This is a genomic window from Nitrospira japonica, from assembly GCF_900169565.1.
GTDB lineage: Bacteria > Nitrospirota > Nitrospiria > Nitrospirales > Nitrospiraceae > Nitrospira_C > Nitrospira_C japonica_A.
On record NZ_LT828648.1, the window covers coordinates 1711002 to 1941687 of the forward strand.

The 230686-nt window shown below is 56.5% G+C and carries 214 protein-coding genes, 2 tRNA genes, 1 other RNA gene, 2 pseudogenes, 1 riboswitch and 1 other annotated feature (1 of these 221 running past the window's edge); of the genes and pseudogenes, 151 read left to right on the forward strand and 68 right to left on the reverse strand.

All coding sequences use genetic code 11. The features are described from left to right. From NSJP_RS08225 to NSJP_RS08265, 9 genes are all read left to right on the forward strand, one after another. Positions 1-1770, forward strand: partial view of a citrate/2-methylcitrate synthase gene (locus NSJP_RS08225; protein ID WP_080886431.1) — the 3' portion only. It extends 51 nt beyond the left edge of the window; 1770 of the gene's 1821 nt are visible here — the last part of the coding sequence; its start codon lies off the left edge, out of view; it ends in the stop codon at positions 1768-1770. Positions 1771-1909: 139 nt separating this feature from the next. Further along, entirely contained in the window at positions 1910-4156 is a 2247-nt protein-coding gene (locus tag NSJP_RS08230) for an aconitate hydratase (protein WP_080886432.1), read from the forward strand. A 24-nt stretch (positions 4157-4180) separates the two neighbouring features. Continuing rightward, a complete protein-coding gene (locus NSJP_RS08235; protein ID WP_080886433.1) occupies positions 4181-6412 on the forward strand; it encodes an NADP-dependent isocitrate dehydrogenase in 2232 nt (743 codons plus the stop codon). A 96-nt stretch (positions 6413-6508) separates the two neighbouring features. Further along, positions 6509-7219 carry a 2Fe-2S iron-sulfur cluster-binding protein gene (locus tag NSJP_RS08240; RefSeq protein ID WP_080886434.1) on the forward strand — a complete coding sequence of 237 codons (711 nt, stop codon included), beginning with the start codon at positions 6509-6511 and terminating at the stop codon, positions 7217-7219. Between the two features lie 83 nt (positions 7220-7302). Continuing rightward, positions 7303-8886, forward strand: coding sequence for an FAD-binding protein (locus NSJP_RS08245; protein ID WP_080886435.1), 1584 nt, complete (start codon positions 7303-7305; stop codon positions 8884-8886). A gap of 59 nt (positions 8887-8945) precedes the next feature. Next, the gene (gene sucC / locus NSJP_RS08250; protein ID WP_080886436.1) at positions 8946-10124 is read left to right on the forward strand and encodes an ADP-forming succinate--CoA ligase subunit beta; all 1179 of its coding nucleotides are present in this window, start codon (positions 8946-8948) and stop codon (positions 10122-10124) included. A gap of 122 nt (positions 10125-10246) precedes the next feature. Then, the gene (locus tag NSJP_RS08255; RefSeq protein WP_080886437.1) at positions 10247-10840 is read left to right on the forward strand and encodes a hypothetical protein; all 594 of its coding nucleotides are present in this window, start codon (positions 10247-10249) and stop codon (positions 10838-10840) included. A gap of 30 nt (positions 10841-10870) precedes the next feature. After that, entirely contained in the window at positions 10871-11743 is an 873-nt protein-coding gene (sucD, locus tag NSJP_RS08260; RefSeq protein ID WP_080886438.1) for a succinate--CoA ligase subunit alpha, read from the forward strand. Between the two features lie 52 nt (positions 11744-11795). After that, positions 11796-12665, forward strand: a complete 870-nt coding sequence (locus NSJP_RS08265; protein ID WP_197685499.1) for a metal-dependent hydrolase — start codon at positions 11796-11798, stop codon at positions 12663-12665. A 72-nt stretch (positions 12666-12737) separates the two neighbouring features. Here NSJP_RS08265 and NSJP_RS08270 read toward each other — a convergent pair whose 3' ends face one another. Together NSJP_RS08270 and NSJP_RS08275 are read right to left on the reverse strand one after the other, a co-directional pair. Next, on the reverse strand, positions 12738-13478 hold the full coding sequence (locus NSJP_RS08270; RefSeq protein WP_172834233.1) for a DUF72 domain-containing protein: 741 nt from the start codon (positions 13476-13478) through the stop codon (positions 12738-12740). Between the two features lie 55 nt (positions 13479-13533). Next, positions 13534-14502, reverse strand: coding sequence for a VIT1/CCC1 transporter family protein (locus NSJP_RS08275; RefSeq protein ID WP_080886440.1), 969 nt, complete (start codon positions 14500-14502; stop codon positions 13534-13536). A 134-nt stretch (positions 14503-14636) separates the two neighbouring features. Here NSJP_RS08275 and NSJP_RS08280 point away from each other — a divergent pair, with 134 nt between their 5' ends. Then, positions 14637-15509: a response regulator gene (locus tag NSJP_RS08280; RefSeq protein ID WP_080886441.1), complete on the forward strand. Its 873-nt coding sequence runs from the start codon at positions 14637-14639 to the stop codon at positions 15507-15509. 515 nt (positions 15510-16024) lie between these two features. On the opposite strand, the gene NSJP_RS08285 is transcribed toward NSJP_RS08280, so the two are convergent. Next, positions 16025-16693 carry a hypothetical protein gene (locus tag NSJP_RS08285; protein ID WP_080886442.1) on the reverse strand — a complete coding sequence of 223 codons (669 nt, stop codon included), beginning with the start codon at positions 16691-16693 and terminating at the stop codon, positions 16025-16027. A 329-nt stretch (positions 16694-17022) separates the two neighbouring features. On the opposite strand from NSJP_RS08285, the gene NSJP_RS08290 reads away from it, so the two are divergent. Continuing rightward, the gene (locus NSJP_RS08290) at positions 17023-17340 is read left to right on the forward strand and encodes a response regulator (RefSeq protein ID WP_080886443.1); all 318 of its coding nucleotides are present in this window, start codon (positions 17023-17025) and stop codon (positions 17338-17340) included. A 57-nt stretch (positions 17341-17397) separates the two neighbouring features. On the opposite strand, the gene NSJP_RS08295 is transcribed toward NSJP_RS08290, so the two are convergent. Beyond that, on the reverse strand, positions 17398-17763 hold the full coding sequence (locus tag NSJP_RS08295) for a hypothetical protein (RefSeq protein ID WP_080886444.1): 366 nt from the start codon (positions 17761-17763) through the stop codon (positions 17398-17400). A 128-nt stretch (positions 17764-17891) separates the two neighbouring features. Continuing rightward, the gene (locus tag NSJP_RS08300; RefSeq protein ID WP_080886445.1) at positions 17892-18911 is read right to left on the reverse strand and encodes an alcohol dehydrogenase; all 1020 of its coding nucleotides are present in this window, start codon (positions 18909-18911) and stop codon (positions 17892-17894) included. A 108-nt stretch (positions 18912-19019) separates the two neighbouring features. Between NSJP_RS08300 and NSJP_RS08305 the strand changes: the two genes are divergently transcribed. Continuing rightward, positions 19020-19871 carry a cyclase family protein gene (locus NSJP_RS08305; RefSeq protein ID WP_080886446.1) on the forward strand — a complete coding sequence of 284 codons (852 nt, stop codon included), beginning with the start codon at positions 19020-19022 and terminating at the stop codon, positions 19869-19871. A 129-nt stretch (positions 19872-20000) separates the two neighbouring features. Here the strand turns inward: NSJP_RS08305 and ahcY are convergent, their stop codons facing one another. Then, complete coding sequence (gene ahcY / locus NSJP_RS08310; RefSeq protein ID WP_080886447.1) at positions 20001-21260, reverse strand: adenosylhomocysteinase; 1260 nt, start codon at positions 21258-21260, stop codon at positions 20001-20003. A 117-nt stretch (positions 21261-21377) separates the two neighbouring features. After that, on the reverse strand, positions 21378-22526 hold the full coding sequence (gene metK, locus NSJP_RS08315; RefSeq protein WP_080886448.1) for a methionine adenosyltransferase: 1149 nt from the start codon (positions 22524-22526) through the stop codon (positions 21378-21380). A gap of 365 nt (positions 22527-22891) precedes the next feature. Between metK and resB the strand changes: the two genes are divergently transcribed. The 5 genes from resB to NSJP_RS08340 all read left to right on the forward strand — a co-directional run bounded on the left by resB (position 22892) and on the right by NSJP_RS08340 (position 27377). Beyond that, a complete protein-coding gene (resB, locus tag NSJP_RS08320) occupies positions 22892-24319 on the forward strand; it encodes a cytochrome c biogenesis protein ResB (RefSeq protein WP_080886449.1) in 1428 nt (475 codons plus the stop codon). A gap of 108 nt (positions 24320-24427) precedes the next feature. Beyond that, positions 24428-25342: a c-type cytochrome biogenesis protein CcsB gene (gene ccsB, locus NSJP_RS08325; protein ID WP_080886450.1), complete on the forward strand. Its 915-nt coding sequence runs from the start codon at positions 24428-24430 to the stop codon at positions 25340-25342. A 138-nt stretch (positions 25343-25480) separates the two neighbouring features. Beyond that, on the forward strand, positions 25481-26083 hold the full coding sequence (locus tag NSJP_RS08330; RefSeq protein ID WP_172834234.1) for a TlpA disulfide reductase family protein: 603 nt from the start codon (positions 25481-25483) through the stop codon (positions 26081-26083). After that, positions 26080-26619: a peroxiredoxin family protein gene (locus NSJP_RS08335; protein ID WP_080886452.1), complete on the forward strand. Its 540-nt coding sequence runs from the start codon at positions 26080-26082 to the stop codon at positions 26617-26619. The genes NSJP_RS08330 and NSJP_RS08335 overlap by 4 nt, the downstream gene beginning before the upstream one ends. 11 nt (positions 26620-26630) lie before the next feature. After that, a complete protein-coding gene (locus NSJP_RS08340) occupies positions 26631-27377 on the forward strand; it encodes a cytochrome c biogenesis CcdA family protein (RefSeq protein ID WP_080886453.1) in 747 nt (248 codons plus the stop codon). A gap of 365 nt (positions 27378-27742) precedes the next feature. Here the strand turns inward: NSJP_RS08340 and NSJP_RS08345 are convergent, their stop codons facing one another. Then, on the reverse strand, positions 27743-28681 hold the full coding sequence (locus NSJP_RS08345) for an outer membrane protein assembly factor BamD (protein ID WP_080886454.1): 939 nt from the start codon (positions 28679-28681) through the stop codon (positions 27743-27745). A 133-nt stretch (positions 28682-28814) separates the two neighbouring features. On the opposite strand from NSJP_RS08345, the gene NSJP_RS08350 reads away from it, so the two are divergent. From NSJP_RS08350 to NSJP_RS08360, 3 genes are all read left to right on the forward strand, one after another. Then, complete coding sequence (locus NSJP_RS08350) at positions 28815-29834, forward strand: 3-oxoacyl-ACP synthase III family protein (protein ID WP_231989515.1); 1020 nt, start codon at positions 28815-28817, stop codon at positions 29832-29834. Between the two features lie 99 nt (positions 29835-29933). Next, positions 29934-30551 carry a DUF47 domain-containing protein gene (locus NSJP_RS08355; protein ID WP_080886456.1) on the forward strand — a complete coding sequence of 206 codons (618 nt, stop codon included), beginning with the start codon at positions 29934-29936 and terminating at the stop codon, positions 30549-30551. A 76-nt stretch (positions 30552-30627) separates the two neighbouring features. Beyond that, positions 30628-31620: an inorganic phosphate transporter gene (locus NSJP_RS08360; protein ID WP_080888542.1), complete on the forward strand. Its 993-nt coding sequence runs from the start codon at positions 30628-30630 to the stop codon at positions 31618-31620. Here the strand turns inward: NSJP_RS08360 and pnpS are convergent. After that, a complete protein-coding gene (gene pnpS, locus NSJP_RS08365; RefSeq protein WP_080886457.1) occupies positions 31593-33455 on the reverse strand; it encodes a two-component system histidine kinase PnpS in 1863 nt (620 codons plus the stop codon). The two genes, NSJP_RS08360 and pnpS, sit on opposite strands and share 28 nt — an antisense overlap. 52 nt (positions 33456-33507) lie before the next feature. Then, positions 33508-34209, reverse strand: coding sequence for a response regulator transcription factor (locus NSJP_RS08370; protein ID WP_080886458.1), 702 nt, complete (start codon positions 34207-34209; stop codon positions 33508-33510). A gap of 251 nt (positions 34210-34460) precedes the next feature. On the opposite strand from NSJP_RS08370, the gene ispH reads away from it, so the two are divergent. Both ispH and NSJP_RS08380 read left to right on the forward strand, forming a co-directional pair. After that, positions 34461-35423: a 4-hydroxy-3-methylbut-2-enyl diphosphate reductase gene (ispH, locus tag NSJP_RS08375; protein ID WP_080888543.1), complete on the forward strand. Its 963-nt coding sequence runs from the start codon at positions 34461-34463 to the stop codon at positions 35421-35423. A gap of 212 nt (positions 35424-35635) precedes the next feature. Then, on the forward strand, positions 35636-36550 hold the full coding sequence (locus tag NSJP_RS08380; protein ID WP_155969991.1) for a hypothetical protein: 915 nt from the start codon (positions 35636-35638) through the stop codon (positions 36548-36550). A 212-nt stretch (positions 36551-36762) separates the two neighbouring features. On the opposite strand, the gene NSJP_RS08385 is transcribed toward NSJP_RS08380, so the two are convergent. Then, a complete protein-coding gene (locus NSJP_RS08385; RefSeq protein WP_080886460.1) occupies positions 36763-37665 on the reverse strand; it encodes an IS1595 family transposase in 903 nt (300 codons plus the stop codon). 205 nt (positions 37666-37870) lie between these two features. Here NSJP_RS08385 and smc point away from each other — a divergent pair, with 205 nt between their 5' ends. From smc to NSJP_RS08510, 25 genes are all read left to right on the forward strand, one after another. Continuing rightward, positions 37871-41524 carry a chromosome segregation protein SMC gene (gene smc / locus NSJP_RS08390; RefSeq protein ID WP_080886461.1) on the forward strand — a complete coding sequence of 1218 codons (3654 nt, stop codon included), beginning with the start codon at positions 37871-37873 and terminating at the stop codon, positions 41522-41524. A 204-nt stretch (positions 41525-41728) separates the two neighbouring features. Further along, entirely contained in the window at positions 41729-43909 is a 2181-nt protein-coding gene (shc, locus tag NSJP_RS08395; protein WP_080888544.1) for a squalene--hopene cyclase, read from the forward strand. Positions 43910-43960: 51 nt separating this feature from the next. Continuing rightward, the gene (locus NSJP_RS08400) at positions 43961-44740 is read left to right on the forward strand and encodes a 5'-methylthioadenosine/S-adenosylhomocysteine nucleosidase family protein (protein WP_172834235.1); all 780 of its coding nucleotides are present in this window, start codon (positions 43961-43963) and stop codon (positions 44738-44740) included. Continuing rightward, positions 44737-45507 (forward strand): MlaE family ABC transporter permease, encoded by a 771-nt coding sequence (locus NSJP_RS08405; RefSeq protein WP_231989517.1) that lies wholly within the window; start codon positions 44737-44739, stop codon positions 45505-45507. Before NSJP_RS08400 ends, NSJP_RS08405 begins: the two co-directional genes overlap by 4 nt. A 40-nt stretch (positions 45508-45547) precedes the next feature. Continuing rightward, positions 45548-46303, forward strand: a complete 756-nt coding sequence (locus NSJP_RS08410) for an ABC transporter ATP-binding protein (protein ID WP_080886463.1) — start codon at positions 45548-45550, stop codon at positions 46301-46303. Positions 46304-46321: 18 nt separating this feature from the next. Continuing rightward, a complete protein-coding gene (gene mlaD / locus NSJP_RS08415) occupies positions 46322-46765 on the forward strand; it encodes an outer membrane lipid asymmetry maintenance protein MlaD (RefSeq protein ID WP_080886464.1) in 444 nt (147 codons plus the stop codon). Between the two features lie 52 nt (positions 46766-46817). Further along, positions 46818-47459, forward strand: a complete 642-nt coding sequence (locus NSJP_RS08420) for an MlaC/ttg2D family ABC transporter substrate-binding protein (RefSeq protein ID WP_231989518.1) — start codon at positions 46818-46820, stop codon at positions 47457-47459. 19 nt (positions 47460-47478) lie between these two features. Further along, a complete protein-coding gene (locus NSJP_RS08425) occupies positions 47479-48681 on the forward strand; it encodes a BamA/TamA family outer membrane protein (protein ID WP_080886465.1) in 1203 nt (400 codons plus the stop codon). Positions 48682-48868: 187 nt separating this feature from the next. Next, a complete protein-coding gene (gene dxs, locus NSJP_RS08430; protein ID WP_080886466.1) occupies positions 48869-50818 on the forward strand; it encodes a 1-deoxy-D-xylulose-5-phosphate synthase in 1950 nt (649 codons plus the stop codon). A 21-nt stretch (positions 50819-50839) separates the two neighbouring features. Then, entirely contained in the window at positions 50840-52021 is a 1182-nt protein-coding gene (gene ispG / locus NSJP_RS08435; RefSeq protein ID WP_080886467.1) for a flavodoxin-dependent (E)-4-hydroxy-3-methylbut-2-enyl-diphosphate synthase, read from the forward strand. Between the two features lie 76 nt (positions 52022-52097). Continuing rightward, positions 52098-52173, forward strand: a tRNA-Cys gene (locus tag NSJP_RS08440). Between the two features lie 222 nt (positions 52174-52395). Beyond that, complete coding sequence (gene hpnH / locus NSJP_RS08445) at positions 52396-53412, forward strand: adenosyl-hopene transferase HpnH (protein WP_080886468.1); 1017 nt, start codon at positions 52396-52398, stop codon at positions 53410-53412. A gap of 43 nt (positions 53413-53455) precedes the next feature. Beyond that, positions 53456-53908, forward strand: coding sequence for a hypothetical protein (locus tag NSJP_RS08450; protein ID WP_080886469.1), 453 nt, complete (start codon positions 53456-53458; stop codon positions 53906-53908). A gap of 306 nt (positions 53909-54214) precedes the next feature. Then, positions 54215-54733: a carboxypeptidase-like regulatory domain-containing protein gene (locus tag NSJP_RS08455; protein ID WP_155969993.1), complete on the forward strand. Its 519-nt coding sequence runs from the start codon at positions 54215-54217 to the stop codon at positions 54731-54733. 224 nt (positions 54734-54957) lie between these two features. Further along, complete coding sequence (locus tag NSJP_RS08460; RefSeq protein ID WP_172834236.1) at positions 54958-55473, forward strand: c-type cytochrome; 516 nt, start codon at positions 54958-54960, stop codon at positions 55471-55473. A 53-nt stretch (positions 55474-55526) separates the two neighbouring features. Beyond that, positions 55527-57230, forward strand: coding sequence for a cytochrome ubiquinol oxidase subunit I (locus NSJP_RS08465; protein ID WP_080886472.1), 1704 nt, complete (start codon positions 55527-55529; stop codon positions 57228-57230). Between the two features lie 38 nt (positions 57231-57268). Continuing rightward, on the forward strand, positions 57269-58075 hold the full coding sequence (locus tag NSJP_RS08470; RefSeq protein ID WP_080886473.1) for a c-type cytochrome: 807 nt from the start codon (positions 57269-57271) through the stop codon (positions 58073-58075). A gap of 1 nt (position 58076) precedes the next feature. Further along, positions 58077-59009 (forward strand): QcrA and Rieske domain-containing protein, encoded by a 933-nt coding sequence (locus NSJP_RS08475; protein ID WP_080886474.1) that lies wholly within the window; start codon positions 58077-58079, stop codon positions 59007-59009. A gap of 2 nt (positions 59010-59011) precedes the next feature. Continuing rightward, positions 59012-60124: a cytochrome b gene (locus NSJP_RS08480; protein ID WP_080886475.1), complete on the forward strand. Its 1113-nt coding sequence runs from the start codon at positions 59012-59014 to the stop codon at positions 60122-60124. Positions 60125-60147: 23 nt separating this feature from the next. Next, a complete protein-coding gene (locus tag NSJP_RS08485; protein WP_080886476.1) occupies positions 60148-61137 on the forward strand; it encodes a hypothetical protein in 990 nt (329 codons plus the stop codon). Between the two features lie 26 nt (positions 61138-61163). After that, positions 61164-63017: a cytochrome ubiquinol oxidase subunit I gene (locus tag NSJP_RS08490; RefSeq protein ID WP_172834237.1), complete on the forward strand. Its 1854-nt coding sequence runs from the start codon at positions 61164-61166 to the stop codon at positions 63015-63017. An 80-nt stretch (positions 63018-63097) separates the two neighbouring features. Then, a complete protein-coding gene (locus NSJP_RS08495; protein WP_080886478.1) occupies positions 63098-63721 on the forward strand; it encodes a c-type cytochrome in 624 nt (207 codons plus the stop codon). 9 nt (positions 63722-63730) lie between these two features. Further along, entirely contained in the window at positions 63731-64450 is a 720-nt protein-coding gene (locus NSJP_RS08500; RefSeq protein WP_080886479.1) for a c-type cytochrome, read from the forward strand. A gap of 39 nt (positions 64451-64489) precedes the next feature. Beyond that, positions 64490-65323 (forward strand): ethylbenzene dehydrogenase-related protein, encoded by an 834-nt coding sequence (locus NSJP_RS08505; protein ID WP_080886480.1) that lies wholly within the window; start codon positions 64490-64492, stop codon positions 65321-65323. Between the two features lie 20 nt (positions 65324-65343). Further along, complete coding sequence (locus NSJP_RS08510) at positions 65344-66336, forward strand: c-type cytochrome (protein ID WP_172834238.1); 993 nt, start codon at positions 65344-65346, stop codon at positions 66334-66336. 72 nt (positions 66337-66408) lie between these two features. On the opposite strand, the gene ubiA is transcribed toward NSJP_RS08510, so the two are convergent. Then, positions 66409-67320, reverse strand: coding sequence for a 4-hydroxybenzoate octaprenyltransferase (ubiA, locus tag NSJP_RS08515; protein WP_172834239.1), 912 nt, complete (start codon positions 67318-67320; stop codon positions 66409-66411). Positions 67321-67498: 178 nt separating this feature from the next. Between ubiA and NSJP_RS08520 the strand changes: the two genes are divergently transcribed. Both NSJP_RS08520 and NSJP_RS08525 read left to right on the forward strand, forming a co-directional pair. Next, entirely contained in the window at positions 67499-69487 is a 1989-nt protein-coding gene (locus NSJP_RS08520) for a caspase family protein (protein ID WP_080886483.1), read from the forward strand. A 115-nt stretch (positions 69488-69602) separates the two neighbouring features. Beyond that, positions 69603-69678, forward strand: a tRNA-Thr gene (locus NSJP_RS08525). A 190-nt stretch (positions 69679-69868) separates the two neighbouring features. Here NSJP_RS08525 and NSJP_RS19935 read toward each other — a convergent pair. Then, a pseudogene (locus NSJP_RS19935) lies at positions 69869-70903 on the reverse strand (tyrosine-type recombinase/integrase); the annotation flags it as partial. Positions 70904-70966: 63 nt separating this feature from the next. Further along, a complete protein-coding gene (locus tag NSJP_RS20070; RefSeq protein ID WP_080886484.1) occupies positions 70967-71287 on the reverse strand; it encodes a helix-turn-helix domain-containing protein in 321 nt (106 codons plus the stop codon). A gap of 389 nt (positions 71288-71676) precedes the next feature. On the opposite strand from NSJP_RS20070, the gene NSJP_RS08540 reads away from it, so the two are divergent. Continuing rightward, complete coding sequence (locus tag NSJP_RS08540) at positions 71677-72063, forward strand: JAB domain-containing protein (protein ID WP_080888547.1); 387 nt, start codon at positions 71677-71679, stop codon at positions 72061-72063. A 4-nt stretch (positions 72064-72067) separates the two neighbouring features. Here the strand turns inward: NSJP_RS08540 and NSJP_RS19855 are convergent, their stop codons facing one another. The 8 genes from NSJP_RS19855 to NSJP_RS08575 all read right to left on the reverse strand — a co-directional run bounded on the left by NSJP_RS19855 (position 72068) and on the right by NSJP_RS08575 (position 77133). Continuing rightward, on the reverse strand, positions 72068-72196 hold the full coding sequence (locus tag NSJP_RS19855; RefSeq protein WP_269457722.1) for a hypothetical protein: 129 nt from the start codon (positions 72194-72196) through the stop codon (positions 72068-72070). A gap of 77 nt (positions 72197-72273) precedes the next feature. Next, positions 72274-72474, reverse strand: a complete 201-nt coding sequence (locus tag NSJP_RS08545) for a hypothetical protein (RefSeq protein ID WP_080886485.1) — start codon at positions 72472-72474, stop codon at positions 72274-72276. Between the two features lie 133 nt (positions 72475-72607). Next, positions 72608-73762, reverse strand: a complete 1155-nt coding sequence (locus NSJP_RS08550; RefSeq protein ID WP_172834240.1) for a zonular occludens toxin domain-containing protein — start codon at positions 73760-73762, stop codon at positions 72608-72610. After that, a complete protein-coding gene (locus NSJP_RS08555) occupies positions 73762-74037 on the reverse strand; it encodes a hypothetical protein (RefSeq protein ID WP_080886487.1) in 276 nt (91 codons plus the stop codon). Before NSJP_RS08555 ends, NSJP_RS08550 begins: the two co-directional genes overlap by 1 nt. Then, a complete protein-coding gene (locus NSJP_RS08560; RefSeq protein WP_080886488.1) occupies positions 74034-75257 on the reverse strand; it encodes a hypothetical protein in 1224 nt (407 codons plus the stop codon). Before NSJP_RS08560 ends, NSJP_RS08555 begins: the two co-directional genes overlap by 4 nt. A gap of 125 nt (positions 75258-75382) precedes the next feature. Continuing rightward, a complete protein-coding gene (locus NSJP_RS08565) occupies positions 75383-75673 on the reverse strand; it encodes a hypothetical protein (protein ID WP_080886489.1) in 291 nt (96 codons plus the stop codon). Between the two features lie 120 nt (positions 75674-75793). Continuing rightward, on the reverse strand, positions 75794-76828 hold the full coding sequence (locus NSJP_RS08570) for a replication initiation factor domain-containing protein (protein ID WP_080886490.1): 1035 nt from the start codon (positions 76826-76828) through the stop codon (positions 75794-75796). Further along, positions 76825-77133, reverse strand: coding sequence for a MerR family transcriptional regulator (locus tag NSJP_RS08575; protein WP_080886491.1), 309 nt, complete (start codon positions 77131-77133; stop codon positions 76825-76827). The genes NSJP_RS08570 and NSJP_RS08575 overlap by 4 nt, the downstream gene beginning before the upstream one ends. A 382-nt stretch (positions 77134-77515) precedes the next feature. Here NSJP_RS08575 and NSJP_RS20075 point away from each other — a divergent pair, with 382 nt between their 5' ends. From NSJP_RS20075 to NSJP_RS19235, 25 genes are all read left to right on the forward strand, one after another. Beyond that, positions 77516-77935 (forward strand): Fur family transcriptional regulator, encoded by a 420-nt coding sequence (locus NSJP_RS20075; RefSeq protein WP_172834241.1) that lies wholly within the window; start codon positions 77516-77518, stop codon positions 77933-77935. A gap of 1375 nt (positions 77936-79310) precedes the next feature. After that, the gene (locus NSJP_RS08590) at positions 79311-81722 is read left to right on the forward strand and encodes a TonB-dependent receptor (RefSeq protein WP_080886494.1); all 2412 of its coding nucleotides are present in this window, start codon (positions 79311-79313) and stop codon (positions 81720-81722) included. A gap of 679 nt (positions 81723-82401) precedes the next feature. Next, entirely contained in the window at positions 82402-82611 is a 210-nt protein-coding gene (gene rpsR / locus NSJP_RS19860; protein WP_080886496.1) for a 30S ribosomal protein S18, read from the forward strand. A 46-nt stretch (positions 82612-82657) separates the two neighbouring features. Next, a complete protein-coding gene (rpsN, locus tag NSJP_RS08605; protein WP_080886497.1) occupies positions 82658-82963 on the forward strand; it encodes a 30S ribosomal protein S14 in 306 nt (101 codons plus the stop codon). 93 nt (positions 82964-83056) lie between these two features. After that, the gene (gene zigA / locus NSJP_RS08610) at positions 83057-84301 is read left to right on the forward strand and encodes a zinc metallochaperone GTPase ZigA (RefSeq protein ID WP_080886498.1); all 1245 of its coding nucleotides are present in this window, start codon (positions 83057-83059) and stop codon (positions 84299-84301) included. 103 nt (positions 84302-84404) lie between these two features. Next, positions 84405-84563, forward strand: coding sequence for a 50S ribosomal protein L33 (rpmG, locus tag NSJP_RS08615; RefSeq protein ID WP_080886499.1), 159 nt, complete (start codon positions 84405-84407; stop codon positions 84561-84563). Between the two features lie 162 nt (positions 84564-84725). Next, positions 84726-85286 carry a GNAT family N-acetyltransferase gene (locus NSJP_RS08620; RefSeq protein ID WP_080886500.1) on the forward strand — a complete coding sequence of 187 codons (561 nt, stop codon included), beginning with the start codon at positions 84726-84728 and terminating at the stop codon, positions 85284-85286. A 37-nt stretch (positions 85287-85323) separates the two neighbouring features. Further along, positions 85324-85485, forward strand: coding sequence for a hemin uptake protein HemP (hemP, locus tag NSJP_RS20080; protein ID WP_407938645.1), 162 nt, complete (start codon positions 85324-85326; stop codon positions 85483-85485). Positions 85486-85638: 153 nt separating this feature from the next. After that, the gene (locus NSJP_RS08625) at positions 85639-87897 is read left to right on the forward strand and encodes a TonB-dependent receptor (RefSeq protein WP_080886501.1); all 2259 of its coding nucleotides are present in this window, start codon (positions 85639-85641) and stop codon (positions 87895-87897) included. A 452-nt stretch (positions 87898-88349) separates the two neighbouring features. After that, entirely contained in the window at positions 88350-88679 is a 330-nt protein-coding gene (locus tag NSJP_RS08635; protein ID WP_080886503.1) for a TIR domain-containing protein, read from the forward strand. Between the two features lie 6 nt (positions 88680-88685). Next, the gene (locus NSJP_RS08640; protein ID WP_080886504.1) at positions 88686-89660 is read left to right on the forward strand and encodes a caspase family protein; all 975 of its coding nucleotides are present in this window, start codon (positions 88686-88688) and stop codon (positions 89658-89660) included. A 366-nt stretch (positions 89661-90026) separates the two neighbouring features. Further along, entirely contained in the window at positions 90027-90872 is an 846-nt protein-coding gene (locus NSJP_RS08645) for a DUF4062 domain-containing protein (RefSeq protein ID WP_080886505.1), read from the forward strand. 312 nt (positions 90873-91184) lie between these two features. Continuing rightward, positions 91185-91433: a hypothetical protein gene (locus NSJP_RS08650; RefSeq protein ID WP_080886506.1), complete on the forward strand. Its 249-nt coding sequence runs from the start codon at positions 91185-91187 to the stop codon at positions 91431-91433. 216 nt (positions 91434-91649) lie between these two features. After that, positions 91650-92771 (forward strand): endonuclease/exonuclease/phosphatase family protein, encoded by a 1122-nt coding sequence (locus NSJP_RS08655; protein ID WP_080886507.1) that lies wholly within the window; start codon positions 91650-91652, stop codon positions 92769-92771. A gap of 6 nt (positions 92772-92777) precedes the next feature. Then, positions 92778-93731, forward strand: coding sequence for a S1 family peptidase (locus NSJP_RS08660; RefSeq protein ID WP_080886508.1), 954 nt, complete (start codon positions 92778-92780; stop codon positions 93729-93731). Between the two features lie 171 nt (positions 93732-93902). Next, positions 93903-94316, forward strand: coding sequence for an AAA family ATPase (locus NSJP_RS20085; RefSeq protein WP_080886509.1), 414 nt, complete (start codon positions 93903-93905; stop codon positions 94314-94316). Then, positions 94280-94546 (forward strand): hypothetical protein, encoded by a 267-nt coding sequence (locus tag NSJP_RS19500; protein WP_080886510.1) that lies wholly within the window; start codon positions 94280-94282, stop codon positions 94544-94546. Before NSJP_RS20085 ends, NSJP_RS19500 begins: the two co-directional genes overlap by 37 nt. Positions 94547-94719: 173 nt before the next feature. After that, positions 94720-95076 carry a very short patch repair endonuclease gene (locus NSJP_RS20090; RefSeq protein WP_197685501.1) on the forward strand — a complete coding sequence of 119 codons (357 nt, stop codon included), beginning with the start codon at positions 94720-94722 and terminating at the stop codon, positions 95074-95076. Beyond that, complete coding sequence (locus NSJP_RS08680; protein WP_080886512.1) at positions 95076-95627, forward strand: plasmid mobilization relaxosome protein MobC; 552 nt, start codon at positions 95076-95078, stop codon at positions 95625-95627. The genes NSJP_RS20090 and NSJP_RS08680 overlap by 1 nt, the downstream gene beginning before the upstream one ends. A 443-nt stretch (positions 95628-96070) precedes the next feature. Further along, positions 96071-96337 carry a DUF72 domain-containing protein gene (locus NSJP_RS19940; RefSeq protein ID WP_080886513.1) on the forward strand — a complete coding sequence of 89 codons (267 nt, stop codon included), beginning with the start codon at positions 96071-96073 and terminating at the stop codon, positions 96335-96337. A gap of 1036 nt (positions 96338-97373) precedes the next feature. After that, a complete protein-coding gene (locus NSJP_RS08690; RefSeq protein WP_172834242.1) occupies positions 97374-98234 on the forward strand; it encodes a phosphate/phosphite/phosphonate ABC transporter substrate-binding protein in 861 nt (286 codons plus the stop codon). Positions 98235-98351: 117 nt separating this feature from the next. Next, entirely contained in the window at positions 98352-101198 is a 2847-nt protein-coding gene (locus NSJP_RS08695) for a phospholipase D-like domain-containing protein (RefSeq protein WP_080886515.1), read from the forward strand. Positions 101199-101285: 87 nt separating this feature from the next. Then, positions 101286-101657, forward strand: coding sequence for a TIR domain-containing protein (locus NSJP_RS08700; protein ID WP_080886516.1), 372 nt, complete (start codon positions 101286-101288; stop codon positions 101655-101657). Beyond that, a complete protein-coding gene (locus NSJP_RS08705) occupies positions 101647-102639 on the forward strand; it encodes a caspase family protein (RefSeq protein WP_080886517.1) in 993 nt (330 codons plus the stop codon). Before NSJP_RS08700 ends, NSJP_RS08705 begins: the two co-directional genes overlap by 11 nt. 612 nt (positions 102640-103251) lie before the next feature. Further along, positions 103252-103980, forward strand: a complete 729-nt coding sequence (locus NSJP_RS19235) for a type IV secretion protein DotN (protein ID WP_155969999.1) — start codon at positions 103252-103254, stop codon at positions 103978-103980. 46 nt (positions 103981-104026) lie between these two features. Here the strand turns inward: NSJP_RS19235 and NSJP_RS08710 are convergent, their stop codons facing one another. From NSJP_RS08710 to NSJP_RS08745, 8 genes are all read right to left on the reverse strand, one after another. Continuing rightward, positions 104027-109198, reverse strand: a complete 5172-nt coding sequence (locus NSJP_RS08710) for an ankyrin repeat domain-containing protein (protein ID WP_080886518.1) — start codon at positions 109196-109198, stop codon at positions 104027-104029. A 248-nt stretch (positions 109199-109446) separates the two neighbouring features. Further along, positions 109447-110613, reverse strand: a complete 1167-nt coding sequence (locus tag NSJP_RS08715; protein ID WP_080886519.1) for a hypothetical protein — start codon at positions 110611-110613, stop codon at positions 109447-109449. Between the two features lie 933 nt (positions 110614-111546). After that, positions 111547-111708, reverse strand: a complete 162-nt coding sequence (locus tag NSJP_RS08720) for a JAB domain-containing protein (RefSeq protein WP_080886520.1) — start codon at positions 111706-111708, stop codon at positions 111547-111549. Between the two features lie 148 nt (positions 111709-111856). Next, positions 111857-112189 carry a DUF5615 family PIN-like protein gene (locus NSJP_RS08725; RefSeq protein ID WP_080886521.1) on the reverse strand — a complete coding sequence of 111 codons (333 nt, stop codon included), beginning with the start codon at positions 112187-112189 and terminating at the stop codon, positions 111857-111859. Beyond that, a complete protein-coding gene (locus tag NSJP_RS08730) occupies positions 112173-112484 on the reverse strand; it encodes a DUF433 domain-containing protein (RefSeq protein ID WP_080886522.1) in 312 nt (103 codons plus the stop codon). Before NSJP_RS08730 ends, NSJP_RS08725 begins: the two co-directional genes overlap by 17 nt. Positions 112485-112830: 346 nt before the next feature. Further along, positions 112831-113913: a tyrosine-type recombinase/integrase gene (locus tag NSJP_RS08735; RefSeq protein ID WP_080886523.1), complete on the reverse strand. Its 1083-nt coding sequence runs from the start codon at positions 113911-113913 to the stop codon at positions 112831-112833. Next, positions 113900-114211: a helix-turn-helix domain-containing protein gene (locus tag NSJP_RS08740; RefSeq protein WP_080886524.1), complete on the reverse strand. Its 312-nt coding sequence runs from the start codon at positions 114209-114211 to the stop codon at positions 113900-113902. Before NSJP_RS08740 ends, NSJP_RS08735 begins: the two co-directional genes overlap by 14 nt. 47 nt (positions 114212-114258) lie before the next feature. Then, entirely contained in the window at positions 114259-115206 is a 948-nt protein-coding gene (locus tag NSJP_RS08745) for a replication initiation factor domain-containing protein (RefSeq protein ID WP_172834243.1), read from the reverse strand. Positions 115207-116203: 997 nt separating this feature from the next. Between NSJP_RS08745 and NSJP_RS08750 the strand changes: the two genes are divergently transcribed. The 3 genes from NSJP_RS08750 (at position 116204) to NSJP_RS08760 (ending at position 119802) form a co-directional block, all read left to right on the forward strand. Beyond that, positions 116204-116914 (forward strand): hypothetical protein, encoded by a 711-nt coding sequence (locus tag NSJP_RS08750; protein WP_155970001.1) that lies wholly within the window; start codon positions 116204-116206, stop codon positions 116912-116914. A 282-nt stretch (positions 116915-117196) separates the two neighbouring features. Then, positions 117197-118543 carry a hypothetical protein gene (locus tag NSJP_RS08755; protein WP_080886527.1) on the forward strand — a complete coding sequence of 449 codons (1347 nt, stop codon included), beginning with the start codon at positions 117197-117199 and terminating at the stop codon, positions 118541-118543. Positions 118544-118611: 68 nt separating this feature from the next. Beyond that, positions 118612-119802 carry a restriction endonuclease gene (locus NSJP_RS08760; RefSeq protein WP_080886528.1) on the forward strand — a complete coding sequence of 397 codons (1191 nt, stop codon included), beginning with the start codon at positions 118612-118614 and terminating at the stop codon, positions 119800-119802. Between the two features lie 324 nt (positions 119803-120126). Here NSJP_RS08760 and NSJP_RS08765 read toward each other — a convergent pair whose 3' ends face one another. Then, complete coding sequence (locus tag NSJP_RS08765; protein WP_172834244.1) at positions 120127-121104, reverse strand: ankyrin repeat domain-containing protein; 978 nt, start codon at positions 121102-121104, stop codon at positions 120127-120129. A gap of 217 nt (positions 121105-121321) precedes the next feature. Between NSJP_RS08765 and NSJP_RS20095 the strand changes: the two genes are divergently transcribed. Then, on the forward strand, positions 121322-121513 hold the full coding sequence (locus tag NSJP_RS20095) for an energy transducer TonB (protein ID WP_407938646.1): 192 nt from the start codon (positions 121322-121324) through the stop codon (positions 121511-121513). Between the two features lie 75 nt (positions 121514-121588). Next, a complete protein-coding gene (locus tag NSJP_RS08770) occupies positions 121589-121885 on the forward strand; it encodes a hypothetical protein (protein ID WP_080886530.1) in 297 nt (98 codons plus the stop codon). A gap of 314 nt (positions 121886-122199) precedes the next feature. Here the strand turns inward: NSJP_RS08770 and NSJP_RS08775 are convergent, their stop codons facing one another. Beyond that, on the reverse strand, positions 122200-123213 hold the full coding sequence (locus NSJP_RS08775) for a HEAT repeat domain-containing protein (protein WP_080886531.1): 1014 nt from the start codon (positions 123211-123213) through the stop codon (positions 122200-122202). 208 nt (positions 123214-123421) lie between these two features. Continuing rightward, positions 123422-126178 carry a DUF7948 domain-containing protein gene (locus NSJP_RS08780; RefSeq protein ID WP_172834245.1) on the reverse strand — a complete coding sequence of 919 codons (2757 nt, stop codon included), beginning with the start codon at positions 126176-126178 and terminating at the stop codon, positions 123422-123424. A 642-nt stretch (positions 126179-126820) separates the two neighbouring features. Between NSJP_RS08780 and NSJP_RS08785 the strand changes: the two genes are divergently transcribed. From NSJP_RS08785 to NSJP_RS08855, 17 genes and pseudogenes are all read left to right on the forward strand, one after another. Further along, positions 126821-127339, forward strand: coding sequence for an Lcl C-terminal domain-containing protein (locus NSJP_RS08785; RefSeq protein WP_080886533.1), 519 nt, complete (start codon positions 126821-126823; stop codon positions 127337-127339). Positions 127340-128281: 942 nt separating this feature from the next. Beyond that, a complete protein-coding gene (locus tag NSJP_RS08790; protein ID WP_155970003.1) occupies positions 128282-128779 on the forward strand; it encodes a hypothetical protein in 498 nt (165 codons plus the stop codon). A 99-nt stretch (positions 128780-128878) separates the two neighbouring features. Beyond that, entirely contained in the window at positions 128879-129529 is a 651-nt protein-coding gene (locus NSJP_RS08795) for a thermonuclease family protein (RefSeq protein WP_172834246.1), read from the forward strand. 284 nt (positions 129530-129813) lie between these two features. Continuing rightward, positions 129814-130341, forward strand: a complete 528-nt coding sequence (locus NSJP_RS08800) for a hypothetical protein (RefSeq protein ID WP_080886536.1) — start codon at positions 129814-129816, stop codon at positions 130339-130341. A gap of 132 nt (positions 130342-130473) precedes the next feature. Beyond that, positions 130474-130818 (forward strand): hypothetical protein, encoded by a 345-nt coding sequence (locus NSJP_RS08805; protein WP_080886537.1) that lies wholly within the window; start codon positions 130474-130476, stop codon positions 130816-130818. Positions 130819-130961: 143 nt separating this feature from the next. Beyond that, a complete protein-coding gene (locus NSJP_RS20100; RefSeq protein ID WP_080886538.1) occupies positions 130962-131234 on the forward strand; it encodes a response regulator in 273 nt (90 codons plus the stop codon). Positions 131235-131887: 653 nt separating this feature from the next. Further along, positions 131888-132004 carry a maltose acetyltransferase domain-containing protein gene (locus NSJP_RS08815; RefSeq protein WP_407938654.1) on the forward strand — a complete coding sequence of 39 codons (117 nt, stop codon included), beginning with the start codon at positions 131888-131890 and terminating at the stop codon, positions 132002-132004. Beyond that, positions 131988-132068: pseudogene (locus tag NSJP_RS20105) on the forward strand (sugar O-acetyltransferase); the annotation flags it as partial. The gene NSJP_RS08815 and the pseudogene NSJP_RS20105, both read left to right, overlap by 17 nt. Positions 132069-132379: 311 nt before the next feature. Continuing rightward, on the forward strand, positions 132380-132868 hold the full coding sequence (locus NSJP_RS08820) for a response regulator (protein ID WP_080886540.1): 489 nt from the start codon (positions 132380-132382) through the stop codon (positions 132866-132868). A gap of 188 nt (positions 132869-133056) precedes the next feature. After that, positions 133057-133542, forward strand: a complete 486-nt coding sequence (locus tag NSJP_RS08825; protein ID WP_155970007.1) for a hypothetical protein — start codon at positions 133057-133059, stop codon at positions 133540-133542. A 437-nt stretch (positions 133543-133979) separates the two neighbouring features. Continuing rightward, entirely contained in the window at positions 133980-134330 is a 351-nt protein-coding gene (locus NSJP_RS08830) for a hypothetical protein (RefSeq protein WP_080886542.1), read from the forward strand. Beyond that, positions 134327-134929 (forward strand): chemotaxis protein CheB, encoded by a 603-nt coding sequence (locus tag NSJP_RS08835; RefSeq protein ID WP_080886543.1) that lies wholly within the window; start codon positions 134327-134329, stop codon positions 134927-134929. The genes NSJP_RS08830 and NSJP_RS08835 overlap by 4 nt, the downstream gene beginning before the upstream one ends. Before the next feature lie 738 nt (positions 134930-135667). After that, the gene (locus NSJP_RS08840) at positions 135668-137197 is read left to right on the forward strand and encodes a hypothetical protein (protein ID WP_155970009.1); all 1530 of its coding nucleotides are present in this window, start codon (positions 135668-135670) and stop codon (positions 137195-137197) included. Positions 137198-137348: 151 nt separating this feature from the next. Continuing rightward, positions 137349-138380 carry a glycosyltransferase family 2 protein gene (locus NSJP_RS08845; RefSeq protein WP_080886545.1) on the forward strand — a complete coding sequence of 344 codons (1032 nt, stop codon included), beginning with the start codon at positions 137349-137351 and terminating at the stop codon, positions 138378-138380. Next, entirely contained in the window at positions 138358-138996 is a 639-nt protein-coding gene (locus tag NSJP_RS08850; protein ID WP_080886546.1) for a class I SAM-dependent methyltransferase, read from the forward strand. The genes NSJP_RS08845 and NSJP_RS08850 overlap by 23 nt, the downstream gene beginning before the upstream one ends. A 431-nt stretch (positions 138997-139427) precedes the next feature. Next, positions 139428-139778: a hypothetical protein gene (locus NSJP_RS19245; RefSeq protein WP_155970011.1), complete on the forward strand. Its 351-nt coding sequence runs from the start codon at positions 139428-139430 to the stop codon at positions 139776-139778. Between the two features lie 236 nt (positions 139779-140014). After that, a complete protein-coding gene (locus tag NSJP_RS08855) occupies positions 140015-140680 on the forward strand; it encodes a class I SAM-dependent methyltransferase (protein ID WP_172834247.1) in 666 nt (221 codons plus the stop codon). Here the strand turns inward: NSJP_RS08855 and NSJP_RS08860 are convergent. Both NSJP_RS08860 and NSJP_RS08865 read right to left on the reverse strand, forming a co-directional pair. Beyond that, complete coding sequence (locus tag NSJP_RS08860) at positions 140654-141754, reverse strand: class I SAM-dependent methyltransferase (RefSeq protein WP_080886548.1); 1101 nt, start codon at positions 141752-141754, stop codon at positions 140654-140656. The genes NSJP_RS08855 and NSJP_RS08860 overlap by 27 nt on opposite strands. 713 nt (positions 141755-142467) lie before the next feature. Further along, positions 142468-142761 carry a hypothetical protein gene (locus NSJP_RS08865; RefSeq protein WP_080886549.1) on the reverse strand — a complete coding sequence of 98 codons (294 nt, stop codon included), beginning with the start codon at positions 142759-142761 and terminating at the stop codon, positions 142468-142470. A gap of 233 nt (positions 142762-142994) precedes the next feature. Between NSJP_RS08865 and NSJP_RS08870 the strand changes: the two genes are divergently transcribed. Together NSJP_RS08870 and NSJP_RS08875 are read left to right on the forward strand one after the other, a co-directional pair. Beyond that, complete coding sequence (locus NSJP_RS08870) at positions 142995-143336, forward strand: DUF3147 family protein (protein WP_080886550.1); 342 nt, start codon at positions 142995-142997, stop codon at positions 143334-143336. A gap of 10 nt (positions 143337-143346) precedes the next feature. After that, a complete protein-coding gene (locus NSJP_RS08875; RefSeq protein ID WP_080886551.1) occupies positions 143347-143766 on the forward strand; it encodes a DUF3147 family protein in 420 nt (139 codons plus the stop codon). A gap of 13 nt (positions 143767-143779) precedes the next feature. Here the strand turns inward: NSJP_RS08875 and NSJP_RS08880 are convergent, their stop codons facing one another. Further along, entirely contained in the window at positions 143780-145387 is a 1608-nt protein-coding gene (locus NSJP_RS08880; protein WP_172834248.1) for a response regulator, read from the reverse strand. A gap of 245 nt (positions 145388-145632) precedes the next feature. After that, entirely contained in the window at positions 145633-146352 is a 720-nt protein-coding gene (locus NSJP_RS08885; protein ID WP_080886553.1) for a hypothetical protein, read from the reverse strand. Between the two features lie 233 nt (positions 146353-146585). On the opposite strand from NSJP_RS08885, the gene NSJP_RS08890 reads away from it, so the two are divergent. Continuing rightward, complete coding sequence (locus NSJP_RS08890) at positions 146586-147080, forward strand: hypothetical protein (protein WP_080886554.1); 495 nt, start codon at positions 146586-146588, stop codon at positions 147078-147080. A gap of 59 nt (positions 147081-147139) precedes the next feature. Here NSJP_RS08890 and NSJP_RS08895 read toward each other — a convergent pair whose 3' ends face one another. From NSJP_RS08895 to NSJP_RS08905, 3 genes are all read right to left on the reverse strand, one after another. Continuing rightward, on the reverse strand, positions 147140-147577 hold the full coding sequence (locus tag NSJP_RS08895) for a response regulator (RefSeq protein WP_080886555.1): 438 nt from the start codon (positions 147575-147577) through the stop codon (positions 147140-147142). Between the two features lie 122 nt (positions 147578-147699). Then, positions 147700-150654, reverse strand: a complete 2955-nt coding sequence (locus NSJP_RS08900; protein WP_080886556.1) for a chemotaxis protein CheB — start codon at positions 150652-150654, stop codon at positions 147700-147702. A 107-nt stretch (positions 150655-150761) separates the two neighbouring features. Beyond that, positions 150762-151409, reverse strand: a complete 648-nt coding sequence (locus NSJP_RS08905; protein ID WP_080886557.1) for a chemotaxis protein CheB — start codon at positions 151407-151409, stop codon at positions 150762-150764. A gap of 219 nt (positions 151410-151628) precedes the next feature. Here NSJP_RS08905 and NSJP_RS08910 point away from each other — a divergent pair, with 219 nt between their 5' ends. From NSJP_RS08910 to NSJP_RS08925, 3 genes are all read left to right on the forward strand, one after another. Then, positions 151629-152063, forward strand: coding sequence for a response regulator (locus tag NSJP_RS08910; protein ID WP_080886558.1), 435 nt, complete (start codon positions 151629-151631; stop codon positions 152061-152063). Positions 152064-152178: 115 nt separating this feature from the next. Then, positions 152179-152484, forward strand: a complete 306-nt coding sequence (locus NSJP_RS08915) for a hypothetical protein (protein ID WP_080886559.1) — start codon at positions 152179-152181, stop codon at positions 152482-152484. 375 nt (positions 152485-152859) lie between these two features. Next, on the forward strand, positions 152860-153351 hold the full coding sequence (locus tag NSJP_RS08925) for a thermonuclease family protein (protein WP_080886561.1): 492 nt from the start codon (positions 152860-152862) through the stop codon (positions 153349-153351). On the opposite strand, the gene NSJP_RS08930 is transcribed toward NSJP_RS08925, so the two are convergent. From NSJP_RS08930 to NSJP_RS08940, 3 genes are all read right to left on the reverse strand, one after another. Next, complete coding sequence (locus NSJP_RS08930) at positions 153341-153985, reverse strand: class GN sortase (protein ID WP_231989521.1); 645 nt, start codon at positions 153983-153985, stop codon at positions 153341-153343. The two genes, NSJP_RS08925 and NSJP_RS08930, sit on opposite strands and share 11 nt — an antisense overlap. Next, complete coding sequence (locus NSJP_RS08935; RefSeq protein ID WP_080886563.1) at positions 153934-156060, reverse strand: marine proteobacterial sortase target protein; 2127 nt, start codon at positions 156058-156060, stop codon at positions 153934-153936. Before NSJP_RS08935 ends, NSJP_RS08930 begins: the two co-directional genes overlap by 52 nt. A 93-nt stretch (positions 156061-156153) precedes the next feature. Further along, positions 156154-156981 (reverse strand): OmpA family protein, encoded by an 828-nt coding sequence (locus NSJP_RS08940; protein WP_080886564.1) that lies wholly within the window; start codon positions 156979-156981, stop codon positions 156154-156156. Positions 156982-157415: 434 nt separating this feature from the next. Between NSJP_RS08940 and NSJP_RS08945 the strand changes: the two genes are divergently transcribed. The 3 genes from NSJP_RS08945 (at position 157416) to NSJP_RS08955 (ending at position 160054) form a co-directional block, all read left to right on the forward strand. Beyond that, on the forward strand, positions 157416-157964 hold the full coding sequence (locus NSJP_RS08945) for a GAF domain-containing protein (protein WP_172834250.1): 549 nt from the start codon (positions 157416-157418) through the stop codon (positions 157962-157964). Between the two features lie 135 nt (positions 157965-158099). Continuing rightward, on the forward strand, positions 158100-158663 hold the full coding sequence (locus NSJP_RS08950; RefSeq protein ID WP_080886566.1) for a GNAT family N-acetyltransferase: 564 nt from the start codon (positions 158100-158102) through the stop codon (positions 158661-158663). Positions 158664-158703: 40 nt separating this feature from the next. Next, positions 158704-158768, forward strand: a riboswitch (Fluoride riboswitch). Between the two features lie 83 nt (positions 158769-158851). Beyond that, positions 158852-160054: a cation:proton antiporter gene (locus tag NSJP_RS08955; RefSeq protein WP_080886567.1), complete on the forward strand. Its 1203-nt coding sequence runs from the start codon at positions 158852-158854 to the stop codon at positions 160052-160054. Between the two features lie 12 nt (positions 160055-160066). Here NSJP_RS08955 and NSJP_RS08960 read toward each other — a convergent pair whose 3' ends face one another. The 4 genes from NSJP_RS08960 to NSJP_RS08975 form a co-directional block, all read right to left on the reverse strand. Then, on the reverse strand, positions 160067-162712 hold the full coding sequence (locus tag NSJP_RS08960; protein ID WP_080886568.1) for a sigma 54-interacting transcriptional regulator: 2646 nt from the start codon (positions 162710-162712) through the stop codon (positions 160067-160069). Positions 162713-162774: 62 nt separating this feature from the next. Beyond that, entirely contained in the window at positions 162775-164091 is a 1317-nt protein-coding gene (locus NSJP_RS08965) for a tetratricopeptide repeat protein (RefSeq protein WP_080886569.1), read from the reverse strand. Positions 164092-164196: 105 nt separating this feature from the next. Next, the gene (locus tag NSJP_RS08970; protein ID WP_080886570.1) at positions 164197-164646 is read right to left on the reverse strand and encodes an HIT family protein; all 450 of its coding nucleotides are present in this window, start codon (positions 164644-164646) and stop codon (positions 164197-164199) included. Further along, complete coding sequence (locus NSJP_RS08975) at positions 164622-165275, reverse strand: hypothetical protein (protein WP_080886571.1); 654 nt, start codon at positions 165273-165275, stop codon at positions 164622-164624. The genes NSJP_RS08970 and NSJP_RS08975 overlap by 25 nt, the downstream gene beginning before the upstream one ends. A 386-nt stretch (positions 165276-165661) precedes the next feature. On the opposite strand from NSJP_RS08975, the gene NSJP_RS08980 reads away from it, so the two are divergent. From NSJP_RS08980 to NSJP_RS09020, 9 genes are all read left to right on the forward strand, one after another. Next, entirely contained in the window at positions 165662-166426 is a 765-nt protein-coding gene (locus tag NSJP_RS08980) for an HD-GYP domain-containing protein (RefSeq protein ID WP_155970015.1), read from the forward strand. 2 nt (positions 166427-166428) lie between these two features. After that, positions 166429-166860: a secondary thiamine-phosphate synthase enzyme YjbQ gene (locus tag NSJP_RS08985; protein WP_231989522.1), complete on the forward strand. Its 432-nt coding sequence runs from the start codon at positions 166429-166431 to the stop codon at positions 166858-166860. Beyond that, positions 166857-167987: a S1C family serine protease gene (locus NSJP_RS08990; protein ID WP_080886573.1), complete on the forward strand. Its 1131-nt coding sequence runs from the start codon at positions 166857-166859 to the stop codon at positions 167985-167987. The genes NSJP_RS08985 and NSJP_RS08990 overlap by 4 nt, the downstream gene beginning before the upstream one ends. A gap of 130 nt (positions 167988-168117) precedes the next feature. Further along, entirely contained in the window at positions 168118-169860 is a 1743-nt protein-coding gene (locus tag NSJP_RS08995; RefSeq protein ID WP_080886574.1) for an AAA family ATPase, read from the forward strand. A gap of 15 nt (positions 169861-169875) precedes the next feature. Continuing rightward, the gene (locus NSJP_RS09000; protein ID WP_080886575.1) at positions 169876-171423 is read left to right on the forward strand and encodes a proteasome accessory factor PafA2 family protein; all 1548 of its coding nucleotides are present in this window, start codon (positions 169876-169878) and stop codon (positions 171421-171423) included. An 11-nt stretch (positions 171424-171434) separates the two neighbouring features. Then, entirely contained in the window at positions 171435-171614 is a 180-nt protein-coding gene (locus tag NSJP_RS09005; RefSeq protein WP_269457724.1) for a ubiquitin-like protein UBact, read from the forward strand. 111 nt (positions 171615-171725) lie between these two features. Beyond that, positions 171726-172511: a proteasome subunit alpha gene (locus NSJP_RS09010; RefSeq protein WP_231989524.1), complete on the forward strand. Its 786-nt coding sequence runs from the start codon at positions 171726-171728 to the stop codon at positions 172509-172511. A gap of 54 nt (positions 172512-172565) precedes the next feature. Beyond that, positions 172566-173363, forward strand: coding sequence for a hypothetical protein (locus tag NSJP_RS09015; protein WP_080886577.1), 798 nt, complete (start codon positions 172566-172568; stop codon positions 173361-173363). Positions 173364-173381: 18 nt separating this feature from the next. Further along, positions 173382-174866 (forward strand): proteasome accessory factor PafA2 family protein, encoded by a 1485-nt coding sequence (locus tag NSJP_RS09020; protein WP_080886578.1) that lies wholly within the window; start codon positions 173382-173384, stop codon positions 174864-174866. Here NSJP_RS09020 and NSJP_RS09025 read toward each other — a convergent pair. The 11 genes from NSJP_RS09025 to NSJP_RS09080 form a co-directional block, all read right to left on the reverse strand. Continuing rightward, positions 174848-175840 carry a YheT family hydrolase gene (locus NSJP_RS09025; RefSeq protein WP_080886579.1) on the reverse strand — a complete coding sequence of 331 codons (993 nt, stop codon included), beginning with the start codon at positions 175838-175840 and terminating at the stop codon, positions 174848-174850. The genes NSJP_RS09020 and NSJP_RS09025 overlap by 19 nt on opposite strands. Positions 175841-175924: 84 nt before the next feature. Then, positions 175925-176524 (reverse strand): Tll0287-like domain-containing protein, encoded by a 600-nt coding sequence (locus NSJP_RS09030; protein WP_080886580.1) that lies wholly within the window; start codon positions 176522-176524, stop codon positions 175925-175927. Between the two features lie 705 nt (positions 176525-177229). Continuing rightward, the gene (locus tag NSJP_RS09040) at positions 177230-177499 is read right to left on the reverse strand and encodes a hypothetical protein (protein WP_155970017.1); all 270 of its coding nucleotides are present in this window, start codon (positions 177497-177499) and stop codon (positions 177230-177232) included. Between the two features lie 80 nt (positions 177500-177579). After that, entirely contained in the window at positions 177580-177858 is a 279-nt protein-coding gene (locus tag NSJP_RS09045; protein WP_080886583.1) for a pyruvate ferredoxin oxidoreductase, read from the reverse strand. 18 nt (positions 177859-177876) lie between these two features. After that, positions 177877-178584, reverse strand: a complete 708-nt coding sequence (locus NSJP_RS09050) for a 2-oxoacid:acceptor oxidoreductase family protein (protein WP_080886584.1) — start codon at positions 178582-178584, stop codon at positions 177877-177879. 19 nt (positions 178585-178603) lie between these two features. Further along, positions 178604-179506, reverse strand: coding sequence for a thiamine pyrophosphate-dependent enzyme (locus tag NSJP_RS09055; protein ID WP_080886585.1), 903 nt, complete (start codon positions 179504-179506; stop codon positions 178604-178606). A gap of 58 nt (positions 179507-179564) precedes the next feature. Continuing rightward, complete coding sequence (locus NSJP_RS09060; RefSeq protein WP_080886586.1) at positions 179565-180776, reverse strand: transketolase C-terminal domain-containing protein; 1212 nt, start codon at positions 180774-180776, stop codon at positions 179565-179567. 35 nt (positions 180777-180811) lie between these two features. Further along, positions 180812-181444 (reverse strand): carbon monoxide dehydrogenase beta subunit family protein, encoded by a 633-nt coding sequence (locus tag NSJP_RS09065; protein WP_080886587.1) that lies wholly within the window; start codon positions 181442-181444, stop codon positions 180812-180814. 334 nt (positions 181445-181778) lie between these two features. Beyond that, positions 181779-182954: a tetratricopeptide repeat protein gene (locus NSJP_RS09070; RefSeq protein ID WP_080886588.1), complete on the reverse strand. Its 1176-nt coding sequence runs from the start codon at positions 182952-182954 to the stop codon at positions 181779-181781. A gap of 205 nt (positions 182955-183159) precedes the next feature. Continuing rightward, a complete protein-coding gene (locus NSJP_RS09075) occupies positions 183160-183438 on the reverse strand; it encodes a YciI family protein (protein ID WP_080886589.1) in 279 nt (92 codons plus the stop codon). A 39-nt stretch (positions 183439-183477) separates the two neighbouring features. Then, positions 183478-183891 carry a DUF2203 domain-containing protein gene (locus NSJP_RS09080; RefSeq protein ID WP_080886590.1) on the reverse strand — a complete coding sequence of 138 codons (414 nt, stop codon included), beginning with the start codon at positions 183889-183891 and terminating at the stop codon, positions 183478-183480. Positions 183892-184411: 520 nt separating this feature from the next. Here NSJP_RS09080 and rho point away from each other — a divergent pair. The 8 genes from rho to hisB all read left to right on the forward strand — a co-directional run bounded on the left by rho (position 184412) and on the right by hisB (position 191933). Next, the gene (gene rho, locus NSJP_RS09085) at positions 184412-185659 is read left to right on the forward strand and encodes a transcription termination factor Rho (protein ID WP_080888550.1); all 1248 of its coding nucleotides are present in this window, start codon (positions 184412-184414) and stop codon (positions 185657-185659) included. Between the two features lie 86 nt (positions 185660-185745). After that, a complete protein-coding gene (gene rpmE, locus NSJP_RS09090; protein ID WP_080886591.1) occupies positions 185746-185952 on the forward strand; it encodes a 50S ribosomal protein L31 in 207 nt (68 codons plus the stop codon). A gap of 105 nt (positions 185953-186057) precedes the next feature. Next, the gene (prfA, locus tag NSJP_RS09095; RefSeq protein WP_155970021.1) at positions 186058-187140 is read left to right on the forward strand and encodes a peptide chain release factor 1; all 1083 of its coding nucleotides are present in this window, start codon (positions 186058-186060) and stop codon (positions 187138-187140) included. Beyond that, positions 187137-188039, forward strand: coding sequence for a peptide chain release factor N(5)-glutamine methyltransferase (prmC, locus tag NSJP_RS09100; RefSeq protein WP_080886592.1), 903 nt, complete (start codon positions 187137-187139; stop codon positions 188037-188039). Before prfA ends, prmC begins: the two co-directional genes overlap by 4 nt. 8 nt (positions 188040-188047) lie before the next feature. Next, entirely contained in the window at positions 188048-189307 is a 1260-nt protein-coding gene (murA, locus tag NSJP_RS09105; protein WP_080886593.1) for a UDP-N-acetylglucosamine 1-carboxyvinyltransferase, read from the forward strand. Between the two features lie 39 nt (positions 189308-189346). After that, positions 189347-190048 carry an ATP phosphoribosyltransferase gene (gene hisG, locus NSJP_RS09110; protein WP_231989525.1) on the forward strand — a complete coding sequence of 234 codons (702 nt, stop codon included), beginning with the start codon at positions 189347-189349 and terminating at the stop codon, positions 190046-190048. After that, positions 190045-191328 (forward strand): histidinol dehydrogenase, encoded by a 1284-nt coding sequence (gene hisD, locus NSJP_RS09115; RefSeq protein WP_080886595.1) that lies wholly within the window; start codon positions 190045-190047, stop codon positions 191326-191328. Before hisG ends, hisD begins: the two co-directional genes overlap by 4 nt. Next, positions 191325-191933 carry an imidazoleglycerol-phosphate dehydratase HisB gene (gene hisB / locus NSJP_RS09120; protein WP_080886596.1) on the forward strand — a complete coding sequence of 203 codons (609 nt, stop codon included), beginning with the start codon at positions 191325-191327 and terminating at the stop codon, positions 191931-191933. The genes hisD and hisB overlap by 4 nt, the downstream gene beginning before the upstream one ends. A 105-nt stretch (positions 191934-192038) precedes the next feature. On the opposite strand, the gene rnhC is transcribed toward hisB, so the two are convergent. Beyond that, a complete protein-coding gene (rnhC, locus tag NSJP_RS09125) occupies positions 192039-192686 on the reverse strand; it encodes a ribonuclease HIII (RefSeq protein ID WP_080886597.1) in 648 nt (215 codons plus the stop codon). Between the two features lie 114 nt (positions 192687-192800). On the opposite strand from rnhC, the gene NSJP_RS09130 reads away from it, so the two are divergent. The 16 genes from NSJP_RS09130 to queA all read left to right on the forward strand — a co-directional run bounded on the left by NSJP_RS09130 (position 192801) and on the right by queA (position 208099). Then, positions 192801-193670: a M48 family metallopeptidase gene (locus NSJP_RS09130; RefSeq protein WP_080886598.1), complete on the forward strand. Its 870-nt coding sequence runs from the start codon at positions 192801-192803 to the stop codon at positions 193668-193670. A gap of 122 nt (positions 193671-193792) precedes the next feature. Next, positions 193793-194173, forward strand: coding sequence for a PilZ domain-containing protein (locus tag NSJP_RS09135; RefSeq protein WP_172834251.1), 381 nt, complete (start codon positions 193793-193795; stop codon positions 194171-194173). Between the two features lie 82 nt (positions 194174-194255). Next, an RNA gene (gene rnpB, locus NSJP_RS09140) (RNase P RNA component class A) lies at positions 194256-194677 on the forward strand. 211 nt (positions 194678-194888) lie between these two features. Then, positions 194889-196667 carry a biosynthetic-type acetolactate synthase large subunit gene (gene ilvB, locus NSJP_RS09145; RefSeq protein ID WP_080886600.1) on the forward strand — a complete coding sequence of 593 codons (1779 nt, stop codon included), beginning with the start codon at positions 194889-194891 and terminating at the stop codon, positions 196665-196667. Positions 196668-196716: 49 nt separating this feature from the next. Further along, complete coding sequence (ilvN, locus tag NSJP_RS09150; RefSeq protein WP_080886601.1) at positions 196717-197235, forward strand: acetolactate synthase small subunit; 519 nt, start codon at positions 196717-196719, stop codon at positions 197233-197235. 58 nt (positions 197236-197293) lie between these two features. After that, positions 197294-198307, forward strand: a complete 1014-nt coding sequence (gene ilvC / locus NSJP_RS09155) for a ketol-acid reductoisomerase (RefSeq protein ID WP_080886602.1) — start codon at positions 197294-197296, stop codon at positions 198305-198307. Positions 198308-198429: 122 nt separating this feature from the next. Further along, positions 198430-199080: a phosphatidylserine decarboxylase family protein gene (locus NSJP_RS09160; protein WP_080886603.1), complete on the forward strand. Its 651-nt coding sequence runs from the start codon at positions 198430-198432 to the stop codon at positions 199078-199080. Beyond that, entirely contained in the window at positions 199077-199880 is an 804-nt protein-coding gene (gene pssA / locus NSJP_RS09165) for a CDP-diacylglycerol--serine O-phosphatidyltransferase (protein WP_080886604.1), read from the forward strand. The genes NSJP_RS09160 and pssA overlap by 4 nt, the downstream gene beginning before the upstream one ends. Then, positions 199876-200102 (forward strand) — a binding site (T-box leader). It overlaps the preceding gene by 5 nt. A 163-nt stretch (positions 200103-200265) precedes the next feature. Then, positions 200266-201813, forward strand: a complete 1548-nt coding sequence (locus NSJP_RS09170; RefSeq protein WP_080886605.1) for a 2-isopropylmalate synthase — start codon at positions 200266-200268, stop codon at positions 201811-201813. Between the two features lie 61 nt (positions 201814-201874). Further along, positions 201875-202237, forward strand: a complete 363-nt coding sequence (locus NSJP_RS09175; protein WP_080886606.1) for a cupin domain-containing protein — start codon at positions 201875-201877, stop codon at positions 202235-202237. Positions 202238-202265: 28 nt separating this feature from the next. Next, positions 202266-203339: a 3-isopropylmalate dehydrogenase gene (leuB, locus tag NSJP_RS09180; RefSeq protein WP_080886607.1), complete on the forward strand. Its 1074-nt coding sequence runs from the start codon at positions 202266-202268 to the stop codon at positions 203337-203339. Between the two features lie 9 nt (positions 203340-203348). Then, positions 203349-204560 carry an NHL domain-containing protein gene (locus NSJP_RS09185; protein ID WP_080886608.1) on the forward strand — a complete coding sequence of 404 codons (1212 nt, stop codon included), beginning with the start codon at positions 203349-203351 and terminating at the stop codon, positions 204558-204560. A 14-nt stretch (positions 204561-204574) separates the two neighbouring features. Then, complete coding sequence (locus NSJP_RS09190) at positions 204575-205594, forward strand: aspartate-semialdehyde dehydrogenase (RefSeq protein ID WP_080886609.1); 1020 nt, start codon at positions 204575-204577, stop codon at positions 205592-205594. Further along, positions 205594-205848 carry a DUF2905 family protein gene (locus tag NSJP_RS09195; protein WP_080886610.1) on the forward strand — a complete coding sequence of 85 codons (255 nt, stop codon included), beginning with the start codon at positions 205594-205596 and terminating at the stop codon, positions 205846-205848. Before NSJP_RS09190 ends, NSJP_RS09195 begins: the two co-directional genes overlap by 1 nt. 20 nt (positions 205849-205868) lie before the next feature. Next, entirely contained in the window at positions 205869-207065 is a 1197-nt protein-coding gene (locus NSJP_RS09200; RefSeq protein ID WP_172834252.1) for a SpoIID/LytB domain-containing protein, read from the forward strand. Beyond that, entirely contained in the window at positions 207065-208099 is a 1035-nt protein-coding gene (queA, locus tag NSJP_RS09205) for a tRNA preQ1(34) S-adenosylmethionine ribosyltransferase-isomerase QueA (protein WP_080886612.1), read from the forward strand. Before NSJP_RS09200 ends, queA begins: the two co-directional genes overlap by 1 nt. Positions 208100-208216: 117 nt before the next feature. Here the strand turns inward: queA and NSJP_RS09210 are convergent, their stop codons facing one another. Next, positions 208217-208915 carry a SurA N-terminal domain-containing protein gene (locus NSJP_RS09210; protein WP_080886613.1) on the reverse strand — a complete coding sequence of 233 codons (699 nt, stop codon included), beginning with the start codon at positions 208913-208915 and terminating at the stop codon, positions 208217-208219. Positions 208916-209112: 197 nt separating this feature from the next. Here NSJP_RS09210 and NSJP_RS09215 point away from each other — a divergent pair, with 197 nt between their 5' ends. The 11 genes from NSJP_RS09215 to bfr (NSJP_RS09265) all read left to right on the forward strand — a co-directional run bounded on the left by NSJP_RS09215 (position 209113) and on the right by bfr (NSJP_RS09265) (position 221566). Next, positions 209113-209577, forward strand: a complete 465-nt coding sequence (locus NSJP_RS09215; RefSeq protein WP_080886614.1) for an RDD family protein — start codon at positions 209113-209115, stop codon at positions 209575-209577. A 47-nt stretch (positions 209578-209624) separates the two neighbouring features. Further along, positions 209625-210674 (forward strand): rod shape-determining protein, encoded by a 1050-nt coding sequence (locus NSJP_RS09220; RefSeq protein ID WP_080886615.1) that lies wholly within the window; start codon positions 209625-209627, stop codon positions 210672-210674. Between the two features lie 20 nt (positions 210675-210694). Next, positions 210695-211564: a rod shape-determining protein MreC gene (gene mreC, locus NSJP_RS09225; protein ID WP_080888552.1), complete on the forward strand. Its 870-nt coding sequence runs from the start codon at positions 210695-210697 to the stop codon at positions 211562-211564. After that, complete coding sequence (locus tag NSJP_RS09230; protein ID WP_155970023.1) at positions 211561-212061, forward strand: hypothetical protein; 501 nt, start codon at positions 211561-211563, stop codon at positions 212059-212061. The genes mreC and NSJP_RS09230 overlap by 4 nt, the downstream gene beginning before the upstream one ends. A 22-nt stretch (positions 212062-212083) precedes the next feature. Beyond that, positions 212084-213949, forward strand: coding sequence for a penicillin-binding protein 2 (gene mrdA / locus NSJP_RS09235; protein WP_172834253.1), 1866 nt, complete (start codon positions 212084-212086; stop codon positions 213947-213949). Then, complete coding sequence (gene rodA / locus NSJP_RS09240; RefSeq protein WP_080886618.1) at positions 213949-215067, forward strand: rod shape-determining protein RodA; 1119 nt, start codon at positions 213949-213951, stop codon at positions 215065-215067. The genes mrdA and rodA overlap by 1 nt, the downstream gene beginning before the upstream one ends. Positions 215068-215212: 145 nt before the next feature. Then, a complete protein-coding gene (locus NSJP_RS09245; protein WP_080886619.1) occupies positions 215213-216721 on the forward strand; it encodes an Rne/Rng family ribonuclease in 1509 nt (502 codons plus the stop codon). A 63-nt stretch (positions 216722-216784) separates the two neighbouring features. Beyond that, positions 216785-217921 carry a DNA-processing protein DprA gene (dprA, locus tag NSJP_RS09250; RefSeq protein ID WP_080886620.1) on the forward strand — a complete coding sequence of 379 codons (1137 nt, stop codon included), beginning with the start codon at positions 216785-216787 and terminating at the stop codon, positions 217919-217921. 91 nt (positions 217922-218012) lie between these two features. Then, on the forward strand, positions 218013-220352 hold the full coding sequence (topA, locus tag NSJP_RS09255) for a type I DNA topoisomerase (protein ID WP_080886621.1): 2340 nt from the start codon (positions 218013-218015) through the stop codon (positions 220350-220352). Positions 220353-220610: 258 nt separating this feature from the next. Next, positions 220611-221087 carry a bacterioferritin gene (gene bfr, locus NSJP_RS09260; protein WP_080886622.1) on the forward strand — a complete coding sequence of 159 codons (477 nt, stop codon included), beginning with the start codon at positions 220611-220613 and terminating at the stop codon, positions 221085-221087. Positions 221088-221095: 8 nt separating this feature from the next. Beyond that, positions 221096-221566, forward strand: a complete 471-nt coding sequence (gene bfr / locus NSJP_RS09265; RefSeq protein WP_080886623.1) for a bacterioferritin — start codon at positions 221096-221098, stop codon at positions 221564-221566. 98 nt (positions 221567-221664) lie between these two features. Here bfr (NSJP_RS09265) and NSJP_RS19505 read toward each other — a convergent pair whose 3' ends face one another. The 5 genes from NSJP_RS19505 to NSJP_RS09290 form a co-directional block, all read right to left on the reverse strand. Continuing rightward, a complete protein-coding gene (locus NSJP_RS19505) occupies positions 221665-222627 on the reverse strand; it encodes a hypothetical protein (RefSeq protein WP_172834254.1) in 963 nt (320 codons plus the stop codon). Between the two features lie 1158 nt (positions 222628-223785). Next, positions 223786-224346: a hypothetical protein gene (locus NSJP_RS09275; RefSeq protein WP_231989526.1), complete on the reverse strand. Its 561-nt coding sequence runs from the start codon at positions 224344-224346 to the stop codon at positions 223786-223788. Continuing rightward, entirely contained in the window at positions 224324-225001 is a 678-nt protein-coding gene (locus NSJP_RS09280; RefSeq protein WP_080886626.1) for an FMN-binding protein, read from the reverse strand. Before NSJP_RS09280 ends, NSJP_RS09275 begins: the two co-directional genes overlap by 23 nt. Next, on the reverse strand, positions 224998-225456 hold the full coding sequence (locus NSJP_RS09285; protein ID WP_231989527.1) for a hypothetical protein: 459 nt from the start codon (positions 225454-225456) through the stop codon (positions 224998-225000). The genes NSJP_RS09280 and NSJP_RS09285 overlap by 4 nt, the downstream gene beginning before the upstream one ends. 57 nt (positions 225457-225513) lie before the next feature. Next, entirely contained in the window at positions 225514-227031 is a 1518-nt protein-coding gene (locus tag NSJP_RS09290) for a hypothetical protein (RefSeq protein ID WP_155970027.1), read from the reverse strand. Positions 227032-228125: 1094 nt separating this feature from the next. Between NSJP_RS09290 and NSJP_RS09300 the strand changes: the two genes are divergently transcribed. After that, complete coding sequence (locus NSJP_RS09300) at positions 228126-229175, forward strand: FAD:protein FMN transferase (protein WP_172834255.1); 1050 nt, start codon at positions 228126-228128, stop codon at positions 229173-229175. On the opposite strand, the gene NSJP_RS09305 is transcribed toward NSJP_RS09300, so the two are convergent. From NSJP_RS09305 to NSJP_RS09315, 3 genes are all read right to left on the reverse strand, one after another. Continuing rightward, a complete protein-coding gene (locus tag NSJP_RS09305) occupies positions 229172-229546 on the reverse strand; it encodes an ExbD/TolR family protein (protein WP_080886631.1) in 375 nt (124 codons plus the stop codon). The genes NSJP_RS09300 and NSJP_RS09305 overlap by 4 nt on opposite strands. Continuing rightward, complete coding sequence (gene exbB, locus NSJP_RS09310) at positions 229536-229961, reverse strand: TonB-system energizer ExbB (protein ID WP_080886632.1); 426 nt, start codon at positions 229959-229961, stop codon at positions 229536-229538. The genes NSJP_RS09305 and exbB overlap by 11 nt, the downstream gene beginning before the upstream one ends. A gap of 185 nt (positions 229962-230146) precedes the next feature. Continuing rightward, positions 230147-230584 carry a Fur family transcriptional regulator gene (locus NSJP_RS09315; protein ID WP_172834256.1) on the reverse strand — a complete coding sequence of 146 codons (438 nt, stop codon included), beginning with the start codon at positions 230582-230584 and terminating at the stop codon, positions 230147-230149. Positions 230585-230686: the final 102 nt, after the last annotated feature.

Below are 230686 nucleotides of genomic sequence, written 5' to 3' on the forward strand. Positions count from 1 at the left end.
GCCGGGGTCAACGCCGCCCGCCGCATGGCTGAATTTTGTTACCTCATCAAGCGCCCGCTCAACGTCGAGGCGTTCGTGTATCCGCCCGACGCGGGCAAAACGAACGAGATTCCCTACGGAAGCGGACTCATTGCGATTCCCGTCTACAAGACCATCGCGGAAGCCACAAAGCACCATCCGACGATCAATACCAGCCTCGTCTACATCGGGGCCGACCGCGCGATGAAGGGCGGCATGGAAGCCCTTGACGATCCTCATATCAAGCTCGTCTCCATGATTACGGAGGGTGTTCCTGAGAAAGATTCCAAACTCCTCGGTGCGCATGCGCGGAAGCTGGGCAAGGTGTTCAACGGTCCGTCGTCGATCGGCATCATTTCGGCGGGTGCCTGTCGTCTTGGCGTGATCGGCGGCGCATTCGACAACCTGGTCCTTTCGAAGCTCTATCGAGAGGGATCGTTCGGGGTCATCACCAAATCCGGCGGGCTTTCCAACGAGATCATTTGGATTTGTTCCCAGTTTGCGGACGGAATTACCACGGCGATCGGCATCGGCGGCGACGCCTATCCTGGCACGGACTATGTGAGCTATCTCGAAATGTTCGAGAATGATCCCCAGACGAAATCAGTCGTCATCGTCGGAGAAATGGGCGGCGACCTCGAAGAGCGGGCCGCCGAGTGGTACGGCGCCAAGAAGCGGCGGATCAAGTTGATCGGAGTGGTGTCCGGCTTCTGCCAGGAAAGTCTGCCCAAAGGTATGAAGTTCGGGCATGCCGGAGCCAAGGAAGGCATGAAGGGCGAAGGATCCGCCCGATCGAAGTCAGACGCGCTCAAGAAGTCCGGCGCGCTCGTGCCGCCCACGTTCGGGGCGCTGGGTCCGGCCATCAAGGAAACCTATCAGGAGCTGTTGAAGTCCGGGCAGGTGAAGGAGCCAGTTGAGCCGGCGGTGCTGCCGCGGTTGCCCAAGTCGATCGAAGAGGCGATGAAGGCGGACGAAGTGATGGTGGCGCCGCTGATTCGCACGACGATCAGCGACGATCGGGGAGATGAGCCCTGCTACGATGGTTATCCGGCCTCCGAGTTGATCAACAAGGGCTATGAGATCCCGCACGTCGTCGGCTTGTTGTGGGACAAGCGGCTCATTTCCAAACAGGAAGCCGAAATTATCAAGCGCATCATGATGCTATCGGCCGACCATGGCCCTTGCGTCAGCGGAGCCTACGCGACGATTCTGGCGGCTTGCGCCGGCATCGGGCTCTCGCAATCGGTGGCGGCGGGTCTCATCATGATCGGGCCGCGCTTCGGCGGCGCAGTGACCGACGCCGGCCGATACTTCAAGTATGCCGTCGACAACAAGATGGCCGTGGACGAGTTCCTGGCCCACATGAAAAAGAACGTCGGGCCGGTCCCGGGAATCGGGCATCGGGTGAAGAGCCTGCGTAATCCGGACAAGCGGGTGAAGGAGCTGGTGGGATACGTCAAGAGTTTGAATATCAAGACGCCCTGCCTGGATTTCGCATTGGAGGTCGAGAAGGTGACGGCCGCCAAGAAGGACAATCTGATCCTCAACGTGGACGGAACGATGGCGGCGGTGCTCGTTGATATCGGGTTCCCGATCGACAGTTTGAACGGATTTTTCATCCTGTCGCGTACGATCGGATTGATCGGACATTGGGTGGATCAGAAGCGTCAGGACAGCCGTCTAATCCGGCTGTTCGACTACCTGGTCAACTACGCGGCGCCCAAGCGCCGCGAAGTGCCTCCGTTGAAATAACCGCGGGAGGTTCCGCCGTTTGAAGAGCGGTGGGAAGTGCCGCCTTAACAAGAGGCTATTGGTAAAGGGTGCGTGGTCGGGGGGAGCCCCTCCCTGGCTCCTGTTCTCAGAGGCCTAGCCCGTTTGCAAGGAGAGAGCGATGTCACTCGAGCTTGCCAGAAAACTCTACGCCAAGATGCCCGACGTGCTCGGCAAGGCCAGAAAGAAGTTCGGCCGGGGCCTCACGCTCGCCGAGAAAATTCTCGTGTCTCACGCCGACAATTTCGATACGCAGGTTTGGGAGCGCGGGAAAGCCATGCTCGCGTTGAGACCTGACCGCGTGGCGATGCAGGACGCAACGGCGCAGATGGCGATGTTGCAGTTCATGCAGGCCGGCAAGAAGCAGGCGGCCGTCCCGAGCACGATCCACTGCGATCACCTGATTCGCGCCGAGATGGGATCCCAGAAGGACCTGGTGCGGGCCATGGACGAAAACAAGGAAGTCTATAACTTTCTTGCGTCCGCCGCGAAGAAGTACGGGATCGGGTTCTGGAAGCCGGGGGCCGGCATCATTCACCAGGTGGTGCTCGAAAATTACGCGTTCCCGGGCGGCTTGATCATCGGCACGGATTCCCATACGCCGAACGGCGGCGGGCTCGGCATGCTCGCGATCGGGGTCGGAGGCGCGGATGCCGGAGAGGTGATGGCCGGACTACCCTGGGAAGTGCTTCATCCCAAATTGATCGGCGTGCGATTGACCGGGCGGCTCAGCGGCTGGGCCTCGCCGAAAGACGTGATCCTCTATTTATGCGGGCTTCTGACCGTGAAGGGCGGAACCAACAAGATCGTTGAGTATTTCGGGCCCGGCGCAGAGACCATCAGCGCCACGGGCAAGGGCACTATCTGCAACATGGGCGCGGAATTAGGTGCCACGACCTCCGTGTTCCCCTTCGATCAAAAAATGGTCGCCTATATGACGATCACCGATCGCGCCGATCTGGCCAGCTTCACTCAATCGCACAAGGATCTGCTGGTCGCCGATCCGGAAGTGTACCAATCGCCGGAGAAGTACTACGATCAGATCGTCGAGGTCGATCTGTCCACGTTGGAGCCGCACGTTGTCGGACCGCATACGCCGGATCTTGCGCGGCCGATCTCCAAGCTGGCGGCCGAAGCCAAGGAGAAAGGCTATCCGGTCGAACTCAAAGCGGCCCTCATCGGGAGCTGTACCAACTCGTCGTATGAGGACATCAGCCGGTCGGCTCACATCGCCCGGCAGGGTTTGAAGGCCGGCTTGAAGGCCAAGGCATCGTTCCTTGTCTCGCCGGGATCCGAGCGGATCTATCATACGATGAAGCGGGACGGATTTCTGGAGACCTTCGAGCAGCTCGGCGGCACGGTCCTGTCGAATTCCTGCGGCCCCTGCATCGGCCAGTGGAAGCGCGCCGACGGAGTGAAAGGCAAGGCCGACTCCATCGTCAGCTCCTTCAACCGTAATTTCCCCGGTCGTAACGACGGCATCAACGAGACCCTGTCCTTTCTGGCCAGTCCCGAAGTGGTCACGGCCTATGCGTTGTCCGGCGATCTGGGATTCGATCCGGTCAATCAGAAGCTGAAGGGCGCCGATGGGAAGGAGTTCACGCTCGAGCCTCCGCACGGGGAAGAGCTGCCCGCCAAGGGATTTGCGAAAGGTGAAGAGGGGTTCGTGGCACCCGCCGAGAACGGGGAGGGCCTGACGGTGGACATTCCTCCGACGAGCGAGCGGTTGCAGCTGCTTCAGCCGTTCCCCCGGTGGGACGGAAAGGATTTTGAGAAACTTCCCCTTTTGATCAAGACGAAGGGGAAAACCACGACCGATCATATTTCTCCCGCTGGTCCGTGGTTGAAGTTCCGGGGCCACCTGGACAAGATCAGCGACAACATGTTTTTGGGAGCGAACAACGCGTTCTTCTCGGAGCCGGGCAAGGGCACGGACGTGTTGACCGGGGAAGCGGGATTGACGATGGCGCAGATCGCGCGCCGCTACAAGGCAAAGAATATCGGATCGATCGTGGTGGGTGATGAGAACTACGGCGAGGGAAGCAGCCGCGAACATGCGGCGATGTCCCCGCGCTTCCTCAACGTCCGAGCGGTGATCACGAAGAGCTTTGCCCGCATCCACGAGACCAATCTGAAGAAGCAAGGGATCTTGGCGTTGACCTTCGCTGATCCGAAGGATTACGAGAAGATCGAGCAGCAGGACCGCATCAGTGTGACGGGGCTGACGAATCTGGCTCCTGGCAAGCCGGTGCAGGTGATCATTCACAAGACGGATGGGAACGCGCTCACCATCCAGGCGAACCACAGCATGACGGCACAGCAGCTTGCGTGGTTCAAGGCAGGTTCGGCGTTGAATGCGCTGAACTAAACAGGAGTTAACAGAGGGACAATCATGAGCACGAAAGCCTCCAAGATCATCTACACGAAGACCGACGAAGCGCCGATGCTGGCGACGTACTCGTTTCTTCCGATCATCAACGCCTTCTCGAAGGCCGCCGGGGTGACCGTCGAATTGCGGGATATTTCGCTCGCCGGACGCGTCTTGGCGGTATTTTCCGAATACCTGACCCCGCAGCAGAAACAGCCGGATGCTTTGGCGGAACTCGGCGAATTGGCCAAGACGCCGGAGGCCAATATCATCAAGCTGCCGAACATCAGCGCCTCGATCCCCCAATTGGTCGCCACGATCAAGGAGCTGCAAAGCCAGGGGTACAAGCTGCCCGATTATCCGGAAAATCCCAAAGACGACAAGGAAAAGGACATCAAGACGCGCTATGACAAAGTGAAAGGCAGCGCCGTCAACCCGGTGTTGCGCGAGGGCAACTCCGATCGCCGTGCGCCGCTGTCCGTGAAGGCCTACGCCCGCAAGCACCCGCACAAAATGGGCGCCTGGAGCTCCGATTCCAAGACGCACGTTTCACACATGACGGGCGGCGATTTTCGCTCGAACGAAAAGTCCGTGACGATCCCAGCCGCGACCACCGCGAAGATCGAGTTCGTGGGGGCAGACGGCAAGACCACCGTATTGAAGGACAAAATCGCGTTGCAGGCCGGCGAAGTGCTCGACGCCACGTTCATGAGCGTCAAGGCCTTGCGCAAGTTCCTCGAAGAACAGATCGAGGACGCGAAGAAGAAGGGAGTGTTGTTCTCCCTGCACATGAAGGCCACGATGATGAAGATCTCGGATCCCAAGATCTTCGGACATGCGGTGACCGTGTTCTACAAGGACGTGTTCGAGAAGCATGCGGACACGTTCAAGAAGCTGGGTGTCGATCCGGACAACGGAATCGGAGACTTGTACGCCAAGATCAAGTCGCTGCCGGAAGATCAGCGCAAGGCCATCGAGGCTGACATTCAGGCGGTCTATCAAAAGCGTCCGCCGATGGCGATGGTGAATTCGGACAAGGGCATCACCAACCTGCACGTTCCGAGCGACGTCATCATCGACGCGTCCATGCCTCCGGTCATTCGTGATTCGGGCAAGATGTGGAACCCGCAAGGCAAGTTAGAGGATGTCAAGTGCGTGATTCCCGATGCCAGCTATGCGCCGGTCTACCATGAGGTGGTCGAGTTCTGTAAGAAGCACGGCGCCTTCGATCCCAAGACGATGGGCAGCGTGCCCAACGTTGGCTTGATGGCGCAGGCGGCGGAAGAATATGGTTCTCACGACAAGACATTCAAGGCTCCGGGTAACGGCACGATTCGCATCGTCGATCCCGCCGGTAAGACGCTGTTGGAGCACAAGGTCGAGGAGGGCGATATCTGGCGCGCCTGCCAGGTGAAGGATGCGCCGATCCAGGACTGGGTCAAGCTGGCCGTCAACCGTGCGAAGGCGACCGGGGTTCCCGCCGTGTTCTGGTTGAACAAGGACCGCGCCCATGACGCCGAGTTGATCAAGAAAGTGAATGCGTATTTGCCGAAGTATGACACGGCCGGCCTTGAGATCAAGATCATGGCGCCGGCCGATGCCTGCCGTTTCTCACTGGAGCGGATGAAGGAAAGCAAGGACACGATTTCCGTGACGGGTAACGTACTGCGCGACTATCTGACAGACCTGTTCCCCATCCTGGAAATCGGAACCAGCGCGAAAATGTTGTCTATCGTGCCGTTGCTCAACGGCGGCGGCTTGTTTGAGACCGGTGCGGGCGGTTCGGCGCCGAAGCACGTTCAGCAGTTCCAGGAGGAGGGATATCTCCGATGGGACTCGCTCGGCGAATTTCTCGCCTTGGCCGCGTCGCTCGAGCATCTGGCGAAGGTGGGAGACAACCGGGTGGCGAAGATCCTTGCCGATACGCTGGATCAAGCCAATGCGAAGTTCCTCGAGAGTAATAAGTCTCCCGCGCGCAAAGTCGGGGAAATCGACAATCGCGGCAGCCATTTCTATCTCGCCCTCTACTGGGCGCAAGCCTTGGCGTCGCAGACGGCGGATAAGACCATCGCCGAAAAGTTCTCGAAGATCGCCAAGGATCTCGGCGACAACACCGCGAAGATCGATCAGGAGCTGCTGGCGGCGCAAGGCAAGCCTCAGGACGTCGGCGGGTATTATCACCCGAACGACGAGAAGGCTTCGAAAGCGATGCGTCCCAGTGGCACGTTGAACAAGATCATCGACGCGATCGCGTAAATCATGAACGAGACGGCCGGGCCGCTTTGCGGCCCGGCCGCAGTCAGTGCCTGGACAGTCGGTTTCGGCGGCGATTCAGCATGAGGATGCGGAGAAATGGCTCAGGACGATACCAACGTCATCGATCAACCTGAGGTGCTCAAACCCAGGATGGTGACGATCGAAATCTCCGGGAAAAAGTACGAAGTCCCGGAAGGAATCACCGTCATCAAAGCCTTATGGTATACCGGCCAAGAAGTCGTCAGGGGCGCGGGCTGCCTCGGCGGTTTCTGCGGTGCCTGCGCGACGTACTATCGAACCAAGGACGATCCCAAGGTCAGAACCTGTTTGGCCTGCCAGATGGCGGTGCAGGACGGCATGTCGTTCACGATCATGCCGCCGTTCCCTGCCAGGAAGGCCATTTACGACATCCAAACCCTGAAGGATCCCAAGCAGGACCTCTTCAATCTCTATCCCGAAGCCCCGCTCTGTAGAAATTGCAACGCGTGCACGGAAGCCTGCCCCCAAAAAATCGACGTGCGTGAAGGCGTGTGGAAGGCCGTGTTCGGGGATTTTAAGAGCGTGTCGGAAATGTTCATGGACTGCGTGATGTGCGGAATGTGCACGCCGGTGTGTATCGCCGACATTGCTCCCAACCTCGTCGCGCTGTACGTGAGCCGCGCGCAAGGCGCGCACTTCGCGGAGAAACCGGCGGGATTGCAAGCCCGGATCAACGAGATTCAAGCGGGTCGGTTCAACGACGAGTGGAAGAAGATTCTCGCGATGAACGACAAAGAGCTGGGAGACCATTGCGCGACGGTGAAGTAAGGTCGACCCATCCAGGGAGCGAGTTGTTGACCCGTTAGACACAGCAACGTTCCCCCCACATGCCGATGCAGCCGTAATCACCTATGGATATACACGCCCTTCAGCAAATCGTTCACAAGACTCGAGATGCGCGCCGTAAGCAAACCATCCCGAAATTTTCCCCCGACGACCGCGACCAGCTGATTCACAAGTACCATCCCGACTTTCGCGCGAGCGCGTATCGACCCATCCGCTTCGGACCCAATGCCGGTGACAAGACCGTCGTGGAACTGGCGACGTTGCTGGAAGGGGACAGCCCGATTCAAGCCGACAGCGACTTGACGCCGCACTATACGACTGACGTCCTGGTGGTTGGAGGCGGAGGCGCCGGCTGTGCCGCGGCGTTGCACGCGCACGGCGCCGGTTCCCAGGTCATTCTCGCCACCAAGCTCCGTCTGGGCGATTCAAACAGCGTGATGGCCCAGGGTGGCATGCAGATTTCGGTCGCTCCGGAGGATTCGCCGGTCACGCATTTCATCGATACCCTCAAGGGCGGTCACATGCAAAACGACCATGCCCTGCTCAAGGCGATGGTGGAAGACGGACCCTCCATCGCGCAGTGGCTGATCGATCTCGGCGTGCTGTTCGACCGGCAGGCGGACGGCAATCTTCACGTGAAGAAGGGCGGCGGCAGCTCGAAGCCCCGTCTCCTGACCTGTTCCGACTACACCGGGCTCGAAATCATGCGGGTGTTGAAGGACGAGGTGATCAATCAGAAGATTCAATTACTCGAATTCTGCGCGGCAGTCGAATTGCTCAGCGATGACGAGGGCCGCTGCACGGGGGCGGTGTTCAAGGATCTCGATAACCACCGCACGGTCGTGGTTGCGGCCAAGTCCGTAATTCTCGCCACGGGCGGGATCGGGCGTCTGCACATCCAGGGGTTCCCCACGAGCAATCATTACGGAGCCACCGGCGACGGACTCTGTCTGGCCTATCGGATGGGGGCCAGGCTTGCGCATGTCGACACATTCCAATATCACCCGTCCGGCGCCGTATATCCCGAGCAGCTGATCGGAGCCCTGGTGACGGAAGGCATCAGGTCCGAAGGCGGCCATCTCGTCAACGCCAAGGGCGAACGATTCGTAAACGAGCTCGATACGCGCGACGTCGTGTCGTCCTCCATTATCCGCGAATGCGAAGAAGGCCGCGGCATTCGCACGATGTCGGGCCGTGTGGGAGTCTGGCTCGATACTCCGCTGTTGGACGCGGAGCATGGACCCGGAACGATGGAGAAACATTTTCCGGCGATGATGCTGCAGTTCGAGCGATTCGGCATCGACATCAGCAAGGATCCTGTTCTGATCTATCCCACGCTGCATTATCAGAACGGCGGGGTAAAGATCGACACGAATTCGGAGACCGACGTGCACAACCTCTTCGTCGCGGGCGAAGCTTCCGGCGGTCTCCATGGACGCAACCGCTTGATGGGAAATTCACTGTTGGACTTGATGGTATTCGGCAAGCGGTCCGGTCTCACGGCCGCGTCCCGCGCCGGCTCGATGAAGCAAGGAAAGTTGACGCTGAAACACCTGCAACGGTTTCGGGCCGAAGCCGGCAAACACGGAAATTCCAGCGGAGTTGTTTCGCCGATGGTGCTGCCGTCCTATACGAGAAAAACAGGGTAGCGCCGGCACACCGGAGTGATCCATGACGTGCTCGGCGTCAGCGTGACGGAAGGAGCGACATGAACGTTCATGAATTTCAGGCCAAGTCGATATTCGCCCAGTTTGGTGTCCCCGTGCCTCGGGGGAAGGAGATCACCTCCCCGGCCGCGGCGACGGCCTGGGCGGATGAACTCAATACGCCCATGTTCGTCGTCAAGGCGCAGATTCATGCGGGCGGCCGTGGAAAGGCCGGCGGCGTCAAGATTACGAAGGACAAGGGGGCGGTGGCGGGGCTGGCCAAGGAGCTGATCGGCAAGACGCTCGTGACGCATCAGACCGGGCCCAAAGGGCGGACCGTCCATCGGCTCTTGGTCGAAGAAGGGGCCAACATCGGCAAGGAATTGTATCTGAGCATTCTCGTCGACCGTGAGACCGGCCGGCCCACGTTTATCGCCAGCACGGAAGGCGGAATGGAAATCGAAGAAGTGGCGGAAAAGACGCCGGATAGGATCATCAAGGAATCCATCGACCCGGCTGCCGGATTTCAGGCGCACAACGGGCGCAATGTGGCCTATGCGCTGGGTCTCCATACCCTCGAGCCGGCTGTCATTACACCCTTCATCCAACTTCTCGGCAACCTGTATCGCTTGTTCATGGAGAAGCACGCCGCGTTGGTCGAGATCAACCCGCTGATCATCACGAAGGAAAAAACGTTGGTGGCCCTCGACGGCAAGGTGTCCTTCGACGACAACGGCCTGTTCAAGCATGAAGACGTGCAGAAGATGCGTGATTTGAACGAGGAAGAGCCGTTGGAGATCGAAGCAACGGCGAATAACCTCAACTACGTCAAACTCGACGGAAACATCGGCTGTATGGTCAACGGCGCCGGACTCGCGATGGCCACGATGGACGTCATCAAACTCGCCGGCAGCGAGCCCGCAAATTTCCTGGACGTCGGTGGCGGCGCGACCAAGGACACGGTGGCGGCGGGTTTCAGGATCCTGCTCAAGGATCCGAACGTGAAAGGGATCTTCATCAATATTTTCGGGGGAATCGTCCGGTGCGAGCGGATCGCCCACGGGGTGATCGAAGCGGCGAAGGAAGTCAAGATCACGGTCCCCTTGGTCGTGCGCCTGCAGGGGACCAACGCGGAAGAAGGACGAAAGCTTCTGGCGGAATCGGGTCTGAAGCTGGACGTGGCCAATGATTTATGGGAGGCCGCCCAAAAGATCGTCCAGTTGACGGGAAAGGCCGCGTGACGAGAGAAAAAGGCAGGGGCGATTGCTTGCCGGTCGGCTGGAAACGGGAACCTATCACGGGACAGCGACACGAACGGTCTGGATACAAGCGGATCGGATTCGTCTTTTAACAGGACGCTGGAATGTATTGGACGACGGGAATACTCGCGCTGCTCATCCTGACTCTGTCCGGATGCATGATGGTACGGGAGGGCAAGGTCAAGCCGCCGGCGCAGTGGCCTCCCCAACAGGCCCAACCGCAAAAGAAATCCATCGGATTGATCGTGACCGGGGCATTGGATCCCAAGGGGCTCACCCAGATGCCGCGCATGGAAACGGTGGAATCGGTGAGACGCCAGGCCTTTAAAGCCTATTCTGAGTCGGGCTTGTTTTCGGAGGTCGTCACGTCGGGAGAGCCGACGGACGTGAGGGCCGACGTCTCCGTCATCGAGGAGGAGGGCAGCGGTCCGGGGGTATGGGCGTATCTGTCGGCGTTGACGTTTGCGATGATCCCGGGATACGTGTCCGAGCAATTGATCGTCTCGACGAGTTTTTCAGACCGTCAGAAGCGGTCGCTCGACAGTGTGGAGCAAAATGAAGAACTGGGATTTTGGATGCAGTTCTTTTTGCTCTTTGCGATGCCGTTTACCGAATCCACCGCCTCGGTCAGTCAGTCGGTGCACTACGACATGCATCGGGCTACCATCCAGGAAGCCCACAGCAAGGGCATCTTTTAGCAACCAGACACCGGACAAGAGGATTACTCCATGTCAATTCTCGTGAATAAGGCCACGCGCGTAGTGGTGCAGGGGATCACGGGCAAGGAAGGGTCGTTTCATGCGACCCAGTGCAAGGCATACGGAACGCAGATTGTCGCGGGGGTGACACCGGGCAAAGCCGGCCAGGAAGTCGAGGGCATCCCAGTGTTCAATACAGTGTCCGACGCGGTCAAGAAGACCGAGTGCGACACGTCGCTGATCTTCGTGCCTCCTCCGTTCTGCGCCGATGCCATTCTCGAGGCGGCGGATGCCGGGGTGAAATTGATCATTTGCATCACCGAGGGCATCCCCGTGAACGACATGGTCAAGGTCAAGCGCGCCCTCCATGGCAGGGATGTCCGTTTGATCGGGCCGAACTGCCCGGGAGTCATCACCGTCGACGAGGCGAAAATCGGCATCATGCCGGGCTTCATCCATAAAAAGGGCATCGTGGGCGTGGTTTCTCGGAGCGGCACCCTAACGTATGAAGCCGTGCATCAACTGTCGACCCTCGGCCTCGGTGAAACCACGTGCGTGGGTATCGGCGGAGATCCGGTCAACGGCACGGGTTTTGTCGACGTGCTGCCGCTGTTCGAGAAGGATCCAGAGACACAGGCGATCGTCATGATCGGTGAAATCGGGGGAGATGCCGAAGAAAAGGCGGCGGAATTCATCAGAAAGCACGTCAAGAAACCCGTGGTCAGTTTTATCGCCGGGATTACGGCCCCTCCAGGACGCCGGATGGGTCATGCAGGCGCGATTATCTCGGGAGGGAAGGGAACCGCCACGGAAAAGATGAAAGCTCTGGAGCAGGCCGGTGTGAAGGTGGTGAAGAATCCCGCCGAGATCGGCAACGCGGTCAAGAAGGCGTTGGGCAAGTAGCCACGCCGAATCCGCCGCGCGATTCGGTCCACTCGTCGCCACGGAGGATGTTATGATCGGTCGATTCGCGGGTGCCATTCCGACCACGCTCCTGATCGGCGCGGTGCTCATGGCCGCGCCGGTTTTCGCCGCGTCGCAGACCACGCTGATTTGGCACGGCCATGCGGCATTCGAAGTCCGGACGCCATCCGGCGCCGTCATCCTCATTGATCCCTGGCTGGCGAATCCCGTCAATCCCCTTGCCAAAGACAAACAGGATCCTCTCGAGCAGATCGCCAAGGCCGATTACATTTTGATCACGCACGGCCATTTCGACCACGTCGGTGACGCCGTGGCCATCGCCAAGAAAACCGGAGCGAGACTCGTCGCGAACTTCGAACTGGGGACCAACCTCGTCAAGTTGCAGGGCTTTCCCAAGGACCAACTGGGCTTCGATACCTTAATGAACCCCGGGGGGGAGATTCGGATTGCAAACGGGGAAGTACTGGTCGCGATGACGCCGGCCGTGCACTCCAGCGGAATGGGCAATCCGATGGCGAATGAACAGGAACCTGATCTCGTCTATGGGGGGAATCCCGGAGGCTTTGTGCTCAAGATCGACGGGGGGCCGACGCTGTACCATTCCGGAGATACGGCCTATTTCAAAGACATGGAAGTCATCGGCGAACAATATGCTCCGGACATCGCGTTGGTGAACATCGGAGGCCATTTCGGCATGGAACCGGCCATGGCTGCCAGAGCAGTGGCCAGTGTCAAGGCGAAGACGGCCATCGCGCATCATTACGGCACGTTTCCCGTATTGACCCAGGACACCAACGGCTTTGCCGTTGCGCTGAAGAAGCGGGGCATTCGGCTTCAGAAAATGGCGCCAGGCGGTTCGGTCACATTCGACGGAAAAGCCGTGGTCACGGCCGGTCGCTGACGGCCTACGCTGGTTCTTTTCCTGATCGCGCAGTCGTCTCCAGCCACGGTTAATCGCCGCGTTAGCGGCCGTCTACTTCGTTTCCAGCCCTGAAAGCAAGGCATCGGCCCATTGCCAAGGGGAACCCTCGTCCTCGTGCTTGCAATAGACGAAACAGTCTTCGCCTTGGCCCACGGCTTCCGCGATGCGGCGGGCCCATGCCTGTAGGGCCTCCGGTCCGTACGTCGTCCGGCGAAGGCGGACATACCAGAAGTCGGCCGTGTGATGCCATTGTGCCGGGCTGTCGTCCGTATCCGCGGCCACCCAGGACACGTTGAAGTGTTTGAGGAGTGACTCGATCGACGGTTGATTCCAGGATGTGTGCCGAAACTCGACCGCCCAGCGAATCGTTGTCGGCAGCCGTTCCAGGAAACGGCCAAGACGGTCCTCGTCACGGCTGAAATTAGGGGGTAACTGGATCAGCAACGGACCCAAACGGTTCTGCTGTAGCAATGGCTTGAGTCGATCGAGCATCACCCCGACGAGGGGAACGCTCTCTGGCTTGAGCCGGTATTGATGCGTAATCTGCCGGTGAACTTTCGGGGCGAACAAAAAGTCGGAAGGGGTTGACGCAATCCATCGCTGGACCATGGATTCCGCGGGAATTCGATACCAGGTCCCGTCTAACTCAACGGTGCGATAGCGAGTGGCGTAGTAGCCCAGAAATTCAGTTTGCTTGAGCCCGGGAGGATAGAATCGATCAACGCCTTGCCATGGCTTGTAGGAATAGCCCGACAATCCGATGTAGCTGTGCGCGTCTTGTGGCTTCTGCACGGTATAAGCTCCCCGACGTGATGTCTGTGTAGATCTGCCAAGAACCGGCAGCGTCTTACAGCGCGATGCCCCAGATGCGCTTGGCGAGTAGCCCGATCCCGTAACTGACACTCACGGCCACCGTGATGATCGCCAGATTCAGCAGTATCCGACGCGTGATATCCATGCCGGACAGAAACGACAGGATGGTTGAGATGATCACGACCATGAGGCCGGCGGTGATCACGGAAAACACAGCCGTATCCGCGCCGAGCAGCACCGGGAACACGGGGATGGTCGCACCAATGAGATAGGCGATGCCCACGAAGGCCGCGGACGCGAGCGGCGGTTCGGCCATCACCGTCGATTCGGAGATTTCCCCCAGAAATCTTTTCTTGGCGCTCTCCGTCGCTCTGACCTCCTGTTCGGAATTGAGCGCCAGGAAGGCCCCTGCCGCCATCGAGAGCGCACCGGCCACCGCGGTCGTCGACGAGGCGATCAGCACGAGCGAGGCGCTGCCAAAAGCTCCGAAAAATCCGCTGACGGCGCCAAGAATTTCGACCAGCCCGTCATTGAGGCCCAAGAAAATGTTGCGGATCTTCTCGGCGTTGATCTTTCGTTCGGTCAGACTGGTCACCAGCACGTCCTCATGTTTGAATTCGTCCATCAGAATGTCGTGGAGAGCCGCCCCCAGCGATTGGCCATGAAACTGCGTCCAGAGCGTCAGATACTTCCGAACTCCGTGGACTTCTATCGCTTCCAACACCAGATGCACGGCGGTCACTCCGAAGAGGCGGCAGGTAAGGGTGAGAAGCCGCAGCTTGATGGATCGGCGCACATCGAGGTGTTCGATATCCATGGCGAAGAAGCGTTTCCAGAAAGCCAGATGGTCGACTTCGACCGCAATCAGCGCATCAAGAATCCGTTGTGCGTCAGGGTCGCGCGTGATGTCACGCAACTTGCGATAGAGTGAGAGATCGAACAGTTCGTCCAGGATCAGAGTTCTGGCCAGGGAGAGATCGTGCGAAACGCGGGGGTCTGTCATGGGGAGTGAATACCGGTTGCCGGATGATTATAGCGAATAGCCCCCCACACCGTCGACAGACCGTGAGCGCTGCAAGGATGAAACGTCTATTCCTGCGGTTTTCTTGACGAAGTCGCCGTACTACGATAGAAAACTTGAAGAGAACGGTCGGAACCGCCACGAAAGGCTTCACGACGATGCACCGCGCCCCCAGACGATCCCGCACCCTGATCAGGATCCAGGCAGAGTTCCAAGGCATCTCGGAAGATGCGTCGATCAAAGGAAAGGGGTATACGCTCGATCTGAATATCAACGGATGCAGGATTGAAAGCAACACCTCCGTGCCTCGGGGAAGTTATATACGGTTGAGACTGGCCATTCCCAAAGCTCCACACCCGGTGGAAATCGGCATGGCCCGAGTTCGATGGGTGCAAACCGGATCATTCGGAGTCGAGTTCATCCAGCGGTCAGCGGAGGACCTCCCGTACATCAGTCGAGCGACGACAGAGAGCAGCCGGGAGGTGACTGTTCAGGCGCTGCAGCCAAAGTCGGGAAAGGCTCCTTGCACGGTCCTCGTCGTGGAGGATGATCCGGACGTGCTGCATTTGTGTGCCAAGACACTCGAGGGTGTGGACTGCAAGGTCCTTAAAGCCTCGGGGAGCTCGGAAGCATTACAAATCTGCAGCACCCACAGTGGAGCGATTCATCTCCTCCTGGTCGATTTGGTTCTACGCCCGCCGGTGTTGCAACTGATGTCGGGACATGAACAGTATCCACGCGTTCATGGCTCTGATCTCATCGAGCATATTCTCCGAATCAGGAAGAAGTGCCATGTGGTCTTCATGTCGGGTCATGATGAGACGGCGCTGAGGGCGCTCGGTATCGAAGTCGGTGGCGCCTTGTGTCTCCAGAAGCCATTCAGCCGCGAGGATTTACTGATGGCGATCAATCAAGCCATGGCGGGACCGCCCATGGTCTCCAAGGCTCCTCATTCGGGGGCGGTCAAGCGGGCCGTCAACGCAAGGTAACGTCGGTTCCCCTCTCAAATTCTTCCCTTCGGCGAGGGCGCAGCCTCCGCCATCTTGGACGACGGTGTCCTCATTCAGTGATCTGTTGGACCGTATCGGCGTTCGATTTTCTGAATTGCGATCCGCACGCACGTCGGCGTGATGACTGGAAAAACGGAGCGTAGAAGACGCCCTCGGAAGACTGAGGTGTGGGCTTGTCGATCGACGGCCGGATCGCACACCAAACCCTTGGATGTTCCTCATCCGCTCGGCCGGCACCCGTTGATCCGAGGCTCCGGTCAACCGATTAGGAAATACGCGCCAAGACCGGCGACCGTAAGCAGGACGATGCCCAGCATCGCCTTTTCATGGCCGCAGAGGCCTTCTTGTGCCTTACAAACTGCGAGGGAGCACATGACTGACATGAGTCGTCCCTCCTTCGGTGATGATTCAGGCTATACACCGGCCTGCTGGCGAGTCAACCCCGGCATTTGGAAGGGGTCGTTGAGGTTCGGCGGTATGACCGATCGGCATCACTATTTAAATCGGTAACCCAACATCACGCCGGCTTGCACCATTTTGGCGTCGGGATCTTCAAAGCCGACCGATCGGAAAAACACCCCGACGGTGAAGTTGAACAGCCGAAGGCCGGCGTCCGCCGTCACACCTATCCGTGACGTAGGGTTCGGCGCGACATTTGCCGTCGCGGCAAAGGGCATCAGCACTCCGATCTTCGCATAGCAATGCTCGTATTCGGCCCCTCCGCCGACTGCTGCATAAGGAAAATTAATGGAGGTCCAGGAGTTCACTGCGTTTTCCCGACTCCAATGCTCATAACCCAGACCGGCAAACGGATACAGTTCCAATTTCTCCGTCGGGCGAAAGCCATAGCGGAGGTCGGCGTAAAATCGGCGTCCTTCATTGGGAATAATCCCTGCGTCGTCGTCCAATTTTTCCCCCAACCACCAGTTCTCGAAGTTGAAACCAACCCCCAGGCGATCGAAACGCGCCAAGGCATTGATCCCCAGCGCGACAAGGGATTTGTGTCCCCCGACGCCTTCTAACTGGTCCCAGGCAATCGTGCCTCCTTTGGCATAGGGTTCAAGTTCGATCTCGGCCGGCCCCACAGTAAAGGCCTGAGCGGTTTCCCAGGGTTGCATGGCCAAAAGGCAGACAACCACGATCCCCAAAGCTCGCGCGATCATGAGCATCCTTTCCTATCACGATGAGGTGGTGAGTCACGGAATAGGCTGACGGGAAGGTTGAACAGAATAAATGGTGAATCCTTTCGAATTCCTTCAAGGATCCATATAGATACAGGACCGGCGGTGCGCCGATCCATAACAATTTTCATCGGCCGGAAGTCTTTGAATTGCTTGTCGATATCGGTGCGCTTTTGAAGTTGTAGTTCCCGGAACATTTTGTGCTCGAACGACCATCTGGATTACTTTGACGGGCGAATCCGCCTGCATGCGTGCGAGGGTTGGATGGCCGATGAGCAGGGCGCTAAAGGCTTCTCTTACGATCCGCTGATATGCTCAAGTCAGCCGGGTATGACGTTTTGGAATCGTGTGATGGGTTGGATGCGCTGGACCATTTGAGGAACATGCCGTCGCCGCCCGCACTTGTTCTCACCGATGTCATGATGCCACGGATGACCGGTCCTCAGCTCGCTGTTCAGATCGAGGCCATGATGCCGGGCGTTCGGTTGCTGTATATGTCGGGGTACTCGGATCAGATCTTGGGGCCGTTGGACGGTACGTTGCGGTCCTTCATTGCCAAACCTTTTCGGCGTCAGCACCTGATTCTCCGGATCCGAGAGGCGCTGCTAGGGAGAAGTGAGCCCGCGTAAAGCCGAACGGCCGCTGGCGGGACCATACACCGGCAAGCTGCGGACCGACGAGGGGGACTATCGGCAATTGGGCGGGGGACTGTTTCCGAAGACCTGTTTGAGGTTCGTCCACCGCTCGAATTCGCTGGGTGAGAGATCGCGGGCTCCCAGGCTGCTCGATTTCGTCGACAGCTTGACCCATTCCTCGTACATGGCACATTCCTCGGCCGAAGCGGCGGGAATCCGGGATTGCGTGTCCCTCATGGGTTTGACGTTCTCTCCGGGAGCCGACCCTTTCGAATTGAACTCCGGCGATTCGGGAATCGTGCTGAAGCCTTCCCGATTCGATTCCTGTAGCGGCTGGCAACCGGCACGAGGGGTGTCGGTATAGACGTCGCCCGGGCACACATACAAAGCCGCTGCAACCACGATGGCGTCCAGCATGGATCCCTCCCTTAGTCGGAACTCTGTGTTCCATCACCCTAGCATGGGTCGTTTAATCCCGAAAGCAAAACGAGGGTTTTGCAGAGAGGGGCACGAGTGGTTAGCAGCCCATTCCAACGCGTGTCCCGTCACCGTTCCATGGTCAGTACCACACGGAAACGGGCTTGTCCGCTTATCATACGGTCATAGGCGGCCGACGCCTGTTCAAACGGAAACGTCTCAATCATCGGACGAATGCCCGTCAGGGCGGAGAACTTCAGCGTATCTTCCGAGTCGCGAGCCGTGCCCGACGGCCATCCTTGCACGGAACGCCTGGCTCCAATCAGTTGGATCGGTGTCACGGTAATGGGATCCGCGGCAGCTCCCACGACGAGCAATTTCCCGCCGACTGCGAGTCCATCGATCAGTTCCGACATGGCCCGGCTGTTCGGTGCGGTTGCGAGAATGACGGAAGCGCCCCCCATCTTGGCTAATTCACCTGCCGCGTTGACGGTTCCTCCGTCAAGGTAGTGCGAGGCTCCGAGTTTCAAGGCCAGGGCTTCCTTGTCCTTGCCGCGGCCGACGGCCACCGTGCGAAAGCCCATCTTGCTTGCGAATTGAATGCCGAGGTGGCCAAGGCCGCCGAGTCCCTGCACGGCTACGATATCGCCGGCGATGGCTCCGCTGTGACGGAGACTATTGAACGTGGTGACTCCCGCGCAGAGGAGCGGGGCGGCTTCTGCAGGAGAAAGTCCGTCGGGGATTGCAGCCACGGCTTCGCTACGGGCGATCATGAATTGGGCATATCCGCCGTCGCTCATGAATCCGGTGACAATAAAATTCTGGCACCCCATGAAATCGCCTCGACGACAGGGCGTACAGCGACCGCAATGGCCGCCGTGCCAACCCACGCCGACCCGTTGGCCCTTCGTCCACTCCGTGACGTCGGCTCCCACGGCGTCGATCACTCCGGCAATCTCATGGCCGGTCACCCGCGGATATTGCAGCCCGGGCCAATGCCCTTCCTTGACGAAGACGTCGCTATGGCAAACGCCGCAGGCTTGGATTTTGATACGGACGGTGTTGGGCGTCGGTTCCGGGACATTTCGGCTTACGACTTCGAATCGGCCTCCCGGACTGTTGATTTGTATCGCGGTCATCTGAGCCATGTTCGATCTCCTTGATGGGATGCGAAGGAATACTTCGAGCCTAGATGATTGGATCTTTCAGCGCAAGACGCGATATGGTTGACGAACGAAGTTGAGCCGGGAGGAGTGATGAAAAGCGAGTCTGTGTTTCAGAGGGATCGTTATCCGACCGGATTGATGCTGGGACTCGGTATGTATGCGATGATGAGCGTGGCATGTGCTGAGCATCCCCCTCAACCTCCTTTCTCAGCTCTACCACAATCCCGGTTGGTCGATCTGACCCATCCCTTCGGTAGCGAGACGATCGTGTGGCCCACCGAGCAGGACATCAAAGTGATCGTGCAGCACGCAGAGGATATGCCGGGTGGGTATTACTACGCCTCCAATCGCTTGGAACTTCCGGAACACGGCGGCACCCACATGGATGCACCCATACATTTTGCCAGGGGAACACAGACGCTGGATCAGATTCCAATCGATCGCCTCGTGGGTGGCGCGGTTCGCATCGATGTCGCCGATCAATGTGCCAACGACCGCGACTACCGCGTCGAGATCCGGGACCTTGAGCGATGGGAGTCAAGGCATGGCCGGATACCGGTTCATGCGATCGTGTTGCTGGATACGGGATTTGGACGATTGTGGCCGGCGAGACAACAGTATCTCGGGACGGAGTTGAGGGGGGCAGAGGGGGTGGACGCGCTGCATTTTCCCGGCTTACATCCCGATGCGGCGGTTTGGCTGGTGCGTGAGCGACAGGTTAAAGCCGTCGGCATCGATACCGCGTCGATCGACTACGGTCGATCAACCAAGTTTGAGACGCATGTCGCGCTGCTCTCTCACAATGTGCCGGTGTTCGAAAATCTCGCCGACCTCAGCGGACTTCCCAATCATGGATTCGACGTGATTGCGTTACCGATGAAAATCGCCGGCGGTACCGGAGGACCACTGCGGATCATTGCCATTGTGCCAGAGCCGAGATGACCCAGCGGGAGATTCTTGGAGTGAGCATGAGAGCAGAGCCAGATACAGCTCAGGTACCAAAAACATCGAAGGCCACCTCGGTTGAGGTGGCCTTCGATATGTGGCATCTCGCGAACGGACTACCCGCGATCAGGTCCCCATTTCCCAGGATGCCAGATACTTCTTCTGCTCCGTCGTCAGCGTGTCGATCTCCACGCCCATGCCCGCGAGCTTCAAGCGAGCGATCTCTTTGTCGATGGCCGGTGGAACCGGATAGACTTTTTTCTCCAGCATCTTATAGTGCTTGACGAGGTACTCCGCGCCGAGCGCCTGATTCGCGAAGCTCATATCCATGACGCTCGACGGATGGCCTTCGGCCGTCGCCAGGTTTACGAGCCGCCCTTCACCGAGCAGGCTGACTCGGTTTCCGTTCTTCTTGAAGGTGAACTCTTCGACGCCGGTCCGCACGATGCGGCGCTTCTTGGCCAGCTTCTCCAAAGCCGGAATGTCCAACTCCACGTTGAAGTGGCCGCTGTTGCAGACGATCGCGCCGTCCTTCATGACGGCGAAGTGTTCCCCTCGAATGACATGGAGATTTCCCGTGACGGTCACGAAGAAATCACCGATCGGAGCAGCCTGTTCCATCGGCATGACCCGGAATCCGTCCATAACCGCTTCGAGTCCCTTCAACGGATCGATCTCGGTCACGATGACATCGGCTCCCATTCCCTTGGCTCGCATGGCGATTCCGCGCCCGCACCAGCCGTAGCCGACCACGACGACCACCGAGCCGCAGATGAGCCGGTTGGTCGCGCGCACAATGCCGTCCATCGTCGATTGCCCGGTGCCGTAGCGGTTGTCGAACATGTGCTTGGTGTCGGCGTCGTTGACCGAAATAACGGGGAACTTCAGCACCTTTTTCTCCGCCATGCTTCGCAGACGGATCACGCCGGTGGTGGTTTCTTCGGTGCCGCCGATCACGTTCCGAAGGAGGTCCTTCCGCTTGGAATGGAGGTGCGACACGACGTCGGCTCCGTCGTCCATCGTCACGTGGGGGCGATGGGCGATGGCCGATTCAATGTGACGATAGTAGGTCGCGTTGTCCTCGCCCTTGATGGCGAAGGTTGGAATGCCCTCGTGCTGAACCAGGGCGGCGGCGACGTCATCCTGGGTGCTGAGAGGATTGGAGGCACAGAGGCGCACATCCGCTCCCCCCGCCTTCAAGGTGATGGCCAGGTTCGCCGTTTCCGTCGTGACGTGCAGACAGGCGGTCACGCGGACACCCTTGAGCGGCTGCTGCCGTTTAAACCGCTTTCTGATGAGCCGCAACACGGGCATGGTCACTTCGGCCCATTCGATTTTGAGTCTGCCCTGGTCGGCCAGCTTGATATCTCTCACGTCGTAATCCACTGATATGCCTCCTCGTTAAACGTCACACATGACGCGTAAATCTGAATGATTCCAGAAAAAAGGGGACGGGTTGCGACCCGTCCCCTTCTGGTTCTGTGCCTAGCGCGAGTCCAAGTGCTACAGTCCTGCTTCTTTGCGCAGGACTTTCGCCTTGTCGGTCTTTTCCCAGGTAAACTCCGGTTCGCTCCGGCCGAAATGGCCGTAGGCGGCGGTTTTTCTGAAGATCGGACGACGAAGTTTCAGGTGCTCGATGATGCCGCGCGGGGTCATTGGGAAATGTTTGCGCACGAGCTTGTCGAGGTTGTCGACCGATACCTTCTCCGTGTTCTTCGTATCGACCAGGACGGAAACCGGATCGGCCACGCCGATCGCGTAAGCCAGTTGCACCTCGCACTTGTCGGCCAAGCCGGCCGCGACGAGGTTCTTGGCGATATAGCGCGCCATGTACGAGGCGGAGCGGTCGACCTTTGTGGGATCCTTCCCTGAAAATGCGCCGCCGCCGTGGCTGCCGTGTCCGCCGTAGGTATCCACGATGATCTTACGGCCCGTCAGACCCGTATCCCCCATCGGGCCGCCGACGACGAACCGGCCGGTGGGATTGATGTGATGCTTGACGCTGGTCGGATCGTAGAGGCCTTTCGGCATGATCGGCTTGATCACCTTCTCCATGATGCCGCGTTCGATCTGTTTGTTCGTGACATCGGGGCTGTGTTGAGTCGAGACGACGATCGTGTCGATACGAACCGGTTTTCCGTTCCGATATTCCACGGTGACTTGAGACTTGCCGTCCGGTCGCACCCACGGCAGGATATTCTTCTTGCGGACCTCGGCGAGGCGACGGGTGAGACGATGGGCCAGGACGATCGGCATCGGCATGAGTTCGGAAGTCTCGTTCGTCGCGTAGCCGAACATCAGCCCCTGGTCGCCGGCCCCTCCGGAGTCGACTCCCATGGCGATGTCGCCCGATTGTTGGTGGATGGCCGTCAGGACCGAGCACGTATTGCAGTCAAACCCCCATGACGCGTCGGTATAGCCGACGTCTTTAATCACGTCACGGATGATATCGGGAATTTCCACGTAGGCCTTGGTCGAAATTTCGCCGGCCACGAACGCGATTCCGGTCGTCAGGATCGTTTCGCATGCCACGCGGGAAAATTTATCCTGGGCGATGATGGCGTCCAGGATCCCGTCGGAAATCTGATCGGCGATCTTGTCGGGGTGGCCTTCCGTCACGGACTCCGACGTAAACAAATAATTGTTTCTCATGGGCTCCTCAAATTCGGTGGACGATTGTCCGGCCTCTACCGTGTATTCAGCGCGGCTTGACCGGCAATTGCGTAGTTCTTGCGATAGTAGCGGAGAGAGGGTGGGGTTGTCTATCTATTCGATAGTATGGATGCGCACGCAATAGTGGTAGCGAGGCCCACCGGAATGCTCCACGCTCGCTTGACACTACTTTTCGGGCACTTGTAAGATGGCGCTTTCGAGGCCTTCCTCCCTTGGTTGTATCAAAGGACCTATCGCCAGTGACGGTATCTCCTTCCGGCCTGTAATCGTCCTTGTCAATCGGTGACGGCGCCCGGGGCCAGAAGATTGCGTGTCTGGTGTAGAGAAATGGAATTTGTCAGACCATGAACGGTCAGCCTGACGCGACCGCCGAGCGCGAAACGCCCCGCAATCCCGCTCCTGGGCTTGGCTGGGAAGAATTCTCCCGCGAACTCGTGGAATTCTTCGCCTCGATCAAGCTGGCGATGTTTCTCTTCCTCTTCATCGCCGTTACCGCCACCATCGGGACGGTCATCCAACAGGGAGAACGACCCGAGACCTACATTCAAGAGTACGGCGAGAACGCCTACCGGTGGTTTCTACGGTTGGGCATCACGGATGTCTATCATACGTGGTGGTTTACCAGCCTGCTGGGATTGCTGTGCGTCAATTCCCTGACGTGCTTCTATAAGCGATTTCCCTCGGTGTGGCGGTCGATGAAGCAGGACAAGGTCAGCGTGTCGATGGCCTTCGTCAAAGGCATGAAGCAACAGGCCGAGATTCCCGTCCGTGGCGACAAGGAAGCGGTCGCCCAGTCGCTGGCCCAGCATTTTATCGAGCGAGGCTACCGCGTCTTGGCGAAGAATGAGGCGGGAGAAGTCACGGTATACGCCACCAAGGGCGTGCTCGGGCGCGTCGGTGCCCATATGGCACACTTGAGTGCGACGGTGATCGTCGTGGGCGGTCTGCTGGGCAGCTACTACGGATTTCAGGAGTTCGGCGTCTGTCTGGAGGGACAGACGTATCACATTCCACGCGGAGACTTCGATCTCAAAGTCGATAAGTTCTGGATCGACTATCACGAGAATGGGGCCGTGAAGTCCTACAACAGCACCCTGACCGTCATCGAAGGCGGTAGGCCTCAGTTGACCAAGACGATTACCGTGAACGATCCCCTCGTCTATAAAGGCATCTGGTTCTACCAGTCCAGTTACGGGGACGCCTGGGATCAGATCGAGATCGCACGGCTCAATATCAAGGACAAAGAGTCGGATAAAATCATCAAAACGGTCGACCTCGAATGGCAGAAAGAGCAGGCGATCGACGAGCTGAAATTGAAGCTGGCGCTTACGGACTTCGTCGCCGATTTTGCCTTCAACTCGACCGAGAAGAAGGTCTATTCCAAGACCGTCGAACATGCCAATCCGGCGATCAAATTGACCGTCAACGAGCGGAGCACCGTGGACGCCACTCCGTGGATCTTCTATCAATTCCCCGACCTCTTCGACATCAAGGATTCAAAGTACCAGTTTGAATTGATCGGCTATAAACCGAAGAAATACACCGGGCTTCAGATCGCCAAGAATCCCGGCATCAACATCGTCTGGCTCGGTTCCACCATGATCGTGGTCGGCATCACGCTGTCGTCCTTCATCTACCACCGACGGTTGTGGACGAAGATCGTCTCGTCCGAGCAGGGCTCGACCGTGCATTTGGGCGGAACGACGCACAAGAGCCAGATCGATTTTCAGAAGGAATTCCGTAAGCTTACGGAAAAAATCCGTACGTTCTGATCTGCGACGGGGAGGTAGTCAAACGGCTGCTTTCTTGGGTATCATGACTGATGCTGGGCAAGACCGCCGCAAGTTGATTCGCAAGTTGATCCGAGAGACGGAGGCTGCATGGTCCGATCACTTTTTCTGTTCGACATGACGTTCTGGTTGTATCTGGCGGCGTTGACGCTGTATGTCGCATATCTCTTCGCCAGGCGGCCTGCCATGGCGTTGGCTCCCGCAGGCCATCCGTCCGAGGATTTCGAGGAACGGGACGGCGCCTGGGCGACGCAGTTGGGTCAGGTCGCCACGCTGGTCACCATCTTCGGATGGCTCGTGAATACCGGGGCGTTGCTGACCCGGGCGTTTGAACGGCTGGAACATTCCGGCACGTTCGCACCCTGGTCCAATCAGTTTGAAGCCATGGCCTATGTGTCATGGGCCATCATCCTGGGCTACGTGTTATTGGAGGTGCGATACAAGATCAAGGCGATCGGCGCATTCGTCGTCGGAATCGGATTCATTGCGATGGGCGCGGCGTCGCTGTTGCCGTATCGCTACCAGACGGCCGAACCCCTCGTCCCGGCCCTCAACAGTTATTGGATTTACATTCATGTCTCCGTCACGCTGACGAGCTATGCGGCGTTTGCCATGGCGGGAGGACTCGGGTTGATGTATCTGTTCAAAGAGCGGGCGGAGCTCCGGGGAAGCCAATCCCGCTTTTACGCGGCGTTTCCCGAGTTGGAGACCATCGATGAATTGGGCTACAAGGCCATCATGATCGGGTTCCCGTTACTGGCCTTCGGCATCATCCTCGGCGCCATGTGGGCCAACTATGCTTGGGGCGGCTACTGGAGTTGGGATCCGAAAGAAACCTGGTCGTTGATTGTGTGGCTCATCTATGGCGCGTACATTCATGCCCGCATGACCCGAGGATGGGAAGGACGACGAGCCGCGATCTATGCGGTCTTCGGGTTCCTCATGGTGATCTTCTGTTTTTGGGGGGTGAACTTCCTCTTGTCGGGATTGCACGCCTACGCGTAGCAACGGGACGCTAGTCCCGGCCGCCGGCGCCAAGTTCGTTTGCCTGCTCTTCATTGTGCCGGATGTCGGCTCACCGTCAAGACGGCTGCGCGTGCCGGGTCGGTGAGTCACGGAGGGATGCCCTTGCTTGATCAATCCATGCCTGTCTCGACGAGCAAACCCGGCCCCACTCGGCTGCTGATTCTGATCGCCGGAACGGTGATTCTGGTTTTGACGTTCGCCATCGTCTGGCTCCAGAGTGCAAAGTACGAACCGCTGGCCGTGGGCAAATCGGCTCCGGACTTCGCGTTGTCCGATCTCAACGATAAATCCTATCGGTTGTCGGACTTTCGCGGAAAGGTCGTGTTCTTGAATTTCTGGGCGACGTGGTGCAAACCGTGCCGGGAAGAAATGCCGTCAATGGAGATCCTTAACAAGAACTTCGAGAAGGACGGGCTGGTTATTCTCGCGGTGAGCATTGATCGCGTGACGACGACGAAGGAGATTCCTCCGTTCGTGAAGGGACTGAATCTGACTTTTCCCGTGTTGATCGATTCCTGGGGCAAGACTGACAAGCCGTACAAGCGGATGGGAGTGCCCGAAACGTTTATCATCGACCAGGAGGGCATCATTCGGGAAATCGTGATTGGGCCCAGAGACTGGACGAGATTGGACAGCCTGCAGATATTGACCAAGTTGCTGAACGTCACCCCAAAGGCTGCGACCATCGGGCCGGCCGGATTGACGATTGTGAAGGGATGAAACGCATTGCCTTGCAGGTAGGTCTCGTGGTGCTGGCGTTTGCCGGAGCCGGACCCCTGTGGTCCGATGCGGGCCCGGTTGTTCCGGTTGCCAAGCGCAGTCTGGTCAAGCCAGGGGACACGGCGCCGAACTTTCAGTTGCGGGATCTCGAGGGCCGGATGATGTCGTTGTCGGACCTGCGTGGTAAAGTGGTGCTCATCAATTTTTGGGCGACGTGGTGCGGCCCATGCCGGGTGGAAATGCCCGCCATGGAACAACTTTATCGGGACTATTCCAGGAATGACTTCGAAATTCTGGCCGTGTCCACCGATCCCCAGGGCGTGGCCGTCACCAGGCCGTTCCAGCAGGAAAATCGGTTGACGTTCCCCATTTTGCACGACGCCGAATATCGCATCGGGCTCGTCTACGGCGCGCGCAGCCTCCCCATGACATTTATGGTCGATCGCCAAGGGGTCGTGCGCCATCAAATCTTCGGCGCGCGTGACTGGGCCGCCCCGGAGGCCCATCAACTGATCGACCTGTTGCTGAAGACATAGGCAGGCCGACCTTGTCCCAGTCGATGTCCAATATCTCGCTGATCGCGGCATTTTCCGCCGGGCTGTTGTCCTTCGTGTCGCCCTGCGTGTTGCCGCTCGTTCCTTCCTACATTTCTTACATCACGGGGTTGTCGATCGAGGAACTGACCGATGCCGGCACACGATCTCGCTTTCGATCGGAGATCGTGGCCAACGCGCTGTTGTTCATCGCGGGATTTTCGGCCGTCTTTATCGCGTTCGGCGCATCCGCCAGCTTCGTCGGCCAACTATTGATCACCTATCAGGACCACATCCGTCGCATCGGCGGCGTGTTGATCGTCATTTTCGGCCTCTATCTGCTCGGAATCTTGAACATCAATTTTCTTCAGATGGAGCATCGATTCCAGTTTCGCAATCGGCCGGTCGGCTATGCCGGCTCCTTTCTGATCGGGATTGCCTTCGCGGCCGGATGGACTCCTTGCGTCGGACCGGTGCTCGGCACGATCCTTCTGTATGCGAGCACCACCGATTCGCTGATGACCGGAGTCTTGCTGTTGACCAGCTATTCCTTGGGGTTAGGACTTCCCTTGTTTCTGACGGCCCTCGGCGTCGACCGGTTCCTTGCATACTTCAAGCAGGCTCGTGCCTACCTCTGGGGAGTGTCGACCGTGAGCGGCGTGCTGTTGGTGGTCGTGGGCATTATGATCTATGCGAACTCGCTGACCATGATCACCAGCTTCCTGGAGCGGTACGGCATCGGCTGGTATCTCGGCCAGTGACGTGATGTTGAAAAAGTCCTTCAGCATCGTTCTCACGTCGCTCATTGCGGCCGACCGCGGAACGAAGCGTCTCGGCGCTTCGGGGATTCCTGTTTCTTCATAAGGCCTGCCTGAACGTTTCAAGGGGCTATCCTTCCCTCACTATCACCTCTTATCGGCAAGACCCCCTGAGGGCCTTGTGCGTCCGCTCGGAGAATTCTCAGGGCGCGTCACGAGTTTTCGGGCTGGCGGAACAGCTTGTTCAGCGAGCGAGGAGCCGAAGCATACGTTGTTCGGTGAGTGAGGACGACGCAAGACCGGGGCTATTCACCGCGGATGCCGATGAAAGCGTCCGGATAATCGCCTTCAAGCTGCTCGTCAGCCTGCTAGCACCAGGCTCCGAGGCGGCAATTGACGAACGACCCTGTCAGCGAGCTGGCCGACGGGATCTGAACGGATCCGGCGGAGGGGGAAGAGCTGAGGCCATTGGCCAGAATGGAGGAGCCGTCGGAAGCGGCGGAACCCGTTCCGTCCGGTGATGGAGAAGCGGAGGCCGGTTTTTTGGCCACCACGGTATCGGATTTCGACGGGCCGATCTTGGCTAACAGTTTCGCCCCATCACGGGAATGCCCGGCGTTCGGATATTTCTGCGCAAGCAGCGTCAGCTTGTCGCTGGCCCAATCGTCCGCGCCCATTTCATGATAGCTGAGGGCGAGGAAGTAGAGGGCATCCGGCGCCACGGACTTATCAGGGTAGAGCTGCATGATCTGTTCGAACCGATGTGCCGCGGCGAGGTACGAGCCCCGGCGATAGTAGAACTGTCCTACGAAGAGGTGCATCTGGGCGAGCAGATCGTGGCATTCCTGGACCTTCTGCACGGCCTGCCCGTCATAGCGGCTGCCGGGATAATCTCGGCGTAGGCGATCGAAGGATTCGATGGCTTTCTGAACCGGTTCCGGGTCGCGCTCGATGCCCTTGGCGCGCTTCATTTGACTCTCACCGATGCGAAACGCGGCATAGGAAGCCAGTTGATGGCTTCGATGGAGGTCGAGGAAATGGTTGTACTCGACAATGGCCTCGGCATACTCTTCTTTTTCGAAGAAGGCCTCGCCGCGCTTCATAATGACGTTCGGATCGTAGTTCTTCTCGATCGTATCCCCGAGAAAAATCGACTCGTCCGTTCCGCTGAGGGCCTTCTTCGACGCCTGGTCTCCGCTCTTGTGCGAGCTCGAACAACCCATGAGCAGGCCAAGCACGATGACGGGCAGGATGAACCGTCGTCCATCGCCTGCCACAGCGCGGAAATTATTGCCAAACCGACGCATCACAACCTCGGTATTCTCAGGCCAGGAGCCAACCTGACGCAGGTCAGTTGTAGCAGGAGATGTGGTCAATTGCAACGAAGTCCGGCGAGTTGACCCCTTGGGCAACGGGCCCTATAATCCCGCAGCTTATGCGATGTCATCAAGGCAACCGCGGCACGTCATGATCCACGCCAGAATAGTCGGAACAGGCTCTTACCTGCCCGAACGGGTGGTATCAAATGCAGAGGTTGCCGGGACTCTTGGAATTGATCCTTCAACGGTGACCCGTCTCACCGGTATCGCCGAGCGGCGATGGGCCGACCCGTCGCAAGCCTCATCCGATCTGGCCGTAGAGGCTTGCCGGCGAGCGATGGATGCAGCGGGGATTGCTCCCTCGTCGGTCGAAGCCATTGTTTTGTCGACGACTTCACCTGACATGGCCTTCCCGTCTACCGCCTGCCTTCTGCAACGCAAGTTGGGCTGCCCGGGGGGACCGGCTTTCGATCTGTCCGCGTCTTGCTCCGGATTTCTTTATGCGTTGTCGATGGCGGATGCCATGGTTCGAAGCGGCCAAGTGACCCAATGTTTGGTCGTGGCGACCGAGATCAAGTCGCGGACGCTGGATCCGAACGATGCCGACACCGCGCTGTTGTTCGGGGACGGAGCTGGTGCGGTTGTGGTCCGGGCCGAGCAGGCCGGAGCCCAACCTAACGGAGGCATTCTAGGCCTGCGGATCCATGCCGAAGGCGCCGGGCATGACTTGATCCGTATTCCTATGGGAGGCTCGCGAACGCCGGCGACGGAGGCGACATTCAGCAGGCCTGGGACCACCCTCCGCATGCGGGGAGGGCCGTTATTCCGATTGGCCGTGAAGAAATTGAACCAGGCGATCCGGGACCTTCTCAAGGAGTTCGGCGTGACGCTGGACGACGTGGCCCATCTGGTTTTGCATCAGGCGAACGGACGGATCCTATCCAGCCTCGCGGCCAAGCTTGGCCTCCCGGTTTCCAAACTCTGCTCGGTGATCGAACGTGCGGGCAACACCTCGTCCGCCTCGGTGCCGGTTGCCCTGGATTATGCGGTGCGTTCCGGCAGAATCAGGCAGCAGGATCTGGTGGTGCTGGGAAGTTTCGGAGGCGGGATCACCTGGGCGACGGGACTGATTCGGTGGTAGCGATTCCGAAGAGGCGGGACCGCGTTTTCGCCGCACCGGGATCGATAACGATATTGTGAGCGTGCGGCTGCGATCGGTCAGCGGAGGAGCGGTACCATCATGTTCGGACTGATTCCACGGGAAGAAGCCTTCTTCGAACTGTTCAAGAAGGCGGCGCACAATATGATCGAAGGGAGCCGGCTGCTGGCGGCGATGATGAAGGACCTGCGTTCCCCGGTCGATCAGGCCAAGCGCATCAAAGAGGTCGAGCATGTCGGAGACAGCATTACGCACGAGATTGCGCTTCGTCTCAACCAAACGTTCATTACGCCGATCGACCGCGAGGATATCCATGATCTCGCCAGTGCGCTCGACGACATTCTCGATGTGGCCGAAGCGATTGCCGACCGCTTCGTGCTCTACAAGGTGACCAAGCCGACCGACATGGCCGTCAAGCTGGCCGACATTTTATATCAGGCGTCGGTGGCGGTCGGGCAGGGCGTGGATCGGCTCGGGATGGCTCATCCGGAAATCAAGGAATGCAGTGTGCAGGTCAATAGTCTGGAGAATGAGGCCGATCGGGTCTCCCGGGACGCCATTTCCGAGCTCTTCGACAAAGAGACGGATCCGATCGCCGTCATCAAGTGGAAAGAGATCTATGAAGGGTTCGAGGCCGGCACGGACCGCTGTGAAGATGTGGCCAATATTCTGGAACGAATCTCGTTGAAGCACCATTGAATGGACGCATAAATCGTGATACGCCCGATGAAAGAAGCCGCCTCGACCGCTTGACCTCCCTCCTGACGACGTCATGATGCTCGAACTCAACGGAATGTTGCTCCTGGTCGTCCTGCTCGCGCTGCTGTTCGATTTTTCGAACGGATGGCACGACAGCGCCAACGCCATCGCGACGGTTGTCTCCACCAGAGTCGTGAGCCCGCTTGTCGCGGTCATCATGGCCGGTATCCTGAACATCGCCGGGGCCTTCATGTCCACGGCGGTGGCCAAGATGGTCGGATCCGGCATCGTGGATCCTTCGACCGTCACGCAGCAGATGGTGGCGTCCGCGCTGGCCGGCGCCATTTTATGGAACCTGTTCACCCTGCTCCTCGGGCTGCCCACCAGTTCATCCCACGCGCTGATCGGCGGCATGGTGGGGGCGGCGGTGACGCACGGCGGGTGGGACACCGTCAAATTGTCGGGGCTTCGTTCGGTGCTGGAGGCCATGGTACTGTCCCCCTTCTTCGGCTTTGCGATCGGACTCTCGCTGATGGTCCTGATCAGCTGGATGTTCTTTCGCGTGCCCAGAGGGATCGCGACCAAGATATTCAAGCGGCTCCAATTGTTGTCGGCCTGTTTCATGGCCTTCAGTCACGGCGCGAACGACGCGCAGAAGGCGATGGGCATCATCACGCTCGCGCTGCTCTCGGCCGGTCAGATCCAATCCCATGACGTGCCTGGTTGGGTGATCGGCGCCTGTGCGGTGGCCATGGGGCTGGGAACGGCAGCGGGCGGTTGGCGGATCGTCCGTACGCTCGGCATGGGCATCGTCAAGTTGGAACCGGTACATGGATTTGCGGCGGAGACAGGAGCGGCCGCGGTCCTCATGGTGACGGCCCACATCGGCTTGCCCGTGAGTACGACGCACACCATCACGTCCTCGGTCATGGGCGTCGGGGCCATTAAACGCCTGTCCGCCGTTCGCTGGGGAGTGACCCGGCGCATCCTCTACGCCTGGCTGTTCACATTGCCGGGAGCGGCCATCCTGGCCTCGGTGATTTATTTGGTGGGGACGAGACTGGGGTGACCGGCTGCCTGGTCGGAAGGCTGCACCGGCAGGCGGACGACGAATCGGCTGCCGCAGGGGCGGTTCCCCTCGACCCAGACCTGCCCTCCATGTCCCTCGACGATGTGCCTGACGATCGCCAGGCCGAGTCCGGTGCCTCCCATCTCGCGCGAGCGGGCTTTGTCGACGCGGTAGAAGCGTTCGAACACCCGAGGCCGATCCGATTCCGGGATGCCGATACCGGTGTCCGCGACGCTGATCTCGAGGCTTTCGGATTTTCCGCCGGCCGGCGATCCGCCTGGGGCGACGTGACGGGCGGCCACCGTGATGCTTCCTCCTTCCGGCGTGTACTTGATGGCATTGTCGAGCAGGTTCGAGAGGACTTGTCCCAACCGTTCTTCGTCGCCGTTGACCAGGGGAAGTCCGGAAGGAATGTTTTCCACCAGGCGGTGTCCTTTTTTGCCGGCCAGGGGACGCATCATGGCCATCGTGCGCTCGACGATCATCTCGATTTGCAGGGGCTCGCGCCGGAGGAGAACCTGTCCCGATTCGATTTTCGACAGTTGCAGCAAATCTTCCAGGATCAGGTTCAAGCGATCGCTTTGCTTCAGGATGATGTCCAGAAATTTTGCGCTCGTGTCCGGATCGTCCTTCCCGCCGTCCAGTAGCGCCTCGACGTAGCCCTTGATTGACGTCAGCGGAGTCCGCAATTCGTGGGACACATTGGCCACGAAGTCCTTGCGGATCTTTTCCAGCCGTCTGAGCTCGGTAATGTCGTGAAACACCAGGACGGCGCAGGCTTCGTTCTCCTGCTCGCCCCCCGCCACGGACGCTTCGATGTGCAAGCAGCGGCTGCTGGGACTCAGGAGGATTTCATCCTCTTGTCCCACCCTGGTGCTGAGGACGGTGGATACCAACAGCGCCAGTTGAGGATGACCGAAGACGTCGGAAAATTTCCGTCCCCTGGCTTCCGCCCTCGTGACGTTGAACATGCGTTCCAGCGCGGGGTTCACTTGGAGTACCCGCCCCCGGTAGTCGAGGACCATGACTCCTTCCACCATGGACGTCAGCATGGCCAGCAACTGGGAGCGGTCTTCCGATACTTCCTCGATCTTTGCGCGCAATTCGTCCGCCATGCGATTGAGCGTCTCGCCGAGCAGCCCCGCTTCATCGCGCGACGTGATTTGAATGCGGGCGGCCGCGTCGCCGTCCGCCAGCCGGCGGGCTGCGGCCGCCATGTCCGACAGGGGTTTCGTCAGGCTGCGCGCCAGCAGGATGCTCAATCCCACGGCCACCAGGAACGCGCTGCCGAAGGCTAGTACGAGATGGCGCCGGAGCTGCGACAGCTCTTCTTCCAGCGTCACGATCGGAAGTCCGAGACGGAGCACGATCGAGGGGCTGCCGTCCTGTTCGGTGAGCAGGATCGCGTGATACAAGGTTCGCTCTCCGGTCGTCTGACTCGCCCGGAGGTCGCTTCCGTCTCCCTGCGCCAGAGCCTGTTCGACTTCCGGTCTGGTCCGGTGGTTCTCGACTCCCGGCAAGTGCTCGCTGGCCACCGCGCTGTCGGCCAGCACCAGGCCGTCCGGGGCGATGAGCGTGATTCTGGCCAACGCCTTGGCTCCCAATTCCCGCACGAGGACTTGGAACGCCGGATCGGTGAAACGCGGGGCGTGGGCGCGCAGCCATGGCCGCAATTCGTGAGCGACCATCTCTGTGCGGACGTCGAGATTTCTATGGGATTGCGCCAGTTCCTGCCGCTCAAGCGACCGTTCGGCCAGGAACCCCGCCATGGCAAAGCCGCAGGCCAGAGCGAACAGGGTGGCGAGCGTGACTTTCCATCGGATGGAAAGGTTCATAGACGCGGCGGCACTCGCAGGGGGAAAAGCGTCGTCTCCATTGCCGGTATCCTCAGTCTTCCTCTCTCAGCTTGTAGCCAAGAGACTTGACGGACAGGATCGCCTCGTCGAGCAGCGGAATCTTTTGCTTGAGGCGCCGGATGTGGACGTCGACGGTTCTGGTCGTGCCGAAGTAATCATACCCCCACACCGTGTTCAGCAGCACCTCTCGCGTCAACACGCGTCCCGGATTTCGGAGTAAATGTTCCAACAAGCCGAACTCTTTGGCGGTGAGCGGGACCTCCTTCTCGTCGTCGGTCACCTCGTGCCGCGCCAAGTCCATCACCACATCACCGTAGCGATAGACGGTCACGTGCTGGTTCTGACTGCGGTCGAGGCGGCGGAACAAGGCCTTGACCCGCGCCACCAGCGCCTTGGGGCTGAAGGGCTTCGTCACGTAGTCGTCGGCGCCGAGTTCGAGGCCGATGACGGTGTCGGATTCCTCCGCCTTGGCCGTGAGCATGATGATCGGGACCATGGCCGTTTCCGGCGCGGAACGGAGCTGCTTGCAGACCTCCAGCCCATCGATTTCCGGCAGCATCAGATCGAGCACCACCAGATCGGGCTTGTCCTGCTTCACGGACTTCAGACCGTCCGTGCCCGTCGCCGCGGTCACGGTGCGAAATCCTTCTTTGTCCAAATAGAGTTTGACCAACTGGAGAATGTCTTTTTCGTCCTCGACGATGAGAATTTTTCTGGGAGCGGTTTGGGCCATGAGATGGAGTCAGCCTACGGGGGAGGGGTAAGTCTGTCAAGGTGGGGACGGCAGAACTGGTCAATCCCGCGCCCTGTCCGATGGATCCGGCCGCGTCTTCGAGGAAGGGCGAAGGCGCGAGGTGCAGCGCGTGGCCTCCCAGCCAGAGGAGCGCGAAGCGGCCGCATATCTGTTGACGACCGCCCGACCTCTGACGTATGGTGCATGTGGGCCTCTTGTATTGGGTTGGGCTTGAAGGAGCGAATACGGTCATGAAAATTTATCTCGCCAATCCGCGCGGGTTTTGCGCCGGTGTCGACCGGGCAATCGACATCGTCGACCTCTCGCTGCGCAAATACGGGGCGCCGATCTATGTCCGCCACGAAATCGTCCACAGCCGGCACGTCGTGAATTCGTTGCGCCAGAAGGGCGCGGTATTCGTGGAAGAACTGGGTGAAGTGCCCGAAGGCTCCGTGGTGATCTTCAGCGCGCACGGTGTGGCCAAGTCGGTGTGGGATGAAGCCAATCGGCGGCGTCTGCACGTCATCGACGCCACCTGTCCGTTGGTGATCAAAGTCCACAACGAAGTGAACCGCGATTATACGCAGGGGTACGATCTGATCCTGATCGGCCATGCCGGGCATCCGGAGGTGATCGGAACATTGGGACAGATTCCCGACAAATTCCATCTGGTCTCGTCGGTGGAGGACGTTGAAAAGCTTCAGGTCGACAACGTGCATTCCCTGTCCTACGTCACACAAACCACGTTGAGCGTCGACGAATGCCGGGACATCGTCGGGGCGTTACATCGCCGGTTCCCCAACATTAAGGGACCGCACCAGGAAGACATTTGTTACGCCACCCAAAACCGGCAGAACGCCGTCAAGGAGCTGTCCAAGCTGGTGGACGTGATTCTGGTCATCGGGTCGCCCAACAGCTCCAATTCCAATCGTTTGCGCGAGTTGGGTGAACATTGCGGCATTGCGTCGTATCTGATCGATTCCGCTTCCGATATCAATCCGACCTGGCTCAACGGCGTCAAGGCCGTGGGTATTACGGCTGGTGCGTCCGCGCCGGAAGTATTGGTGACCGAAGTCGTCGCCTATCTGAAGACCTACGGGACCGCGGAAGTCGAAGACCTGACCGTGATCGAAGAAGACGTGGAATTCTTGCTGCCCAAGGAGCTCATCACGATCGAGTCCTCTAAGCAATCGGTGACGGCTCCCACCCGGTAGTCCTGTATTCGGTCATCCTCCTCCTTCCCTCTCACGTGATCCAAAATCTTGGCGACTATGCCTGACTTGACACCCAGGCATGGGCCGCCTATAAAATGGCCCCCTCACCTGGGGCGCAATTTATTATGGGAAAAGCTGCTCGCGAAAAGAGAGAGCGTAGGCGAGCACTATCATTGTCCCAGATGGCCCCCAACTTACCAGAGGGGAGCGGCATGGGATCAACTATTCAAAATTGGCTTGCCCTGCCTACATTGGGGCTGGCGATTGCTCTGGTGGTTACCGTGATTGGTGCACGCTTAACCACAGATAGTGCCAATATTCTGTTGGCAGTTGCATGGATCTTGGCGACGATTTCTATTTTTACAATACCGCCTATTACACAGTCAGATCTTATTCCACGAATTCTATATACCCTGCTACTTTCTTCTGCTGTTGGGTTGGGGCTGTATCAACTGAGATGGGTCGAGCCGACTCCTCCCACTACTCTAATTAAGCCATCGGAAACAACACCTACAATAACGCTCACTGTACGTTTTGACCCACTAGTGTTTTTCCCCTTCAGTATTCCGGCACAAACTACATCATACGCAATTCTTGCCCGCCCTAAAGAGGATATACCGTGGGGCGCGTATGAGATTAAGAACGATGGCAATAGCCCTATTATTTGGCCGGAAAAGCAGAGTTTGAAGTGGGGCGGCCCAAAACTTCCGCAAAAGAAATCAGAGGACTTTCCTGGCATGCCTGATATGGCAATTGCGCTGGATATTACGAATCACAGCAATAACGAACTCATTGATGTCAAAGCAGAAGTGGAGTTTGCATTTGCTGAAGCAATTCAAGAGGAAAAATCAGTGCGCTCAGGGCCAGTTACCGTTACGAGGAGACACACCGCTATTATCCCGATACTTAAACAAAATCGTACTGTGCGCCTTTACATAGGGAATCAGAGCTCTAAGCATTTTGTGGTCGCGTCATTCCCCACAGAGGCTACAGCATTAGTTCCTAGTGAAACGGAGCGCCGCAAGATAAAACTTGTCAAAATAGGCACCAATGTTGTTGAGGCGCTTCCCATGTTCTCACTTAGTCCAGCTAAGGTACGTTGGTCGGGGTTTCCAACTGGCGATTAAGATAAACTTACTTTTTCAATTTACGTTTGTATGGTTTCTGTTTTGTTTGTCCCTTTGGTTTCGCTTTTAAGAGTGTATCTATGGCCTGTTCAAAACTTAACGGATATAGCGATACCGGTTTCGCTTTCGGCATGGATAGACCTCCATTGGGAGCTTTAGCTGCACGTTCTTGGGATCGTACTTCATCTGAACACGCTTTACCGGCGACGTGTTCAGCATTCTGCTATCACGTCCGCAAAGATGTTCGCATTCTTGCGGTTATTGTGACGGTACGAGAACTCCGCCAAATACAGCGGCAAATAGGCCTTACTGACGTTATGGAAGGTTCCCATGACGCCACGCTTCAGGAGGCTCCAGAAGCTATCCAGGTTCGCCGTATGGACGTTCCCGCGCACGTATTCACCAGACAAATGCCTCACGCTCTGATGTTGCGGGAAGCCGTTCTGCCGAAGGAATCGATAGCCGCCAGCATCATCCGTGGCGACCAGCGACACATTCGCATCGACCGTCTGCTTGACGAACTGGGTCAGCGTATCGGCGCTCACGTTCTCAATGATCCTGGCGACGACATTGCCCTTACGAGCAATTGCGCCAATCACGGCCACTTTACCCTTTGGACCGGCCACGTTCAGGTGGCGCTTGCTCCGGTGGCGGTTCTTTTGCCGTCCGCCGATGAAGGTTTCATCAACCTCCACTTCCCCCATCAATTGCCCAAATCCGCCGTCCTTCATGGCCGCTCGGATGCGGTGGCACATATACCAGGCCGTCCGGTAGGCCCCGCTGCCGATCATGCGCTGAACCTGCAAGGCGCTAATGCCCTTCTTGCTGGTCATCATCAGGAAAATCACCTGAAACCAGGTGGTCAGCGGGTAGTTCGTATTCTCAAAGATGGTCTTGGTAATGACCGAGAACCGGTAGCCGTTCCGTCCGCCACAATCCTTGGCCTTGCAGATCCAGTGAAACGGGCGGGACTTTGGCTGAAAGACCTTCTCGTTATTGCAGCGGGGGCAGCGCACGCCATTCGGCCAACGGCGCTCCTTCAAGAACGCCTTGCAGGCATCCTCGTCCTTGAAGCGCTTCATCATTTGGGAGAGGGTTTGGCTGGGCTTCGTCATATGGCCTCCGTGATGTTGAGGCCATTGTACGGGTTTCCTGATGTGGTGTCAAGTAGGTCATAATCGCCAAAATCTTGTGGGGGCGGTCTCTGCCGCCTACTACGGGCGGTGTTTTCCTTTTGATTCCCTCGGTTGGCTGTGATACAACGCTGACCCGTGCGGTTTCCCAGGCCATCGGCCACACCACACACACAAGGAGCAGGGCATGTACCTCAAGTCGCTTGAGATGTCGGGGTTCAAGTCCTTCGCGGAGGCGAAGATTGAGTTTCCTGAGGGGGTGACCGCCATCGTTGGACCGAACGGAAGCGGGAAGAGCAACGTGGTCGACGCCATCCTATGGGTGCTGGGAGAGCAGAGTACCAAAACCCTTCGAAGCGAAAAAATGGAGGACGTCATCTTCAACGGCACGGAATTGCGGAAGCCGTTGGGCATGGCGGAAGTCTCGCTGGTGATCGGCGGGCTCGATCACATCAAGATGGATCCGCTTTCAGGGCTCACGAGTCAACTCGCGGAATATCAGGAGTTGATGATCACGCGCCGCCTCTATCGAAACGGCGACAGCGAATATTTGATCAACAAGACGGCGTGCCGCCTAAAAGACATTCGCAGCGTGCTGCTGGATACGAGGGCCGGGACCAAGGGCCATACGGTCATCGCACAGGGACAGATCGACCAGATCCTCAATGCCTCCCCGCAGGACCGCAGGGAACTGATCGAGGAAACGGCTGGAATCGTCCGCTATAAGAAGCAGAAAGCCGAGGCGCTGCGTAAACTCGAGGCGACTCAGCAGAATCTGTTGCGCGTCCGGGACATCATCGGCGAGGTCAAGAAGCAATTGAACTCGCTGGAACGGCAAGCCCGGCAGGCCCGCTCCTATCAGCTCTTGCAGCAGGAGGCTCGATCGCTGGAGATCGCATTGCTCACGAACGAATATCGGGCATTGCGGACTGCGATCACCGAGATCGAGAAGGAATTGGACGAGTTGACCGGACGGGAATCCGAGCAGGCCTCCGAGCAAGCGAAGCTCAGCGTGGAGCTGGAAGGCGTCAAGCTGGCGATGACGGAGGCGAGCGACGTCGCCAACCGCCTCAGGGAGGAATTGACGCGGCTCGAGCAGCAACAGGCGCACGCGCTGACGTCCGCCGAAGTGGAGCGCCACCGCGGCGAGCTCTATGAGCAGCAGCGCACGCAAGGCACCTCCGAACTCGAACGTGCGAAGCAGGAGCAGGAGCAACTGGCGTCCGCCGAAACGGCCCTGGATCAGACGCTCGAGACGCTGGCCCAGGAACTGCTCGAACAGGAGCAGGCGCTCGCGGGCCTCGATCAAGAGATGAAAACCCTCATGCACCAGCGCGCCGGGACGGTTCAAGAAGAGGAACGGGCGCGGGTGGACGTCATGAACCTCGCCGTGCTGGTGGCGAATGCCGAGCAAAGTTTGTCTCAGCTGACGATGCGGAGCGAGGAGATCGCTCAGCGCGACCAGCGCGTGGGCCGCGAACGTGAGGAACTGAACGGGCAGCATCAAGCCGCAACCGAGAAACGCCGCATGCTGCTTGAGTCCTGTGAGGAGGCCGAGCACGCGGTCGGCACGCTGCGGGACCAGCAGCGGGCGATGGAGGAAGCAGCCGAACGCAGTGCCGCGGCCTTGGTGGACGTCGATCAGCACCTGTCGCGCGACTCGGAAGAATTGGCCGCCGTGGATTCACACTGGCGCGCGTTGCAAGGGGTGTTGCGCGAAGACATGGGATACGGCCGGTCGGGAGACGAAGAATCGACCGCCTTAAAGGCCTGCGACGGCGTACACGAGGCCATTGCGGAGTGGTTGGAAATCCCCGCGGATCTGGATCGAGCGGTGGAAGCATGGTTGGGAGAGCGTGTGCGCGGATGGCTGGTGGACGGTCCTGCGGCCGCTTGTCGGGCCATCGACTTTCTTTCGGGTAAAGACCTTGGCCGGGGCACGTTTATTCCGCACTCTCCTCGATGGAAGGCGTCGGCCGGCGAATGGGGACAGGCACTGGCGGGCCGAACGGGCGTCATCGGCCGCGCGGTCGACCTGATCTCGGTCCAACCCTCTCGCGCAGCAGCCCGCGATTATCTGTTTGACCGCGTCGTCTTTGTCGACACCTTGCAGGACGCACTGAGCCAATGGGAATCGCTCGATGCAGAGGGCGGCGGACCGGTGTTCGTCACCAAGACGGGCGAGATCGTGGATGCCGCGGGCGCCATCACGGGGGGCCAAACGGGTCCGACGGGCGGATTGTTGCAGCGCCGGCGCGAGGTGTTGAATCTGGATGCCCGCCGGACGGAATTGACCGGAGCCGTGGAAGCCGGGCGTCAGCGGCGGGAACAGCTGATTGCGGGAGGACAGCAGTTGCGCGAGGAAGCCAGGCGTCTGGCCGATGCACTGCGACAGGCTGAAATGAGCGGCCTGTCGCTCCAAAAGGACGAGGCAGGACTGGAGCAGATTTTGGGAGATTTGACGCAGCGCATCGACGCGCTGGGGGAGGAATCCCGACGCAACGCGGGCGAAGCGGAGCGGCTGCAGCAGGAAGCGCGGGTGGGCGCGGCGCAGTTGCAACAGTGGATATCGGAAAAGGGCGGTCAGGAGCGCAGTCTCGCGCAGGTACGGGCCCGCGTCGGCCAGATCGACGAGCACGTACAGGGACTTCAACAGCGGCTGACCGCGGCGCAACTCGTGGTGCAAAGCAATCGTACGGCCGGCGAACATCATCGCCGGGATTTGCTACGGATTCGACAACAGCGGCAGGAAGGGCTTGCCCGAATCGAAAGCTTTGTGCAGCAGTTGGCTTCCCTGGACACGTCGCTGGCCCAGAGCCGCGAGGAACGTCTGCGGTTCGAGGAATTGTGCCGTGAACTGGCCGGAGCGGTCGATGGGGTGAAGGCGGACGTCGTCAAGGCGCAGGAGCGGCAGGCGCAAGAGATGGCGCACGCCCGCGAGATCGAAGCCGGTCTGGACAACGTGCGGGGAATCATGACATCGCTGCGCGAAAGCCGTTTGGCCGTCGAGGTACGGCGCGCGGAAGTCCGCACGCAGCTGGGGACGGTCGAGTCTACGTTGATCGGGACGTATCAAGTCGACCTGTCCGGACTGTCCCAGCCGGGACCGTCTGCAGAGGACGATCCCGCGCCCCAGCCTGCGGTCGAGGGCTCGGACGACGAACTCCGGCAGCAACTGCAAAAAATTCGGGAACGGCTCGATCGCATGGGCCCGATCAATCTGGCCGCAATCAGCGAACATGAGGAGTTGGAAACACGACATCAATTCCTTTCGACGCAGGAGCAGGATCTGTCGACCTCCATGGCGTCGCTGAAAGAAATCATCCAGCGGATCAATCGCACGACCAAGGACATGTTTGCCTCGACGTTTGCGGAACTGCAAGAACGGTTCGGCGTCGTCTTCTCCAAATTCTTTCCGGGCGGCCGGGCGGAGCTGCAGTTGGTCGAGGTGGCGACGGGCGACGGGTCGGAAGAGAAAGGACCTCCGGACGATCCCGGTGTGGAAATCGTCGCGCAACCTCCCGGCAAGCGCTTGAAAAACATCACGATGCTGTCCGGAGGCGAGAAAACGCTGACGGCGATGGCTCTCCTGTTTGCGAGCTTTCTGATCAGGCCGACGCCGTTCTGCATTCTGGACGAAATCGACGCGCCGCTCGATGAGGAGAATATCGGGCGCTTTACCGGCGTGCTACGTGAACTGGCCGGGCAAGCGCAGTTCATGGTCATTACTCACAACAAGAGGACCATGGCGATCGCCGATTCGCTCTTTGGCGTGACGATGGAAGAGCCGGGCATCTCCAAGCTCGTGTCCGTCAGGCTGGGGGATTTGCAGCCGGCATGACGACGAAATCCGCCGGGCAAATTTGCTGAAAACATTCGTACTTCAGAGCACTTCGGTCGTCCCTTGCTTGACTTCAATCGGGGCGTCTGTTATATCCGCAGCCATTGAGTCTTCAACCTACGTATCAGCGATCCGGTGGGCAGTCCGTAGGGTGATGAACGATCATACCGGGCCCGCCGGATGCGTTTCCCCGACACAATCACGATGAGCATTCTTCGCACGTTATTCGATCGTCTTTCTGATAGTCTGTTCATCTCTGTGCCGGAGAAGATGGGACTGGCGCGAGATCTTGCCTCGGCACCCCCCCTACGGCTCGTTTCCGACAAATCCATGCCTACCCCGGCGACGGATACCGCCTTCGGGAGACGTACAGCGGGTCAAACGGGGAGTCCGGTTGATACGCTCGACGAATCGATCAAGCGCAGCCAAAGCTGGTTTCTCTCGAGACAGCATCAGTCCGAAGGGTACTGGGTCGCGGAACTCGAAGCAGATACGACGCTCACCGCCGAATATCTGATGTTGCGGCGGTTTCTGGATCGCGTCGATCCTGAACGCGAGCGCAAGGCCGTCCTCTATCTCCGCTCCGCACAGCTGCCCGACGGCGGTTGGCCGATCTATCGCGGCGGACCATCGGAGATCAGCGCGTCCGTCAAAGCATATTTCGCCCTCAAGATATCCGGTGTGTCGGCCGACGAGCCGTACATGCTGCGCGCGCGGGACCGCATTCTGGCGATGGGCGGGGTGGTCCAGGCGAACGTGTTCACGAAAATCACGCTGGCATTGTTCGAGCAGTACGATTGGCAGGGAGTTCCGAGCATGCCGCCGGAAATCATGCTCCTGCCGAAGCGATTTTATTTCAGCATTTACGCCATTTCGTATTGGTCGCGGGCCGTTCTCATTCCGTTGCTGATCGTCTTCGCCAATCAGCCGGTCTGCCGCCTTCCGAAGGAGCAGGGCATCGACGAGTTGTTTGTCACGCCCCGAACCACCATCCGGTACCGGCAGTTTCCTCCCTTCAACAAGGATCAAGGATGGTTCACGCCGCATAACGTGTTCGTCGTGCTCGATGCCGTGCTGAAGCTGTACGATCGGATGCCGCTCGCCTGGGTCCGGGAAAAATCGCTGCATCGGGCGGCGAGTTGGATGTTGGAACACATGGCGGGAAGCGGCGGATTGGGCGCCATTTATCCGGCGATGGCCAATTCGGTCGTCGCGCTGCGTTGTCTCGGCTACCAGGTCGACGATCCGCTGGTTCAGAAGGCGCTGCGCGAGATCGAGGAACTGGAAATCCACGATACGGTCACCGTGGAAGATCAGCTCGTCGAGGCCATGCATCTGCAGCCCTGCCATTCGCCGATCTGGGATACCGCGCTGTTGATGAACGCGCTGATCGAAGGCGGGATGGCGCCGGATCATTTGCCATTGCAACGGGCAGCCAGATATCTCGTGTCCCGGCAGACGAAGACGGTCGGCGACTGGAAATTTTCTTCGCACCAGGCGGAGCCGGGCGGCTGGTATTTCCAGCATGAAAACGAGTTGTACCCGGACGTGGACGATTCCGCCGTCGTGCTCATGGCCCTGTCGAAAGTCCGCATTCCCGAAGCCGCAGCCCTCCAGGAGTCGATCAAACGGGGAGCGTCGTGGGTTCTGGCCATGCAGGGATCGGACGGAGGGTGGGGCGCGTACGACAAGGACAATAACCGGATCGTGTTCAATTACATCCCGTTTGCGGATCACCATGCCTTGCTGGATCCCAGCACATCGGATTTGACCGGGCGGTGTCTGGAGATGTTGGGGGCACTGGGTTACGACCAGTCGCATCCGGCCGTCGCTCCGGCGCTTGCCTTCCTCAAGCGGGAACAAGAACATGACGGGAGTTGGTACGGCCGCTGGGGCGTCAATTACATCTATGGAACCTGGTCGGTGCTGGCCGGTCTCCGGGCCATCGGCGAGGATCTTTCACAGCCGTACATCCGTCGTGCGGTAGCCTGGCTGGAGTCGAGGCAGAATCCGGATGGAGGATGGGGAGAGTCGTGCCTCTCGTACGCCGAGGATGAATCGATCGGCAGAGGAGACAGCACACCTTCGCAAACCGCCTGGGCTCTCATGGGCCTGATGTCCGCCGGCATGACGGATTCATTCAGTGTCGCCAGAGGTATTCAATATTTGCTTCGGCATCAGTCGAAGGACGGTTCATGGGAGGAGGCCTGTCACACCGGCACGGGATTCCCTCGCGTGTTCTATCTTCGCTATCACTGGTATTGCCAGTATTTCCCCTTGTGGGCCTTGGCGATGTATCGAAATCTTCGGACACGGGGAAAAATGCGGGCCGACGAAGTCAGGCAGCACGTGCTGTCTCACGGGTCCTATCGGTCCCCTATGTAATCACCGCGAAGCGGCAGTCGTCGGCCGTGAACGCTCCTGTCCGGGTGCATCGTGAAGCCCGTCGCGATTTTTGCTGCAACTCGATGGGAACTCCGAGCCCTCCATCGCGCCTTTCCGACCGCCCGCGCTGCCACTCTCGCCGGCCTTCGCTGTTTTGCGGACGATCGGGCCGGCCAGTCCTATCGCCTGATTCAAACCGGTATCGGGCCTGAGGCGGCCGCGAGGGTCGCCAAGGCGGTTATGGATGCGCAAGCAATGGAATCCATCATTTCCGCCGGATTCGCCTGTGCGCTGGTGCCGGCTCAGGTTGGAGACGTGATGATCGGTTCGCAAAGCGTATTTGCACGTTCGACCGGCTGTTGGGAAATCCAGGGCGACGTCGTCGCGTGCGACGACGGGCTGAACGAAGAAATGCGAACGCTGGCACGCGAAACCGGTCTGCCCGTCCGGGCCGGTCGGTTCGTTTCGGTGGCGACCGTAGTGGGACGGGCGGAGGAGAAGCAGCGCCTCGCCAGGACGGCGGATGCGGTGGCACTCGATATGGAGAGTCAGGCGCTCGGCGCCGCAGCACGGCAGCGGGGCGTGCCGTTCGCGATCGTCCGGACCGTGTCCGATCTGCTCGATGAAGATCTTCCGCTCGATTTCAATCAGTTTCTCAGACCGCTCGGATGGCCCAAAGGATTGGGACAGGTGCTGGCACATCCCGGCAGTCTCGCCGGTCTCAATCGGCTCAGAAAACAAAGCAGTCTGGCGGCGGAGCGGCTTACCGGTCTCTTCACGCGCTATGCGGCTGCTCGGCTTGAAGGCCGTGGAATAGGGGTTTCCTCGTGAACCGCCTGCTGGAACGAATGGGGGCCCGTGCACTGGCAATGGTCGGTGAAATGGGTCGTATGCTGCTCTTCGTGGCCTCGTCCTTCGCCTGGCTTGCCAGACCGCCGTTTCGGCCGATACAGGTCGTCAAGCAACTGCACTTCGTCGGCTACAAGTCCACGTTCGTCGTCGTGCTGACCGCCGGATTCACCGGCATGGTTTTGGCGCTACAGGGGTACTATACCTTGCGGAAATTTGGCTCGGAGGGATTGCTCGGCTCCGCCGTCGCGCTCAGTATGATCCGTGAGTTGGGACCGGTGCTGGCCGCCTTGATGGTCACGGCGCGGGCCGGTTCCGCGATGACCGCCGAGATCGGCATCATGAGAATTACCGAGCAGATCGATGCCATGGATACGATGGCCATCAACCCGCTCCAATACTTGGTCGCGCCGAAGCTGCTGGCCGGCTTGATCGGTGTTCCCTTACTCGTCGCGATTTTCGACGTTGTCGGGATCTACGGAGGCTATCTGGTCGGTGTGGAATTGTTGGGGGGCAATGGCGGAGCCTATTGGAATTCGATCGAGTCCGCCGTCGAATGGAAAGATATCTATGGCGGCATTTTGAAATCGATCAGTTTCGGGCTGATCGTGAGCTGGATTTGCTGTTACAAGGGATTTTTTACCAAGCATAGCGCCGAAGGGTTGGGCTCGGCGACGACGGAGGCCGTCGTCCTCTCCTCCGTGTTGATTCTGGTGTGGGATTATTTCCTGACCTCCATACTGTTGTGACCGGTAAACCGCGATCGATTGCCGACCTCTTGCGTGACATATGATCAGACTCGTCGGGGTGGAAAAGACATTGGGCGGACAACGGGTCCTGCAAGGACTCGACTTGTCCATTCCGGCCGGGCAGCTGACGACGGTGATCGGACGCAGTGGAGAAGGCAAAAGCGTGCTCCTCAAGCACATGATCGGGTTGATGCAGCCGGATCGAGGCGAGGTCTGGGTCGGTGATGTGGAAATTTCACACCTGAAGGGCAAACGCTTGAACGACGTCCGGAAGCGGTTTGCCATGCTCTTTCAGGGGGCGGCCTTGTTCGACTCCCTCTCCGTCTTCGAAAACGTCGCGTTCCCGCTCAGGGAGAAGTTGCAGATGAAGGGGTCTGAGGTGTCCCGGCGGGTCGAGGAAAAGCTGGATCAGGTCGGGCTGAAAGGCATGGGGCACAAGTATCCGGCCGAACTCAGCGGGGGAATGAAAAAGCGGGCGGGGCTGGCGCGGGCGTTGGTCATGGAGCCGGAGATCATTCTGTTCGACGAGCCTACGACGGGCCTCGATCCGTTGATGGCGAAGTCCATCCACGATCTCATCGTCTCGATGCAGCGGCGGTTCCAGTTCACGGCCGTCATGGTCAGCCATGAAATACCGGAAGTCTTCGGCATTTCCGACTGGGTCGCGATGCTGCGGCGCGGAAAAATCGCCGCCATGGCGCCGGCGAAGGAGTTTGTGCGGATCGATGATCCGGAGATTCAGGAGTTCATCACCGCCGGCGGCACCCTGGCCTTGCCGAAGGCGCTGGTCGGATAAGACGGAGGGTCACGCATTATGGAGAAAACCAAGCTCGAGCTGATCGTGGGCGTATTCGTACTGATCGGGATCGTCTGTTTGGGCTATCTGTCGATCAAGCTGGGGAAGTTGGAACTGGTCGGTGGAAACGTCTATGAAGTCGTGGCGCAGTTCAATTCGGCGTCAGGGCTCAAGCCGGGATCGGCCGTCGAAATCGCCGGTGTCGAGGTCGGGAGAGTGCGCGGCATCGTGCTGAAAGACGATCGTGCGTCGGTCACCTTGGCGGTTCATGATAATGTGAAGCTCTACAGCGACACCATCGCATCGATTAAAACCAGGGGCATCATCGGCGAGAAATTTCTTGCGCTGTCGCCAGGCGGCGGCGGTGATGCGTTGAAGTCGGGCGATACGATCCGCGATACGGAGTCCGGGCTGGACTTGGAAGAACTGGTCAGCCAGTATGTACACGGGAAGGTCAACTGAGTCGTCGCCGGGCTATTCCAGCGAAGCGGCCGCACAGATGGAGACGGACGATATGCCACGTTATGTTGTGCAGCGATGGAAGAAGATCGGATTCGTGATGGGTGCAACCATCGCGTTGACGGCCATGATCGTCGGAATCGGTCTTCGGCCGGCGGCGGCCGGAGGCGCCACCGAAGCCATGAAATCGACGATCGACGAGGTGTTGAAGATCCTGGGTGACAAGGATCTCAAACATCCGGAGAAATCTGCGCAGCGACGAAAGATGTTGGAAAAGGTCGTCGGCGACCGATTCGACTATGCCGAAATGTCCAGGCGGTCCTTGGGATCCACGTGGACGGGCCTGTCCGCCCCAGAACGGGAAGAGTTCGTCGGGCTCTTTCAGACCTTATTGGTCAGTACCTATGCCGAAAAGGTCGAAACGTATTCCGGCGAAGGCGTGCATTATCTCAGCGAGCGCACGGAAAAAGACTATGCCGAGGTCCGCACCAAAGTCCTGACGGGCAAGACGGAAATACCACTGGATTACCGGCTGCTGAACCGGGATTCGGTCTGGCGGGTTTATGACGTAGTGGTGGACGGAGTCAGCCTCGTCAACAACTATCGCGGCCAGTTCAGCAAGATTCTCAAGAACGGAAGCTTTGCCGAGCTCGTCGATCAGCTCCGGAAGAAATCCGAAAAAATCCGAACCTCCTAGGGTTCGGCGTCGAACGCTCATGATGACCCTGCGCGGCATCGTGTTGTTCTTTGCATGCCTGCTCGCGGGAATCGCGATTGTCCGGATCGGCCCGGCTCGTGCGGACACGCAGCTCTTTCCCATCCCCTCGGTCTCCACCAGCAAAAATGACGGCAGCGACGCCGGGTTGATCGTTCCCATACTGGTCACCGACCCGGACGGGGAGCTGAAATATCTCATGGCCCCCATGCTCATCCGAAATTCCATCGTCGGATGGCGCGGGACCTTCAACTTGTTCCGCTATGATACGGGCGGACGGCAGATGCAGTTCATCGCGTCGATCTCGGAGAAAATCGAACGGAAGCTCGTCTTTAACTACACGGATCCGGCGTTCAGCAATGGGAGATACTTTCTGAATGTCGGTGCCGCCTACTTCAAGAACGCGACGGCCCGCTTTTTCGGGATCGGACAGACGACGACGGAAGGGGAGGAAACCAACTATACGGCAAAAGAAAGTCGCGCCAACTGGCGCTTCGGTCTTTATGCCAACGAAGTGACCCAAGTCGCCATCAGCCAGCGGTTTCGCGCCGTGCAGCTTCAGCCGGGAGCAACCGATCTGCCCTTTACGGGCAACGTGTTCCCCACGGTCCCCGGCGTCGAAGGCGAAACCTACATTCTCGGGAACCGAGCCACGTTTTATTACGATACCCGCAACAGTCTCGTGTCTCCGACCGACGGCATGGCGGTGACGGCCTACGCGGAGCTCAACAACAATTTCAAAAATGGCGATCACCCGATCTATTCGCGATATGAGTTCGAGGTGAAGAAGTTATTTCCCAGCGAATCGAAGCGTGCAATCCTGGTGGTCCGGGCGGACTTGCAGGCGACGATCGGCGAGCAGGTGCCGTTTTTCGAGCAAAGCTCGTTGGGTGGGCAGAATAACCTTCGCGGATACGGCGTGGATCGCTTTATCGACAAGAATCTAGTCGCATTCAGTTTGGAGGAGCGCATCCATCTGGCCAGAATGAAAGTGGCGGGGGTGATCGCGGATTTCGAAGTGGCGCCGTTCCTGGATACCGGCCAGGTCTTCGACAGTTTCAAAGACGTCAGTTTCAAGGACTATCGGATGACACCGGGAATGGGGTTCAGGGGCATCGTCAGGCCAAACGTCGTCGGCCGGATCGATTACGGGTACAGCAAGGAAGGGGGGGCCATCTTTGCAGGTCTGGACTTCCCCTATTGACAGGACTTTCCGGATGATTGCCGAGGGGGAGGCAGTCACCGGGAATGGGGGCTAACTGCTTGACACTAAGGGGGTTCTATGGGACACTGTCAAACGCTAGCATGCAAGCCGGTTGACTGCTTCGCCTGAGCCTCTCTATCAGCCTAATCACAGTGGGCGCGACTTCACGCAAAAGGAGCATCTGCTTATGTCGATCCTGAAGACGATCCAAAGCCCCGCCGACCTGAAACGGCTTCCGCCTTCGAAATTTCCGGCGCTGTGCCAGGAATTGCGCGAGCAGATCATCGGTGTCGTGTCCAGCGTCGGCGGACACCTTGCCTCCAATCTCGGCGTGATCGAACTGACCGTCGCCATGCATTACCTGTTGGATACGCCGGATGACAAGATCGTTTGGGACACCAGCAATCAAGCCTATGCCCACAAGCTGCTGACGGGGCGTCGTGAGCAATTTCACACGCTGCGGCAGTACGGAGGGCTGAGCGGATTTTGCAAGCGTGAAGAGAGCCTCTACGACACGTTCAATGCCGGACATGCCGGTACCGGGGTGTCCGCGGCATACGGCATGGTCGAAGCCCGTGAACAACTGGGCCAAAAGCATAAGGTCGTCTGTGTCGTGGGTGACGGAGCAATGACAGCCGGCATGACGCTGGAGGCTCTTCATCACGCGGGAGGACTGAATAAGGACTTCCTGGTGATCCTCAACGACAATCAAATGTCGATTTCCAAGAACGTGGGCGCGATCTCGTCCTATCTGAACCGGACCTTCACCGGCGAGTTCTATACGAAGATGCGGGAGGAAACCGGACAGCTGCTGAGCAAAATTCCTCACATCGGCCAGGATATGCAGAAGCTGGCGCGCCGTGCGGAGGAACTCGCCAGGGGCGCGATTCTGCCCGGTCTGTTGTTCGAGGAATTGGGGTTCCGTTACGCCGGTCCGATCGACGGACATAACTTCGAGCACTTGTTGCCGACGTTGGAGAACGTGTTGCGCATGAAAGGCCCGGTCCTTCTCCACGTCATCACCAAGAAGGGGCTCGGCTACGAACCGGCGGTGCAGAATCCGATTTGGTTCCATGCCTGCCCGCCGTTCGTCCGTGAGAGCGGAGCCCCGGCCAAGAAGGCGGCGCGTCCGTCTTACACGCAGATTGCCATCGATTCGCTCGTGAAGCTGGCGAGGCAGGATAGCCGGATCGTCGCGATCACGGCGGCGATGTGCGAGGGAACAGGGCTCAACGCGTTTGAAAAGGAATTCCCCGATCGGCTGTACGACGTCGGCATCGCCGAACAGCACGCGGTGACGTTTGCCGCGGGATTGGCCGCACAGGGCATGCGTCCGGTGGTCGCGATGTATGCCACTTTCCTGCAACGCGCCTATGATCAAGTCGTCCACGACGTCGCCACGCAGAATCTGCCCGTGACCTTCTGCATCGATCGAGGCGGCCTCGTCGCGGAGGATGGGACGACTCACCACGGGGCCTTCGATTTCGCCTACCTGCGTCACATGCCTAACATGGTCGTGATGGCTCCCAAGGACGAAAATGAACTCCAGCACATGCTCAAGACCTCTCTTCAATACGACGGACCCGCTTCGGTGCGGTATCCGCGCGGCGTCAGTCTCGGCGTCCCGATGGATCCGGCTCCCGCTGCGTTGCCGATCGGAAAAGGTGAATTGCTGCGCGACGGCGACGAGGTGGCCATCGTCGCGGTGGGCGTTCCGGTCTGGCAGGCGGTCAAGGCGGCGGAACGGCTGGCCGAAGAAGGTGTGTCGACGGCGGTGATCAATGCGCGGTTTGTGAAGCCGTTGGACCACGATCTGATCGTGAGCACGGCCAAGCGGGTGCGGTATGTCGTGACCGTCGAAGAAGGATGCAAGATGGGCGGGTTCGGATCGGCGGTGCTCGAAGCCCTGTCGGAAGCCGGCGTGACTGGCGTCAAGACCAAGGTGCTCGGACTGCCGGATTGGTATATCGAGCAGGGACCACAAGATCTTCTGCGTGAGCGATACGGCCTGACGGCCGAAGGGATCTACGGCAGTATCAAGGAGTTGATCGGGAGCGGAGCGGGACAGGCTGTCAAGGAAGGCGCACTGTCCGCGTCGCTGACCCACTTGCCTCACGGCGACGAGCAGGGCAGCTAGCCGCACGGACGAGAACACGTCATGCACATTACAAGACGGCAGACACGGCAGATTCAAGTCGGCAAGGTCAAGGTTGGAGGCGATGCGCCAGTTTCCGTCCAATCCATGTGCTCGACCGACACTCGAGACGTGGCGGCGACCGTGGAGCAGATCCGACAGTTGGAAACGGCGGGCTGTGAACTCATTCGCGTCGCCGTTCCCGACGAAGAGGCGGCGGCGGCGCTGCCCAAGATCAAAGCCGCGATGACCGTGCCCCTGATCGCCGACATTCACTTCGATCATCGGTTGGCGCTGCAGGCGGCCCAGATCGTGGATTGCGTCAGGATCAATCCCGGCAACATCGGCGCCTGGTGGAAGGTCGAAGAAGTGATCAAGGCCGTCAACGACCGGGGCATTCCCCTGCGCGTCGGCGTCAACGGCGGCTCGTTGGAACGTCCGTTACTCGACAAATACGGATGGCCGTCCCCCGAGGCGCTGGCCGAATCGGCGCTCAACGCCGTTCATGCGCTCGAGGACGTGGGCTTTACCAACATGAAGGTGTCGCTCAAGGCCTCCGATGTCCATCATGCCATCGACGCCTATTGGCTGTTTGCACACCAATCGAACTATCCGTTGCACATCGGCATCACCGAAGCCGGCACCGCCATGACAGGAGCGGTCAAGTCCGCGATGGGTCTGGGATATCTGCTCTCTCAAGGCATCGGGGATACGATGCGAGTCTCGCTCGCCGCCGATCCGGTCGAGGAAGTAAAGGTCGGCTTCGAGATTCTGAAATCGCTCGAGCTCCGTCATCGCGGCATCAACGTCATTGCCTGCCCCACCTGCGGCCGGGTCGAGATCGACGTGGTCCGCATGGCCAATGAGCTGGAGAAAAAGCTTGGCCATATCAAGACGCCGCTGAACGTTTCCGTCCTTGGGTGCGTCGTGAACGGCATCGGTGAGGGAAAGGAAGCGGACATCGGGATCGCCGGCGGTGAAGGCAAGGGTATCCTCTTCAAGAAGGGTAAATTGGTCCGCAAGGTGCCCATCGAAGAACTCATGGATACGCTGATTCAGGAAGTAGAGTCGCTGGCCAGGGAAAAAGAAGCCGAAGGAGGCGGTGACGCTCACGGCCATGCCGACGAGCGATGGGAACCGCTCGTTCCCCAACCGGATCAACCCTCGACGCTCGGACGGGAAATCCCCGTTCTCCCCAATCGCTGACGCGCGATTTCCACCTAAGAAGCTCGGGATCAAGTTGGTTGAGATGCAACGGGAAGGCTCGCTATAATGCGCGCGTGGCGCCGTACCCAAGTGGCTAAGGGAGCAGTCTGCAAAACTGCGATGCAGCGGTTCGAACCCGCTCGGCGCCTCCATTCCGTAGGATTTCCCGGCGACCCAAGCGGGCTATGTCTGTGCCGGTATGCGGCCGGTCCTCGGTCTTCCCTGGGTGTCGGTTGACACTCCCGTGTACTCCTCGTGTCAGCCGAAATTGACGCTTCGGCTGTCGGATGATAAAATTCTGCGGGTTTTTGGGTTGCAACCCGCACCGTGATTCGCAGCTAACCCCTGGACAATCGACGACAAGGAGAGTGGGAATGGCCGTTCCAGTTTCCCAAATGGTGACGGTGACCAAGTATGTGCTCACGCAACGGCTCAAAGGCGTAAAGCGGTACCCGCTGGTGTTGATGTTGGAGCCCCTGTTCCGCTGCAACTTGGCCTGCGCGGGATGCGGCAAGATTCAGTATCCCGACCATGTCCTCGATAAACGGCTCACGCCCGAACAATGTTGGGCGGCGGCGGAGGAATGCGGCGCGCCGATCGTCAGTATTCCCGGCGGGGAACCGCTGATTCATCCGGAAATCGCCAAGATCGTGGAAGGATTGGTCGCTCAACAGCGGTACGTCTATCTGTGCACCAATGCGATCCTCCTGGAACGGAAGTTGGACGAATACAAGCCGAGCAAGTTCCTGACCTTCAGCGTCCACATGGACGGGTTGCGGGACGAGCACGATCTGGCGGTGTGCCGGGACGGCGTCTATGACGTGGCGATCAAAGCGATCAAGGCGGCTCTCAAGCGCGGACACCGCGTGACGACCAATACCACGCTCTTCGACGATGCCAATCCGGAACGGGTCCGAAAGTTTTTTGACGAGATGATGGCGTTGGGCGTCGAGGGAATGATGATTTCACCGGGGTACAGCTATCAGAAGGCCCCGGATCAGCAGCATTTTCTCAAGCGGGAGAGGACTCGTGAGCTCTTCACGCGGATCCTCAGCCGGCCCAAAGCCGGTTGGCAATTCAATCAATCCCCGTTGTTCCTGGACTTCCTCATGGGCCGCCGGGAATACGAGTGCACACCGTGGGGCAATCCGACCTATAACGTGTTCGGGTGGCAGAAGCCCTGCTATCTTCTCCAGGAAGGCTATGCGAAGACCTTTCGTGAATTGATGGAGACGACGGCGTGGGACCAATATGGAAGCGCGAAGAACGAGAAATGCGCTGACTGCATGGTGCATTGCGGCTACGAGGCGTCCGCCGTGCAGGACACCTTTGGAACCGTGTCCGGGTTCAGCCGCACCGTAAAACTCACTCTCCTGCCCACCTCTCGATGATCCGGCAGGCGGGCTATGAATCCAAGCCGCGAGGGTACGGGGCATGGTCCGCTTCCCCGGTTTCGTGCCCGGTCCACCGATCGCGATCGACGACCTCGCCGTGACTGATACCAAGAACCATAGCGACGGAACCCCATCCGGTTCGCTCGAAGGCCGACGGTTTCTTCCCGGTTCCCCGGCAGAACTTGCCGAGGCGATTGAACTGGCCTTCGACTATCGCGGCGACGTGACGATCGAATTGGCGTCAGGTGAGCGCTTGGACGGTTACGTGTTCAATCGGAGCACCGACGGTCCTGCGCCCGCCCTCGACCTTTTCCCCACGGATGCTCCCGGCGTTCGGAACATCCTCTATTCCGACATCCGCTCCATCGCCTTTTCAGGTGAAGACACCGCGACCGGGAAGTCTTGGGAGGCGTGGGTCACGAAAAAGGAGTCCGAGCGGCGGGCGGAAATCGAACGGGTCACCGCCGACGCCAAGGCCAGGGGACACCTCTGACCGAACCCATTTTCGATCGTGGTCTCCCTCCATCCGGCCCTATTCTCCTCTGCAGTCCTGTGAATGCGGCATTCGGCGCCGTATTCACACGCTGTTCACGCTCCAACTAATTGGAAACCCATTCGTCTTCTCGACCAAACCCGCGTCGTGTCGTTGACAAAGCGGGGGGGCTATGTTAAAAGGGCGGCCTCAAAATTGGGTCCGCTCGGTCTCAGCAAACGTTGCGTTGCAAGCTCACGGCGCCGCCGGATCGGGCAACCAAAGGCGCGTCGGTTCCGGGCTTTTTTGAGTCACGGCGATGTGAGCATGAGATCGAAACCGCTCGGGTGGAGCCGTACCCTGGCAGCTGTGGTGGTGATGTTCCCGGGAGTCGTCTTAGCCACCCACGAGGCCGATCACCGGTTTACGGTTGAAGGCTTTGTCTGTGGCGCAGAAGGACAGGGCGTCCCGAACATCGACGTCATGGTCAAAGACACGAAAGTGTCGTACGGGCAAGTCGTCAAGACGGACAGCGAAGGGTACTACAAAGCGACGTTTCATCTGCATAACGACAACCTCGGCGATCCCCTGCTGATTGAGGCCAAGGGAGAGCAGCGGGAGGAAAGGGTTCAGTTTGATCCGAAAGACCTGGAGTCGGAAAGGAAGGTCCAGGTCCATTTCGGCAGCGGATGTATCCAGGACGTCACCCGGCCTCCGATGTGGGTCTATGCGGGATTGGGAGCCGGGGCTCTGGCGCTGGGTGGGATCGTCGGAGCGAAACTGATCCGTTCACGAAAGAAGCAGGGGCAGAAACGGGGGAAGTCGCAGGACAAGCGGAAGAAGTAACCGAGGCGGTTCGTGGCGCGTCTGTGCACCCCGCCGAATCGGTCGAATGACTTGCGGGAGATGCGCGTGCGTGAAGAGATGTGTTGCAGGAAATCTAGTAGCCATTGACGCTTTTGCGGAGGAGGTCGCCTCGGTGAAAGCGTCTTTTTTTCGTCTTTGAAATGGATAAGTTTTTATTGGACGTCATTGGAATTGATACAGGAAGAAAGGAGCTCGGAACACTCATGAACCAGATGAAAATCGGACAGGCAGGCATTCTGTTCGCCTTGGGGCTGGTGATGGCTGCATGCGGTGGAGAGGGCGGCGGTGAAGGACCCGTGGTGCCTCCTCCTCCGGCTCCCGCGGAATATGCGGACAAGCACATGCCCGCCGGCTGGTGGACGGACGCCGGAAAGCTGGAAGAGGGTCGCAAGCTGTTCATCGGCGAAACCAATCCTGACGTGAACTGCGCAAGCTGCCACGGCAAGGACGGTAAGCCGGTCAAGGCCGGTGCCCGTGACTTCCGCAACGGCGAGCGGATGAAGCTGTATTCCGACTCCGTCTGGTTCTGGCGTATTTCCGAAGGGGTGCCCAATACGAAGATGAAGGCCTGGAAGAGCAAGCTCTCCGATGAGGACCGTTGGAAGCTCGTGCTGTTCGAGCGGAGCTTCGGACTCGCCGGCAAGTCGTGGGATGCCGACAAGAAGCAGTGGGCGGACTCCGGCGAGATCAAGGTCGCAGCGGCCGACGCAGCCAAGTAAACGGACTTCGGCTGGATCGAACACTCGGGACGGTTAGGAGGGCGGCGAGCATCATGAAAACATGGCAGCGAGGTCTGTTGGCCTTCTTCGCGCTACTGGCGGTGTGTGGAGGCGTTGCCTACGCACAGGCTCCTGGCGCTCCGCCGGTGGAGTTTCCGTACACGGGGAACCGGACTGCCGTCTGGATCGTCGCGCAATTGCACATCCTGTTCGCCGCCTTCATCCTCGGCGCTCCGATCTTCGTCGTCACGTCCGAGTGGCTGGGGTACCGCAAGCAGGACCCGCGCTACGATCGTTTGGCCAAGGAGGTGATGAAGGTCACCGTCATTCTCTACAGCATGACGGCGCTCACCGGCGGTCTCTTCATCTTCGTGCTGCTGGCGACGTATCCGCAATTCACGACGTGGTTGATCAATCACTTCTTTCTGCTGTTCGCCGTCGTCTATCCGCTTCTATTCATCGGCGAGACGATTCTCCTCTACATGTACTTCTACTCCTGGGATGCCTGGAAGGGCCCGAAGAAGGCCCGGCACATCGCCCTGGGGGTCGTACTGAACCTGATCGGCACCATCACGTTGTTCGTGATCGACGGACCGACCTCGTTCATGAACACACCGGTCAAGGCGGAAGGTGTCTCGCCGGCCGAGTTCCTGGCCACGGCCACCCTGTGGGACAAGGTGTTCAACTACAGCTGGATGCCGATGAACCTGCACCGGCTCGTCGGCAACGTCACGTTCGGCGGCTTCATCACCGGATTGATCGCGGCCTACATGTACATGGCCTCCAAGAAGGAAGAGGACCGGTCCTATTACGACTGGATGGGCTTCGTCGGCAATATGATCGGCGTCGGCGCCCTCTTGTTCCTGCCGTTCATGGGCTATCTGTTGGCGTACGAATTGTGCGACTACGACGCCTCCATTTGCCCCTACATGATGGCGGACCAGTTGTCGATGTTCTTCGAGATGCAGGGAGCGATGGTCGGGCTGATCTTTCTCGCCAGCAATTATTACATCTGGTTGAGCATGAAGCGGATCGAAGGAGTGGAGCGGGTCAGGATGACCGTCTTTGCTCCGCTGGTCATGGTGGCGCTGCCGTTCGTGATGACCTACGTCTGGACCATCTTCCCCGTGCCCGATCCCACGTCTCTGGCGATCCTGGTGCCGCTGGCCTTGTTGCCGATGGTGCTCGGCCGGTTCATTCCTATCACCGTGTCCGCTCGCACGGTCGTCAAGGTGGGCTTCCTGATGGTCGTAATTGGCGATGCGATTTGGCTCACGCCGCACGGGTTCGTGCCGACCGGTGCCAAGCTGGTGGCGGATCTGGAACTCCCGTCCGACTGGAACTTTCTCGCACTCATGCCGGCGAAGAATTCCGCCGCCTTCACGCTGGTGTTCGTGACGATCGTGAACTACATCATCTATAACCGGGCGATCAGCCAAGGCACGATCGTGTGGGGCAAAATCGATTTTGCGTCACAGTTCGTCCTGGTGTTCCTGGCGTTCAGCGCGATCTGGACCATGGGTCTGATGGGCGCGGTCCGATCGCTGCTGCGGAAGTATTTCCACACCTACAATCTCCTGCCGGACTTTACGGCCGAATCATTTACCCCCACGTTGTCGTATTCGGCCTGGTGGATCACGGGCATTACCGTCGCATTTTTCGTCGTCGTCAGTTTCGCCATTCTCGTCACGCTCAGGCCCAGCGAAGCCAAGGGACACGTGTCCGAAGGCAGCCCGGCCCCTGCGGGAGCGAAGTGAGCTGATCGAAGGACCTGCTAACGGAAAAGGACCGCTTTATGGGTAATGTGATCAAGAAGCTGGTGGTCGGATTGGTGGTGGCGGGCGCGCTGTTCGGAATTACCATGGCGCTGGACTTCCCCTCCATATTTCAAATGACGTTCGCAGCCTATGCGCTGCTCGGTACGGCCGTATTCATTTTGCTCGACGCCCCGACCCTCAAGCCCATGTACGGTGTGAAGGCGCTGGTCGCGCTGGTGGGCTTCTACGTCGTCCTTTGCGTCGTCTACATTGCCGGCGCATCGCTGTGGCCGCAATACGATCCGGAAGACGAGAAGGGTAAGATCGAAAAAATCCTGAAGCCCAAGCGCGCGGCAACGGAGCAAGGCAAGGCCGACGAGTTGCTGGTCAGGGTCAAGGCGCTCGACGAGCAAGCCAAGGCTCTGTCGGCGCGCATCAAGGCGTTAGGCGGGGATCAAGCCGCCACGTCGCAATCGGCAGGCGGACCGGGGGCGCCTCCGGCGACAACCGGTGCTGCGGGCGGTGACGTATTGAAAGTGGGCGAGGACCAATGGCAGCTGCAGGAATGCTACAACTGCCATAAGCTCAAGGGAGAAGGCGGCAAGAAGCGCGGGCCGGAACTCGACAACATCGGCAGTCTTCTGACGGTGGATGAGATCAAACAGAAGATTCTCGATCCCAAGAGCTGGATGGCCGACGGGTTCGAGAAAGAGTATGAAAAAGGCAAGATGCCCGACAAGTACAAGGACCTGATGGAGGAAAAGGACGTCGTGGCATTGGCGACCTGGTTGGGCACCTTTAAGAACACCTCGGTCGGCACACCGAAGCCGATCAAGAAAAAATAGCATGCAGCCAAAACTTAAGTCGAAAGTTCATTGTTCGGATCGAGAAGTCGGGGAGGTGACGAGCGTCATCGTTGATCCGCTGTCTCGCCAAATCAGTCACATCGTCGTGTCCATGAACGGACATGGCGAACGCCAGGTTGGGATGGGCCAGGTACAGAGCGTGACCGAGGGCGCCGTGCAGTTGAGGACCACGTCCTCCGAAGTCGTCGCGTTGCCGGCGTTCAAGCGGGACGAGTACGTCACCAGCCATGAAGTCGAAATTCCTCACCTGGAAGATAACATCCACGTGACACCCGGCGAAGTGCTGGTGCCGTTCCCCGAACTGGAGAAGAGCGTCAAGCGGCGAACCTTCTTCATGAACTTCACCCATGCGATCGGTTTTTTGATCGGGCTGCCGATCGCGTTCCCCATTCTGCGCTACCTGATGAAGCCCATGTATGCTCCCTTCGACAACGACTGGTTGAGCATCGGGAACGTCGGCAAGATCAAGCAGGACGATATCGGGGTCCAGTTCAAGTACAAGAAAAAGGTCAAGGAAGCCTACATGCCGGAATCCGAGATCGAAAAGAACGTCTGGATTCTCAAGGGCACGCCGGCCGTCCTCGAGAAGGTCTACCAAGGCAAGGACATGGAGTTTCGCGATGCCTTGGGCAAGACGATCTGGACGAACAAGAAAGATATTCCCTACGTCGCCTTCTCCGGCAAGTGCCCCCATCTTGGATGCGGCTATAAGTGGCGGCAGCACAAAGTCCTCGGGCAAGTCTTTTTGTGCCCCTGTCACTTGAGCATCTACGACGCGTCGGGCAAAGTGCTCGATGGACCGGCGCCCAGGCCGCTGGACGCCTTGCCGATCCGCGTCTCGGCGGGAGGCGCAGTCGAAATCATCGATATGGAATTCAAGGCGGGTACGAAATCACAGATCCGGATCATTTAATCATGGAACATTCGCCCATTCCGAGCAGCCAACCCACGGCCATCGAAAAAGTGGTCGCGTTCATCGATGAGCGCGTCGGCCTGAAGCAGATGCAGGCCAAGATGCTGAACGAGCCGGTCCCGGGCGGCTCGCGCTGGGCCTATGTGTTCGGGTCGGTTCTGCTCTTCATCTTCATCATGCAGGCGGTGACCGGCATTCTGTTGATGTTCTACTACGTCCCGACGGCCGATCACGCATACGCCAGCACCCAGTACATCCTTCACGACGTCGATTACGGATGGTTCCTCCTGAGCTATCACTTCTGGGGATCGACCGCGATGGTCGTCTGCGTCTTCGCGCACATGTCCCAGGTCTTTCTGTGGGGCGCCTACAAAAGTCCGCGTGAAATGATCTGGCTCGTCGGGTTGGCCCTGTTCGGCATCGTCATGGGGTTCGGGTTCACCGGCTACCTGCTGCCGTGGGACCAGCGCGCGTATTGGGCCACGACCGTGGGCGTCGAAATCATGGACAAGACGCCGCTCCTCGGCGATTTCATGGCGCGCTTCCTCAAGGGCGGCCCGACGCCCGGACAGATGACGCTGAGCCGGTTCTTCGTGATCCACGTCATGATTCTGCCTGCGGCCTTGATGGGACTCGCCGGGTTGCACCTGTTCCTGTTCAGGGCGGCCGGGCCGGCCGGCCCGTTCCGGGGCACGCCGGAGGAACTCAAGGCCAAAACCGATTACTTTTTCCCGCGCCAGATTTGGAAAGACATCGTCGGAATGGTCATCGTATTCGCCTGCATCTGCGCCCTGGCTTTCTGGGAGCCGGTCGTGCTGCTGGAAGAGGCGACGCCGGATCCCGGCGATTATCATCCGGAGCCCGAGTGGTACTTCTTGTTCCTGTTTCAATTGCTCAGGCTGAAGATCTTCGCCGGCGAGTTCGGACAGTTTCTGGGCGCCATCGCCTTGCCGGGAGCCTTCATGGCGTTGCTGGCGGCGCTTCCCTTCATCGATAAAGATCCTGAGCGGAATATCTTCAAGCGTCCGATCGCCTTGATCGGCTGGATCGTCGTCATGGTATCCATCCTTCTGTTTACGGTGTCCGCCATCATCAACCGGGAATTTCTGGACTGAGCGTCTCAGTCCCACGAGCTGCTATGGCCGAAGAACGCGAATCGTTGTCACCGACAAAAATCGGGCTCGGGGTCCTCTGGCCGGCGTTTTGGACCGGCCTCGCTTTCAAGCTTGCCTTTGTGCTCCTGTTTCTTGCCATGGGCATCATGCATTTCGAAGGACGCCTCGGCTTGGCGTTCATCATGCTCCTGGCGAGCCCCGTGACGGTCTTTGCCCTGCCGATTATTACGATGGGACTCGACTCGCATATCGGCGAAGGCGCCGGCATCGCACTCTTGTTCCTGCTCTCGATTCCCATCGACATTTGGGCGCTTGGTATCGTCGGTCGCACATTCTTCCTCGAACGACTCCGTCGCGAACCGCCGGATGGTTTGGGAATGACGCTGTGGTGGAAGAGCGCCCTCGTCGGGGCTATTTTCCTCCCGATCCTCTGGTTGGTTGTGGGGACCGTCACCTCGACGAGTATTGCTGTCGCCCATTCGCTGCTGGAGCTGGAATTCCTCAAATGGATTCCGATTGCCGAGCGGATCAGCATCGAGCTGACCTTGTGGGGCTCGGTCGCCAGTGCGGTGTTGATCATTCTCCTGCTGATCGGGGTCTCTCTTATCGGACGATTGATCCGGAACATGGCTCAGTCGGCTCCTGCCGTATCGGAGAATTACCAGGGACTGATTACGAGATGGGATTTGATGCGGGTCCCCACCGACCAGAGCTTGATGCTGACATCCTTGACCGGAGCCGGCGCGATCTTATCGGTGCTTTTCTGGATGGCGTTGCCCGTCACGACTCCCCATCCTCATGAATGCTGCAAGAAGCCGGAGGTCAAGGCCGAGCCGCCCGTGAAGCCGCTCGAATCGTTGACGAAGAACGAAAAGGTCATCGCGCAGCTTTCCGCGCAAGTCGATGCACTGGAAAAGCAGAAAACCGACAAGCCCGAAGCGGAAACGGACAAAGGTAAAGCAAAAGGCAAGGCAGGAAAGGACAAGGACGGTCCGCCTGCCAAGAAACCGTAATGATTCCCAGAGATGAGGTGAGTGCCATGCAATACGGCGGCGCATCGATTCAGCGGGTCCTTCGGACCACCGGTGGTCTTGGCGGAGTCCTCGCCGGGCTCATGGTCGCCGTGGGTTTCCTCGCCCTTCCGTCGTTGGGCCTCGCGGCGGACGCTCCGCCCGCTGTCACAGAGTATCGGGACATCCCCGGCATCGGCAGCCGCAACCTCGTCTGGATCATCGCGCAGCTCCATCTTCTGCTCGCCGGATTTGTGTTGGGCGTCCCGATCTTTGCCTGGCTCTGCGAAGTCGTGGGTTGGAAGAGCGGGGAAAAGCGCTACGACAAGCTGGCCAAAGAATTCACTAAGCTCCTGACTTCGTCGTACGCGACCACCGCCCTGTTCGGCGGCATTCTCCTGTTCCTGCTCATCGCGTTCTATCCGAAGTTGATGAACTATCTGACGGACATTTTCTTTCCGTCGTTCATCTTCTATTGCATCCTGTTCCTGCTCGAGACCGCGACCCTCTATCTCTACTGGTATGGCTGGGACGCGATGCAGGACGGCCATAAGAAGACGTTCCATATCTTCCTCGGCTTCCTGCTCAATCTGTTCGCCTTCTTCATCATGATCGTCCCCAACTCCTGGGCGACGTTCCAAGCCAGCCCCGTCGTGATCTCCGAAGGGACGGACCTGCAGCGTGCCTGGGCCGCGACCTGGAATCCCACCTGGTGGCCGGTGAACATTCACCGGTTGATCGCGAACGTCGTGCTCGGCGGCTACATCTGCGGCGCGTACGCGGGTATCCGGTATCTGTCGGCCAGGAACTCCGAAGAACGCGACCACTACGACTGGATGGGCTACGTCGGTAACTTCATCGGCGTCTTCGGATTACTGCCCCTCCCGTTCGCCGGATACTGGCTGATGCGCGAAATCTATCAATACAACCAGCAGATGGGCATCACCCTGATGGGCGGCTTCCTCTCCTGGCTGTTCATTTTGCAGGCCATGTTGATCGGGGTGCTCTTCCTCGGGTCGAATTACTATTTCTGGCTCGGCATTACGCACCGCATTCCGGGATCGGAAATGCGATACCGGAAGCCCATCATGACGATGCTGGTCATCCTCCTTCTGTGTTTGGGCGTCTGGATGACTCCGCACTCGCTCGTCGCCAGCCTGGAAGAAGCCCGCAAGATGGGCGGCACGCACCATCCCCTGCTCGGCGTATTCGGCGTCATGTCCGCGAAGATGACCGTGTCGAATCTGATGATTCTCGTCACGTTCATGAGTTTCATCATGTATTGGCGGGCCGGCAAAGAAGAAACGGCCGGCTGGGCCAAAGCCGCCAAAGCGTTGATGAGCGCCCTCCTGGTCATCGCCGGCATTGCAGTCGTCGTGCTCGGCGTCTGGGGGTATTTCGTGCCGGCGATCATCCGCATCAACTACTTCTCGACGTCGCAGGTCGGCATCGTGTTGTTCGTGATGCTGACGATCACGCCCTTGACGGCCCTGTTGTTGAAGAGCGCCAAGACCACGACCGAGATGGTCTGGGGGCGGATGCCTCCGCGGGCCGGCTATGCGTTGGTCCTGAATGCCGTGATGGTCATCCTGCTCATGACGTTGATGGGCTATGCCCGGTCGTCGTCCAGAGTGCACTGGCACATCTACGGTGTCATGCGGGATTCATCCCAATACGCCTTTTCTCCGGCCCTCGGCTACGCCGCGGCCCTCATGGCGTTGAACACGTTTTTGTTCTGTCTCCTCGTCGCATTCATTTTCTGGGTCGCGACGATGGGCGACAAAACCAAAGCCGGCGGCCACGGCGAACCGGCCAAAGGCGGACTCCCGCAGGGGATGCCGGCGATGGCGGGCGGTTCACCGACCCGCCAGATCGAGTCATGAGTCATTTTGAATTATGAATGTTGAGTTGATGCTCAATTCAACATTGAACGTCCAGCATTCATCATTCCGCAGGGGTGGTCATGAGTGAAGTCGTCAAACTGCAGTTGATCGGTCTAAGCGTCGTCGGGCTGGGTATCGTCATCCTGCTCTTTGTGCGGGCGCAATTCGCCCGTGTCATCGGGTTCGTGGCGATCGTCCTGGGGCTGTTCTCGCTGGTCGCGCTGGCGGTTCCGCAGATGGCGTCGCTGCCGCCCGCGGAAGAGAAATTCGACATCGCCACCGTCAAGACGCCGACCGACATGGCGGCGATCGGCCAGAAGATCTTCTTCAGCAAGGGCCAATGCGCGCTCTGTCACTCCATCGGTCCCAGCGAATCGGCGCGTTGCCCGGACCTCAAGGGAATCGGAGCCAAGCTAAGCCGGGAATTCATCTTTGAAAGTTTGACGCAGCCGCAGGCCTACATCTATCTGGACTATCGGCACGAGGGGCTTCCGAAGGAATATCCGGCCAGAATGCCGTACATCAACAAGAATCCCATCGGGCTGACGAAGAACGAGATCCTGTCCGTCATCGCGTTCCTGCAACAGATGAGCGGCGAACCGATTTCCGTGAATCCGTCCGAACTCGAAGTACCGGGACAGACTCCCGCGGCTCCCGTCAAGGCCGCGGAATCGAATCCTGTCGCCGTCGCGAAAGCGCACTGAGGAGGCATTATGGGAGGGGCGCTGGTCAAGCCAATCATCCTGCTGGTCGCAGTCTATCTGGTGCTGAAGTTCATCGTGCCCAACATTCCGGGCTCGGCGCCGCTTCCGGCCAGCCTCATTTTCCTCTATTTGATGCTGGTGAGTTCGGGTATCGTCATTTTTGCGACGCTCAGCGGCGAGTCGAAAGACGCCTTTTGGGGCCCGATCCAACGGTTCATGACCGGCGAAAACATCGGCGGGCTGCAGGCGCTTCGCTACGGCGTGCTGATCCTGTTCCCCCTGTTGGTCGGGTGGCAGACCTACGGCAGCACGGCGCAGAGCGATCAGCCACCGGCCGAAAACCGGACGATTCACCCGGCTCCCCCCGGAGAATATACGGGCCTTTCAAATCCAGTCGCCAAGACACCCGAGAACATCATGCAGGGCAAGGGTTTCTATGCGGCCTTCTGCTCGCCCTGCCATGGCGGACAGTTCGACGGCAAAGGACCGGCGGCCAGAGGCTTCAATCCGCCTCCGGCGAATTTCTCGGATCCGACGACGATCGCCATGCTGCAGGAGAGCTATCTGTTCTGGCGCATCAAGAAGGGCGGCGTGGGGCTCCCCATCGAGGGTATGCCTTGGAAGTCCGCCATGCCGCGCTGGGAAGTCGAGCTCCCGGACGAATGGATCTGGAAGATCATCATGGGTGAGTACGACGGGGCGCATCAATCGCCTCGCACCTGGGAATAGACCGTCGGTCGGTGCCGGCGGACGCGAAACGAGGACAGCATGAAATCGGCAAAGCGGAAGACACAGTGGCACAAGGGGCGGGCGATGCTGCTGGCATCGGCCATGGTCCTGTGCGGTGCGACGGCGAGTCTCGCACAGGAAAGCGTGGCGGTTCGGGCCCCGTTGGTCAAGGGCACGCTTCCGGCCGAAGATCCGGAGTCCGCGGTCTGGAACAGCGCGCCGCTTTCGCAGTTCCCGATGTCTCCTCAAGTCCATTGGCCCAACCGCATCCTGGAAGCCACGGTGAAGGACGTCAAGGTTCGCGCGTTGCACGACGGCACGCAAGTGGCGTTTCTCCTGGAATATGCCGATCCGACGCAGGATCCGGACGATGCGGCCGCGCTGGAATTCATGGTCGGCGAGAAGAAAGCGCACTTCGCGCACGGGCAGCCGATGGCTCAGGTCGAAGGCGGACCGGTCAACATTTGGTACTGGAAGAATAAGGACAACAAGGCGGTCGACATGAGCGCCCTGGGGTTCGGCACCTTGAAGTCTCAAACGCATCAAGACGTGAAGGCGAAAGGCGTCTATGCGAACGGCACCTGGAAAGTCGTCTTCTCCCGTCCGCTGGCGACCGAGCATCCCAACGAAGACACGCAGGTGAAGCCCGGTGAGTTCATCAACGTCGCATTTGCCGTCTGGGACGGGCAAAAGGATGGCAGCGGGGAAGTGCGTGAAAAGGGATCGCAGAAGGCCGTCTCCTCCTGGTGGTACTTCCGAGCGGAGCCGCCCGCGGACTATTCCGGGTACCTCTACGCGGTCGTGGCCATCGCAATCGCCGTCGGATTCCAATTCGTTCTGATCCGAAAACTCAAGAAAGGGCAGTCAGCATGAAGGCGGCAAGGCTGCGAGTCATGGGTGCGGTGGCTGGCCTGATGGGGCTCTGGGCCTTGGTGGCCGGGGGATGCGCAAACGAGCAGCAGAAGAAAGGGCACGAACTCTACGCCCACTACTGCATGCACTGTCACGGCGAAAACGGCCGACAGAACGAGGGCTTCAACTGGTCGTCCATGCCGGACCCCAAGCCCAAGGACCTGTCCAATAAGTCCGAGATGGGCACCTTCAAGGATGAAGAAATCTTCAATACCATCTCGCGCGACATGAAGGATACAAGCCCTGGCGGAGACAAGATCGGCGACGACGAGTTCGCCGTCCCCACGATGCCGACGTTCAAGTACACGCTCTCGGAGGATGAAATTTGGGCCATCGTGGCCTATGTCCGAGGCCTGCACGGCATGAAACTGGAGTTCAAGGTCGAAGAACGGAAAAAGGAACTGACGGAGCACCTGCAGGCCGCGCAGTCCAAGTTCGATCAGTCCAAGCAAGAGTATGAAGCGGCCGAGAAGCGGGCGAGCGACGAGGCTGAAAAGAAAAGCGCCCAGCTCAAGAAAGACGTCGACGTCGACGAGTCGTCCTATGCGAAGGAGCAGGCGGCGATGACTCAGGCCAAAAAGGAGTTCGATGCGGCCCAAGTCGCGCTGAACAACTTCTCGACCAGACCGGGGAAGGGCGTCAACGTGGCGAGGCCCGACTTGACGGTGAAACCGGATCAAGCCGCCAAGTTGGCGGAGGTCGGCAAGAACCTGTACGCGAACAAATACGGCTGTAACGGCTGTCATAGTCTTGCAGAAGAAGGCGGCAAGGTCGGTCCGGCGCTGGATCGCGCAGGGTTCCGTCTCAACGGAACGTGGGTCTATCGCTGGTTGAAAAACCCGCAGGCCATGAAGCCGGAAACCAGAATGCCGGCGTTGGGATTGAGCGATGCCGATGCCAAGGCCGTCGTCATGTATCTCAATACGTTGCGCGCTCCCAAAGCGGAACCGGCAAGCGACAAGCCGGCCAGCTGAGGCCGTCGCGGTGAATCAGAATGTGGTTGGCCTCGGCTGGTGGTCGCACCACGCCGGGGCAGCCGCGTAAGTCTACTGCCAGAGAAATCCCGCGAGCATTCCCGCCAGGATTCCCGATCCGATCCAGACGTGCCGGTGAAACAGGGTAAAGGCTCGCGCGGCGGAAACTGAACCCGCCAATTCCACCGTCTGTTTGGCAAAGAGAACGGCGGCTATTGCCAGGGCGGCATAGTAGATCCACCCGATGCCCGTCTCCAGGCCGGCAAGCACGAGGAAGGTCAGCATTCCACCGAACGCCGCCGCCACGGCCAGCCATGTCCAGCGGTCGAAGAACAGAGCCGAGGATTTGACGCCGATCCGCCGATCGTCTTCGCGGTCCTGAAGCGCATAAATCGTATCGTAGCCGACCGCCCAACAGATCGTCGCCCCGAACAGCAGCCAGGCCGGGCTCTCGATCGTCCCGCGCGAAGCGGCCCAGGCCATGATCGTTCCCCAGCCGAAAGCGATGCCCAATATCGCTTGCGGAACATGGACCACCCGTTTGGCAAAGGGGTAGAGCCCGGCCAATACCATGGCGATCGGACTCAGAAGGAGCGTCAGCTGATTGAGCGTGAGCACGAGCGCCAGGGCTGCTCCGAGTAGGAGCGCCGCCAGTCCGCAGGCATGGTAAAAGGAGAGTTCCCCCGAGGCCAATGGCCTGGTTCGCGTCCTCGCGACTTCCCGATCGACCGACCGGTCCGCCAGGTCATTGAGCACGACCCCCGCGCTTCGCATCAGGAAGGACCCGGCCGAGAAGGTGACAATCAGCCCAAGCGCCGGAACGCCGCGCGCGGCCAGAACGAGAGACCACAGCGTCGGCAGCAGCAGCAGCCATGTTCCCGTCTGGCTATGCAGGCGAATCAGCCGTGCGGCGGCCGACCAGGAGAACCTGGCTCCGCGATTCTCGGCAAGCGTCTGAGGAGGGGAGTCAGTCACGGGAGCCATGGGATCCGCCTGAGGCCGCATGAGAGCTCGCTCTCGTCATTCGTCCTCTATCAGGGAGGCGATGTCGGAGAGCCGGTCGCCACAGGCATCGGATGAGCCGACCATAACCGAGCATGGTGGACCTGTCAAATCCCGCTTCGGTTGTGCTCGAATGAGAATTTTCGGTATAACGACTATCGTGCGACAGCCGCAGAGAGATCCGTGGGCATTCCTCCCGCGCGTGACCGGGCAAGCACTGGCATGGCTCTCGCTCTTCCTTCTTACGTCCTGCGGCCTGTTCGCCTCCCGCGACGGTCTGGGTACCGGCTACTACCTTCCGCTCACCGTCCACGTGAGAATGGCTCCGATCATTGGAGAGGCGCAGCTGACGTATCAGGATGTCTGTGGGACCGCCAAGGTGCTCCCGATAGGCACCATGTTGACCACGGCGATCAAGCGGAAATCAGGCCTGGTGTTCGAAAAGGTGATGTTGGAGGAGAAAGCGGGGGTGGTCGTGGACGGCTATGAAGACGTCTCGCTCGGGCTGCTCAATGCCGACGTCAATGCCTATCGGAAGGCAAATAAATCCTATCCCGCCACGGTGGAGATCGGTCTCGATTTTGCCTTTACGACGGCGGACGGAACCGTACTCTATAACAAGAAATTGAAGAGCATGGCAAAAGGTGAGGTGGAAACGACCGATACCTCCTGCGATGTCACCGGATTGGATTCCGTCGCTCAGGCTGCCGTCGACAAGGTGACGGACGGTATGGCCAAGCAACTCGGTACGTCCGCCAAGATCGCGACGTTTTCCGAAGCTCGGGCGTCCGGTACGGCCGCCGCGTCGTCCTCGACGGCATCAGCGCCTCCTTCGCCGCTGGCGGCCGCGGCCGTTCAAGCGGCACCGGCGGTCGCCGCACAATCGTCGACGCCATCGTCGCCGCCGCCGGCGCCTCCACAGACCACACCATCGACTCCCAAGGCCGCTCCGGCGGTTCCTGACGTAGAGCCAGCAACCATCACGTTCCGGGCCATCATTCTCGATGAGAACCGCAACCAATTGCTGCACACGGGCGAAGTCTTCTCGGTCGAGATCGAGATCAAGAACGAAGGACCGGCGGATGCATCCGGTTTAGAGATTCAGGTCAGCGGGACCCCGGAACTGATCGACCAGATTCCCGATGTGCTGTCGGTCGGCGATCTCGCGGCCGGCGGGGCCAAACGTCTGTCGGTGGAAGGGAAGATCGGAACGGTCAAAGAAGAAACGCAGGCCGAGTTGGTGTTGACCATGCGAAGCCGCTCGCCATTGGACCGCCTCCCGTCCTCCAAGAAGTTCGTGGTGGCCATGAAGCCTGACACCGTACCGGAAGCGACGGCCTCTCCCGTGGACGTGGATCAATTGCCGAAGCAGGCCCTGAAGGTCAAACAGCCGAAAGCCGTCGGCATCGCCATCGGGGTCGGCCAGTTCCGTGAAAGCGGGGTTCAGCGGGTGAGGCATGCGGCGCATGATGCGGAAGTCGTCGCAGCCTATTGGCAGGGGGTGGTCGGCATTTCAGCCGATCGTGTGAGGCGGCTGACGGATTCCCATGCGCTGAAGGGCGACCTGACCGAAGTCTTCGAAGACTGGCTCCTCAAGCAGGCGGACTCCGGCACGGTGGCCTACGTCTATCTGTCCGGCCGCGGGACGGTGGATGCCTCGACCGGCGCCGTGTCGATCGTGCCGTTCGACGGTACGCCATCCTCCTCAGCCAGACTCTATTCCCTGAGGCGCTTGAACGAAGCCCTGGCGAGATCACCTGTCCAATTTGCCATCGTCATCCTCGATCTCTCGCTCGAAAGCACGGCCGTGAAGGACGGCGTCAGTCCCGTGTCTCCGGTATGGGAGCAGACGGGGCAGGGAACGGAGAAGATCATGTGGATGGTGGGGAATCGCTCCGTGCAGGAGGCGCATCCGTATGATCTCGGTCAACACGGATTGTTCACGTACGAAATCCTGAATGGGTTGGGAGGGCCGGCCGACTTCAATCAGGATGGAATCGTGCTCGCCGGAGAACTGTGCACCTATGCAAAGGGCCGCGTGTTCAAGGCGGCGCGCGAGCGGTTCGGGAACGAGCAGGAGCCGCTGTGCATCCCACTCCCGGGAAAAGGGGCGGAGGTCCGTCTTCAGCCGGTCTCCCGATTGAAGTAGCTCAACAAAGCCGAATCCATCGGAAAACCACTCCCTGACAGGCCAGCCTGGTGATCGTGAAAAACCTCTTGAGGACGGGAGAAAACCTGTGTAGGGTATGCATCCCCCGCCAGGTGCCGGCGTAGCTCAGTTGGTAGAGCAGCGGTTTCGTAAACCGCAGGTCGCCCGTTCAATCCGGGTCGCCGGCTCCAGCATAAAACCCTCAATATAGGCCCGTTGATCCATCGGAGTGGAGGCCACCGTTACCGCAGACTGGGTTTCTGCTACCACTTTGCTACCAGGTTCCGAAACGGCGACCGCGTGAGTCTGTTCCTTCACCACGGCATCGAGCTGATCGAGCACCCCTGGTGCTTTCTTCTTCAGCCAGCGGCCATATGTCGACACGGTAAGTTCGATCGTGGCATGGCCCAATTGTTCCTGCACGTAGGCTGGGCTCACGCCATCGGCTAAAAGGATCGATGCATAGGTATGGCGCAAGCAGTGCGGCGTGAAGTGGGTCGGAAGCATAGCGGACGTCAGAACGCGGGCCATGGTGCGGCGCACGTTGGCTGGATCAACCGGAGTCCCGGCCTTCGTCACAACGAGCCAGGGTGGGCACTCGGTCCACTCGTATCTGAGGTGATCCCGCCGATGCTGCTCTTCGTGAGTAACTAAGGCATCAGTGAGGGCCTGAGAGAGATCGACTGTCCGGCCGTGGCCACTCTTCGGGGTGTCCAGCGTTCCATCCTCGGCAAAGGCACGAGCAATGCGGATCGTCTTGGCCCCGCGGTCGAGATCTGACCATTGCAGCGCTAAGGCTTCACCCAATCGCATGCCGGTACCCGCGAGAATGAAGAAGAGAGGGTAGTACCGTGGCGCCACCTTCTGAGCCGTAGCTAAGAACTGAAGCCGTTGCGCCTTCGTCATCGCCTTGATTTCTTCCTGAATCGTCGACTTGGCCACAGTCAGTTTGAGAGTGCGTCCCAGCCGCGCGGCCGGATTGGCGACAATCACCCCGTCCTCAATCGCCGCATTCAGCAGAGTTCGCAGGGTGGCATGAATGTTTCTCACTGTTCGCCGCTCCAGTCCGGATTCGAGTTTCTCTGCAAGAAGGATCTTGATCCGCCCTCGATCGAGGTCCCGAACGCGGACCTTTTCGAATCGAGGAAGGAGGTGGAGAGTGAGTATTTCACTATAGCGTGCCAGCGTCCGAGCTTTGACAGCCTGCCCGATCAGTCGCTTCCAATGCGTGGCATACTCTGACAAGGTGATTGTGGCCGGAACAGCTGGCGTCACGCGTTGGCGTGCTTCAGGGCCCACCTTGTCCCGATGGGCTTCTGCATCAACCTTCCTGTCGAAGGTCTTCCAGTGGCGGACGCCGGCCCCATCCCGCCAATCGACAACATATTTACCGCGGCGTTTCCGAACGCAGGCCATTCGTCAACTCCTCACTTACAGTTGGATGAGGACGAGAACGATACAAGTCGTTAATCTATCCCGTCAAGGTTCATGTTGAGACACATATTCATCAATGGCTGATGCCCTCACTCGTACAGATTTGCCAAACCTAACGGACTTCAGGATTCCTGACCGCGCCAACTCGTAAGCCCGGTAATTCGAAACCTGTAGTCGTTTTGCCACCTCAGGAATCGTAAGTAGATGGTCCTGGTTGGATACATTGTGCGATCCCTCGAGTGCCCTATGAAGCAGAACTGGGTGAAGGGAGGCAAGCGCAATCAGAAAGGACTGTGCGATCTGAGGTGACAATGTAGCAGCCTTGGCTGGGTCCGCCAAGAGCTCATCAAATGAGAAAATTTGCATCTCTGAATCATTTCATGGGTAATTCTTCAAAAGATGACCGAAAGGCACAGATGATGGTTTGAATGCCCAATATCTTCCAGAACAATCCCTCAATGGTCGCGTCCCGTCGCTGGAGAGCAGCAGATCAGGCCAGCGAAACGTCCCAGGGCTGACATCCGTCGTGCTGGCCTGCCCGCTGCGAGCGCATCCGTGTCCGCCTCTTCCTCCTTGTGTGCCCCACCCCCTGGTCTGTGCGGGTGGGGCCCTTACCTATTCAAGGAGGAAGACCGATGGACGGATCACAGACGCCACGCAAATCTAAACGGCCACGCACATCGACACCGACATTCACGCCGTATCGCGTGCCTCGCTATCGCCTGACGCTGGTCTGCGAGTCATCTGATTCGGTCATGTCCGGACCCATCCAGGCTTCTTCGTCGGCGGTAGCTATCCTGCGTCCCTGCTTTGCGGGTCTGGATCGGGAACAGTTTCTCGTGGCGGGACTCGATGCGAAGCATGGCATCATTGGCATCAACATTGTCTCGATTGGCTCGCTGACCTTGTCGATCGTGCATCCCCGTGAAGTCTTTAAGCCGTTGATTCTGATGAACGCGGCCGCCTTCATTTGTGCCCATAATCATCCGTCCACTGATCCGACCCCGAGTCCGGAGGATCGACTCCTCACCCAACGCCTCCGCCAGGGCGCGGACCTCCTGGGTATCACCTTACTGGATCATCTCGTCCTCGGTGAGCCGAGTTACTTTAGCTTTGCGGATCATGGCTGGCTGGGCAGCTAACGGCTCAGGCCCGCATCAGCCGCATGACCCAAATGACGGCCGACGCCGTCAGGGCAATGCCGATGACGGCGGCTCCCCAGGCCAGCACATCCGCTGCCATCATCGAACCTAGTTGATTGATTTGTGTCGCCATCTCTCTCCCTCTACTTGCTTCTAAGAGGACTGACGCAACCGGCCGGCCTGCGCCAGTCTCTCAGGACTCTGGTCGTGTTAGTGCACCAGCGCTTTCACGCGCTTGTACGCGAACACGGTCAGCGCCACGCCGATAAACGCGACGCCCCAGGCAATCAAATCCGCCTTGACGCTGGTAATCGTCGTGGTGGATGTCGCATCCACCGGGAACACCTGGGCGAATGCCGGCAGGGCCATTAGCACCAGGATCACCATCCCGACTCCGATTCGAATCTTCATGGCTCTCACCTCCTTTCGGTGCCCTATTTCGTCTCGCCCAGGAGCAGCTTCACGATCACCCCGACCGTGAAGCCTCCGAGAAAGAACGCGGCACTCCAATAGACCATGGCATCGATCACCGCTTGCGTCATGGCTACCTCGGCGGCTCCGTCCCTTGATCCAAGATCGCAGGCGAGCGATCGCTCGTGATGAGATCAGCCGGCGACGCAACGCCCGACTGATCCACGCGTGCCGATGTCGGCGCGACCAATGGGTCTGTGCGAGTCGGCAGCCGACTAGGTGCGAGAACCGGCTCGGGCATCGACCCTGCCGATCCCGACTGAGGAGATACTGTCCCGCCCCAGAGTACGCCCGACCCCTTGAGGACTTTCACGCCTCGGGACGTGACCGCCTGCACGGTCCCCCCCGATTCGGCCGCAATCTCATCGACCGTGAGCAAGCGGCCGTCGTCCGTGACCCACAACCAGTCCGCTCCACCCTGACGGGGATCACTCATCCCACCCTGAATGCGGATCGGATGCACGACAGGACGCGATCCTGAGGGCTCAGGCTCTTGGGGTGTGCGTGTGATCGCCGCGACAGGAACACGGACTGGCGGTGGCGGCAGAGTCGTGCCGCCCCCGAAGGTTCCCCCACCAAAGAGAAACCAGCTCAGGGCCACACACAGACCGAGTGCGCCGAGGATAATTGAGGGGGAACGCAAGATCGAGCGCACGTGCCGCACCTCCTTCGTGGATGTCGCATAGGACCCGTAATAGGCGTAGACAGTCGGCTCATAGGTGCCGGTGAAGCCGCGAATGATCTCGAGCTCTTCCGGATTCCCGCGTACAAAAGCCTGATAGCGGTTCTTGAAGCCGAAGCGGTCCAGACGGCGAAACTTCGTCGTCATTTCGACCACGCGCGTGACCCCGGAGGTCACCTGGCGATAGTCCTGACAGATGAGCAACACATCGATGCCATAGTGACGATGCGTCTCCAGCCAGCGGAGAATCTCGCCATGAAGCTTCTGTTGGGCCCGGAAGACGGTTTGGCACTCATCGATAAACACGGCCGAACCAGGATCCACTTTGGTGAGCTGATCCAGGACTTCGGCTCCAGACGACCAGACGGTGATCTGTTGCTGCAGTTCCTCGAGCGGTCGGCCTTCGAACTTCGCGAGCCGATCCAGGTAAAACCCATCGACGTAGACATAAATCCGCCGGCCTTTCCGGACCCAGGGCAACAAGTACTCGGCGACCGCATGATAGCTCTTCCCCGCCCCTGGCACGCCTTCGAGGAGTTCAATCATTAGGACCCCCATCGGACAAACGGCACGGATTGCAGGGTGAACCGCACCAGCATCGCCGTCGCGATGATCGCCACGGCTTGCGCCATGCCCGTGGCGCCGAGAATCCACGCGTATTGCGCGGGGATCACGGGCACGGTGAGGCTGCCCGTGCCAAGTGAGGCGAGGATCGCATCGGCCGGCCCGAGCACCGAATCCCAGGCATTGAGCGCAATGTCCGTGAGCTTCGCGAGCAGATCGAGGAGCCAGCAGTAGATGAGATTCAGGATGGCGGTCATGCGCCTCCTACGAAGATGATCCGATACGCCGCGAACCCCGCCCCCGCGATGGTGAGGGTTCGCAGGACGGTGAACACGGCTGCCCATTGGTTGAAATCGACCTGATGCGTGCCCCACATCGTGGACGTGAACGTGATGGTAGGCAACGCCTCCGGCCAGGCTAATGTCTGCAAGAGGGACACCGCACTGAGCATGCCTGAGCCTTGCCAGGTCGTGATGTGCGCTTGGAGGACGGAGCCGAACGACCGCGCATCATGGTCGGCGCCGCTACAGCTCACCGACGCACTTTCCTGGGTGGCCTCCGTCGTGGATCCATCCGGATTGGTCGTGGTCGTCGTGGTACTCGTGCTCGTCTGGGTCGCCGGGACTGTCTGCGTTCCAGCCGGCTTCGGGGCATTCGGATCCACGACCGCGTCCGTGGATGTCACTTGACCGATCGGCTTCACCGTCGTCGGGATCTCAGTCGGCGATACCGCCGTACTCGTCGTCGTTGCCGCAGGGGTCGCACTCGCGCCTTGTCCGAGGGGCGTCGTATTGCTCTCAATCGATTTCGGATCCGACGCCGGGAGCGCCGCGACATAGTCTTGAATCTGTTGGGCCGTGGCCACGCCCACACCCGAGCGGACCAGATTAGTGGCTGAGGATCCGTCATAGACATACCGGAACGTCTGCACACAGCTGTTCCGACCACTATTCCACGCTTCGCCCAAGTTCGAGAACCAGGGCAGCGGAAACGCGACCGGTTGGACGTTCAACCCGCAAGTGGCTTGGGTCTTGCCAGGGATCGCCACGGTGACAATCTGAGCTTGCCCCGCTGTACAGCTGGGATACAGACAGGATTGGGCCGCTTCCAGCGCCGCGCCGTTGGGGAGGACCACGCCGGTGCCGCTTTGGAGATTCGAGGGGGCGGCGGCTTGCTTCACGGCCTGGAGTTCTGTGTCGCTGTAATGCATCTGATACAGCGCCAGTCCCACAGAGACCCCCAATGCCGCCCAGCCGATCGGGCCCGTCACCAACCGCACAGCCACCGAGGCCGGCGAGGTGACCGCCGCCGCTTGGGCGACGGTCGAGAGCAAGGCCGCGCGATTCGCTCCGAGATAGAGGAGTTTCGAGGAATCCGTCGCCACCCGGACATAGCCCGTCGCACTGACTAAGGCGAAGGCCGGGGTGACGGCCCACACCCAGGCCATCACCCCGATCATGAGCAGATACAGGCTCAACGCTAAGATCGCCCCACCCCGATGCCGGTCATGAACAGGAGGATCAGCAGGCAGGCGAACAGGAATTGCTCGGCGATCCCCGGATCGGTCCATGTCATGCCGGTCTCCCTTCATGCTGATCACGCCTACTTCTCCGGGCCTTTGGTTCCGGGCGTGATGATCCCAGGCTGATAGCCCGTGACATCGAGAAACCGTTGCCCTTTGAATTCCCGGAGGTTCACCGTGATCTGGCACGGCTTCATCTTGTTCGCCTCCATGAGCTTGTAGAGGTGCTCATGGTCTTCCGAGACGCTCGCTTCGAGGGTGGAGGTATCCTCCTCGAAGTAGAGCACGGCATTGCGGAAGATCCGTTTCCCGTCCTGACTGGGTCGAGCCTTGACCCCCATCACCACGCAGTGCCCCACGAATCTGGACATCTCACCGCTCCCTTCCGTCCCACCGGAACCAGCCTTGCTGGAGGTGGGACCATAAAAAGACGAACACGGTGCCACAACTCCGACACCGGCCCCGCAACCGAGGCCCGCACATGTAGAGCCTTAGGGTGCCGTGCTCGCACAGCCGGCAGCGAAGCCGTCGGTCGGCTTCCACCACCGGACCCTCTTCAACACTTGCTGGGCGTCTTGGCCTTTGGCCAAGAGCGCGTAATGCTTGGCGCGCCATCGTTCCACTCCTTCGATAATGATGCTGACTAACCAGCGTTCACCGGCTTCCGGATGCACACAGAGCAACCCCAGCATGGGGGAGAGACTCTTCGCCGCCCATTGCTTCACGTCCTCGATCTGTTTGACGGCTTTGACCACCTCCAACTTGGCCCGTTGCATGCCCTCCGTGAGGGTCTTCCACCAACTCAGCAAGGGCGCGTGGTAGCGATCTTTCGGATCGTCCTCTCGAGTGCAATCGCGAAAATCCAAGGCTGTGCGGAACACGCCGACGATGTAGCTCTGAAACCGGTCCTGATCGAGGACGGAGAGGGCTAACCCCACCGCCTGCGCCCGCTCATCCTTCCATTCCATTTCCCACCGGACCCAGGGGCCCTCCACCACGATCCCTTTGCTCTGTTGCTGGGCCGCTTTGTCATAGATACGCACGTAGGTATCGGAATGCCGGGACCCCATGCAGAGCGTCTTGCCCGTGTCCGCGCCGGAGCCGAGATCCAGACCCGCGATCAGTTGGGACTTCCGAAAGTGAGAGACACAATGGCCGGCCACGACCGCGGCATACACGGCCTCGACCTCAATGATGCCGCTGCGATCATCCAGCGCCACATCCAGGCGCCCAAAATGGCCGTCTTTCGCGAAGACCCACTGCGCCACCGCCTGAAACTGTTCATAGGTCCAGCCGCTCAACAGTTCTTGCGAGAGATCCACATGCACTTCCTGCGGGGCCCGTTTCGCACCGGTCCCGATGCGGCCGTATCCGCCGGTTTGGCCGCGACAGATCCAACTCCGTCCATAGCCGAGAAAGCCCTTCTCATCGGCAACCCAGTCGCCACCGACGAGGGTCATCGCCTCCTCGACGGTCGCCTGGGGAACCGTGAATCGCAGCCAACCGAGGGAACAGGTCCAACTCATGAATGCCTCCGTGGATCCTTTTGGAAATTGCGCCCCCGTTTTACCGTCCGGGGGCTGTTCGACCCGGTGCGCCGCCGGCTGGCGCCGCCGGCTGCACCGCGCTCCTTGTCAGCCTTCACTTCCGAAGTGTCGAAGCGCCGTTTGCCATTGCGGGTCATCGCCCGGCGCACGTCGTCCAGATCAAAGAGCGCCATGCGGCAGAGACACTGCACGGGAATCTCTTGCTTCCGATACGCGCGCTGCACCGATTTCACACTCACGCCGAGTGCACTGGCCAATTCCTTCACGTTCAGCAAGGCCTTCATTCAAATCCCCTTTCTCACGCCCGATGCTGGCGCGGAGCATAGTGAATCGATGACGAGGTGAATAGGACCCTGTTTAGGCCTGATGCGTACTCCTAAGGACAGATGAGGACAAAGCAGTCAGTATGGGCAGGAGGAATAAAGCAGAGCATTCCGAAATAAATCAAACAGGTGAAGCTAGGGCCGAAACTACTTCGCCAATTGACAACGACGGCATTTCAACGAGAAACACCGATTTCGCGAGGTGGAGTACGTACCGATACCAAGGTTGAATGCATCTGAAGGGTAGGGCCGGAAAAAATTCGGAACGATGGTTTAAAGCGCACACGACCTATTGACAGGCAGTGCATGCTGATGGTAAATGCAACTCGATTGCATTAACACTATGAACACATCCTCACTCACTCATAGGCTAAAGGCCAGTGGCAAGAAACTCACACAGGCTAGGCAGGCCATTCTCACGATCCTGGAGGGTAGCCAGCTTCCAATTACTGCGGCGGAAGTGCATGCGCGGCTCATGAAGGCGCATATGCCCGCCGATCGTGTCACGGTATATCGCAATCTGTCCCTACTTGAAAAGTTGCGATTGGTGAATACGGTCGGTTTTCATGATGGTCAAATGCGATACGAGATCCATTCTGGGCGTGAGCATCATCACCATATCCAGTGCCTTACGTGCGGTAAGATTGCCGATCTCATGCTCTGTCCCTTGGAGAAATTGACGCAACTCGTGGAGAAGCAAACTCGCTTTTCTGTTGATCGTCATGCACTAGAATTTTTTGGCTGGTGCCCACAGTGTCGATGAGATCCTCCATAGCGATACGGGGCAGCTGGATGCTGCTGATTCTGTATGTGCTCTTGGCGTTATCCCTGCAACCTCTCCTACTGGAGCATGTCTTTGCCGCAGGCTCAGCGCATGAGCATTCTGACCAGGATGTCTGCGCTTGGCTAGACCATGCGGCAAGTGCGGGGCTCCAGTCGATCAAACCGCCAGCTTCGCTTCTACAGTGTCTACTCGCATCTCCACTACCGGTTGATATTGCCTTTCCCACTGCCGAATCCTTCTTCGATCCAATTCGCGGTCCACCTCTTCTCAGCTAGCGATCACAACTCATTGCCGCTGTTGACACTTTCCTGCTTCCCATAGCGGGAAGGTCCGTGTTTCTTGCACTTGGACGAGCTCAATACCCACTCGTTCTATGCAGTCCTGCAGTTACGAGTGTGACGCCATCGGTTCGGCTACCGACGGTGAGTAGATAAGTCTAATGGACGCGAACGATGAACGCTCCCTGAATGGCGGGCTGCCAATCGCGCACGATAAGGTGTCGCGGCAGTCGTCAAATGCATTCGAGGAGGTTAGATCCACAGTTACAGATTGGCGAAATGCCGCATTCAACAATCGCCTTCAGGTGATTTGTTCTACTGGGACACTCGAGCATACAGGAGATAGACATGCGTAACCGACAAATATTGGGAGTGTGGAACAATGTTCACAGGTAAGAATCTCTTTGTACTTGATCCTGAGCAGCGCCGCTCAGGTTGTACTCCACCGTTACGAGTCATGAGGGCATCGAAGAGTTTCCACCTGATCATAACCCCGAAGCGAAGGGCGCGGGCCATTCGAAACGCCAGATGGACAGTGCGAGCGCACAAGTTCGCACAGCGATGCCGTCCCCATCGCGACTAAGGCAACCGCTGATCTCGGACGCGACACTGAATTAGCATGGGCGAACAATGACCATTTAGGCAGCACTCACGGCCCCTTCAATGAGACCACGCGAGACAACATACAGTCTGTTGATGAGGGGGCTCTCCATTTGGACTATTCTGTTCTTGCTGATTATCGCGCCGCTTGCGGTTGCACAGGAAGTCCATCACGAGCTGGCAGCGGCAGATACCGATGGTCATGAACACTCGGACAATGATTTGTGTCAATGGGTTCAACATCAAAGCTCTGCTTCGATTAACCTCAATACGCTGATTTTCTCAATCTGGGAGATTGTCCGCCAGGGTGATCTCCTTCCACAGCGGATCCCCTTTTCAGCTCAATCCGGTCTTCTGGGCCCTTCCCGCGCTCCCCCACGCTTTAACGTCCCAACGCAATCACACGCTGTAATCGGTGAGAGCCATCGGCTCGCCAATTCATAGGTTTGTCATCAACTGCATGATTGAGGGAGTTTATGATGCAACGCGCCGCTGCAATGCTTTTTTCTTGCCTCTGTGTGGCCAATATTGTGTTCATGGTTTTGATCGTCCATACGGTCCATGCCACAAACAATGAACCAACTGACACCATTACCGGCACGGTTCAGAATCAGGACCTTCGACGCGTCGATCAAGCAATGGTTCAGGTGCGCGACCAGGAGGGGAATGTGGTCGCCCAAACGCTGACAAACCAGGCTGGCGAATTCTCAATTACGGTTCCAATTCAAGGAAACTATTCCATCAGCGCAATCCAAGATACCTTCAAGAGTGAATTTGTCGTGGTGAAAATAGACGCAGAAATGCCGGCTCCAATCACGCTGACTCTGGCAGTCACCCAGGAAATCGCGTTGGAGATTGTCTCTCCACTCGCGCCGATCCAATACAAAGCTTCTAGCTCAATCTACCAGTTGAGCCGTAGAGACGTTGAAATCCTTCCGCGCGGGAACAATAACGATGTTGCTAGTGTGCTGCTGACTATTCCCAGCGTGGCCTACGGCGCCCTCAATCAGACACACATCCGTCAGGATCATGCCAACCAGCAATACCGGATCGATGGCATTCCAATTCCCGACACAGTCACCGGTGCTTTTGCCGATATTGTCCCTCCTCGTGCATGGGAACGCTCGGAAATTATTTTGGGTGGCATGGAAGCGCAATACGGGAACAAGACGGCAGTTGTCGTGGATATCACCAGCAAGAGCGGTACGAGACCGGGCTTCGGTTCAGTTCAGGTATTCGGCGGTTCCAACGAAACGGTCAACCCGTCGTTCGAGTATGGCGGAACAATCGGCGAGAAAGTTCGATTCTATATTATGAATAGTTATGTCACCACAAACAGGGGTCTCGAGCCGCCTACGCTCGGAAGGCAGAGCTACCACAACCAGAGCGAGAAAAATAACACATACTTGCGAGGAGACTATCAACACGATAACAAGAACAACTTTGCATGGATCTTTCTCGGGTCCGTGGCGAAATACCAAGTACCGACGATTCCTAACCTTGAGGCCAACGGCGATGTGCTGGCCCTATTGCCGGCTGGCTTTGAGCCCAGTGCCTCTCAGTCAGTCAATCAATTCCAAAAAGAAAACAATCAGTACTCCCAGCTGGTCTGGAGGCATGATCTTAATGCCAACCATTTCTTCAGTCTGGGTGCCTATTTTCGGCGGGGTGTGGCTGATTTTCAGACCGACCCGTTCAACTCCTTGGCCTATGCTGACGATGTTAACAGCGCGCAAACAGCCAGCCAGAAGCGGACGGCGTATTCCGGAGGTTTCCGTCTCGATCACACCTGGGTGCCCGATAGCCATCATCTCGTGAAGGGAGGATTTCAGTTCGATTACACCTCGGCAAGTAACAGTTCACAAATATATGCGTTCGATACCGGCGGAGGGGCCCCTGCTGGGCCGGTTATAACGCTCGAAGCGTCAAACCGCAACATTCAAACCAGACAGGAATTTTGGCTCCAAGACCAGTGGACGCTAAACGACCACTGGACATTCAACTTAGGTGTCCGTGGTGACGCGATTCAAGGTTTCTACAACGAAGGGCAGGTGAGCCCAAAGGTTGGTGTCGCCTACAAGCTCAATCAGGCCAACGTCTTCCACGCGTACTATGGCCGCCAATTTACTCCGCCCAACATCGAGCAGGTTGCCTTTGTAAACCTGAATACGCAAAACACCACTGCCGCGCCGGATGATCCGACGGGCTTCCGGCCTCGAGCGGAGCGATCTCACTATTTCGAAGTCGGCAGTTATCACGCTGTTAGCAAATATGCCACGATGCAACTGACAGGCTATTACAAGCTGGCCCACTACTTATCAGATGCAGGACAGTTCGGTAGCACACCCTTACTAAATTTCTTTGCCTTTCAGAATGGCTGGCAACGGGGTATCGACGGTGCGGTAACGGTCAAGTTCGACGATAAGTTGTCGGCACGCGGAACCGCCGGTTGGGGTCAGTGCAAGGGGTACGGTTTACAATCTGGCCAATATCTCCTCGACCAAGGAGAGATCGACGACATCAATTCCAATGGCGGTGTCTTCTGCGATCACTCACAGTTCGTCACCAGCTCCGCCGTCATCAATTACCAGCTACTAAAACGAACTAACATCTCAGGTCAGATGTTGTACGGCTATGGACTACGAACCGCAGAAGAAGGAGCCAAGACAAATTCGTCACACGAGCCTTCCTACACCACTTACAACGCATCGATCACTCACGTGCTGCCGCTCCCCTGGGAGAACCAGAAGATGCTGATCGGATTCGATCTCATCAACATGTTCAACGAGAAATACTTTTACAATTCCGGAGAAGGCAGCATTGGTCTTGGAGTGGCTCATGCAGGAATGCCGCGATCGTTCTTTTTCCGTGCCCAGTGGTTCTTCTAGCCGGAAGCTGAACTGAGGCTGCAGTATTGAAGGGATTGGATTGCCTTAACACTATGACAAGTTTTTGGCTGGTGCCCGCAATGTCGATGAGATCCCCTATAGCGACACGCGGCAGCTGGATGCTGCTGATTCTGTATGTGCTCTTGGCGTTATCCCTGCAGCCGCTCCTATTAGACCATGTCTTTGCCGCAGGCTCCTCGCATGAGCATTCTGACCAGGACATCTGTGCCTGGCTAGACCATGCGGCGAGTGCGGGTCTCCATTCGATCAAACCCCCTGCGTCGCTTCTACACTGTCTGCTCGCGTCTCCGCTATCGGTTGGCATTGCCTTTTCCATTGTCGATCTCTTCTTCGAGCCAGTCCGCGGTCCCCCTCTTCTCACCTAACGATTACGACTCACTGACGCTCCAACACTTTCCTGCCTCCCATAGCGGGAAGGTCCGTGTTGCTTGTACTTGGAACGGTGTCAAAGCAACCAAAGCTACACCGTGTGTCAGTGTACCTGCTGCATAAGACGGCATGGTCATCGACCAGTGGATGAAAGCTCGGATGATGGTATCCAGAGAGGCGACGGTCACGTGACGAACTCGTGGTTCGGATTCACTTCACAACGCGAGACGAGAGTACCTGCCCGGATGATAGGTCTTCAAACACTATTCTTCGGCGAAAGGAGGTCGAAATGCTCCCACCACAGCGGCAGCGTGTATTAGACGAGAGCGCGCCCATTGATTGGACGAACGCCGAATACCTACGACCGTTCCTAAGCGACCAGGGAAGGATTCTGCCGCGGCGAATGACAGGCAATACCCCGAAGCGTCAACGCTTAATTGCCAGAGCAATCAAGCGAGCACGCCATATGGCACTGTTGCCCTTCGCAGGTGCGTCCTAATTGTCAAACAACCGCCCCACTTAACTTGCTAATGGAGGAAAGCAACATGGCGAAACTGAGCAGTCATTTGCGGAATGAAAAGCGGAAGCAGTTAGTCGCTAAGTATGCCGAAAGGCGGCACGCCTTAAAGACCATTATCAAGAGTCAGAGAAGCACTCACGAAGAAAAGCGAGTCGCGCAGAGCGCCTTGAACCGTTTGCCACGCAACTCTTCACCCGTTCGCGTTCGGAATCGCTGCGCGCTCTCGGGACGAGTGCGAGGATTTCTTCGCCGATTCAATATGTCACGCATCGACTTTCGATTGCTGGCGCTCAGAGGGGACATTCCCGGCGTGCGCAAGGCAAGTTGGTAACTCATGGGGCAGACGCTACGCGACTGCATCTGCTGGGGTAGGTAGAGGCAATCCGACGATCCTATTGTCTAAACAAATGAAAGGACCGCTGATATGGAGCGATATGTGCAACCACAACCGAACGACATGAGGTTACCGGTGACAGTTTTGTCTGGATTCCTGGGAGCAGGAAAAACCACGCTGCTGAATCACATGCTACACAACCGGGAAGGATTTCGAGTGGCGGTCATCGTCAACGATATGAGTGAAGTCAACATTGATGCTGCCCTCATTCTACAGGGTGGAGCGGCCTTGAGCCGCACCGATGAACAGCTCGTGGAGATGAGCAATGGGTGTATCTGCTGCACTCTCAGGGAGGACTTATTAAAGGAAGTAGCACGTCTGGCTGCAGAACGTCGGTTTGACTATCTCCTAATCGAATCGACAGGAATTTCGGAACCGATGCCAGTCGCTGAAACCTTTCGCTTCCAAGACGAAACGGGGCGCAGCTTATCAACCGTTGCGAGACTAGACACAATGGCGACCGTCATCGACGCACAGAATTTTCTACGAGATTATCGTCAAGCTGAAGACCTCAAACTGCGGGGCCTCGCACTTGGAGAGGAGGACGAACGGACAATTACAGACTTGCTCATTGATCAAGTTGAGTTTGCGAATGTCCTGGTGATCAACAAGATCGACCTCATCTCCGAAGAGGAACTCAAAGAACTGTCAGCGATACTCGCGAAACTCAATCCCGACGCAAGAATACTGCATGTCAAATATGGTCACGTCCAGGTGAGCGCGCTACTCAATACTAGGCTGTTTGATTTTGAGCTTGCCAGCCAGGCTGCAGGGTGGATGAAGACCTTGCGTGGAGAAGAATCGTCTGAAACAGATGAGTACGGTATTACGAGTTTTGTGTACCGTGCTCGTCGCCCATTTCATCCGATCCGTTGGTGGAAGCTTCTGCAGCAGAATTGGGCTGGGGTGCTACGCACGAAGGGCATGTTTTGGATCGCGACACGCCCCGACCTGATCGGCCTGTGGTCGCAAGCAGGAGGAACCGGATCCGTGCGTTGGATCGGTCGCTGGTACGCCTCCATGCCCAAGGCTCAATGGCCAAGTGATGAGGAAGAGGCCCAGCGCATCCATGGGCTATGGGACCAGGAGTTTGGAGACCGCACGCAGGAATTGGTCGTGATTGGAAGAAAAATGGACCAGGCGGTCCTGACCGCCATGCTGGATGCGTGTCTCGTCACATCCGTTGAGTGGACCGATCCCGTCAGCTGGAAAACTGCAACGGATCCGTTTCCGCCGGCGGGCCATGACCTGGAGACTACTGTCGTCAAAGTCTGACATGACCGACTGCCTTCGCGACCCCTTATGCATCGTCGCAAAACAACATCACAGGGTGCGAACCGCTCGACAAACCCTCTAACGGAAGTAAGGAGACCTGGTCATGCGTGAGATCATTGCCCTGGCTTGTACCGGTTGTGCGACACCGGGGAAATCGGTCTATTGGACAACGAAGAATAAGAAGAATGATCCCGACCGTATCGAAATGAAGAAGTACTGTTCCTTCTGCCGTCACCATGCTTCGCACAAGGAGAAACGTTAGGCCGACGACATGTTGATTCGAACGCAGCGTAGACGCGTACTGAGGCAATGTATTGCCTTCCGCACCGGACATGCCGCGCTGCTCTGACACAGGCTGAGATACCTCATTCAATTAACCCGGTCACCGTTGCAATTCCCATGATCATCCTCAGGAGAAGCGAGAATGGCGACAATTAGTCCCCTAACAATTCAAACGAAATACGACGAGCCCTGCATAGTGCGCAATCCCAGTAAAGCTGACGCACAGGCATGGATCGACCACGCGACTATGGTTATGCAAGAAAGTGATTTTACGAAAACTGACCCCGAAGACGTCACCACGTCTCATCCTGAGCTAGAAGAGTGGATCACCGAAATGAATATCGCCACAGCGACTCTCGCCTTGGTGGCTGAAGTCAAAGGTCGTCTGGTCGGCACGCTTTACTGTCGTGCTTACAAGGCAAGCCGGATGTCCCATGTCTGTGTCTTTGCGATGTCAGTGAGGAAGGAGTGGTGGAGACAAGGAGTGGGTACGGCTTTGGTGCGAACTCTCAACGGATGGGCCACCCAGCATCCCCTGATTCGAAAGGTGACCATGCGAGTGCTAGTTCACAATGAGCGTGCGCTGGCACTGTACAAGAAGCTTGGTTTCTTTGTTGAAGGTCGCTTTGCTCAAGCCGTGAAAGCTGAGAATGGGAAGTTTGTGGATGACTACGAAATGAGCCTCTTCGTGAAATTCAGATGATCGGGTCATAGACTAATGAATAAGTGATGAGAATATTGTGAAGCCACCTATTGCGACGGGGATTAGTAGAGACCCCTTGGTTTTGACGAAGAGTCAGTTGCCAATGATGATTGTGTATAACGGCAGGCAATATGTGTTGATACTCACGAAGCAAGGCAAACTACTGTTGAACAAATCAGTCAGTTCGTCAGCCAGCTAATTCTTGCGTAGACGGGCCAAGGCCTATCTCGCCAGGACCAGCCAGCCGACTGTGCGCAAGCTGAGGATCTCCGAACAAGGGATCCCAAAACTGCGGACAGTCGGCTTTTTTGTGTGCAATGGCCGTTTAACATGCAGAAAGGAATCCGTAAATATGCACGAAAGCCGTCTCACGTTTACGTCCCGTTTTGCACGCACTATATGCTTCTTCACGGTTGCTCTGGTAACCGCCATGCATAATGTTGGCTCTGCTCAAGACAATTCGACTGAGCCGGCCGATCAACATGAATCTGCGGAGGTGATCGCCACTCAGGAGGTAACCGTATCAGCTACACGTATGGACGATCCGCTAAAAACTGTCTCGCAATCGGTGACCATCGTCACGAAAGAAGAACTATTCGAGCAAACCACGATCAACCAAACGCGGAATCTCGCGGACATCTTGCCTAAGTTAGTGCCTGGACTCGCAATTAATAATGGCAGCACAGACAATTTTGGGCAGAGTATTCGAGGCCGAGATATCCTGATTTTGATCGATGCCGTGCCGCAATATTCCAGCATCAACAATGGTCGAGATTTTAACACGATCGATCCGGCTTCCATTGAGCGCATTGAGGTCGTCCGCGGATCAACGGCAATCTATGGTAGTGGATCCAGCGGCGGGATCATTAACATCATTACGAAAAAAGCAGTAAAGGGCAAGCCATCATTCAACACGGATGTCAGCACGAACATGTCCTTGACCCATCCGGAGGCGAGCTTCGGAGGTTCGTTGACACAAGGTGTCACGGGCGGAAAGGGACCCTTCGACTATACCCTGACTGGAACCTTCGCAAGGATCGGTGGGCAGTTCGATGCTAAAGGGGACCGGACAATGCCAGGCTATCAGAATTTCACCGGCAGTCTTGCTGACAGCAACGTTGCGAATATTCATGCCAAGATTGGCCTCGAGTTCGGCCGACACCGGTTTCAGTTGTCAGAAAACTTTCACCAAATCCGGCAACATACGAAGTATACGTTCGACCCGTCAGTGGATGCGACCTGTCCGTCGCCATTCGACCCCGCGGTGCCATGCACACGCACTAAAGCGCGGTACCTTTCAGGACTGAGTCTGTCAGATCAAACAAACCAAACAAACAATGTAACGAGTCTCAACTATACGGCAAAAGATTTGTTTTGGGGGAGTCGGGCCGATGCCCAATTATATTGGCGTGGCGTCCGTACGTTATTCCCACCATTCGATTTGTCTCAATTCAGTTCTCCAGCTTTGGAATTCCCAATTCTCGCCGGCCGGACCAGTTCCGATACATACGGCGGAAGATTTCAAATGGTCACGCCCCTCCCACTCGCTTGGAGTCCGCGATTGCTGTACGGAGCCGACTACAGTTTCGAGAACAGTACCCAAACGGGGGATATCTTTGACACCGCTACCTATGCCGCCAGCGGGGGACGGGTCTTCCAGAAAGTACGCGAAGCGCCCATCCAACCGTTCTGGAGACAAAACAACTTCGGACTCTTTGCACAAGCAGAGCTCAAACCGCTCGAGTGGGTGGTCCTCCGTGGAGGCATGCGCTATGAGATCAATCGAGTGAAGGCATCGGACAATTTTTTCCCTACTACTCCGCCAATCGAGCAAACCGGGGGAATTGCCGACTATTCGGTGCCGGTCTTTAATGGCGGTATCACAGTCATCGTGAATGATCCTATCAATGTCTTTTTCAACTACTCTCAAGGGTTTTCGGTGCCCAACCTCACCGCGCTGGCCGGCACAGTAGGGCAACTAAATTTTGCCCCAGTTCGCACGACCAATTATGAAATAGGTGCCAGGGGCGACTGGGATCGTATTCAATCGACGCTGGCAATTTTCTACAATACGTCTGATCTGGCCACCTATTTCGACCCCATAACCAACACTATGGCGCGCGCTCCGCAACGCAGATGGGGTTTGGAATTCACGGGGGATGTTCGGCCGTGGGAAAGATGGAAGGTTGGCACGACAGTGAGTTATGTCCAGGGGCAAATTGATCCCGATCTCGATGGACACTTCCAAGCCATGTCCACCATCAATATTCCACCTGTCAAGGTCACAGGTTACCTCGAACACCTGACCATTTCCAGTGTGAACTGGCGAACCCGTGTTCAAATCATGTATTCAGGCCCCCGCACGACAGCTTACAACGCCTGGAATGGCTCAAATGGAGCCGTTGGCGAACGCTTCCCCATCGTCAGCTTCGCGGTCGTTGATCTCATCAGTACGATCAATGTAGGCCCCGGTACGTTACGTTTCGCTGTGGAGAATCTTTTGAACACCTTGTACTACACCCCACAGACCCAGGCGGATTTTACCTCGAACCGCGCGTACACCTCTGCTCGGGGAACTATTGCAACGATTGGGTACTTGTTGACCTATTAGCTGGGAGGGACCCTCAATAGCATCCGCTTGAGGTGCGAATGTGAAACAAAGCAATTATCCCGTGCCAATAGTAACTCATACACCTCATCTCGGGATGCGGCGTAAGCAGACCTCTTCAGGGAAGACCAACCCGAATACGCTGATCCAATACTGAACTTCCTCCAGAAACTGGATTTGATTACCAATGACTTGAAGCCTGTTTGCCGGTGTAGTGATATTGCCAGAGACTGGGGCGGCTTCGATTATTTGCAAAGGCCTGACGATCAGGAAAATAGCACGCAATTAAAACCCCTCCTTCTGTAGGGCATGAAATACATTTGCGGCTGGGGTAACCTGCCCGCCGTCAAGCCGCTTCCCAATAGCTAGGAGCGATATATGGCAGTAAAGAAAAGGATTTTCATAAGTTTCGACTATGATGTTTCGACTATGATAATGATGTAGGAGCGAAGGTCATGCTGTCAGGGCAATCGGTTTTCCCCGATAGCCCTTTTGAATTCAAAGATGCCTCAGTAAAAGATCACTTGACTGGAGACTGGCAAGAGAAGGTCCGGCGTAAAATGGACAATATTGACGTCGTTATTGTCCTTTGTGGCGAACGCACACACACGGCAAGAGGTGTGGCTGCGGAGCTAACGATTGCGCAGGAGAAGGACAAATCATATTTCCTATTGGCAGCTTACGGAGATAAGCAATGCACGAGGCCGACATCAGCGAAATCCACAGACAAGCTCTACAATTGGACGTGGGAGAACCTCAAGACGCTGATCGACGGAGGTAGATAGGTAACAATGCGAAAGGCGCTCGTGGTCGGAATCAATTTTTACAGTCATGCCTCCGAGCTATATGGTTGTGTTGACGATGCCCATGCCGTAAAGAGCGCCTTAGAGAGAAATAGCGACGGCACTGTAAATTTCGCGGTAAAGCTTCTCACGGGTACTGGACCAAGTGACCGCGTCTTGCGGTCGCAGTTAAGGGAGCACATTCAGGATCTTTTTTCAGATGAGTCCGAAACTGCGCTCTTCTATTTCGCTGGACACGGTCATGTTGAAGCGACTGGTGGGTATCTTATTGCAAGTGATTCGAAAACAGGTGATGAGGGCATACCTTTAGGAGACGTTCTTACGTTTGCAAACCGGTCTGCTGCCAGAAATAGAATCATCGTGCTGGATAGCTGTCACTCCGGAATTGCAGGAACCAACCCTTCGGCACCAACAAACGCCGAAATTAAGGAAGGCACCACGATTCTTACCGCATCCACGGCAGACCAATATGCGAACGAGAAGAACGGCGCCGGTGTATTCACATCGCTTTTCGTTGACGCGCTCAACGGGGCAGCAGGGAACCTAGTGGGCGATGTAACTCCTGGAAGCGTTTATGCACATATTGATCAGTCACTCGGTCCGTGGGATCAGCGCCCGGTGTTCAAAACCAATGTGAAAAGCTTTGTATCTTTACGAAAAGTCCAACCGCCTATTAGCTTGATTGAGCTCCAGCGAATTACAGAGTTTTTCCCTTTTCCAGGATTTGAGTTTAAACTCGATCCCTCATATGAACCAGAGCGGCAAAGCCAAGATTCGACGATTCCAATCCCAAACCCTGTCAACACAGCCAAATTTGCAATCCTTCAAAAGTACAATCGCGTGAACCTCGTTGTTCCCGTGGACGCCCCACATATGTGGCACGCAGCGATGAGCAGCAAGGCTTGCAAGCTTACAGTCCTAGGAGAACACTACCGCAGGCTCGTAGAGCAAAATAGAATTTAGTCTGACTAACGCGCTCACCCCAGGCCATGTTGCCTTCTTAGCGAGCCTGTCAGGAAGCATCGCGCGGAAAGGCAAGGGCAAATGAGTGCCCCTCCTTTGAAGACGTCTGCAGCGAAGCACTGCATCCAACGCGGATACAGACGCCTTAAGGATCGCACTGGCCGCACCTGGGATCACTACTGCGGCTCTGTGCGGCCGTCATCATAAACCGTGGTGTAGAGAAACTCACCGATTTGCAGAGGCACTTTCCACCGAAAGTCAACCAGAATGTGCTGCAATTGACCGTGCAGGCCTCAATTTCTCCTACGGATTAACATATTCTCGATCTGTCTTATTAAGCGTGGCTTTAGGCACGGACTATAACGAATGTCGTATACAGCCAATGTTATAAAGGTGATGATCGCTTCGCCGGTGGATGTGCCCCAAGAACGAAGGATAGTACGCGAACTAATTCACGAGTGGAATGCAATACACTCAGAAGATCGAGGAATCGTCCTAATGCCGGTCTGTTGGGAAACTCATTCATCGCCCGAGATGGGCGACAGACCGCAAGCGATAGTTAATCGACAAGTCTTGAGCGATTCGGATCTGCTTATCGCGGTCTTTTGGACCCGTCTTGGAAGCCCTACTGGTGAAGCTCAAAGCGGAACTGTCGAAGAGATCGAAGAACATCGACGAGCAGGCAAACCCGCGATGATCTATTTCTCTTCCGCACCTGTCCTTCCCGACAGCGTGGATAGTGGGCAATACCAAGCACTTAAGACCTTCAAAGACTCATGCAGAAAGCGTGGACTCATAGAAGAGTACGAAAACTTATCACAATTCAGAGAGAAGTTAGTTCGTCAGCTGGCGCAGACGATAATTCGCAATTTCACGGCAGATGAGGTCAATTTAGCCGATCTGCCGGTGATCCGTCCTGATCCGATCCCTTCCATTTCCAGCGCAGCACGAGAACTATTGCTTGAAGCAACCCAAGATACTAATGGCGTGATCATGCGGCTCCAAACTCACGGGGGAACAAGTGTGGTCACTCATGGTCGGAACTTTGTTAGTAGCAGCGATGCCCGCGAAACGGCTCGCTGGAGAAGCGCTGTCGATGAGTTATATAGGCAGGATATGATTGAGGACAGGACCGGTAAGGGAGAGGTCTTCTTTGTCACCGACCAAGGTTACATCATTGCCGATCGCCTTCGGGACCAGAGTCCTGCATAACCCCGACTGAGTCTTTCTCTACACGGCATTAACAAACCTAGAAATGGTGTGGCCCATGTATCCTGCAAGGCTGTGCAAAGTCCATCCAATCCCGTTGGGACACCAACGCTGCCGAGCTCCACTCACGGCATACACTAGCTAGAGATCCACCGAAACGCACCGTTCGCGCCAGTTTCACTGTCACCTCCGCTGCACATCGCATATATGTGAGCCGTCCCCTTTAAGCCTCATGTTTCCTCCTTCGAAATGTGCGGTAGCTCTCCTCTTTCCGTGAGAGAGCCACCTGCATTTCAAACCAAAGGAGGAAGCACGATGGCGTCTAAGAAACAACAGTTCAAACAGCCGGCCAACACGCTGCGATTTGGCAACATCAAGGCGACAATTTGGGAAAATGGCAGTGAGAACGGTCCGTTCTTCGCAACAACCTTCTCTCGTCCGTACAAAGATCAATCGGGTGCGTGGCGCAATGGGGCTTCATTCGGTCTCAACGATCTAGAAGCCTTGCGCACCGTCGCACGCCAGGCTCAGGAGTGGATCGCCACTCACGCATTGAGGCGGTAAGCCCCTGAGGGGGAAGCTTCCGGCTCTCCGGAGGCTTCCCTCTCAAGCGAGGGTACCTGGAGAATCAATACGTGTATTTGCGCCTTAGGAATTGACCCTATCCTGACACTCTTTTATGCTTCAGCGAAAAATCCAAGACGCTCATGGTCTTTCCTTCAGGTAACTGAGTTAGTACTGAGAGCACCTGATACTCATGCCTTGAGAGAGGAGAATCCGATGCGACTCGCCACCTTTAATGTCGAAAATCTCTTCGACCGACCGAAGATCATGAATCTGCCCAAGTGGAGCGATGGCGCTCAAGTCCTCAAGGACTATGCCCGACTGAACGAGCTTGTCGCTCAGGACTCCTACTCCACGGCCGACAAACAAGAACTGATCAACATCATGGGGAAGTATCCGGGGTTGAACTCGCCGCAGAAGAAAGACAGCAAGTACATCCACCTTAGGGACATCAGAGGTGATTTCTTTAAGAAACCCAAGAGTAAGCCAGTCGAGATCGTAGCCAATGGACGAGGCGACTGGATTGGCTGGTTCGAATTGAAGACGGAACACATCAAAGAAGTGGCCACGGAGAATACCGCCCGCATCGTCCATCTGGTGAATGCCGACATTATTGGGATCGTCGAGGCGGAAGATCGCATGGGATTGACCGAGTTCAATAGTGCCGCGATCAAGAAGATCGGAGGACAGCCCTATGAGCACGTCATGCTGATCGATGGCAATGATGACCGTGGGATCGACGTCGGCATTATGAGCCGCAAAGCCTTTGCCATCGACTCCATGCGCAGTCACGTAGACGACAAGAAGGGTTCATTGTCGATCTTTAGTCGTGATTGTCCCGAATATCTCTTCACGCTGCCATCCGGTACCCGTTTGCTGGTGCTGATCAATCACTTCAAGAGCAAGGGGTATGGGACAGCAGCCTCGTCCAATACCAAGCGAGAGGACCAAGCCAAACGAGTCCGAGAAATTTATGATCTTCGCCGGCAGGAGGGTATCGCCCACATCGCCATTATTGGAGACTTCAATGATATTCCCACCAGCGTGCCGCTAAGTCACCTACTTCAACAGGGATCTGATTTAAAAGATACTAGTCAACATCCCCAGTTCCACGGTGACGGTCGGACCGGCACACATGGGGATGGCGCTGCGTCGAGCAAGTTTGACTACATTTTGCTGTCACCCGCGCTGTGGGCTGTGGTTCAACAAGCCGGGGTCGAGCGACGCGGTGTCTGGGGTGGGAAGAACGGTAAGTTATGGCCGATCTTACCAGAAATGAAATCAGAAAAGGATGCCGCCTCCGACCATGCGGCGCTTTGGGTGGATCTGGCGATCTGATAAACCATGAGCCAGGAAATTGGTCAAGAGAAGCTCGAGCGCCACATATTTCAATTTAGTGTTATGCAAACCCGGCAGGAAGCCTGTTCGGCACATTCACTAAAGGAGCTTTGCATGCGTAGACCACAAGGATTCATGGCGCTCATTCCCCCTTTTTTTCTCGACTGCATAGTCGCTATTGGTCTCTTAGCAAATGACGGTAGCAAGCATTGGGTGGCCACTGGCTTCATGTATGGAGAGTTTTACGAGAAGGTGTCAGATGAAACACAACGATACCACACCTTTTTAGTGACTAACCGTCATGTATTAGCTGGAAAAACGCTCATGTTCGTTAGAGCCAACGTTGAAGGGAAAGAACCAGCAAAAGAATTTAAGTTACCCCTTCAAGATGATAAGGGCAGGCCAATTTGGTTCTCTCACCCCGACCCTGCTGTCGACATTGCCGTTGTGCCAACTGGCTTCGATGCGATAAGACAGGAACACAAGCTCAGATTGAATTTTTTTCGTAGTGATGCTCATGTGCTAGATCTCTCGAGCGCGAGCAAACTTGGTGTGTCGGAAGGTGATGGAGTCTATGTCTTAGGTTTCCCTATGGAGCTCGTAGGAGGAGAACAGAACTATGTAATAGCTCGGCAAGGTATTATTGCGAGAATCAGGGACGCTCTTTCGGGCAGTGCGAAAGAATTCTTGATTGATACCACGATTTTCCCAGGCAACAGTGGCGGCCCTGTCATCATCAGGCCAGAGGCCGTAGCAATTCAGGGGACTCAACCATTAGGTTCGGCCAATCTGATCGGGGTGGTGAAAGGGTACTTACCATATTCTGAGATGGCAATTAGTACCCAAACAAATCAACCACGGATAATATTTCAAGAGAATTCTGGCCTAGCACAGATCATTCCTATCGACCTCGTAAACGAGACAATAGCTGCTTACTGGAAAAGCAAGGAGCACCACTAGAGCCTGTCTGTTTAGCTAGGAAGGTTGAAAATTACTGCGTTGTAAGCAGCGAACTATTGAACCGCGCGTAAGTACGCCGAAGCCAATTAAAATGCTAAGGAACGCAAAGCTAGCAGGCAGGCTGCATATCATTCACGGAAGTGTCCGTGAAGCCTTAACGGGCTAGATTTCATGAGAATTAAGAACATCGCCATAAAAAACTTTCGTTCCATTAAGGACGCCAATCTTCTATTCCCAGAAAATAATTTACTTATTCTGGTAGGGGCTAACAATGCCGGCAAGTCGAACATCGTTAGAACCGTGAACAATATTTTAGGCCCTGAATGGTGGACACACGAGAAACTCCAAGCCCGAGATCATTATGGACATGATACGGACAATCAGATATCGATCAAGCTCTCTTTTGACACACAAGACATAATTTCATTCAAATGGCACTACCAACAATCGCAGTACAAATTGTTCGGTAACGGAAGTTTTCTGACTAACGAATTGAAGGGACAATTTCCGTGTACCTACCTCGGGGCTGACAGAACTTTTGACCGTCAATGTCATTCAACGATTGGACACTGCTGGGAAGAATAAGAAAAACATTCAATCAGCGGTGTGCTTTTCTCGGCGACCAACTCGACCAACAGTTTAGCCAGATTGTGGCTCTCTTTGATCAAGTACAAGGTTTCAGCAAATTCAAACAAGATTTTGCTCGCTTCTTCCAAGAGATGCAGGCAGAAACTCCTTTGAAAATGTCTGTGGTTACCTTGGCCTACACAATTTATACGCTCATATCCGAACTAATCGATTTCGGGTTTGATTAATAAAAGGTTTTACCGAAAGGCTTTTTCGAGCCGGAAATTGAAGGACCACAGGTTATGGTATTTGCCTTGTTATGCTCATACTATATATAGAACAAAGCGATTGACACGCGCCGATGAGTCGAGTATTACCACACGGCATAATGCGCCGAAGTAGGGCAGTCATCTCCCGTACAATGGCGGCGGTACGATCGAAGAACACTACACCAGAACTTACGCTTAAAAAGGCGCTTCGTACTCTACAAAGAAAGTTTCGGTCCCATCCTTCAAACATTCCCGGAAGACCAGATTTCGCGTTCCCAAATCAACGAGTAGCAATCTTCGTTGATGGCGATTTCTGGCATGGTCGCCAGTGGAAACTGCGGGGTCTAGAATCTCTTGATCGACAATTCTCAAGATGCTTGAACAAAGAGTACTGGATTAAAAAGATCAATCGAAATGTCCAGCGCGACAAGAGTAATACCCGGATGCTTCGACGACTGGTCGGTGAGGGGCGCGGGGCGTCTCGGCTAGGGTTGGCGCAGGTGAGCTGATGGGGAAAACAGCAAAACGGACGACCACGGTGACGGTGGAGCTGGGTGAACTGAAAGCGCCCTGGCAGGCCTGGTGTGACGAGCACAAGGTAACTCCGAGCCATGCCCTGCGGAACGCCCTTCGGCAGGCCATGGACCGGAGAGCAACGCGGGCTCCTGCGCCTCGGTTGCGCGTCACGCCGAAGCCTGAACGAGCCACTGCTCGCATGGAAGTGAACCTCACGCCGTCAGAACTCGCTGCCCTGAAGCGGATGGCCGGTCACGAAGGCTGTGTGCCGACGAAATGTGTGGTGGCGATGATCCGCACCAAGTCGACCGGACAGCCGCATCTCGGGCAGCCGGAATTGGAGGGATTGGCCCGGTCGAATCAACAACTGCTTGCCTTGGGCAGGAACTTGAACCAGATTGCGAAAGTCTTCAATACCTCGCCTCGGCACCAAGTTGCGTTTCGCGTCGAGGTCATCACTGAACTCTCTCGCGTGATCCAGGCCCATACGAAGAAGGTGTCCGATCTCTTACGCGGGACGGTAGAGCGCTGGCACATCCAATGAGTGCGGCACACACGAGTATCGATGGGTGGCTCGATGAGTGGGGGAGGCGGCGCTTCAATGTCCCAACGGCGAGCCCATCGCGGCAGTCTTCCAGCACCAGGCACCTTCGTCTTGGTTTACCCGTGAAGGCGAGTACCGGCGGATGACTCAGCACGTCACAGGCTCGTGCCATCGCCATATATGTGCGGCAAATGACCTACTGCTGATCCAACACCGACCCGTTCCTCTTCGAGTTTCTACAGCACGGGATTTCGAGCGGAGAGTTCTGCTCACGACTGGACACCTTTTTTAGCCAACTCCCCAAGGACTTTCGCTATCCAGTCGAAATTCGTAACGCGGGATTGCTCGGTTCTGACTATCGCAAGGTCTTAGAGCATCAGGGCGTCGCCCATGTCTACAACCATTGGTCCTCTATGCCTTCGTTAGGTGAATAGCATCAACGGATGGAGAAACATTTCACGGTGCCCTTCACGGTCTTGCGCCTCCTGACACCACTCAAGATGTCCTATGAAGTCGCGAAGAAACGAGCGGAGCCCTACACCAGGATTGTGGAAGAGCTGCCAGAGATGCGGCGAGATACCGTGGAGCTGGTGAAGAAAGCGGTGGGAGAAAAGCGCACGGCGTATGTCTTGGTGAATAACCGTAGCGAGGGGAATGCGCCCTTGACAATTCAAGCCCTCCGGAATGCGCTGCAGGCTGCGGAGACCTGAGCGCTGCATATTTCTACTTTGGCTTATCCTGCTAGCCTGAAGTGGCCAGTACCGACTGGCAGGCGCTCCTCACCACTACACGATGGCGTGTAATAGCCGACGTAACGCAGGTGAGTCCTTTCTGAAAGGGGACCGAGCTTCTGGCATGTTATCCCAAAGTCAGATCCGTTGCCCTACCAAGGGCCGGGGTCAGATCATCGGAGTGATTTGGTGGATCCAGACGTGCGCTCAATGTAACATGAGCTTGCGTCCAACGTCATCACTGCCCCAGCGTACCAACCTTGCCCTCGATCTTAAATGCTCCTGTTGAGAGCCCAAACACCGTGAAGGTGTAGCAAATGAAATGGCGCCAACGGGCACACAACTGCTGTTACAAATCGGTACCCAGGTCCTCAACAAGAAATTGCGCGCTCGGTACCACCACGGGTACCCGGGCGTGGCGGATGAGTCTGCGTTGCCACTTACCGCGTAGCGCATACTCTTTCTTAATCTCCATGTACCCGCTACACTTTTGATGCTTTCTACTTGACGCTGCACACTTGTCTGCTGTAAATCTTTTCCCGCATTTCGCTTATCGATGAATCATTGCCTTCTGCCGATCCAAGGAGGCTTGATGCATTTGTCAATTACGACATCGCCCAGGATCGGCGCACTGCCACGACAGCTTGCGCAGTCCTCCCCACCCAATTTCAGAGCACTCTTTAACAGCAGAACGCACATTCAACTGCGGCAAAGATCCTGCGGAATTTTCGGCCCGCAAGACTTGGCCAAATACGACTACAACTGTGTCCAAGAAATCGGAAACGGTACAGGTGCTGCGCAGCAAATATGAAAATACTCGGGGAGCCGTTTCTATAGATACCGGCTTTTCACAACATAAGCACGTCACTCCTTACGACTTACAGCTGCCCGTATGGCATCCTTCACTAGCATGTAAGGCCGCTATGGAGCCACTGCATTTTTCCATCGAGTATGGTGCGTGCCCAAATCACATGCAGATGATTACCGAGGCTCTAGAATGGGAGGAGGTCTAAGTATGTATCGCTTAAGTTACTACCCCTGGCTAACACAAAATGTCCCACCGACCGAGATAGACAGGCAGATCCGGGTTTTCGCAAGCACAATTGCTTCAGAATTGAAATCTAGGAATCACTCCAGTCCCGAGGTCGAAGTGTTACCGCCTCTTGATGTGCCCGAGCAGATTTCACAAATCGCTGAGAATAAGGCGGAGATTGCATTGATGAACCCATTGGGATTCATTTTTGCGCGCCGGCGCAATAACAATTTGTCTGCTACAGCCGTTGCATTAAGGATCATTGATGGAAAGGTTGGCGCCGTATACTTTTCTCAGCTCTACACACATAAGAAGACCGCTATACGCAAGCTAAGTGATGTGGTTGGTAAGTCGATAGGCTACGGTGTGGCATATTCCACCTCAAACTTTCTCATTCCGGCTTTCATGCTAAAGCAGGCTGGCGTCCATCCACTCTTGTCGTTTAACCGAGTAGAGTTTCTCAAGGGCCATGAAGTGATTTCCAGAGCTGTCTATGAAGGCAAAGTAGATGTAGGAGCTGGGCACGATGGAGTAATTATTGATCTGGCTAATCAGTCTGGATACGGCGATGCAGGGGATGTGCTCCTCCAGATCGGCCGTTCTGCTCCGCTACCTAGTGATCCCGTAGTTGTAAACGTGAAGGATGCTACTGAACGGAAGCGCTTACAGGAAGCGCTTGTTGCAGCCGGGCAAACAGAATTAGGGAAAATAGCTCTTAAGATCTTTTGGGGCAACACTCAAGGCCTAGAGCCGATTGATTCCAAAGCCTATGACGGACTTTCAGATGCACTTAGTACTCTGAAGCTTGATGAATCTGATTTATTGCGAAAGATCACGTTCTAACAGATTCTTGGACGTACAACGCTGTGCTTGGACACCCTCCCCTCCTCGCTGCACTGTGGAAATTTCGGCAAGCATGGTAATGCTGTCTTTTACATACTTGGGGAAGGAGTCACAAGAATGAAGCTCCGATCAATCGCCGCACAGCAATGGCTCAATAGGATCAGCAAGCGCGATCCTGAATTATTCAAGGAAATCGAGCCGAAGTTCTCTACGGAGTATATTCGCAAAGCAGAATTTGCACCCGACGCACCTTCATCAAGAGCAGCATCTGAACTCGACCAACTCCCGGAATGGTTAATACCCCTTCCGCTAGAGGATGCCACCAAACGGCGAAAACCTGACGAGACCGATATTGCAGATCGAAGAGAGGAAGCAGTCGTTCGAGCTGATACTCGACCCGTTTTTCTCATTAGAGATAATCAGTTTGTCAGAGAAACCGACGGTGGCCCAATGAGGATAAGCTGGGCCAGGCGGATAGAAGCCTTGGCAACAATCAGCCAGCGAATTCAGGCCGTGGGCCGAATCGAATTCGCAAATCATCCAAGTCGAGAATGGGGTGGAACAGGCTGGCTTGTTCGAGACCGAATTGTAGCTACCAATCGGCATGTTGCAAAATTGTTTGCTCGTGCCGATGGTGTTCAGTTTATTTTCCGTCCAGGCCTCAATCCGCTTGAGCCTCTAGGAGTTACAGTCGATTTCCTGGAGGAATTCAATAGTGCAAGAAGCCTTTACGCCAAGGTCCAGAAAGTCCTCTACATTTCACCAGACTCCGGGGCAGATCTGGCGTTATTGCTACTTGCTCATTGGGGCTCGACCGCACCACCTACCCCAATTCCACTATCATCGAGCCTTCCTGCAGAGGATGATTTTGTCGCCACCATCGGATACCCTGCCGAGTCAAGCGATCCGAGGGAACGCGAGCTAGTTCGGAACATTTTTGGAAATGTATTTAACAAGAAACGACTCGCGCCTGGACAAATCATGGCCCCGGAAGGCCAAGATGTCGTCCACGACTGCTCTACACTAAATGGCAATTCTGGATCGGTATTAATCAGCTTGAAATCTGGTGAGGCAGTCGGCCTGCATTACGAGGGATCCTTCATGCGGGCGAACTATGCAGTCCCTGTCGGGGAAATCAAAAAGGCGCTGGTAGATATTGATACGTCCCCCCCTCAATTTCTTGAGCAATCCCCGCGAGTGCAGGAGGCATTGTCGGCGAGGCAAGTGATTGCGGATGATACTACGCTTGTCATTCCCCTAGAAATCCATGTAAGTGTCCGTCTCCCCAAAACATTATCGGCATCAAATGAAGTCAAGGTTCAACCGACTCCCCAATTGAACTTGACCGACCCGCTGGTTACTGCCCGTCAACTACTTGGGAAGCGATCGGAAGTACTTCGAATTTATCTTGGCAAGCGGGTGCGAAAGGGGTGGATCACCGACGAGGATGCCATCATTGTCGAAGTGCGGGAGAAACTTTCGTCGGCTCGACTTCAAGACGCCAATATCCAACCAATTCCGGAAACAATTAGCGGTATGCCAGTCGACATACAGGTTGCTTCAGTATGGACCCAACTCAAAACACTGGGCATTGACTTTACCGAAAGACTCCTGGAGGCCCCACCAGGAATCAACTATCGAGAACCTCCCAATTTGTCGCTGAAGACCGTTCATGAGCACATGGAGGCAATATTCCACGTCAGCCCAGATAGCGGCTTTCCACAACTACAAACACTATTTTCAAAAGTAACGCGCACACTGACAGCAACCATGTATGAATGGGATGCTGAGCATATTTTCGAATCGCTCCGACAAGCCATAGAACCTGCTGGTCGCACTCTGCTGATGGTCACCCAGCCGCCCAAGAAACGATCCCGTCCTTCTCTTGATATTAATGTTGCTCGCCTAAAGACTATTCTGGGGGATAGACTGAAGCACGCTTCGGCTGCAGTTTTTGCACCACGTAACTTGTTCGATACCTCTTACCATATCAAAGTAGCAGTAGCAGATCGCGAATCGGTGTGGCTCTCAAGTGGGAACTGGAAGGATTCTGGGCAACCCAACATTCACCCTGCAGCCACTGGTGAAACTACCTGGGCACCGCTGCTAGACCATAATCGTGAATGGCATGCATTAATACACAATGCCAATCTTGCAGGACAGTTTGAGGATTATATCCAGTACGATTATGAGCAGTCCAAGGTTGTTCGAGAACCTGAAGCGCCCCCTTTCGAATGGCCAGACTTGTTTGTACCTTTACCAGATGCGGCCCGTGTTCTAGAAGCCCCGCGAGGGAAACCGAACTACTTCCAACCACTGATCCTCAGTCGCCGAATACGGATCACACCTTTGTTGACGCCAGACTATGAAGACTTCATCGACGCAGTGCTCTCCCTTATCCGAGGGGCCGACCGTAGCCTCCTTATTCAAAATCAGTCTTTCAACTTACTCAAGGAACACAATCGACCCAAGTTCGAGGAGTTTTTTGAGATTCTCATTGCAAAGCAAAAAAGGGGTCTTGATGTTCGCATTATTATACGAGATGCTTCGGAATTCCCTGGTAATGCAGAAGAGAAGCAAGACAACCTCCTGACTCGATTAGTACGAAGGGGGTTAGGGCTCGACAGGATCAGGCTCCAATCAAACTGCCACACGAAAGGAATCATTGTCGATGGGGCCAAAGTTCTCTTGGGCAGCCATAACCTCACTAATGCCGGCACACATACGAATCGTGACGCGAGTCTGATCGTGGATGATAATGAAGTCGCTCGGTACTTCAGAGATGTGTTCGAATTTGATTGGACCAATCTGGCAGGGTCGCGTATCCCGGAAGCCCCGCCAGCGATTCGCCTTGCCCCTAAGGGGGAACCTGCTCCTCCGGGTATGATCAGAATCAATGCATCAGAAATTTTCGATAGTGATTTTCCAAATCTCTCATTCTTCGCAAGAAGGCGAGCAAGCTAGAGCCAGGAACACCTTTCGCGGGAAACCTTGGCCTGTTATTGTTGTTACTCCGCACCAGGCACAGGTCTCTTTGGAATAGGAGATGATATGGCGAACCCCAAGGTCATATTTGTCGCATTTGCCATTGAGGACGAAAGGCAGAGAGACTTCCTCAAAGGACAGTCCTTGAATACTCAATGTCCGTTCGAGTACGTCGATATGTCGGTGAAAGAGGCGTATTCGTCGGAGTGGAAAGAGCGTGTTCGCACCCGCATTCGCCGTTCGGATGGCGTGATCGCACTGGTCAGTAGGAACTCTTTGAATTCAAGTGGGCAGAAATGGGAGCTTCAGTGCGCACGAGGTGAAACCAAGCCAATTCTTGGTATTTGGGCGTACACACATGACAGAACCTATCTGCCGGACCTCGCGACTATCCCATGGACTTGGGAAACTATTGGGAGGTTTATCAATGACATCTAGAATCGCAGTGATCGTCGGCATCGATCTCTACGAGCATTACAAAAGGCTCTATGGATGTGTTAACGATGCGAACTCAGTCAAGAGTGTTTTGGAGCGTCACGATGATGGTTCTCTCAATTTTGAGTGCAAGCTTCTGACCGGAAGCAGTCAAACTAATCCGATTACGAAATTCCAACTAAGAGATAGCCTGAGTCAACTATTTATGGCGAACGTTGATTATGCTCTATTCTATTTCGCAGGGCATGGTGACATTACCGCAACGGACACTTACCTTCTCACATCTGATTCCAGACGTAGCGACGATGGGATATCTCTCACTGAGATACTCCAAATGGCCAACGATGCAGCCAAGAAGATCCGGTCAAGAAACAGAGCGATTGTTTTGGACTGCTGTTATTCGGGGAGTGCCGGAACGCCACCCGTAACTGGGGAACTTGCACTCTTGTCGCAAGGGCTTACAATACTTACTGCATCCACTGCAGAGCAGTATTCTACTGAACAGGACGGGAGAGGCCTCTTCACAAGTCTGTTCGTTGATGCACTAACTGGCAGTGCCGCAAGCATTACCGGCCACATTACTTTCGGCAGCATCTATGCGCACGTCGATCAGTCTCTTGGGAAGCTAGGACAACGCCCAGTATTTAAGACAAACGTCCATGAGTTCGTTCCCATAAGAACGGTGCGTGCGCCAATAGCGCTTGCTGATCTTAAGAGGATAGCGGAGTTTTTCCCGTCCGATGAATATCCATTTCCGTTGAATCCATCATTCGAGCCAGAGGTTAAGGGGCGCGGTCCTGGCATGCCACCACCAGACCCTCGGAATACTGAGAAGTTTCGAATTCTCCAAGCGTATAACCGAATTAACTTGGTTGTTCCTGTAGATGCCCCGCACATGTGGCATGCAGCGATGGAATACAAATCATGCAAACTCACCCCACTTGGGATGCACTATCGTCGGCTCGTTCAGAATGGTCGGATATGATGACTGAATGCCCGCGCTGCTCTACCTTAGCGCGTAACCGGTCGACTGGCATGTCCAAATGACAATCGGAATTATCTATTCCTACACGCCAGAAGTTCTAGCAGTGGTAAAGAGGATGGACTCATGCTTTGAGGATCTTGGACACAAAGTGGAGACGAATTACAAGAATGGCATTAACCCTGAAGCAGGATGGGTTCTACAGGTCTGCGCGATGTTAAAAAAGTGTGATGTCGTACTTCGGTGCATCATAATGTCGACGATGTCAAACAGACTCATAGTGGGCAGTGGAGAGGTTTGCGTGAAAAGTTAGCTTTTCTGCGAGCCAACCAGATACCCAACACAGCCACGATGATTGAGCCATGGGTAAATGCTAACGACGAGGAATTTAGGAGCCTGTGCCTATGGTTTACCCAACTATTCAAAGAAATGCGTGGCCAGAATCAATAATGCCACGCCACGGCATGGGAATTCACGTCAACGCTCGGCAAGTGTTCGCTAAGAACAGGAAGGTACATCGCAATGCCTCGATTGCCACAGACATGGTCTCGTGGACAACGCCCCATGCGCCGTGACTCGCTTTTCTTCAGTATAGCCAAGTTGTAACGAGAGACGATGAAAGAACTCCGGCAAACTAAACTTACTTTTGGTCTTGAACCTGAAGTCGATCTGTATCGTGTTTCGGCGCGTCTTGGGTTTCGGGATTTCCGAAAGACATCTTGTATTGTCCGATCAGTCACGGCCAGAGATCATCACACCTGCCAATTTTGTGGTTTCAGGAGCGCTAAGTATCAACAGATTGTACCAGTAAGTGAACCTTTGCGTGATCTCAATAATCTCGTCACAAGCTGTATATTTTGTGAACAAGTTGCCCACTTAAATCTTGTTCCACAATACCGCTCAGGCGTGCTCATCTGGCTCCCTGAAGTATCACAAATTGAGTTGAATCGAGTCATGCCCGCCGTCTATGTTTGCCGAATTACCCAGGGGCTGGGTGCCACTAAGGCTCGTTCAGTCCTAGATCGCCTCGTGGAAACTCGGGGACACGCCCGAAGGCGCTTCGGAAGCGATGATCCAGAAGAATTGGTAAAATCTCTTCGAACTCGGAAGGAGGGCATGCATGCACAATTGCAACCACCGGTGATAGAAGAGGGACTTAGACTCATGCCGTTGGATCGCCGTATCGTCCGTGAGAGCGAGCTAGAATTCAATCAGTTCCCACAAATTCTCGCATTTTGGCGATCAAAGAATGGGCCGCTTTACGGAGAAAAAGCCTCAACGATTCTAGAGCACTTCATCGAAAGGTTAACAAAACGAGACGGTCCATATCGCGGAAACCAATAGACACAAACCAGCCCCCCCTCTACCAGGGCATTTGCCAGCCAAGCTATCAAGATATTGGGAGTTCGATTTTTTTAGGTAGATTTACAGCTATCGGATCGTCATCCAACATATTGACCATCCCTGTTGGATTGATGGAAAAATTAGCAATGAAAAGCGCATTTGAATAAAAGACTACCCCGTCGCATAAGAAGTGACCCTTCTCATTGATGCCTTCAAATGTAGCAGGCCGCACAACCCCTTCTAATGCACGTTGGACGTCAGCGTGCCGAGGAATCATTGGGTCTTTGGGATCTTCGACGATGTAAAACGGGCCCTCTTCACCACGTACAAAGAAATTGAAGAACCGGAGATAATCCAAGGCATTTTTTTGGTTCAGCTTGATTGGCGCTTTTTTATTCACCTGGTGAATCGGCGGCGATGTGCCATTCAGCCAATAAAACGCTCGCTGCTCACCTTCCTCAATTAGATAGTAAAGGTAAAGATCAGGTTTCTGCCAATTGGAATCGGCAACGCGCAGCAAAGAAACTTGATCGTACCAACTCAGCCGGGCTAGCTTAATATCTGTCGTCTCCCGACTGATACAGTAGCTATTGTCCATTGAAGTAAGCGTCGCGATCAAACGCTCCCTGACCTCTCTGGGAACATCGTTCCATACATAATTCCACACATTGCCGGAAGAAGCAGACAGTACTGACGAGTCAGGGCTCAACATCTTACTTCTTGGAGGTGTTGGGAGATATTTTACAACCTCAAAACCTGACGTCTCTAGGGCATCAATGAGCTCCTGGTCAGGAGCCGGATAGGACCCATTTTCTGCCTCTTTCTTATAAAATTCCACGAAGGTGTCAGCCAGTGATTCTCCGCTAATAGAATCCAATTGCGAGATGGGTGCACCAAGTAATAGAAGCGTCTTAACCGCATCAATATGCCCGTACCGCATGGCAAGCAAGATAGGTGCGGGGCGTTCATTTGTCACCGCATCCAGGGGTACATGATTCTCGTGGAGATGTCTAATGATCTCGCTGTGTCCACCCTCCGCAGCAAGATGAATAGGCATGATCAAAGGTGTTCTTGCTGGGTACTCAAGGTCTGCCCCGGCCCTAACTAAACAACGCACAATCTCCAAGTGCCCTTCTTGTATCGCGAGATGGAGTGGCGTGAAACCAAAAGCGTCTAGATGGTCCACTGGATGATCTTTTGAAAGAAGAAAATTTACGATAGCAACATTACCAGACAGAACTCCGTAATGTAGTAGCGACGGGATATTCTCCCTAGCACTTAACGGGCTATCAACCCTTTGATATAGTTGGCTCACTACATTAAGTGCACCAGCCAAACATGCAAGGGTGATAGGCGTATGGTTGTCTTTTGCTATTAAATCTGGAGTTGCTCCATGATCGAGGAGCAACATTACGACATCGAAGTGGGCTCTTGCCGCTGCAAGATGAAGGGGACGGTACCCCTCGGTGTTTTGTGCGTCAATCTTTGCACGATTGCGTAGGAGAAATTGTACGACCTCCGTATCACCTTTGTAAGACCAGAAGTGAAGTGGTGACCATTCTTCTTCAATCTTGATTGGATCTTCCGAAATATAGGACTGTAGATCCGCTCTTTCCGAAGCTAATGCTTGTGCGCCGGCGAAAGCCTTTCGCGCAAGAGCTGCTATCAATGGTGTTTGGCCCTTGCCATTTCTATCTCGGACTTCTTTGTTTGCACCATTGGCACAAAGTTGCTTGACGATTTTCACGCCATCATGACGACCGGCAAAATGCAGAGGCGTCTCCCCGGAACCACTTGGTAAATTTGGATTAGCTCTTGCTTCTAGTAGGTATGAGACGACTTCATCGTGCCCTGACGCAACGGCAAAGTGCAGTGGTGTCCAGTCAAATTCACTGATATCGCCACATTTCTTCTTGTCCTGGCGGTAATTAATTCGAGTTTTGGCTTTTTCGGTATCAGACCAACAGCTATTCAAGGCAGGTGCATCGACATTTACATGAGACTCGAACAAGCATTTAACCACGTCCATGTGCCCGTTGTGGGCTGCGATATGAAGCGCAGTTGCTTGATTAGGAAGGGATGCATCGAGATCTGCGCCTATTTCTCGAAGGATGCGAATTACCGCTGGATGGTTCTCCCTCGCTGCATAGTGGACCGCCTTCCAGCCGTCTTTTGTCGATTCATTAGCATCAGCTCCCAACTCATTGAGAACCTGAATCGCCTCCAGGGCACCGTTCGAAGCCGCGATATGGAGAGGTGTTTGCCCCATGGCATTACGACATACAAGTAATGTCTTGTCTTTCTCAACGAGAGAATGAACACAGTGCACATGGTTGGAGCTGGCCGCCGTGTGAATAGGCGCAGTCTCATGAGGAGTGTCTGTTCCTCCAAGATACACATCTTTCGTAAGAAGGCGCTTAAGACAATCCAAAGATCCAGAGGCGGCGGCATAATGAATTGGGCGCCAGCCTTCCTTGTCAGGAAAATCTGGATTCGCCTTGTATTCCAGCAATATGTCCAGGAGATCGGCATTGCCGTAGAAGCACGGCGCGAAAATCGCAGTCCTGTGCTTGGAGTTCTGAACATTTACGCTACTGGGATCAGCCTGAAGCATCTCACGTACGATATCGTTGCGGTTGTAATTCGCCGCCAATATCAAATGGTGTGTCTGGCCAATAGAACTCTCGACCAATTCTCCGGGCCTGCAATGCAGACGAATGAGATTCAGGCAAAATTCTCGAAGCTCTTGGTTCCTTTCCGAAGTATTGGTTACCTTCTCGTCGAACAGTTTGTCGTACCAGACTGCAAGGATAATTGCAGCGTCCTTCACGAAGAGAGAGTCCGCAATGACCTTAAGTGTAACACTAGCATGTTCCTCACCAGCCTTTTCTGACACCTTCGCTAATACCTTTTGAAGTGCCTTCAGTGTTGCGGCCTGTTCGTGAACTGGACCCTCCGCCTCCAACCATGATTTGGCCGCAGTCCAATGTTCCAACACTGCCTCGTGAACCAGACGAACTCGTTTACCCTCTTCAGGAATTAGAAGCTTATTGTCGATCAGTGATTCTGCTAACACTCTTGGACCAAATTCTGTAGGAATGGCAGCATCAGGGAAAGAGAACCGATCATCTGCAATGTCTTGTAGAACCACCAAACGCCGCAATAGAGTGCCGACCATGCCATCTTCCCATGATAGCCCTATTTTCTTCTTCGCTTTGCCCCATGCGTCCTCAGCCAGTTGCGTGATAGCATCATCAATCCGCAAATAGCCGCGCGAATTATCCTCAGTCACAGTAAAAAGCTCATCGTGATCCAGTTCCTGACCATGATCCTTATCCTGGTCCAGTAGCCGTATTTTGGGAGATCTTGCCTCTTCGCTGCCTTCTCCGGAGTTGATGGTAGACCCTTGCGGTTCGCCTCCTTTTACGTCCGAAAACCGGTCTGATATTTGTGAAGCGTATTCTTTCCTCCGCTGCTGTTTTTCCTGTATTAACCCTTCTGCATGTTCATAGAGTCGTTTTAGGGTGACGGAAACCAGTGGAAGGGAACTACCAGGTTGGTCCTTTCTTCTTGGGTTGTCTCCATACTGTCGAATACTTTCCGCTATAAGTTCTACTGCACGATCGTCGAGTTTAATTCGATTAGTGAGTTTAAAGGAGGTGTGGATAATATTTTTCATCCCTGATTCGGTCGGAATACCGATATATTGCTTCCAGCCATCAGAAAATAATTCGTTCAAGCCCTTGTGGTGAGCCATGCGCTCTACACGATTACTTCGTAAGGTCATGAACAGAGAGATGCCGGTAACCCCAAGGGCTAGCTTGATGAAATTAACAACTGCATCCAAGCCTGGACGCAGCCTGGCATCGTCAAGCATGTCGACGAATTCCTCAAACTGATCGAACCCAAGGAGAAAGGAGATATTGCTCAGCTCAGGATTGCGCCGATTACAATCTAACAATTGTTCAATGCGCCGTGCACACCACTGAGCTTTAGCCTCTGGAGGAGGAAAGACATCAAATTGGCTCAGCTCGTCTTCCACGACCTGTGTGGGGAGTGGATCATGGGGGCGACTACACTTCAATTCTGTGGCAATGCTCTTCACACAGCGATGGAATACCTTGCGGAGCACCACGTCGGCTAGATCGACGTCCGTCTGTGTCTGATTATCCAGGATGCTGCGCGGCACAATTTCGTTTGGCCGCATAACGCACGGTATCGATTGCCCTCTATGAGTTTCGCTCACAAGCCGCCCAATAATGCCGGCACGGATAAAGGATGATTTACCGCAACCACTTGGCCCAATAATCCAATGGCATCTGACCTTTTCAGGGTGATTCAGTGCCCTGGTGTACGCAACGTGCGCTTCGGTTAGATCTTCTCTTAGCCAGCAATAAAGTGAGGAGTCTTGTACGTCATAGTATTCCAGCCCCTTAAAAATGTTGCGACCTTCAGAAGGTGCGTGAAGCCTCAGCTGCGCTACGAGAAATTGCCGAAGATCAGAGATGAATGAATCGTCGCTTTCTGTGAAATGTACGGTTACGTTTAATCTTGGTGATCTAAGGAATTGCACTAAATTGTACAGCTGCTGAATATGCTCCTTTGTGTCCTGTAGCAATCGGCAGTACGCATCAGATTGGTTGGGAAATTTGTCTCCTAATCTCCCTCGTAAAAATCGGTTACCCCAGCCTCCGTCCATAGGTGGTAGAATCCCACCGGTATCCGTTGGCCCAATAAAACGGAGATGTAGCGGTGGCTGTCTCTCGGGGCTAAGCCGGTTTGCTGCCACCGTGGCTAGTAATTCGAATGTGCTGCCTGTCAGCGCAAATCCGCCTTTTTCCGCTTTCTCCGGTTTCCACGGATGGACAAGTCCATAGTCTTTTTCCTCCTTTTTTAAGGGATCCAGAGGTGCCAGACACTCTATTGTGAAATTCTCTCCTAATGGGGTACCAATCTGTTCTCCAAAAAAGCAGATAACTGCTTTGCATAAGGGATCATCAGGCCGATACATTTGCAACTGGGCTGGGATGGCATCGTTACGCTCAGAAGGTCTATCATCTATCTCATAGGCCACGATTTTGTGCGCTTGGGCATCGCGTATGTCACTCTGTAGTTCATTGAGAAGATCCACTGCTCTATTTCGCAGACGCTGTACGTCGCGCGGAGACGCAATGAAAACACCAGGTTCCGTCAATCGCGGAAAGTTAGGCGCTGCCATGTCTCAGACCAATCCGTTGCATGACTGATCGAAAGGAGATTCTCGCTTCAGTCGATAGGTTTTCGTCACCTGATGTATCAGTGAAATCACAGGACACCATGCCTTCCGCATGACCCATTTCCAAACGTTCTCGACAAGTCGGAGCCAAGATGGATCTCATAGAGGTGAAAGTTCCCACGTCTACCTGTACCCATCGAGACACGTCCCTGGGGGATCTTGCCCTGTTCAGGCTGTCTGTCAGGCCCAGGCTAGCTCATCTGTCCTTCATTGCCCAAAGCTGCTACTAGTCTAGGCACGTCAGCGACATCAACTGCTATCGGTGTTCCTTTGTTAGCCCTCACGGAGCTCGCTTGCGTTGCCATATCTATTCCGCCTCTAATCCGTGTTCCGCTACCCAGTTGGTCATAATCTGGGTTATTCACGTCTCCTCTGAAAAGATATGTAAAGTCCAGTATATGTTTTGTTGTGCCTATGGGCCGTTCGACATCCGGCAAGAAATATTCTGAGGGGATTGTGTAATCAGTATGATAGAAGCCGGCATACTCACAATGATTATTGCCTGCCAACAGTTTAGGAAGTTGAATGGGGCACGTCGGCAATCTCTGCCTCTCCTCTTCGGTAATTGGCAATAAGAAGGTTGCCCTCCCAGATACAGTATCAGAAGCACCGTTAATTGTTCGCATTGATAGGTCCAATGCCTTGTCGAGGGAATCAACAAGGGACGGATTCCATCCCTCCTCTGCCGAATCAACGAGTTCGAGCAAGTCATTCATGCCTTTGGCGAGGCGGCCGGACTTTACCATGTGACCAATGGAGTTAATCGAAAAAGCTATGCCGCCCGGTATCCGATGATCGTGCCACCATCTCCCGTCACCGTGAGCCGCAAAGTAATTGATTCCCGTAGGCCATTTCCAGGTAGTTTTGCTATTCCCCGGTATTTCAAGATACAACTCATCAAAGTAAATCTGGTCCGGTTCGACCTCTTGTCTCAGATATAGAAAGGCAAGTCTTCTGGCTAAACGCATCATCGTAGCATCTGGCAGTGCACTGGAAAGTCTCGGTGAGACCGCAAAAATAATAAACGCGTTCTTCCGGCCGTAGAACCCATCACGTGTCCATCGAGTTCGTGCATCTTGAATAAGAGACAGGACTTCCTCATCCGATTTATAGAGGTCCTCCTCCAACAACACACAGTACTCAATCAGATCCAACCTGGCAGCAACTCGTCCAAAAAGGCAGGGCTGATAGCGTTCGAGCCACTTACCTAGAATCTTCGCAATGGCATCCTTCCTGCCCTTAGAGGCTTCATCAAATAGCATTGCTTGGGCTTCTCTAATTTCAGCGCTGAAGTCCTGGCGTTGGCGCCAGCTATCAGGCTGTACCTGAGCGTAAATCTGTGCGATAGATTCAATCATTTGATGCACCCCTTGTCTTGCTAGAGTTGGGTACTGGGACCCGTGTTGAAGGTTCCCATCTGAGCACCCACAGGTCGCAGTACCGTGGCTCTCTTCACCACGGTACTGATAATCAAGGGTGGCTACCGTCCTGCTCACCCCAGGCACAAGATTGTTGGTGTTCCAGCTCCGAAAACTTTGCCTAATGAAGACTCGAATGGCCCAAATCTTCCCCGTCGTTATCCATTAAGGACATAGAGTCAAACTCAGCACTTCAACATCACGATCACACTGGCCACACGTACTTGCCGCTGCCTACTCCAGCCAAAACCTAACTGTTGGAGTCTATTAGCGTGCATGCGCGGGAGTTCTCATCCATTCCGACACGGCGCATTATCGGAGTCTCTGGGATATCAGTCAAGGAGCTATCTGTGTGACGACGTAGAAATACCTCGGTACCATTTTGCACTGATAGAACGATGTCGCATCAAAACAACAGACGGATATTATAGGAACCACTGTCCTACCATTCGAGCTCGTCAGAAATCAGATAACCGAGCGTCTGATGAAGCCGATAACGGTTATAGAAGACCTAGATACCTTCCGTAATCACATACCGGGCTTCTGCATGATTCTGGAAACACTAATCCGACACCAATTTGTTCTTCAATGAACTGAAGAAGCTCTCGACAGAGGCATTGTCGTAGCAATTACTCTTCCAACTCATGCTCGATATCACGCCGCGCCGTACTAAGAGCTGTTGATAAAACCACGGAAGATACTGGGTGCCTTGATCGCCACGATGCAAGAGTCTTGATGCGGGCGACTAGTGCTGCCAGGCTATCCACCACAATTTGGCTCCAGCGATCTAAGTCTGACGAGCACTCAGGACCCGGCCGAGATGTGTCCGTGGAAGAACCATCAACTAGCGATGAGAATATGTGAACCAGAGCCTCACAGCGGCCAGCCCTGATCGGCAAAACTATAAAGACGGTCGTCACCGAAAATGAGGTGGTCGAGCAGCCTGATGCCTAGTAGGTCTCCACCTTCCCGCAGTCGTGTGGTGAGCGTCCGATCCTCAATTGAAATCAAAGGGGAGTTTTTGGGAGGCGGCAAGCGTGGCTCTCAAGAGGTAGGGCATACGTTTAGTGTCCTCTTTCCGGAGTACCGTATGACATGATCAACCGCGCCTGACAATCTGAAGCATATGGGAGGTCGTGAGGACTGCCCTCAAAGAGGGCAAAGAGAGTGGTGCGGAGCGTGCTTACAAGAACTCGACGTGTCCTTCCATCTCGTCAGCCTTGAGGATCTGGTGGAGTAACATCAAGCCATGAATGGTCTCTCCAATCGACGTACCTTGTGGGGCGTACACGATGCCGCAATGAGTATGCCCAGCGGCATGGAGACGGAGGAAATCGCTATCTTGCGTAAAAATCACCCGCCGTTCAGCACGGGCTTGTTGCATATGCGCGGTATCGGGTGCGCTGAGGAGTCCTGCTTCACCCACTGTCTTGATATCAACGCCTCGTTCGCGTAAGCCTTGTACAACGGCTCTGGGAACGTGTTCGTCGAGATAGAACCTAATTTTTCCCGGCATTCAGCTTGTGCTTGAGCTTGGAGGGCGTGGCTTGGCGTAAGGACTCGGCAAAGGCCTGGCCGTCAGCCATGTCTTTGTCGATATCGGCGCGATGATCAAAATAGTATGCGAGGGCGGCATGGACATCGGCCAGCGTCAGACCGTAGTCGCTGGCAATTTCATCGACACTTTTCCCCAACCGTTCATGCCATATGACAATATCGCGCACGGTAATACGATGGCCTGCAATACGGGGTTTCCCCCCGGCAATATCAAGGCTCGTTTCAATGTGTTGATCTAATGTCTTTGTGGTCATGAGGCTTCCCCCAGACTTGCACTATCAACGGGTTCTAATGTAGCAGAGTTGTTTCTGATACACCAGAACCACCGGCGAACTGTTGAATAGAGTAAAAGGGAGTTTCGGTGATCAGACGCTTGGAGCACGCGCTGAAGGGGTCTTGTAATCAAAATTATGTAGCACTCTGCTCAGAGTCATCTGCTACCGCGCTGCTACCAGGATAGGACAAACTAGCCCCATCTTCACCCATGTCGGGGGAGTCTTGCGTTGTTGTTTCTCGCGGGGTTAGGTAGTCTGAGGTTGGATCTGTTACAGTTCGTAAACCGCAGGTCGCCCGTTCAATCCGGGTCGCCGGCTCCACTTTTCAACCGTTTACACAATCCACCATCGCTCCACCTGCCGGCTGTGCTGAAATTGTGCTAATCAACCGTTGCCGGTCCAGGATCTCCACCCCATCCCGTAGACTCTCAGGGAAATGGTGGGCATACCGTTGGGTCATGCTTGGCGACTTATGGCCAAGCAGTCGTTGGACTTTGTACAGGTCCACTCCTGCTTGGACGAGTCGCGTCGCAAAGGTATGCCGCAGATCATGAAAGTGAAGATTCTCGATCTTGGCCGCCTTCAGCGCCGCAATAAATGCCCGTCTCAGATTGCTGCCATCGAGACACGTCTGGGCTTCACTGCCGAAGACCAAGCTTTCCCCGGTTTGGCTGGCATCGCCTCGTGTTTCATACCGCTTCGTGAGAATGTCCTGTACGGTCTGATTAATAGGAATCGTGCGCCGTTCGCCGTTCTTTGATCGAAAGACCGTGACGGTCCGCCGCACGAAATCTACACCGTTCCAGTTTAACGCGAGAATTTCTCCCCGGCGCATGCCGGTATGAGCCGCGAAGAGGATTAGCTCTCTCAGCCATGGAAGGGCTGTCTTGAGCAGTCGCCCTTCTTCCGCCTCCGTTAACCAACGATCACGGGTGTTCTGTTCCCGTTCCATCGATACCCGACACACTGGGTTATCTCGCGTCCATTCCCACTCACGACAGGCCAAGTTGAAAGCCTTCTTGAGCACGGCCAGTTCTCGGTTGATCGTCGCCGGCATGACACCATCCACATAGCGTTTGTTCTTGAACGCCACGATAGTCTTCGGTGTCACATGATGGAGTTTCGGATTGCCAAAGAAGGCCTTCAAATTGTCCACCATGTTCACGTACCGACGATAGTGCATCCGTCTACTCGCATGTTCTCGGAGGTAGCGCTCCATCAGTTGCAAGAACGTCTTGGCCTCTTCCCTCGGTTTGTCAAAATACTTTCCCTCGACAATTTCAACCTTCACCTTCCCGAGTATGGCTTCAGCAAGGCGCTTGTCTGAAGTCTCGGTCGACCGCCGAATTTGCCGTCCCTCATACGTGAAAGACATCCACCACACATTGCCACGTTTAACGAGCCCCATCGTCATGCTCCTTTCCCTCAGGGCTCGGTGATATGGTTTCCCCGTGGCGGGGAGTATATGCGGTGCGCTTAGCGTCGGCAATAAGGCGGTCAATGTCCGTGTCAGGGCTAGATATTCTGCATGGAGCAGACGAAAGGGGAGGGGGTTGCAGCGAAGTCAGCCAGCGGTCGATCTCTTCAGGCTCAAAGCGGATAAGGCCGTAGATCTTACGACAGGGAATTTTCCCTTGTGCAACCCAGGCGTAGAGAGTCGAGACCTTAATGTTCAGACGAGCGGACAGGTCTTTGATCGTGAGCATGGTATCCCTCACACGGTGAACCGTGAGGGCTACGGATATAGATAGTTTTATAAATGATCATCAGTGCTTCCTTGTGTGTGCCCCGTGTTGTTTGTAGTTGTATGGTTTGTATGTGTTTTTAGAATGTATGGGGCTTTAATTGTTGAAGCTTTTTTAAGGACACGTGAATCCGTAACCGCTACGTTATCGCGTAAGCCTCCTTGAGTAATAGGTTGTGGGGAAACCGTTGTGGCGCGCACGAGCCCGCGGTTTCCCCTCGCGAGCCGGCGGTGTCGATCTTTCCAACGCTCGGTGCTATCAACGATTGTCCGAGTCAGCCAAGCATCACCAGCCTCGGGAGCTGCGCAGGCAACAGCCAGCATGGGCGCGACCGAATCGCGAATCCATCGTTTCACATCTTCAATCGTCCGAGGGGCATGTTCCAGGACAAAGCGACCCTTGGCAAAGCCTTCCGTGAGTGTGAACCACCATGGCAGTAGCGGTGCGCGACATCGCTCAACCGACAAGGCTTCACGCGTCGTGTCTCGAAAATCAATGTATCCGCGAAGGATGGACACCACATACTCGATCCAATCGGAGGCAGGAAGTGCTGCGAGTGCCTGCCCGCAAGCGTTCGCGCGTTCTTTGCGGAGTTCGAGCTCCCACCGGACGCCAAATTGTTCGCAGTCCTCGCGCCCTTTCGAGCGAGCCTCAAGTCGCTTGTCGTACACTCTAAGCATCGTATGGCTTTTTGGACTTCCAAAATAGAGGGTCTGGCCTGTGATGGCACCATCCGCCATGGAAGCGCCATAGAGCGCCTGAAACCGGCCTGCCCGTGTCACACACTGCCCACCCTCAACTGCCTGCTTAACGCGTTCAACCTGGACTGAGGATTCTCGATCGTCGAGGGCACAATCCAATCGAGTTAAATGGCCACCTTCCTCAAAGACCCACCGAAGAACAGCCTGTAATCTTTCGGCTGGCCAGCTTGATACGATGCCGCCCGAGAGGTCCACATGCACTTCTGCTGGGTCGGACGGTCTTCCTGATCCCATCTTGCCAATACCCCGTGTGTTAGGAGCCAGAATCCACGACAGAGGATACCCGCGAAACCCGCTATTGGCTCGTGACCATTCACCCTCGACGACAGTCATGACGGTCTGTCTGTTTGATCGAGGGAGCGTGAATGCGAGCCAGTCGATGGTTAGAGTGAATCCAGAACTCATGGAATTCCGAGAATCCCTATAGTGACCCTTGTAGTTTGCGCCCCCGTGTTACCGGGACGGGGGCGCCGGGGACCCGCGCCGTCCGGACTCGCTAGGCCGTCCGGCGCGGGTCTTCACGCTCCCGTTTCTCTAAATCGGTGAAGCGCCATCTTAAGAATCTGCAGGAGCCCTTGTAGCCAAGTTTTAGCAATAGGTCAATATGTAGTGGTACATAGGAGCGCTGACTACTTCCTGTAGTTGAATGCTCCGACAAGAATTGGGGGGATGGCTATCGCAAAAGAGAAGAACCCGAACATTCTTCGCAAGAATGTTTCCGGACGGGAATGGCTATCTCTCCAACTTCGTATTGATCCGTACAGTAATTGGCGTCAACTTGACCGTCTATGTCGATCAGCGTAGAAGATCTGGTCAGGGGAGTCGAAATTTAGAGAGATGGTGCACCGATCTTGTTCCATTCAAAGATAACCGAGGCGGAACCCCGGCTATCTACTTTTGAGCATGAGAGAAGTTTTTGGACGTCCTATCCCACTGGCGAGAATATCTATTCAATACCTTACAGTACGCCGCCTTATTTTAGTCATCAATACACCGGCCACCAGCAGTTCTTGGAGTTGTTGGAAGACAGCATCATAGACCGGTTTGAGCGTTTTTGTCTCCAGTTTGCCTCAGAACCAGATTGCACCAAACCGACCGCCCGTATAGGGAACTCCAAAAGCTATATACCAGGCTTAAGCATGGTATACCCAGCAAGTGAACGCGACGCTCGGAATTGTCCATAGGAGATATTGTGCAAGAAGAACTCAAACTACTCACTTCCCAAAGGAACGAAATGTTCCTCATGCTACAAGACAACAAGTTTTCTCCCTCCGAATTTGAGTGGATACGCTGGGCGTCCGTTACGGGCAACTTTAAGACTGTTCCTGCATTGCGCCATATACCCACTGGGTACTATTTTGTAGTTGATAGAGCGGAAAACAGGGATGGAGAGTACGGATTCTTTGTTCAGTATTCTCCAGGGAGAGAAACGAAGCTTGAAGGTGACGAAGCCGGAGAGTGGTCCGTTGTTACACTAAACTTCGCCAGATGGCTCAGCTACATTATGCGGGAGACTGAATTACCCGACCTATGGGAAGGTCTAGTAAAGGACACTCAACTTATTCGGGACACTGATCAACAGTCATCCGACAATCTTCCATTTACCAACGAGGAGCTGCCGCGTGTTCGTAATGCCATCGAGGAAATTAAAAGGTACATTCACAAAACTCACGAACTTAGCGAAGCACAATGGAAGATGATTGATGCGCGGTTTGATTATCTTGAGCAAAAAGCTGGTGAGTTTGGTCGAAAGGACTGGATGCATATAGCTGTTAGCGTGTTGCTCAGCATTGGCGTTGACCATCTGCAAAGTTCCACTAGCACCCGAGATCTATTTCAATTTGCAAGTGAGGTTTTCAAACAGGCTCTGGGAGCAATTCTTTATTTGGCTGGTCCTCACTAACAAGTTCACCGAGGTTCACAGATTTCATCTTTCATAACTTCGGAAACCACATAGCCCCCCCCGGCTTCCGCGTCGTCATCTCCTTGTCATTCACCCAAAACTATTTCATTTGTCCTTTTCTCACTCCTTTCAGCTCCGCTCCTAGGAAGGACGCATTGCTGGCTTAATGACAGGTAACCCCATGCCCCGCCTAAATACATGTAATATCTACATCTTCTTGAACATACCTTGCTGCACACTTTAGAATCCCACGGTCTAGATTAATAAAGTGGAGGGACTACTGTGATTGAGCGAATACTAGAGTTACTAAATTCCTTAAGTGAAGACGCTCAGAATGCAATTATCAAGAAGTGCAAGGAATTAGGCTTTGATCCCAACAAGGGAGATATCTCACTCGAAGAGTCATTCATAAATTTGAACTCAGCCCGCGCCATACTTAAAGAGTCTATCGCCCAAAGCAAATTGATCCAGCTCCCTCTTTCCGTACAGAAAAACCTACTCCCTTTGCTAGAAAATATACAAAGGCTCCAGGCAGAAATTATTAATGGCACAGATCAAGTAGTTAATCTCGTAAATGTAATTGAAGCGTTGCATTTTGCTGTATGGACGTTCGGTCTCCATAAATTGTCAGGAGAAGTTCTTGGCTTAGAAACTAAAATGAATCAGCTAAAACAACTGGAATTGGATGCGACGAAGCTGAAGGCCGAGTTGCAAGATGGGCTTCGGGTAAAAGAATCCCTTGATAAGATCCAGACGCAAGCTTCAGATCAAGCGGCATCGCTTCATCGATTACTTGGTGAGTCACATGAAACTCTTAGGAAGATAAATGACAATCTGTCTACATCATCAGAGGCAAATCAAAAAGTAGGAGCGTTGTTACAGACAATTCAACAGTCCGATGTTGCGTCCTCGCAATTCTCGGCGAATGCCAAGGCCAGCCAATCAGCAGTAGCTGCAATCGAAAACAAAATTCAAGAGTTCCTCAGTCAAATTGATACCTATCGAGACAAGCTTGTCAAAATGAGCACCGACGCGGAAAACACTGTCGCAGAACATTCAGCCGAAACGGGACGGCTCATATCGCAACTAAAAGAGCTTGAAGACCTCATTAAACTTCAGATCCAGAAGGCCACAGGGTTTTCTCTCTTCCACTCTTTCCAAACGAGAAAAGAATCGCTAGTAAAATCGAAGCAATTTTGGATTTATGCAATCGTCGGTCTTATTTGTATTTCCCTCGGTTTCACTGGATGGATAATATCGACCGTGCCGGAAACGCTTGACACCGCGTTCTACCTTAAGCTTACGATCTCCATACCGATCATATTTCTAATAACATTTTGCACGCTGCAATACTCTCGTGAGAGAAGGCTAGAGGAGGAATACGCCTTTAAATCCAATATCTCAATCTCATTGATCCCTTACCAGGAACTAGTTGATAAACTCACCGACAAATCCAAACAAGCTGAACGTGATCGCTATGCCACTTTCATAATCGAATCGATAGGAAAGGTTTTCTCTTCTCCAACTGACAAGGTATTTGAGGATCGCAGTGCCTCTAAATTAAGTATGAAGTCGCTCAAAGAATTCACTGATATCTTCGAGCAAATGCAGAAACTCCTGAAGCCCTAGTCCGGAATTGTGGTGATCAAGGTCATCCAGTCAGGCGACTCTTTTCATTTTGATCTTTCGGAGGCTGAATGGCTGACAGCACGTTGAATGATACCCTTCGACATTTTGAAGCCGCAGAAGCCAATCTTGGCAAAGCAGAAAAGGTGCTTTGCGATATAGAGTCCGCCATCCCAGAGGGGATCGTGTTTGGTGTGAATCCAGAGTATGAAGCAAATTGCAGAAGTTTCAACGTGCTGCTTTCAGCATTGCCAAAAATTGACGGTTGGAAGCCCACTATTGCGATCTTGGAGTTAGATGAAATTGCACAAAATCGATTGGACGCACTGGAGTTAGGGGAGGTTTCATGTATAAACAACGTGGAGCGAGAAATTGGCGCGCCAACTCGGCAGCTCCGTGAGTATCGCTACCGTTTCAATCAGAAGCGTCGTGAACTGATTCGAGATGCCTTGATTGAGTTAATTGATGCCATTGATGGAAATTTGAGAAAGCTAGGAAAGTTACTCGATGAAGAATCGCCTCTCAATGAGACGATAGCGGATCCGGAATTCGAACAAATCAAGGAGAACGCTGCTCAGATTAGTGCTCTGCTAGGGAGTAGCGTGCCAATGCCTGCCAGATGGTCGGACCTGCATCGGCACTTGCACTTTGGCATGCTTGGTGACCTTCAGGATATCATCAAGCATGACTGGCCGAGTGTAAAGGCAGGACTGAGAAAGTCACTGTATGGAGAAAGGGAGCCGGTTCCTGTCGATGTAGAGGATCTTGGTGCCCTTGTTAGCAAAAAACCTCGTGGTCGAGTCGTAACAAAACTGCTATGGATGCATCTCACAGACGAAGACTTCGAGCGTCTTATATTTGCGCTTATTTCCTCAGAACAACAATATGAAAATCCCGAATGGCTAATGAAGACGAATGCTCCTGATAGAGGACGAGATCTTTCTGTCTATCGCGTCTATTCGGACCCACTAGCCGGGGCTGTGCGACATCGTGTCATCATCCAATGCAAGCACTGGCAATCCAAAAGCGTAGGTCCCTCTGAAATTGCTACGCTCAAAGAACAAATGAAACTGTGGGAACCCCCCAGAGTGGATGTTCATGTGATTGCGACTTCAGGCCGGTTCTCTTCCGATGCTGTCTCTATCATCGAGAGGCAGAACCGCTCTGACAGTGCTTTAAGAATTGAAATGTGGCCAGAAAGCCATTTGGAATTGTTACTTGCGAGCCGTCCAGCAATCATCGCTGAGTTTGGTCTTCGGTAGTAAAGCAGAGAGTGAATCTGACAGTACTGTGCTAAAGCATTCGAATCCGATAAGGCATTGTCGTTTCATCGAAAAGCGGGGAAACCACTTACATCACCGAGCCTTAGCAGTTTCTATCTCCTAAATTTCGTAATCTGCAGGTCGCCCTTTCACGTCGGGTGGTCGGCTCCTCTTTTCAGGTATGGAGTCCGTGTTTTGACCGAACTGCGACTTCGCCTCCTAATTGGTGCTAGCTTCCAAGCTTTACGAACGCCAGAAAACTGGTGAGACTAAAACGCCCGGCTCTTACAGTCTTTCCCTTGCGTGTAATTATCTCTGCAGTACTCACAGTGTGGCTCCTTCCTGCTTGAGCCTCTCCGCTATTGCTGCATGCTTGTTATGAATTGCGCATCCCAACGCAGAGTTTGAGGGATGGGCTGGTTTGGTAAACCGCTTTGCATTTACATCTGCTCCATTCTGCAAGAGAAGAACCACAGTCTCTTCCCGGCCCTCACACGCTGCATGAATCAGTGCTGTCCCGCCAGCATTATCTTTTGCATTAACAATGGCCCCATTGGTGAGGAGAACTTGGACAGTTTCTGTGTGACCTTCCATCGCCGCATGTATAAGTGGTGTGAACTGGAACATCCCTCTAGCGTTGACGTCAGCCCCTTTTGCGATGAGAGCATCGACCAACTCCTTGTTCCCCTTTCCAGCAGCAACCATGAGAGGGGTTGTTTCCCCTGACCACAGACTATTAGGGTCTGCGCCTTGATCTAACAATCGCCGCGCGGTTGCTGTATGGCCATTCAGGACGGCATAGAACAATGGCGTCAAGCCTTGTCTAGTTTTCCCGTTGATAGCTCCGCCGTTCTCTAGCAGAACTTGCACAATCTCATCATGACCTGCCCAGGCCGCGCTCATTAATGCGGAATGGCCCCAACTGTCCCTTGACTCTACATTTTCACCTTTTTCGAGCATCAACTTGACAGCCGTGAGATCGCCTTTCTCCGCGGCCACGGGAAGTGCTCCTATAAAGAACTGTTCATACACGGTAAGCGGTAGCAAAACGGTATCAGCGGCAAAGCTAAGTGGAATATCTAACGGCAGCGGTATGTTCGAAGTGGTTTTTGAGCGGTATTCATATCTAATCCAGTGAATATCAGCGGCCACGCCTCCGTATATTCTTGTCCTCGGATATACAAGGTCCCCTTCCTGCGATCCACGATCCTGATAAGGGTCAACATTTCTACTGACAATAGTCCCACATCCACCTTGAAGGAGAGTAAGGACCAGTATGAATAGCGGCGAGAATCTTCCCATGCCGGGTGCTCTTGTAGACGCTTTCCCAAGGTAAGGCAATCCGACGTACTGTCCATGCTTACTCATCGGGTGCATATTATGTTAGCAGGTATTTGTTGCGCGACAAGCGCAGCAGGCGTATGTCCCAAGCGGTCCTCATCAGGCCCAAACTGACCTAAACTGCCCAATTCCTTTCTCTTCTCATTCGATCTCCCTAACCCCTTTTCCTGGACCATGCGTGATTTTATCAGTGGTCGTCACAAATCTAGGCAAAATCTCCCACACCTGGCTTGTGCAAAGTTCTTCTCATCCGATTTTGGATCAAGTCGTTGTAGATGTTGTGCAAAGCATCGCACCGATCTCGTTCAAGCACCACTCCAACACGCCTACGAAAACTATCTATGTTCCGATGACTTTCAAAATGAGGTAAGCTTTGTCTTGGAGAGTTCTGAAGTAGCCTGCCGGGGAGCCCACACTTCTGACTTTCGGCAAAAGGAGGTGTTCAATGGATCGCCATCCCCAGGACTTTCTTAATCCCCTTACCTCAGCACAAGCGCATGCAGAACTCTTCAGGGAACACCATCCCGAATATGCTGATGCAATGCTGAAATTTCTCCTGGAGCTGGCACGGATCACCAATGACTTGAAGAATGCTCTAGGGTATAAGAAATTTTGTGCAGTGTGTCGCATCCCTATGGAGTCAAAACTGGACATGAATGGTAAGCGTCAGGGAAACCTTTTATGGCTGGAAGGTTGGTCATGTCCAACGTGTGGAGGCGAACAGGTAAGCTGCCAAAAGTGAATAGGGCACTTGGGCGCCGTCCCATGCTGATTACAGATGGTGCGCGGCAGGAACAGGAGTTGGCTGTGCTAAATTTGTGCTAGAACTCTTCGATCTAGATCTTAACCCCCACAATCAGTAGAAGTAGTCGAATCCGTTAACGCATTGTCTATTCACAGAAAAACGGGGAAACCTCTTTCATCACCGAGCTTTAGCGATTTCTTTCTTCCTAATTTCGTAAACCGCAGGTCGCCCGTTCAATCCGGGTCGCCGGCTCCAGTCTTTTCAAACACTTCAACTCCTGCGGATCCCCGCCAAGGTTGTGCCTGATAGCTCTACTGTTTCCTTACTTCATGCATTATCCGCCGAATGGATGCTGAATGTGGCGCTTTCGCTAAAGCAGCTCTCAAATCCGGTAAGATCCCTTTGCCCATGAGTCCCAGCGCATAGACGGCACCCTCACGCAAATCCTTATTGGGGCCCTGGAGGTAGTACAAGAGAATCGGTACGCCTCGCTTATCCCCTGCTATACGGTGGAGCGCATAGGCCGCGTAGATCTGGATGGACGGCTCATCGTTCTCCAACCGTTCACGAAGTACCGGTGCGGCATTCGTGCTCATCATGCGCGCAAGATCGAGAATGGCTTCCAATCGTTCCTGGCGATCGCCTTCTCGTAATCGAAGTATCAGCAGTTCTTGGCGGAGCACCAGTTCTTGGTCGGTCGACATCGTACTCAGTGTACCAATGATGCGTTCAAGCTTGTAGTTCTTCCAGAGTGAACTGGTGTGGAGGTCAAAATGACTTCCCCCCACTTTGAGATTGTCCGACGCTTCAGGAAGAATCTGCCCTTTGGTCTTACCTTCACCCCGTGGGTAGGGCTCTGCGCCTGCAGTCTGCCACCCATCATCCGGCGAATACACATTGTAGATGTATCGTATGTTCTTCATGCTCGGCGAGTAGTCGGTACGGATGGGCGTGCCCAGGAGAATCAGCGTGTGGATCTTTAATCCGTCATGGCTCGCCAAGAATGCCACGTTTCCTCCGTGGCTGTGGGCTACAATACGGAGCTTTTCGGTAGGGTGTGCCACAACCCATCGTTGCAGCGCCTTTCCTCCTTCAGTCCGATCTTTATGACTCACGCCGCCGCTCCAACTAAAGAAGTCCGCTCCTTTGTAGACATCGTTGGTGTGCTGATCGAGATAAGCAGGAAACTCAGCACCCCATCGCCACCAGTCTTCATCGTTCGCCCAGGTTCCATGGACAATGATGGTCGACGTGGGATCGACTTGTGTCAACCTAGTATGGAAAGTTCTCTTACGCTTCCTCTTTGCTTTCACAATGCTGCGCATCTTTTTCTCTCGCGATAATCGTGTCACCCTTCTTCACACCGTTCTGTTTGAAAGCGCCAGCTATCGCGCCTTACCAGTTGTTGAACCGCACGTCTGATCTCTGCAATCGCGCACAAATCCTCAAGTCGCAGTCCGTCAGGCCAAACTGGAGAGGATAGGGGGTTCAATCTGCGAGACCCCATCCTCAGCAGTTGTCTATATTTGCCCGTTACGGCACAAACGTCCCAACTAGGGCTGCCGGCCGACTGGTTGAGTCAAAATAGACACGCAAACCCGTCGCATTGTTGTGACTTCCACCGGGGCCTGAACACTTAGTGGAGTCAGCATTGGTCCCAATGCGGGTACTGATCTTTAGACTTAGCACATCACTCGTCCCATTAAAGCTTCCACCTAGAAGAGTGGTGATGGCTACAGCGACTTGTTTCGCGAGATTGTCATTGCGGGTCACTCCCGTGACGCAACGAGTCTCCCCAGCCGCCACCAGGCTGCTGTTCTTGTACACTTCTGCCTGCACATCAAATTGCGTCCCCTGATCGTCGCTGTTCTTTAGCCCCACCCAAATATTGAGGTTGCTGGGTGCCGTAAGTGTTCCACTTGATAGAGAGGGAGAGGCCGTCCATGTGCCAATCTCTTTCCAAGGGTTTCCCTTATTGAAGTTGATCCCGACCGAGTCCCTGTATTTCGGGGTTGTCGCACTGGGATTGGCGCCATTTAGGAACAGGGCAATAGGGTTATTGTTCCCGCCACTACCATGGAGATAGAAATTAGATGTCGGGGAATTGGCATCACTTATCTTGGCAATAAACCCATCCACATTTCCCGCGAAGGTCGGCTGAACAACACCCGGTGTGGTGGGAAAGTTCGACGAGGCGTAACCTGTCACATAGGCGTTCCCCGAACTGTCTACCGTAATGCCTTGTCCTCCCGAAGAGCTGCTCCCACCCAGAAAGGTTGAATAGACTACGGTGGTCCCAGTTGGATCGACCTTGGTGACGTATGCATTGGATCCCCCTGAGGTCTCTTGAATCGCTCCAGGAGTTGTGGGGAAATTACTTGAGGAAGTCTCTCCCGTTACATATGCATTACTTGATCCATCGACAGCAATTCCATAACCCAGGTCGAAAGAGTTGCCTCCGAGATAAGTGGCATAAATTAGCGACATCCCGGTCACATCAATCGCAGCGACAAATGCATCAGCGAGCCCGCCACCGTAGCTTGTTTGATACGCCCCAGCCGTGACAGGGAAGTTGCCTCCTGAACTTGTCTGACCGATCACATACGCATTGTTGGATCCGTCCAAGGCAATCTTGTACCCAAGATCATTCCCACTCCCGCCCAGAAAGGTTGAATAGATGAGAGACGATCCGGTTGGATCAACTTTCGCGATAAAGGCATCCCCTCCTGCAAATGTTCCACCAGGACCACCAAAGGTAGTCTGGACTGCACCTAGCGTCGTAGGGAAATTGCTCGAGGCGGTATTCCCTGTCACATAGGCATTCCCAGGAGTGTCTAACGCAATCCCCCTCGCGAAGTCGTAGCTATTCCCGCCAAGATAGGTGGAATACAAAAGGGAGGTTCCCGTCGCGTTTAACGCTGTGACAAATCCGTCATTCGTGCCACCCCACGTGGTTTGAAGGGCTCCAAGAGTGGTAGGAAAATTGCCTGAGCCTGTCGTGCCGGCCACATATGCATTGCCCGCCTCGTCAACAGCGATCCCGAGGCCCGCTTCTAAATCATTTCCTCCGAGATACGTTGAATAAATCAATGTCGTGCCTGAGGAACCAAGCTTCGCGACAAACGCATCAGGGCCTCCGCCTGAGCTTGCCTGAAACACGCCAGGGGTAATGGGGAAATTAGCGGAACTGGTCACACCGGTCACATAGATGTTTCCCGCTACATCGACGGCAAGGCTGTTACCGACATCGTCTGAAGTGCCGCCGAGGAATGTGGAGAACACCCGGGCCGTGGCTGTTGAATTGAGCTTAACTACAAAGGCATCTGTAGTAGCTCCGCCGTAAGCAGGCTGGACAACACCGGCGGTGGTTGGAAAGTTTGTCGATTGTACTTCGCCCGTTATATAAGCATTACCTGACACGTCGATGGCTATGCTGTAGCCATAATCGGCATTGCTTCCGCCGATGTAGGTCGCGTAGACGAGTGTGGGGTCGATAATTAGTGGTCGACTTCTATCATACGCGCCCACCTCAAAGCTTACTTCCTGGTTGTCGGTGAGAATGTAGTGGGCGGAGATTTCCTCTCTTGCTCCATTCTTATCTTGAAAGGCTCGTGGGCGCTGCAGTTGCAGTGCCTTGCCCGCATGCAATCGCAAATCCCCATGGACGCCAATCTTCAACCGGTCGCTTCCGCCTACGACAAGTTTGATTGCACGAGGGTCTGCACCAGGCGCCACGACGAAGTCAAATTCGAGTTGTTGCTGGTTACCGTAATAGACGATGTCGATGCCTGGATATACTTGCGGCTGCACCACTTTCTCGTACATGCGAATACTAGTTCGCCACATTTCCGGGTTATTGCCGAGCAGATAGTTGACCTGACCAGTCAATTCGTCTGCACCGTTGAATGGAGTGGGAGCATTTCGTCCAGCCAACGTTAGCCTTAGAACAGTGCTTTCATCAAGTCGTGCAGTTTCCAAACCAGTCGCATTACGGTGATGCGAGAAACTAGGAGAGGAAGGTCGAAGTGTTAGCACGGTCTCATCGGGAGTCAAGAACACCGTGTATCCCGGACCGCGGGCTAAATATTTCACCTGTGAGTCAGTCTGCCCCTGGTTCGCTTCAAAGTTCAGAGGAAGCCGTCCGTAAGCGGATTTCACCTCTACCATTGAGGATGCTGGTCCGTCTGTAATCTTTGGAGCTGCCGCAATTTCATTCGACAACGTGAAACTCAGAGCAATAGCTAAAAGAATTCCCCTCAGGATTGCAGCCCCGCGACGGTTCCTCTGCATAGCTCGACCTCCTTGTTGTGAATGCATCCCACTGCGCCACTACCCAACTAGCGTGAGAGTTGCGTTGTTATTCAAAAACGACTGTCGTCGAACTGGATAAGCTCTAGAGAAGTAGACATGACGTGGGGGAACTTGTCTCGTCGACGAGGAGCAGACCATCATAGCGGAGGCTCTCTTGGAACCAGCTACTGTTGTCTGTATGTAGGCGCCGCCTTATGACATGCGTTCCTTGATGCGGTCAAGAGATTTCTGAGGCGTACGGTGAAGTTACTTTTTACAGAGAGCGACGAAGTGAAACTGGATCTTAGCAAGACGAGTCGAGATCTGTTTTGGGCAAGGGATAGCTCCATTTGATTCAATAAGTTGCCTATTGCATGTATTTTTGAGCACCGACACTCGACAGAAAGATTCGAGAACGCGAGGGCTGATAATACATGCTATTTTCTTCGTCGCGTCTTAATCACCGCCCAATCGTTCATCTCTTCGATCGGCTCCACTTTTCTAAACTACACGTATTATTTCTTCGAATTCTTCGAGCTTGTGGCCTCAATACTGCTTGACAATCTGACGCATCAACCGTAATGGATCGCGTCATCTGCTCTCGGTTCGTCCATTCACTCCCCCCTGTCAAAAGGAGGCATCATGCTAAAGCGCTTTCTCGGATCCATGGGAATCATTTTGGCTTGTACCATGCCCAGTTTCGCGGTCCCACTGGAAAGTTGGGACGACAAGATTCCGAACGGGAGTCAAAGGTTCAAAGTTTTATCAGAGTTCAATGACGAAGCGGTCTTGGACAAGGAAACTCAGCTGGTTTGGGAACGGGCTCCGTACTCACTTTCCTTTATCTGGAAAGATGCGAGAGGGTCTTGTCCATTCAAGATCATCGGTGGTCGACGAGGCTGGAGACTTCCGTCGTTTGTTGAGCTCATGAGTTTGGTCGACCCTACCGCCAATGCCAGCCCTCTCCTGCCACCTGGCCACCCATTCTCGAACATTCACGCGGTGCCAGGTGACTTCTATTGGTCAGCCACCACATCGGCTGATGTAACAACCGACGCATGGGAAGTCTTCTTCGGCCAAGGGACCACAGGCCCCGGTGACAAGATGCAGATGCATTTTGTTTGGTGTGTCCGTGGCCCCATGAATGCAGATCAGTACTAAGTTAAAGATAGCCAGCGGGAGGAACTCAACCAGCATCCATGACTCGAAGCACTTCACACACATCGAATGGAGTGAAGATTAAAAAGCGTACGTCCCTGTTTAGAGTCTTGGCGAGCGGTCCGGGGGCTCGCAACAAGATTGAGTCCGACATGATTTCATTCCCGCTTATCTCATAGGTTGTTGGCAGGTGGAGGGCCTTCGAGTGAAGACCTCCGATACGGGTGGCTATTTTGCCATCATTGGTCCACACAATTGGAGCGTATCAGCAGATGGGCAACAGTTGACATGGAATGGCTATGCACTGACTCGTGTCTCCGGTTCCGGGGTGACATATGTCGGCGTATGGAGTGGGACGGATGGAGACCCAATGGAGATTGCATTTGGTGATGATGGCACGTATCAATGGCGGTGGGTAAACGAGAATGAGAGCGTATACGGACACTACGTGGTATCTGGCAATATATTGACCGCGTATGAAAAGCGCGGAGACATGACGGCCACTGGGAACCGTCTCACCATGGACACCGTCTGGGGGCGATCATCTGGAAGGCAGCTATTCCCTCAATGCCGATCATTGGCATATTGACTGGGATAGCGGAGATAGAACGGATCTCTATAAGATCGGGTGTTGATTCATCGCGTTAGTCAAACATCGACAATTTGGCATTAGACAACTCGTCCGGCAGCGCCTCCTCATGTCCTTCACGATTCGTCCCTTCCGTCGCAATTGTGCGCTGGGTGCGAGGCGAGAAGTATTGAGTGGAGACACTGGTCATGGATGAAGAATCGCGGGTAGCTCTCGACCGCTACGTGGATGGATCGACGGAGGTGATATAGACCATGAATCTCTCTCGGGCATCCAATCTGGGCACACTAAGTCTTGCCCTTATTTTGCTAGTGTCAATCGCACGGGCCCCCGTTGCCGCATCCGGTGCTGAGGAGATGGTCCCACTCCAGCAAGAGGAAGGGAGTTGTCCTGACCTCACAGGGCTCTATGAATATCAGGGCAAAGCCGCGGACGGATTCCCGACGTACTATCGGGCACTAAAAACGCCGCTAACCTTGGACAGGCTGCTAGGCACATTCGCATTTGGAAACAAGTATCCTGAACTCATCGGGGGTCAACTGAGTGGCATCGGGCGTGGCTTGGAACTCACGATTCTCGGAACCAATGCCTTCACCTATCTCGATTCCGTCGTACGTCCTGAGGATCGAGTCGTGTGTGAAGCTGAGATGCTTCGATTAGAACAGCATCGCGAGGTAGGGGGCGATGGGGCCTATAATAAGTTGCACATTATCCGGACGGCCTCGATTGAGAAAGGAGGCGCCCTTCAGGTGAACGTCACGATACGAGGGAGCGGCCGGTTTCTTTTCTTCTTTTGGTATGAACTGCCCTCCGAGGAGTATCAAGCTGTTTTCTTGCGAAAGGCTGAGAGCTAGGTTAGCTCAATACTGAATGCATTTCAGGGGAATTGGCGAGAGGACGCCGGACGACGGAGCACACACCCGCTACGTCGGCACAACAGTGAAAGACTCACAGTGAGCGGTCTGCTTAGGCTTCTCCTCTCGATTGCACTGCTCTTCACTCCTTCCGTTGCGTGGGCGGACACCGGCAAGGTTATCGCTGTCCTCGACGGCGACATCATTGAGGTCATACACGGCCACCAAGTCGAACGGATCCGGCTCAACGGGATTGATAGGCCAGAGAAGGGACAGGACTACGGCCAGCGGGCGAAGCGGTTTACTCAAGAGCTCGTTGAACAGAAGGAAGTGAGGGTCGAAACCCGTGGCCTCGACAAGTACGGCCGCACGATCGGCGATGTCTTCTTGATGGATGGCACCCATGTGAACAGGGAACTTGTAAACGCCGGGCTTGCGTGGCGGTTCTGCCGGCATTCATCGGACAATCAGCTGAAGCAGCTTGAAGAGGAGTCGCGAGAGGCTAAACGCGGTCTGTGGGTGGATCCAGTCCCCATTCCACCGTGGGTCTATCGCAAGCTTCAGCGCAAACAAGTTCCCGATGTGGCGGACTTCGACTGCTCAGGGCTTCCGGTTCCAACAGCTCTGTGGAACAATTGCTGCCAGCCCAGGCGTAGAATTCTGGACGGCGGCTTCAGTATAAACAGCTGTTCCATTGAAAATCGGGGAAACCTCTTTTCACCGCGCCTGCTTGCCCCTCCTCGATCATAATCCATTCTTGGTTACAAAACCTCGTGTGATTGATATCATGGCTCGGTAGTGACCGTCACGTAGCGGATTCACAAATGAGCCCCAGAACGAGACTCTAATCGCCATGCCGGATCAAAGACTTCATCGGTATATCTGTAGTCCTTCCCAATCCGATCCTCCCGTCTGCACGTCATTCAACTCAATCTGACTTGGTTCTCGGTTTCAATGGCTTTGGTTACGGGTGACACCGTGGCAGTGCATTGAGAGATGGAACCATCGATCGCCCTTACGGCTAGGAGGACATCATGGGATTTCTGACGCAAATGCAGTTTTCGTGGAACAAAGTAACTAAACTGCAAAAGCTGGAAAAAGCTATTGCTCCACCGCATGAGCCGGTTTCACGAATTGTCGCCGACCTCATGGGCGCGAATGAACGGGATGGATCGACCGAAAAGAAACGTGCACTGGAGGAGTTCTTGGATCTATGCGACTCGAATAGAGGAGTGCGCAGTGTCATGGAGCACGAACATCTATCGCGAGTCGATCTGAGAGGGATTGCCGTCTACTTGATGGCCCGTGGGCTGGGCCAGTGGGTGAAGGGCCATTGCGTGGCGTTGTCGACTATCTCCCACGTTGAACCGCTCCATTACTTTGTTCTGGCGGAGAGACATGGCGTTGATCGACAGCACATACTCGCCCATCTCCTGCAATATTGGGAGGGAAAGATCTCCTCGAGTGAGTTACAGGAGCATCTGCCGGTCACGTCCTCGCCTGATGCGACGGCTTCAGAGCCTCCCCATGCTGTACTCCATGTGTGCGAAGAGGTTGCGTGATTGTCGTTCCCTCTCTGGCGACGCCTGCACGGGTTCATCCGACAGCTGCCCGAGAAAGACGTGCCTGCGCGGGTGTAAGATGCGCCGGAGGAGTAACGACTCACTAAACTAGCGCCGAAGGAGAAGAGGCACATGAATCTCAAGCGCAAACTCCAACGTCAGATGCTTCAGGCGCTCAAGGATTTTTACCCCGCCCCTAATCCCAACTTCGCGCAGCAATTTGAATCCGATCCCGACTACATCGGCAACCTGCACTATTTGAACGGACATGGCTTGCTCACGTGGACCGAGTACAGAGAGGGCGGAGCGGCACTGCCACCCCAGCTTCTTGACTTCAAGATCACCCTTGCTGGACTCGACTTCCTCGAAGGCGATGGCGGGCTTGGCGCAATTCTGCGCACCGTGACGGTAAAGCTTGAGGCGCATCAGCTACGGCAAATTGTGGCAGCGAAGAAAGGCAAGCGGTCCAGCCGATAGCGTACAGGGCATGAAGCCCACGATTAACTATGTCCCTGCGAGCGCGCGGAGTGCGAAGGAAGACCGGCCGATTTGACTTCGCCCATCTAGGCGCCTACGCTTTTGCTTCTGCCTCGTATAGACGCTAACGGCATGGGGTCTTCATGTCGAATCGCTATACCGCGCCGATCTCTATTCTTTTCGTGGATCCTGACATCGAAGGTCGCGCCTACTGGTTGCGCCGGCTCGCGACTTCTTCTCCTGACTACTTTGTCCGTACGGTCGAAGATGGGCACACGGCGCTCAAGCTGTGCAAATTCCGGAAGTTCGATTGTGTCGTGCTTGAGTTGGTATTGCCCGACATCTCAGGCTTCGAGGTCCTTATCAATCTTTGCCCCCCCTGGCATCGAAACCCGCGGTCGCGGTGGTCATTTTGACCAAACTCGTCTTTGTGACGTTGCGCCCGCTGGCTACATCGAACGGTGCGCAAGCCTATCTCACACGTGGGGCGATCAATTGGATCTGGCGATTCGGAAGGCCATGGCTACAGTGGGGCCGAAAGAAAAGCGAACCCAACTATTCGACGAAAACTGAGGGGCCATCAATAGAGGTAGGTCGTCACCAGGCGGCGTGGCAATGCTCAACGAGCCATCAGAGTTTGGGCAAGGGCCTAAGGTGTGCATCCTTGCCGTTATCCTATTGGTAGCTCTGATCGCATCCTACGTGTGGCTCCAAGCGTTCGGTTCGGCCCAAAGAAATCCACCGCGTGGTCCTGTCGTGCCCATCTCATTGCGCTGATCGGCCACCGCGGTACTCTCAGTACGCAGTCTGGAGGATTTCCCAGTGGTACAGCTGTCCAGTCCTGAGTATTATAAAGTTACTTTAGTTGTTCCGACGAGCACGTTACACCCACGCGCAACGGAAACGGTGCGACGGTGTAGCAAGCACGTTGCAACACTTGGGAAATGGGGAGCTCACTTTCGAAAGGAAGTGGGCTCTTTATTCATGTCTTGTTGCTGAGATGCCAAGGATTGTCCCCTCCGTGATGGCCGGACGTCAGAAAATGTTGGCCGGAGAACTGTACTATCCCATGGACGAGGAGTTGATTCGCGCACGAGAGCGGGCACGCCATCTCTGCCAGACGTTGAATACGAGCTTGGGCTCAATCAATGGGCAGCAACGGAGTACTCTCATTGGTGACCCGTGATGTTCCCGAGAGCGTGTTCGCAGCCGGCAACCCATGCCGGGTCATCCGTGCGATTACTCAATAAGCGTCATCGTTGGTGCCAAGGAGTAAGCAATCGACATGCAGCCCACCATCAACTACCCCAAGAACTGCGGCCATCAAGCCTGTCGCTGCCTCGCACGGGAACACAGTTCCTATTGCAGTGAGGCGTGTGAACAGGCCTTGGCTGCGCCCCCGGGAGCTCGGTGCTCCTGCGTGCATACGGAATGCACCGATAGATCTTCATGACGGGTCTATTTGACATTGCCAATTTGAAAGTCTAGGCTTTCGCCGAGACTCTAGCCAGCTGCCGACGGCTTGGCCAGACCGCCGACACCTGAGAAAGGCGGTGAAACCATGTCGGACCTTCAACTGACTCCCATTTCCATTCTATTTGTCGATCCCGACATTGAAGATCGTGCGTATTGGGTGCGCCGTCTCGAACTGGCCTCGCCGGAGTATGTCATCACGACCGTTGAGGAAGGACGGACGGCCATCGAGATGTGCCGGTCCAGACGGTTTGATTGTGTTGTCTTGGAATTGAAGCTACCCGATATCTCGGGCTTCGAAGTTCTGACTCATCTCTGCCCAGTGGCGTCGCAACCTGACGTGGCCGTCGTCATTCTGACCAAGCTGCTATTTACGACTCTCTCTGCCGCCGCCAGGACTAATGGGGCGCAAAGCTACCTCATCAAACCTCAGACCTCTGGTGATCAGTTGGACACTGCCATCCAGAAGGCCGTTGCGAGGGTGGGGCCGACGAGCAAGCGGCTTCCCACACAAGCTATGCTGAACGATCGCGAGTCTCTGCGGGGAGGCGCTGAGAGTGAGACGATCGATGGGTAGTCGATAGCAATCTGACGCGCGGACTTGGGCAAGCCAGACTCCTTCGCCCCGAACATCGTGCGGACTCCGGCCGGAATTTCAGCTGAGGCAGGGCCTGAACAGCAGACGAGGGAAGATTTCTGACGAGATGGTGGAATAAGCGACCCGGGTCTACCGAAGAAGTACAAGGAGCGGGCGAAGCGCAAGTGGTGTCAAACAGATTAAGGGATACTCTTCTTGTCGTAGGGGTGCTGATTGGCGTGCTCGTCGCGCCGTGGCTCATTGGTTACGGAAAGGCGCAGAAGACGATTCTTGGAGCGGTGCCTGATTACCTGGCAAGGTGTGTCCCAAACTGGAGCGTCATCAGTTGGTATCGGGACCAGGAACTGTTTATTCCTGTGGATGAGTTTGAACGCTATCTCGAGAAAGGATGCGGAGGAGCTGAACGACTACGCTATCCACCGGGACAATACATTTCCAATAGCCTGGTCGTGTTTCTCCAACACCATCTTGATCGCTGGTACTTCATGGGATACCAAACTGGAGAGGATCATGCCCTTAAAGGCATTCTGCCCGCATGGAATCGAGTTGTTAACACTTCGGACATGACCGGAAAAGTCCTTGTCTCGATCCTGGCTCTCGTGGTGGCTGGCGGTTGCGCACTCGGATTCTACATTTTGAGACGTGTGATATAACGCTCGCCTTCAGCCTCATTCCCATCTTAGCTTTGGCCGCCTCTGCTCTGATTGAGCAGCTTCCGTTCCTAGCCCTCTTGATGGGCCTTCTTATAGGCCTTGCTTCCATCCTTCAAAAACTTGACGGCTTTCTTGGGACCACCGCGATACCCTTAATCTTGAACTTCTTGTTTCGCTGTTTATTGTAGGAGACAAAAAACTCCTCAACCTGATCGAGAAGATCACGCCAAACTCAGAAAATTGCTCATCGTAGTGTCATACGTGTATCAATGGCTGTGACCAATGGACTACTGGCGAAACCCCGAGGTGGCGACGCGAATGTGTTGCCTGCCCCCAGCTATAAATAAGGGAACTTCCTAGCTTTCTTCACCATCTGCTTGGGACATCCTCAGGTTGTGAAGGAGCCTGACTCATCGAAGCAGCCCGGCATTCCTACCATGATTGGCTGTCCGCTCTGTGCGGGAGCGCTGGCATTTCGTCTGGAAGGTCATGGGCATGTGCAGCTCTGCTGCACCGTCGGGCACACGTTTTCGCCGTCCGATGCCTATAAAGCGAAGGAGGAGGAACTCGAACGAACGCAATGGTCCGTGATCGTGCTTCTCAAACACCTGCAAATGCTGGCCGCGATCATGCGAGAGCACGACGACCTCGAACGTGGTATGCGTCCTTCACTAGCTGAGCGGGAGATTCAGATCAAGCAGCACATTCAGAGCTATGAGCGACTGATTCACGACACGAAACCGGCTCAATCCCGTCCACCGCATGCTGAGCCACCGGCGGGGGAATGACCGATCAAGCCTCCAGCAGACGCAATGTCATCGTCATCGGCGCCTCGCTGGGAGGCGTGAATGCCTTGCAGTACCTGTGCGCGAACTTACCCAGTGATCTGCCCGCGACGGTTGGGGTCGTCATTCATCGCAGCCCCTGGTGGGTGAGTAACATCCCGGCGATCTATGGCCGAACGCCCGGCGGCATTCGTGTACAGGAAGCACAAGCTCATGATGTGCTGAAAGAGGGCGTGGTCTATTTCGCACCGGCGGATCACCACATGCAGTTCGGGAAGGGGGTCATTCAGCTCACGCGTGGACCTAAATTGCATTTTACACGGCCGGCGGCCGACGCTCTGTTCATTTCTGCGGCGAAGACCTTTGGTGATCGAGTCATCGGCGTGGTGCTCACGGGAGGAGGAGCCGATGGGGCGCATGGGTTGATCGCCATCAAGGCGTCCGGCGGAGTGTCGGTTGTGCAGGACCCGAAAGAAGCCGTTGATCCGAGCATGCCGGTCAATGGGATCCGGATGGACAGCGTGGATCACGTGACGCCCCTCGCGGAGTTGCCGAAGCTGCTCTGGTGCCTGACGACAGAAGTAGCTGAAAAGCGACTTTAACACTTCAGATTCGACACTTCGGAGGTGTTTTATCAGAAGATACGACAGTGCTCTCCACTGGATCCTTCTGAAATGTTGTGGATCGAATTAGATTCAGGTGTCTGTCGGCCTATCACCCTGGATGAGTATATCTATCCAGTTACTCCTACCCATAGTGGCAGGAGTGATTCGGACATTGGCATTCTCCTTGCTCGATCTCAACAAGTACGTGGCATGATGATGAATACGCGTACGACCAACAGCCCACAATCTCCACAGTCCAGGGTGCTCATGCGTGTCTGGAGCTGGCTCGTATATGATGCCGTTGAAGCTGACGCGATGTGCCTGTGCGCCTGCCATTTAGGTGCAGTCAGGCACAGCACCGCTTGTATCTGCGCTCCGTGCCCGAGTTGTAGGCTCCGGATTCAAGCCGCGAGGATGTCGGAACACCGATGCCAGTGTCGTGAAGCAGAGAAGGGAGGCCGGCAGAACGCAGTGGAAACGCCCAGAGCCGCATGAATCGGTCTTTCGCGATCCAGACTCCAGCCGGCGTATCGCAGGGCGACCCTCGAGACTCATTCCGAGCCAGGATAGATTGAGCCCAACCCGCCTAATTGGACCTGCGCCATTTGGCCGGCGTGATCCCCCAATCAACGATCGATCGGGTTGACGCTCCTGACTGCAATGAAGCAGCCTAGGATTCTGATAGACTTTGGCCTGAACGAACACAAGCCTTCCCAGTTCGATGTCTGGATGCCCATGCTTCAGCCTTTCAAAAGAATGTCCCGTTTCACGATCGCGACCATATTGATCCTCATCTGTCTGATCAGCACTCTGGAGTTCGTCGTCCAGGGATTGTCGCTCTTCCGTCTCGACGAAGCAGGATATGGAGATAGTTACATCCTGTACGACGTGCTCCAGTTTCAGAAAACGGGCAGGATCTATCGCAACCTGGCAGAGCCGCCTTTTTTGCCGGCGCAGTACAGCCCGCTCGTGTATGCGCTCTATTCACTTCCAGGACGCGTGGCGAGTTGGGACAATCCGTTCGTGGGGCCGCGGCTGCTCGCAATCGCGACATTCATCGCCTGTATCTGTGTGATGACATCCATCGTCCGTGTTCTCTTTCGTTCACGCCTGGTGTGGGTTTGGGGTCTTCTCCTTCCGTTTTCAATCGGCCCCATACCCGTCTGGATTCTCATGCTCCGTGGCGACTTTGCCGGACTCGCTCTCAGTCTGCTTGCCGTTCGATTGCTGTTATCCGACCTTCGCTGGGCGGTTCCGCTTTCCGCGGTCTGTGCAGGCCTGGCAGTACAAGTAAAGTTCACATTCGTCGCTGCAGCTCTCGCAGGCGCCGGATGGCTGCTGGTTCAAGGACGATGGCGTGAGGTTGTTCGGTTTGTGGGATTCTTTGCGGTCTCATCCCTTGGTCTGTATCTTCTCTACTCTCTTCGTGAGCCGGGAATGATGTCGCAAATGCTTGCCCTGTCTCCCGGTATCAGAAACGTTGCTGGAAACGTGGCGATCATGAAAAAGGTCGCCGGCGAACTCGTGATACTGCTCAGTCTGGTCGGCTTGGCCAGTGTGGAATGGCATGCGTCGGCACGGGAAACGCTCCTGGCTCTCTATCTTGCCACCACGTTCGTGGTGGCCGCTGTGACGGCCGTTCATGCGGGTGCGGATATCAACTACTATTGGGAAACGTTTTTCGCTGCCGTCCCGTTTGCTGTGCTCGGAGTGTTGCGACTACTGGAACTGGTGGAACGACATGCGGCGCTGGGCCCGGCACTGGCGGTCTTCCTGTTCATTCATTCCCTTGTTCCTGTTGCGATGAGCGCCGAAGAACGCATCCCCACGCTCAAACATGGTTGGGTGGACGCAGGGAACGATGAAATGCGCAAACTGAGCCACGCTCTCGCAGGCTCGCGCGTGTTCTCATCGTTTCCGCGGCTGGCACTCCTTACCCCGAATCCTCCCTTGATGGAACCCTTCCTTCTGTCTTACCTCCATCGCCTCGGAAAAGTGGATCTGAGGATCTTCACGGACCCCCTACTCAGACGGGAATACGATGTGGTGATCACCTATGCTTCGGCGGGCTCCTGGCGCAATGTGAAGCAGTTAGACCCGGAATTGCGGAGCGCCATCGAGAGTTCGTACAAGCCGTACTGCACGTTCCACCGTGGCCTGTTCCATTTCCCGGATGGTGAAGATCCGTCCACCAGCATCCTGAAGGAGCGTTTGACAGAGATCGGATGCTCGCCGGCTTCCGACGAAGCCAAGAAGAACTGGTAGGTCAGCGCTATAGGCATCCCGATACCAAGGTGCTAGAGTGACTGCCACGTCAGACCTGTGGTGGAAGTCTGAACGCAGCGTCCCGATACGATTGGTTGGCTATTCTCTTCTGTTCAGTGTCGAAACGCAGCTGAGCGCAGAGTGGTGAGCCATGCCAGGAGTCGTCACAGCCCCCTCTGCAACGCAAGTCAAGAAGCTGCCTCCTCTTTTCTTTCTGGGCAGTCTCCTGATCGTATTCGGCCTCGCGGTGTATTTTTTCGGGATCGCGTTCTCGATGTTCCGTCTCATCTTCCAGTTGGGAGAACCGTTCCATACGTGGAACATGACCATCCTATGGTATAGCGGTCTTCCCACCACACTGGGCCTTTGTCTCGCAGGTCTTGATCTGGCACTCCTGCTTCCCGCGAAGCGCAGAGAGTCGCGGCGAAAGGTTCTGGCTCCCGTTCTAGACAGACACGTGGTCGTGGCGTTGACCGCCTACAATGACGAAACGAGCATAGGGCTTGCGGTGGCGGATTTTGTAAGCCACCCCCTGGTCACGCGCGTGATTGTCGTCGACAACAATAGCCGCGATCGGACTTCCGAAGCCGCCGCGGAGGCGGGCGCGCGCATCGTTGTGGAAAAGGAACCGGGATATGGGCGATGCGTCTATAGATGTCTTAAGGAAGCCCTGAGCGAAGACGGCGAATTGATCGTCCTCTGCGAGGGCGATATGACCTTCCGCGCCGCCGACATTGACAAACTGCTGGCCTACGTCGACCATGCTGATGTCGTGAATGGCACGCGTATTGTCGAGCAGCTGCGGGATTACTCCACGCAGTTGTCGACGTTCATGTATTACGGTAATTTCTTTGTGGGAAAGTTGCTGGAACTCAAGCATCTGGGGCGCGGCACGTTCACGGACATCGGAACAACCTATAAGCTGCTTCGGCGGGACAGTCTTGTGCGTCTGATGCCGCAACTGAATCCGGCCGTCAACATGGAATTCAACGCGCACTTTCTCGATACGGCTCTTGGAAGCGGCGAACGGCTCGTCGAATGTCCGATTACGTTTCACCCCAGAGTGGGTGTCAGCAAAGGCGGCAATGTGAACAACGCGCGTGCGCTGAAAGTCGGGCTCCGGATGATCCTGGGCTTGTGCTTCGGATGGCCGACCTCTCATGACCCAAGAAACATACTTTAAGACTCGGTTCGCGCAGGATGCCCGACGCGATGTCCTTTGGCAGACGTTGTGTCGCTACTATTTCAATCATCGAATCGACCCTGACGATTGCGTGCTGGAACTTGGCGCAGGATATGGCTGCTTTATCAACGCCGTCGTCGCCAGGCGGCGAATCGCGGTCGATTCGTGGGATGGTTTCACCGCACATCTGGTATCCGGTGTCGAAGGCCACGTCGGTGACGTGACTGATCTCGGATTTCTCAAGCCTGCGTCGGTGAATTTCGTGTTCGCCAGCAACCTCTTCGAGCATGTCAGCCAGGAGGCCTTCGCGTCGGTACTGCAACAACTGAATACGGCGCTGGCGGACGGCGGAACACTGAATATCCTGCAGCCCAACTACTATTACGCGTACCGGGAGTACTTCGACGATTACACCCACCGCACCGTGTATACCCACAAGAGCCTATGCGATTTTCTCGAAGCCCATGGCTATACAGTCATGGAATGCCATCCGCGATTCCTGCCGCTCACGGTACGATCCAGGCTACCCGTCTCGCCGGCATTGATACGACTGTATCTCTCCCTTCCGTGGAAGCCGATGGGGAAGCAGATGTTCATTCGCGCCATGGTAAAGTGAAAACGCCGGACTCACGGCATCGGCCATGAGAACGGCCCGTCATGAGAGGCGTTGATTGTCGAACAAGTTGCGGTAGCACCACGGAGACACCTGCAAGTGACTCCCGCTGTGGCGAACGAATCCAGAGACATATTCAAAGCTTCCGGGGGTTCTCCCAGCTACGCCCGATGCTCGTATCGCTCATGATGACCCATCCCTAGACAGCAGTATTCCCTAAAAGACTCTCAGGACAATGTACTGGATCGGTCCACACCACGAATCAGGCTGGTAGCCGGCGAGTGTGTCGTGACGGCAGGCTACACAGTTGCTGGGGACGGAAGAAGAGAGGGGTGTAAAGCGGCTGTGGAAGCTCCTCGAGCGAAAGAGGCCCGCAAGAGCATGTTGTCGCCGCGAGAGTGGCGAAGGCGCATTAATTAACCAAGGGAGGATGTATGAAACTGAAGAAGACAATCATGGTCACACTTGCAGTAGTGGGCGTCGGATTGAACACGGGGATGGCAAGCATGGCAGAGGCCGCAGATACTGGAGGAATGTCGCAATCAGACAAGTCCCAGCAGCCGGGCCTCCCCGATCCGGGGGCGAAACAGCGAACTCCGTCCGCGGATCCGACGGACCGACGCAACACCGATCCCAATATGGGCAGAACACCGACCGGCACGCCAGGAGGGACGGGACCCACTGCGCCAGGAAGCGGCAGTGGTATGGGGAGTTCCGGAGGCGGCTCATCCTCCGGTGGAGCGGGCGGCTCGGGAGGAGCGGCAGGAGGCGGTGGCGGTCGATAACGCCTGCCTCCACACGACCGTATCAGGCTGGAGACTTTCCCAGTGGCAAAGCGGGTCGGTCATGACTATCCTGCAATTACTTTAGTTGTGATGACGAGAACGTTACGAACGTGCAACGGAAACGCTGCGCAAGTGTGACGAATGCGTTGCAACACTAAAGGGAAGAGCTCACTTTCGAAAGAAAGTGGGCTCTTCATTTTTCGCATAGGAATATAAGCCCGATGGATGGGGACGTCATGCCGTTGCTTCCTCAAGCCGCATATGACCGGTGGTCCGGAGTGTACGATGACGCGGATCCCAGCACATCGCTCGATGAACCGTTCCTGCTTGCCATGGTCACGCCGTTTACGGGCTGCCGGATCCTGGATCTTGGGTGTGGAACAGGGCGGTATCTCCGTCTCGTGAACCAACCGGGAGCTTCGGTTGTGGGGATGGATTTATCGCAAGGCATGCTCGTTCGTGCCATGCAGACCTTGGTCCCCAAAGCCTCGATCGCATGGGTCCAAGCGTCGTTCGAACGTTTCCCGTTTGCAGATGGGAGTTTCGACCGAGTTATTTCCGGGTTGATCTTGGATCACGTACACGATCTCCGTTCATTTTTTCATCAAATAGCCGCAGTGCTTCGACCAGGCGGTCGCCTCATCTTGTCGGCCGTGCATCCAATGATGCAGCGGTTGACGGGAGCGACAGTGCGGTTTGTGGTGCAAGGGCAGGAATACCACGTGCAGGGGACTGTACATGAAGTAGAGACAATCGCCGAGTCCGTTCAAGAAGCCGGTCTGGACATCGAGAATCTCTTGGAGCCTGAGGTGGATCAAGAACTGATCGCCCGCTATCCAGTCTGGCGTGCCAGACTCGGATGTCCGGCACTGATGTTACTGGCGGCTCACAAAACTGGCTAACTGTCCCCTCGATTCCTGAGGGGGCATGTTCGTCTGGATCGGCCCGCTCAGCCCGTAATAGAGATCCATCCAGGGATACCATTGACTGGCAGGCTGGAACGGCTGCGCGGCCAGCAGCCGGCATCCCCATTTCACCATGTGCTCCTCCCAGCGGGCCCATAATTTGGTGTGCCGGTCGGCCAATGGTAGAAGCGCGTCCCCGTAGACACCGCGCCGGCGAAACCCATGGCGTCCCAAAAGACGATCCAGGGTCCCGACGGAATATCCATGGAGATAGGGAAAGCCGAGGAGATTGTTCCACGCGAGCGTCGCAATGAGGATATGCCGCCAGAGACCGTTACGCTTCAGGCTCTTCACGGCGTGACGATACAGCAGCCCGTTTGGGACCCGGATGACCAATATTCCGTCGGTGCGCAACATCTGTCGCGCGGACTCGAGCGTGATGTCGGGATCGGGCAGCTGATCGAAGGTATTCCAAATGACGACCGCATCCACCGATTGTGATGCAATAGGAGCATCCGCAAGAGTGCCACAGTGGACCGGCAGGCCTCGTGCGAGACAGAACTCCGCCACCTGCTTCCCCGGGTCGACGCCCAAGACGGTCCAGCCGTGCTCTTGCGCCGCAGCCAAAAATCCGCCCACAAAACTGCCCACCTCGATAATCGAAGGCGTTCGTTTGACGGGCAACCATCGGGCGAGTCTTGACGCTTTGTGCTTTGCCCAACTTCGCTGAGCGTCAAATTCGGCCTGAAGATGCGCCGCACTGTAGTGATCCTTCGCATAGGTCGAAGTAATCGTTGTGGCAACGGGTCGAGGATTTCTATAGATGAATCCGCAGGTGCGGCATTGCACGATTTGAGCAGAGTAATCCTGGGTAAACCGAGTCCGATCGGCGAGTTGATCGGGATGGCTTTCTATTCGTCTGCGACGATGGAAGGCGTTCAAAATTCGGAACTGGAACTGAATATCGGCCGTCGAGGCAAGAACGTCAATCTGTGCACGGCCACAGATGAGGCACGCCACATCAATGACACGATCCAACCTGGATGAACTCGGAGACGTAAGCGTGATCATGGAGCGGCTTAGACATCGGACGCTGGGTTAGATGTGGAAACGACGAGATCCGTATATGGGACCGGCGGCTTTCGATGCCTGTCGGCACGGTCATGTCGTACTGGGTGTCAGGCGACGCAACCAATTCAATCGCCCGCCTTCTGCCAGCAACCTCGTAATGATCATGGAACGTCCGAAGGCTGGCTTCTTGAGTTCCGGCATCGCCAAGCATTTTGGGCAGCAAGTATAGGTAAAGCGACAATCGGACAAATTCACCCGATGCGTCGTCATGTAGGTTCTCTGGCTGACCCATTCGCCGGATACACGTCCTGCCTCACTCATCAATCCGCACAGGCTGCATACTGGAATCACTTTAGGAGCCGTCGACAGGGGGCCGCACGGATGATGCGATAGATAGTGCGATAGGGGATCGCGCGCCATATTCCACCTCCTCGACCTGGTACCGCCATCACGACCGTGTGCCTAGATTAGTACGTCCGGTGCTTCCCCTGTACTGGGTAGAGCCCTAATCACATCTTTTCTAGGTGCCCGCCTAGCTTCCTGCCTTCGCAAAACCTGATAGAGCTTGAACTGGCTGAAAGCTAGACCTCGTCGAGAAGGTCTACAGCGAACCGGATCGATCAAGCGGCGATGACGCCTGCGCCGATACTCTGGGCGAAAGCGCCACCGCCAGAGTTGCTTCGAACGTATGTCATGCTCTGGTCACGTGATGTTTATTTGCCTTTATTCTGGCCTTTGTTCGCCCCCTCGAATTGCGGTGCTTTCCCAGGGGGCGTGGCTTGCGGGCCGCTCGGGCCGCCTCCGCCCGCCTTGTCCTCCCCTTGAGGTCCGCCGGCGCTCGGCTGACCGGTCGCGCTTTTCCCTTTTGACTGCTCATCTGATTTCCCTTGGGATTGGGAGGAAGATTGCCCCTCCTTTTGCTGTTCCGCACCGACAGGCAGTCCAAATGGAACCATGAGAAGAGCCGTAGACGTGAGTCCCAAGAATAATCGCCGCCAGTTCTTCATGCTGACCTCCCGTGGATGAAAGATGAAAGGCAGATCACTGGAAATGCTATTGGCTATTGTTTGCAAGGACAGAACCAATCCAGCCATGCAAAATAGCAAGAGGGATTCCGAGGGATTCTCACGGGTCTTCGGGGTTTATGATGACAAAGTGTCCTCATGGGACAGATTGTCAGTGTTTTGGGGAGGCTATGACCAGTCTGCGTAAGTTCTCCTGAGCGCTAGGCTCCAAGCCTATGTGGGAAGACCTTCTCTTTCGGTTTGTCATCGGTGGGACCGTTGTCTCGTTGTTTGCTCTGCTGGGGGACGTCTTTAAGCCCAAGACATTCGCCGGTATCTTTAGTGCGGCTCCTTCGGTGGCGCTCGGTACGCTCGGCTTGGCCATCATCGAGCATGGAACGGGCTATGCCGCGATTGAAGCGAAATCCATGGTCATTGGAGCCTTGGCGCTGTTCGTCTATTGCTCTCTCGTGAGCTGGATCATGCTCCGCTACACGTGGCATTCCCTGGTCGTTGCGACTTCGGCCATCATCGTCTGGCTTGGGGTGGCGTTCGGTCTGCGTGCTCTTATTCTCTAGTAGGACGCCAATGATGGTAGGCATCAGCGTATCCGGTCTCAAGGCAACCAGGCTGCACGAATTGGTTGTGCGATTTGTCCTTGGCGGCGCGATCACCGCCATGACGGGGCTCACCACAATGCGCTGGGGACCCGTCATCGGAGGGCTGTTTCTGGCGTTCCCGGCCATTTTCCCCGCCAGCGTGACGCTCGTCGAAGCCCATGCCGTGCGACAAAAGAAAGAGCTGGGCCTGCATGGAGAACAACGGGGACGCGACGAATCCGGCGCCGATGCGGCGGGGGCGGCAATCGGCAGCCTCGGCCTCATGATATTCGGACTGATCATGTATGAGTATGTGGATACCGTGAACTACTGGATCGTGCTGAGCCTGGCAACCGTCGGTTGGTTGACCGTCTCAATTGTGGTGTGGTGGATATGGAAAAGAATGTAGCAGAAGGTATGCGTTAGCGTGACCGACTGATCGCCATCCGTATCGAATCGTACAGTTTGTCGACGGCTGCTTCTTTGGTGATCAGGATGGTGGCCCCGGCACTCATCATCGCCTTGGTACTTTCACTTCCTGCATTCACGGACAGACCGATGACGGTCGTTTCAGGAAAGCGCTTCGTAATGTGCTGGGTCGCCTCGACTCCGTTCATGACGGGCATGTTGATATCCATGACGACGACTTTCGGGCGAAGTTGTTCGATCATGAGGAGGGCGTCTTTCCCGTTGGCTGCTTCTCCCAGTATTGTGATATCGGGATACGTCTCCAACACCGTTCGCAGTCCCTGCCGCATCATGGCATGATCGTCCACGAGCAACACGGAGATAGGTTCTTTATCGGACATCCGCCCTGTGGTCTCTACGACGGATAGGGCCTCTTCCTCAGGGAATTCATTTTGTTGCTGGCACCCCTTGATCATGAGGACGGACTTCGTCCCATGGTTGGGAGAGGAGGACACCTCAAACGACCCGCCGGCCGTCCGCATGCGTTCCCTGATGCTGAATAAGCCGAACTGAGACAACGTCTCGGAGGTCGCCACGTCGGTGGGAGTGAAGCCTTTCCCGCGATCGCTTACTTCGATACGGAGGACGTCCCCCTGATGATCCATCACGACCGCCGCCTCGGTCGCCTCTGAATGCTTTCGCGTATTCATCAGAAGTTCGCGCACGCACTGAAACAACAAGATGGACCGAGCTTCGTCCAAGCCCACCGGCTTATCGGGCAGCGAGACGGTGACGTCCAGGCCATACGTCTTCATCTGTCTGGCAAGCCATACCAGCGCAGCTTCCAATCCATGGTCCCGCAGCACAGGCGGACTCAAGTCGGCGAGCAGCGTGCGGGTATAGGCCAATGCATCATTGATGATGAGGTCAACGTCCGTCATGACTGTTGAAACAGGACTGCTCTCAGCGAGGCGTTTGCCCTGCGCGAGCTTGAGCTTCACGATCACGAGCATTTGTTGAAGATGATCGTGCAAGTCCGTAGCGAGTCGTTTTCTTTCCTCCTCCTGGGCGGAAAATAGCTTGGCAGTCAGCGCTTCGAGCTGCACTTCATGACGCCGGGATGTTTCTTCAGCTTTTTTCCGGTCGGTGATGTCCTTGAACGCGATGCGGATTTGCGCAGGCATGCCTGTATCGCTCTCGACGAGGATGGCTTGCACGCGTGCTGGAAATACGCTGCCGCTCGGTCGTACCAGCCAATACTCCTCGGCGAGATGCTCATGGTGTTGAAGCGCTTTTCGGCAGAGCAAGATGAACCGATGGGAATCATGTTCGGCCAGAAATGAATGAAAGCCACGTCTCAGGGCTTGTCCCAGCTCGCTGCCAAGAATCGCCAGACCGGCGGGGTTGATGTCGTAGACGGTTCCCTTCTCATCGATGGTCGCAAATCCTATTGGAATCGATTCGTACAGCTCGCGGTATCGATTGCGGCTGTCCTGTATCTCATCGTGGGCCTTCTGAAGTTCATCGCATTGCATTTCCAGTTCGACTTCACGCACATTGAGCTCTTCGACGAGCTTTTGTATCGCATGGCGCGACAGGTCCGGTACCGCCTGAAGCACCATACGGTGTAATCGGGCTTTGGCTCTTGTTCTCAGCTCTTCCAAGTAATGAGAAGACTGGTAAGTCATGGCCGCTGGTCCGAACAGTACAACGCCTCGTAGAGAAATGCCTACTCGGAAAGCTCCCAGGGCCAATCGCGTCAAATTTGACGCAGCTTCTGTCGGCCAGTCAGCCCTATGTATTTGAATGTGCGCGACAATTGCGCGGGAAGGCCAATGCGATCAGGTAGGTTCTTCCGTCTCGATCTCTACTGAAGGGCGGGCACTTCAACCATATCCGTCCCCCGAAAATTGATAAAAAAGAAGACAGTGTACTGATTGTAATAGGCCGAACCTTCGTACCAACGTCCCGGGATGAACCATTGACGCGTGCGGCTGTCGTATATCTGGAGCCGGTATCGGACATAGGCAATCTGTCTTTGTGCGGCATAGAGGGTCAATGCCGGAGTCGAAAAGGGGATGACCGTGCTTTGAATGGCCGGCATACCGAAAAAGTTCTGACCTTGGTCCGTTCCGAGCGCCAAGACCATCACTCGGACCCACAGATCGGCGTCGTCCCGTCGATCGACAACGGCATAGCCCAATTCTGCCAGACGGCCCTCCACGAATCCTCGCATCATGAGCAGTTCGGAGCCAAGTGGACGCATCATGGGAGGGTTGAGTTCCGTGGACTCCGGTCCGCTCGTCGGGGCGATGTTGCTATTGATCATGGGACTGTTGGAAAGCAGCGTCGGTTCAAGGACCTGGCGCGTGCCGGCGTACCCCATTACTTCGACCGCTGCCTTCGCCGGCGGAGGAGATAACGCTTCAAAGGCGCTTACGCTTCGCTCCAGTGCGTGGCTCAGAAGAAGCTGCTCCGTTCCGGTTCTCGGCGTTCGAGAGAATTCGCGGTTCGTGCAACCGGTGCCACTCACGAGCCAGAGAACCATCATGACAAGCAGACGAAGGACAGAATTGGACGACATCATGAACACCGTGCTCCTCCCGTGCCTTGTCTCACTATCAGGCTAGTGGTTCAAGGGGTTCAGGAAGAGCTAGGTTCAACCCTGGCTTCCGCAGGCTGCCATACGCTTGTTCATCTCTGCACCAGGGATCATCCCACTCTTCGATCTAGTAGCGCAGCCCTACAATACAGTGGTAGCAGACCCGGCAATGCCGGGACGTGAGAGGGTTTTTCACGAAAGCGAGGAGGGAGAATCTAATGAACCCATATCGATGCCTGGTTGCCTGTGCCTTTGTGCTGTCCAGTGTCGCTACGTCGGTATCGGCACAGGATGCCATCTTGCCCCAAGGAGATCCCCGCCTGAATCCCGATGAGCGAGCGCAGGAAGCCATCCGCGACAGCAGAATGAAGCAGCAGGGACAGGGACCCAATTATCGTGTTGAAGGTGAATTGCAGGGAGGGCAACGCCAGGAGACGACAGGTGATCCCAACGGGCTTGCCCGCCAAGATACAGGCCTGTCTGATCCCAGCGTCAATCCCGGGCAGGCCACGGACATGGAAATGGTGCAAGGGACTGTCAAACAGGCTAATCCAAAAATGATTGTCGTCGAGAATCAGAATGGAAGGACAACGACGTTGTTCGTGGATGGGACGACGGCAGGGGATCGGGACGTGCGCCCCGGCGATGTGATCACGGGAAGAATGACAAAGCAAGGGTTAGCCATTGCCATTCATAAGGAGATGCCAAGGTAAGCGGTAGATGGGTCGTGGTCGTGACGATCGTCTTGAAGTCCGCAGAACGAGGATGCGAATCACATCAGACTTTGATTGAAATCTCCCTGCTCTTTTCGGAGAGTGCCTACGGTAGCCATGGCCTTGAGGATCGCTTCCTCAAGGAGGTCGCCGGAGGTGAAGTTCTTTTGCAGACAGGCGCGGGCCCCATTTACGAGTGCCGCCTTGAGCAGAGCTTCATTGGCAAGCTGAGTCAGGACCACGACTGGAATCTCCGGGCATCGTGGCCGAGGAACCAATTTCAGCAACACCTCAAATCCGGACATGTCCGGTAAATTGAGCTCAAGTACCACGCAATCGAACAGCCGTTCCTGGCAGTATTGAAGGCCTGATTGTCCGTCCAACGCTTGGAATATTTCGTATTCCGGCGAACTCATCCTGAGACGGTGCGCATAATACTCCCGCTCTCGATGATTGCCGTCGATGAGGAGGATAGATGCCGACCAATCGTTCGCCATCTAGGACAGGAATAATCGTGCGATGCTATCGCAATTATGGCGATAAATTAGGGAGGTTCCGACTGGGACAATCTCTAGGGGAAAACTTGAGATTGAGAGAGGAAAGCCTGCCTTTATCGGTCTTACCCTTGCCGGCTTTCAGCTGCGATCCACCATCCGTCCCATCCTGCAACTGGAAAGTGCTTGGAAATACTCGACCATCGCAGTACTTTCGCCATGCCGTCCTTGCAAGTCACTGAAATATCCCAGTCGCGGGAATCTCCATCGCGGCTTCGACGTTCTGCCAGTACTTTCGCCCGATACGAAGGATCGGGGAATAACAGGCCATTGGCGTCCGGGCTCTGGGTGATTTCAGCATGTGAATAGCCGGTCACGCGCTCCGCTTCCTGGTTCCAGGCAATAATCCTGTCGTTCGCATCCCATGCCATCAGCATGACGGGCATCGAGCTGACTATTTTGTGAATCGCGCCGTCACTTTTCAGGAGGGATTGATCCGCATGCTTGCTGCTCGTGACGTTGGTAAACGTGACCACGGCGCCGTCAATGACATTTTCCAGTGTCCGATAGGGAGAGACCCGCATCAGATACCACTGACCGGCCTTGGTCTCAACCTCAATCTCCTTGGGCAATAGCGTTTCGATCACGCCCTTCACGTCATCCGAGAGTACGTCGTATTTCAAATTGGTCGCGATATCCGTAAGCGGACGACCGATGTCGGTATGGATGAGGTTGATCACCTTGGCCGTTTGGGGAGTGAACCGTTTCACGTTCAGTCCGCTATCCACGAAGATGGTCGCGATATCGGTGCTGTTCAAAAGATTTCTCATGTCGCTGTTGGACTGCGACAAATCTTCGATCTTCTGCTGAAGCTCGGAGTTCACCGTGACAAGTTCTTCGTTCAGTGATTGCATTTCTTCCTTCGACGTCGTCAATTCTTCGTTGGTGCTTTGCAGCTCCTCGTTGGTCGATTGCAGTTCTTCGTTGGCCGACTTGAGCTCTTCCTGCGAGGTTTCCATTTCTTCCACGGTCGTTTGCAACTGTTCTCGGGTATAGCGCAGTTCGCGTTTCAATTCTTCCACAACCTTGCCGGCCTTGTGGGTCAAGACCGGAGGCATCTTGTCGCGGCCGCTCTTTTGTTCAGTCTGATACTCAAAGGCTATGAGCGCCAATCCTCTGTATCCGGGCTGACCTTTGAGGGGCCGCACCGTGGCTGTGACCAAACCATATCCGCCGTTCATTTGCACTCGTATGCCGGAGGCAACCATTTCCTTCTGATGGAGGAGGGCCTTCCGGACGAGTCCGCCCAGTTCCAAGCGCAATCCTTCCCGTGCCATGGCGAACACATTCATGTTGGCTTCCCCGGATGCCGGTTCCAGGAATTTTCCGGTACGCCCATGAACATAGAGAATATCTCCGCTTTCATTCACCAGCACGGCCGGGGGAGCGAACCGTTCGAGCAACAATTCTCTCGAGACGTCCGGGAGCGGAATGTCGATCTGAGGATGGGACTTGTGCTGCTTCCGTCCCAGGCCCGGACGGGGAAACAACGAGGAGGGGATTTCCACTTTTGCCGCTTGCGCGGCCGTGGACTCGCGTCTCTGAAAAATCTTCCATTTGTTGTCCAACGCGAGAAAGAGGTCGCCGAATCCGCCGATCGTTTCCGAAGAGCCGAGGAAGAGGACTCCGCCCGAAGCCAGAGAATAATGAAAGAGAGGCAGGAGTTTCTTCTGGAGATCAGCGGTAAAGTAAATGAGGAGATTTCGGCAACAGAGCAGATCCAACTTGGTGAAGGGAGGATCCATGATCATGTTTTGGGGGGCAAAGACCACCATCTCGCGTATTTGTTTGTTGATGCGGTACCCGCCGTCCTCCCGCGAGAAAAATCGTTGCAACCGCTCAGGCGCCACATTGGCGTCAATGTCATGTCCGAAGTATCCCTGACGAGCGCGGTCGACGGCGTCTTTGTCGATGTCAGTCGCAAATATTTGGACTTTCAGGGCGCCATCCAGTTTGAGATGCTCCAGACATTCGCGAATGACGATCGCGACGGAATAGGCCTCTTCTCCAGTCGAACATCCTGGTATCCAGACTCGCACCGACGAGCCCCGAGACTTGTTCTTCAGGATGACCGGCAACACTTTTTCTCTCAGGGCCACAAATGAATCTGGGTCCCGGAAAAAATTGGTTACGCCGATCAACAGCTCCTTGAATAGAAGATCGATCTCTTGCGGGTTCGATTGCAGAAAATGCGCATACTTCCCCAAACTGCTGATCTGATGGACGTTCATCCGACGCTCGATGCGGCGATAGATCGTATTCTTCTTGTAAAACGAGAAATCATGCTCGGTGTGGGCTCGCAACAGCGCGTAGATCTTTGAAAGTCCGTTCGGCGTCCGGTCAACGAGAGCCTGGTCCTGGCGAACTCTTGTGCTATGAGTGACGTACGCCATCAGCTTGAGGGGAAGTTCCTGCGGTGGCGCGACGTAATCCACAACCCCGGTGTCGATGGCGCCTTTGGGCATGCTGTCGTACTTGGCGGTCAGGGGTTCTTGCACCATCACCAGACCCGTGTGCTCTTTCACCGCCTTCACGCCCAGTTTGCCGTCGCTACCCATGCCGGACATCAGAATGGCCACTGCGCGGCCTTGCTGGTCCTCGGCCAAGTGGCGGAGAAAGAAATCGATCGGATTGCGAGACCCGCGCGGAGCCGTGAATTCCGATAGCTGTAGTTTACCGTGCGCGATGAGCATTTCCTTGTTGGGAGGGACGATATAGATGCAATTTCTCCGAACCGTCAGGCCGTCGGAGGCCTCGAAGACGGGGATCGTTGTCGAGCGTTTGAGGAGCTCAGGCATCATGCCCTTGTGGGTCGGGTCGAGGTGTGGCACCAGGACGAATGCGATGCCTGAATTATCGGGCATATGTGAGAAGAATTGCTCGAAGGCTTCAAGCGCTCCAGCGGATCCTCCCATTCCCACAACATATTCCGGGCCACTCGGTCGTCTGGCCTTTGAATGCTGAACTCCCAAGGGTTTGGGGAATTTTTTCGGGGTTGTGGAGCGTCTGGAGCGTGCCATATCCGCTTCGAGAGTATGAAGGAAAGAGGATGGAATTGTAGGCGGGTACTTTGACTAATACAAGTCAGTATGAAGCGAAATGTACGGAACTTTTCCCCGGAGGTGATTCATGCGGCGGGTCTGACCTCTTCTCCGTTTGCCAAGGACCTCAGGACCGGGACCATGTCAGACACGGAGAGAATTTGATCGATGTCATCGTATCTGATGGCATTTTGGGGCATGGAGGGCATATAGGATTCATCCGGGTCTTGGGCAAGGCAGATTCCTCCATGGGCCTTGATGCTGATGGATCCTCCCACTCCGTCGTCACCGCATCCGGTGAGAACGAGTGCAACGACGCGATGGCGGTATTGAGCCGCTGCCGACCGGAATAACGGATCGACGGCAGGCCTGGTGCCGTGTTCCTTGGGGCCGCGATCCACGGAAAATCTCCCATTCTCGAAGCACAAATGGTGATCGGCAGGAGCCAGGTAGACGTTTCGAGGCTTCATCAGGGTTCCGTTCTCAGGTTCTATGACGGGCCACTTCGAGGGGGCGCTCAGTACGCTCGCGAGTTGACCTGGGCTTGCGCCACGATGCAGAACGACCGCGATGACGACGGACATGTCGTCCGGTAGCTCGCTAAATATCTGCTGCAAGACCATGATCCCACCGGCGGATGCTCCCACGACGATGATGTCTCGCTTTACCCCGTTCTGGTTCACGGTCCGCGGATGGAAGACATGCTTCCGTTTTTTGACGAGAGGAAGTGTCATGAGATTAAGACTATAGGTTTTACCGGCGGCTAATAGCTGGGAGGATCTCTAGAGGGAATTCACAGAGGAATCACAATGAGCCTCTAAATACCTGAATAAATTATGTAATCCAGGTGACCGAGAATCTTGACACTCCTCGTCGATGCTTCGATAATACGCCACTGAGTTTTCGTTATGAAGAACGTTTTCGGTTCCCTCTCCGGAGTTGTGAGCTGACGAATGAGTGAGGGCATCGATTCCTTTCCCCCTTCCACGACTATCCTCCTGATTGACGGCAACAAGACGGATCGAACGTATTGGGCGACGAGGATCCGGCAGGATGCGCCGGATTATGTCGTCCTCGAAGCAGAGGACGGAGAAACCGGACTCTCCTTATGCAATTCACGACGGGTTGATTGCGTGGTGCTCGAACTGGACCTGCCGGACATGTCGGGATTTCAAGTCCTGGTGCAACTGGTTCCCCGGGTCCGCTATCCCAGGATCGCCGTCATTGTGCTCTCCCGTCTCATTCATACATCTCTCGCCCAATTGGCCAGGACAAATGGCGCACAGGCCTACCTGACGAAGTCACGGATCAGTGGCGATGATCTCATCGGTGCGATCCGCAAAGCCCTGGCCGTTGTCAGTCCAGGTAGCAAAGACGCTTCTCTGTGAGCTTCTCTTCCTTTTTTCAGACATACGGCGCCCTGTGAGCTGATAGCCGTTTGGACTTCGCCGACCGAATGATTGAATGGATGGCGCCCGGAGTCCTGTTCGCGTAGACTGGGCCATGTCGTTCATGGCGATGAATCATCCGGGACGGGCCAAGGTGCTGGTCATCATCGCCATCTGGTTCTTTACCGGCGGACTTTCGTTCGCGGATAATTTTGATCTGACCGACGACTTACGGAACAGCCTGCCGGATCTTCCCCAGGCCCTGGAGCCTGACCTCGACGAAGTTCGGGAAACCGCCGAACCCGAGTTGGCGTCTTCGGGCCATTTTTCCCCGCCGCTCTTCGATCCCGCCGCTCGGGGAACCAGGCTTCAGCCGTTCTCCGGCACTTCCCTTCATGAGGCCCGCCCGGCCTTTGCATGAAATCCTCCGCACGTTTCGTATCTGAGCAATCCCCCGGCACGTAGCATTGTCGATCCCGGGATGGCCCGGCTTCGACGGTCACCCAGGTGTACGAAGGCGACAAATGGTTCGATCTGGTCGTCCGGTTCCTTCCGGAGTTCCGCCGTGACATCGATTCGATCGGACAAATTCTCGTGCAAGTGACCGGTGTGAATGTCCTCTTGCGTCATGTCCGCGAAAGCGGACATCCATCCCTCAAGCAAGGCACGTTGCTGGAGAAGGCCTTGCCCGGATTCCCGCTCCCCGCGGAAAGGACACCCGTATTTCGCGAATCGTGCGGGGCACGGATGAGAGAAAAGTGTTGGCGGGGTGGACCCATCGGCGCTAGCATGGGGCATGGTGCGTCATTCCTTCGCTTTCGCCCTCGTCATCCTCGGCACGTTTGCGGCGCTGTCCGACCTCTCTGCCGCTGAACTCGTCGCCAAGGTCATCAGTATCGAAGAGGGTGACCGGTTGACGATCCGGCACAGCGGGCGGACGGAGACGATTTACATCAAGGACATCGATTGTCCTCAGCTGACGCAGCCCTACGGCAAACAAGCCAAACGGGTCACGACGGCCTTCGTCGCCAACCGCGACGTGATCATTCGCGGGCTTGCAGCCGACAAGCAAAAGCGTTTGTCCGCCGAGGTCGTCCTGCATGACGGGCGGAGTCTCGGGCGCGAGTTGCTCAAGGAAGGGCTGGCTTGGTGGAAACGATCACCTGCGGCCGATCAGCGCCTCGAACTGCTCGAAGAGCTGGCCCGGGCCGGTGGAAAAGGCCTGTGGTCGGATCCGAAACCGATTCCGCCCTGGGAATGGAAGCAGCAGGCCAAGGTCAGAAGGTAGTCCGGTCTTCTTCCGCTTCAACGATCCACCGCAACGGCCCGCCAGGTATCGGCGTATCGAACGGATAGCAGGTCACCAAGACCAGCGCCTGACGGTCCGCGTCGAGTGCAATCCTGTCCGTTCGGCTGTCGGCGATCCGGCGTTCTGTGACACGATAGGAGCGGGTCCGGCCGTCGAGCGTGTGAATCGTGAGCGATTCACCAAGCTGGAGCTGCTTCAAGAACGCAAAATGCGTATCCCGATGGCCGGTCAGAATCGTGGTACCCGGCGCGCCGGGGAAGGCGCTGGATTCGACATAGCCCGGCCCAAACGCCAACGTGCGGCCGTACGCCCCATTCAAGACGATCAGGTCTCTGTGTCGTGACGGAACCGTCATCCTCGCAACCGGCCAGGTATCGGCCCAGGGCCAGGGCGGCACCGCTTCGTTTGCCGCCAGGCTGCGTGACCAGGCTCGCTGCAGCAGAAACTGCGCAAGCCCGGCCTTCGCATAGGTCCAGACCGCTTGTCCGATCTGCCATGATCCGGCTGCGATCAAACAGGCGATCAGGATCACGGTCCATCCGCCAAGCGGGTGACGCCGGCTCAGGATGCCTGCCGCCGCCATCGCCATGTCAGCCACGCCAGTATCAGACATGCGGTTCCGACGAAGATCTGCAGCTGCGCCGAGGTCGCGGTTCTCGGCAATCCGAAGATCGCCTGAAAATCTTGTCCCGCCGGCAGGTTGGTCTTCAGCATATGCATCGCGAGCGTCTTGTCGGTCGGTCGAACCGGCTCATGGTCGACTGCGACCAAGCTCGTGTATGTGCTGACCAGATGATGGGCCAACGCCACGTCGAGCACGGCTTGCCGGACAGCCGGATCTTCCTGCCCATATTGTTGACGGTCCATGAGCGCATCGATCTTGCGGCGCGCCCAATGGACGGCGAGTCCTTCGCGGGGTGAACCAGTTGTGAGTGACACCGTCGAGGTCCAGGGCGTTCGTCCGAGCACACCGCGAAGCGTGACGGTGGCCGGCAAGCGCGCACCTTTCACCGCCAGGACGATCGGCTCACCCTCGTAGAGATCCGGGATGCGTGCCGGGAACAGTTCATCCGCTTGATCCAGCCCATCCACGGTGACGTCCGTCAGCACCGGCCGTTCCAGTTTTCTGAGCATCGCATCCATGTGCATCCGGACGTCGCTCGCACTGCCGACATAGGTAAAGGTGCCTCGCCCGAATTCGGCAGCCTTCCGCATGAAGTGGCTGTTCGGCGCCGAGCCGATGCCGATGGTGAATAACCGGCTCGTGCCGAGCTGGTCTCGTATGGTGCCGAAGAGTTCATCCTCGTTGCCGACCTGGCCGTCGGTGAGGAAGACGACTTGACGCACGTGCGTGGCGGGCGCCGTGCCTTTGAGGGCCGTCTTGAGCGCGGGGAGAATCTCCGTGCCGCCGTCGGCATGGAGCCGTTCCACATAGTGGACCGCCTTTCTGATCGTCGTCGTAGTGACGGACTGCGGCTCCGAGAACAGCACGCGCGTGACGTTGTTGAATTGGATGACGTTGAAGCGGTCCTGCGCCGTCAGGCGGCTCAAGGCCGTCTGCAGCGCGGCTTTGGCCTGTTCGATGGATGTCCCTGCCATGGAGCCCGACGTGTCGATCACGAAAATGACCTCGCGCGGTTGAGCGGCCCGTGGCTGATCCGGCCATGCCGGAGGCGTGAGCATGAGGAGAGCGTACGAGGCCTCGCCCTGCTGCTGAGTGAAGGCCGTCGCGATCGGGGTGCTTTCCGCGGCGGCGGTCCACTGCAAGACAAAATCACGATCGGCTGGAGTCTGTTCATCCCGCAAACTGATCTGACGCCGCCCGTCCGGCTCCGTCACGACGAGGATGGGATGGGAGGGAGACTTGATCAGAGCAGGAAGAAATCCGGCTGCCAGATCGACAGTGAGGCTGACCGGATTGATCGGATGCTCTGGCCGCGCGACCGGCGGGGCGATCCGTGACGCGTCCGTCACGCGATCCGTATCGAGCGACCAGCCCAATACGGGGGGCTGGTCCTCCATGACGACCGGCGTGCCGGGGATGTAGCGTGGCCCGACGACCATGGGGAAACGGATCGAATAGGTGCCCTGATCGTACCGGACCGTCTCCTGATACTCGATTTCGACCATGATCCGATCACCCGGCGCGATGTTCGCCACGGAGGTCGTGAAGATATTCGGCCGCTCCTGCTCGACCAAGCCCGCGCGCTTGCCTTCCCGTTTGGACTGTTCGTAGACCTTCTTGGCTTCCGTCCGTTCCTTGATCTCTCCTTCGATCGTGCGATCTCCCACCGTCATGCGCAGATGATCGACCGCGGCGGTCTCGGGAAGCGGAAACACATACACCCCTTCCGCCCAGGCGTCCTTCTCATGAGATGGATTGATGAATGCTTGCGTCAGTTTTGCTCGAACGATCGTACCGGTGACGGTGATCCGGACGTCGGTGTGAAGAATCGGTGCAGGGAGGTAGCGACCGGATTGGCCCGTCTTGAAGAGCAGGGTGCCCTGAGTGACGTCCTTCAGTCCGATCAGATGTGAAGCGGCGTCCGAAGCACGTGGTTCTTCCCCGCAGGCCAGCAATGCCGGAAGGCCTGCGGACAGCAACCCCAATGTAGCGAGCAGACAGGTTCCCAATAGCCGTGTCGCGGATCTGAACGTCGATGTGCGTGTGAGCGAGTGAGATGTCATGCGGTCCTCATGTCGTCGGATGTGCAAAGCGCGGCGCGGACCGCTCCTGCATGAGGCTCGCGCCTCATGCAGGAGCGGTGTCCGGCATGGTCATCAGCTTCCGGAAGCCGGTTCGAGGGTTGTGCCGTTCGGATCGGACGGTTGTGCGGCGCCGGCGGAAGGAATGAGGATCTCGCTCAAGGAGCTTTGGTCCTCCGATGATGGCTGCGGCTCGGCCGAGGCTTGCGTCGTCTCAACAGATGCTGAAGGCTCCGGCGTGGTCGCGATGACCGGCGGGGCCATGTGCTCCTGACCGATCGTCCGGATCTCCAAGTGGACGCGGCGATTCATCTGCCGGCAGACGTCGCTGTTGTCGATGCAGAGCACCCCTTCTTTTCCCAGGCTCACCGTCTTGATTTGGTGCTCCGCCACGCCGGCGCTCATCAATTCGGTTTTCACCGCTTCGGCCCGCTTCAGGCCCAGTGCCAGGTTATAGCCGGCCGATCCCTGCCGGTCGGTGTAACCCTGGACGAGGACGCCCAGATCGCCGTCGTTCGTGAGCAGGACCGCCTGCTGCTGAATGATCGACTTGGCTTCATCGGTCAGTCCCTTGCGGCCGACCTCGAAGTACAGGTCGCGGTGGATGATGTCCGGAGCGGACGGGGTCTGTGAGGCCTCCTGACTCTTGGTCGCAGGAAGAGAAACGGGCGTGGCGACCGGCTGAACCGTGCCTTTCAGCGCATTGCTGACCTCGGTCCCGGTCAGGCGGTCGGGAACGGCGGCGGTCGTGTGCTCGATCGAACTGTAGTACCAGAACCCTCCGATGATTACGGCGAGGCTCACGATGAGCCCGGAGAACAGGAGGACTTCCTTATCTTTCTTAGGGCCTGAAATCACCGGCGTGATTGGGCCGGATGTGACCTGTGACGGACTTTTTGACATGGCGGCATCTCCTTATTGGTTCAATTGAAGTCAGTGGTTCGTTATGCAATGGCCGGCTCATCCTGGCAGCGCTCGGCTTGACACGATCTTCCCTCCTTTCCAGCCGTCTGCCTTGTGCCGATGCCAAGCCTGTTGAGCAACGGAGATGCCGATGCTCAAGACCGAGGAAATCAGAAAGAGATGAATAAAATTAATTAGTTAGCATATGGAAGGATAAGATAATTTCTTGCGGGGGCGGACGATCCGGCAGGTCATGCGGGGATGGCCCCGCGGCGGATGTCTCTAACGGTAACCGGAATGACAAACTTCCGTGCTTCGGCTGGCACACTGACTCGCTACGGATTGCGGGTGTCTCATCGCCACGTATAAAATATGTGGAGTAGGAACCGGCTTGTCGGTTCAAGATGATGGATAGAGAGGACGGTCTACCGACAATGCAAGTTCGACAAGCCGAACCTCAGCTAGCCACTCCTTCCACGCAGAGCGAACAATTTATTCAGGAAGCAAGCCTATACGTGCAACAGATGTTGAGCGGCGGAATACCCCGCCATGAGATACTGACTTGTCTGGCGAAGGCGGGAGAATTCTTGGCTGGACCCGGTTGCTCCGTTTCGATTCTTGTCCTCGATGAGGATGGACTGCTCCGCAACGGCGCATCTCCCAATCTGCCTGCGGACTATTTGCGTGCGATCGATCGTTTGAAGCCTGATCCAATGGTCGGGACCTGTTCTGTTGCGGCGGCCACGGGATCGGTCGTCATTACTCAGGATTTCTGCGCCGACGATCGATGGGCCGAACTTCGCCATCTGCCGATCTCCTTGGGTTTCGTCGGCGCATGGAGCATGCCGATTAAGTCCCGCACGGGCACCGTCCTCGGAACCTTCGGCACGTATTTTCGAAGCCGACGGACTCCCACTCGACACGAGCAAGAGGGTGTCGAGCAGTTGGCCGCTGCCGCGGCGTTGGTGCTGGCGAAGGCCTGATCGGACGAGTGCCGTCGGGTCGTTTTTCTCTTCCGGGCCCGCTGAATCCATGCACAAACTCCGGATCCAACGTGCGCGACGTGTCTGTCTGCTCTGTGAACGCAAGGCCACGATCGACCTACGGTGTCGCAGCACATGGCGCTGACCTTTCCTTCTGACGCGAGATTGAAAGATGCCTCACCTGTCCAATTGGTGTTGGCAGGGGAGCATGACGTCGAGCCGCTACGGTCGCTCTATCGCGTCATCGTGGAGGAAGGCAATTCCTACCCGCATGACCGCTTTCCCGATCACGACGAATTCATGGACTACTGGTTCCGCGGGAAAACGACGGTTGCGGCGTACGGCCCCGATCGTGACCAAGCACATCACATGGCCGGTGCCTTTTATCTGAAACCCAACTGGCCCGGGCGGGCAGGGCACGTCGCGAATGCGGGATTCATCGTGGCGCCTGCGTGGCGCGGTACCGGGCTGGGTTGGCTGCTGGGGACGACGATGCTGGATTATGCCAGGCAACTGGGCTACCGCAGCGTGATTTTCAACCTTGTGTTCTCTGAGAACCTCCGTGCGCGTCGGCTGTGGGAGCGGTTGGGTTTCTCCCAACTCGGCATGGTTCCCGGCGCGGTGCGGAAGAACGACGGTTCATACCAGGACGCGATCGTCATGTTCCGCTCCTTGATCGACTCGCCGCCGCATCTGTAAATCCGCTGGGTATTTCCCGTGCGGTTCGCGTATACTCGCGATGTCTACAGGGGATGGGGTCCCCCGTATAACCGCCACGGCCAGGCTGATGACTCCTACGTCGTATTGCCGCAGCCGTGGGGTCTGTCGCCATCGTGGCGACGACCGGTCTGACGCAGTCGAATGCTGGCCGGAATGGAGGACTCCCGATGGAATCGGTCTTCTTTACGGTCGCCCTGTGGCTCGCCCTCGCCGTCGTCTCCTCCCTCATCGCGTCCCGTCTTCGCCTGTCGATTGCGTTGATCGAGATTTGCGTCGGAACGCTGGCCGCGGCCGCGTTGAGTCTCTTCGGCTCGACGGCCCTGCTGGCCGCCGACGCGGAGTGGCTGCGGTTTCTCGCGGCCTCCGGCGCCGTCGTCCTCACGTTTTTGGCCGGGGCGGAATTGGATCCCGACGTCCTGCGACTGAAACTCGCTGAAGTGAGCGTCGTAGGTCTGATCGGGTTTGCCGCTCCTCTTGTCGGTACGGCTGCGGCCGCCCACTATGTGCTCGGCTGGAACGCCGACGCAAGTTGGCTCTGCGGGATCGCCTTATCGACGACTTCCACGGCGGTGATCTATGCCGTGATGCTGGACACCGGCTTCAACAAGACGGAATTCGGCAAGGGGATGCTCGGCGCGTGTTTCGTGAACGACCTGAGTTCCGTGATCGCGCTCGGGCTCCTGTTCGCCCCCCTGACGTACAAAACGTTCGTGTTCGTTGCGGGGACGGTCATCGTACTCGGGACGCTTCCATACAGTACCGCCTGGCTCACGACGCATTTCGCCTTTCGTACGGCCGCCATCAGGACGAAATGGGTCATGTTGGTCTTGTTCGGGCTGGGAAGCCTGGCTCTCTGGTCGGGCAGTGAAGCGGTCGTCCCGGCCTATCTGGTGGGGATGGTCCTGGCCGGCAGCGCGGCCAGGGATGCCCATTGGATGAGGAGATTGCGGACGTTGACGGTGGGATTCCTCACGCCGTTTTACTTTCTTCGTGCGGGAATGCTGGTGTCGCTCCCGGCGTTGCTGACCGCGCCGCTCGTGTTCGTGATTCTCCTGGCGACGAAGATGGTATCGAAGATTCTGGGACTGTACCCGGTCATCGGCGCATTCCGGACGGATCCGCGGGAACGCTGGTACTACACGCTGCTGATGTCGACCGGACTGACCTTCGGCACGATCGCATCGTTGTATGGATTGTCCCATGGGTTGGTCACGCCGGAGCAGTATTCCTATATCGTGGCCGCCGTGATCGCGAGCGCGGTCGTCCCCACGCTGATCGCCGGCTTATTTTTCCTGCCGGTCCATTTGTTACCCGCCGGAGATCAACCGGCCAAGCCGCCCAGGATCAATGGATTGAGCAACGAAGGCTAGCGCGGGCGGACGTTAGACGGACGTGTGAGGCATCGAGCGATGGTGGTGTGCGAACCATCGGCGGACCAATGTTTCCACCGATTGGAAGTGGCGGTCCGGCAGATTCTTGAACCGCCGTTTACATTCGATCAGCGCGTCATCGGGCGAGGAGCACGGCTCGATGACCGAGAGCAAATGTTGATAGTAGTCCGTCAGTTTGAGCTCGACGGTCCTGACCTGCCCGGGGTCGCCGGCCACGCTCGAGGCGGCTTTCGACCGGTCGCCGTCCGCCTCGACCAGGGCCTGAAAACACAAGCCCTTTAAACGCTGTGTGACGGTACTGCGGTCCCATCCCAATGTCTTGGCCGTGGCCTGCATGTCGAAGTCCTGTCGCCTCAAGCAGTCCAGCACGGCCTTGTCGCCGGCCGTATCGGGCGAGAGCGAGATGCGCTCCTTCTCCAGTGCCGCACCGCGTGATTCGAGGTACAGATCGGGCACGGTCACGATCGGCTGGTCGGTCAATGCCACGGCCCGTTCCAGCGTATGGCGCAACTCGCGAACGTTGCCGGGCCATGTGTGTGTCTCCAGGGCGCGAAGTGCATCGTTGGACAATTTCGGGAGCGGCTTTCCCAGTTGTCGGGCGATATCGGCCAGTGCGGCTTCGGCCAGGCTTGCGATGTCGCCGGGCCGTTCCCGCAGCGGCGGCAACCGGAAGATCAAGCCGGTCAGCCGGAAATACAGATCCTCTCGAAACCACCCTTCCGACACTCCCCGCTGAAGGTCCCGATTGGTCGCGGCGACGACGCGGACGTCCACCGTCGTGGCGGTGGTTGCGCCGACCCGATAGAACGACTTTTCCTGCAGCACCCGCAGCAACTTGCTTTGATGGTCGAGCCTGAGATCGCCGATCTCGTCCAGGAAGATGGTCCCATGGTTGGCGAGCTCAAAATAGCCGCGCCGGTCGGCGGTCGCGCCGGTGAAGCTGCCTTTCGTGTGGCCGAAGAGTTCGCTCTCGAACAATTCGGGTGAGATGGCGGCCATGTTCACGGCAATGAAGGTCCTGCCCGCTCTCGGGCTGAGGCGGTGGACGGCACGCGCGAAGAGTTCCTTCCCCGTTCCAGGCTCGCCAAGCAGCAAGACCGTGAGGGGAGACTTGGATCCCTTCTTGACGTCGTGAAACAGGCGAAGCAGTGCCGAATCCTGTGTGACGATGCCGAATTGCCGGCTTTCCGATCGGAGGTGATCGAGTTCCGCGTCACCGAGCGATCCGGCCTGTATCCCTGCCTCGCGGAGGCCGTGAAGCTGCCGCTCCAACTGCTCGAGCTGCCGGCGAGCTTCCTGCTCCTGCAACTGAACGGTCGCCAGGTCGGCCCGCAGGGATTCGGTCGTGCGCGAAAGGTCTTCCTGCTCCCCGGCCGATCTGGCGACAGCGGCCCTTGCCGTATCCAGATCTTCCTGCAGCGCCTCGGCCCGGCTCTCGTGCCGGGTCAGGGATTCTCTCACCGCCGCCTCATCCTGCCGGATGCGCAGCATGTCTCTCTCGAGCAGCACCAGGCGCTGGCTCGCAGTCAAATGAGTCCAGGCGGTGCTCCCCATCACGACAAACAGGCATGCGACGAGAGGGAGTGCCGTCGGAAGGACCAGGAGCATCAGCGGCAGCGCCGCGATGAGCAGGACGAGATAGATCGATATCGTCGCGCCAGCGGCCAGAAGCCCGGTCGATCCCCCATAGCGCAGGAGGCACCAGCCGACAAGGGAGGCAATCAGCAGAGTGATCGTGAATGGTGCGAACGCGCCAGGCTTATGCAGCTGTTGGTGGGTGAGCAGACTGTTGAGCAGGTGGAGATGCATGACCGTGCCGCTCACCGGCTGGCCCGTGGGCAGAAGCCAGGTGTCCTGTGCGGCGGCGCCGCCGGTGAGGATGACGGCGACCTTGTCCTTGAACCAGGCTTCGAGCGCTTCATGGTCTCGTTGCTGGACCGCATTCCATACGGCCGACAACGGCAGCGTCGGGAGTGAATCGAGCGATCCGTTGCCAACCAGGTTGACCAGGACAGGTTCTGCCGATGCCGTCGCCAAGGCTTCCGCCCGCGGCGCCTGTTTCTGACGGGACAGGTCGTACAGGACCGAGCCGAAGGCCGGGAGGGTCCGTGCATTGACCGAAGCCAAGAGAGGGATGTGTCGGGTCACGTGATCCGGCTCGGTTGCCACTATGACCTGGCTGTGGATGGCCGCTTCAGAGGACAGGGTCGAGTCCAGTCCTTGGACGAACACTACTGGACCGGCTGTCTCCATTGCTTCCAGGAGCAGCGCATCGCTTGTGGCGCCGTCCAACTGGGCGGGACTGGCATAATCGAGCCGATGGTCGAGGCCGATGGCCGATGCCCCCGCGTCATGTGCGGCAGTGATGAGGGTCGCGAGCACCATCCGATCCAACGGACCGGCGCCGAACCGATCGTCGCCGGCCGGATCGCGCCGGATGATGGTCAATGAGGGGCTGGCCTGGATCGGCAAACGATGACGCAGCCAGGTGTCGTACGGAGCCCATTCCAACGCGGCAAAGGTGGCCGGTGCCAGGGTGTGAAGCAACAGGGCGCACAGTGTCGCAAGGAGACCGATCACCGGTGCCTGGAGCGGAAGCGATCTGATAAAGAGGCGCCAGAATCGAATGCCGTCCATGTTCCTCTTAGCAGATTATTGAAAACCCCCTTAGCCACATGGTTTCAAGTGGCATCAGCCTGCTACGGATTTGCGAACTCCTCGAGCACGGCCTTCACCTCCTGCTTCGGAAGTCCTTTCAATACGGCCTTGGCTTTCCGAAGGTCCGCCGCTGTGCCGAGGCCCTTGCCATAGATACGGGCCAGGGTCTTTTTCGAGGGCACGAAGCCGTCCGCCGCCGTCGTCTCGAAATAGGCCAGTAGTACGGGATCGAAGGGCGGAAGCTGCTGATCTAATCCTGTCTCGTATAATTTGGCGAGTTCGGCCTGTGACGGCTCGCTGAGGGCATAGGCTTCCTTGAGAAGCAGCGGAACGGCCATGTCCGGACGATTGTGTTTGAGAAGTGTGGTGCCGAGGGTTTCACCGTTTTCGATTTGGTATGGTTGAAGGTCCTGGTCTTGCCGGATCTTCTCCAGAACCTCGACCTGCACTCTTTCCTGATAGGCCTGAAACGCTTCGAGTGTCTCCTTGCGCCTACGTTCCGGCTGGTCGGGCGACAACGCCAGTCGTCTGGTCTTCGACAGGGCCTCAGCGGCCGGCTGGTGACCGAACTCTTCGGCCTTCGCCCACCAATAGATGGCGGACGCCAGATTCTTCTGAACCCCCTGGCCGGCTTTATAGGCATTGCCCAGAAAAAATTGAGCCTGCGGCACGCCGCCTTTAGCCGCTTCCTCCATGAATTGCGCCGCTTCCCCGCCGTGATTGACCAGCTTGAGCAGCAGCGCCATGCGATAACGGGCATCGGGAAAATTCGGTTGCAACTCCAGCGCCTGGCGATAGGAATCGATCGCCGCGTTCACGTTTCCGCGTGTGTAGTGCACGTTGCCGAGACTGTAATGGGCGTGAGTCAGTGTGGAATCCAGTTGAATGGCTTCCTTCAACGCCGTCGAGGCTCCTCGCCAGTCCTGCTTGGCCATGAGGAGAACGCCCAGCTGCAAATGCGCCTCCGGATCCGAAGCATTCAGCTTGATCGCGGCGCGGCATTCGTCGATCGCAGCGTCCAGATCTCCGATTCGATAGAGTCCGCGCGCGAGGTTCAAACGGGTTTCCGCGTTTTGGGGTGTCAGGCGGGCCGCGTTGCGGAGCTCACTCAGCGCGAGCGTGGCGTCTTCTTCCTGCGCGGTCACCGGTGGCTCCGGCGCTTCTGTGGGCGGGGGCGTCAGAGGGCGACTCTCGACCGGCGGCGGGCTTTCGACCAGCGGCTGATTCTCGACGAGTGGGGGACTGTCGAGGAGCGGTGGGGCGCCCGGCTCATCGGTCGTCTGAGCATGTGAAGGATCGATCGGGAGCAACAGCGTGAAGAACACGGCCAGGGTGGTCACGGGTACCGATCGATGCATGAAAGCCTGTGACCCTCCGATTTCGTGTGATAGACGGGCACATTATAGCATTCGATTGGAGGATCGTGGTCCGTTTCGTCCGGGATTGAATGGCTCCAGTGAGGGCTATCGCAGCCTGGCCAGGGCTTCCGCGATGGACCGAAGTCTGTCCTGAAGGTCGACGCCGGTCAGGCGAACCGGTTCATGCGGGACGCGCCAGACCGGTTCGAGCGGGGCCGGGTCTGCCGCCAGTCGAGGAATCACGTGCCAGTGGATATGGGGGAGTTGGTTGCCGAGCAGCTCGTAATTGATCTTCTTGGCTCCGAAGGTCTCGGCCAGCGCCTTGGCCGCAACGTTCACTTCTTCCATGAGCTGGATGCGTTCCGTAGGAGCCAGGTGGAACAGCTCCGTCGCATGCCGTTTGAACACGATGACCGTCCACCCTGCAAAGTATTGGTCGTCGTGCAGAAAGGCCTTGGAGAGGCCCAGGTCCATGACCAAGTGGTCGGTGGCCGGCCAGTGTCCTCCGCAGGCCCGGCAGGATGGATCGGTCACGGTTGGTTCGCTTTCCGCCATTCCTCCTCGGTAATGACGCCCTTTTTGAGCAGCAGCTGGATGAGCTTGTCCGTCTGTCGCTCCTGGGCCTGGTGGCGCGGGTTGGTCGATGGCGATGGGGGCTGCGCTTGACTCTGCTGTTTGGGTTCGGGCGGGGGGCGTCGTGCGCCGTAGACCTTGAACGAAGGCGTGAAGACGATCATGTAGTCCTTGTTGCGAAGCCGGATGCTGACGGGAAGGCTTTGGCTGTAGGGAACGAGATCGGGATTTGCGCCGGGGGGAATTCTGAAGTAGGGCTTTCCGTCCGACGTTTCTCCCTCCTGTCCCAGCACGTCCATACGGCTCAGGATCGGATCGCTGTTCAGGTTTTCGCGTTCCTCGCCGCCGATGTTGGTGACTTTGTCCAGCACGATATACAGGGAGTCTCCGGCAAAGGTTTCGGAGGACAGGTTCTTGGCGCTGACGTCGTACCGGTACTCGCTGTTGAAGTTGTCGCGCCCTTTGAGGGTGACGACGACGGACACTCTCCCAGTCAAGTCGCTGAGTTGGTCGATCGGAGAGGCGACGGCCAGGGAGGACGCGATGATGGGGGTGATGAAGGCTGCCCAGCAACCGGCGATCAGTGTGAGGCGTCGAAGTGATCTAGGCATGGCTCCCTCTGTCGAAACATAGGTGCGAGCCGATCGGTCGAACGGGCTACCCGCAGCGCCAAGCCTGCCCGCTTGGCTTCCGGAAGCTGGCAGCCAAGCTCGTCGCAGCGGCGTATCGGCGGTTGCAGTAGAAGCGATCATGAATAGGGCGGGCCAGAGCATAGCAAAGATCCGGTGATTCAGCGAGGGGCTTCTCAACGGGACTTGCCTTGACACCTCGTTTCAGCCGACGATATTCTCCGTGCATCCAAGGCAGATTCCGGTTTCCGCTGCTCCCCTCTATGAGACTATCCAGGCGTAGATCCGCTCCCTTGGTCATTCCTCGAACGCTGGTTTTGCGATTGCTTCGGCTGTACGACTATCCGCATCCCCACCGGAGAGGCAGGGTGATCCGGGGCTACGATCGCCCGCATGCGGTGCGGACGGCCAGGATGTGCGCGGCGGTTGCCGGAGCCCTGGGCCACGATCCCGACCGTGTGCGTCAATATCAGATCGCCTGTCTATTGCATGACTTGGGCCGTGCCGGCTTGGACCGCCGACTCTTTGGGAAGATTTGGTCCTGGGCCAAGGCACACGGAATTCCCACGAGACCGCGCGAATGGCGGACCATACATCCGGAGACCGTCTATGGACGCGAGACCGAAGCGTTTCTTTCCCGCTACCGCCAAGAGTTGAAGGCGGACGGGATTGACATGACGCCGTGGGCGGTGGAGCAGGTCGAGATGCGGCTGGGGTATGCCCGACGCCTCGCCCGCCGGCTGCGCGCCGTCCGTTCGGGGATCAAGAAGCTGGGCATCCGATGGGAGCCCTGGATGCAAGCGGTGATGCTCTACTATTATTATCCGGAAAAGCTCGCGGGGGCCGAGCCGTGGGTCAAGCAGCTGGCAGAAGTGCTGGTGGCCTGCGAGCAGTTCGAGGCCTATAGCAACCAGCGGCGGGGCCGGGATTATTACTTGCGCCAAAAGGAAACGATTCCCGAGGCGTTTGCCTATCTGGGGACGCTGGAGCGGGACGGCATGGTGAGCGCCGACGTCATGGATGCGCTCACGCGGCTGGCCGCGGACGGAACGTTCGACGACGTACTGGCGGAGGCACGCGGACGCCGGCTGACTCCGATGGATCGCAAGGCGCTCCGCAGGCTGAAGAGGTGAGCATGGCCGTCAAGACCGTTCCCCTGCGCCTGTCGATGCGCGGCGGAACCCAGATCGAAAATGTGACCGAGTCGGTGCAGGAGGCACTCGCGGATTCGAAGCTGGCCGCCGGCATCGCGACGGTGTTCGTCCGACACACTACCGCGTCGGTGATGATCATCGAGGACGAGCCAGGCATCCGGGCCGACACGCACGCGTTTTGGGACCGTGCGGTTCCGGCTGATCCGGCCTGGCAGCACAACGTCCGTAACGCCGGGGAAGACAACGGGCATAGTCACTTGCGCGGACAACTGCAGGGGCCTTCGGTGACCATTCCCTTTGCAGCCGGGGCACTGTTGCTGGGAACCTGGCAGCAGATCGTCGTCGTCGATTTCGATACGAGGGCTCGCACGCGCGAGATCGTCATCCAGTTGATCGGAGAGCCGGAATCATGACGCGACCCGCTGTGCATCCGTCCGGTCCGATCATCTGCCTGGCCGCGCTGTTGTCCTGCGCGCCTTCCGTTCAGGCCGCGGATTGGGGAAAGCCGTTGGGGGCGACCTACGACGGGCCGGAAGGCAAGGCGCGCGCCGTGACGCCCGCACCTCTGGAACTGGCCGCCGATGAACGGGCTACGATGGCCGTGTTTGAACGGGTGACGAAATCCGTCGTCTTCATCGCGAATACGGCGATTCAGCGCGATCCCTGGTCGTTCGATCTTCTCGAGGCTCCGCAAGGGTCCGGTTCCGGGTTCGTCTGGAACAAGCAGGGACACATCGTCACGAATTTCCACGTCGTGTACGGTGCCAGTTCCATCAAGGTCACGCTGGCCGATCGATCCGAGTACAAGGCGGTGCTGATCGGAGCGGATCCGGATCACGATCTCGCGGTGCTGCAGATTCAAGCGACGGACGACGCGCTGTCGCCCATTACGGTGGGGTCCTCGAACGATCTCAGGGTGGGGCAAAAGGTCTTGGCGATCGGGAATCCGTTCGGTCTCGACCATTCCCTGACCACGGGGGTCGTGAGCGCGTTGGGACGCACCATCAAGTCCCTGTCGAACCGCACGATCGAAGGCGTGATTCAGACCGATGCGGCCATCAACCCCGGGAATTCCGGCGGGCCGCTTCTTGATGGGACCGGCCGGCTCATCGGCGTCAATACGCAAATCGTCAGTCCGAGCGGCGCCTTTGCCGGAATCGGATTCGCCGTTCCGGTGGACACGGTCAATAGGATCGTCCCGGAGCTGATCAAGCACGGGAAACTGATCCGTCCCGGATTGGGCGTATCGCTCGTGCCGGACGCGATGGCCAAGCGGTGGGGGGTGAAAGGACTGATCATCGGAAAGGTCTCTCGCGGGGGTGCGGCGGAGCGGGCAGGCCTGCAGGGAGCCCGTGAAACCATGCCGGGCCGGGTGGAATTGGGCGACGTCATCGTGTCCGTCAATAACCGGCCGGTCTCGACCGTGGATGAACTGATGGACGTGATGGAAGACCATAAGGTCGGTGACCGCGTCACGGTCGACATCCTCAGGAACAATCGTCGGCAATCGGTGACGGTCACGTTGCAAGCCATCAACTGATGGCCGAATGTATTGGAGCTGATCCGGCGGACACCCGTGCTCCTCCAAAACAGAGGTGCGTCGGCACGAGCGGTAATCGACGAGACCTCTATGGTAGGATCACAGATCTTGGACAGGCGGAGGACGAGTAATGAGTGATCGTCGACCCAGCAATCAACCGGATGGACAACCCAGGCCTCGCGGTCAGGGGGCCGAGCCCTCGCAGAGCGGATCCGATCCTTTGGAATTGATCGAAGAATGTCTCGCGTCGTTCACCGATGCGGATCCCCGACAGAAACTGCTCTACAAAGTGCGGCATGCCATGATGGCCGCCCAGACGGCCAACCAGCAACGCGAGGCCGAATTCAAGAAAGTCAGCGAAGTCGTGGCGAAGCTGACCGCTCCCGCCAACCGAATCGGGACCTTGCTCGATGTACCGGGTGAAGGATTGGCCCGGATCGTCATCGGCGGGGCCGAATATTACGCCAACGTCGATCCGCGAGTGCCGGCCGAGGACCTCAAGATCGGCGCGCAGATTTTGGTGAACGAAGCCTATGCCGTCATCAAGACGCTCGGCTATGACCGGAACGGACCCATTCTGAAGCTGGCCGAAGCCATGGCGGACGGGCGGTTGCGCTTCGAGCAGGACATGGGCCGCCAAGCCCTCGTGCTGCAGCGGTCGAGCGATCTCCTGGGCGTCGAGTTGAAGGCGGGCGACGAAATCAGGATCGATCCCAGTCATCGAATCGCGATCGAGAAACTCGACGAGCGGAAATCGGCCCGGCACGTGTTGGATGAAGTGCCGACCGTGACGTGGGAGCAGATCGGCGGACAGCGGGACGCGATTACGGCCATCAGAAAAGCGATCGAATATCCTTTGCTGCATGCGGAGACCTTCGAGAAATTCAAGTTTTCACAGCCCAAGGGGTTTTTGCTGTACGGGCCGCCCGGTTGCGGCAAGACGCTGATCGGTCAGGCTGCAGCCGGCAGTTTGGCGAAACTGGTCGGTGAATCGAAACAGACGGCTTCAGCGGACGATCGTCGGCCGCCAGTCGTGACCGGCGCGTTTCTTCACGTGAAGGGACCGGAGATTCTGAACATGTGGCTGGGGGAATCGGAGCGCATGGTCCGCGATCTGTTCGCCCAAGCGAGGGCGCGACGCAAGGAAGGAGCCCTGCCGTTCATTTTCATCGATGAAGCGGAATCCATCCTGGGAACCAGGCGCGCGCTGCGATCCTTCAACATCTCCAACACGCTCGTGCCGATGTTCTGCAGCGAGATGGACGGGATCGAGTCGTTGCAGGACGTGGTCATCATCCTGGCGTCGAACCGTCCGGATCTGATCGATCCGGCCGTGCTACGGCCCGGCCGTATCGACCGGAAGATCAAGGTTCGCCGGCCGAATCGGGACGCGGCGACCGAAATTCTCAAAGTCTATCTCACGGCCGATTTACCGTTCGATCAGGCGGTGATCGAAGAGCGGGGCGGCGATGCGGCAGGGGCATCGGCATCGCTGGCTCAGGAGGTCATCGACACGCTGTTCAAGCGGGCGGATGAGAATCGGCTCCTGTCGATCCGGCTGCGCAACGGGCAGCACCAGGTGCTCTATCGCAGCGATCTCATCAGCGGGGCCATCCTGGCGTCCATTGTTCAACGGGCCAAGGAAAAGGCGATCGATCGGACGATTCAAACGGGACGGCCGGCCGGCATGACGGCCCAGGATCTCCTGGATGCCGCCGCGGAGGAATTTCGCGAGGGCGAGATGCTGCCGCCGGACGATGCCGCCGAGGAATGGCTCAAGCTTCTCGACCACCATCCGGAACAGGTCGTGGGGGTCTCTTCGTTCCGGCGCGGGAGGCAGACGGAAGAGCGAGCCGTGAATCAGATCATATGACGTGCGAGACGACGCGTGACTAATAGACCTGCAAGCGTCCGGCTGTTCGGAATTGAAACCGAATACGGGATCGCCCGGGATGACCTGGAACAGATGGATTCCGTGGTCGAATCGATGGATCTGGTGCGGGCGCACCTCACGGCGTCGTTCGAGCGGCGCTGGGACTATGCCGGGGAAGATCCGCACGAAGATGCCAGGGGATTTCGCGTGTCGGGATTGCAGCAGGACCGGGAAGAGGACGAGTTCGCGAAGGTCGACGCCCACCGGCCGTTTTCGTTTCACGAGATGAAGAGCGACCTCGTGTTGCCGAACGGGGCCCGCTTTTACAACGATCATACGCATCCCGAATATTCAACGCCGGAATGCCGGACCTTGAAGGATCTGGTGGCGCAGGACCGGGCAGGGGAGCGTGTCGCTCAACGGGCGGCCGATCGCCGGAACCGAAGCCTCGGCGGGGCGCATGTGCAACTCTATAAGAACAACACCGATTTTCACGGACACAGTTACGGCTGTCATGACAACTACTTGGTGCCCAGATCCGTGCCGTTTGCGTCGTTGGTCTCCGGCTTGCTGCCCTTTCTCGTGAGCCGTCAGGTCATCGCCGGAGCGGGAAAGGTGGGGACGGAAGCCCAGGAGTCCGGATTCGTGGCGGGTCCGTATCAGTTGTCGCAGCGCGCGGATTTCATGGAAACGGATCTGAGCGTCGATACCATGCACAACCGGCCGATTCTGAACACGCGCGATGAACCGCACGCGGATCCCCTGAAATACCGGCGCCTCCATCTGATTTTGGGTGACGCCAACATGTGCGAGTATGCGACGGCGCTCAAGGTCGGCACGACCAGGCTGGTGTTGGAGTTGATCGCCCGCGACGCGGCGCCGGACCTCGAATTGGAGTCTCCGGTTTCGGCGATCAAGCAGATTTCTCGGGATGCGGACCTCAAGGTGAGGGTGCGCCGGCAAAAGGGCTCGGCTCTTTCGGCGTTGGACCTTCAAGAAGAATATCTGGCCGCGGCTCGCCGGACGTTGTCGGGATCCGATCCGGAGACGGACTGGATCATGACCGAATGGGAGATGGTGCTGAGCCAACTGACCGGCGAGCGAAGCCAATTGGTGGGAAAACTGGATTGGGTGACCAAGCAATGGCTGTTGGAAACGTTTGTCCGCGAAGAACGGATCGGCTGGGATGATCCCTGGCTGGCCAGCCTGGATTTGGAGTATCACAACATCGATCCCGAGCGGGGGCTCTTTCTCGGGCTTGAAGCCGATGGCAAGGCCTGGCGGTTGACGACCGAGAAGGACGTCGCGCAGGCGCTGTCGTCCGGACCGCGCGATACCAGGGGCGGCTTGCGTGGCCTCTGCGTCCGCCGGTTTCCCGACCAGATCACGGGTATGCAGTGGGAGCGGATCCAGTTTGCCGGCGGGTTGCGATCGAGGGTGCTGGACATGAGCGATTTGTTCGAACCGGAAACCGTCTTGCGCTGCGCGGATGTCTTCGAGGCGGCATCGTCGCCGGCGGATGCGCTCGACGCCTGGAAAGCAAGAAAGGATGCCGAATCATGAGCAGCTTAATGATGCCAGAACGCCGCGAAGGGCCAGTGGATCCAATGCCGAAGGGTCCAGGCCCGTCCGAAGAGGAACGGGGTCCTCGCCGTCCCGATACCGGGTCGCCCGAGACGGACAATCTGATGAAACGCATGCGCAAGGTCGATCCGAAACAGGCGGAACGATATCGCCAGAGAACGGGTGAGTAAAAAGAGACGTGTTGAATTGTGAACGTGGAGTTTTGAGCAAGGCTTGATTCTGAAACGGGATGTCTCAGTCGTAACTCAGGACTCAGCACTCGTAATTAAGAACCTGGTGATGTGGGTGACGTGATGGGGATGCAGGGAGATTTGTTTCAGTTGTTGAAGGAACAGGGGTATCAATTCGGCTTGCCGGCGGCGGCGGCGGCGGACGTCGATATTCCCACGGCCACGACGATTCTGGCCTTCAGATATCGGGACGGAGTCCTGGTTGCCGGAGACCGCCGTGCCACGGCCGGCAACATGGTGATGTACGATCGAACCGACAAGGTGCTCGAGATCGACCGGTACAGTGTCATGGCGATCGCCGGCGTACCGGCCACGGCCTATGAAATGGCCCGCGTCCTGGAGCATTCGTTCAAATACTACCGTCGGACTCAACTCCAGGAATTGAGCTTCGAGGGAAAGTTGCGGGCTCTCTCCAAGCTGCTGAAGGAAAACGTGCCGGCGGCGCTTGCCGGTACGGGGGCGGTGGCGCCCATCTTCGCCGGTTATGACGCCGAGCAGGGCATGGCGAAGACGTATTTCTACGACATTCTGGGCGCGGAATTTGAGGGAGTCGAATACGCCGTCTCCGGCTCCGGTTCGCCCACGCTACGCGGGATTCTTCACTATCTGAACACCTGGGGTGAGCAGCCGTTGACCGGCATGGCGGAAGAGCAGGCGGCGATTCAGGCCTTGCGCCTGTTGACCTGCGCGGCTGAATTCGATTCCGCCACCGGGGGTGTGAACCGTGAAGCCAATCTGTATCCGGTCATCAAGCTGATCACACAAGACGGAATTCGCACGGTGTCCGATACGGATCTCAAACAGTCATTTGAAGCGAACGTGATCCGTCGGGCCTGAGTCGAGAGGGTCCGAGGATTTCTGGATTCGCCACGCGAGTTGAGCGGGAGCATTATGTACGACGAACCATACCGTTGGGTCGAAGCGGTCGGCAATCGCCGGCAGTATCTGGATGAACAATTCAAGCAGGGCAGTCCGGTGATCGCGGTAACCTATGACGCGGGGATTCTGCTCCTCACGGTCAGCAAGGGCACGCCGAAACTCTATGAGATTTACGACCGCCTGGCGCTGGGAGGCATGGGCCATCCGGCTGATCTCGAAAAATTGCGCTTCAGTCTTCTGGAAATGGCCCATGTTGAAGGATTCAACCGGTCGCCGTCCGATGTCACCGGTGGCCGCATGGTCAAGTATGGAATTGCGCCGGTGATCAAGCAGGCGTTCGAAGAGGTCTACAAAGCTCCGTTCATCGTGAAAATCCTCTTGGCTGAATTGGGGCAGAAACCCGACAAAGACAGGTTCCTGACCATTAATTATGACGGGACATTTGAAGAACGGACGCACTGTGCCGTGTTGGCCGCCAACCGGTCCGTCGAACAATCGATGACGGCGTATCTGCAGGCGCGACCATCCGCTTCCGGGACCCTTGATCAGGCGGTCGGCCATGCGCTGCATGCATGGGTGCTGGGAGAGCAGGCTCAGCGGCGGGCGGCGGAGATGCGATCGGAACCAGAGGCCTCCGCGCCGGAATCCGCACAGACGGAGATCGACGCCAAAACAGTGGCCGAGTACGTCCGCGACCATCTCGACGGCCGGACGATCGAATGCGCGGTCCTCGATCGGAATCAGCGGGGATCCGCAAAATATCGTGCGCCCCTCAAGCCTGCCGAACTCGGCGAATGGCAGAGAGCGTGATCCTACCCCTGTGACGCCATGCTGAATCGTATCTTCGGGTTGGAGACCGAGTACGGCCTCCTGGTCCATCAAGACCGGCCTGACCATTCCCCCACGTGGTTCGCCCACAAGATCCGCGACCATCTATTCAATGTCCGCCGGCAGGGCGTCCTGGACGTGCATCATCGCGGGCATGACGAGCCTCCCGGCAACGGCGGGTTTCTCACGAATGCCGGGCGGGTGTACCTGGACATGGGCCATCTGGAATATGCCTCTCCGGAATGTCACTCCTTGACCGACGTGATCGCGGCCGATCGAGCGGGGGACACCATCTTGCAGGACACGATCGAGGATCTCGGGTTTGCCGATCAGGTGTCGCTCATCAAGAACAACGTCGATCACGAGACGGATGCGACGTTCGGTTCGCATGAGAATTACCTGGTATCCCGGCGGTTTCCGTTCACGCGGCGTGGCTTGGCCCCGCTGGTCACCTTCCTGGTCACGAGACAGATTTTCACCGGCTCGGGGCGCGTCGGCTCCGCCGGTCCTCAGGATGCATGGATTCAGAGGGATCGATTGATCGTGCCGCGCATGTCGATCGGCGGCGGACGCCTCGATCCGGCGGCGCCGTTTCAGATCTCGCAGCGGGCCGATCATATCGTCAATGATTTTTTCGAGTGGGTGCAGCAGAACCGGGCCATCGTGAACACAAGGGATGAGCCTCTCGCGGATCCGAATCAGTATCGGCGCATTCACCTGCTGCTCGGCGATTCCAATATGGCGGAGTATGCCGCCGCTCTGAAAATGGGAACGACCGGCCTGATCCTGCAGTTGATCGAGGAGGGCCACATTCCGGACGATCTGGAGATCGACGAACCGGTCGAAGCCCTGCAGGAAATTTCTCAGGATCAGGATCGGCAATGGATAGTGCAGCTCCGATCCGGGAAGACGATGTCGGCGATCGACGTCCAGGAGCAATTCGTCGAGGCGGCGAGGCAGCATTGCCGAGGACAGGATGAAGAGACCGATTGGGTGATCGATCAGTGGAGCGGGGTGCTGCAGGATTTGCGGGGCGAATACGCCAACCTTGTGGGACGGGTGGACTGGGCGTCAAAGCTGTGGCTGTTGGAGTCGTTCCGCGAAGCCGAAAAGGTCGACTGGACGGATCCGATCTTGAAGAGCCTCGACCTCGAATATCACAACCTGAATGCAGGCAAGGGACTGTACTTCGGATTGCTGGATGAAGGGCGCGTCACTCGCGTGACGACGGACAAGGCCATCGAACTGGCTGCGGCGCATCCGCCACGAAATACCCGGGCCTACGGTCGGGGCGAATTGGTTCGGCATTTGCTGCGCAACGCGCCGCCCTCACATGAGTCGGACTCCGGGCAAGAGGAGCGATTTTTCCCGCCGTACGTGATCAATTGGTCGATTTTCCAAGTCAGGGGCCAATCGCCCTTTCCCATGCCGGATCCCTTCAAGACCTATGTGCAGGAAGTGCACGCTCATCTCGAGGGGGCCTGACCGGTCATCACCTCGATGATCCGGTTTTCGGCCCAAAAGCGATCCTCATTGGGCCGGTTCGGTTGGACGAACCCGCAATGGCCCCCATGCCGAGGTGCGATGAGTCGGATGTTCGGATTGTCCCGGATGGCCGATGCGTCGAACATGGCGAAGGGGATGAACGGATCATCCTGCGCCGTGATGATGACCGCGGGAACGGCAATCGACTTCAGGACATGTCTGGATCCGGCCCGGTCGTAGTAGTCGGCCCCGTTTCGATAGCCACCGTCCCGCGCCGTATAACGGTCGTCAAATTCGCGGAGCGTGCGGACGGCGTTCAACTCAGCCAGGTCCCATCGACCCGGAAACAGCACGGCTTTCCGGTGCATGCGCGCTTTCATGCTCGTGAGAAAATGGTTATGGTAGATCCAGTTCCTTGGATGCTCCAGGGCGGCGACGCATTGTGTGGGGTCGATATTGGGACAAACCGCCACCACCCCGGCCAGCGCCGGTTGCGATGAGGCGGCTTCACCGGCCGCCTTGAGCACCAGATTGCCCCCCATCGAATAGCCGACCAGCCACATGCCGGTTAGGCCGTCGGTACGGACCAACTCATCCACCACCCTTCGGTAATCGCCTCCCAATCCGCTGTTGTATAGCGTGGGCGTAAGATGTTCTGTCCCCCCGCAGTTACGCTGGTTCAGGCGAATCACGTTCATGCCGGCGCGGTAGGCCTTTGCGGCGATTCCATGCATGTAATGGGATTCACTGCAGCCTTCAAGCCCATGGACCAGGGCCACGGTTCGGTGAGCTCGTCGATCTTCCTGCCAATGGCAAAAACCCAGGAGCTTCGTGTCATCGGCGACGGTGAAGAGCCGGGATTCGACCGGAATTCCGTGCAAGGGCCTTCCTCGAGGCCAATACCGGGGCAGCAGCGTCATGAGGTGAGGATTGCGTAAGAGCGGGGACGGAACAAAATCCGGAAGCGGTGTCACGCGCCCATCCTATCAGGATGGCAAACCGGTCCGCCACAGCGAGAGCCTCACCGGGTGAATCGGTGGAGGTTGACGGGGCCGGTTCTATTTTGGCGAGAGCGGGATGCTCAGCAATATGCCCCCCATCACGTCTCCGGATTTGAAATCCCTTCGCGCGCTCCTGGGATGCACATTGTGACAATCGGCGCATCGCTGAGAGAGGGCTTTGTCGGCATAGAGCGCTTGAAACACGCGGGTCTTTCCCTCCATCGTCACCCCAGTATAAGGACGGTCGGCATTCACGAGGATTTTCGATAGAGCCGTTCGTTCGAATTCCGTCGTCGGGCCGTTTCTCTTGTTGATCGGCCAATTGCTGATCAGGCGGTACCGTATTCCACTGGATTGTTGAGCGACGATACGGCCCGTTTCCAGCACGAATTGGGCGGGCAGCGGGAGGTCCCCGGTCTCCTTCCAGTGCTCCGAGGCCGAGACGATGCCTCGGGTCTGCATCCGTTCTACGATCTCATTCGTGTAGAAGGTTCGATCCGCTTGGACGATGCTGTGGATATAGTCGGCGACGGCTTGCGGTGCGATACCGTCGGATACCTCGGTGTCTTTGCTTGCGGCAGAAAACACCCACGGACCAAACAGACAAGTGGAGATGGTTCCAACGGCAAGTCCCAACCAAAAGCCTTTCAGGTCCATGGTTCATCCTCCGGTTATGCCATATTCCACCTTGAATTCGAGCCCTACGCTGGCCTGTCTACCCACACTTGGGCCTATTCTAGCCAAAGGTCGGTTCGATTGCGAATGTTGACGGCCACGCTCTCCTGAACGCGTGTCGCAAGTGAGGAAACGAATGGACGTTTTCAGGATGAGGCGGAGAGCAGGGAGTGTCTGGATGCCCTATAGAATGGAAAAGAACAACGGGGCGCTGTCCCATATGGAACAGACACCCCGTTTTCTTTATATGGCTCCCCGGGCAGGACTCGAACCTGCGACCAGCCGGTTACAAGGACTCCCTATCTTTCGAAAGGGCTTGGACTATCTCTTCACCCACCTGGGTTTTCAGGGAAGGGTGTCGGGCGCTCGTGAGGCGATATTGGGTCGGCTCCTCAGCCTCTAGTCTCTGCACGTTCCTGCCTACTGAGTGCCGTTCGGCAGGCTTCGCTCAGGATTACCGTTCCGGCTACACGGAGACGGCTTCCCTGAATTCACCCGATGTTTCAACCACAGTTTCCTGTGGAAGCTGCAAGTTTTACAGCCGGCTGCTCTACCAACTGAGCTACCGGGGAACGGTATCCAGTTTCAAGCGAACGCATTCTAGCACAGATGATACGGATGAAATCGAGGGTTTTTTGGAGCGGATGACTCAGGCCGACTGAGATGGTTGCGTTGACGTTGAGTCGACTATACGTCGAAATCTTCCGTTTCGTCCTCATCGGAGGACGCGTCGGAGTTCCCCTCGGCCAGGGCTGCGTAATGCTTGGCCCACGTCAGATAGAGGTTGCCGCTGTCGCGCATGGTATCGGCCGCCTTGACCAGTTTTTCCACGAGTTCGGGATCCTTGCCCGTGGCTTGGATCATCGCCGCGCGGTGTTCGATGGCTTTCGGGTATTGATTGATCAGACCGGTAAGCTCTTTTAGGAGTTCGGCGATGACGTTGTCTTCTGATTCCATGATGCGCCCCTTCAAATGTTCCAACAAAAAACCCCATAGCGAGAACGCCATGGGGTCTTTTCGATTCGAACCGTATCGGTTCAGCCCTGGTACGCTTGCCCCAATCCAGCGGATTCGCCCTTTTTCGACATCAGCTGGCCGGTGGCGCTGACCGCCTGCATGACGATAGCTTCATGCTTGGCGGCGTTGCAGACCACGACGCAGAGCTCACAACCCTTGCAGCGATCGATGTTGACCTCGGCGACCATCTTGGCGGAATTCAGATCCAAGCAATTCGCCTCCGGACAATACATGATGCACAGGCGGCACCCCTTTTTGGCGGTGCACTTCTCATCGATGACTTGCGCGATGTTATACATGCGACCTGATTTCCTCTCCTAAGCCGCGACAGCTGGATTGCCGACCCGCAGCTCGATCTTGTTCTTCTCGGCCCATTCGGTGGCGATTTCATACGCCCGTTTCACCGTCGCGAAGTTCTTCTGGAGCAGCATTTCCTTTTTGGCGAACTTTTTCTTGATCGCTTCATCCAAAGACGCGGTACCTCCGGACGCGACGAACTTCTTGCCGAATCTTTCCTGAAGGGCGCCGTCCAATGCTTCCATCGACACGCACTTGGTGATACCGGCGACCGACCCGATCATGGTCATGTTGGTCGACAACTCCGTCCCGGCGATCTCAATGGCGATCTGCGTACCGGGAATGTAGAAGAGGGCCACGTTCAAGTCCTTGAGGCGCTGGATATCTTCCTCCGACAACAGCGGTACGTCCGAATTGATGATCACGACGCCGCCTTCCTTGATGCCGGAGTAAAACGGCATTGTATAGCTCTTGCCCATGGTGATCACCTGGGGGTGAAACACCTGGATCACGTCGGGAAATACCAACTCGCCACGGTCATAGATTCGCTCGATGCCGATCCGGCAATAGCTCTCCGCAGGCGCCATGCGTTTTTCGGCGCCGAAGAACGGATTGGAGATCGAGAACTTGCCATCCCGGTTTGCGGCCATGGCCATGACGTGGGCTGCCGTGACGGCGCCCTGCCCGCCGAGGCCGGACATTCGAATGTTGATTCTTTTCTTGATCATGGACGACCTCCGCGTTCGATTAAGCTTGCCCGGCTAACTGCTTGGCAGCCGCTTTCCGTTCCTTGTCCTTTGCCGCCAGCTCAGCCAGAAGCTGCTTGGCAGGCTCGCTGATGTATTCCTTGTACGCGAAACGTTCGGTCGGCTTCTCGGAGTCCCGCATTTCCTGCAAGCCTTCCATGCTGTTCTTTCCGATTTCCAGAATACAAGGGGTGTACAGCTGGAGATAGGTGGGGCCGATCTCGCGTGCCACATGCACCGCATTGCGGATGACCTTCTCGACCAGCGAGGGCTTGCTGACCGTGCAATTGACGACGTAGTGACAACCGGACTCCCGCGCGATTTCCGGTAACCGAACCTTATCGAACAACTTGCCGACAGGAGCCATTTTCGCGACGAAACCCTTCTGCATCAAACCGCTCTCTTGTCCGCCGGTGTTGGCATAGAGTTCGTTGTCGAAGCAGATGGTCGTAAACTTCTCTTGGCGGAACCAGGCTTGAAGCGTCATATCGAGGCCGATGTCCACCGTGGCGCCGTCGCCCGCGAGTACGACCACGTCCTTGACGCGCCCGGGGAACCGAACGCTGAGGGCGCGCTTGAGACCCGACGCGATGGCATTCTGGTTACCGAAGAGAGAGTGGATGTTATGAACGGCCACCATCGGAAACACCAGACTGGTACAGCCGGTTGAACCAACCATGACTGTATCTTCCGGATTCGGCAGCGAGGCCAGAATGTAGCGGAAGGCCATCGATTCAGGGCAGCCGGCGCAGAGGGAGTGTTGCTCGATAAGTTCTTTAGAGGTGCCGATATCCTTCCAGCCCCGATCTTCCTTGCCGTAGGTCGCGCTCTTCACCAAGTCCTGATAGTCGGACGGCATGATGTCATAGAGGTCTTCCGAGATCTTAATCCGTTCTTTGCTCATGTGGCCTCCTCAAGATTCGCTCAGGGGAGCGAACAAGTTCGAAATATAGACGTACGACTCAGCTTCCACGACCGGCCAAGGAGAATGACTTCATCCCCAGAGCCGTCTTGATTTCCGACACGATGATTTCCGGCGGCATCGTCATGCCTCCGCAGACGTGCGGGCCGGCATGGACGCGCTGGGGGTTCGGGATGGATGCGCGGAGTTCCTTTGCGAGCCAGCCGGTCACGTTGAATTCCGGCACGAAAATGTGCTTGGCATTCTTCGTCGCCTCCCGGATCTCTTCTTCCGGCCAGGGACGAAGGGTCTTGATCTTGACGAGACCGCATCGGACACCCTCGTCTTCCAGCAAGCGGATGGCCTCGCGTCCTTGCGACACCGCAGTGCCGGAGGCCACGATCACGATGTCGGCGTCGGTGTTTTCTGTGTCGATCAATCCATTCAGCCAATGAATCGAATGTTTCCGGGACCGCTCAATGGCGGCCCAGATCTCCTGCTGCCACGAGGCATGGGTCGCATAGCTGATGTAGTTACTCTTCATGACGAAAGGATCCCGCATCATACGGACAGGCGGACATTCCATGTCCATGCACGGAACGGGTGAGCGATAAGGGTCATAGGGCGGAAGGCACATGTCGGTTGGAGTCAGGTTGACGACGTCCTTCGTGTGCGTCACGAAGAAACCGTCGCAACAGAGTGCCAGCGGAAGATGCACGTCCGGTTCTTCGGAGACCATGAAACCCTTAAGAATCCAATCGAAGAAGTCTTGGGCCGTTTCGGCATGCCAGACCAACATGCCGGTATTGAGCAAATAGGCGATTTCCAGTGTGTCGGGTTGGATCGACAGTGGGGAGTTGATGCCGCGACAGGTGACGATCATCTGGATCGGCAACCGCGCACCGGCCCACATGGGGAAATTTTCCATCGCCCGCATCGTGCCAGGCCCGGCCGTTGTCGTGAACACCCGGGCGCCTCCGAACGCGGCGCCTGCACATTGCGACATGACGGCAAATTCGCTCTCTCCACGGAAATAGTCGCCAATGTAACCTTCGGCGAACAACTCTCCGATCAACGCCGCCGCTTCGCTCTGCGGGGTGATCGGATAGGCGATCATGACGTCGCAACTGGAGCGACGAACGGCTTCTTTGATCACTTCGCTGCCCGTGTAGAACGACGGAGTCCGGGGCGCCTCGTGAAGCATCTTCCACGGATCGGTAAATGTCTGGCCTTTCTTATTCTGAGTTCCGATAAAGGATTTTGATTCCGCCATGGCCACAGCCTCCTTTCACTACATGCAGACAGTGCTTAGCTTGTTGCGCCGTTCTTGGTCGTCAACCGCGGTTTGACCGTTCCCTTGAGTTTTTTTATCCAATCGGCGAGCGTCATGATTTTTTCGACCGATGCATCGCGGAACGACAGCATTGCATCCTCATGACCAGCCTGTGCACACATGGCGATCGTATAGCAGGACGTTCCGCCGCGGATGATCTTGAGGGAGAGATTCGCTTGGTGACAATGAACCCCCACGAACATGCAGCAATCGATCTTATTATGCCAGATGGTCAGATTGGGGTGATTCGGGTTGATTTCGACTTCGGGATTGATCTTGGGGTATTTAGGCCTGTAGTCGGGCATGGGAATAAGCATTGCCTTCTGGCCCGGCTGCACGCATTCTTTCAAGGTGTTGTACAGATGGCGGATGGCCGTCGCTTTTTTCGCGGCTTTCTCGTTCCATGCCCACAGAACCAACGGGCCGGGGAAAATCGTCGGCACAGAGGCCATGAGAAACTGGCGAGCGGCTTCTTCGTACGCCTTTTCCTCCGATGCAATGACGCCGTTGATGTGTGCTTCGCCTGGATTGGGCAAGTACACGCCCATGGACGCCGCAGCGGGAGGAAGAAAATGTTCGGGGCCTGGCAACACGCGATATTGACTCATTCCAGCTCTCACTCCGCCAAAGGGTTAACAACCAGAGAACTTCGATTTTTCAATAAGCTCGGCTGCTCTCAATGTAAGCTTTTCCGGGGACGTCTGCAACCTCACAGAAGGCCCAAGCAGGGGAAATTTTGGGCTATCGGACAAAGTCGAAACTAGGCCTATTGTCCTAAGCGAAGCCGGTTGTCTCGTGAAGGATCGATCGCAGAGTGTTAGGCATTATAGGAGGTGGAATTTCGCTCTGTCAAACGGCAGGCACAGGAATTCCTACTCTGGCCTGCGGAAAGTAACGGCAAATGAATTTTTTCTCAAGTCGTTGATAATAATTATCTTTTGTCTACGGGAGTTGCTCGCAGGCTTCGACCGAGCCGAGGACGCAAGCTCTCTCAAGGTCGTCCTTCGCAAGCGTGCCCTGGAGTTGGTTCTGATAGAGCTTGGCTCGGGTGAGGAGCGCTCCCGTGTTTGTCGGATCGACACGGATAACCGTCGAAAGGTCTTCAAGCGCTTGTCCGGGACGATTGAGCTTCAATAGGATGTCGCTGCGAAGGAGGTAGGCTTCCTTCTGGTAGGGAATCCAACTGTCCGGGGTCTGGGCGTCGAGAAGCCGCTTCAATGTGGCAAGTGCCTGGTGCGGATGTTTGGATTCCGCTTGCCGTCTGGCCTGGGTGGTATAGACGACGATGAGACGCTGGCGGGCAATATCGAAAAATGGGTCCAGAGCCAGAGCCTGTTCATATGAGACGGCGGCCTCATCCATTTGCTTGAACCAGGTTTGGACGTCCCCCTTGCCGACCCAGCTCCATGCATTTTGACTATCGAGTTGGAGTGCTCTGTCGAAGTCTGCCTGCGCCTTTTGAAGATAGTCTGCATAGGCGTCAGGGCTTGAATGCTGGGCAAAAGCCAGAGAAACCAGTCGAAGAAAGGTTTGCCCCCGAATCAGAAACGGTTCGACGAAGCGACTGTCAAGGGCGATGGCTTCGGAGGACAGTTGGATTTTTTCACGCAGGTTCTGTGATTGCATCGCGCGGCTCACCAAACTTCTTGCCTGGTGAGCGGACTCGGATTTTCCGTTTGGTTCGATGACCAGCATGCGAACCCCGATGGGGTCTTGTTGAAATTCCTTCAGCTGTTTGCGCAGGTGCTGATTTTCCTGCTGCAATTGTCGGAAATGCTGGGAGAGCTTTTCTTCCGATTGTTGTCGACGGATCGCTGCGACGAGACTCTCGATGTTAACTGTAGCTCGGATTCGTACGAAGAACACCGGCCGATCGTTTTCAAAGGAGCGCCGTGATTCGAGAATCTCGGTTTCCGCGATGCCGGCGGCGATCGTGCGTATTTCCAGCGTACTGTTCTGTATCCGTTGCCCCTGGAATTCTCTTTCGAAATCTAGAAACGTCGCTTCGAGGTAGACACCTGCTTCTTCGACCGCCTTCCGCTGCGCGCGCTGCAGAACCTTTTCTTCCGCACCCGTCAGCGTATCGCCGTCCATCATCGTATAGGAGGCTTCGGCCATAACGACTCTTGGCGCCGAAGCAGACGCGGAGGGCAGACGATGGCTGAAGATACAAAGGAGCATGAGAATAAGCATCCACCACTGGATGGGCCGGAGGCGAGAGCGCATGGAACAACTATAGCGCTCAGTATCCAATGCGGCAATTTGACGAAAGGGCTGGAGCGATACAGAGCTAGCGACGTTGGATGGCGGCGGACTACCGAGGCTACCGTGGTTTGGGAAATACCTGCGTGAACGGATGGACTTCAACCCGTTCAAATACCCCGTTGACCATGTAGGGGTCTTCAAGTGCAAACTTGCGGGCTTCTTCAAGGGAGTCGGCTTCGATGACAATAAGGCTTCCTGTCTTGTCCGTCAGCGGGCCTGCCAAGAGGACCCGGCCGGCTCGATCGAGAGGCTCCAAATTGGCGAGGTGGGCGGGGCGGTACACCTTGCGCCGCGCTTCTCCGTCAGGGCCGTCGAATCCGAGAATGACAAAAATCATGGAGAGTACCTTGATAGATCGACGAGGTTCGAGGAAGGCTTAAGAGGAACTCTCGAGAGGGCACCGGTCCTTATAACCCGAGGTCGTTTCATGCCACCATCGGATTTCCTGCTCTCCCATTTTCCAGCACAGGAATACGATGCGGCCGTCGCGAAGGTGCGGAAAATCGCAGAGTCCCATATCGAGGTCCTTGACGACCACGCCCAATTCATGGATGGCCTTGATATTGGCGCTGACCTGCTGAAGGCTGGTGATATAGAGTGCACCGACCGTGCTCCCTCCGCCATATTCGGCTTGCGCGCTCGCTTTTCGGATGTCTTCCTTAGTTCGAACCAAGGTTTCTCGGGCCTGTTTGACCGAAGACAGACGAGAATTTAGTTGGGGGATTAGGCGATTGGCCTCCGCTAGTGTGAACAGCCGATCATGGTGTTCCTGCTCGTCGTCCTGCGACATGCGCGTCCCCTCGTTGATGCGCTCATGTAGCACATCGGTGTTTCTTCTCGCAATACGGCGCGGCCGACCGAGGATCCGGATCCCATCCCGTCGGCGGATTGTGTGCTAACGATAGACGGGAGGAGCCGGCGTATCGTTCAAGCGAGGTCCCTCCCCGTTTCTTCTGTTGACAAGCAAGAGTATGCGGGGTATGCTCCACCATAACCAGCTTTCGGTTCGAGTCTACGGACTTTCCGCACACAAGTACTTCCGGGGCACGTCTCGATACACTCTACAGGGCATGTCATAAGAACCGGTCGGCGCGCGGGAATTCTCGCTTACAAATATCCACGGGACATGAGGCAAGGTCGTCCCTCACAAAGCGTCCCCTCGAATTAGAAACACACGCGGTACAATCGCCAACTCATTGTCGGTTCCGTCATCACACGCCAGTCCACATTGACCAATGATTCGCATTCATCGCTGACCCACCAGCCAGGAGCTTGAGAGGACACCTATGGCACAAACCAAGGGAGAGGTTATGCATCTTGCCGAGTTGAAACAGAAAACCATCGCCGACCTCAACGATGTCGCGCGTGATCTCAAAATCGAGGGAGCGGCAAATCTCCGGAAGCAGGAATTGATTTTTGCCATCCTTCAAGCGCAGACAGAAAAGAACGGTGTGGTTTTCGGCGAAGGAGTTCTCGAAACCTTGCCTGATGGGTTCGGATTTCTCCGCGCTCCCGACTCCAACTATCTTCCTGGTCCGGACGATATCTATATCTCGCCGTCGCAGATCCGTCGCTTCAATCTTCGCACCGGGGACATCGTGTCCGGCCAAATCAGGCCCCCGAAGGAAAGCGAGCGGTATTTCGCGTTGCTCAAAGTTGAAAAGGTCAACTACGAAGATCCGGAAGTCGCGCGGGACAAGATCCTCTTCGACAACCTCACGCCGCTGTATCCGGAAGAGCGCATCAATCTTGAGTTCGACCGCGAGGAATATTGCACCCGGGTCATGGATCTGACGACTCCGATCGGTAAGGGGCAGCGAGGCCTGATCGTTGCCGCCCCCCGTACCGGCAAGACCATGCTTTTGCAGGCAATCGCTCGGGCCATACTCAAGAACCACAAAGAAGTGACGTTGATCGTCCTGCTGATCGATGAGCGGCCGGAAGAGGTCACCGACTGGCAGCGGCAGGTCAAGGCGGAGGTGATCAGTTCCACGTTCGACGAACCGGCTCAGCGCCATGCTCAGGTTGCGGAAATGGTGCTGGAGAAAGCGAAGCGCTTGGTCGAGCACAAAAAGGATGTCGTCATCCTGTTGGACAGCATCACCCGTCTTGCGCGCGCGTACAATACGATCGCGCCTCCGAGCGGCAAGGTTCTCTCGGGCGGTCTTGACTCCAACGCGCTCCAGCGCCCCAAGAGATTTTTCGGCGCGGCCAGGAACATCGAAAACGGCGGGAGTTTGACCATCATGGCGACGGCGCTCGTCGATACCGGCAGCCGGATGGACGATGTCATTTTCGAAGAATTCAAGGGAACCGGCAACATGGAAGTGCACCTGGATCGTCGATTGGCCGACAAGCGAATCTTCCCGGCGATCGACATCAGCCAGTCCGGGACGCGCAAGGAAGAGTTGCTGGTGGACAAGGACCGGCTCAACAAGATGTGGATTCTCCGGAAAGTGCTGAGTCCGCTCGGCACGATGGAAGCGATGGAGTTCCTGATGGACAAGGTGCAGGGTACCAAGACCAACCAGGAATTTTTGCAATCGATGAACCGATAATATCGACTTGTATCCGAACCGTCTGACACGGTACAGTGACGGGTCTTCGAATAGGCGAAGGCAGTAGTTTCGGAGGCAGAGGGCACATGAAGAAGGGTATTCATCCGTTGTACCGGGAAGCGACGGTACATTGTGCGTGCGGCAACAAGTACAAAACCCGGTCGACCGTCGGGGACATCAACGTCGATATCTGCTCGAATTGTCATCCGTTTTTTACGGGGACGCAGAAAATCGTCGATACCGAGGGCCGGGTCGAGCGGTTTAAGAAGAAGTACGCGAAGAAGGGTAAGTAGCGAACCCTGCGAACATAGGAGAGACCCTGCTTCGCGAGCGGCAGGGTCTCTCTTTTTTTGTCTCGAATCTTTTCCTACTGATCGGTCAGGGCCTGTCGAGGGGGTATGGAAGCAGCACTGTTGAAGCGATGGGAGTCTCTCGCGAGTCGTTACGACGAGCTGACCACGCAGCTCACGGACCCCTCCGTCATCGGCCAGCCTCCGTTACTGATCAAATTGAATCGAGAGCGCACCGAACTTGAGCCAGTCGCGCAGCTTTTCCAGCGGCATCGAGATCTCTTCAAGCAATCGGAGGACATTTCCCACATGCTTGCGGATTCGACGATCGGCGCAGAGTTCCGAACTTTGGCCGTCGAAGAGAGTGCGCGGCTCGATGAAGCGATGGTGGCGCTCCAAGCCCAAGTGATGGAGCATCTCACCCCCAGAGATCCTCGCGACGACAAGAGTTTGTTCCTGGAGATTCGGGCGGGCACGGGTGGCGATGAAGCCGCGTTATTCGCCGGAGACCTGTTTCGAATGTACGTGAAATTTGCCGAGCGGCACAAACTGAAAGTCGAAATCGTGGAGGCCTCCGAAACCGGGAAAGGCGGCTATAAAACGGTCGTCGCCCTCATCGAGGGGAAAGGCGGCTATGGACTATTCAAGTATGAAAGCGGTGTCCATCGGGTTCAGCGTGTGCCTGTGACCGAGGCGGCCGGGCGAATTCACACGTCCACCGTGACGGTGGCGGTTATGCCGGAAGTGGACGATGTGGACGTCCAGATCGATCCCAAGGATCTCCGGATCGACACGTTTTGTTCGTCCGGAGCAGGAGGGCAAAGCGTCAATACCACCTATTCGGCGGTGCGCATCACGCACCTTCCGACGGGAGTGGTCGTATCCTGTCAGGACGAACGGTCGCAGCTCAAGAATCGCACGAAGGCGATGCGAACGCTGCGCGCCCGAATTGTTGAGGCCGAACGGGAAAAACAAGAGGCAGAAATCGCTCAGAATCGCAAGGCGCAAGTGGGAACCGGAGATCGGAGCGAGAAGATCCGTACCTACAACTTTCCGCAGAATCGCGTCACGGATCATCGCGTAGGCGTGACCTTGCACAAGCTGGAACATGTGCTGGCCGGTGATATGAGCGAATTGGTCGAAGCGCTGCGTTCCCAGCGTGATCAGGCGGCCGTTGCGGAGGCTTCATGAGCCCGTCTTCTTCAGGCGCGGCTGCCGAGGAATGCCGGACGGTCGGGCGGGTGATCGCCGAAGCGTCCCGACGACTTTCTGAAGCAGGGCTGGACACCGCTGATCAGGAAGCGGTGTGGTTGGCGGAATATGCGTTGGGGTTGTCGAGGCTGCAGCAAGTTCTTCACGGGAATCGCGAGTTGTCTTCCAGCGACATCGCCGCGTTGCAGCAACTCGTGTCCAGACGGACCGAGAGAGAGCCGCTTCAGTATATCCTTGGCACACAGGATTTTTGCGGACTGGAGTTCGAGGTCAATCGCTCGGTACTAATTCCCCGACCTGAAAGCGCCTTGTTGGTTCAAGAAACGCTTCGCCGAGTGTCATCGCGCGAAAGGCCCGTGCTGGTCGATGTGGGCACGGGATCCGGCTGCCTGGCCATTGCGCTGGCCCGTCTCGTGTCCCCGCAGCAATTGTTTGCGATCGATCTCTCGCCCGAGGCCTTACGGACGGCGAAACAGAACGCGGAACGTCTCGGGATTGAATCGGTGACATGGCTGGAAGGCGATCTGCTGACGCCTCTGGCGGAACGAGGACTTGAAGGCCGGGTCCGGGCGATTGTCTCAAATCCGCCCTATGTCTCCGAATCGGATTGGCCGACCCTTCAGCCGGAAGTTCGTCTCCACGAACCCCGATTGGCTCTGGTTTCCGGCCCTAGAGGAACCGAATTGCACGAACGGTTGATCCTCGGTGCGATCCCGTTTCTGGAGGCGGGAGGGAGCTTGATCATGGAACTCGGGTGGGGGCAGAGTCGATCATTGATCGAGTTCGTGGAAGCTTGTCCTGCATATCAATCTGTCGAGACTCTCCGTGACGAGGCAGGAATCGAGCGTGTGTTAATCGCCGAACGGGGAAGGGGATAAGGCCGGACGTGGACAAGATTGTGATCAATGGGGGCGTCTCTCTGAAGGGGCGAGTCCGGGTCAGCGGGGCCAAAAACTCCGCTCTGCCGATCCTCGCGTCGACGATTCTGGGCGGCGGGGAATGCATGATCAGCAATGTGCCGCGCGTCGTCGATGTGGTGACCATGGGCAAACTGCTGGGAATTCTTGGGGCCAAGGTCACGCAAGAAGCCAGTCGGGTCGTCATCAAGGCGGATGTCATCAACTCGACCCAAGCTCCGTACGAACTGGTCAAGACGATGCGCGCGTCCATACTCGTATTGGGTCCCCTCCTTGCGCGCTGGGGGCAGGCCACCGTGTCGTTGCCGGGCGGATGCGCCATCGGCTCTCGTCCCGTGAACATGCATCTTGCCGGGCTTACCAAGCTGGGGGCGGAGGTGTGGGTCGAGCACGGCTATATTCATGCGCGAGCCAAACGTCTGACCGGCGCAGCCATCTATTGCGACGTGCCGACCGTGACGGGCACGGAGAACTTGATGATGGCGGCGTCGCTCGCTCAGGGCACCACCGTAATCGAAAATGCCGCCAAAGAGCCGGAGATTGTGGACCTGGCCGATTTCCTCACGAAACGCGGCGCGCGTATTATCGGAGCCGGCACGGATATGATCACCATCGAAGGAGTTCGGGAACTTCGAGGGAGCGACCACGAAGTCATTCCGGATCGTATCGAGGCCGGGACGTACTTGGTCGCCGGTGCGATCACCAGAGGCTCGATTTCCGTCGATCGATGTCGCCCCGACCATCTTGAACCGGTCATCGCCAAACTACGAGAGACGGGCGCGGACATTCGCGTGGAGAAGGAATCGGTGCATTTGAATGCGGGAGCATCAGGCCGCCCGGACGGTGTCGATATACGAACCATGCCGTTCCCGGGGTTTCCGACCGACATGCAGGCACAAATGGCGGCACTCATGGCAGTTGCCAGGGGAACCAGCATCATCACCGAAACGGTGTTCGAAAGCCGGTTCATGCATGTGGAAGAATTGAGGCGGATGGGAGCCGATATTCGTGTGGAGGGCAATCGTTTGATGATCACCGGGTGTGAACGCTTGACCGGCGCTCCGGTGATGGCGTCCGATCTTCGCGCGAGTGCGGGGCTGATCTTGGCGGGGCTGGCGGCAGAGGGGACCACCGAGGTGCTGCGAGTGTATCATCTCGATCGCGGCTACGAAGATATCGAAGATAAGCTTCGGGGACTCGGAGCCGTCATCGATCGCCGTGCAGCCTAGTGTGCGGTACTCGTTGTCCGGATGAATGGATGGGATCTCATGCTGACTGTCGCGCTCTGCAAAGGTAAGTTGATCGAACCGGCGCTTGCCTTATTCGGACGAGCCGGCTATGCCGGGGCCAGGCTGGCCACGGAGAGCCGCCGCCTGGTATTTGCCTGTCCGGAGATCGGAATGACTTTCTTGATCGTCCGCCCTACCGACGTCCCGACCTACGTGGAACATGGAGCGGCGGATGTGGGTATCGTGGGGAAAGACGTGTTGTTGGAACAGGACAGTGATGTCTATGAGCCGTTGGATTTGGGGTTCGGAGCGTGTAGAATCGCGGTCGCGGCGCTCCGCGGGCAGGATTCTCGTGACCGGCTTTCCTCCAAAATTCGGGTGGCGACGAAGTATCCGAGAATTACCGAACGGTATTTCAACCAGCGCGGAGTGCCTGTCGAGATCATCAAGTTGTATGGGTCGATCGAGCTCGCCCCCCTCGTGGGCCTTGCCGACCGGATCGTGGATCTGGTCGAGACCGGCAATACGCTCAAGACGCACGATCTGGTCGAGGTCGAGTGCATTGCGACGTCGACGGCGCGTCTGATCGTCAATCGAGCCAGCCTGAAACTCAAGCATGCCACGGTGACGGAACTCATCCAAAAACTTCGAAGAGCCGCGATGACGCGGCGGCCTTCCACCTCCGTGACCGCGAACGGACGGAACCGAAGCAATCAAAAGACCAAGCGGGTGCCTGCATGAAGATCGTTGCCTCGACGGATCGGGCCTTTGTTTCAGCCTTGAAAAAGGTCGTCTCGCGCGCCAGGATGCAGGGAGCCGCCGTTGAAAGAACCGTGCGCACCTTGCTGCAGGCGGTCGAGCGAGGCGGCGACGCGGCGGTGTTGCGCTATACGAAGCAGTTCGACAAAGTTGCTCTCAAGGCAAGTGAACTCAAGGTGACGTCCGAAGAGATCAAAGACGCCTATCACCGTATTCGAAAGGACGAAGGCGACGCTCTACGGTTTGCGGCACAACGGATTGCCGCATTTCACGAGCGGCAGCGCACGAAGACCTGGATGTATCAGGACGGCGAAGCCACGTTGGGCCAGGTCGTGACGCCGATTGACGCCGTCGGCCTCTACGTCCCGGGCGGCAAGGCGGTGTATCCGTCGACGGTTCTCATGAGCGCTATTCCTGCAAAGGTCGCGGGAGTCTCCCGCATCGTGATGTGCACACCGCCGCAGAAGGACGGGATCAATCCCTATCTGCTCGTTGCAGCGGATATCGCCGGCGTGACGGATATTTTTCGCGTCGGAGGGGTTCAAGCAGTCGGGGCATTGGCGTTCGGGACCAAGTCCATACCGAAGGTCGACAAGATCGTGGGCCCCGGCAATATTTACGTGGCCACGGCCAAGCGTCTCCTGTACGGAACGGTGGGCGTCGACATGGTGGCGGGTCCGAGCGAATTGCTCGTGGTCGCCGACGGCGATGCGAAGCCGGCGCATGTGGCGGCGGACTTGTTGTGCGAGGCCGAGCACGACGAAGACGCCCAGGTGTGGCTCGTGACGACGTCCGCGTCTCTGGCGAAAAATGTCGGAAGACTGTTGGAGCAACAGCTCCGGGGGTTGCAGCGGGAGAAGATCGCCGCCAAGTCCGTTGCAAGGCATTCCGTGGCGTTCGTGGTGACCACCATGGACGAAGCCATTGAGGTGGCCAACCAGATCGCTCCCGAGCATCTCACGCTTTCGGTTGATCAGCCATTCGACTACTTGGAAAAAATTCGCCATGCCGGAGCGTTGTTTCTCGGGCGATACACTCCGCCCTCCGTGGCCGACTATATTGCCGGACCGAATCATGTGCTGCCGACCGGGGGAACCGCGAAATTCTTTTCCGCATTGTCGGTGCTCGACTATCTGAAAGTGAGCAACATCGTGCATTACACGAAGGAAGAGCTGAGCAAGGTGAAAGATCATCTTATCCGATTCGCTCATATCGAGGGCTTCGACGCCCATGCGAAGTCGGCTCAAAGCAGGTTTGCATGAAAAAAAACGGCGGGCCTTCGCGACAGGCTTCCATTCATCGGGCCACTAAAGAAACGGATATCCGCGTCGAATGGACATTGGACGGCAGCGGGCAAGGGACGATCGACACCTCCATCCGGTTCTTCGATCACATGCTCGAATTGCTGGCTCGGCACGGATTTTTTGATCTCACGGTCAAGGCGAAGGGTGATATCGATATCGACGAGCACCATACGGTCGAGGACGTGGGGATCGTCATGGGCAAAGCTCTGCACCAGGCCTTGGGCGAAAAGGGCGGCATCAAGCGATTTGGATTCGCGTCGGCTCCGCTGGACGAGACGTTGGCGCAGGTGACCGTTGATTTGAGCGGCCGGCCATTCTTGGTCTATAACGTCAATCTGCCTGACCGCAAAATCAAATCATTCGACCTGGGATTGTTCGAGGATTTTTTCCAGGCCTTTGTGACGCATGGGGGACTCAATCTGCACGTCAACCTGCTGTACGGACGGAACCCGCATCACATCATGGAAGCGATCTTCAAGGGTCTGGCGAAGGCGCTTGATCAGGCGACCACGGTGGAAGAACGTCTGGCAGGTCACGTCTTGTCGACGAAGGGTACGTTATAGTGGATCCCTTCCATTCCGCGTACTCGAGACAGGCTGCTCTGGAATTCTTTTCTGAGCAGTTACGTTGTGATGAGACCGGCAGATTACCCGATCGGCCGTAACAATTTACACTTCTCCCAACACCGCCTTCGTCGTTTTGAAGTGAAGTTTTGCCACGGTTCCCAGCCGATCCCGCCCATGTTTTTTGACCACCATCCTCCCCGCGAGTTCGACGCTCGGTGAAGCGCCTTTGGGCAGGGTGGTGCCGACGTCCTCCGACAGCCGCTTCAGTCGCATCAAAAATTCCGCGCGTGCCAGAACAGATGCCGCTGCGACGGCGAGATCCGATTCCGCTCCAGTGCGCTGTTGCAGAGTGATGGTCCGGCCTTTGGCCTGCAAGGCGTTCAGGATAAGGCGTTCGTCTCCGAATTGATCGGAGATGGCCAAGCTGCATGGCACCCGCTCGAGCAGGTTCTCTAGGGCTTTGGCATGTCCCCAGGCGAGCAGCCGATTGAGGTTGCGGATCTTGGTATACAGTTCGTTGTACTTCTGCGGACCGATCGCAATGATGCTGTGAGGACAAATGGTTTTGATATCCGGGGCCATTTCCAGAATCCGCCCGTCGGATATTTTCTTACTGTCCCGGATCTGGATCAACGTGAGTTCCGCCTGAGTGGTCGCATCGACGAACACCGCGGCGATGACGAGCGGGCCGAAATAGTCTCCTTTCCCCGATTCGTCGATTCCGATGCGTTCGATTACGGGCCCCGGCATGTCGTCGGATTGAGTTCGCCAAGTCACAGGTAGAAAACGTCGCAGTGGGGCGGTAATCTACCAGAGCCGCCCAGGGCGGTCAATTTTGACGCGTTGTTCAGAAGGAGGATGGTGATGGCCGTAGCACCACGTCGTGGTGGCATTTGGTGTCTGGTCGTTTATTGTGTCGTCGTGACAGTCGGATTGCTTGGATGCGAAAAGAATCCATACACGGGACGGTCTCAACTGCTCATGACCTCCGTGGGGGAGGAAATGGAGATGGGCGCTCAAGCCTATTCGCAGGTCAAGAGCGATCCAAAAATGAGGCCTTCTCAGAATCCTCGTGAGATCGAACCCGTCAAGCGCGTTGCGGCCCGCATCGTGGAAGCCGCGAGGCGGTCCAAATATGGGGAAATGGCCAAACAGTTTCAATGGGAAGTGACGGTGATCAAAGACGACAAAACGGCAAATGCCTTCGCCCTTCCTGGGGGGAAGTTGGCGGTGTACACGGGGATTTTTCCGGTCGCCAAGACGGAAGCGGGATTGGCCGCGGTCATGGGGCACGAAGTCGTACATGCTCTGGCCCGGCATGGGGCCGAACGTATGAGCCAGGAGCAATTGGCGAACGCCGCCGTGCAGGCTGCGGGAGCAGCGGTGGGAGCCTCAGGGGGAGGAGGCCTCCTCTCCCAGGGGACGATCGCGGCACTCGGCGCAGGCGCTCAGGTTGGCGTGTTGCTGCCATTCAGCCGGCAGCATGAATCGGAAGCAGACTACATCGGCATCTTGCTCGCTGCCGATGCGGGCTATGACCCCAGAGAATCCATTGCACTGTGGGAGCGCATGGAGCGGATGTCGGGAGGAGGCGGACCAGCCGAGTTCTTGTCCACTCATCCCAGTCATGGGACAAGAATCGAGGATCTCAAGAAAGCCATGCCGGAAGCGCTCAATATCTATAAGACGCGGCAACCAGTGCCTGCCGCTGATTTGCCGGGAGCTGGGGGCTGATCTGAGCCGTATCCCGCGTTGGGCGTGCCTGCGCCGGTCTTTCGTAGGGATAGCCCGTTTCATCGATCGCTGAGACAATGCGCAGCGGTGAAGGGTTCTATCGACAAGAACGGGAGGGTCCCATGGTTTCTCGATACGGACCGCGAGTGCCGGTGGTCGGTCAGGCCGTTCTGGCCGGCAGCCATACGTCCTGTGAAGGCCGGGTCCTCGATCTCTCGGTTCCCGGCTGTCTCATCGAATGTCCGCATCGATTGCACGTCGGAGAGTATGTTCGACTCCGGGTCTCGTTGCCCGACGGAGGGGCGGCCATGACGGTATCCCTGGCCGCCGTGCGCTGGGTATGCGGAAATCGCGTGGGATTGGAATTCATTCGGTCTTCCAATGCGGACCAACATCGTCTGAACGCATTCGTCAGTCGCCACGATCCTCGAAGTGCGGTTCCGATGGGTCGGGTCTTGAAGTGGAAGGAATCCATCACGCTTCTTGGTGCGTCAGGGGACTGAGGAATGTTTCTGCGTTACCTTCAATGAGAAGCATAACGGCTTGAATCCGTCAACGCCGTTTCCTATACTGGCTCTGCGCGAGGGGGAAGACCGGGGGATCGCTCATCGCGGAACGCGATGAGAGGAAAGTCCGGACTTCACGGGCAGGACGCTGGGTAACACCCAGGCGGAGCAATCCGACACCAGCACCACAGAGAACAGACCGCCGATGGCCAACGCGATGAGATCTCTCATCGTTGCGGCACAGGTAAGGGTGAAACGGTGGGGTAAGAGCCCACCGCGGTGGTGGTGACATCACCGGCAGGGTAAGCGTCGTCCGATGCAAGGCCAAATAGGAAGACACCATCGGTTCTTTTCGGAGAGCCGGTGACCAGCTGGCCCGGCTGAGGTCTTCGGGTAGGTCGCTTGAGGTTCGGGGTAACCCGAATCCCAGAGAAATGATCTCCGCCGACTGAGAGCATATCCTGGTCGGCACAGAATCCGGCTTATAGGTTTTCTCCACCGCGCGCATCATTTCGCACTCCTCCGTACCACGTCCAACCTCGAAATCGCTCTATTGACCTGTCACAGGTGGGATGATAGGATCTCGGATCTTTCCCATTGTTTTTTCAGAACATTCTGAACGATTGACGAATAAGGTGTACGGTAACGCACCTGCGTCTCTTCGTATCTCCTTCCCCATGGGGGTTCATGGGTGGGAGAGAGGAGGTCCGGTATGAAGCTGACGGGCGCCGAAATTTTCATCGAATGTTTAAAACGCGAAGGCGTCAAGACGCTCTTTGCGCTTCCCGGAGGCGTGGTCCTCAAGATTTTCGACATGCTGCATCAGCAGAAAGACATCGAGGTCGTCTTGACCCGCCATGAACAAGGTGCGGGTCACATGGCCGAAGGCTATGCCAAGGCCACCGGCAGAGCGGGTGTCTGCCTGGTCACCTCAGGTCCGGGCATGACCAACGTCATCACCGCGCTGGCCGATGCCTATATGGATTCCGTTCCGTTGGTGTGTTTTAGCGGACAGGTTCCGACGAACTTGATCGGCAACGATGCGTTTCAAGAGGCCGACAATGTGGGGCTCAGCCGCCCTTGCACGAAGTATAACTTCCTCGTCAAGGACGTGAATGATTTGGCGTCCACGATCAAGGAAGCATTTTACATCGCGACGACCGGACGTCCCGGTCCGGTGCTCGTGGACATCCCGAAAGACGTATCGATGGAAAAGGCCGACTTTACCTATCCGAACTCTGTTTCGATCCGTGGCTACAATCCCACGTACGAAGGGAACAAGTGGCAGATCAAGCAGGCGGCGGAAGCGATGATGAAGGCCAAGAAGCCGGTCCTCTACGTGGGCGGCGGTGTGGTGTTCTCCGGCGCATCCCAGGAATTGATCGAGTTGGCCGAGTTGACGCAGATTCCGGTCGATATGACGTTAATGGGCCTCGGGGCCTTCCCCGGCGAGCACCCGCTTTCCATGGGTATGCTGGGCATGCACGGCACCTATCAAGCGAACATGGCGGTGCATTACGCTGACCTCGTGGTGGCAATCGGAGCGCGGTTCGACGATCGCGTCACGGGAAAGGTCGCGGAATTTTGTCCCTACGCAAAAATCGTCCATATCGACATCGATCCGACATCGATCAGGAAGAACATTCATGTTGATATCCCAATCGTGGGGGACTGCAAAGCCGTCTTGCGTGAACTCACCCAGATTCTGAAAGCGACGGTGAACGGCGAGCAGAGGGAACTCCGCAAGGCATGGTGGGATCAGATCCGTGAATGGGAGCGTGCGCATCCCCTGACCTACCAACAGGAGAAAGACGGTCCGATCAAACCGCAACACGTGATCAAGAGACTCTATGAATTGACGAAGGACCGTGATCCGATCGTTGCAACGGACGTCGGTCAGCATCAGATGTGGGCCGCCCAATATTTCAAACTCTCGAAGCCCAATCGATGGCTCACGTCGGGGGGATTGGGAACGATGGGATTCGGTTTCCCTGCCGCGATGGGAGCGCAAGCGGCGTTCCCGGGCCGGTTAGTCCTCTGCATCGCCGGAGACGGGAGTGTGCAGATGAACATGCAGGAAATGGCCACCGCCGTGGTCAGTAAACTGCCTGTGAAAATCATCGTCCTGAACAACCGGTTCCATGGCATGGTTCGGCAGTGGCAGGACTTGTTTTATGAGGGCAGGTACGCATCCAGCTATCTGGATACTACTCCCGATTTCGTGAAGTTGGCCGAAGCCTACGGGGCCGTCGGCTTGCGAGCCGGAAAAGTCGGTGAACTGGATGATGTTCTGAAGGAAGCGATTGCCGTCAATGGGCCGGTCATTGTAGACGTCCCGACGCATCCCTACGAGAACGTGTATCCCATGATTCCCGCCGGAGGGTGCAACCACGAAATGATTTTGGAAGATCCGCCGGAATTGAAAAACAAACAATTAGGTGGCGCCGCAAAGGCAACCCCTGAAGGCAAAGATACGATTCTTACCGCCTAGGCAATCACGGCGGCCGATGGTCGGCCGTCCGTGTCGGAGCGCGAGACGCATGGAACACATCATTTCTGTCACGGTCGAAAACAAGTTCGGCGTGCTGTCACGCATCGCCGGACTCTTCAGCGGCCGAGGGTTCAATATCGAAAGTCTGTCGGTCGCGCCGACATTGGACCCCTCCATGTCCCAGATGACGATCGTCACATCCGGCGACGAGCGGATCGTCGAGCAAATCGTCAAGCAGTTGAATAAGCTCATCGACGTGATCAAGGTCGTCGATTTGAACGAGAGCGACTTCGTTTCCCGTGAAACGGCGTTGATCAAGGTCCATACCAGGCAAGAGGATCGGGCCGAGGCGCTGAGGATTGCCGATATTTTCCGCGCGAATGTCATCGATTCCACGCCCTCGACCTATACGATCGAGGTCACGGGTGATCCGGCGAAAATCGAAGCCATCATCAATCTACTGCAGCCGCTAGGGATCAAGGAGCTGACCAGAACCGGGCGGGTGGCGGTGGCGCGTGAACCTCTTCGGTCCGCCGCGGTTCAACCCAAGAAGATCGCCCGCGAATAAGCGTGGTCGACACTTAACAGTCCCCCAGCAACATTTTATTGTCATCCAGGAGCCAGCGATGAAGATCTATTATGACAAGGATGCCGACCTTCAACACATACGGAACAAGACCGTGGCGGTCGTCGGATATGGCAGCCAAGGGCACGCTCATGCGCTCAACATGAAAGAGAGCGGAGTCTCGGTCGTGATCGGCCTGCGTGAAGGCGCTTCCTGGAAAAAGGCCGAGCATAGCGGATTGAAGGTCATGCCCGTTGCCGATGCGGTGAAAGCGTCGGACATCGTCATGATCCTTGCCCCGGATGAAGCGCAGGCGGCCATCTATCGCCAGGAGATCGCACCGAACTTAAAGCCCGGCGCCTATCTCGCATTCGGTCATGGATTCAACATCCATTTCGGACAGATCGTTCCGCCTCCCTCGATCAATGTGTTCATGGTCGCTCCCAAAGGGCCTGGACATTTGGTACGATCAGAGTACACGAAGGGAAGCGGCGTGCCCTGTTTGTTGGCTGTGCATCAAGACCCGAGCGGAACCACGCGGCAGGTGGGCTTGGCCTATGCCAGCGCGATCGGCGGCGGACGTGCCGGCGTCATCGAAACAAACTTCCGTGAGGAAACAGAAACTGACTTGTTCGGCGAACAGGCGGTGCTGTGCGGCGGGCTGACGTCGCTCATTCAGGCCGGATATGAGACCCTCGTGGAAGCCGGATATTCGCCGGAGATGGCCTATTTCGAGTGTTTACACGAGGTCAAGCTCATCGTGGATCTGATCTACCAGGGTGGGATCGCAAACATGCGATATTCCATCAGCACGACCGCCAAGTACGGAGATGTTACACGTGGGCCTCGGGTCGTCACGGAACAGACCAAGCAGGAGATGAAACAGATCTTGCGGGAGATCCAGGAAGGACGGTTCGCGAAGGAATGGGTCTTGGAGAACCAGGCCAACCGTCCGGTCTACAACGCATTGCTGGCCAAAGGTGAAGCTCATCCGATCGAGGCTGTCGGTGCTCGGCTGCGGGCGATGATGCCCTGGTTGAAAAAAGATCAGTTGGTCGACAAGAACAAGAATTGATGAGGGCTTCGGCTTCCCTCACGCGCTCTATCGGCTGAGGATTAGGATCTGCTGGAACAGTCGGCGGCGCGTGTTGAGGGTGCGCAGCCGAGGCGGTTTCTCGTTGGGGGCGGAGGTCTTTCGTGGCCGATCGTGCCGTCGGCATCCCAGTTGCCAAAGAAGGAATTCCCTTCATCGCGGTCGCCGCCGGCGGTACACTGGCGACGGGATGGATGGGCTGGCCCATTGCAGCGGGAGCGGCAGGGCTGTTGACGCTGTTCGTCTCATGGTTCTTCCGCAATCCACCCCGGACCATTCCGCAGGGAGCACGGCTCGTGGTTGCGCCTGGCGATGGAAAGGTCATTGCCGTCGAAGAAGAGTTCGAACCTCGTTACCTCAAGGATCGCAGTATCCGAGTCACGATCTTCTTGAATGTGTTCGATGTGCACATCAATAGAATTCCGTGCGAAGGGACCGTCGAAAACGTGCAGTACCAACCGGGACAGTTCCTGGTGGCCAGCAAACCCGAAGCCACGATTAAGAACGAACAAAACGCTTTGATGATCAAGGCCGGGCAAGGAGCGAAGGTTCTCTGCGTTCAGGTGGCCGGCTTGATTGCGAGACGGATCATTTGTTGGGTGTCGCCGCCGGAACGGGCGGTGCTGGGTGAGCGGTTCGGATTGATTCGGTTCGGGTCTCGTATGGATACATTCCTCCCGCTGGGATCAGTGATCAAGGTCGCCGTCGGCGATCGCGTGAAGGGTGGGGAGTCCATCCTGGGAGAACTGCCATGAAGACTACTGGACTGCGCCAGTCGTTCGCCAAAGGCGGGAAGCGTCATAAAGCGGCGATGCATTTGATCCCGAACCTGTTCACGACGGGGAACTTGTTCTGCGGTGTATTCGCGATCCTGTCGGTCTTTAACGCAAACTACCTGGCCGCCGCAGTGGCGATTCTGGTGGCCATGGTGTTTGACGTTCTCGACGGCAAATCCGCTCGCTTGACCAACAGCACCAGCCATTTCGGCTTGGAATACGATTCGCTTTCCGACGTGGTGTCGTTCGGCGTCGCTCCTGGTCTGCTCATCTATTCATGGGCGCTCAGTGGACAGGGCACGTTCGGCATTGCGGTCATGTTTGCCTACGTGGCCATGGGTGCGGTGCGTCTCGCGCGATTCAACGCTTCAGCGACTGCCTCGGACGGAAAGTATTTCACCGGACTGGCCATACCGGCTGCCGCAGGCGTCGTGGCCTCTTTGGTAATTTTCGATCATCACGTCGTGCGAACCGGCTCGGAAATCAAGCCGATCTTGGTGCTGATTATCACCCTGGTTTTGTCGTTTTTGATGGTCAGCACTATCAAGTATCGGAGTTTCAAGGACTTGAAGTTCCGAGGTGGTCGCCACATCACCTATCTAGTATGGGGCATCCTGACCGTGGTACTGGTGGCGGCGTGGCCCCAGGTTATGCTATTTGTAATCTTCGCCGGGTACGCACTGCTCGGTCCCGTCGAGCGGCTGATCACCTTAGTGACGAGGACGGGAAAGCAGATACAGCCGAAAAAGGAACAGCCGGCGGTCGAATCAAAGTTCTAGGGCGACGACGAGGAGTAGTAGGTCATTCGTCGAATCAAGAGAGCTGGTGGGTGGTGCAAACCAGTTTCGACGACGCCGAACTCGCCTCCGAGCCAGAGTCCATGAAACACGAGTAGTGGATTCCGCCTGGCCCCGTAAGGGCTGAATGAAGGATCTGGATAAACAGTATCCGGGTCGAATCAGGGTGGTACCACGAAGCGCCTCAAAGCCTTCGTCCCTGGGTTCTAGGGGCGAAGGCTTTTGTCTTTTTAAGCTGCTGAAAAGCCTTCCTGCGTATTCTTAGTCGTCCCGACCCTCAACGTACCGAAGGCGTATGTGTCGGGTTCGTGCTCCTGCGGCAGTGCAGAAGGAATGTGTGAACAGCTTGTCAGGTGGAGGTGATGCGATGACTCGTATGATCAGAATTTTTGACACGACCTTACGCGACGGAGAGCAATCTCCCGGTGCAAGCATGAACGTGGAAGAAAAGATCATGGTGGCAAAGCAGTTGGCCCGTCTTGGCGTCGACATCATTGAGGCGGGGTTTGCCTACAGCTCTCCGGGGGATTTCGAAGCCGTGCATCGGATCGCCCAGGAGGTGGAAGGTCCGACGATCTGCAGTCTTGCCCGTGCGCGTCCCGAAGACATTGAGCGAGCCTGGGAAGCGCTCAAGGGTGCGCCGAAGGTGCGCATTCACACGTTTCTCTCGGCTTCGGACATCCATTTGAAGCATCAATTCAGAATGACGCGGGAAGAAGCGAAGAAACGGGCGGTGGCGATGGTCCAACTGGCAAGGAGCTACGTGGAGGACGTCGAATTCTCCCCGATGGACGCCAGCCGTTCTGATCCTTCTTACCTGTACGAGGTTATTGAAGCCGTCATTGCCGCGGGGGCGGGCACGATCAACATTCCCGACACCGTAGGATATGCTGTGCCGCAAGAGTTCGGCAGGCTCATCCGGGGAATCCGCGAAGCTGTGCCCAACAGCAGCCGGGCCGTGATCTCGGTCCATTGCCATAATGACCTCGGATTGGCGGTAGCCAACAGTTTGGCGGCCATCGTGGAAGGGGCCGGTCAGGTGGAGTGTACGGTCAATGGCATCGGTGAGCGTGCCGGCAATACCTCATTGGAAGAAGTTGTGATGGGATTGCGGACGAGGAGGGATTGGTATCAGGCGGATACGCAAATCCGAACGGAGGAAATCTCGAAGACCAGTCGTTTGGTGAGCAAAACCACCAGCATGGTCGTGCAACCCAACAAGGCCATTGTCGGCGCAAACGCCTTCGCGCACACGTCCGGCATTCATCAGGACGGCCTGCTGAAAGACAAGACCACATATGAAATCATGAGGCCGGAATCGGTCGGCTTGGTCGAAAGCAAGATGGTCATGGGGAAACTATCGGGACGTCACGCGTTTCGTCAACGAATCGAGGAATTAGGGTATAAGTTGACGGATGAGGAGGTCAACCATGCCTTCGAGCGGTTCAAGAAGCTGGCGGACCAGAAAAAGGAGATTTACGAAGAAGACCTCGAGGTCATCGTCTCCGAAGAACTGGCCAAGATGGCCGATCGAATCACGCTGAAATCGTTTCGCGTCGAAAGTGGCACCAATCAGGTGCCGACCGCGACGGTTGAGCTGGAAATCGATGGGAAGGCGATCATCCGGACCGGTACGGGTGACGGGCCGGTCGATGCGGTCTATCGGACTATTGCCGCCATTACATCGACGAAGAGCACGCTATTGATGTACGTAGTGAAAGCCATTACGGGCGGGACCGATGCTCAAGGCGAAGTATCCGTGCGCGTTCAGGAGGACGGCCGGACCGTATCGGGACATGGAGCCGATACCGACATTATTACCGCCTCAGCCCGTGCATACCTGAGTGCCTTGAATAAACTGGCCTGTCTGACGGCCAAACAGGTGCAGGGTGAGGAGAAAGTGAACTTGATTTGAACTGGGACGCACGGTAGAGTGATCGACTCGCTGAGCCTTGCCGCGGGAAGGGGAGTGGTCCGTGCTGAAGGTCACGCTTTCGGAGCGTCCGGAATTTTTGGCCGGAGACCATACCCGACTTCGTGAAATCTTTCACCCGGCCAAACACCATCTGCAATTGGGGTACAGCCTCGCGCACGGGACACTGGACCCGGGTCAGCGTTCCAAGCGGCACGTCCTGAAGTCGTCCGAGGTGTACTACTTTATCGCCGGAAGAGGGCGGTTTCTCCTCAATAATCGAGAGATTCCGATCGAGGCAGGCACGACGCTGTATGTCCCGCCTGGCGGCGAGCAGTCGCTGGAGAACACGGGCAGTCAAGTGATCGAATTTCTGTGCCTGGTGGATCCGGCTTGGAAAATGGAAGACGAGCAGGTGTTGGAGTAACGCCTGTCAGCCAAAGGAGTCGAGTGACGTGAAAGCCAAGATTGCAGTGCTCGCCGGTGACGGTGTCGGCCGGGAAATTGTTCCCGAAGCGGTCAAAGTGCTGAAGGTGGTGGCGGAGAAATTCGGCCACACGTTCGACTTCGCCTATGGCGACGTCGGTGGGCAGGCCATCGACAAGGTCGGAGTGCCGCTACCGCAAGACACGTTGGCTTTGGCCAAACAAAGTGACGCGGTGCTGTTGGGCGCCGTCGGCGGTCCTAAGTGGGAGGGGCTCGAGTACAGCTTGCGACCCGAACGCGCGCTGCTGGGGCTTCGTGAACAGCTCGGGCTGTTTGCCAATCTTCGGCCCGCCAAACTGTATGAAGTCCTGGCCGATGCGTCCACCCTCAAGAAGGAAGTGATCGAGGGCATCGACATCTTGGTGATCCGTGAATTGACCGGCGGGATTTACTTCGGCAAACCGAAAGGGATCGAGGCGCTGCCCAACGGCGGCGAACGCGGGGTGAACACGGAGGTCTATACAACGGAGGAGATCCGTCGTATCGCGAAGGTGGCATTCGAGGCGGCACGCAGGCGGCGCAAGAAGGTGACCTCCGTGGACAAAGCCAACGTTCTGGAATCATCGGAACTGTGGAGACGGGTGGTGATCGCGGTGCAGAAGGATTTTCCCGACGTGGAGCTCAATCACATCTATGTCGACAATGCCGCGATGCAGCTGGTCAGAAATCCTAGGCAATTCGACGTCATGCTCTGCAACAACATATTCGGCGACATTCTCAGCGACGAAGCCGCCATGCTGACAGGATCCATCGGCATGCTGCCGTCGGCAAGCATCGGAGCACAGGTCGGCCTATTCGAACCCATTCACGGCAGCGCCCCCGACATTGCCGGAAAAAACATCGCCAATCCGATCGCGACCATCGCCTCGGCCGCCATGTTGCTGTCGTACGCATTCAAGTTGGACCGAGAGGCGCACGCAATTGAGGAAGCCATCGTGAAGACCCTGGATCTGGGGTATCGCACGAAGGACATCCATAGCGCCGGTAGTCGGCTGGTTGGAACAACCGACATGGGTGAAGCCGTCGTCCGGAACCTCAAGTAATCGGGACCTATGATGCCGAGAGAACTGACACGAAAGGCCGGCGCGATTAATACGGTTGCCGGAACGGGGGATGGAGCGATGTCGGGCGACGGCGGTTCCGCGGTGTCGGCTTGTCTGAACGAACCCAAGTCGGTGGCGTTCGACACCCGCGGCAATCTTATCATTGTTGATTCCGAGAACCATGTTATCCGCAAAGTCGACCGGTTGAGCGGAGTCATCGTGACGGTCGCGGGTTACACCGAGCCGTTCCAGCGCCGAGAGGACCCAGTTCAGCCCGAGGGCGGAAGTATCCCAATGGAGGAGGATCCGTTGGCGGAGCAGACCTCGGGTGCGCAAGCTTTTGCGCATCAAACCGATTTGAGCGGAACCGTGCGCTATGTCATCAACGGCGGCGGCCCCTCCATGCGATTCGGCGGAGACGGTGGGCCGGCCATCAAGGCCTTGTTAAATTTTCCCACGGCGGCCGCGGTGGATGCGGACGGGCATCTGTATATCGCGGATACCATGAATCATCGAATCCGGCGGGTCGACGCAGCATCCGGTCGAATCACCACGATCGCGGGTGTGGGGCAGCCTCGATTCAACGGGGATGGAGGACCGGCCGAGGCGGCGGGCTTGAATGAACCGAGCGCCCTGGCCATCACCGCTTCGTCGATACTCTACGTGGCGGATCAGAACAACAATCGAGTCAGAGCCATCGACCTGCATACCGGCCTGATCCGCACGGTCGCGGGAACCGGGGCCGCGACATACAATGGCGACGGGATCCCTGCCATCGAGGCCGCGCTGGCAGGTCCCAGCGGTCTCGCCGTTGGCGCGGACGGGACCCTGTTCATCGCCGATACGTTCAACGGGAGAATTCGTTCCGTCGATCCGGATACCGGCATGATTCAGACGGTCGTCGGAGACGGAGGGGCCTATCGCTACCAGGGACCGGCGGAACCTGCCTCCAGCAGCCTGGCTAGACCGTACGGGATCGCGCTCAGTGCCGATGGCCAGCTCTTCATTTCGGATTCGGACAACCATCTTATCCGGAGATGGAATCCCGCGACGGGCCGTCTGGATCGGTTGGCAGGGGTGGGCGTGTCGGCCTATGGCGGCGACGGGGGATTGGCCTTGGATGCGAGCCTGAATTATCCGTTTGGGATTGCCATGGCGGCGGACGGAGGGCTGTTCATCGCTGACACCTTTAATCATCGGATCCGTGAAATCGTCTTGTAACCGGCGGGGGGCATGTGAAGAAGAAATCGAAGTACGTCCTGGGCATTCTCGGCGCAACGGGGGCTGTGGGGAAGGAAACGCTGGACATTCTCGACGAGCGAAAATTTCCGCTGGAATCCTTGCGGCTGTTCGCGTCCAAACGATCCGCCGGGGAGGTCCTGTCTTGCCAGGGGCGGGAATGGAAAGTGGAGGAATTGACCCCGGAAACATCTTTCGCCGGAATCGATTTCGCCCTGATTTCCGCCACGGATGCCATCAGTCGAGAATATGGAGCCCGATTGAGCGCGGCCGGCATTCTGGTCATCGACGACAGCGGAGTCTTCCGCATGGAGGATGATGTCCCGCTGGTGGTTCCGGAAGTGAATCGGCAGGCGTTACGGTCAATGCCCCGACGAATCGTGTCGATTCCGAACTGTACGACGACTCCGTTGGTCATGGCGTTGAAGCCGCTGCAGGAGGCGGCCGGAATCAAGCGGGTTGTGGTCACGACGTTCCAGTCCGTTTCCGGGACCGGGGCGGCGGCAATGGATGAACTGATGAATCAGACCAGAAATCTCATGGCCTTTCGTGAGGCCAAGGCGGAGGTGTATCCGTATCAGATCGCCTTCAATCTGTTGCCGCATATCGGATCGTTCAACGAGGGTGGTGATTGCTCCGAGGAGATCAAGATCATGCGGGAGACGAGAAAAATTTTGGAAGCGCCCGCGCTCCGTCTCACTGCCACCACCGTGCGTGTGCCGGTCTTGCGGTGCCACTCAGAGGCCATCAATGTGGAACTGGAACGTCCTCTCAAGCCGCACGACGCGCGGGCCGCGTTGGCCGAGATGCCCGGGGTATTGGTATATGACGATCCGTCCAAGAAGCTTTACCCTATGCCACTGGATGCCACCGGGAAGGATGATGTGTTCGTCGGACGTATCAGGGAAGACGAGTCGACCGCCAATGGATTGAATCTCTGGGTGGTGTCCGACAATCTCCGAAAAGGGGCCGCTCTCAATGCCGTGCAGATTGCCGAGTGTTTGACGGAACACTGATGGCCGAATGGGCAAGCCTCGGGAAGGTCCTCCTCGGGATTGGGGCCGTCATTGCTTTGGTGGGGTTGCTGTTGTTGCTCTCAGACCGCGTCCCCGGCCTCGGTGGTCTTCTTAGCCTGTTCGGCCGCCTGCCAGGGGACATTTCCTTCAAGCGCGATAATTTCAGCCTCTATATTCCCCTCGGTACCAGTCTTGTGCTCAGTATCCTGTTGAGTTTGGTATTCTATTTCCTGTCATGGATGTTTCGACGGTGATCTCGATTTGCCGATGGGGCATGGCGGTTGTCGTGGGGGTGCTCGTGACCCTCGGGACGGCACCGCTGCAGGCTGCGCAATCCTTGCGGGTTCTCCTTGCCGCGGACGTGGTGAAACTCGATGTCCAGTCGAATAGCTCGGTTTGGGTATCCGATTCCAGCCGCCACGGAAAGGCGGTCCGGCCAGCCGTTCGAATCGTGCCGGCCGGAAAAGGGTTTATGGTCAATGGCGTTCGGATGATGCACGAGCAACTGACCCTGCAAGGGGAGCAGGGATTGACTCTCACCTTTGTCAAGGCTGATGGAACTGCGGGTACGAATGGCCGGGGAGCGATCAAGGCGGCAACGATCCAGCGTGTAACGGTCCCGGTCAGCGGCCTTGTCCATGTCGTTCGTCGAGGCGTGGGCGCATTGGTGATCAATCAGGTCGACTTGGAAGAATATGTCAAAGGCGTCGTTCCAGCGGAGGTGAACTCGTCCTGGCACCCGGAAATGTTGAAAGCCCAGGCGGTGGCCGCCAGGACCTATGCGCTTTACCAGCAGATGCTCAGCGCGAACCGGGACTACGATGTTGTGGCCAGCGTGCAGGACCAGGTGTATCGTGGCAAACAGGGTGTCGATGGGGCCGTATTGAAGGCTGTCGAAGAAACGCGAGGGCTCGTACTCACATACCAGGGGGCGCCGATCTACGCGGCCTTTTCCTCGACCGCCGCCGGTTTGACGGAAGACGCGGTCAATGTGTGGTCGAAGGACTATCCCTATCTCAAGGGGGTCGAATGCCCGTTTGACCTGGCATCTCCCTACTACCAATGGACGGCTTCGTTTCGGAAGGAATTGCTTGAGCACAACCTTCGCCAACAGGGATTTCCGATCGGGATGATCACCGCGCTGACTCCTTCGTCGTTTAGTCGAGGTGGGCGGGTGGCCACATTGCGCGTTGCCCATACGGAAGGAGAGCTCATATTACGTGGCGAAGAGCTGCGGAAAGCGGTCGGGTACATGGTGGTGCCGAGCACGCAGTTTACCGTCGAATCCGTGGGATCTGAGATTGTGCTGTCTGGTTACGGAGCGGGTCACGCCGTCGGCATGTGTCAGTGGGGTGCCAAAGAGTTGGCCGAATTGGGCTATCCTTTCTCTACCATCCTGAGCTATTACTACCCCGATACGCAATTGCAGGATATGGCGCTGACGAAGGCGCCGATCCCTCCCTCTTCCTGATGCAGGTCGCAGAGTTCGATTTTCCCTTTGATCCAAGGCTCGTCGCGTCGGAACCCGTCCTTCCGCGGGATCAGGCCAAGCTATTGGTCTTGCCGGCGAGCCACCGCTCGTCCCATTCGATGATGCATCATCGAGTCGCGGATCTCCCGCACCTCCTGGCTCCGGGTGATTTGATCGTCGTCAATGACACCAAAGTGATGCCGGTTCGTCTCACCGGCCGAAAGCAACCAACCGGAAACGCCGTCGACATCTTGTTCGTCCGTGAAGTGGCAGAAGGATTATGGGAAGTGTTGATCAAAGGCCGGCTCCGGCCTGGTCAGAGAATCGATCTCGGGGTCGACGGCGTTCTCGAAGTTCAATCTCGCGACCGGGTTCGGACGGTGGTCCGTCTCGATTGCGCCATGTCACCGCGAGAGTTCTTTGCTCGGTGGGGCATGATGCCGCTCCCTCCGTACATCGACCGGGCACCCGGCGACATGGACCGTGAATGGTATCAAACGGTGTTCGCTCAAGAGGAAGGAGCGATTGCGGCGCCGACGGCCGGTCTTCACTTTACACCGGAACTATTGACTCGACTCAACCAAGCGGGAATAGGAGTGGCGAGGGTGACTCTGCACGTGGGCATCGGGACATTTAAACCTATCACGACGGATCATGTCGAAGACCATCGGATGGGTTCCGAATGGTTCGAGGTAGGAGCGGAGACCGTTCAGGCCATCGCGCATACCAAGGAGAAAGGCGGGAGGATCGTGGCGGTCGGTACGACCGTCGTGCGCGCACTGGAAACGGCGGCCGCTCGTCAAGGCGCGTTGGGGCCGCAACGTGGAGAAACAAGCCTTTTCATCACTCCCGGATTTTCCTTCCAAGTCGTCGATGCGTTGATGACCAACTTTCATCTTCCCAAGACGACGCTGCTCATGTTGGTGTCGGCCTTTGCCGGGACGTCATTGCTGCGTCAAGCGTACGAGGAGGCTGTACGGGAACGATACCGGTTCTACAGTTACGGCGACGCCATGCTGATACTGAAATCGTGACAAGTTTCGTCCGACAGCTTCCGGTGTGGGCCTTGCCAAAGACGGTTCGCGTCGGTCCAGGTCATTCGTTTGGACGAGGAAGACCGTGCTGTGACGAGGCAGAGTATTGGGTGAGCGTTACAGCAATTCGCGATGAATCGTGATGGGAATGATGGCCTTCAAGGATTGCGTGTAGGCCATGAGCGCACGCTGCTGCTTTTGAAACAAGACGTCCTGCATCGCGCGATCCTTCGCCGCGGCTGCTTTGGAGGGATCGGACTCGGGTTGTCTGATCACGAGTGCTTGGGCTTCGGCCAATTCGGCCGGTGTCAGGGTGACCGCTTCACTGATCATCATCCTTGCCCGATTGCCAAGCAGTTCCTTGGCCTCGATGGACTCGAACAGCGAAGGCGTCAAGTGGTTGGCCGCTAGAAGGCGTTGATAGAGGTCGGGATCGAAGGCCCCGTTCTTCTGAAACTCCGGGATTTGCATGATCGCATCACGGAGATCCTCATTGCTCACGGTCAATCCCATATTCTTGGCTGCCACGAGCCACACGCGGTTGTCGATCAATTGTTCGACTACGACCTGTTTGATGGTTTCATCCTTGAACTCCCCGGGCAGCTTGTCTTTGTAAAATCGATACGAGTTCTCATAGGCACGCCTGAACTCGTCATGCGAGACGGTGAGGTCTCCGACGGCCGCCACGACCGAGCCGCGCTGCTCCCCGAATCCCCACCATCCCATCGTGATGACGAAGGCGATGGCCAGAATTCCCATGATGGACTTGAGCAACCAGGGATAGCTGTGGGAAGCCTCTCTCATCAATTTGATCATGTCGGCTCCTGTAATTCTACGGAAATGAATTGTACAGACCCGTTTCTCCGATGGCAAGTGCGGAGGCTGCGGTTCCCATCGGAAAACCGGCGACGTGACGACGCAGGAGTCCGTGGATTCCGGAAAGTGAGGTTTGTGCTTTCGTTTGTGCTAGGTAGTCGGATTTGTTATACTTTGCCGAATTGTAGGGAGATTCTTTGGCTGCCGAATCTGGCGAGGTTCATCTCTTCGGTTTCAGTACCGGGATGTATCCGAAAGCTCAGGTCCTCAATCGATTCATTGCCAAGTTGATCGACCTATTCATCGTGGCGGGCGCGGCAAGCCTGATCGATCCCGTCGGGTTTCTCGGAGGACTGGCCTATGTCCTGGTGGGAGACGGGTTCGCGGGCGGTCGCAGCATCGGAAAGCGGCTCATCGGTCTCCAGACGATCCTCCCCGATACACGTGTGACGGCAGGATTCAGGGAATCGATCATTCGCAATGTCCCGTTTGCAGTCGCGCAAATGGCGTTCATCGTTCCGTACGTCGGTTGGATCCTGTCGGCCGTGATCATCGCGTTTGAAGCCGTCCTCATTATCGGGAATGAACAGGGCCGACGCATCGGCGACGAATTGGCTGGTACTCAAGTATTGGACGTCGGACGGTTCGCGTTGCCGGATTGAAGCGGCGTTCCGTCGGTCGGCGCGCAGTTTGAAAAGGGAGAATCCTCGTGGGCCTAGCGAGCGACATATTCGGATGGTTCTCGAACGATCTGGCGATCGATCTCGGGACGGCGACGACCCTTGTTTACGTGCACGGCAAAGGGATCGTGTTGAACGAGCCGTCGGTCGTGGCCGTCGAGAAGAAAACGGAAAAAGTGCTGGCGGTCGGTGCAGACGCCAAGAAGATGCTCGGCCGCACCCCCGGCAATATCGTGGCGGTGCGCCCGATGAAGGAAGGCGTCATCGCCGATTTTGAGATGGCGGAGCAGATGCTGAAACGGTTCATTCAAAAGGCGCATAACCGCAGCGCCTTCGTTCGTCCGCGTATCATCATCGGTGTGCCGTCCAGAATCACCCAAGTGGAGCAACGCGCGGTACGGGACTCCGCGGAATTGGCGGGCGCGCGGGAAGTCTATCTGATCGAAGAGCCGGTCGCGGCCGCGATCGGCGCCGGGCTTCCGATCACCGAGCCGTCGGGGAACATGGTCGTCGACATCGGCGGCGGGACGACGGACATCGCGGTGATTTCCTTGGGGGGAATCGTCTACAGTGAATCGGTCAAGGTCGCCGGTGATCGCATGGATGACGCGATCATGAACTACATCAAGAAGAAATATAATCTCCTGATCGGTGAACACATGGCGGAACGCATCAAGTTCGAGATCGGATCCGCCTATCCGTTTGAAGAACGAAAAACCATGATGATCAAGGGGCGTGACCTGATCTCCGGCATTCCGCGCACGCTGGTGGTGGACGATGCCGAAATCAGGGAAGCTCTGCAGGAACCAATTGGAACGATCGTCAATGCGATCAAGGTCGCTTTGGAAAACACGCCGCCCGAACTGGCTGGAGACATCATTGACCGCGGTATCGTGCTGACCGGCGGCGGCTCGTTGTTGAAGGGCATGGATACGCGGTTCCGCGAAGAGACGAATCTGCCGATCATTACGGTGGACGATCCCCTGACTTCCGTCGTGCTGGGTGTGGGGAAGATTCTCGATGAGCTTGATCTGCTGGCAAAGGTTGCGGTGATGTCCCAAGCGAATACCTTCCGATAAAGGTTCCATCCCTCATGTGGATGGCCACGTTACGCGTTCCCTATAATGCCCGACGTCTTGCGCTAGGAGGCTTTGCCCTTCTCCTCCTCGTGCTATTCCTTTTTCCCGCACAGAGTCAGAGCGTGCTCCAATATCTGGACGGTCCCGTCGGCCAGGTCGTCCGGATCCCGCTGGAAGTGGTCGTATCCATCGATGAGGGCATTTCAGGGGTGTGGCACCGGTACATCGCTCTTCAGGGAATTCAGGAGGAGAACGAGCAACTCCGGCAGGATATCGAGTGGTTGAAGGGACAGAACAATCAGCTGCGGGAAGCCGCGGCAGCGACGGAGAGACTGACGGCCCTGCTGCACTTCAAGGAACAAGCGTTGCCCACCCTGGTGGCCGCGCAAGTGATTGGCAGAGACGCAACGAGTTGGTATCGATCGGTAATCCTGAATAAAGGGGAAAGTGACGGGATCAAACCCGATATGGGAGTGATTACCCCCGCAGGCGTCGTCGGCCGGATTGTCAAAACCAACAGCGCGACGTCCGTCGTGTTGCTGGTGACGGATCCCAATAATGCCATCGCCGGCTTGATTCAACGGACGCGCGATGAAGGGATCGTCGAAGGAACCCAGCAGGGATTGGCCAAGCTCAAGTACATCCCGATGCTGTCGAGCGTGCGCAGCGGTGATCGAGTGGTGACGTCGGGTCTTGTCGGCGGGTTCCCGAGAGGCCTGGCCCTTGGAACCATCAGCCGGATCGACAAGGAAGAAGGCGCTCTGTTTCAGTCGGCCGAACTGACTCCGGAAGTGGATGTCAGCAGACTTGAAGAAGTATTGGTCATCCAGGCCCCGTACGGTGTATCCGTGCAAGGGGACGACAAGAATGTCTCGATGGGCAAGCCGTGAAGATCCTCATATATAGTATGGTGATCGTATTGCTCGTTCCGCTCCAGACCACGCTGTTGCCACACGTGAGCATTTGGGGACTCACGCCGGATGTCGGGTTGGCCGTGGCGGCTCTGATAGGACTGTTCGCCGGTGAACTGGAGGGGTTCGTCGTCGGGTTGGCCATCGGGTGGATCCTGAACATGTATTCTGCCGGCGACCTCTGGATCAGTCTCATCACCAAGGGCGGCGTTGGATTATTGGCGGGTTTGTTCGGGCAACATGTCGCGCACGTCACTCCTACGGTGGTGTCCGTCGGGCTTCTCATCGTTTCCGTTCTCAGTGGAACGATGGTGGTCTTGACCATGAAGAACGCCGCCGGGATTGATACGTGGTGGATGGTCCAGTCCATGGTGCTTCCGCAAGCCTGTTTGGACGCGGTGGCTGGCGCTGGTCTCTTCTACTTAGCAAGCCAGCGGCTGGCCGCTGACCGCGTGCTGATGTCTGACCGATTGTAGATGGCGGATGACTCGACAGGCCATGGCGATCTCCGGAGGATTCGATTCTGATTTGGGCGAGTTGCAGCGGCGCCTGGTGCTTCTCCGCATCGGGTTGCTGCTCGTCGTGGCTCTGCTGGCATTGCGACTGTGGCATCTGCAGATCCGCGAAGGCCCCTATTACCGCGATCTTTCCGAGAACAACCGGACACGTTCGGTGATCCTGGAACCGGCTCGCGGTCTGATCTACGATCGAAACGGCGTGCTGTTGGCCAATAACGTTCCGAGTTTTAGTCTGTATGTGTCCTTGGAGGACGTCAAAGATCGCGAGGCCCTGATCAATCAATTGACGCAACTCATCGGCCTTGATCCTGCCCTCGTCAAAAAAAAGCTCGCCGTGCGTGGTGCCAAACAGCTGCCGAGAAAGGTCAAAGATCGTTTGACTTTGAAAGAGGCGACGCTCATCGAATCCCACCGGCTGGATCTCCCGGGAGTCATGATTCAAGTGGAGTCGCAGCGCAACTATCCCAGCGGCATGACGGCCGCACATGTCTTGGGCTATGTCGGCGAGGTGTCGGCGGAGCAGTTGGAGAAGCCTGAATTTGCCGAGCTTCATCAAGGGAGTATCGTCGGCCAATACGGCGTGGAAAAATACTTCGATCGTATCATGCGGGGAATGGCAGGTCAGAAAAGCGTGGAGGTGGATGCGCTGGGGCACGAGAAACGAACGGTAGTGGTCGATCAACCGAAGGCCGGCGATGATCTCTATCTGACCATTGATGCCAGATTGCAGAAAGTCGCCGAAGATCTGCTGGGACAAGAATCCGGCGCCATCGTCGCGCTCGATCCGACCAGCGGAGACATTCTTGCCATGGCCAGCCGCCCGGCATTCGATCCCAACGTACTGTCTCGGGAACTGACACCCAAGCAATGGGTGGAGATCGTCCAAGACGAAGGCAGGCCTCTGAACAACCGGGCGTCTCAAGGCCAGTATCCTCCCGGATCCACGTTCAAGGTCATGATGGCCGCGGCGGCTCTGGAAACCAATACGGTCACTCCGTCCAGCACCGTTCATTGTAACGGCGGATACCAGTTCGGCCGGCGCCTGTATCGTGACTGGAAAGCCGGGGGACATGGCTCAGTCGACCTGCATCAGGCGCTCGTCCATTCCTGCGACGTATACTTCTACACCATCGGCCAGCGCATGGGGATCGACACGATCGCCGCCTACGGGCACCAGTTCGGTCTGGGCGAAGAAACAGGCGTGGATTTGCCCTCCGAACGGGTGGGGATCATGCCGTCGACGGCGTGGAAGCAAAAGGCGAAGAACGAGGCGTGGCTGCCAGGCGAGACCATTTCCGCCTCGATCGGGCAAGGCTATGTGACGGTGACGCCGCTTCAGATGGCCAGTTTGATCGGTACGGTCGCCAACGGTGGAGTGGCCTATCGCCCACGGTTGGTTCAAGCGATCATGAGTCGGGATACCGGTCATCTTCAGGAACTGCCTTCCGTCGAGAAACATCGATTGAAGGTCAGACAGGAGAACTTGAAATTGATTCGGGCGGCATTGGCCGATGTCGTGACGGAGGGGACGGCGACAAGGGCCAAGTCTTCCATCGTGTCCATTGCGGGGAAGACCGGCACGGCGCAGACATCGGCGCTGCGAACCGGTCCGGAAAAAGATATTCCCAAAAAGCTCCGCGATCATGCATGGTTTGTCGCATTTGCTCCCGTGGATGCGCCGAAGATCGCCGTTGCCGTATTGGCCGAAAACATGGGGCACGGAGGGTCTGCCGCGGCCCCGCTGGCCAAAGAAGTCATTGAATCTTTTGTCAAGCTCACGCAACATGCGCCCGAGGCCGGACATGCGACGGCTCCCAAGGCTCATTCCGGCGGATCGGGGTTGTGATGATCGACCGGGTCATAGAAAGCCGCCAGTTCGACAATTTTGACTTGAGATTTCTCGGGCTGGTCTTTTTGATCCTGGGCATCGGCGTGCTGTCCATTTACAGCGTCACGCATGACCAGGGCGGGTCCATGCCGTTTTTCGCGAAGCAACTGGTATGGATCCTCCTTGGCAGCGTGGCGTTTTTCATCATGCAGATATGGGACTATCACCGCATAGCCCGGTGGGCATATCCAGCGTATGCGGTGATTCTCTTGTTGCTGGCGTTCGTCCTATTTGAAGGCAAGACCAGCCGGGGCGCTCAACGATGGATTCCCGTCGGCCCCTTCGCATTTCAACCTTCGGAATTTGCCAAGCTGGTCCTGATCCTGGTGCTCGCGCACTACTATTCGAAGGCTCCACGCGTCGGTTGGCTGCAACGTGTGGTGGTGCCTGGCCTGCTGATGCTGCCCGGCCTGTTGCTGATCTTGAAACAGCCGGACCTCGGTAGCGGGTTGAGCTTTCTCGCCGTGTATGCGGCCATGCTGTTGATGGTGGGGATGCGCTCCCAAGCCATGGGATTAATCCTGCTATTTTCGCTGATGTTGTTTCCATTCGCGTGGGAAATGATGTGGGGGTCCTTGCATGATTACCAGCGTCAGCGCATTATGGCATTCGTTGACCCGGACTATGATCCGGCCGGCAAGGGCTATCACGCGCTGCAATCGCGGATTGCGATCGGAGCAGGTGAACTGACGGGAAAGGGGCTGTACGGGGGAACGCAGAGCCAGCTGAAATTTCTGCCTGAAGGGCACACGGATTTCGTGTTTTCGGTGTTTGCGGAAGAATGGGGTTTTGTGGGGGTCCTTGTCTTGCTGCTCTTGTTCGTGGCGCTGATCTGGCTGTCGCTGGAAATTGCCGCAAGGGCGAAGGATGAACTTGGGGCGCTGCTGGCGGTCGGTGTGGTGTGCATGCTGTGTTTTTGCGTCGTGGTGAACATCGGCATGACCGCCGGCATGTTTCCGATCGTCGGGATTCCTCTCCCCCTCATGAGCTATGGAGGCAGTGCGACCGTCATGACGATGGCGTCGCTGGGACTTCTGTTGAATGTGAAGCGGCGTCGATTGAGTTTGTTTTATTGAGCGAGCGGCGTGCCGCCGCTCAGGAATTGTTGATCATGTATCGTCCATCGACTCGATAATCACCCGATGAAGGGGCGGACCTGGGGTGCCTCGCGTCCGCTCCTCGTGCCTGGTCGATGGATGCATCGAATGGAAGGAGTTTGGTATGGGATTGGAAATTGCAATCAGCGTCGCCCGTGAGGAAACTCGTGTGGCGGTGTTGGACAACGGCGTGGTGACGGATCTCTTTGGAGACCGCGCCAAGCATAAAGATTTCGTGGGAAACATTTATAAAGGAAAGGTCGCCAAGGTGCTGCCGGGCATGCAGGCGGCGTTCGTCGACATCGGACTCGAAAAGGCCGCATTCATGCACGTCTCGGATCTGTCCATGGACGCCGAACCGGGAGATACGCTTGTCGATACGGACGAGGACGAAAAAGACGGAGATGATCTCAGGCCTCGTCGGGAAAGCTCCAAACCGATCGAGCAGCTTCTAAGCGAAGGTCAAGATCTGACGGTGCAGATCTCCAAAGGGCCGATCGGCACCAAGGGCCCGCGCGTCACGAGCTATGTATCGTTGCCGGGCCGCTATCTTGTGTTCATGCCGAACGTCGAGCATATCGGCGTCTCGCGCCGTATCCCGCGGGACGAGGAGCGCGCACGATTGAAGGAGATCATGAAGCGCCTCCGCCATCCCGGTTGCGGGTACATTGTCAGGACCGTGAGTGAAGGCGTGAAAGAGGAAGAACTGCGGTCCGATGTCGACTTCCTGCACGTGCTCTGGCAGGACATTCGTGAAAAGCACGATCAGCAGCCCGCGCCTGCGCTGTTGCACACGGACCTTAGCCTGAGTTTCCGCGTCGTGCGCGATCTGTTCGGGAAGAAGGTGGACAGATTGTGGATCGATTCGCGCGAAGAATATGAAGCGGTGCGCGACTTTGTTCAGCGGTTCTCTCCGGAACAGACCTCACGCATCCATTTCTATGACAAGGACGAGAGCTTGTTCGATCATCTCGGAGTCGAGCAGGAGATGGCCCGCGCACTCAGCCGTAAAGTCTGGCTCAAATCGGGGGGATATCTCGTCATTGACCATACCGAGGCGATGACCGTCATCGATGTGAATACCGGTCGGTTCGTGGGGAAACGGGATCAGGAGGAAACCATTTTGCGCAACAATCTGGAGGCGGCCAAAGAAGTCGCCTATCAGATCAAGCTGCGCGGGATCGGAGGCATCATCATCGTCGACTTCATCGACATGGAGCGAGAGAAAAACCGTGACAAGGTCTATCATGCTCTGGTTGATGCCATGGCATCGGATAAGGCGCGAACGAGGATTTCACGAATCTCCGACCTAGGGTTGATCGAGATTTCACGCGAACGAGTTCGTGAAGATCTGCTGCGGTCGCTCTCGGAGCCCTGCCGCTACTGCGACGGCCGCGGCTATACGAAGTCGCCGACGACCATCGCCTATGAAATTTTCCGTGAGATCAGGCGGATCGGGACCGGGGCGGAGCAGCAGCGCATTGTGGTTGGAGCCCATCCTTCCGTTGCCGGGTTGCTTCAAGACGAGGAACGGCAAGGCCTCGAAGCGCTGGAGCGGGAATGTATGGCCAAGATCCTGGTCATGCCCGACGAACAACTGCATCTGGAGCAGTATGATCTGGCCGTAATCTGAATCTCGGCGGTATTTCGACAGGGCCAGTGAGTTCCATTCCCATCTGGCGGACGCCCAGTCCTTATGCAATCGGCCAACGCGACCAACTGGTCCCTCCTTGAACCCTGGTTACGGCTGCGGGCGATCAATGGGTTGGGAGATGCGACCATCCTCTCATTGCTACAGGTTTTTCCGACACCCGAAGTGGTGCTGAAGGCGGGATTCGACGAACTGATCGAACGGGGCTGCAGCCGGCGGTTGGCCGACGCGATCAAGAAGGGTCCTTCCAAGAGTGCTTGCCGACTGATCGACACAGAACTCTCCGAACTGCGGAAGACCCTGTATACTGTTTGGACCGTCCTTGATCCATCATATCCTGCACGATTGCGGATGATTCCCGATCCTCCACCTCTGTTGTACGTCTCCGGCGCGTTGCTGGAAGAGGATGCGGTTGCAGTAGCAGTGGTGGGTGCTCGCCGAGCGACTGCCGGCGGATGTCTGTTCACTGAAGAATTGGCTAGAGATCTGGCGGCGGCCGGCGTCTCCGTCGTCAGCGGATTGGCCAGGGGGATTGATGCGGCAGCGCATCGAGGCGCGCTCTCTGGCGGCGGCCGAACCATCGCCGTGCTCGGGTGCGGTATCGATCGGACCTATCCGTCGGAGCACGCAAGGCTTCGCTGCCAGATTGAGGAGCAGGGAGCGGTCGTGACCGAGGTGCCGATCGGAACGGCTCCCGAGCCGCACAATTTCCCCAGACGCAATCGCATCATCAGCGGGTTGTCGCTCGGGGTCGTGGTGACGGAGGCTGCCTTGGACAGCGGATCATTGATTACCGCTCAGCTGGCGTGTGAGCAGGGCAGAGAAGTCTTTGCCGTTCCCGGTTCGATCAAGGCAGATACGGGCCGCGGAACAAATGCACTGATCAAACAGGGTGCCGCCTTGGTCGAGTGCGCGGATGATGTGGTTCGAGTGTTGACTCCGCAGATCGATAAACCGATGCGCAAGAACCTGCAGAGGTCTCGATTCGACCCTGCGGGGCATGGGCCTCTGGACGGACAGGAAAGACTGGTATATGAAGCGCTGTCACACGAACCCAGAACCGTGGACGAAGTGGCGGAACTCATTCATGAGCCGGTTGCTATCGTGACAGCGACACTCTTGTCTTTGGAACTCAATCGGCAGGCTCGGCAACTAGGGGGGCAGCGCTTCGTTCGCGCGTAAACAGGACCCTATTCCCGAGATGAGTTGCATCGCGAGAAGAATTTTGGTACGGATGGTACGGTAGGCAAGGCACTCATCCAGCGGAGCATCCATGGCAAAGTCTCTCATCATCGTCGAGTCTCCGACGAAGGCCAAGACGATCACGAAGTATTTGGGGCGAGGATATACCGTCATCGCTTCCGTCGGCCATGTCAAGGATCTTCCCACCAGCAAGCTTGGCGTAGACCTTGAGCGCGATTTTGCTCCGCAGTATGTCACAATCAAAGGGAAGTCGAAGGTGCTTGCTGAGATCAAGAAGAAAGCCGAAGAGGCCGATAAAGTGTTTCTCGCTCCTGACCCTGATCGCGAGGGAGAGGCGATCGCCTGGCACCTGGCGGAGGAGTTGAACGGCAAATCGAAAAAGAAGAAGGACGGGAAAGTCTTTCGTGTCCTCTTCAATGAGATTACGGAATCAGCCATCAAGCGGGCGCTGCAATCTCCCGGACAGATTGATATGAAGTTGGTCAATGCGCAGCAGGCGCGAAGGGTCCTGGATCGAATCGTCGGATATCAGGGAAGTCAGTTGTTATGGAACAAAGTGCGGCGCGGGCTGTCCATGGGACGGGTACAGTCGGTTGCCGTTCGGCTGATATGTGAGCGCGAGGCTGAGCGCGAAGCGTTTCGCACGGAGGAGTATTGGTCGATCACGGCGTTGTTGGCCGGAACGATACCCCCGCCGTTTGAAGCCCGACTGCACAGCATCAACGGAGAAGAAGCGTCGATTGGCACGGCCGAGCAGGCGCAGCGGATGGTATCGGCGCTTGAGGGGAAGACGTTTACGGTCACGTCCGTCGAGCGGAAGGAAAAGAAGCGGAACCCAGTGGCGCCGTTCATTACGAGTCGCTTGCAGCAGGAAGCGGCCAGAAAACTGCGATTTACCTCAAAAAAGACGATGACACTCGCGCAGCAGCTATACGAAGGGATTGAGATCGGAACGGAAGGGGCAACCGGCCTCATCACGTATATGAGAACGGATTCACCGAGAATATCCCAAGAGGCCATGGCTGACGTGCGACAGGTCATCATGGAGCGATTCGGCCAGGAATATCTTCCTGGAACTCCAAACGTATATAAGACACAAAAGGCCGCACAGGAGGCGCATGAAGCCATCAGGCCGACATCCGCATCCCGAGATCCCGAATCGATCAAGCAATACCTTGAAGAAGACCAGTACCATCTCTACAAATTGATCTGGAACCGGTTCATTGCTTCCCAGATGGTGCCGGCTATCCTGGATGTAACGCGAGTGGAGTCCTCTCCGCTCAATACACCGGATCGCTATCTGTTCCGCTCGAGTGGAACGGTCGTCAAGTTTCCGGGCCACACGATTGTCTACATGGAGGGAGTCGATAAAGAACTGTTCTCCCAAAAGCCCAAGCAAGACGAAGAAACCGAGGACGGAGCCGAGCGACAGTTGCCGGTTCTTGCCGAAGGTGAGCGCCTTCGGTTGGTCGAACAGCCGGAGCAGACGATCGCGGGCATTACGTCCAAACAACACTTTACTCAGCCGCCCCCTCGTTACAACGAGGCTCTTCTCATCAAAGAACTGGAAGAAAAAGGCATTGGAAGGCCGTCCACGTATGCGGCCATCATTTCCACCATCCAGGACCGGAAGTACGTCGAAAAAATCGAGGGCAGGTTCATTCCTACGGAAACCGGTCGTACGGTAAACGATTTTTTGATGAAGGGGTTTCCCGACATCGTCAATGTTGATTTCACCTCCCAACTCGAAGAGGAACTCGACGAGGTCGAGGAGGGGAACAAGCCATGGATCGATGCGGTGCGGGATTTCTACAATCCCTTCACGGCGGACTTGGAAAAAGCGAAGTCGATTCCCGGTCCAAAGGACACCGTTGAACCTCCCACGAATATCCCCTGCGAAAAGTGCGGAAGGATGATGGAGATCAAGTGGGGGCGAAACGGGAAGTTTCTCGCGTGCCCTGGCTACAAAGACGATCCGCCCTGCAAGAATACGCAGAACTTTGAGAAACTCCCTGACGGAACCATCAAGATTGTTCCTAAACAAGAGCTCACGACCGATCAGATTTGCGACAAGTGCGGAAGCCCGATGGTCGTGAAAACGGGACGGTTCGGTAAGTTCATCGCATGCTCGGCCTATCCCGCCTGCAAGACGACCAAGCCGCTCGCACTCGGCGTGAAATGTCCTCAGCCTGAATGTGGCGGAGACCTTGTCCAGAAACGCACCCGCAAGGGGCGTTCGTTCTACGCATGCAGTCGCTATCCTCAATGTGAATTCGCTCTCTGGGATCGTCCCGTCAATAAAGCCTGCCCAACCTGCAGCGCCCCGTTCCTGATCGAGAAGGTCAGCAAACAGGACGGGAGGAGCGTCCAGTGCCGCAATGAAGATTGCGGCTATCGCGAAGCCGGGTAACAGGGCCTCATCAGCATTCCTCTCCCGCATCAATCCAGTTCCAATCTTCGCTCTAGTTGAGCCGTTCCATTCTTTTCTTCTTCGCCATCGCGCATGCTCGTGCCGTGAAATTGAGATGCGAAGTCATCGAAGATGAGAAGCCTAATCAGAATTACGTAAATCATGTGTTGACGAGGTGTGTCCGAGCCGAGATAATATCTGCAGAAATATTTCGTTATCGTTCACGTTTCTGATTTTCCGATGAAGGAGGGACGCAAGATGAAAGCAAAAGACGGGGTGATTAATCTGTTGAATAAAATCCTCACCGCTGATCTGACCGCGATCAATCAGTACTTCGTTCACGCCAAGATGTGTTCGAACTGGGGATATGAGCGGTTGCATCACAAAGTTCGTGAACGGAGCATCGACGAAATGAAGGATGCGGACGAGCTCATCGGACACATCTTGTACCTCGAAGGAGTGCCGAATGTGCAACGCATGAACACTGTGCGCGTTGGCGAAACCGTTCCGGAACAACTCAAGCTCGATCTCAAGGCAGAACAGGAAATGTTATCGTTGCTGAGCGAGGGGGTCGTTCATTGCACGAAGGTTGCTGATTTCACCACTCGGCACATGCTGGAGGATATGGCCAAAGACGTCGATGCCCATATCGATTGGATTGAGACACAGATGGAAACGATTGAGCAGATCGGTGTTGAGAATTATCTGGCTGAACAGATCAAGAAGGAAAGTTAGGAGAAGCCATGAAAGCAAAGGAAGGGGTCGTCCAGTATCTCAATGATGTACTGCGGGCGGAATTGACGGCGGTGCATCAATATCTTTTGCACGCCGCGCTGTGCAAACACTGGGGATACCATCGTCTCCATGGTCATTTCGAACATCTGGCGCACGAAGAAGTAGGACATTCTTCATTGTTGATCGACCACATTTTATACCTCCAGGGAACCCCGGATGTGGCGAAGCTCGATGCGGTGGCCGCGGGAGATGATGCCAAGTCATTGTTCGAGAGCGATCTGGCATTCGAACGAGAAGATGTCGGATTACTTTGTAAAGCCGTCGCACATTGTGCTCACGTTGGCGACTATACCAGCCGTCACCTGCTGGAGCACATGGTGATAGATTCAGAAGAACATATCGATTGGTTTGAGATTCAGCTCAAGACGATTGGACAGGTGGGGCTGGAGCGATATCTGTCCGAGCAAGTCTCCAAGTAGCGAATCAGAACGCATCGTATGGGGGGCGGTGACATCGGCCCCCCATATGTGCATCACGGCTTACATTTATACGTTTCTGTCCAGTTGTTCGCGCCCATCTATTGGTAGTCCTCATTCAACGAGTTCAAGAAGGAGGTTAAAGCCGGAAGGTCGCCGGCCGTCAGGGCGATGCCTTGAATCTGAATATCCCCGTTTCGCAAAGTCCCAGCTCGCGCTTGATCGGATGTGCCCCGATAGAACTGCAGGACATTACCTAATCCATCGAACTGTCCGGTATGCATGTATGGGGCAGAATGGCCAAGGTCGCGCAATCCCGGGGTCTTGAACCGTGCTATTGCCCGATCCAAAAGCACGGCGTTTGAGAGCGGACAAGGTTGCTGATCATCGCAGAGGATGGCTGTGATCTTAGCCTGGGGAGCCGGCATGTCGGGATTGGCAAATACGTTCCATGCCCCGAGATCCGTCAGTGCCGGGTTGGCCAAGACGGGGATTTCTCGGAAGGGCTCCGATGCGTTCGGATGATTTTCTGTTGCAGGAAGGTACGCGTTGTAGTTCGCGTCACGTGTGGCAAGGTTAGGTATGACAAGTCCAGAGAATTGGCCGGATCCATGAATGAGATCGTACTCTCTCTGAGTAGTCCCAGTATTGTGCAGTGTGAAATCCGTAAAGTTGGGAGCGGGGTGACAGGCCAGACAGTTACCGATCTTGCCTGCTGTCAACTCAGCAGGTGACGCTGGAATCGCAGCCGGCTCTGAAAGAAACATTTTCAAGCCTTGTAACTCCACTGCCCCAAAGACAAACGGCTGGGAATGGAACTGAAACTGGCCATCAGTTCTGTTCGGATTGGAGGTGACAAATTGCAATGTGCCGGCCAGCTCACGGGTTTGAATTAACTGCAGTAACCGCCGGCTGTAATCCATAGGAGTTTCGTTCGGATCCGGCTGCTGGGCCAGAGCATTGATCGTGAGGAAGACGTCAAAGGGGGAACGGATCAAGGCACCGTTGTCGTCCGTTTGTGAGAACAGGAGCCCGTTTACATAGGCGGCCACGACCTTCACCACAGCATCGAAAATCTCCTGATCCGTTCCTGAGCCGACTAAGACACGGAATTCTGGTGGGAGACGAGACTCATCGGGGATCGCAGGATTGTTCCCTGTGAACAAGATCCGATAGGATAATCCGTCGAATTCACCGGTTGGATCGAACGATCCGTCGTCCCCTCGAATGACGCGGGCGACGTGTGCGACGGCTTGTGCACGCTCTCCCGGCAACCATCCGAAGTTTCTTCCGGTAAAAGTTGCCGCGACAAGATCTTCCATCGAATTGAATTCCGTATCAAGATGGAAAAGGACGCCTCCTGGTCGATCCAAGGTCGAATTGACGAGCGGGGGAGAATTTCTGGGCGTATGTGTCTTCCCATCCGCTCTTGCGGGGATGGGACTTCGGCGTGCGAAGTCTGCATAGGTTCGCATCCCGCCGCCGGGTGCGGTCAGGACGTCGTCGACAAAGTGGCAGGAGCGACAGTTCATCGATAGACCATTGAAAGGGCCGGGACTGATGGGAACGCCCGGAGTCATGGTCTCCACGTCTGCAACGACGGGATCACCAATATTGGGATTGTTGATGTTCCCTCCATTGTCCACATATACGCTGAAGGCTTGTGCCAACCTTGTGTCCATGAACAACCGCTCGCCGACAGCTTCTTGGGCTCCCGGAGTACCTGTGGTTTGTACATTGGCCGTCCCGCTTCCGGAATCTCCTCCTCCCGAGCACCCCGTAGCACCGAGATACACAAACAGCCATAGAAATAAAACGGAAAGAATTCGCGTAGGCCATTGACGGCTCATAGGCATTCCTCTTTCTGATGGAATGTTGCAAATCTTTGTGAAAACACTATCTCGGCCTGCATGCATCGGGTCTTTATCTTTCTGATATACGACGACGCCGAGAGACGATGCGAAAAACGATGCGAAAAACAATGTCATGTCCATTATCGACCGGAGAACCATGCAGATATGCTCCATTCATCCGATTCAGCAGTTGCGTCCATTGATTTCTGACATCGTCATGGAGATTCCACTAGCCACCGCCGCTGATGGTGAGTAGGCGCTGCATCAAGATGCCCACAAAAAAATAGCCTAAGATCAGCAACTGTGATCTCGGGCTCTGGGTGATAACCTCTGGCCGCTCGGCATGGTAAAAGGACGGATAGCGCTATCTCATCGATCCTCGTTCGTTTTTCCCGACATCAGCGGCTGCTCTAATACCCACATCTCGTAGAGAGGAATGGCCATCATGATAAGAAACCCGACGGTCATGAATACATCCCCCATCAGCATGGTTAGGAAGAACAGAGGCGAGACGTAGCTGATCAGCCAAGGTGACAGCAAATCCAACATCACTCCGCCGAACGCCATCCAGGTGGTCCCTATCTTGATCGCTGAGGTTGTGGCCGTGAGATAAAGAACATGGGCAAGGATGATGAAGACAACCGGCATTGTAAAAAGGTGAAAGTGAGTAACTTCCGCCAACTCCCGAAATGACATCGGCTCTCCAAACGTGGAGTCGGACCCTCGATAATGGTCGGCGATGCCTTGCGGAGATAGGCCGGTCATACTGTGTGCCCAGAGGAATGAAAAGGTGAATCCGGCCAAGATTAAAAATAAGAACAGCGTATACAGGAGCCGTATCTGTTTGTCGGAATCGCGAAGTCGAAACCGGGTATTAAAATTACGCATTCGATACAGCGCACCTTCCTCAGTTGCCGAAAAGCATGCCAAAAAATCCCTTCTCGGCCTTCCGAGCAGCTACACTGTCACTGCCCAATCCAATCGGTTTGAGATAGTATTCATCGATCAGTACAAGGACGCGTTTGACTCCGGCGCTAAATGAACGAACTGACATCGTGGCGCCGCTGATATTAATGATGTCTCTATTGATACGAATAGGGTCACTGACCGTCTTGCCTTCGTACTGGGCGTTAAAGCGCTTGGTTCGGACTTCACTACCTCTGGCCTCTCGAAACACCAACAATTCCACATTGGTGCATGCACCGGTAGGATCGACACCAACCATGTATGTCATGGGTTTGTGTTTGCCGATGGTGTTCTGGATCATCGCATACCCATCAATCTTTGTACCTGTTTCGCCGATGAATACCTCAAACCCTTCCTCTGGAAATTTCCAGCCGATGCGTTCTTCTATCTGGTTCTTCTTCTCTGGGGTCAGATGTATAGAGTCTTTCCGAATCCTCTCCGATGTGGGAAACATAAGCTTCAATGCATCGTCTTCCGTGAGGAACACCTCTGCATGGCTCATCTCCTGTTCGGTGAGGTAACGCTTCAACTCGGCATCCCAGATCCGCTCGGCCCATGCGGTCGAAGGAGCCAGAAGTGCAGCCAACAATATGACAAACGGCCAGGTGCGTACGGTCATGTCGTGGCGCAGCCTTTCTGATTCAATGTGGTTTTGATTCGATCCATGACCATGGTCTCGGATTCTTCCGACGGGTCAATCGGCCACCATTTTGTAGCCTCCTGCGTTATCCCCCCCTTGAGGTGCCACCGTTGGCGTGTTTCCAACACACTGACCGACACCACGTCATTCAGCGGCTTAAGCGCGACGGTCATGCGTGCCCGTTCTCGATTTCCAAATCCTTCCCGTTGAAACATGCCATAGGCGCGTTCCGCACCTTCCATTTCGACCCAGTTGGTCTCGATCAAGCCTTTCTCCTTGCTTTGGACTTGTATCGGTCGATCTTTTACCGATTCTAGAACCGCATCCCAGGCGATATCGTATGAGCATACGAAGTATTGGTCTTTGGCCCCGCTCATCGATGCACAGCCGGAACACATGAGTAAACCGATGATCACGAGAGCGGCTCTTTGCACGGATGCTCCCCGGAGGTTGTGAGCCTTTCCCAGAAGAAAGGCTCACAACCTCCTGTCTTAGAAATACGTTGCGGCCGAGATGACAAATGCGTTGTCATGGATTCGTTGTTGCGTGACGGGATTGAAAGCCATCGGCTGGTATTGGTAGCTCATCTTGAATACTGCATCCTCTATGGGTCGATAGTTCAACCCAAAAGAGATCTGCTCCAAATTGCCCCATCCGCCAGTTCCATTGGTATTGTCCAAATTGGTGTTCACCCTGTCATATCTGATCACGGCAGTAAAAGTTGATCCCTCGCCGAATCGTTTGGGGGACAGCTTGGTCAAGAAAGAGGGCATAAAATGATAATTGCCCTGTATGTAGTAGCCCATCCCTCGCTGAGTGGGGGTGCCCTGTCCACTGTTGCCTGGGATCCCCGTGAGCACTGTGCCCGGTGCAAAGCCGATCGTGTTGCCCTGAACGGCCCGAGAATTTCCTCTCGCATAAGACCAGGCTGCCTCTCCAATCAACTCGAACGGACCGCGTTGAAATGTCCAGTCGATAGCCGTGATATTCAGTGGATTGTAATTGCTTGAGTTGTTGTTCGCATTTCCAAAGTAGGTCGATCCGGCGACCTCCATACCCAACATCGGGCTGTAGGCCAGACGTCCAACCACCGCTTTGCCGTTGTTGATATCGGCACCATCATGGCCGGAACAAGTCCGTTGGCGACCGTCTCGCGTGCCTTCCTGTTCGCTAACCAGAGGGGTTCCGTCGGCGCCATATCCGCAAGGGCCGGTTGTAAAATAAAACTCATAGTCTATCTTCCCGGTTCGTCCGGGATAGAAGGTGCCATAGAAACCGGCGCCTGTTTCCGACATGGTGGTCGGAACAATAAATTGGGCCACCAGCGGACGATCGGTTAAGTCGTTCAAAGGCGAATCGTGCAAGAGGTTAAATTTTCCGACTGGAAGCAATAGGATGCCGGCTCGAAGGTTGAAGGATTCCTTCACGAGATAGTCGATGTGCGCGAACTCAAGGCCGGTTTCGATTTCATTCTCGGAACTTTCGCGAATGCCGTGCTCGATTTCAAGTTCTGCCGCAAACTTCACGTGTTCTGTTACGTCGGCATAGAAAAAGGGAACAAATCGTTGCTGATCGAAATTATTGGTAATCCCAGGACGTCCATCACCAGCTTCTATGCTGGCTTTTTGCTGAGATCGGAATTGAATGTCCATATAGCCGCCAACGATGGCTTTTGGTGCTGCGACGAACGGCTTTGCATAGACCAACCGCCCTGAACCGGTTGAACCGAATGAAAGAGCAGGCTGTGATTCCGTGCGTCGTTCACGTCCGACTTCAGGCAACGGGCCGATGCCAGGTTGATCTCGCGGTCCTTCGCTTCGGATGACCTCCGGTCTTTCGACACCTTCAGGCAATGTCGAACGTTCGTGTTTTTCGATCTCACGCATGCGCTTTTCCACTGCTTCGTCAACGAGCTTTTTGATATCCTCTGGGGTCATGTTCTCTGCCGACGCCTGAAATACTGGCAGACTTGCTATGACCAGAACCCCGAGTATTGCCCGAGTCCACATGGGACGCCTCCAGAATTTGAGGGTTAACCGAATTGTCTGACTCGGGACTCGATGGTCTCTGGTCGTGTAATTATTCTTCAGGTGTATTGTCTAGGCTGAGACATGTCCCTCCTTTCAAGAGATGGGCTTAGGAGAAAGGTCGGACCATCCTACGATGGCTGTGAAGGGGATAATGACAATCCGTTTGCATCTCTTGCACTTCAACTCCAATCCCTTCTCCAAAACTTTTGCGATTAGCTGACCGCACTCGCAGCGTGCTTCTTGAACAGAGCAAGCTGAGGAAGAGACATTATTCATAGCGTTGCAGGAACCAATATGTGAAATTGAGAACGATTATTGATATTCTATTTGTGCATCTATAGTCAAGACCGGCAATTTCAGCCGGCAGTTCTCGAAAGGGCAAAGATCATTTCGACTACGGATTCCTTAGATGTATGTTGTATATATTCGATTTGTATAATGTTTTATGATTATTTTACGAATGTCATTGGCTCATGCTGTTTTGGCGCAGGGGTGTGCCACGGACCTTGTGGACTGAAGGCGAAGAAAGTTTAGTAGGAAAATCCCTAGCCGTCGGTCAAGTCACTGCGGTTATCACCGGAGAAACTCAACGAATCTATCCGTCGGCCTTGCGATCATTCGAATTGCTCAGCAAACGAACGTTTGAACGGGTTCGTGTGGAGTAGAATCCGATCTCCAGTAATTCATGGTGGCTCTGGCGCCGGGTGACTACGAACTTGTCCGCGTGCAAATAAGTGAAGGACCTTTCAGTCCATGGCAAATGGGTCTGTCATGTTTTCCATAAATGAGCATGAGCTCACGTATCTGGGTACTTGGCGGTTCGGAGTCGACTCGCCACGCTACGGGCGGATGGTGCTATTATCCATAGTGCTAAACGAAAGCGATAAGAACCAATTAGCAGAAACCGCGAAGCAGCAATCTGCTGCGATGGAAGTTCATTCGATGGTAACGACTTTTCCAAGCCTCGCTGAAAGCAAAGCACGGCTGTACGAAGTCATGTCCTATCCCCGGGTTCCTCCGTATTTCCAGAATCATCAATGGTAGACATGGCACGAGGCACCGTCCGGAACTCCATGCTGGCTATCGCAATGGCTTCGGCAGTCTTAATATCTGGTTGCAGCGCCTTTCCTAAGGACAACCAGTCCATAACAGTCACACGTACTCAAATGCATATGGGTACATTGGTGACCATTACAGCCGCGGCGCCCACCGAATCGGTGGCATTGGCCGCGTCTACGGAAGGATTTTCCGAGATACACAGACTAGATGTGTTATTGAGCACTTGGATAAGTTCGAGCGAACTCTCCGCTGTAAATGCTGCTGCCGGAAAAGCACCTGTACGAGTTAGTTCGGATACGTTGCAGATCGTCAAACTGGCCTTGCGGGTAGCCGAATTGACGGACGGCGCATTCAACATTGCGATAGGTCCGGCTGTCGACTTGTGGAATGTGATGGAAAGGCAGGACGTTCCCACGGTGGAGGAGTTGGAGCACGTGAGAGATCAAATAGTGCTCAGCGGGGTGCGGATAGATAATGCCGAACGGACCATTTTTCTGGAACGGGCCGGGATGAGGATTGATGTCGGAGGGATAGCGAAGGGATACGCCGCGGATCGGGCTGTGATGCGAATGAAAAAGGCTGGGGCGACCGGTGGAATTGTTGCGCTCTCAGGAGATATTAAGGCGTTCGGTCGATTGCCCAAGGAGAAAAGGGCCACGGTCGGTATTCAACACCCACGAATGCCCGAAGAGCTGCTTCTTGTAATAGATTTGGATGATGAAGCGATTTCGACAGCAGGAGATTATGAGCGGTATTTTGAACGGGATGGAGTCCGATATCATCATATCCTTGATCCCGCAACACTTCAGCCTGCCAAGGAATGCCAAAGTGTCTCAATTATCGCGAAGGAAGGCGTCTGGGCTGACGGTCTCGATACGGGAATATTTGTGCTTGGCCCTGAACGCGGGATGCGCCTGATCGAAAGACTCGGCGACGTGCAGGCTATCATCGTCGATCGGGAGGGGAAAGTGCATATGTCCGCTGAACTTCGAAAGCGGGTCCGCCTGCATCTGGGAGAGGAAGAACAACCGTGGCAACAGGATACGGTGCTACGACGGCGTTAGGATCGCAGCACTTCAAGGCTGACTTGGTGAAAACCCAACCCGCGTACGTCATCGACGACGTTGACGAAGCGCTCTAGCACTGTAATCCTGTCCGCCCGAACGAGGACGAGAGATTCCCGAGAATGGCTGATCAATTGGACCTTCAGACCTTCCTGCGATACCGGCTGGTCATTAAGGAACAAACTACCGTCGGAGGAGAGCGTAATGACAAGCGGGACATCCTTCCGCTCTCCCGATTCTTTCGCTTTTGCCAGGTCGACCGGAATATGTCCCGTTGTGATGAATGTGGCGGTCGTCATGACGATGACGAGCAGGACCAGCATCACATCCACGAGGGGGATGACGTTAATCTGATCAATTTCACGTTCCATGCTGCACCTTGTACAGCGTGACGAGTTCAGAGACCCGCCGGCGCAACAGGTTATTCATGACTACGCAGGGGATAGCCACCAGCAGTCCCACGGCTGTGGCTTTGAGCGCCAGGCTCAAGCCGATCATAATGGTATTGACCGCCATCTGACCGGTCGTTCCCATCGTATGAAACGTCAGCATGATCCCAAGAACGGTTCCGAGTAAACCGATGTAGGGGGCATTGGAAGCTACTGTACCAATGATGACGAGCCGCCTCGTCAGCGCAATCTCGAATACCTGTTGATTGGGATATTGCTTGAGATCGACTCGGCGATAGAAAAGCCAGCGCTCAACGGCTACCGCGACGCACCAGATACTCAGCAGAAAGAGGAGGCCAATCACTCCGTAGTCCACCGCATGCTTTAGAAAGTCCATCAGTTGCGCCTTCCAGGGAGTTGAACTTGAAAATAGTTATCAACTTGTCGAGGCGTAAGCTAACAAAGTTCAGAATCCTGTGTCAACCAACCTGATCAGCCATCATAGGCTTAACTTTCCCCTGGACTTGCGTGTACTTGCAGGCGTCCCGGTCAAACACCAGACAGGTACTGAATTCCATGGCGTCAGTGGCGACAGTGGGAGCAGAGTCCGTAGAGCTCGAGTCGATGTGTTTGGATCGTAAAGCCGTTTTTCGCCGCGACCTCTTCCTGAAGTCGTTCAATTTCACAATTTTCGAATTCAATGATCTTTCCGCACCCCGTGCAAATCAGATGATCGTGATGCCCCTTGTGCGAGATATTGTCGTATTGAGTTTGTGAGCCGAAATGCCGGGCCTGTGCAAGACCGGCGTCGCAAAAGAGGTTTAGGGTTCGGTAGATAGTCGCCAATCCGAGGTGGGGATCGGTCTTTGCCAGTTGGTGGTACATGGCCTCGGCTGTAATGTGCTCCTGCCGTAGGAATGCGCTCAGAATGAGCTCTCGCTGGCGTGTAAACTTCAATTGATGTCTCGCCAAGTGTTCCTTGAGCGCATCCATTTCTTTCGGGCTCTTTCCTGATGCCATAACGGACATACCTCCACGGACCGAGTATTAAAAACGAAATCATGAGCTTGGTCAAGGGGGTTGCAATTGACGACTCGACGGCCGCTGTCTATAGTCGTGGCC

Excerpts from the sequence above, each read along its gene's own strand:
- NSJP_RS08230 (WP_080886432.1), top strand. The coding sequence starts at position 1,910 with ATGTCACTCGAGCTTGCCAGAAAACTCTACGCCAAGATGCCCGACGTG.
- NSJP_RS08235 (WP_080886433.1), top strand. The coding sequence starts at position 4,181 with ATGAGCACGAAAGCCTCCAAGATCATCTACACGAAGACCGACGAAGCG.
- NSJP_RS08240 (WP_080886434.1), top strand. The coding sequence starts at position 6,509 with ATGGCTCAGGACGATACCAACGTCATCGATCAACCTGAGGTGCTCAAA.
- NSJP_RS08245 (WP_080886435.1), top strand. The coding sequence starts at position 7,303 with ATGGATATACACGCCCTTCAGCAAATCGTTCACAAGACTCGAGATGCG.
- sucC (WP_080886436.1), top strand. The coding sequence starts at position 8,946 with ATGAACGTTCATGAATTTCAGGCCAAGTCGATATTCGCCCAGTTTGGT.
- NSJP_RS08255 (WP_080886437.1), top strand. The coding sequence starts at position 10,247 with ATGTATTGGACGACGGGAATACTCGCGCTGCTCATCCTGACTCTGTCC.
- sucD (WP_080886438.1), top strand. The coding sequence starts at position 10,871 with ATGTCAATTCTCGTGAATAAGGCCACGCGCGTAGTGGTGCAGGGGATC.
- NSJP_RS08265 (WP_197685499.1), top strand. The coding sequence starts at position 11,796 with ATGATCGGTCGATTCGCGGGTGCCATTCCGACCACGCTCCTGATCGGC.
- NSJP_RS08275 (WP_080886440.1), bottom strand. The coding sequence starts at position 14,502 with ATGACAGACCCCCGCGTTTCGCACGATCTCTCCCTGGCCAGAACTCTG.
- NSJP_RS08285 (WP_080886442.1), bottom strand. The coding sequence starts at position 16,693 with ATGATCGCGCGAGCTTTGGGGATCGTGGTTGTCTGCCTTTTGGCCATG.
- NSJP_RS08290 (WP_080886443.1), top strand. The coding sequence starts at position 17,023 with ATGCTCAAGTCAGCCGGGTATGACGTTTTGGAATCGTGTGATGGGTTG.
- NSJP_RS08295 (WP_080886444.1), bottom strand. The coding sequence starts at position 17,763 with ATGCTGGACGCCATCGTGGTTGCAGCGGCTTTGTATGTGTGCCCGGGC.
- NSJP_RS08300 (WP_080886445.1), bottom strand. The coding sequence starts at position 18,911 with ATGGCTCAGATGACCGCGATACAAATCAACAGTCCGGGAGGCCGATTC.
- NSJP_RS08305 (WP_080886446.1), top strand. The coding sequence starts at position 19,020 with ATGAAAAGCGAGTCTGTGTTTCAGAGGGATCGTTATCCGACCGGATTG.
- metK (WP_080886448.1), bottom strand. The coding sequence starts at position 22,526 with ATGAGAAACAATTATTTGTTTACGTCGGAGTCCGTGACGGAAGGCCAC.
- resB (WP_080886449.1), top strand. The coding sequence starts at position 22,892 with ATGAACGGTCAGCCTGACGCGACCGCCGAGCGCGAAACGCCCCGCAAT.
- ccsB (WP_080886450.1), top strand. The coding sequence starts at position 24,428 with ATGGTCCGATCACTTTTTCTGTTCGACATGACGTTCTGGTTGTATCTG.
- NSJP_RS08330 (WP_172834234.1), top strand. The coding sequence starts at position 25,481 with ATGCCTGTCTCGACGAGCAAACCCGGCCCCACTCGGCTGCTGATTCTG.
- NSJP_RS08335 (WP_080886452.1), top strand. The coding sequence starts at position 26,080 with ATGAAACGCATTGCCTTGCAGGTAGGTCTCGTGGTGCTGGCGTTTGCC.
- NSJP_RS08345 (WP_080886454.1), bottom strand. The coding sequence starts at position 28,681 with ATGCGTCGGTTTGGCAATAATTTCCGCGCTGTGGCAGGCGATGGACGA.
- NSJP_RS08350 (WP_231989515.1), top strand. The coding sequence starts at position 28,815 with ATGTCATCAAGGCAACCGCGGCACGTCATGATCCACGCCAGAATAGTC.
- NSJP_RS08355 (WP_080886456.1), top strand. The coding sequence starts at position 29,934 with ATGTTCGGACTGATTCCACGGGAAGAAGCCTTCTTCGAACTGTTCAAG.
- NSJP_RS08360 (WP_080888542.1), top strand. The coding sequence starts at position 30,628 with ATGCTCGAACTCAACGGAATGTTGCTCCTGGTCGTCCTGCTCGCGCTG.
- pnpS (WP_080886457.1), bottom strand. The coding sequence starts at position 33,455 with ATGAACCTTTCCATCCGATGGAAAGTCACGCTCGCCACCCTGTTCGCT.
- NSJP_RS08370 (WP_080886458.1), bottom strand. The coding sequence starts at position 34,209 with ATGGCCCAAACCGCTCCCAGAAAAATTCTCATCGTCGAGGACGAAAAA.
- ispH (WP_080888543.1), top strand. The coding sequence starts at position 34,461 with ATGAAAATTTATCTCGCCAATCCGCGCGGGTTTTGCGCCGGTGTCGAC.
- NSJP_RS08380 (WP_155969991.1), top strand. The coding sequence starts at position 35,636 with ATGGGATCAACTATTCAAAATTGGCTTGCCCTGCCTACATTGGGGCTG.
- NSJP_RS08385 (WP_080886460.1), bottom strand. The coding sequence starts at position 37,665 with ATGACGAAGCCCAGCCAAACCCTCTCCCAAATGATGAAGCGCTTCAAG.
- smc (WP_080886461.1), top strand. The coding sequence starts at position 37,871 with ATGTACCTCAAGTCGCTTGAGATGTCGGGGTTCAAGTCCTTCGCGGAG.
- shc (WP_080888544.1), top strand. The coding sequence starts at position 41,729 with ATGAGCATTCTTCGCACGTTATTCGATCGTCTTTCTGATAGTCTGTTC.
- NSJP_RS08410 (WP_080886463.1), top strand. The coding sequence starts at position 45,548 with ATGATCAGACTCGTCGGGGTGGAAAAGACATTGGGCGGACAACGGGTC.
- mlaD (WP_080886464.1), top strand. The coding sequence starts at position 46,322 with ATGGAGAAAACCAAGCTCGAGCTGATCGTGGGCGTATTCGTACTGATC.
- NSJP_RS08420 (WP_231989518.1), top strand. The coding sequence starts at position 46,818 with ATGCCACGTTATGTTGTGCAGCGATGGAAGAAGATCGGATTCGTGATG.
- NSJP_RS08425 (WP_080886465.1), top strand. The coding sequence starts at position 47,479 with ATGATGACCCTGCGCGGCATCGTGTTGTTCTTTGCATGCCTGCTCGCG.
- dxs (WP_080886466.1), top strand. The coding sequence starts at position 48,869 with ATGTCGATCCTGAAGACGATCCAAAGCCCCGCCGACCTGAAACGGCTT.
- ispG (WP_080886467.1), top strand. The coding sequence starts at position 50,840 with ATGCACATTACAAGACGGCAGACACGGCAGATTCAAGTCGGCAAGGTC.
- hpnH (WP_080886468.1), top strand. The coding sequence starts at position 52,396 with ATGGCCGTTCCAGTTTCCCAAATGGTGACGGTGACCAAGTATGTGCTC.
- NSJP_RS08450 (WP_080886469.1), top strand. The coding sequence starts at position 53,456 with ATGGTCCGCTTCCCCGGTTTCGTGCCCGGTCCACCGATCGCGATCGAC.
- NSJP_RS08455 (WP_155969993.1), top strand. The coding sequence starts at position 54,215 with ATGAGATCGAAACCGCTCGGGTGGAGCCGTACCCTGGCAGCTGTGGTG.
- NSJP_RS08460 (WP_172834236.1), top strand. The coding sequence starts at position 54,958 with ATGAACCAGATGAAAATCGGACAGGCAGGCATTCTGTTCGCCTTGGGG.
- NSJP_RS08465 (WP_080886472.1), top strand. The coding sequence starts at position 55,527 with ATGAAAACATGGCAGCGAGGTCTGTTGGCCTTCTTCGCGCTACTGGCG.
- NSJP_RS08470 (WP_080886473.1), top strand. The coding sequence starts at position 57,269 with ATGGGTAATGTGATCAAGAAGCTGGTGGTCGGATTGGTGGTGGCGGGC.
- NSJP_RS08475 (WP_080886474.1), top strand. The coding sequence starts at position 58,077 with ATGCAGCCAAAACTTAAGTCGAAAGTTCATTGTTCGGATCGAGAAGTC.
- NSJP_RS08480 (WP_080886475.1), top strand. The coding sequence starts at position 59,012 with ATGGAACATTCGCCCATTCCGAGCAGCCAACCCACGGCCATCGAAAAA.
- NSJP_RS08485 (WP_080886476.1), top strand. The coding sequence starts at position 60,148 with ATGGCCGAAGAACGCGAATCGTTGTCACCGACAAAAATCGGGCTCGGG.
- NSJP_RS08490 (WP_172834237.1), top strand. The coding sequence starts at position 61,164 with ATGCAATACGGCGGCGCATCGATTCAGCGGGTCCTTCGGACCACCGGT.
- NSJP_RS08495 (WP_080886478.1), top strand. The coding sequence starts at position 63,098 with ATGAGTGAAGTCGTCAAACTGCAGTTGATCGGTCTAAGCGTCGTCGGG.
- NSJP_RS08500 (WP_080886479.1), top strand. The coding sequence starts at position 63,731 with ATGGGAGGGGCGCTGGTCAAGCCAATCATCCTGCTGGTCGCAGTCTAT.
- NSJP_RS08505 (WP_080886480.1), top strand. The coding sequence starts at position 64,490 with ATGAAATCGGCAAAGCGGAAGACACAGTGGCACAAGGGGCGGGCGATG.
- NSJP_RS08510 (WP_172834238.1), top strand. The coding sequence starts at position 65,344 with ATGGGTGCGGTGGCTGGCCTGATGGGGCTCTGGGCCTTGGTGGCCGGG.
- ubiA (WP_172834239.1), bottom strand. The coding sequence starts at position 67,320 with ATGGCTCCCGTGACTGACTCCCCTCCTCAGACGCTTGCCGAGAATCGC.
- NSJP_RS20070 (WP_080886484.1), bottom strand. The coding sequence starts at position 71,287 with ATGCAAATTTTCTCATTTGATGAGCTCTTGGCGGACCCAGCCAAGGCT.
- NSJP_RS08540 (WP_080888547.1), top strand. The coding sequence starts at position 71,677 with ATGTCCGGACCCATCCAGGCTTCTTCGTCGGCGGTAGCTATCCTGCGT.
- NSJP_RS19855 (WP_269457722.1), bottom strand. The coding sequence starts at position 72,196 with ATGGCGACACAAATCAATCAACTAGGTTCGATGATGGCAGCGGATGTG.
- NSJP_RS08545 (WP_080886485.1), bottom strand. The coding sequence starts at position 72,474 with ATGAAGATTCGAATCGGAGTCGGGATGGTGATCCTGGTGCTAATGGCC.
- NSJP_RS08550 (WP_172834240.1), bottom strand. The coding sequence starts at position 73,762 with ATGATTGAACTCCTCGAAGGCGTGCCAGGGGCGGGGAAGAGCTATCAT.
- NSJP_RS08555 (WP_080886487.1), bottom strand. The coding sequence starts at position 74,037 with ATGACCGCCATCCTGAATCTCATCTACTGCTGGCTCCTCGATCTGCTC.
- NSJP_RS08565 (WP_080886489.1), bottom strand. The coding sequence starts at position 75,673 with ATGTCCAGATTCGTGGGGCACTGCGTGGTGATGGGGGTCAAGGCTCGA.
- NSJP_RS08570 (WP_080886490.1), bottom strand. The coding sequence starts at position 76,828 with ATGAGTTGGACCTGTTCCCTCGGTTGGCTGCGATTCACGGTTCCCCAG.
- NSJP_RS08575 (WP_080886491.1), bottom strand. The coding sequence starts at position 77,133 with ATGAAGGCCTTGCTGAACGTGAAGGAATTGGCCAGTGCACTCGGCGTG.
- NSJP_RS20075 (WP_172834241.1), top strand. The coding sequence starts at position 77,516 with ATGAACACATCCTCACTCACTCATAGGCTAAAGGCCAGTGGCAAGAAA.
- NSJP_RS08590 (WP_080886494.1), top strand. The coding sequence starts at position 79,311 with ATGATGCAACGCGCCGCTGCAATGCTTTTTTCTTGCCTCTGTGTGGCC.
- rpsR (WP_080886496.1), top strand. The coding sequence starts at position 82,402 with ATGCTCCCACCACAGCGGCAGCGTGTATTAGACGAGAGCGCGCCCATT.
- rpsN (WP_080886497.1), top strand. The coding sequence starts at position 82,658 with ATGGCGAAACTGAGCAGTCATTTGCGGAATGAAAAGCGGAAGCAGTTA.
- zigA (WP_080886498.1), top strand. The coding sequence starts at position 83,057 with ATGGAGCGATATGTGCAACCACAACCGAACGACATGAGGTTACCGGTG.
- rpmG (WP_080886499.1), top strand. The coding sequence starts at position 84,405 with ATGCGTGAGATCATTGCCCTGGCTTGTACCGGTTGTGCGACACCGGGG.
- NSJP_RS08620 (WP_080886500.1), top strand. The coding sequence starts at position 84,726 with ATGGCGACAATTAGTCCCCTAACAATTCAAACGAAATACGACGAGCCC.
- NSJP_RS08625 (WP_080886501.1), top strand. The coding sequence starts at position 85,639 with ATGCACGAAAGCCGTCTCACGTTTACGTCCCGTTTTGCACGCACTATA.
- NSJP_RS08635 (WP_080886503.1), top strand. The coding sequence starts at position 88,350 with ATGCTGTCAGGGCAATCGGTTTTCCCCGATAGCCCTTTTGAATTCAAA.
- NSJP_RS08640 (WP_080886504.1), top strand. The coding sequence starts at position 88,686 with ATGCGAAAGGCGCTCGTGGTCGGAATCAATTTTTACAGTCATGCCTCC.
- NSJP_RS08645 (WP_080886505.1), top strand. The coding sequence starts at position 90,027 with ATGTCGTATACAGCCAATGTTATAAAGGTGATGATCGCTTCGCCGGTG.
- NSJP_RS08650 (WP_080886506.1), top strand. The coding sequence starts at position 91,185 with ATGGCGTCTAAGAAACAACAGTTCAAACAGCCGGCCAACACGCTGCGA.
- NSJP_RS08655 (WP_080886507.1), top strand. The coding sequence starts at position 91,650 with ATGCGACTCGCCACCTTTAATGTCGAAAATCTCTTCGACCGACCGAAG.
- NSJP_RS08660 (WP_080886508.1), top strand. The coding sequence starts at position 92,778 with ATGAGCCAGGAAATTGGTCAAGAGAAGCTCGAGCGCCACATATTTCAA.
- NSJP_RS20085 (WP_080886509.1), top strand. The coding sequence starts at position 93,903 with ATGAGAATTAAGAACATCGCCATAAAAAACTTTCGTTCCATTAAGGAC.
- NSJP_RS19500 (WP_080886510.1), top strand. The coding sequence starts at position 94,280 with ATGTCATTCAACGATTGGACACTGCTGGGAAGAATAAGAAAAACATTC.
- NSJP_RS20090 (WP_197685501.1), top strand. The coding sequence starts at position 94,720 with ATGGCGGCGGTACGATCGAAGAACACTACACCAGAACTTACGCTTAAA.
- NSJP_RS08680 (WP_080886512.1), top strand. The coding sequence starts at position 95,076 with ATGGGGAAAACAGCAAAACGGACGACCACGGTGACGGTGGAGCTGGGT.
- NSJP_RS19940 (WP_080886513.1), top strand. The coding sequence starts at position 96,071 with ATGGAGAAACATTTCACGGTGCCCTTCACGGTCTTGCGCCTCCTGACA.
- NSJP_RS08690 (WP_172834242.1), top strand. The coding sequence starts at position 97,374 with ATGTATCGCTTAAGTTACTACCCCTGGCTAACACAAAATGTCCCACCG.
- NSJP_RS08695 (WP_080886515.1), top strand. The coding sequence starts at position 98,352 with ATGAAGCTCCGATCAATCGCCGCACAGCAATGGCTCAATAGGATCAGC.
- NSJP_RS08700 (WP_080886516.1), top strand. The coding sequence starts at position 101,286 with ATGGCGAACCCCAAGGTCATATTTGTCGCATTTGCCATTGAGGACGAA.
- NSJP_RS08705 (WP_080886517.1), top strand. The coding sequence starts at position 101,647 with ATGACATCTAGAATCGCAGTGATCGTCGGCATCGATCTCTACGAGCAT.
- NSJP_RS19235 (WP_155969999.1), top strand. The coding sequence starts at position 103,252 with ATGAAAGAACTCCGGCAAACTAAACTTACTTTTGGTCTTGAACCTGAA.
- NSJP_RS08710 (WP_080886518.1), bottom strand. The coding sequence starts at position 109,198 with ATGGCAGCGCCTAACTTTCCGCGATTGACGGAACCTGGTGTTTTCATT.
- NSJP_RS08715 (WP_080886519.1), bottom strand. The coding sequence starts at position 110,613 with ATGATTGAATCTATCGCACAGATTTACGCTCAGGTACAGCCTGATAGC.
- NSJP_RS08725 (WP_080886521.1), bottom strand. The coding sequence starts at position 112,189 with ATGCCGGGAAAAATTAGGTTCTATCTCGACGAACACGTTCCCAGAGCC.
- NSJP_RS08730 (WP_080886522.1), bottom strand. The coding sequence starts at position 112,484 with ATGACCACAAAGACATTAGATCAACACATTGAAACGAGCCTTGATATT.
- NSJP_RS08735 (WP_080886523.1), bottom strand. The coding sequence starts at position 113,913 with ATGGGGCTCGTTAAACGTGGCAATGTGTGGTGGATGTCTTTCACGTAT.
- NSJP_RS08740 (WP_080886524.1), bottom strand. The coding sequence starts at position 114,211 with ATGCTCACGATCAAAGACCTGTCCGCTCGTCTGAACATTAAGGTCTCG.
- NSJP_RS08760 (WP_080886528.1), top strand. The coding sequence starts at position 118,612 with ATGGCTGACAGCACGTTGAATGATACCCTTCGACATTTTGAAGCCGCA.
- NSJP_RS08765 (WP_172834244.1), bottom strand. The coding sequence starts at position 121,104 with ATGGGAAGATTCTCGCCGCTATTCATACTGGTCCTTACTCTCCTTCAA.
- NSJP_RS08770 (WP_080886530.1), top strand. The coding sequence starts at position 121,589 with ATGGATCGCCATCCCCAGGACTTTCTTAATCCCCTTACCTCAGCACAA.
- NSJP_RS08775 (WP_080886531.1), bottom strand. The coding sequence starts at position 123,213 with ATGCGCAGCATTGTGAAAGCAAAGAGGAAGCGTAAGAGAACTTTCCAT.
- NSJP_RS08780 (WP_172834245.1), bottom strand. The coding sequence starts at position 126,178 with ATGCAGAGGAACCGTCGCGGGGCTGCAATCCTGAGGGGAATTCTTTTA.
- NSJP_RS08785 (WP_080886533.1), top strand. The coding sequence starts at position 126,821 with ATGCTAAAGCGCTTTCTCGGATCCATGGGAATCATTTTGGCTTGTACC.
- NSJP_RS08790 (WP_155970003.1), top strand. The coding sequence starts at position 128,282 with ATGGTCCCACTCCAGCAAGAGGAAGGGAGTTGTCCTGACCTCACAGGG.
- NSJP_RS08800 (WP_080886536.1), top strand. The coding sequence starts at position 129,814 with ATGGGATTTCTGACGCAAATGCAGTTTTCGTGGAACAAAGTAACTAAA.
- NSJP_RS08805 (WP_080886537.1), top strand. The coding sequence starts at position 130,474 with ATGAATCTCAAGCGCAAACTCCAACGTCAGATGCTTCAGGCGCTCAAG.
- NSJP_RS20100 (WP_080886538.1), top strand. The coding sequence starts at position 130,962 with ATGTCGAATCGCTATACCGCGCCGATCTCTATTCTTTTCGTGGATCCT.
- NSJP_RS08815 (WP_407938654.1), top strand. The coding sequence starts at position 131,888 with ATGGACGAGGAGTTGATTCGCGCACGAGAGCGGGCACGCCATCTCTGC.
- NSJP_RS08820 (WP_080886540.1), top strand. The coding sequence starts at position 132,380 with ATGTCGGACCTTCAACTGACTCCCATTTCCATTCTATTTGTCGATCCC.
- NSJP_RS08830 (WP_080886542.1), top strand. The coding sequence starts at position 133,980 with ATGATTGGCTGTCCGCTCTGTGCGGGAGCGCTGGCATTTCGTCTGGAA.
- NSJP_RS08835 (WP_080886543.1), top strand. The coding sequence starts at position 134,327 with ATGACCGATCAAGCCTCCAGCAGACGCAATGTCATCGTCATCGGCGCC.
- NSJP_RS08840 (WP_155970009.1), top strand. The coding sequence starts at position 135,668 with ATGCTTCAGCCTTTCAAAAGAATGTCCCGTTTCACGATCGCGACCATA.
- NSJP_RS08845 (WP_080886545.1), top strand. The coding sequence starts at position 137,349 with ATGCCAGGAGTCGTCACAGCCCCCTCTGCAACGCAAGTCAAGAAGCTG.
- NSJP_RS08850 (WP_080886546.1), top strand. The coding sequence starts at position 138,358 with ATGACCCAAGAAACATACTTTAAGACTCGGTTCGCGCAGGATGCCCGA.
- NSJP_RS19245 (WP_155970011.1), top strand. The coding sequence starts at position 139,428 with ATGAAACTGAAGAAGACAATCATGGTCACACTTGCAGTAGTGGGCGTC.
- NSJP_RS08855 (WP_172834247.1), top strand. The coding sequence starts at position 140,015 with ATGCCGTTGCTTCCTCAAGCCGCATATGACCGGTGGTCCGGAGTGTAC.
- NSJP_RS08860 (WP_080886548.1), bottom strand. The coding sequence starts at position 141,754 with ATGATCACGCTTACGTCTCCGAGTTCATCCAGGTTGGATCGTGTCATT.
- NSJP_RS08865 (WP_080886549.1), bottom strand. The coding sequence starts at position 142,761 with ATGAAGAACTGGCGGCGATTATTCTTGGGACTCACGTCTACGGCTCTT.
- NSJP_RS08870 (WP_080886550.1), top strand. The coding sequence starts at position 142,995 with ATGTGGGAAGACCTTCTCTTTCGGTTTGTCATCGGTGGGACCGTTGTC.
- NSJP_RS08875 (WP_080886551.1), top strand. The coding sequence starts at position 143,347 with ATGATGGTAGGCATCAGCGTATCCGGTCTCAAGGCAACCAGGCTGCAC.
- NSJP_RS08880 (WP_172834248.1), bottom strand. The coding sequence starts at position 145,387 with ATGGTGCTTCAGGCGGTACCGGACCTGTCGCGCCATGCGATACAAAAG.
- NSJP_RS08885 (WP_080886553.1), bottom strand. The coding sequence starts at position 146,352 with ATGATGTCGTCCAATTCTGTCCTTCGTCTGCTTGTCATGATGGTTCTC.
- NSJP_RS08890 (WP_080886554.1), top strand. The coding sequence starts at position 146,586 with ATGAACCCATATCGATGCCTGGTTGCCTGTGCCTTTGTGCTGTCCAGT.
- NSJP_RS08895 (WP_080886555.1), bottom strand. The coding sequence starts at position 147,577 with ATGGCGAACGATTGGTCGGCATCTATCCTCCTCATCGACGGCAATCAT.
- NSJP_RS08900 (WP_080886556.1), bottom strand. The coding sequence starts at position 150,654 with ATGGCACGCTCCAGACGCTCCACAACCCCGAAAAAATTCCCCAAACCC.
- NSJP_RS08905 (WP_080886557.1), bottom strand. The coding sequence starts at position 151,409 with ATGACACTTCCTCTCGTCAAAAAACGGAAGCATGTCTTCCATCCGCGG.
- NSJP_RS08910 (WP_080886558.1), top strand. The coding sequence starts at position 151,629 with ATGAGTGAGGGCATCGATTCCTTTCCCCCTTCCACGACTATCCTCCTG.
- NSJP_RS08915 (WP_080886559.1), top strand. The coding sequence starts at position 152,179 with ATGTCGTTCATGGCGATGAATCATCCGGGACGGGCCAAGGTGCTGGTC.
- NSJP_RS08925 (WP_080886561.1), top strand. The coding sequence starts at position 152,860 with ATGGTGCGTCATTCCTTCGCTTTCGCCCTCGTCATCCTCGGCACGTTT.
- NSJP_RS08930 (WP_231989521.1), bottom strand. The coding sequence starts at position 153,985 with ATGTCTGATACTGGCGTGGCTGACATGGCGATGGCGGCGGCAGGCATC.
- NSJP_RS08935 (WP_080886563.1), bottom strand. The coding sequence starts at position 156,060 with ATGACATCTCACTCGCTCACACGCACATCGACGTTCAGATCCGCGACA.
- NSJP_RS08940 (WP_080886564.1), bottom strand. The coding sequence starts at position 156,981 with ATGTCAAAAAGTCCGTCACAGGTCACATCCGGCCCAATCACGCCGGTG.
- NSJP_RS08945 (WP_172834250.1), top strand. The coding sequence starts at position 157,416 with ATGCAAGTTCGACAAGCCGAACCTCAGCTAGCCACTCCTTCCACGCAG.
- NSJP_RS08950 (WP_080886566.1), top strand. The coding sequence starts at position 158,100 with ATGGCGCTGACCTTTCCTTCTGACGCGAGATTGAAAGATGCCTCACCT.
- NSJP_RS08955 (WP_080886567.1), top strand. The coding sequence starts at position 158,852 with ATGGAATCGGTCTTCTTTACGGTCGCCCTGTGGCTCGCCCTCGCCGTC.
- NSJP_RS08960 (WP_080886568.1), bottom strand. The coding sequence starts at position 162,712 with ATGGACGGCATTCGATTCTGGCGCCTCTTTATCAGATCGCTTCCGCTC.
- NSJP_RS08965 (WP_080886569.1), bottom strand. The coding sequence starts at position 164,091 with ATGCATCGATCGGTACCCGTGACCACCCTGGCCGTGTTCTTCACGCTG.
- NSJP_RS08970 (WP_080886570.1), bottom strand. The coding sequence starts at position 164,646 with ATGGCGGAAAGCGAACCAACCGTGACCGATCCATCCTGCCGGGCCTGC.
- NSJP_RS08975 (WP_080886571.1), bottom strand. The coding sequence starts at position 165,275 with ATGCCTAGATCACTTCGACGCCTCACACTGATCGCCGGTTGCTGGGCA.
- NSJP_RS08985 (WP_231989522.1), top strand. The coding sequence starts at position 166,429 with ATGGCCGTCAAGACCGTTCCCCTGCGCCTGTCGATGCGCGGCGGAACC.
- NSJP_RS08990 (WP_080886573.1), top strand. The coding sequence starts at position 166,857 with ATGACGCGACCCGCTGTGCATCCGTCCGGTCCGATCATCTGCCTGGCC.
- NSJP_RS08995 (WP_080886574.1), top strand. The coding sequence starts at position 168,118 with ATGAGTGATCGTCGACCCAGCAATCAACCGGATGGACAACCCAGGCCT.
- NSJP_RS09005 (WP_269457724.1), top strand. The coding sequence starts at position 171,435 with ATGCCAGAACGCCGCGAAGGGCCAGTGGATCCAATGCCGAAGGGTCCA.
- NSJP_RS09015 (WP_080886577.1), top strand. The coding sequence starts at position 172,566 with ATGTACGACGAACCATACCGTTGGGTCGAAGCGGTCGGCAATCGCCGG.
- NSJP_RS09020 (WP_080886578.1), top strand. The coding sequence starts at position 173,382 with ATGCTGAATCGTATCTTCGGGTTGGAGACCGAGTACGGCCTCCTGGTC.
- NSJP_RS09030 (WP_080886580.1), bottom strand. The coding sequence starts at position 176,524 with ATGGACCTGAAAGGCTTTTGGTTGGGACTTGCCGTTGGAACCATCTCC.
- NSJP_RS09040 (WP_155970017.1), bottom strand. The coding sequence starts at position 177,499 with ATGGAATCAGAAGACAACGTCATCGCCGAACTCCTAAAAGAGCTTACC.
- NSJP_RS09045 (WP_080886583.1), bottom strand. The coding sequence starts at position 177,858 with ATGTATAACATCGCGCAAGTCATCGATGAGAAGTGCACCGCCAAAAAG.
- NSJP_RS09050 (WP_080886584.1), bottom strand. The coding sequence starts at position 178,584 with ATGATCAAGAAAAGAATCAACATTCGAATGTCCGGCCTCGGCGGGCAG.
- NSJP_RS09055 (WP_080886585.1), bottom strand. The coding sequence starts at position 179,506 with ATGAGCAAAGAACGGATTAAGATCTCGGAAGACCTCTATGACATCATG.
- NSJP_RS09060 (WP_080886586.1), bottom strand. The coding sequence starts at position 180,776 with ATGGCGGAATCAAAATCCTTTATCGGAACTCAGAATAAGAAAGGCCAG.
- NSJP_RS09065 (WP_080886587.1), bottom strand. The coding sequence starts at position 181,444 with ATGAGTCAATATCGCGTGTTGCCAGGCCCCGAACATTTTCTTCCTCCC.
- NSJP_RS09070 (WP_080886588.1), bottom strand. The coding sequence starts at position 182,954 with ATGGCCGAAGCCTCCTATACGATGATGGACGGCGATACGCTGACGGGT.
- NSJP_RS09075 (WP_080886589.1), bottom strand. The coding sequence starts at position 183,438 with ATGATTTTTGTCATTCTCGGATTCGACGGCCCTGACGGAGAAGCGCGG.
- NSJP_RS09080 (WP_080886590.1), bottom strand. The coding sequence starts at position 183,891 with ATGTCGCAGGACGACGAGCAGGAACACCATGATCGGCTGTTCACACTA.
- rho (WP_080888550.1), top strand. The coding sequence starts at position 184,412 with ATGCATCTTGCCGAGTTGAAACAGAAAACCATCGCCGACCTCAACGAT.
- rpmE (WP_080886591.1), top strand. The coding sequence starts at position 185,746 with ATGAAGAAGGGTATTCATCCGTTGTACCGGGAAGCGACGGTACATTGT.
- prfA (WP_155970021.1), top strand. The coding sequence starts at position 186,058 with ATGGAAGCAGCACTGTTGAAGCGATGGGAGTCTCTCGCGAGTCGTTAC.
- prmC (WP_080886592.1), top strand. The coding sequence starts at position 187,137 with ATGAGCCCGTCTTCTTCAGGCGCGGCTGCCGAGGAATGCCGGACGGTC.
- hisG (WP_231989525.1), top strand. The coding sequence starts at position 189,347 with ATGCTGACTGTCGCGCTCTGCAAAGGTAAGTTGATCGAACCGGCGCTT.
- hisD (WP_080886595.1), top strand. The coding sequence starts at position 190,045 with ATGAAGATCGTTGCCTCGACGGATCGGGCCTTTGTTTCAGCCTTGAAA.
- hisB (WP_080886596.1), top strand. The coding sequence starts at position 191,325 with ATGAAAAAAAACGGCGGGCCTTCGCGACAGGCTTCCATTCATCGGGCC.
- rnhC (WP_080886597.1), bottom strand. The coding sequence starts at position 192,686 with ATGCCGGGGCCCGTAATCGAACGCATCGGAATCGACGAATCGGGGAAA.
- NSJP_RS09130 (WP_080886598.1), top strand. The coding sequence starts at position 192,801 with ATGGCCGTAGCACCACGTCGTGGTGGCATTTGGTGTCTGGTCGTTTAT.
- NSJP_RS09135 (WP_172834251.1), top strand. The coding sequence starts at position 193,793 with ATGGTTTCTCGATACGGACCGCGAGTGCCGGTGGTCGGTCAGGCCGTT.
- ilvB (WP_080886600.1), top strand. The coding sequence starts at position 194,889 with ATGAAGCTGACGGGCGCCGAAATTTTCATCGAATGTTTAAAACGCGAA.
- ilvN (WP_080886601.1), top strand. The coding sequence starts at position 196,717 with ATGGAACACATCATTTCTGTCACGGTCGAAAACAAGTTCGGCGTGCTG.
- ilvC (WP_080886602.1), top strand. The coding sequence starts at position 197,294 with ATGAAGATCTATTATGACAAGGATGCCGACCTTCAACACATACGGAAC.
- pssA (WP_080886604.1), top strand. The coding sequence starts at position 199,077 with ATGAAGACTACTGGACTGCGCCAGTCGTTCGCCAAAGGCGGGAAGCGT.
- NSJP_RS09170 (WP_080886605.1), top strand. The coding sequence starts at position 200,266 with ATGACTCGTATGATCAGAATTTTTGACACGACCTTACGCGACGGAGAG.
- NSJP_RS09185 (WP_080886608.1), top strand. The coding sequence starts at position 203,349 with ATGATGCCGAGAGAACTGACACGAAAGGCCGGCGCGATTAATACGGTT.
- NSJP_RS09195 (WP_080886610.1), top strand. The coding sequence starts at position 205,594 with ATGGCCGAATGGGCAAGCCTCGGGAAGGTCCTCCTCGGGATTGGGGCC.
- NSJP_RS09200 (WP_172834252.1), top strand. The coding sequence starts at position 205,869 with ATGGCGGTTGTCGTGGGGGTGCTCGTGACCCTCGGGACGGCACCGCTG.
- queA (WP_080886612.1), top strand. The coding sequence starts at position 207,065 with ATGCAGGTCGCAGAGTTCGATTTTCCCTTTGATCCAAGGCTCGTCGCG.
- NSJP_RS09210 (WP_080886613.1), bottom strand. The coding sequence starts at position 208,915 with ATGATCAAATTGATGAGAGAGGCTTCCCACAGCTATCCCTGGTTGCTC.
- mreC (WP_080888552.1), top strand. The coding sequence starts at position 210,695 with ATGGCCACGTTACGCGTTCCCTATAATGCCCGACGTCTTGCGCTAGGA.
- mrdA (WP_172834253.1), top strand. The coding sequence starts at position 212,084 with ATGGCGATCTCCGGAGGATTCGATTCTGATTTGGGCGAGTTGCAGCGG.
- rodA (WP_080886618.1), top strand. The coding sequence starts at position 213,949 with ATGATCGACCGGGTCATAGAAAGCCGCCAGTTCGACAATTTTGACTTG.
- NSJP_RS09245 (WP_080886619.1), top strand. The coding sequence starts at position 215,213 with ATGGGATTGGAAATTGCAATCAGCGTCGCCCGTGAGGAAACTCGTGTG.
- dprA (WP_080886620.1), top strand. The coding sequence starts at position 216,785 with ATGCAATCGGCCAACGCGACCAACTGGTCCCTCCTTGAACCCTGGTTA.
- topA (WP_080886621.1), top strand. The coding sequence starts at position 218,013 with ATGGCAAAGTCTCTCATCATCGTCGAGTCTCCGACGAAGGCCAAGACG.
- bfr (WP_080886622.1), top strand. The coding sequence starts at position 220,611 with ATGAAAGCAAAAGACGGGGTGATTAATCTGTTGAATAAAATCCTCACC.
- bfr (WP_080886623.1), top strand. The coding sequence starts at position 221,096 with ATGAAAGCAAAGGAAGGGGTCGTCCAGTATCTCAATGATGTACTGCGG.
- NSJP_RS09280 (WP_080886626.1), bottom strand. The coding sequence starts at position 225,001 with ATGACCGTACGCACCTGGCCGTTTGTCATATTGTTGGCTGCACTTCTG.
- NSJP_RS09290 (WP_155970027.1), bottom strand. The coding sequence starts at position 227,031 with ATGTGGACTCGGGCAATACTCGGGGTTCTGGTCATAGCAAGTCTGCCA.
- NSJP_RS09300 (WP_172834255.1), top strand. The coding sequence starts at position 228,126 with ATGCTGGCTATCGCAATGGCTTCGGCAGTCTTAATATCTGGTTGCAGC.
- NSJP_RS09305 (WP_080886631.1), bottom strand. The coding sequence starts at position 229,546 with ATGGAACGTGAAATTGATCAGATTAACGTCATCCCCCTCGTGGATGTG.
- exbB (WP_080886632.1), bottom strand. The coding sequence starts at position 229,961 with ATGGACTTTCTAAAGCATGCGGTGGACTACGGAGTGATTGGCCTCCTC.
- NSJP_RS09315 (WP_172834256.1), bottom strand. The coding sequence starts at position 230,584 with ATGGCATCAGGAAAGAGCCCGAAAGAAATGGATGCGCTCAAGGAACAC.